Origin of the sequence: Pseudomonas sp. IT-232MI5, assembly GCF_949767845.1 — a bacterium.
Taxonomy (GTDB): domain Bacteria; phylum Pseudomonadota; class Gammaproteobacteria; order Pseudomonadales; family Pseudomonadaceae; genus Aquipseudomonas.
On record NZ_CATKQE010000055.1, the window covers coordinates 286670 to 478760 of the forward strand.

Annotated in this window: 177 protein-coding genes and 3 pseudogenes (1 of these 180 only partly in view); 85 read left to right on the plus strand and 95 right to left on the minus strand. The window is 59.1% G+C overall.

Annotated elements, in window-relative coordinates; genetic code table 11:
- The 6 genes from era to lptF all read right to left on the minus strand — a co-directional run.
- Window positions 1–31 carry the 5' end (the start) of a GTPase Era gene (era, locus tag ACM6JQ_RS22225; RefSeq protein WP_007909024.1) on the minus strand. 872 nt of this gene lie to the left of the window's left edge, so 31 of the gene's 903 nt are visible here — the first part of the coding sequence; it begins with the start codon at window positions 29–31; the stop codon falls past the left edge of the window.
- The gene (gene rnc, locus ACM6JQ_RS22230; protein ID WP_016986099.1) at window positions 24–713 is read right to left on the minus strand and encodes a ribonuclease III; all 690 of its coding nucleotides are present in this window, start codon (window positions 711–713) and stop codon (window positions 24–26) included. The genes era and rnc overlap by 8 nt, the downstream gene beginning before the upstream one ends.
- A gap of 169 nt (window positions 714–882) precedes the next feature.
- Window positions 883–1737: a signal peptidase I gene (gene lepB, locus ACM6JQ_RS22235; protein ID WP_007909027.1), complete on the minus strand. Its 855-nt coding sequence runs from the start codon at window positions 1735–1737 to the stop codon at window positions 883–885.
- A 5-nt stretch (window positions 1738–1742) separates the two neighbouring features.
- On the minus strand, window positions 1743–3542 hold the full coding sequence (gene lepA, locus ACM6JQ_RS22240; RefSeq protein ID WP_007909029.1) for a translation elongation factor 4: 1800 nt from the start codon (window positions 3540–3542) through the stop codon (window positions 1743–1745).
- 173 nt (window positions 3543–3715) lie between these two features.
- Window positions 3716–4777, minus strand: a complete 1062-nt coding sequence (gene lptG, locus ACM6JQ_RS22245; protein WP_414894679.1) for an LPS export ABC transporter permease LptG — start codon at window positions 4775–4777, stop codon at window positions 3716–3718.
- Window positions 4770–5891, minus strand: coding sequence for an LPS export ABC transporter permease LptF (gene lptF, locus ACM6JQ_RS22250; protein WP_007909044.1), 1122 nt, complete (start codon window positions 5889–5891; stop codon window positions 4770–4772). Before lptF ends, lptG begins: the two co-directional genes overlap by 8 nt.
- Before the next feature lie 576 nt (window positions 5892–6467).
- Here lptF and ACM6JQ_RS22255 point away from each other — a divergent pair.
- The 5 genes from ACM6JQ_RS22255 (at window position 6468) to rlmF (ending at window position 13171) form a co-directional block, all read left to right on the plus strand.
- Window positions 6468–7958 carry a leucyl aminopeptidase gene (locus ACM6JQ_RS22255; protein ID WP_007950052.1) on the plus strand — a complete coding sequence of 497 codons (1491 nt, stop codon included), beginning with the start codon at window positions 6468–6470 and terminating at the stop codon, window positions 7956–7958.
- A 57-nt stretch (window positions 7959–8015) separates the two neighbouring features.
- Complete coding sequence (locus tag ACM6JQ_RS22260; protein WP_007909049.1) at window positions 8016–8444, plus strand: DNA polymerase III subunit chi; 429 nt, start codon at window positions 8016–8018, stop codon at window positions 8442–8444.
- An 8-nt stretch (window positions 8445–8452) separates the two neighbouring features.
- Complete coding sequence (locus tag ACM6JQ_RS22265; RefSeq protein ID WP_007909050.1) at window positions 8453–8848, plus strand: hypothetical protein; 396 nt, start codon at window positions 8453–8455, stop codon at window positions 8846–8848.
- Between the two features lie 194 nt (window positions 8849–9042).
- Entirely contained in the window at window positions 9043–11889 is a 2847-nt protein-coding gene (locus tag ACM6JQ_RS22270) for a valine--tRNA ligase (protein ID WP_414894680.1), read from the plus strand.
- 262 nt (window positions 11890–12151) lie between these two features.
- A complete protein-coding gene (gene rlmF, locus ACM6JQ_RS22275; protein WP_095112592.1) occupies window positions 12152–13171 on the plus strand; it encodes a 23S rRNA (adenine(1618)-N(6))-methyltransferase RlmF in 1020 nt (339 codons plus the stop codon).
- A gap of 196 nt (window positions 13172–13367) precedes the next feature.
- Here rlmF and ACM6JQ_RS22280 read toward each other — a convergent pair whose 3' ends face one another.
- Entirely contained in the window at window positions 13368–13649 is a 282-nt protein-coding gene (locus ACM6JQ_RS22280; RefSeq protein WP_003221909.1) for an HU family DNA-binding protein, read from the minus strand.
- A 395-nt stretch (window positions 13650–14044) separates the two neighbouring features.
- Between ACM6JQ_RS22280 and yejK the strand changes: the two genes are divergently transcribed.
- Window positions 14045–15049: a nucleoid-associated protein YejK gene (yejK, locus tag ACM6JQ_RS22285; protein WP_007909053.1), complete on the plus strand. Its 1005-nt coding sequence runs from the start codon at window positions 14045–14047 to the stop codon at window positions 15047–15049.
- On the plus strand, window positions 15049–15399 hold the full coding sequence (locus tag ACM6JQ_RS22290; protein WP_215501753.1) for a glutaredoxin family protein: 351 nt from the start codon (window positions 15049–15051) through the stop codon (window positions 15397–15399). Before yejK ends, ACM6JQ_RS22290 begins: the two co-directional genes overlap by 1 nt.
- A gap of 116 nt (window positions 15400–15515) precedes the next feature.
- On the opposite strand, the gene ACM6JQ_RS22295 is transcribed toward ACM6JQ_RS22290, so the two are convergent.
- The 5 genes from ACM6JQ_RS22295 to ACM6JQ_RS22315 form a co-directional block, all read right to left on the minus strand.
- Window positions 15516–16451, minus strand: a complete 936-nt coding sequence (locus tag ACM6JQ_RS22295; protein ID WP_414894681.1) for a glutathione S-transferase family protein — start codon at window positions 16449–16451, stop codon at window positions 15516–15518.
- An 84-nt stretch (window positions 16452–16535) separates the two neighbouring features.
- Window positions 16536–16838, minus strand: a complete 303-nt coding sequence (locus ACM6JQ_RS22300; RefSeq protein ID WP_007909056.1) for a GIY-YIG nuclease family protein — start codon at window positions 16836–16838, stop codon at window positions 16536–16538.
- A gap of 39 nt (window positions 16839–16877) precedes the next feature.
- A complete protein-coding gene (locus ACM6JQ_RS22305) occupies window positions 16878–17348 on the minus strand; it encodes a nuclear transport factor 2 family protein (protein WP_077571232.1) in 471 nt (156 codons plus the stop codon).
- A 204-nt stretch (window positions 17349–17552) separates the two neighbouring features.
- Window positions 17553–18857, minus strand: coding sequence for a CynX/NimT family MFS transporter (locus ACM6JQ_RS22310; protein ID WP_077571231.1), 1305 nt, complete (start codon window positions 18855–18857; stop codon window positions 17553–17555).
- Complete coding sequence (locus tag ACM6JQ_RS22315) at window positions 18847–19506, minus strand: FadR/GntR family transcriptional regulator (protein ID WP_414894682.1); 660 nt, start codon at window positions 19504–19506, stop codon at window positions 18847–18849. Before ACM6JQ_RS22315 ends, ACM6JQ_RS22310 begins: the two co-directional genes overlap by 11 nt.
- 166 nt (window positions 19507–19672) lie before the next feature.
- On the opposite strand from ACM6JQ_RS22315, the gene ACM6JQ_RS22320 reads away from it, so the two are divergent.
- Together ACM6JQ_RS22320 and ACM6JQ_RS22325 are read left to right on the plus strand one after the other, a co-directional pair.
- Window positions 19673–19984: a type II toxin-antitoxin system MqsR family toxin gene (locus ACM6JQ_RS22320; RefSeq protein WP_007914355.1), complete on the plus strand. Its 312-nt coding sequence runs from the start codon at window positions 19673–19675 to the stop codon at window positions 19982–19984.
- Window positions 19981–20472: a type II TA system antitoxin MqsA family protein gene (locus tag ACM6JQ_RS22325; RefSeq protein WP_007914353.1), complete on the plus strand. Its 492-nt coding sequence runs from the start codon at window positions 19981–19983 to the stop codon at window positions 20470–20472. Before ACM6JQ_RS22320 ends, ACM6JQ_RS22325 begins: the two co-directional genes overlap by 4 nt.
- A gap of 51 nt (window positions 20473–20523) precedes the next feature.
- Here the strand turns inward: ACM6JQ_RS22325 and ACM6JQ_RS22330 are convergent, their stop codons facing one another.
- The 4 genes from ACM6JQ_RS22330 to ACM6JQ_RS22345 form a co-directional block, all read right to left on the minus strand.
- Window positions 20524–21288, minus strand: coding sequence for an amino acid ABC transporter ATP-binding protein (locus ACM6JQ_RS22330; RefSeq protein ID WP_007914351.1), 765 nt, complete (start codon window positions 21286–21288; stop codon window positions 20524–20526).
- A gap of 11 nt (window positions 21289–21299) precedes the next feature.
- Window positions 21300–22394: an amino acid ABC transporter permease gene (locus tag ACM6JQ_RS22335; RefSeq protein ID WP_007949911.1), complete on the minus strand. Its 1095-nt coding sequence runs from the start codon at window positions 22392–22394 to the stop codon at window positions 21300–21302.
- Between the two features lie 10 nt (window positions 22395–22404).
- Window positions 22405–23586 (minus strand): amino acid ABC transporter permease, encoded by a 1182-nt coding sequence (locus tag ACM6JQ_RS22340; protein ID WP_007914329.1) that lies wholly within the window; start codon window positions 23584–23586, stop codon window positions 22405–22407.
- A 66-nt stretch (window positions 23587–23652) separates the two neighbouring features.
- The gene (locus ACM6JQ_RS22345; protein ID WP_007914328.1) at window positions 23653–24684 is read right to left on the minus strand and encodes an amino acid ABC transporter substrate-binding protein; all 1032 of its coding nucleotides are present in this window, start codon (window positions 24682–24684) and stop codon (window positions 23653–23655) included.
- 468 nt (window positions 24685–25152) lie between these two features.
- Here ACM6JQ_RS22345 and ACM6JQ_RS22350 point away from each other — a divergent pair, with 468 nt between their 5' ends.
- The 5 genes from ACM6JQ_RS22350 to ACM6JQ_RS22370 all read left to right on the plus strand — a co-directional run bounded on the left by ACM6JQ_RS22350 (window position 25153) and on the right by ACM6JQ_RS22370 (window position 30473).
- Window positions 25153–25809 (plus strand): alpha/beta hydrolase, encoded by a 657-nt coding sequence (locus ACM6JQ_RS22350; protein WP_007914327.1) that lies wholly within the window; start codon window positions 25153–25155, stop codon window positions 25807–25809.
- 96 nt (window positions 25810–25905) lie between these two features.
- Complete coding sequence (gene rhlB, locus ACM6JQ_RS22355) at window positions 25906–27384, plus strand: ATP-dependent RNA helicase RhlB (RefSeq protein WP_007914326.1); 1479 nt, start codon at window positions 25906–25908, stop codon at window positions 27382–27384.
- Between the two features lie 136 nt (window positions 27385–27520).
- Entirely contained in the window at window positions 27521–28465 is a 945-nt protein-coding gene (locus ACM6JQ_RS22360) for an ornithine cyclodeaminase family protein (protein WP_414894683.1), read from the plus strand.
- A gap of 160 nt (window positions 28466–28625) precedes the next feature.
- Window positions 28626–29753: an NAD(P)/FAD-dependent oxidoreductase gene (locus ACM6JQ_RS22365; protein ID WP_414894684.1), complete on the plus strand. Its 1128-nt coding sequence runs from the start codon at window positions 28626–28628 to the stop codon at window positions 29751–29753.
- A 93-nt stretch (window positions 29754–29846) separates the two neighbouring features.
- Window positions 29847–30473: a transcriptional regulator gene (locus ACM6JQ_RS22370; RefSeq protein WP_007914317.1), complete on the plus strand. Its 627-nt coding sequence runs from the start codon at window positions 29847–29849 to the stop codon at window positions 30471–30473.
- A 107-nt stretch (window positions 30474–30580) separates the two neighbouring features.
- On the opposite strand, the gene ACM6JQ_RS22375 is transcribed toward ACM6JQ_RS22370, so the two are convergent.
- The 6 genes from ACM6JQ_RS22375 to ACM6JQ_RS22400 all read right to left on the minus strand — a co-directional run bounded on the left by ACM6JQ_RS22375 (window position 30581) and on the right by ACM6JQ_RS22400 (window position 35864).
- On the minus strand, window positions 30581–31357 hold the full coding sequence (locus ACM6JQ_RS22375; RefSeq protein ID WP_414894685.1) for an ABC transporter substrate-binding protein: 777 nt from the start codon (window positions 31355–31357) through the stop codon (window positions 30581–30583).
- A 241-nt stretch (window positions 31358–31598) separates the two neighbouring features.
- Window positions 31599–32051 (minus strand): molybdopterin synthase catalytic subunit MoaE, encoded by a 453-nt coding sequence (gene moaE, locus ACM6JQ_RS22380; protein WP_007914312.1) that lies wholly within the window; start codon window positions 32049–32051, stop codon window positions 31599–31601.
- Between the two features lie 3 nt (window positions 32052–32054).
- Window positions 32055–32309 carry a MoaD/ThiS family protein gene (locus tag ACM6JQ_RS22385; protein ID WP_414894686.1) on the minus strand — a complete coding sequence of 85 codons (255 nt, stop codon included), beginning with the start codon at window positions 32307–32309 and terminating at the stop codon, window positions 32055–32057.
- Complete coding sequence (moaC, locus tag ACM6JQ_RS22390) at window positions 32306–32779, minus strand: cyclic pyranopterin monophosphate synthase MoaC (protein ID WP_007914310.1); 474 nt, start codon at window positions 32777–32779, stop codon at window positions 32306–32308. Before moaC ends, ACM6JQ_RS22385 begins: the two co-directional genes overlap by 4 nt.
- Window positions 32780–33007: 228 nt before the next feature.
- Window positions 33008–34402 carry a PhoH family protein gene (locus ACM6JQ_RS22395; protein WP_007914309.1) on the minus strand — a complete coding sequence of 465 codons (1395 nt, stop codon included), beginning with the start codon at window positions 34400–34402 and terminating at the stop codon, window positions 33008–33010.
- A gap of 337 nt (window positions 34403–34739) precedes the next feature.
- Window positions 34740–35864 carry a polysaccharide deacetylase family protein gene (locus ACM6JQ_RS22400; RefSeq protein WP_414894687.1) on the minus strand — a complete coding sequence of 375 codons (1125 nt, stop codon included), beginning with the start codon at window positions 35862–35864 and terminating at the stop codon, window positions 34740–34742.
- Between the two features lie 342 nt (window positions 35865–36206).
- Here ACM6JQ_RS22400 and yaaA point away from each other — a divergent pair, with 342 nt between their 5' ends.
- The 13 genes from yaaA (at window position 36207) to ACM6JQ_RS22465 (ending at window position 54629) form a co-directional block, all read left to right on the plus strand.
- Entirely contained in the window at window positions 36207–36986 is a 780-nt protein-coding gene (gene yaaA, locus ACM6JQ_RS22405; RefSeq protein WP_414894688.1) for a peroxide stress protein YaaA, read from the plus strand.
- Between the two features lie 810 nt (window positions 36987–37796).
- Window positions 37797–39113, plus strand: coding sequence for a nucleotide sugar dehydrogenase (locus ACM6JQ_RS22410; RefSeq protein WP_008087506.1), 1317 nt, complete (start codon window positions 37797–37799; stop codon window positions 39111–39113).
- Between the two features lie 178 nt (window positions 39114–39291).
- Complete coding sequence (alg8, locus tag ACM6JQ_RS22415) at window positions 39292–40773, plus strand: mannuronan synthase (RefSeq protein ID WP_371857959.1); 1482 nt, start codon at window positions 39292–39294, stop codon at window positions 40771–40773.
- Between the two features lie 35 nt (window positions 40774–40808).
- Window positions 40809–41978 carry an alginate biosynthesis protein Alg44 gene (locus ACM6JQ_RS22420; RefSeq protein WP_007914303.1) on the plus strand — a complete coding sequence of 390 codons (1170 nt, stop codon included), beginning with the start codon at window positions 40809–40811 and terminating at the stop codon, window positions 41976–41978.
- A 9-nt stretch (window positions 41979–41987) separates the two neighbouring features.
- Window positions 41988–43499 carry an alginate biosynthesis TPR repeat lipoprotein AlgK gene (algK, locus tag ACM6JQ_RS22425; protein ID WP_414894689.1) on the plus strand — a complete coding sequence of 504 codons (1512 nt, stop codon included), beginning with the start codon at window positions 41988–41990 and terminating at the stop codon, window positions 43497–43499.
- Window positions 43496–44977, plus strand: coding sequence for an alginate export family protein (locus ACM6JQ_RS22430; RefSeq protein ID WP_414894690.1), 1482 nt, complete (start codon window positions 43496–43498; stop codon window positions 44975–44977). Before algK ends, ACM6JQ_RS22430 begins: the two co-directional genes overlap by 4 nt.
- 26 nt (window positions 44978–45003) lie before the next feature.
- Window positions 45004–46575 carry a mannuronan 5-epimerase AlgG gene (gene algG / locus ACM6JQ_RS22435; RefSeq protein WP_414894691.1) on the plus strand — a complete coding sequence of 524 codons (1572 nt, stop codon included), beginning with the start codon at window positions 45004–45006 and terminating at the stop codon, window positions 46573–46575.
- A gap of 10 nt (window positions 46576–46585) precedes the next feature.
- Complete coding sequence (locus ACM6JQ_RS22440) at window positions 46586–48046, plus strand: alginate O-acetyltransferase (protein WP_095112629.1); 1461 nt, start codon at window positions 46586–46588, stop codon at window positions 48044–48046.
- Between the two features lie 8 nt (window positions 48047–48054).
- Window positions 48055–49167, plus strand: coding sequence for a mannuronate-specific alginate lyase (locus ACM6JQ_RS22445; RefSeq protein WP_414894692.1), 1113 nt, complete (start codon window positions 48055–48057; stop codon window positions 49165–49167).
- A 377-nt stretch (window positions 49168–49544) separates the two neighbouring features.
- Window positions 49545–51110: an MBOAT family O-acyltransferase gene (locus ACM6JQ_RS22450; RefSeq protein WP_414894693.1), complete on the plus strand. Its 1566-nt coding sequence runs from the start codon at window positions 49545–49547 to the stop codon at window positions 51108–51110.
- 10 nt (window positions 51111–51120) lie between these two features.
- A complete protein-coding gene (locus ACM6JQ_RS22455) occupies window positions 51121–52296 on the plus strand; it encodes an alginate O-acetyltransferase (RefSeq protein ID WP_007914293.1) in 1176 nt (391 codons plus the stop codon).
- A gap of 14 nt (window positions 52297–52310) precedes the next feature.
- Window positions 52311–52967 (plus strand): alginate O-acetyltransferase AlgF, encoded by a 657-nt coding sequence (locus ACM6JQ_RS22460; RefSeq protein WP_007914291.1) that lies wholly within the window; start codon window positions 52311–52313, stop codon window positions 52965–52967.
- Window positions 52968–53177: 210 nt separating this feature from the next.
- Window positions 53178–54629: a mannose-1-phosphate guanylyltransferase/mannose-6-phosphate isomerase gene (locus ACM6JQ_RS22465; RefSeq protein WP_007914094.1), complete on the plus strand. Its 1452-nt coding sequence runs from the start codon at window positions 53178–53180 to the stop codon at window positions 54627–54629.
- A 76-nt stretch (window positions 54630–54705) separates the two neighbouring features.
- Here the strand turns inward: ACM6JQ_RS22465 and ACM6JQ_RS22470 are convergent, their stop codons facing one another.
- Entirely contained in the window at window positions 54706–57537 is a 2832-nt protein-coding gene (locus ACM6JQ_RS22470; protein ID WP_238539518.1) for an RHS repeat domain-containing protein, read from the minus strand.
- A 182-nt stretch (window positions 57538–57719) separates the two neighbouring features.
- On the opposite strand from ACM6JQ_RS22470, the gene ACM6JQ_RS22475 reads away from it, so the two are divergent.
- The gene (locus ACM6JQ_RS22475) at window positions 57720–58184 is read left to right on the plus strand and encodes a hypothetical protein (RefSeq protein ID WP_007914096.1); all 465 of its coding nucleotides are present in this window, start codon (window positions 57720–57722) and stop codon (window positions 58182–58184) included.
- Between the two features lie 37 nt (window positions 58185–58221).
- A complete protein-coding gene (locus ACM6JQ_RS22480) occupies window positions 58222–59046 on the plus strand; it encodes an SDR family oxidoreductase (RefSeq protein ID WP_414894694.1) in 825 nt (274 codons plus the stop codon).
- Window positions 59047–59154: 108 nt separating this feature from the next.
- Here the strand turns inward: ACM6JQ_RS22480 and ACM6JQ_RS22485 are convergent, their stop codons facing one another.
- The 4 genes from ACM6JQ_RS22485 to ACM6JQ_RS22500 form a co-directional block, all read right to left on the minus strand.
- Window positions 59155–60021: an efflux RND transporter periplasmic adaptor subunit gene (locus ACM6JQ_RS22485; RefSeq protein WP_414894695.1), complete on the minus strand. Its 867-nt coding sequence runs from the start codon at window positions 60019–60021 to the stop codon at window positions 59155–59157.
- A 10-nt stretch (window positions 60022–60031) separates the two neighbouring features.
- Window positions 60032–60232 (minus strand): DUF1656 domain-containing protein, encoded by a 201-nt coding sequence (locus tag ACM6JQ_RS22490; RefSeq protein WP_007914106.1) that lies wholly within the window; start codon window positions 60230–60232, stop codon window positions 60032–60034.
- Complete coding sequence (locus tag ACM6JQ_RS22495) at window positions 60222–62414, minus strand: FUSC family protein (protein WP_414894696.1); 2193 nt, start codon at window positions 62412–62414, stop codon at window positions 60222–60224. The genes ACM6JQ_RS22490 and ACM6JQ_RS22495 overlap by 11 nt, the downstream gene beginning before the upstream one ends.
- A 140-nt stretch (window positions 62415–62554) precedes the next feature.
- Window positions 62555–64054, minus strand: a complete 1500-nt coding sequence (locus ACM6JQ_RS22500) for an efflux transporter outer membrane subunit (protein ID WP_414894697.1) — start codon at window positions 64052–64054, stop codon at window positions 62555–62557.
- Between the two features lie 276 nt (window positions 64055–64330).
- On the opposite strand from ACM6JQ_RS22500, the gene ACM6JQ_RS22505 reads away from it, so the two are divergent.
- The 6 genes and pseudogenes from ACM6JQ_RS22505 (at window position 64331) to ACM6JQ_RS22530 (ending at window position 69384) form a co-directional block, all read left to right on the plus strand.
- Window positions 64331–65299: a LysR family transcriptional regulator gene (locus tag ACM6JQ_RS22505; RefSeq protein WP_007914118.1), complete on the plus strand. Its 969-nt coding sequence runs from the start codon at window positions 64331–64333 to the stop codon at window positions 65297–65299.
- 405 nt (window positions 65300–65704) lie between these two features.
- Entirely contained in the window at window positions 65705–66079 is a 375-nt protein-coding gene (locus tag ACM6JQ_RS22510; RefSeq protein WP_095112637.1) for a DUF6124 family protein, read from the plus strand.
- A gap of 339 nt (window positions 66080–66418) precedes the next feature.
- Window positions 66419–66883, plus strand: coding sequence for a hypothetical protein (locus tag ACM6JQ_RS22515; protein ID WP_414894698.1), 465 nt, complete (start codon window positions 66419–66421; stop codon window positions 66881–66883).
- Window positions 66884–66944: 61 nt separating this feature from the next.
- Window positions 66945–67184: pseudogene (locus ACM6JQ_RS22520) on the plus strand (DUF6124 family protein); the annotation flags it as partial.
- Between the two features lie 568 nt (window positions 67185–67752).
- Window positions 67753–68727, plus strand: a complete 975-nt coding sequence (locus ACM6JQ_RS22525; protein WP_414894699.1) for a 2-hydroxyacid dehydrogenase — start codon at window positions 67753–67755, stop codon at window positions 68725–68727.
- Window positions 68728–68874: 147 nt separating this feature from the next.
- Window positions 68875–69384: a DUF2165 family protein gene (locus ACM6JQ_RS22530; RefSeq protein WP_122598000.1), complete on the plus strand. Its 510-nt coding sequence runs from the start codon at window positions 68875–68877 to the stop codon at window positions 69382–69384.
- 19 nt (window positions 69385–69403) lie between these two features.
- Here ACM6JQ_RS22530 and ACM6JQ_RS22535 read toward each other — a convergent pair whose 3' ends face one another.
- Window positions 69404–70306 carry a DMT family transporter gene (locus tag ACM6JQ_RS22535; RefSeq protein ID WP_007914130.1) on the minus strand — a complete coding sequence of 301 codons (903 nt, stop codon included), beginning with the start codon at window positions 70304–70306 and terminating at the stop codon, window positions 69404–69406.
- Between the two features lie 138 nt (window positions 70307–70444).
- Here ACM6JQ_RS22535 and ACM6JQ_RS22540 point away from each other — a divergent pair, with 138 nt between their 5' ends.
- Complete coding sequence (locus tag ACM6JQ_RS22540) at window positions 70445–71320, plus strand: AraC family transcriptional regulator (protein ID WP_095112640.1); 876 nt, start codon at window positions 70445–70447, stop codon at window positions 71318–71320.
- A 332-nt stretch (window positions 71321–71652) separates the two neighbouring features.
- On the opposite strand, the gene ACM6JQ_RS22545 is transcribed toward ACM6JQ_RS22540, so the two are convergent.
- From ACM6JQ_RS22545 to ACM6JQ_RS22570, 6 genes are all read right to left on the minus strand, one after another.
- Window positions 71653–74082: a TonB-dependent siderophore receptor gene (locus ACM6JQ_RS22545; protein ID WP_414894700.1), complete on the minus strand. Its 2430-nt coding sequence runs from the start codon at window positions 74080–74082 to the stop codon at window positions 71653–71655.
- A 198-nt stretch (window positions 74083–74280) separates the two neighbouring features.
- Window positions 74281–75270 carry a FecR family protein gene (locus ACM6JQ_RS22550; RefSeq protein WP_414894701.1) on the minus strand — a complete coding sequence of 330 codons (990 nt, stop codon included), beginning with the start codon at window positions 75268–75270 and terminating at the stop codon, window positions 74281–74283.
- A complete protein-coding gene (locus ACM6JQ_RS22555; protein WP_095112643.1) occupies window positions 75267–75833 on the minus strand; it encodes an RNA polymerase sigma factor in 567 nt (188 codons plus the stop codon). Before ACM6JQ_RS22555 ends, ACM6JQ_RS22550 begins: the two co-directional genes overlap by 4 nt.
- Window position 75834: 1 nt before the next feature.
- Window positions 75835–76161, minus strand: a complete 327-nt coding sequence (locus ACM6JQ_RS22560) for a DUF3325 domain-containing protein (protein WP_007914161.1) — start codon at window positions 76159–76161, stop codon at window positions 75835–75837.
- On the minus strand, window positions 76161–77747 hold the full coding sequence (locus tag ACM6JQ_RS22565; protein WP_414894702.1) for a PepSY-associated TM helix domain-containing protein: 1587 nt from the start codon (window positions 77745–77747) through the stop codon (window positions 76161–76163). Before ACM6JQ_RS22565 ends, ACM6JQ_RS22560 begins: the two co-directional genes overlap by 1 nt.
- Window positions 77744–78049 carry a DUF3649 domain-containing protein gene (locus ACM6JQ_RS22570; protein ID WP_095112645.1) on the minus strand — a complete coding sequence of 102 codons (306 nt, stop codon included), beginning with the start codon at window positions 78047–78049 and terminating at the stop codon, window positions 77744–77746. Before ACM6JQ_RS22570 ends, ACM6JQ_RS22565 begins: the two co-directional genes overlap by 4 nt.
- 190 nt (window positions 78050–78239) lie before the next feature.
- On the opposite strand from ACM6JQ_RS22570, the gene ACM6JQ_RS22575 reads away from it, so the two are divergent.
- The 4 genes from ACM6JQ_RS22575 (at window position 78240) to ACM6JQ_RS22590 (ending at window position 82793) form a co-directional block, all read left to right on the plus strand.
- Complete coding sequence (locus ACM6JQ_RS22575; RefSeq protein ID WP_007914173.1) at window positions 78240–78728, plus strand: sigma-70 family RNA polymerase sigma factor; 489 nt, start codon at window positions 78240–78242, stop codon at window positions 78726–78728.
- The gene (locus ACM6JQ_RS22580) at window positions 78725–79657 is read left to right on the plus strand and encodes a DUF4880 domain-containing protein (protein ID WP_007914175.1); all 933 of its coding nucleotides are present in this window, start codon (window positions 78725–78727) and stop codon (window positions 79655–79657) included. Before ACM6JQ_RS22575 ends, ACM6JQ_RS22580 begins: the two co-directional genes overlap by 4 nt.
- 144 nt (window positions 79658–79801) lie before the next feature.
- Entirely contained in the window at window positions 79802–82135 is a 2334-nt protein-coding gene (gene fecA, locus ACM6JQ_RS22585) for a TonB-dependent Fe(3+) dicitrate receptor FecA (RefSeq protein ID WP_414894703.1), read from the plus strand.
- A gap of 289 nt (window positions 82136–82424) precedes the next feature.
- Window positions 82425–82793: an endonuclease domain-containing protein gene (locus tag ACM6JQ_RS22590; protein ID WP_414894704.1), complete on the plus strand. Its 369-nt coding sequence runs from the start codon at window positions 82425–82427 to the stop codon at window positions 82791–82793.
- Between the two features lie 241 nt (window positions 82794–83034).
- On the opposite strand, the gene ACM6JQ_RS22595 is transcribed toward ACM6JQ_RS22590, so the two are convergent.
- Complete coding sequence (locus ACM6JQ_RS22595; RefSeq protein ID WP_007914181.1) at window positions 83035–83442, minus strand: HPF/RaiA family ribosome-associated protein; 408 nt, start codon at window positions 83440–83442, stop codon at window positions 83035–83037.
- Between the two features lie 200 nt (window positions 83443–83642).
- On the minus strand, window positions 83643–84590 hold the full coding sequence (locus ACM6JQ_RS22600; protein ID WP_007914183.1) for a LysR substrate-binding domain-containing protein: 948 nt from the start codon (window positions 84588–84590) through the stop codon (window positions 83643–83645).
- 135 nt (window positions 84591–84725) lie between these two features.
- On the opposite strand from ACM6JQ_RS22600, the gene ACM6JQ_RS22605 reads away from it, so the two are divergent.
- The 3 genes from ACM6JQ_RS22605 to ACM6JQ_RS22615 all read left to right on the plus strand — a co-directional run bounded on the left by ACM6JQ_RS22605 (window position 84726) and on the right by ACM6JQ_RS22615 (window position 88053).
- Window positions 84726–86102, plus strand: a complete 1377-nt coding sequence (locus ACM6JQ_RS22605) for an L-serine ammonia-lyase (protein WP_414894705.1) — start codon at window positions 84726–84728, stop codon at window positions 86100–86102.
- Between the two features lie 86 nt (window positions 86103–86188).
- Window positions 86189–87490 (plus strand): serine/threonine transporter, encoded by a 1302-nt coding sequence (locus tag ACM6JQ_RS22610; protein WP_095112650.1) that lies wholly within the window; start codon window positions 86189–86191, stop codon window positions 87488–87490.
- Window positions 87491–87735: 245 nt separating this feature from the next.
- Complete coding sequence (locus ACM6JQ_RS22615) at window positions 87736–88053, plus strand: DUF3509 domain-containing protein (RefSeq protein ID WP_007914191.1); 318 nt, start codon at window positions 87736–87738, stop codon at window positions 88051–88053.
- On the opposite strand, the gene ACM6JQ_RS22620 is transcribed toward ACM6JQ_RS22615, so the two are convergent.
- Window positions 88050–88550, minus strand: coding sequence for a phosphate-starvation-inducible protein PsiE (locus ACM6JQ_RS22620; protein WP_026000737.1), 501 nt, complete (start codon window positions 88548–88550; stop codon window positions 88050–88052). The genes ACM6JQ_RS22615 and ACM6JQ_RS22620 overlap by 4 nt on opposite strands.
- A 339-nt stretch (window positions 88551–88889) precedes the next feature.
- On the opposite strand from ACM6JQ_RS22620, the pseudogene ACM6JQ_RS22625 reads away from it, so the two are divergent.
- Window positions 88890–89144 (plus strand): annotated as a pseudogene (locus tag ACM6JQ_RS22625) (YebG family protein); the annotation flags it as partial.
- A gap of 140 nt (window positions 89145–89284) precedes the next feature.
- Here ACM6JQ_RS22625 and ACM6JQ_RS22630 read toward each other — a convergent pair.
- Complete coding sequence (locus ACM6JQ_RS22630; protein WP_007914197.1) at window positions 89285–90304, minus strand: Leu/Phe/Val dehydrogenase; 1020 nt, start codon at window positions 90302–90304, stop codon at window positions 89285–89287.
- Between the two features lie 185 nt (window positions 90305–90489).
- Here ACM6JQ_RS22630 and ACM6JQ_RS22635 point away from each other — a divergent pair, with 185 nt between their 5' ends.
- Window positions 90490–91293, plus strand: coding sequence for a SirB1 family protein (locus ACM6JQ_RS22635; RefSeq protein ID WP_007950287.1), 804 nt, complete (start codon window positions 90490–90492; stop codon window positions 91291–91293).
- A gap of 87 nt (window positions 91294–91380) precedes the next feature.
- On the opposite strand, the gene ACM6JQ_RS22640 is transcribed toward ACM6JQ_RS22635, so the two are convergent.
- The 4 genes from ACM6JQ_RS22640 to hmgA all read right to left on the minus strand — a co-directional run bounded on the left by ACM6JQ_RS22640 (window position 91381) and on the right by hmgA (window position 96139).
- Window positions 91381–92736, minus strand: a complete 1356-nt coding sequence (locus ACM6JQ_RS22640) for an MFS transporter (protein ID WP_007914203.1) — start codon at window positions 92734–92736, stop codon at window positions 91381–91383.
- A gap of 142 nt (window positions 92737–92878) precedes the next feature.
- Complete coding sequence (maiA, locus tag ACM6JQ_RS22645) at window positions 92879–93514, minus strand: maleylacetoacetate isomerase (protein WP_007914205.1); 636 nt, start codon at window positions 93512–93514, stop codon at window positions 92879–92881.
- Between the two features lie 12 nt (window positions 93515–93526).
- Entirely contained in the window at window positions 93527–94831 is a 1305-nt protein-coding gene (gene fahA, locus ACM6JQ_RS22650) for a fumarylacetoacetase (protein WP_414894706.1), read from the minus strand.
- A gap of 3 nt (window positions 94832–94834) precedes the next feature.
- The gene (hmgA, locus tag ACM6JQ_RS22655) at window positions 94835–96139 is read right to left on the minus strand and encodes a homogentisate 1,2-dioxygenase (RefSeq protein WP_007914207.1); all 1305 of its coding nucleotides are present in this window, start codon (window positions 96137–96139) and stop codon (window positions 94835–94837) included.
- Between the two features lie 164 nt (window positions 96140–96303).
- Here hmgA and ACM6JQ_RS22660 point away from each other — a divergent pair, with 164 nt between their 5' ends.
- Entirely contained in the window at window positions 96304–97083 is a 780-nt protein-coding gene (locus ACM6JQ_RS22660) for an IclR family transcriptional regulator (protein WP_007914208.1), read from the plus strand.
- Between the two features lie 41 nt (window positions 97084–97124).
- On the opposite strand, the gene ACM6JQ_RS22665 is transcribed toward ACM6JQ_RS22660, so the two are convergent.
- The 4 genes from ACM6JQ_RS22665 to ACM6JQ_RS22680 all read right to left on the minus strand — a co-directional run bounded on the left by ACM6JQ_RS22665 (window position 97125) and on the right by ACM6JQ_RS22680 (window position 106622).
- Window positions 97125–100589 carry a dermonecrotic toxin domain-containing protein gene (locus ACM6JQ_RS22665; protein WP_095112654.1) on the minus strand — a complete coding sequence of 1155 codons (3465 nt, stop codon included), beginning with the start codon at window positions 100587–100589 and terminating at the stop codon, window positions 97125–97127.
- A 153-nt stretch (window positions 100590–100742) separates the two neighbouring features.
- Window positions 100743–103298 carry a LuxR C-terminal-related transcriptional regulator gene (locus tag ACM6JQ_RS22670; protein ID WP_414894707.1) on the minus strand — a complete coding sequence of 852 codons (2556 nt, stop codon included), beginning with the start codon at window positions 103296–103298 and terminating at the stop codon, window positions 100743–100745.
- 139 nt (window positions 103299–103437) lie between these two features.
- Complete coding sequence (locus ACM6JQ_RS22675) at window positions 103438–104805, minus strand: DUF1329 domain-containing protein (protein ID WP_007914212.1); 1368 nt, start codon at window positions 104803–104805, stop codon at window positions 103438–103440.
- Window positions 104806–104828: 23 nt separating this feature from the next.
- Entirely contained in the window at window positions 104829–106622 is a 1794-nt protein-coding gene (locus ACM6JQ_RS22680) for a DUF1302 domain-containing protein (RefSeq protein ID WP_414894708.1), read from the minus strand.
- 721 nt (window positions 106623–107343) lie between these two features.
- Here ACM6JQ_RS22680 and ACM6JQ_RS22685 point away from each other — a divergent pair.
- Window positions 107344–109659: an S-type pyocin domain-containing protein gene (locus ACM6JQ_RS22685; RefSeq protein ID WP_259740586.1), complete on the plus strand. Its 2316-nt coding sequence runs from the start codon at window positions 107344–107346 to the stop codon at window positions 109657–109659.
- Complete coding sequence (locus ACM6JQ_RS22690) at window positions 109656–109913, plus strand: immunity protein (RefSeq protein WP_077571171.1); 258 nt, start codon at window positions 109656–109658, stop codon at window positions 109911–109913. Before ACM6JQ_RS22685 ends, ACM6JQ_RS22690 begins: the two co-directional genes overlap by 4 nt.
- A gap of 52 nt (window positions 109914–109965) precedes the next feature.
- On the opposite strand, the gene ACM6JQ_RS22695 is transcribed toward ACM6JQ_RS22690, so the two are convergent.
- The 5 genes from ACM6JQ_RS22695 to ACM6JQ_RS22715 form a co-directional block, all read right to left on the minus strand.
- Window positions 109966–110877, minus strand: a complete 912-nt coding sequence (locus ACM6JQ_RS22695; protein ID WP_099758023.1) for an SDR family oxidoreductase — start codon at window positions 110875–110877, stop codon at window positions 109966–109968.
- 209 nt (window positions 110878–111086) lie between these two features.
- Window positions 111087–111989, minus strand: a complete 903-nt coding sequence (locus tag ACM6JQ_RS22700) for an alpha/beta fold hydrolase (protein WP_414894709.1) — start codon at window positions 111987–111989, stop codon at window positions 111087–111089.
- Window positions 111989–112771, minus strand: coding sequence for a class II aldolase/adducin family protein (locus tag ACM6JQ_RS22705; protein ID WP_414894710.1), 783 nt, complete (start codon window positions 112769–112771; stop codon window positions 111989–111991). Before ACM6JQ_RS22705 ends, ACM6JQ_RS22700 begins: the two co-directional genes overlap by 1 nt.
- A gap of 131 nt (window positions 112772–112902) precedes the next feature.
- Window positions 112903–113589, minus strand: a complete 687-nt coding sequence (locus ACM6JQ_RS22710; RefSeq protein WP_007914240.1) for an LrgB family protein — start codon at window positions 113587–113589, stop codon at window positions 112903–112905.
- Window positions 113579–113965 (minus strand): CidA/LrgA family protein, encoded by a 387-nt coding sequence (locus tag ACM6JQ_RS22715; protein ID WP_007914242.1) that lies wholly within the window; start codon window positions 113963–113965, stop codon window positions 113579–113581. Before ACM6JQ_RS22715 ends, ACM6JQ_RS22710 begins: the two co-directional genes overlap by 11 nt.
- Window positions 113966–114060: 95 nt before the next feature.
- Here ACM6JQ_RS22715 and ACM6JQ_RS22720 point away from each other — a divergent pair, with 95 nt between their 5' ends.
- Window positions 114061–114948, plus strand: a complete 888-nt coding sequence (locus ACM6JQ_RS22720; protein ID WP_007914245.1) for a LysR family transcriptional regulator — start codon at window positions 114061–114063, stop codon at window positions 114946–114948.
- Here the strand turns inward: ACM6JQ_RS22720 and ACM6JQ_RS22725 are convergent.
- Complete coding sequence (locus tag ACM6JQ_RS22725; protein ID WP_095112661.1) at window positions 114938–115393, minus strand: flavodoxin; 456 nt, start codon at window positions 115391–115393, stop codon at window positions 114938–114940. The two genes, ACM6JQ_RS22720 and ACM6JQ_RS22725, sit on opposite strands and share 11 nt — an antisense overlap.
- Before the next feature lie 153 nt (window positions 115394–115546).
- Between ACM6JQ_RS22725 and ACM6JQ_RS22730 the strand changes: the two genes are divergently transcribed.
- A complete protein-coding gene (locus tag ACM6JQ_RS22730) occupies window positions 115547–116023 on the plus strand; it encodes a PAS domain-containing protein (RefSeq protein WP_414894711.1) in 477 nt (158 codons plus the stop codon).
- A gap of 54 nt (window positions 116024–116077) precedes the next feature.
- The gene (locus tag ACM6JQ_RS22735) at window positions 116078–116683 is read left to right on the plus strand and encodes a hypothetical protein (RefSeq protein ID WP_007914250.1); all 606 of its coding nucleotides are present in this window, start codon (window positions 116078–116080) and stop codon (window positions 116681–116683) included.
- Window positions 116684–116686: 3 nt separating this feature from the next.
- Here the strand turns inward: ACM6JQ_RS22735 and ACM6JQ_RS22740 are convergent, their stop codons facing one another.
- On the minus strand, window positions 116687–117646 hold the full coding sequence (locus ACM6JQ_RS22740; protein WP_137219273.1) for a MerR family transcriptional regulator: 960 nt from the start codon (window positions 117644–117646) through the stop codon (window positions 116687–116689).
- A gap of 213 nt (window positions 117647–117859) precedes the next feature.
- Here ACM6JQ_RS22740 and ACM6JQ_RS22745 point away from each other — a divergent pair, with 213 nt between their 5' ends.
- From ACM6JQ_RS22745 to ACM6JQ_RS22770, 6 genes are all read left to right on the plus strand, one after another.
- Window positions 117860–118426 (plus strand): antibiotic biosynthesis monooxygenase, encoded by a 567-nt coding sequence (locus tag ACM6JQ_RS22745; RefSeq protein WP_095112663.1) that lies wholly within the window; start codon window positions 117860–117862, stop codon window positions 118424–118426.
- A gap of 133 nt (window positions 118427–118559) precedes the next feature.
- Entirely contained in the window at window positions 118560–119270 is a 711-nt protein-coding gene (gene folM / locus ACM6JQ_RS22750) for a dihydromonapterin reductase (protein WP_414894712.1), read from the plus strand.
- A 21-nt stretch (window positions 119271–119291) separates the two neighbouring features.
- Window positions 119292–119852: a GTP cyclohydrolase I FolE gene (folE, locus tag ACM6JQ_RS22755; protein ID WP_007914261.1), complete on the plus strand. Its 561-nt coding sequence runs from the start codon at window positions 119292–119294 to the stop codon at window positions 119850–119852.
- Window positions 119853–120224 (plus strand): dihydroneopterin triphosphate 2'-epimerase, encoded by a 372-nt coding sequence (gene folX, locus ACM6JQ_RS22760; RefSeq protein ID WP_007914273.1) that lies wholly within the window; start codon window positions 119853–119855, stop codon window positions 120222–120224. It abuts the gene before it with no gap.
- Window positions 120225–120292: 68 nt separating this feature from the next.
- Window positions 120293–120589: a DUF1244 domain-containing protein gene (locus ACM6JQ_RS22765; protein ID WP_007914276.1), complete on the plus strand. Its 297-nt coding sequence runs from the start codon at window positions 120293–120295 to the stop codon at window positions 120587–120589.
- Window positions 120582–120920: a HopJ type III effector protein gene (locus ACM6JQ_RS22770; protein WP_007914278.1), complete on the plus strand. Its 339-nt coding sequence runs from the start codon at window positions 120582–120584 to the stop codon at window positions 120918–120920. Before ACM6JQ_RS22765 ends, ACM6JQ_RS22770 begins: the two co-directional genes overlap by 8 nt.
- A 185-nt stretch (window positions 120921–121105) precedes the next feature.
- Here ACM6JQ_RS22770 and trxB read toward each other — a convergent pair whose 3' ends face one another.
- Window positions 121106–122068 (minus strand): thioredoxin-disulfide reductase, encoded by a 963-nt coding sequence (gene trxB, locus ACM6JQ_RS22775; RefSeq protein ID WP_007912350.1) that lies wholly within the window; start codon window positions 122066–122068, stop codon window positions 121106–121108.
- Window positions 122069–122379: 311 nt separating this feature from the next.
- Here trxB and cysZ point away from each other — a divergent pair, with 311 nt between their 5' ends.
- Both cysZ and ACM6JQ_RS22785 read left to right on the plus strand, forming a co-directional pair.
- Window positions 122380–123132, plus strand: a complete 753-nt coding sequence (cysZ, locus tag ACM6JQ_RS22780; RefSeq protein ID WP_414894713.1) for a sulfate transporter CysZ — start codon at window positions 122380–122382, stop codon at window positions 123130–123132.
- Window positions 123133–123186: 54 nt separating this feature from the next.
- On the plus strand, window positions 123187–124386 hold the full coding sequence (locus tag ACM6JQ_RS22785; RefSeq protein WP_095112666.1) for a glycosyltransferase family 4 protein: 1200 nt from the start codon (window positions 123187–123189) through the stop codon (window positions 124384–124386).
- Between the two features lie 109 nt (window positions 124387–124495).
- Here ACM6JQ_RS22785 and ACM6JQ_RS22790 read toward each other — a convergent pair whose 3' ends face one another.
- From ACM6JQ_RS22790 to ACM6JQ_RS22800, 3 genes are all read right to left on the minus strand, one after another.
- Window positions 124496–125599 (minus strand): NADH:flavin oxidoreductase, encoded by a 1104-nt coding sequence (locus ACM6JQ_RS22790; protein WP_007912361.1) that lies wholly within the window; start codon window positions 125597–125599, stop codon window positions 124496–124498.
- A 195-nt stretch (window positions 125600–125794) separates the two neighbouring features.
- Window positions 125795–126277: a glutathione peroxidase gene (locus ACM6JQ_RS22795; protein ID WP_007912363.1), complete on the minus strand. Its 483-nt coding sequence runs from the start codon at window positions 126275–126277 to the stop codon at window positions 125795–125797.
- 123 nt (window positions 126278–126400) lie between these two features.
- Window positions 126401–126886: an FKBP-type peptidyl-prolyl cis-trans isomerase gene (locus ACM6JQ_RS22800; RefSeq protein ID WP_007912368.1), complete on the minus strand. Its 486-nt coding sequence runs from the start codon at window positions 126884–126886 to the stop codon at window positions 126401–126403.
- On the opposite strand from ACM6JQ_RS22800, the gene ACM6JQ_RS22805 reads away from it, so the two are divergent.
- From ACM6JQ_RS22805 to ACM6JQ_RS22815, 3 genes are read left to right on the plus strand one after another with little or no spacing between them, the layout of a single operon-like run.
- On the plus strand, window positions 126855–127181 hold the full coding sequence (locus ACM6JQ_RS22805; RefSeq protein WP_081498742.1) for a DUF3565 domain-containing protein: 327 nt from the start codon (window positions 126855–126857) through the stop codon (window positions 127179–127181). The genes ACM6JQ_RS22800 and ACM6JQ_RS22805 overlap by 32 nt on opposite strands.
- A 60-nt stretch (window positions 127182–127241) precedes the next feature.
- Window positions 127242–129341: a phosphate acetyltransferase gene (gene pta / locus ACM6JQ_RS22810; protein WP_007912369.1), complete on the plus strand. Its 2100-nt coding sequence runs from the start codon at window positions 127242–127244 to the stop codon at window positions 129339–129341.
- The gene (locus ACM6JQ_RS22815) at window positions 129342–130244 is read left to right on the plus strand and encodes an acyltransferase (protein ID WP_007912370.1); all 903 of its coding nucleotides are present in this window, start codon (window positions 129342–129344) and stop codon (window positions 130242–130244) included.
- A 179-nt stretch (window positions 130245–130423) separates the two neighbouring features.
- On the opposite strand, the gene cysN is transcribed toward ACM6JQ_RS22815, so the two are convergent.
- The 3 genes from cysN to ACM6JQ_RS22830 all read right to left on the minus strand — a co-directional run bounded on the left by cysN (window position 130424) and on the right by ACM6JQ_RS22830 (window position 134258).
- Window positions 130424–132322 carry a sulfate adenylyltransferase subunit CysN gene (gene cysN, locus ACM6JQ_RS22820; protein ID WP_095112669.1) on the minus strand — a complete coding sequence of 633 codons (1899 nt, stop codon included), beginning with the start codon at window positions 132320–132322 and terminating at the stop codon, window positions 130424–130426.
- Window positions 132323–132331: 9 nt separating this feature from the next.
- Window positions 132332–133249 carry a sulfate adenylyltransferase subunit CysD gene (gene cysD / locus ACM6JQ_RS22825; protein ID WP_007912374.1) on the minus strand — a complete coding sequence of 306 codons (918 nt, stop codon included), beginning with the start codon at window positions 133247–133249 and terminating at the stop codon, window positions 132332–132334.
- Between the two features lie 250 nt (window positions 133250–133499).
- Entirely contained in the window at window positions 133500–134258 is a 759-nt protein-coding gene (locus ACM6JQ_RS22830) for a Nif3-like dinuclear metal center hexameric protein (RefSeq protein ID WP_095112670.1), read from the minus strand.
- 103 nt (window positions 134259–134361) lie between these two features.
- On the opposite strand from ACM6JQ_RS22830, the gene algW reads away from it, so the two are divergent.
- The 3 genes from algW (at window position 134362) to ACM6JQ_RS22845 (ending at window position 138445) form a co-directional block, all read left to right on the plus strand.
- Window positions 134362–135519, plus strand: a complete 1158-nt coding sequence (gene algW, locus ACM6JQ_RS22835; RefSeq protein WP_007912377.1) for a Do family serine endopeptidase AlgW — start codon at window positions 134362–134364, stop codon at window positions 135517–135519.
- A gap of 88 nt (window positions 135520–135607) precedes the next feature.
- On the plus strand, window positions 135608–137713 hold the full coding sequence (locus ACM6JQ_RS22840; protein WP_414894714.1) for a TonB-dependent siderophore receptor: 2106 nt from the start codon (window positions 135608–135610) through the stop codon (window positions 137711–137713).
- Between the two features lie 12 nt (window positions 137714–137725).
- A complete protein-coding gene (locus ACM6JQ_RS22845; protein WP_414894715.1) occupies window positions 137726–138445 on the plus strand; it encodes a DUF4198 domain-containing protein in 720 nt (239 codons plus the stop codon).
- Between the two features lie 193 nt (window positions 138446–138638).
- On the opposite strand, the gene hisC is transcribed toward ACM6JQ_RS22845, so the two are convergent.
- From hisC to ACM6JQ_RS22895, 10 genes are all read right to left on the minus strand, one after another.
- A complete protein-coding gene (gene hisC / locus ACM6JQ_RS22850; protein WP_095112673.1) occupies window positions 138639–139691 on the minus strand; it encodes a histidinol-phosphate transaminase in 1053 nt (350 codons plus the stop codon).
- Between the two features lie 3 nt (window positions 139692–139694).
- Window positions 139695–141032 (minus strand): histidinol dehydrogenase, encoded by a 1338-nt coding sequence (hisD, locus tag ACM6JQ_RS22855; RefSeq protein ID WP_007912383.1) that lies wholly within the window; start codon window positions 141030–141032, stop codon window positions 139695–139697.
- A gap of 124 nt (window positions 141033–141156) precedes the next feature.
- Window positions 141157–141792 carry an ATP phosphoribosyltransferase gene (gene hisG / locus ACM6JQ_RS22860; RefSeq protein WP_007912384.1) on the minus strand — a complete coding sequence of 212 codons (636 nt, stop codon included), beginning with the start codon at window positions 141790–141792 and terminating at the stop codon, window positions 141157–141159.
- 124 nt (window positions 141793–141916) lie between these two features.
- Window positions 141917–143182, minus strand: a complete 1266-nt coding sequence (gene murA / locus ACM6JQ_RS22865) for a UDP-N-acetylglucosamine 1-carboxyvinyltransferase (RefSeq protein WP_007912385.1) — start codon at window positions 143180–143182, stop codon at window positions 141917–141919.
- Window positions 143183–143204: 22 nt separating this feature from the next.
- Complete coding sequence (locus ACM6JQ_RS22870) at window positions 143205–143444, minus strand: BolA family protein (RefSeq protein ID WP_007912386.1); 240 nt, start codon at window positions 143442–143444, stop codon at window positions 143205–143207.
- Window positions 143445–143559: 115 nt separating this feature from the next.
- Window positions 143560–143865 (minus strand): lipid asymmetry maintenance protein MlaB, encoded by a 306-nt coding sequence (locus ACM6JQ_RS22875; RefSeq protein WP_042704933.1) that lies wholly within the window; start codon window positions 143863–143865, stop codon window positions 143560–143562.
- Window positions 143862–144509 (minus strand): MlaC/ttg2D family ABC transporter substrate-binding protein, encoded by a 648-nt coding sequence (locus ACM6JQ_RS22880; RefSeq protein WP_414894716.1) that lies wholly within the window; start codon window positions 144507–144509, stop codon window positions 143862–143864. The genes ACM6JQ_RS22875 and ACM6JQ_RS22880 overlap by 4 nt, the downstream gene beginning before the upstream one ends.
- An 11-nt stretch (window positions 144510–144520) precedes the next feature.
- Window positions 144521–144988 carry an outer membrane lipid asymmetry maintenance protein MlaD gene (mlaD, locus tag ACM6JQ_RS22885; protein ID WP_007912400.1) on the minus strand — a complete coding sequence of 156 codons (468 nt, stop codon included), beginning with the start codon at window positions 144986–144988 and terminating at the stop codon, window positions 144521–144523.
- Entirely contained in the window at window positions 144988–145785 is a 798-nt protein-coding gene (gene mlaE, locus ACM6JQ_RS22890) for a lipid asymmetry maintenance ABC transporter permease subunit MlaE (RefSeq protein ID WP_007912402.1), read from the minus strand. Before mlaE ends, mlaD begins: the two co-directional genes overlap by 1 nt.
- A complete protein-coding gene (locus tag ACM6JQ_RS22895; protein WP_007912403.1) occupies window positions 145785–146594 on the minus strand; it encodes an ATP-binding cassette domain-containing protein in 810 nt (269 codons plus the stop codon). Before ACM6JQ_RS22895 ends, mlaE begins: the two co-directional genes overlap by 1 nt.
- Before the next feature lie 275 nt (window positions 146595–146869).
- Here ACM6JQ_RS22895 and ACM6JQ_RS22900 point away from each other — a divergent pair, with 275 nt between their 5' ends.
- The 10 genes from ACM6JQ_RS22900 (at window position 146870) to ACM6JQ_RS22945 (ending at window position 153897) form a co-directional block, all read left to right on the plus strand.
- Window positions 146870–147844: a KpsF/GutQ family sugar-phosphate isomerase gene (locus tag ACM6JQ_RS22900; protein ID WP_007912405.1), complete on the plus strand. Its 975-nt coding sequence runs from the start codon at window positions 146870–146872 to the stop codon at window positions 147842–147844.
- Complete coding sequence (locus ACM6JQ_RS22905) at window positions 147844–148368, plus strand: KdsC family phosphatase (protein ID WP_095112675.1); 525 nt, start codon at window positions 147844–147846, stop codon at window positions 148366–148368. The genes ACM6JQ_RS22900 and ACM6JQ_RS22905 overlap by 1 nt, the downstream gene beginning before the upstream one ends.
- A gap of 8 nt (window positions 148369–148376) precedes the next feature.
- A complete protein-coding gene (gene lptC, locus ACM6JQ_RS22910; protein ID WP_007912413.1) occupies window positions 148377–148949 on the plus strand; it encodes an LPS export ABC transporter periplasmic protein LptC in 573 nt (190 codons plus the stop codon).
- Window positions 148936–149481, plus strand: coding sequence for a lipopolysaccharide transport periplasmic protein LptA (gene lptA, locus ACM6JQ_RS22915; RefSeq protein ID WP_007912414.1), 546 nt, complete (start codon window positions 148936–148938; stop codon window positions 149479–149481). Before lptC ends, lptA begins: the two co-directional genes overlap by 14 nt.
- Window positions 149481–150206, plus strand: coding sequence for an LPS export ABC transporter ATP-binding protein (gene lptB / locus ACM6JQ_RS22920; RefSeq protein WP_007912415.1), 726 nt, complete (start codon window positions 149481–149483; stop codon window positions 150204–150206). Before lptA ends, lptB begins: the two co-directional genes overlap by 1 nt.
- A 187-nt stretch (window positions 150207–150393) precedes the next feature.
- On the plus strand, window positions 150394–151887 hold the full coding sequence (locus ACM6JQ_RS22925; RefSeq protein WP_042704934.1) for an RNA polymerase factor sigma-54: 1494 nt from the start codon (window positions 150394–150396) through the stop codon (window positions 151885–151887).
- A 73-nt stretch (window positions 151888–151960) separates the two neighbouring features.
- Window positions 151961–152269, plus strand: coding sequence for a ribosome hibernation-promoting factor, HPF/YfiA family (hpf, locus tag ACM6JQ_RS22930; protein ID WP_007912419.1), 309 nt, complete (start codon window positions 151961–151963; stop codon window positions 152267–152269).
- Window positions 152270–152281: 12 nt separating this feature from the next.
- Window positions 152282–152746, plus strand: a complete 465-nt coding sequence (ptsN, locus tag ACM6JQ_RS22935; protein ID WP_007912426.1) for a PTS IIA-like nitrogen regulatory protein PtsN — start codon at window positions 152282–152284, stop codon at window positions 152744–152746.
- Window positions 152747–152748: 2 nt separating this feature from the next.
- Window positions 152749–153606, plus strand: a complete 858-nt coding sequence (gene rapZ / locus ACM6JQ_RS22940) for an RNase adapter RapZ (protein ID WP_007912427.1) — start codon at window positions 152749–152751, stop codon at window positions 153604–153606.
- A 15-nt stretch (window positions 153607–153621) separates the two neighbouring features.
- On the plus strand, window positions 153622–153897 hold the full coding sequence (locus tag ACM6JQ_RS22945) for an HPr family phosphocarrier protein (protein WP_007912428.1): 276 nt from the start codon (window positions 153622–153624) through the stop codon (window positions 153895–153897).
- Window positions 153898–153991: 94 nt separating this feature from the next.
- Here the strand turns inward: ACM6JQ_RS22945 and ACM6JQ_RS22950 are convergent, their stop codons facing one another.
- The 6 genes from ACM6JQ_RS22950 to pmbA form a co-directional block, all read right to left on the minus strand.
- Entirely contained in the window at window positions 153992–154885 is an 894-nt protein-coding gene (locus ACM6JQ_RS22950; RefSeq protein ID WP_007912429.1) for a ZIP family metal transporter, read from the minus strand.
- Window positions 154886–154915: 30 nt separating this feature from the next.
- Window positions 154916–155527 carry a superoxide dismutase gene (locus tag ACM6JQ_RS22955; RefSeq protein WP_042704935.1) on the minus strand — a complete coding sequence of 204 codons (612 nt, stop codon included), beginning with the start codon at window positions 155525–155527 and terminating at the stop codon, window positions 154916–154918.
- A 1-nt stretch (window position 155528) separates the two neighbouring features.
- Window positions 155529–155969 (minus strand): hypothetical protein, encoded by a 441-nt coding sequence (locus ACM6JQ_RS22960; RefSeq protein ID WP_007912432.1) that lies wholly within the window; start codon window positions 155967–155969, stop codon window positions 155529–155531.
- Between the two features lie 27 nt (window positions 155970–155996).
- Entirely contained in the window at window positions 155997–157373 is a 1377-nt protein-coding gene (locus ACM6JQ_RS22965; protein WP_095112676.1) for a class II fumarate hydratase, read from the minus strand.
- Window positions 157354–157761, minus strand: a complete 408-nt coding sequence (locus ACM6JQ_RS22970) for a hypothetical protein (RefSeq protein WP_007912436.1) — start codon at window positions 157759–157761, stop codon at window positions 157354–157356. The genes ACM6JQ_RS22965 and ACM6JQ_RS22970 overlap by 20 nt, the downstream gene beginning before the upstream one ends.
- Before the next feature lie 250 nt (window positions 157762–158011).
- Window positions 158012–159358, minus strand: a complete 1347-nt coding sequence (pmbA, locus tag ACM6JQ_RS22975) for a metalloprotease PmbA (RefSeq protein WP_095112677.1) — start codon at window positions 159356–159358, stop codon at window positions 158012–158014.
- 108 nt (window positions 159359–159466) lie between these two features.
- On the opposite strand from pmbA, the gene yjgA reads away from it, so the two are divergent.
- Complete coding sequence (gene yjgA, locus ACM6JQ_RS22980; protein WP_007915377.1) at window positions 159467–159991, plus strand: ribosome biogenesis factor YjgA; 525 nt, start codon at window positions 159467–159469, stop codon at window positions 159989–159991.
- Between the two features lie 51 nt (window positions 159992–160042).
- Here yjgA and tldD read toward each other — a convergent pair whose 3' ends face one another.
- The 8 genes from tldD to mreB all read right to left on the minus strand — a co-directional run bounded on the left by tldD (window position 160043) and on the right by mreB (window position 171320).
- Window positions 160043–161485, minus strand: coding sequence for a metalloprotease TldD (tldD, locus tag ACM6JQ_RS22985; protein WP_007915374.1), 1443 nt, complete (start codon window positions 161483–161485; stop codon window positions 160043–160045).
- Window positions 161486–161489: 4 nt separating this feature from the next.
- Complete coding sequence (locus ACM6JQ_RS22990) at window positions 161490–162350, minus strand: carbon-nitrogen hydrolase family protein (RefSeq protein WP_414894717.1); 861 nt, start codon at window positions 162348–162350, stop codon at window positions 161490–161492.
- Window positions 162351–162475: 125 nt separating this feature from the next.
- Entirely contained in the window at window positions 162476–166282 is a 3807-nt protein-coding gene (locus tag ACM6JQ_RS22995; protein ID WP_414894718.1) for a YhdP family protein, read from the minus strand.
- 75 nt (window positions 166283–166357) lie between these two features.
- Window positions 166358–167815, minus strand: a complete 1458-nt coding sequence (gene rng / locus ACM6JQ_RS23000) for a ribonuclease G (RefSeq protein WP_007915369.1) — start codon at window positions 167813–167815, stop codon at window positions 166358–166360.
- Between the two features lie 58 nt (window positions 167816–167873).
- Window positions 167874–168470 carry a Maf family protein gene (locus tag ACM6JQ_RS23005; protein WP_414894719.1) on the minus strand — a complete coding sequence of 199 codons (597 nt, stop codon included), beginning with the start codon at window positions 168468–168470 and terminating at the stop codon, window positions 167874–167876.
- Window positions 168471–168507: 37 nt separating this feature from the next.
- On the minus strand, window positions 168508–168999 hold the full coding sequence (gene mreD, locus ACM6JQ_RS23010; RefSeq protein ID WP_077571118.1) for a rod shape-determining protein MreD: 492 nt from the start codon (window positions 168997–168999) through the stop codon (window positions 168508–168510).
- Entirely contained in the window at window positions 168999–170141 is a 1143-nt protein-coding gene (mreC, locus tag ACM6JQ_RS23015; RefSeq protein ID WP_081498748.1) for a rod shape-determining protein MreC, read from the minus strand. Before mreC ends, mreD begins: the two co-directional genes overlap by 1 nt.
- 141 nt (window positions 170142–170282) lie before the next feature.
- Window positions 170283–171320, minus strand: coding sequence for a rod shape-determining protein MreB (mreB, locus tag ACM6JQ_RS23020; RefSeq protein WP_002555108.1), 1038 nt, complete (start codon window positions 171318–171320; stop codon window positions 170283–170285).
- Between the two features lie 211 nt (window positions 171321–171531).
- Here mreB and gatC point away from each other — a divergent pair, with 211 nt between their 5' ends.
- The 6 genes from gatC (at window position 171532) to ACM6JQ_RS23050 (ending at window position 176745) form a co-directional block, all read left to right on the plus strand.
- The gene (gene gatC / locus ACM6JQ_RS23025) at window positions 171532–171819 is read left to right on the plus strand and encodes an Asp-tRNA(Asn)/Glu-tRNA(Gln) amidotransferase subunit GatC (protein WP_007915356.1); all 288 of its coding nucleotides are present in this window, start codon (window positions 171532–171534) and stop codon (window positions 171817–171819) included.
- Between the two features lie 16 nt (window positions 171820–171835).
- A complete protein-coding gene (gene gatA / locus ACM6JQ_RS23030) occupies window positions 171836–173287 on the plus strand; it encodes an Asp-tRNA(Asn)/Glu-tRNA(Gln) amidotransferase subunit GatA (RefSeq protein WP_414894720.1) in 1452 nt (483 codons plus the stop codon).
- A 10-nt stretch (window positions 173288–173297) separates the two neighbouring features.
- Window positions 173298–174743: an Asp-tRNA(Asn)/Glu-tRNA(Gln) amidotransferase subunit GatB gene (gene gatB / locus ACM6JQ_RS23035; protein WP_007915352.1), complete on the plus strand. Its 1446-nt coding sequence runs from the start codon at window positions 173298–173300 to the stop codon at window positions 174741–174743.
- A 145-nt stretch (window positions 174744–174888) separates the two neighbouring features.
- Window positions 174889–175263 carry a septal ring lytic transglycosylase RlpA family protein gene (locus ACM6JQ_RS23040; RefSeq protein ID WP_007915349.1) on the plus strand — a complete coding sequence of 125 codons (375 nt, stop codon included), beginning with the start codon at window positions 174889–174891 and terminating at the stop codon, window positions 175261–175263.
- A 46-nt stretch (window positions 175264–175309) separates the two neighbouring features.
- The gene (locus ACM6JQ_RS23045) at window positions 175310–176371 is read left to right on the plus strand and encodes a calcium/sodium antiporter (RefSeq protein ID WP_414894721.1); all 1062 of its coding nucleotides are present in this window, start codon (window positions 175310–175312) and stop codon (window positions 176369–176371) included.
- Window positions 176368–176745, plus strand: coding sequence for a carboxymuconolactone decarboxylase family protein (locus ACM6JQ_RS23050; protein ID WP_007915345.1), 378 nt, complete (start codon window positions 176368–176370; stop codon window positions 176743–176745). Before ACM6JQ_RS23045 ends, ACM6JQ_RS23050 begins: the two co-directional genes overlap by 4 nt.
- Before the next feature lie 83 nt (window positions 176746–176828).
- Here ACM6JQ_RS23050 and ACM6JQ_RS23055 read toward each other — a convergent pair whose 3' ends face one another.
- The 5 genes and pseudogenes from ACM6JQ_RS23055 to kdgD form a co-directional block, all read right to left on the minus strand.
- On the minus strand, window positions 176829–177770 hold the full coding sequence (locus ACM6JQ_RS23055) for an AEC family transporter (protein ID WP_007915344.1): 942 nt from the start codon (window positions 177768–177770) through the stop codon (window positions 176829–176831).
- 253 nt (window positions 177771–178023) lie between these two features.
- A complete protein-coding gene (garD, locus tag ACM6JQ_RS23060) occupies window positions 178024–179577 on the minus strand; it encodes a galactarate dehydratase (RefSeq protein ID WP_077571106.1) in 1554 nt (517 codons plus the stop codon).
- Between the two features lie 11 nt (window positions 179578–179588).
- Window positions 179589–180980 (minus strand): annotated as a pseudogene (locus ACM6JQ_RS23065) (MFS transporter); the annotation flags it as partial.
- A gap of 131 nt (window positions 180981–181111) precedes the next feature.
- Window positions 181112–182557 (minus strand): aldehyde dehydrogenase family protein, encoded by a 1446-nt coding sequence (locus tag ACM6JQ_RS23070; protein WP_123375760.1) that lies wholly within the window; start codon window positions 182555–182557, stop codon window positions 181112–181114.
- A gap of 75 nt (window positions 182558–182632) precedes the next feature.
- The gene (gene kdgD / locus ACM6JQ_RS23075) at window positions 182633–183544 is read right to left on the minus strand and encodes a 5-dehydro-4-deoxyglucarate dehydratase (RefSeq protein WP_007915340.1); all 912 of its coding nucleotides are present in this window, start codon (window positions 183542–183544) and stop codon (window positions 182633–182635) included.
- A gap of 297 nt (window positions 183545–183841) precedes the next feature.
- Here kdgD and ACM6JQ_RS23080 point away from each other — a divergent pair, with 297 nt between their 5' ends.
- Window positions 183842–184222, plus strand: coding sequence for a hypothetical protein (locus ACM6JQ_RS23080; RefSeq protein ID WP_007915339.1), 381 nt, complete (start codon window positions 183842–183844; stop codon window positions 184220–184222).
- A gap of 207 nt (window positions 184223–184429) precedes the next feature.
- Window positions 184430–184792, plus strand: coding sequence for a hypothetical protein (locus ACM6JQ_RS23085; protein ID WP_414894722.1), 363 nt, complete (start codon window positions 184430–184432; stop codon window positions 184790–184792).
- 6 nt (window positions 184793–184798) lie between these two features.
- On the opposite strand, the gene ACM6JQ_RS23090 is transcribed toward ACM6JQ_RS23085, so the two are convergent.
- From ACM6JQ_RS23090 to ACM6JQ_RS23105, 4 genes are all read right to left on the minus strand, one after another.
- A complete protein-coding gene (locus ACM6JQ_RS23090) occupies window positions 184799–185545 on the minus strand; it encodes a FadR/GntR family transcriptional regulator (RefSeq protein ID WP_176472316.1) in 747 nt (248 codons plus the stop codon).
- Between the two features lie 191 nt (window positions 185546–185736).
- Window positions 185737–187464, minus strand: coding sequence for an ABC transporter ATP-binding protein/permease (locus ACM6JQ_RS23095; protein WP_414894723.1), 1728 nt, complete (start codon window positions 187462–187464; stop codon window positions 185737–185739).
- Between the two features lie 96 nt (window positions 187465–187560).
- A complete protein-coding gene (locus ACM6JQ_RS23100) occupies window positions 187561–188121 on the minus strand; it encodes a response regulator transcription factor (protein WP_414894724.1) in 561 nt (186 codons plus the stop codon).
- Entirely contained in the window at window positions 188114–189376 is a 1263-nt protein-coding gene (locus ACM6JQ_RS23105) for an ATP-binding protein (RefSeq protein WP_038357512.1), read from the minus strand. Before ACM6JQ_RS23105 ends, ACM6JQ_RS23100 begins: the two co-directional genes overlap by 8 nt.
- Before the next feature lie 315 nt (window positions 189377–189691).
- Here ACM6JQ_RS23105 and ACM6JQ_RS23110 point away from each other — a divergent pair, with 315 nt between their 5' ends.
- Window positions 189692–190408 (plus strand): SIMPL domain-containing protein, encoded by a 717-nt coding sequence (locus ACM6JQ_RS23110; RefSeq protein ID WP_122843135.1) that lies wholly within the window; start codon window positions 189692–189694, stop codon window positions 190406–190408.
- Between the two features lie 121 nt (window positions 190409–190529).
- Here the strand turns inward: ACM6JQ_RS23110 and ACM6JQ_RS23115 are convergent, their stop codons facing one another.
- The gene (locus ACM6JQ_RS23115; protein ID WP_414894725.1) at window positions 190530–190691 is read right to left on the minus strand and encodes a hypothetical protein; all 162 of its coding nucleotides are present in this window, start codon (window positions 190689–190691) and stop codon (window positions 190530–190532) included.
- Window positions 190692–191032: 341 nt separating this feature from the next.
- Window positions 191033–191389 (minus strand): DUF6124 family protein, encoded by a 357-nt coding sequence (locus ACM6JQ_RS23120; protein WP_150650068.1) that lies wholly within the window; start codon window positions 191387–191389, stop codon window positions 191033–191035.
- Window positions 191390–192091: the final 702 nt, after the last annotated feature.

The following is a 192091-nucleotide window of genomic DNA, read 5'->3' on the forward strand; positions in this document are numbered from 1 at the left end:
AGCCACAGCGAGTTGCGTTTGTATCAGTCATTGCCATTCTCCACGCCCAGGGCAATCAGTGCTGCGGCGGCCGCTACCTGTTCGGCAATACGACGGCTCACACCCTGACCTCGGCTTTTTTCATTCAGTAAGACAACTTCGCACTCGACGAAGAAGGTTCGGCAGTGCGGCTCGCCCTGGATATCTACCACTTCGTAGCGTGGCAGATCGCAACCGCGCGATTGCAGGTGTTCCTGCAGGCGGGTTTTCGGATCCTTGTTGGTGTCGACCAGCGTCAGGCCTTCGAACTCACCGGCCAGCCAGGCCAGCACGCGCTCACGCGCCATGTCCATGCCGGCGTCGAGATAGATCGCGCCGATCAAGGCTTCGAGGGCGTCGGCCAGAATCGATTCGCGACGGAAACCGCCGCTTTTCAACTCGCCGGAACCCAGTCGCAGGTAATCGCCAAGGTCGAAACCGCGCGCCAGTACGGCCAGCGTCTCACCTTTTACCAAACGTGCGCGCAAACGCGACAACTGGCCTTCGCGGGCCAGCGGGAAGCGATCGAACAGCGCCTCGCCGGCAACGAAGTTGAGGATGGCATCGCCAAGGAATTCCAGGCGTTCGTTGTTGCGCCCGGCAAAACTGCGGTGCGTCAGAGCCAGCAGCATCAGCTCCTGGTCCTTGAAGGTGTAACCGAGCTGACGCTCGAGACGGCTTAGAGAAACGCTCACGGTTTACCCACGCTGAGTTCGTGGCTGGATTCCACTGCCATCGCCGGGATGCGGCGCAGGCCTGGGACAATTAACGCTGTGTTCAAAAATTAAATCCTGGCGATTGCGAAGCCGATTGTGCCGACTCCAGAAATGCATTCGGCGCTGTGGTCAACAGCGCCGTGTGTGATTACTTGATCAGGCCAACCCGCGAGAAATTCGGCAGGTGACTGAGTTTCGGTTCTGGCCAGCTCATCCAGACCGCGAAGGCCTTGCCGACGATATTCTGGTCGGGAACCATGCCCAGCAGATCCTTGGGAATGTTCGGATCATCCCAGTAGCGACTGTCATTCGAGTTGTCGCGGTTGTCGCCCATCATGAAGTAGTGCCCGGCAGGCACTGTCCACGAGCGATCCGGCGTGGCGCGGTAGCGGCTCATTTCCTTGCGGATCAGATGCTCGGCGGCGCCCAGTTTCTCTTTGTACAGTTCGGCGCTGCCCAGCGTGCCCGGCTCGGCGCCGACCATCTGCTCGGCAATCGACTCGCCGTTCACAAACAGACGCTTGTCGGCGGTGTAACGCACCGTGTCACCCGGCAGACCCACTACACGCTTGATGTAGTTGACGTTCGGATCGCTCGGGTAGCGGAACACCATCACATCGCCGCGCTGCGGATCACCGACTTCGATGATTTTCTTGTCGATCACCGGCAGGCGGATCCCGTAAGAAAACTTGTTCACCAGAATGAAGTCGCCGACATCCAGGGTCGGTTTCATCGAGCCCGAAGGGATCTGGAACGGCTCCACGAGGAACGAGCGCAGTACCAGCACGATGAACAACACCGGGAAGAACGACTTGCCGTATTCGACCAGCAGCGGCTCTTTATTCAGTTTTTCAACGACCACCCCGTCAGGCTGGCTGACGCTGCCTTGATAAGAGGCAATGGCAGCACGCCGACGCGGTGCCAGGATCAACAGATCAAGCAACGCCAACAGGCCGCAGACGAACACGGCGATGACCAGCAACAGCGGGAAATTTAGTGACATAGGACCTAACTATCCAACCTGAGCACGGCAAGGAAGGCTTCTTGTGGAATTTCCACGTTGCCGACCTGCTTCATGCGTTTCTTACCGGCCTTTTGCTTCTCGAGCAGTTTCTTCTTACGGCTGACGTCACCACCGTAGCATTTGGCCAATACGTTCTTTCTGAGCGCCTTGACGGTTGTCCGGGCAACGATCTGACCACCGATGGCGGCCTGAATGGCTACGTCGAACATCTGACGAGGAATCAGTTCTTTCATCTTCTCGGTCAACTGGCGACCTTTGTAGTGCGAGTTGTCACGGTGCACGATCAATGCAAGGGCATCGACCTTGTCGCCGTTGATCAGCACGTCCAGTTTCACCAGATTAGCCGATTGGTAACGATCGAAATGGTAATCCAGCGAAGCATAGCCACGGCTGGTGGATTTGAGACGGTCGAAGAAGTCCAGGACCACTTCGTTCATCGGCAGGTCGTAAGTGACTTGCACCTGATTGCCGAGGAACAGCATGTCGACTTGAACGCCACGCTTCTCGATGCACAGGGTGATGACGTTGCCCAAGTGTTCCTGCGGCACCAGAATGTTGGCGCGCACGATCGGCTCGCGCATGTCTTCGATCGACGACACATCCGGCAGCTTGGACGGGTTGTCGACGTAAATCGTTTCACCGGTTTTCAGCACCAGCTCGAAGATTACCGTCGGCGCCGTGGTGATCAGGTCCAGGTTGTACTCGCGCTCAAGGCGCTCCTGGATGATTTCCATGTGCAGCATGCCGAGGAACCCGCAACGGAAGCCGAAGCCCAGTGCGTCGGAGCTTTCCGGGGTGTATTGCAGCGACGAGTCGTTGAGGGTCAGCTTCTGCAGCGCTTCGCGGAAATCCTCGAAGTCGTCGGAGCTGACCGGGAACAGACCGGCGTAAACCTGCGGCTGGATGCGTTTGAAGCCGGGCAGCACTTCAACGTCCGGGGTAGAGCTCAGGGTCAGGGTGTCACCGACCGGTGCACCGTGAATGTCCTTGATGCTGGCAATGATGAAGCCCACTTCGCCGGCCTTGAGGTCAGCGGTGGCGGTGTGTTTCGGGTTGAACACGCCAACGCTGTCGACCAGGTGGATCTTGCCGGTGGACTTGACGAGGATCTTGTCGCCCTTCTTCACGCGACCATGACGCACGCGCACCAGGGAGACAACGCCCAGGTAGTTGTCGAACCAGGAATCGATGATCAACGCTTGCAGCGGATCTTCGATGTTGCCGGTCGGCGCAGGAATGGTCTGCACAAGGCGCTCGAGCACTTCGTCGACACCCAGGCCGGTTTTGGCGCTGCAGGTGACGGCGTCGGTGGCGTCGATGCCGATGATCTTCTCGATCTCGTCCTTGACGCGCTCAGGATCAGCCTGCGGCAGGTCGATCTTGTTCAGCACCGGCATGACCTCAAGGCCCTGCTCGATGGCGGTGTAGCAGTTGGCCACGGACTGGGCTTCAACACCCTGACCCGCATCGACCACCAGCAAGGCACCTTCACACGCGGCCAGGGAACGGCTGACTTCGTAGGTGAAGTCGACGTGGCCCGGGGTGTCAATGAAGTTCAGCTGATACTTGATGCCGTCTTTGGCGGTGTAATAGAGGGTAACGCTGTGGGCCTTGATGGTGATCCCGCGTTCACGCTCCAGATCCATGGAATCCAGTACCTGGGCTTCCATTTCACGCTCGGCCAGGCCGCCGCACATCTGGATGAAGCGATCGGCCAGCGTCGACTTGCCATGGTCAATGTGGGCGATGATGGAGAAATTGCGGATATGACTCAAATCACTCACGGATCAACACTCAAAAAGGCTGCAGGCATAGCCCGCCGAAAAATAGCCGGGAATTGTACCTGATACACGGCGCAAGCGTCACGTTCGCCTGTCACCCGGATTGCATGCAAAAACGCCCCGATCTGTCGACCGAGGCGTTTTCGAGGTTTAAAGCACAGGTCAATCGCCTGTCATCAACCGGCTCTTCGCAGCAGCCAGACACCCGCCAGCGCACAAACCCCGGCCGGCACCAGTACCGCGAACAGCGGCGAGAAACCGAACACCAGGCTCGACGGGCCGAGCAAATCCTGGACGATACGGAAGGTGAAGCCCACCAGAACACCGGTGAACACGCGCTGACCGAGAGTCACCGAACGCAACGGACCGAAGATGAAGGAGATCGCCATCAACACCAGAGCGGCAGTGACCAACGGCTGCAACACCTTGACCCAAAATGCCAGCCAGTAACGGCCGTTGCTCAGGCCTTGCTCGGACAGGTAGTGGATGTAACCCCACAAGCCACTGATCGACAGCGATTCCGGCGCCATGACCACGGTGCTGAGCAATTGCGGGCTCAACGCCACGTCCCATTGCTCACTCGGGGTATTGACGACTTCCGTGCTGCGCTCATGGAACAGCGTGGTGACAACGTCGGTGAGTTGCCACTTATTGCCGTCGAACTCGGCCTTCTTGGCGAAGCTCGAACTCAGCAGATGGCGCTCCTTGTCGAAGTGATAGCGGGTCACGCCATACAACAGGCCGTTCGGTTGCACGGCGTTGATGTGGATGAATTCTTCACCCTGACGGTGCCACATACCGTGCTTGGCGCTCTGCGCGTCGCCGCTGCCTTGCGCCAGCGAGCGATTGGCCTGCGCCATGCTTTCGGTTGCCGGAGCAACGTACTCGCCGATCAGCACACCGGCCAGCATCAGCACCAGCATTGGCTTCATTACAGCCCAGACAATACGGCCGATGGACACGCCTGCAGCGCGCATGACCGTCAGCTCACTGCTGCTGGCCAGACTGCCGAGGCCGATCAGGCAGCCGATCAATGCGGCCATTGGCAGCATTTCGTAGAGACGGCGCGGCGCGGTCAGCAGTACGAAGCTCAGGACATCAACGAGGGTGTAGGTTTCGCTGACGTCACCCATCTCATCGATGAAGGCGAACAGCGTCGCCAGGCCGAGAATGATGGCGAGCACGGCAATGATCGCCATGAACACGCTGCTGCCGATGTAGCGATCGAGTTTAACCACGGGCCACCTCCAGCGCTGCGGAGCGACGGCTGGCCATCTTCAGGCGTAGCGGCTCCCAATAGAGCAGGCCGAGACCGATGAACAGGAAGATCGCGTGCACCCACCATAGGCCAAGGGCCGGCGGGATCTTGCCTTTTTCAAGGGCGCCGCGGGCGGCAATCAGGATGGTCAGGTAAGCCATATAAAGAAGAATCGCCGGCAGCAGCTTGAGGAAACGCCCTTGGCGCGGATTGACTCGCGACAGTGGCACCGCCATCAAGGTCACGATAAATACCAGCAGCGGCAGGGACAAACGCCATTGCAGTTCGGTTTTCGAGCGAATGTCATCGCTGCCCAGCAGAGACGAGGTCGGCATGGCGTCGCGATCGGTGACTTCTTCGCTGACGTCCGGCTTGGGCAACAGCACGCCGTAGGTTTCGTAATGAATGGCACGGTAATCGGCCTGACCCGGACTGCCGTCGTAGCGGTAGCCGTTATCGAGGATCAGATAGCGGTTGCCGTCGGGGCGCACTTCCTGGCGACCGCTTTCAGCCACCAGCACGGAAATCCCGCGATCCTTTTGATCGGCGCCGAGGTTCTTCTGCGAAATGAACACGCTACCCAGGTTGACGCGATCGTCACTCAGGGTTTCGGTGTAGGTCACCCGGGTGCCGTCACGCAGGGCCTGGAAGCGTCCCGGCTCGAGGGTATCGAATTCGGTCAGCGCGTCCTGCTTGTTCAGCAGCAACTGGAACTGGTTGGCGCCTTGTGGGGCCAGCCCAAGGCTCAGCCATGCCACCACCAGCGCAACCAGGGTCGCTGGAAACAAGGTCATGCGAAACAGCTTCTGCTGGCTCATGCCGGTGGCCGACAGCACGGTCATCTCGCTTTCCAAGTACAGGCGACCGTACGCCAGCAGGATCCCGAGGAACAGGCCCAGCGGCAGAATCAGTTGCAGAAACCCCGGCAGACGAAAGCCCATGATCAGGAACAGCGAGCCCGGATCGAGCTGACCGGCAGCGGCCTGAGCGAGGTATTTGATGAAGCGACCGCTCATGATGATGACCAACAGCACGGCACTCACGGCGCTGAGGGTCAACAGGACTTCGCGGGACAGATAACGGAAGACGATCAAACCAGACACTCCAGGGTTGTCAGGCTAAGGCGGCCAAACAAGCAAACACATCGACCGGCCCGCAACGCAGAGCCGTCGAAAAAAGATGCGGCATTATCCTGTGATTGGAGGCGCCTGTCACTGCGCACACTCATCCATGTCTGTAATCCTTTGCAGATCGTACAACCTAGGGGGCGTTCTCAATTAGTTTTCACACCGCGCCGGGTCTGCTGTTGTGCAGGGCAAGGCGCGAGAAGCGTGGTTTGGTCATTCCAAATAAGCTTCGAGCAACGCAGCCCTGCACAACAGCAGGCCCGGCCCTTCGGGTTGTGCCTTAGAGCCGGCCAGTCTGCGTTGCAGGCCTTGGAAAGGGAACAACCATTCCCAGCGGCCTGCGCCTTGCCTGGCTGGCTTTAAGGCGACAACGCGGTGTGAAAACTAATTGAGAACGCCCCCTAGGGTTGTCAGGCGCGGGGAGCGAGGTTCAAACTGCGGCCCTTGTCGCAGGCTTTGGCCTGCGCCTCTTCTATCTATAAGCAGGCGACTGCGGACACCGCCGAACGCCTGCGTGTTGACCATTCATTCAGGGATCCGGACATGGAACTGGTTGTAAAAAGCGTTGGCCCAGAAACGTTGAAAACCGCCACCCTGGTGGTTGCCGTCGGTGAAGGCCGCAAACTCGGTGTCGCCGCCAAACAGGTCGACGAACTCAGCGGTGGCGCGATCAGCGCCGTTCTCAAGCGTGGCGATCTGGCCGGCAAGGTCGGCCAGAGCCTGTTGCTGCACAGCCTGCCAAACCTGAAAGCCGAGCGCGTGCTGCTGGTCGGTGTGGGCAAGGATGAAGAACTGGGCGACCGCCCGTTCCGCAAAATCGTTGCTGGCATCCTCAACACCCTGAAGGGCCTGGGCGGCAGCGACGCCGTGCTGGCGCTGGATGAAATTATTGTCAAAAACCGCGACAGCTACGGTAAAACCCGTCTGCTGGCGGAAACCCTGGTGGACGGCGAATACACCTTCGACCAGTTCAAGAGCCAGAAAGCCGAACCGCGCGCCCTGAAGAAAATCACCCTGCTGACCATCAAGGCCGCCCAAGCCGAAGTGCAACGCGCCGTGAACCACGCCACTGCAATCGCCAACGGCATGGCCTTCACCCGCGATCTGGGCAACCTGCCGCCGAACATCTGCCACCCGACTTTCCTCGGCGAACAAGCGAAGAACCTCGGCAAAGAGTTCAAGGATCTGAAAGTCGAAGTCCTCGACGAGAAGAAGATCAAATCCCTGGGCATGGGCTCGTTCTACGCCGTCGGCCAAGGCAGCGAGCAGCCGCCGCGCCTGATCGTCATGCAATACAACGGCGGCAAGAAATCCGAGAAGCCGTACGCACTGGTCGGTAAAGGCATCACCTTCGACACCGGCGGCATCAGCCTGAAGCCAGGCGCCGGCATGGACGAAATGAAATACGACATGGGCGGCGCTGCCTCCGTGTTCGGCACCCTGCGCGCCGTGCTTGAGCTGAAACTGCCGATCAACCTGGTGTGCATCCTCGCCTGCGCGGAAAACATGCCGAGCGGCAACGCCACACGTCCAGGCGACATCGTCACCACCATGAGCGGCCAGACCGTGGAAATCCTCAACACCGACGCCGAAGGCCGTCTGGTGCTGTGCGATGCGCTGACCTACTCCGAGCGCTTCAAGCCACAAGCGGTGATCGACATTGCCACCCTGACCGGCGCTTGCGTCGTCGCACTGGGTGCGCACACCTCGGGTCTACTGGGCAACAACGACGAACTGATCGGCCAACTGCTCAGCGCCGGTAAAGCCGCTGACGACCGCGCCTGGCAACTGCCGCTGTTCGACGAGTACCAGGAACAACTGGACAGCCCGTTTGCCGACATCGCCAACATTGGCGGGCCGAAGGCCGGCACGATCACCGCCGCGTGCTTCCTCTCACGCTTCACCAAAAACCTCAACTGGGCGCACCTGGACATCGCCGGCACCGCATGGACCAGCGGTGGCAAGGACAAGGGCGCCACTGGCCGTCCAGTACCTCTGCTGACCCAGTACCTGCTGGATCGCGCCAAAGCCTGAACCCGCTGATGGGCGGCGTCACTCTCGGGTGACGCCGCTTGCCGCTCTGGAACCGCAATGACCAAAGTCGATTTTTACATCCTGCCCAGCGCCGACCCGTCGGCTCGCCTGGATTTTGCCTGCAAACTCACCGAGAAAGCCTGGCGCATGGGCCATCGCATCTATCTGCATTGCAGCGATGCGGCTCAGCGTGACGATCTCGATGCGCGCCTGTGGGCATTCAAGGGCGAAACGTTCGTGCCTCACGGCCCGGCTGACAGTGAACCGGACGGTTTGATTGTGCTGGGGTTGGGTGACGACTGCGGTCAGCATCAGGATTTACTGGTCAATCTCGATCTGAAAGTCCCGGCCTTCGCCAGCAAATTCGCCCGGGTGGCGGAAGTGGTGGTCGAAGATCCGACGATTCGGGCGGCCGCGCGGGAGAGTTTCCGTTTCTACCGCGAACAGGGCTATCCTCTGCAAGATCACCGTTTACAGCGACTCTGAGCATTCCAATGGACACTCCGAAACCGCAGCAAAAGCCAACACACCTGCTGGACGATCTCGAATCGATTCGCCAGTTGCTCGGCGACGACAACCTGCAACCACCGCTGTTGACCGACACGGTCGACGACGGCGAACAGGAACAGATTCCGATGTTGTTTGACTCTGTCGGCGCCGAGCCGGCTGCTGTCGAACCATCACCCGCGCCAGCCCCGACACCCGCCGCGCAACCTGTGGCACCTGTGAATAAAGGCCCGGACGCCCTGCTCCACCTCGACAGCGAACTGCGTGCCGCCGCGCAATTGATCATGCAGGACGTGATCGACGACTTCGCGCCGCACATCGAAACCGAAATCAAACGCCGGCTCGATGCGCGGATGGAACGGCTGCTGAGTCAGTACGAATAACCCGTCCCGTGTAGGAGCTGCCGCAGGCTGCGATCTTTTGGCCTTTGTTTTTTAAAGACAAGATCAAAAGATCGCAGCCTTCGGCAGCTCCTACATTTAGATCTCCATCCGGCCCGCCCCGCTCGCCCTCGGCCCCATGCCCCGCTATACTCGTCGGCTTTTCCTGAATTAATGCCAATAGGGTCCCGCCGCGCATGGATAAGACCTACCAGCCGCACGCCATTGAAACTTCCTGGTACAACACCTGGGAGTCCGAGAACTACTTCGCCCCGCAAGGCGCGGGCGACTCCTACACCATCATGATCCCGCCGCCGAACGTCACCGGCAGCCTGCACATGGGTCACGGTTTCAACAACGCGATCATGGACGCCCTGATCCGTTTCCGTCGCATGCAGGGGCGCAACACCCTGTGGCAGCCGGGCACCGACCACGCCGGTATCGCAACGCAAATGCTGGTGGAGCGTCAACTCGAAGCCCAGGGCCAGAATCGCCATGATCTGGGCCGCGAAAAATTCCTCGAGAAAGTCTGGGAATGGAAGGATCAGTCCGGTGGCAACATCAGCCGTCAGATCCGCCGCCTCGGCTCGTCCGTTGACTGGAGCCGCGAGCGCTTCACCATGGACGACGGCCTCTCGGAAGCGGTTAAAGAAGCGTTCGTGCGCCTGCACGAAGACGGCCTGATCTATCGCGGCAAGCGCCTGGTCAACTGGGACACCAAACTGCACACGGCGATTTCCGACCTCGAAGTGGAAAACCACGACGAGAAAGGTTTCCTGTGGAACCTCAAGTACCCGTTGGCCGACGGCGCGAAAACCGCTGATGGCAACGATTTCCTGATCGTCGCGACCACCCGTCCGGAAACCATGCTCGGCGACTCCGCCGTCGCGGTTAACCCGAACGACGAGCGCTACCAGGCCCTGATCGGCAAATTTGTCGAGCTGCCACTGGTTGGCCGCCGCATCCCGATCATCGCCGACGATTACTGCGACCCTGAATTCGGCACCGGCTGCGTGAAAATCACCCCGGCCCACGATTTCAACGACTACGAAGTCGGCAAGCGCCACAACCTGCCGCTGCTGAACATCTTCGACAAGAACGCCAACGTGCTGCCGGCAGCGCAGGTGTTCAACCTTGATGGCACGCTGAACGACAGCATCGATGGCCAGATTCCGGCTGAATATGCAGGTCTTGAGCGTTTCGAAGCGCGCAAGCAAATCGTTGCGGCATTTGACGCCGCCGGCCTGTTGGTCAGCGTCAACGACCACGGCCTGAAAGTCCCGAAAGGCGACCGCTCCGGCACCATCATCGAGCCGTGGTTGACCGACCAGTGGTACGTGTCGACCAAGCCTTTGGCCGAGCCTGCGATTGCCGCCGTTGAAGACGGCCGCATCCAGTTCGTGCCGAAGCAGTACGAAAACATGTACTTCTCGTGGATGCGCGACATTCAGGACTGGTGCATCAGCCGTCAGCTGTGGTGGGGCCACCGGATTCCGGCCTGGTACGACGAGTCGGGCAAAGTCTACGTCGGTCGCGACGAAGCCGAAGTACGTGCCAAGCACAACCTCGGTCCGGACGTGGCGCTGCAACAGGACAACGACGTACTCGACACCTGGTTCAGTTCGGGTCTGTGGACCTTCTCCACCCTGGGCTGGCCGGAAAAAACCGAGTTCCTGAAGAAATTCCACTCCACCGACGTACTGGTGACGGGCTTCGACATCATTTTCTTCTGGGTTGCCCGGATGATCATGCTGACCATGCACCTGATCAAGAACGAAGACGGCACGCCGCAGGTGCCGTTCAAGACCGTTTATGTGCACGGTCTGGTGCGCGATGGCCAGGGCCAGAAGATGTCCAAGTCCAAGGGCAACGTCCTGGATCCGCTGGACATCATCGACGGTATCGAGCTGGAAGAGCTGGTGCAGAAGCGCACCTCCGGCATGATGCAGCCGAAACTGGCGAAGAAGATCGAGAAGCAGACCCGCGAGGAGTTCGCCGACGGCATCGCCAGCTACGGCACCGACGCCCTGCGCTTCACTTTCTGCTCGCTGGCCTCGACCGGTCGCGACATCAAGTTCGACATGGGCCGCGTCGAAGGCTATCGCAACTTCTGCAACAAGATCTGGAACGCCGCGCGTTACGTTCTGGACAAGGGCGAAGACTGCGGCCAGAACGGCGAAGCCTACGAGCTGTCGCTGGCCGATCGCTGGATCATCTCGCAGCTGCAACGCACCGAAGCCGAAGTGACCCGTCAACTCGATCAGTTCCGTTTCGACCTGGCAGCACAAGCGCTGTACGAGTTCATCTGGAACCAGTACTGCGACTGGTACCTGGAACTGTCCAAGCCAGTGCTGTGGGACGAGAATGCGCCGGTTGAACGTCAGCGCGGCACCCGCCGCACGCTGGTTCGCGTACTGGAAGTGGCGCTGCGTCTGGCGCATCCGTTCATGCCGTTCATCACTGAAGAAATCTGGCAGCGCATCGCGCCGCTGGCTGGTATTCAGGGCAAGACGATCATGCTGCAAGCGTGGCCAGTGGCCAACGAAGAGCGCATCGATCCCGCGGCCGAAGACGACATCGAATGGCTCAAGGAACTGATGCTCGGCACGCGTAACATCCGTGGCGAAATGAACATCGGCCCGGGCAAACCGCTGCCAATCTACCTGAAGAACGTCAGCGCTGAAGACCAGCGCCGTCTGACCGAGAACGAAGCGCTGCTGAAGAAACTGGCGCGACTGGAATCGATCACTGTTCTGAAGGCCGGCGAAGAAGCGCCGCTGTCCGCCACCGCACTGGTTGGCGAGATGGAAGTGCTGGTACCAATGGCCGGCCTGATCGACAAGGGCGCTGAACTGGCGCGTCTGGACAAGGAAATCCTGCGTTTGCAGGGCGAAGTCCAGCGCGTTGGCGGCAAACTGTCCAACGCCGGTTTCGTCGACAAGGCCCCGGCCGAAGTCATCGAAAAAGAACGCGCCAAACTGGCCGAGGCTGAACAAGCCCTGGGCAAACTGGCCGAGCAGCACGCGCGGATTGCCAGCCTGTAACTGGTAAATCGCAATAAAAAAGGGAGGCCCAGGTGGCCTCCCTTTTTTATGGTTCCCGCCACCTTCCCCTGTAGGAGCTGCCGAAGGCTGCGATCTTTTGATCTTGTTTTTCAGGATCAAGATCAAAAGATCGCAGCCTTCGGCAGCTCCTACATAAATCAAAATCCCCAAGTCCAAGGTCATGGGTCACAGGTTCGGCGCATGGCTCATCAATGTGGGACAATACCCGCCACTTTCAGCCATACCCGAATCGACCACGCCCATGAACGCCCCCCGCACACCCAAACCTGCGCGCAAGAAGCCTGACACCGCGACCCCGGCCAAGACCGTCGAGCCGCGTGAAAAGGCCAGCCTGCACCCGCGCAATCGCCATCAGGGTCGTTACGACTTCCCGGCGCTGATCAAGACCACGCCGGAACTGGCGAAGTTCGTGATCACCAACCCGTACGGCAAGGAAAGCATCGACTTTGCCAGCCCCGATGCGGTGCGCGTGTTCAACCGGGCGCTGCTCAAGTCGTTCTATGGCATCCAGCATTGGGACATCCCGGCAGATTACCTCTGCCCGCCTGTTCCGGGCCGTGCCGATTACGTGCACTTCCTTGCGGATTTGCTGGCCAGCATGAACGACGGCAAGGTCCCGCGCGGTGCGATCGTCAACGTGCTGGACATCGGCATGGGTGCCAACTGCGTGTATCCGCTGATCGGTAACAGCGAATACCGCTGGCACTTCCTCGGCTCGGAGATCGACCCGACGGCCGTGGCCGCTGCAACGGCCATCGTCCAGTCCAACGATCTGAACAAGGTCATCAAGCTGCGCCAGCAGGAGAACCGCAAGCACATCCTGATTGGTCTGTTGGAACCGGGTGAGCGCTTTGACCTGACCATGTGCAATCCGCCTTTCCACGCTTCGATGGACGAAGCGACCAAGGGCAGCGAGCGCAAATGGCGTGCACTGGGCAAGGCCGACCCGAAACGCAAACTACCGGTGCTGAACTTCGGTGGCCAATCGGCCGAGCTGTGGTGCGAGGGCGGTGAAGCGCGCTTCGTGACGCAACTGATCGCTGAGAGCGCGAACTTCCAGCACAAGGTGCTGTGGTTCAGCACGCTGGTGTCGAAAGCCTCGAACCTGCCCGCCATCGAAACCGCACTGAAAAAGGCTGGCGTGCTGGAAAGCCAAGTGGTGGAGATGTCTCAGGGCCAGAAGCAAAGCCGTTTCGTCGCCTGGACGTTCCAGACCAAGTCCGAGCAGCAGATCTGGCGCCGCGAGCGCTGGGTTCGCTAATAGCTGCGCAGATGCCCCTGTAGGAGCTGCGGCACGCTGCGATCTTTTGATCTTGATCCTGAAGAACAAGATCAAAAGATCGCAGCCTCGTTTCACTCGACAGCTCCTACAAGGCGGTGTCATTCCTCGCCAAATCGCAGACACAAAAAAACCGTGCCCGGATCGCTCCGGTGCACGGTTTTTTTATCGCTGCGTCTTACTTGTTCACAGCGTCGGTCAGGCCTTTGGCCACAACCAGCTTGATCACTTTCTTAGCAGGGATTTCGATGGCAGCGCCAGTCGAAGGGTTACGGCCAGTGCGGGCAGGACGCTCGGTCACTTTCAGCTTGCCGATACCTGGCAAGGTGATTTCGCCGCCGTTTTCCAGCTGATCGGCAACGATTTGGCCCAGTTGGTCCAGAGCGTTACGCGCGGTGGTTTTCGGCGCGTCGATAGCTTCAGCGATGTCGGCGATCAGTTGGTCTTTAGTAAGAGCCATGTAGTGTTCCTTCCCTATCAAATTCATATGGATTGCAGAGTGCAGTGTCAGCCATCGAGCCCGATCTTCTGGATCTGGCACCCTCGGCGATAACCACGACGAGTCGGGTTATAGATACCGAAATCAGGGTTTGGTTCGACCTGACAAATGCTGATTGCACGCTTAACGCAGTGACTTCGCGTAAGACCGGGCAAAACTAGCACAGAGCCGGGGAAATATCCGCCTCTAGCTACCCATTTGGTCAGCTTTATTGCGCTAAATCGGTAAAAAACTGCATAAGCGCCAGAGCGCGCCCCGGTTTTGCCCTACAACCCGCGCCAAAACCAGTGGTTGCGGTACACTGGGCGCTTTTTCGGGGGAGCCTGCCCTCCTCCCTTCCAACAGCCGAGAAGCCCATGCCGATCCGTCATTGCATCGTCCACCTGATCGACAAAAAACCCGACGGCACACCCGCAGTTCTGCACGCCCGTGACACGGAACTGGCCGAGTCTGCAGCCATCGAAAACATGCTCGCCGACCTCAACGAGAGCTACAACGCCAAACAGGGCAAAGCCTGGGGCCTGTTCCATCCGGAGTCCGGCGCGTTCCCCTTCAGCGGCTGGCTGAAGGAATACATGGAGGGCGGCAAGGACTTCACTGCGTTCAGCAAAGTCGCGGTCGAACACCTGCAAAAACTGATGGAAGAGTCGAATCTGTCGGTCGGCGGACACGTGCTGTTCGCCCACTATCAGCAAGGCATGACCGATTACCTGGCCATCGCCCTGCTGCACCACAGCGAAGGCGTGGCAGTGACCGATGAACTGGACGTGACCCCGTCGCGCCACCTCGACCTAGGTCAGTTGCACCTGGCGGCGCGGATCAACGTCTCTGAATGGCAGAACAACAAGCAGTCCAAGCAATACATCTCGTTCATCAAGGGCAAGAACGGCAAAAAGGTTTCGGAATACTTCCGCGACTTTATCGGCTGCCAGGAAGGCGTCGACGGCCCGGGCGAGACCCGGACTCTGCTCAAGGCTTTCAGCGACTTCGTCGAGAGCGAAGACCTGCCGGAAGAATCCGCTCGCGAGAAGACCAAGACCCTGGTCGATTACGCCAGCAGCCAGGCCAAACTCGGCGAACCGATGGGTCTGGAAGAGTTGTCCGAGCTGATCGACGAAGAACGCCCGAAAGCCTTCTACGATCACATCCGCAACAAGGACTACGGCCTGTCGCCTGAAATTCCGGCGGACAAACGCACCCTGAATCAATTCCGCCGCTTCACCGGCCGCGCCGAAGGCCTGTCGATCAGCTTTGAAGCGCACCTGCTGGGTTCGAAGATCGAATACGACGAAGAGGCTGGCACCCTGGTGATCAAAGGCCTGCCAACGTCGCTCACCGATCAGTTGAAGCGGCGTAACTGATGCTCGGCAATGTGCTGAAGAAGGTTGCACTGGTTCTGCTGGTGGTCGTGGTTTATCAGAACTGGGGCAAGATCGAGCGGGTGTTCAACCCGTCACAAATGGTCTCGGAGCAGACACGGGCGCAGGCCAATGTCGTGCTCTACGCCACTGACTGGTGCGGCTACTGCAAGCAGACCAAACGCTTTCTCGACAGCAAGGGGATTGCGTTCAAGGAGTTCGATATCGAGAAGGATGCCGAGGCGCGCAAGGTGTATGAGGCATTGGGTGGGCGCGGGATTCCGCTGATTGACGTTAACGGCACATTGATTCGCGGATTCGACCCGGACGAAATCCTCGCCGCCCTGAAATAACCTGTAGGAGTGAGCCTGCTCGCGATAGCGGTGTGTCAGTCGATAAATCCGCCGATTGACACACCGCTATCGCGAGCAGGCTCACTCCTACAAAGTTTTGCTACAGACTTGAGAGATCAGCGTGCTTCGATCCGGAAACCAAAGCGCGGGAAGTGCACATGCACCACACCGCCACGCTCGTCTTCACGCCGAATGATCAACTCTTCGCTGCCGGCAAACAGCAACTCACCCACCACCGGATCAACCCCGTAATCCGTCGCAGCAATCGCCACCTGCTGACCAGCCTTGAAACCGTTCGGATCAACGAACTGCTCATCCGGCAATGCTGCCGGTGTCGCCTTGCGTGCAACCTCAAGCGCCTCTTCCGACGTCATCGCACTGGCTGCGCCATGACCAAAGCCCAGCACTCGCCCCAACCAGGCTGCAACCGCCGGATACTCATCCACCAGCGGTGCCGTGACGTGAGTCGCTTTCAGGAACCACATGGGATGCGCCAGTGCAAAGTCGGCAATCGACGGCTCGCCAAACAGAAAGTCACCCTGCTCGCGTCGCAACTGCTGCTCCAGCCGCGCCATGATCGTCGGCCACTGATGCTTGGCTTGTTCGGCAGACAAACGCGTGGCGCTGCCACCACTGAACAGACCGGCACGGTCGGCGATAAAAGCTTTGATCGCTTCCGGTGGCAGCTTGGCGAAACGCACGGCAACCGATTCCGGCTGGAACACCAGACTCACGGCATGCTGGAACACCACCGAATCAGCCCAAGTGGCAAAACTCGCGGAGGTGAACTCCTGACCTTCAGGGAAGAACGCCGGCAAAGCCTTTTCCTGCTCCAGGCGCCGCGCGATTAACGATGTGTCGCAATAGATGTCAGCGCCAATCTGCAACACCGGTGTCTTGCGGTAGCCGCCAGTCAGCGCGGTCAGATCCGGTTTCGGCATCACCGGCGAAATATGCACCGAGCGCCACGACAAGCCTTTGAAACCCAACAGCAGGCGGGCCTTCTCGGCAAATGGGGAGGTCGGGTAGTGGTGCAGAATCAACTCGGACATGCTCGGCTCCGCCGCTCAGATAGTGAGCCAGCAGCTTAGCGCGCATTTGCTTAGCAGCCTACAGATCTGCCTGATGGGAACCAATCAGTCAGATTGATAAGACGCAACTAGGCATTCCTTTGCGCTTTTCTTGAGCTTTTTGATCAAGCGTTCCTGACGCAACGCATCGCTCTTGTCGCGGCACAGCTCGGTGTAGACCAGCGCCATCGCCGGGCTGGAGAGGAAGAACCGTGCACCTTTGCCGCTTTGATGTTTGGCGAAGCGGCGCACCGGGTCATCACTGATCCCGCAGTACAACGAACCATTGGCGGCGCGAACGAGGTAGACGAACCAGGATTTGCTCACCGGTTCGGCGACATCGACAGATTTTTCGCTAAGGCTGGTCACTTCGGGATCAAGACGTGTAGGAAACAGGCGGCGATCTTATCAGCGACCGGCCTGAAATGCCTTCAGTCCCTTCAATGCCTGGGCGCGCACGGCGTTGCGCACCAGCGGCGTCCAGCCCAGTAGCAGGCCTTTGAAACCGAGCGCCTGACGCGACCAGCGCCACAGATCGAAGTGATCGTGGTGCTCGCAGATCTTGCCGTCACGGAACACGAAGCGGGCCTGGATATCGTTGATGACGATGTTGCCGGTCTGGCTGAACAGGTAGGTCGCGACCCAATGTGCACCGCCGCTGCGTTCATCGGCACGAACGTTGTCGAAGGTCAGCGAGAAGTCTTTGGCGCGGGTAGTGAGCATGCGCCACATGTCGCCGGCATCGCGGCCACGCAGTTCGCCGAAGGCCGGGTCGCTGAACACTACATCGTCTGTGTAGCAGGCGGCCATGGCTTCGGCGTCGAGGCGCTGGAAGGCCTGGTAGAAGCGGGTGATCAACGCGGCGTGGGCTTCGCTCATGGGCAATCTCCAAGATAGGTACAGATTGCCAGCACGATAGTCTGCAATGTGCAGAAACACTATCGGCATTCGCAAACCAAATACCCGCTGTACACAAAACCCATGTAGGAGTGAGCCTGCTCGCGATAGCGGTGTGTCAGTCAGCGCAACGTTGACTGGTATAAAGCTATCGCGAGCAGGCTCACTCCTACAGTTTGAACCGCGTCAGATCTTCTCGCTTTGCACTTGCACGTACAGCGCACGCCCGGCGCCAAGCCCGGCGATGATCGCACCTGTACCGATGATGCCAAAGATCCAGCCGACGGCATTCCAGCCGCCGGTCCAGTCATGCACCACGCCGACCGCGAACGGCCCCATCGACGCCAGCGTGTAACCAAAACCCTGAGACATGCTCGACAGGTTCGCCGCGACATGTGAATCCCGCGAACGCAGCACGATCAGGGTCAACGCCAGACTGAACGTACCGCCCTGCCCCAGCCCCAACAGAATCGCCCAACCCCACAGCCCTTCGATCGGCGCATACAGACAACCGAACAGACCGCCGAGGGTCAGCGCCATGACCACGACGATCGCCAGACGCTGATCTTTGCCGCGAGTAGCCAGCCACGGCGCAGCCAACGAACTGGCAAGCTGGATGATCACCGAACCGGACAACACCAGACCGGCCTGGGTTGGCGTCAGTCCACGACCAATCAGGATGGACGGCAACCAGCCAAAGACGATGTAGGCCAGCGATGATTGCAGGCCCATGTACAAGGTCACTTGCCAAGCCAGCGGATCACGCAGCAGACCGCGTACGCGGTATGCAACATTGTGCGCGCCATGTTTCTGCCCGACTTGCGGCAACCAGAACACCGCTGCAACCAACGCCGGAATCACCCAGAAACCCAGGCCCATCGCCCAGCTACCACCGAAATGCTCACTGAGCGGCACGCTGGAACCGGCCGCCATCGCCGCGCCCAGGCACAGCGCCATGGTGTAGACGCCGGTCATGGTGCCGGCATGTTTGGCGAAGTCGCGCTTGACGATGCCCGGCAGCAGAACACCGATGATGCCAATGCTCGCACCGCCCAATACGCTGCCGGCGAACAGGCCGATCTCACCGAAGTTGCTGCGCAAAATGATCCCGCCCGCCAGTGTCAGCAAAATCCCCAGCACCACCCGCTCAGCACCAAAACGTCGCGCCAGAATCGGTGCCAGTGGCGCAAACAAACCGAGGCACAACACCGGCAGCGTAGTCAGCAGACCGGCCTGAGCCGCCGACAAGCCAAGACTTTTCGACACATCGCTGAGCAGCGGCGCCATGCTCGACAGCGCCGGACGCAAGTTCAGCGCCACCAGAATCAAGCCGAGCAGCAACAACCACGGTCGGCGTACCAGCGGATGGCTTTGTTGCACTTGTTCGTCATCAGCCTCGGCGTCGATCAGCAGTTCTTCAAGTTCTGCCGTGCGCTTGGGGGTTGTGGATATCTCGTTGCGGGACATGGATTTCTCGGTTTCAAGGTTCATTGATCAACTGCCTCGACAAAGCTTTGGCCCGTTCCGGGTCGCGTTGCTCGACCGCATCGAGCAACGCGATGTGCAGGTCGAACACTTCCTGACGGCGCGGGACGATGTTCAGGGTCTGGCGCAATTGCGCGCCGACGATGCTGGAAAAGTAGCGATACAGCTCGCTGAGGGTCGGGTTGTGCGCGGCGTCGACCAGACGGCGGTGGAACACCAGATCGCAGGCGATATAGGTGTCGAGATCGCCGTGGTAGTGGCTGCCGCTGGTGCCGAGCGCTTCACGCAATGCGACGAGGTCTTCGTCGGTGCGGCGCAATGCCGCCAAACCGATCGCTTCGACTTCGAGGATGTGGCGGGTTTCCCGCGCCTGTTCCAGCGAGCATTGCGACAGCGCTTTCAAGGTATCCATCGGATCGACCACTGCGCGCAAGTAACTGCCATCGCCCTGGCGAATCTCGATCAGCCCGGAAAACGCCAATACGCGCATGGCTTCGCGCACGGTGTTGCGGCTGATGCCCAGTTCGGCGCACAGCTCGGGTTCGGTCGGCAAACGCTCGCCAACCTGCCAGGCACCGCTGTTGATGCGCTGACGGAGTTGATCCAAGGCCTGATCGACTAGGGATCGTTTAATGAGTGGAGAAATGTCTGACATAGGATTCGCCCTTTCATCCAATCATAGGATGAATTTTCTGACATGTTAGTCAGACCCGTGTAGGACGGCAACCACCTAGGGTCAATCGGAGACACATGAAGCGGTATTTTCGATTGGTCAAAATTACCCTTTAAGGGTAATTTCAGGGACAGGGTTTTGGTTTCTTATGGAAAAGAACACACCCCATTACGACTTGGCGGTGATCAAGGCGGAAGTCAGACGACTTGGCAGACAAGCTTTCACCAAGACCGCGGACAAAACCGGTCTCGATCTCGGTTTTAGCTTCGCAGAAATGCAGGAGATCGTTTTCGAGTTGCAGAACAGGATGTTGTACAAATCGATGACCACCTATGACGATCATCGAGTCTGGCAGGACGTGTATCACATCAACTCAAAAGGCCTGGAGATTTACATCAAGGTGACATACCGCCCTGCCGGCGGCGCACCGGTAATCTCCTTCAAGGAGAAAAACCCATGAAAACCCGGCAATGTTTCAGCTGTGGTGCCCGTGAGGGAATGAGGCATTTCGAGGGTCGCGGTGAGACCCTGAGTGTCAAAGGCATGGAGCGCCGCGTAGATGATCTCGCTGGCTGGGAATGCCGGCAGTGCGGGGAAATCGAGTGGGATGACGGCACCGATAGCGCTGATCGTTACACGGAAGCAGGCGATGAGCTGGTTATCGCTGCAAGACAAATGATCGGTTCCGAGATGAAGCGCATCCGGCGCAAATTGCACCTGACGCAAAAAGAGACGGTGCAACTGCTGTCAGGTGGAGGCCACAACGCATTTTCCAGGTACGAACGAGGCGAATTGCTGCCGCCGAAGGCGTTGATGCTTTTGATGCGGCTGCTGGATCGTTACCCGCACTTGCTTGCCGATGCGAAAGTCTTGGCCGAAGGGGCTGACTTGAGAGGTGCGTTCAAGTACACCGTGCACAAGGAACACGAAACCCTCACCGTTTCCTGACTCCAAAAAACAAACCCGGCACAAGGCCGGGTTGTTTTTACACACAAACCATCAATGCAAAATCTGACTCAAGAACAACTTCGTCCGCTCATTCTGCGGATTATCGAAGAAGTCATTCGGCGCCGCCTGCTCAACGATTTCACCTTTATCCATGAAGATCACGCGATTGGCCACAGTCCGCGCAAAGCCCATTTCGTGAGTCACGCAAAGCATGGTCATGCCGTCTTCAGCCAGACCGATCATGGTGTCGAGTACTTCCTTCACCATCTCCGGATCGAGCGCTGAAGTCGGTTCATCGAACAGCATGATTTTCGGTTTCATGCACAGGGCGCGGGCGATCGCCACACGCTGTTGCTGACCACCGGACAGTTGCCCCGGAAACTTGTGCGCCTGCTCCGGAATGCGTACGCGTTCCAGGTAATGCATGGCGATTTCCTCGGCCTTGCGCTTGGGCATCTTGCGTACCCACATTGGCGCCAGGGTGCAGTTCTGCAGAATGGTCAGGTGCGGGAACAGGTTGAAATGCTGGAACACCATGCCGACTTCGCGGCGGATCGCTTCGATCTGCTTGAGGTCGTTGGTCAGTTCCACGCCGTCGACGACGATGCGGCCCTGCTGGTGTTCTTCCAGACGATTGAGGCAGCGAATCGTTGTCGATTTGCCGGAACCCGACGGCCCGCACAGGACGATACGCTCGCCCTGTTTGACGTTGAGGTTGATGTCTTTCAGCACGTGGAACTGGCCGTACCACTTGTTGACGCCCTGCATCTGAATAATGCCTTCAGAACCTGCAGGCTTTTTGATTGCTTCACTCATTTACAGAACTCCTAACGCTTGTGGCCAGTGTCGAGCTTGCGTTCCAGATGCATGGAATAGCGCGACATACCAAAACAGAAAATCCAGAACACCAGGGCGGCGAACACGTAGCCTTCGGTGGCCATGCCCAGCCATTTCGGATCGGCAGCGGCTTGTTTGACGCTGTTGAGCAGGTCAAAGAGGCCGATGATGATCACAAGGCTAGTGTCCTTGAACAGCGCAATGAAGGTGTTGACGATGCCGGGAATCACCAGCTTCAGGGCTTGCGGCAAAATCACCAGGCCCATCGAACGCCAGTATCCGAGACCCATCGCTGCAGCCGCTTCGTACTGACCTTTGGGGATCGCTTGCAGACCACCGCGCACCACTTCGGCGACATAGGCCGACTGGAACAGGATCACGCCGATCAGTGCCCGCAGCAGCTTGTCGAAGTTCATGCCTTCAGGCAGGAACAGCGGCAGCATCACCGACGACATGAACAGCACCGTGATCAACGGCACGCCGCGCCAGAATTCGATAAAGGTCACGCAGACCACACGAATCGCCGGCATGTTCGAACGTCGCCCGAGCGCCAGCACAATCCCCAGCGGCAACGCACCGGCGATACCGACAGTGGCGATGACCAGGGTCAGCATCAGGCCGCCCCACTGGCTGGTTGCCACCGGGGTCAGACCGAAACCACCGTGCAGCAGGGTGAAGGCAATGATCGGGTACAGCACCAGAAAGCTCAGCCCGTAGATCGCTTTACGCGGTACGCGCGAGATGAACAATGGCGCCGCGCCGATCACCGCCAGCCACACGGTCAGGTCGACACGCCAGCGCAGTTCCGTCGGGTAGTAGCCGTACATGAACTGGCCGAAGCGCTGCTGAATGAACACCCAGCAGGCGCCCTCCTTGGTGCAGTCGGCGCGGGTGGTGCCAACCCAGTTGGCATCGACAATCGCCCAACTGAGGATCGGCGGCACCACGAGATAAATCAAGTAGAACGCAAACAGCGTCAGCAGGGTGTTGAGCCAGCTGGAGAACATGTTCGCGCGCATCCACGCCACCACGCCGATGCTGCTGTTCGGTGGGGGCATGTCGGGTTTGAAAGTATGAGTACTCATGCGCTTTTCCTTACCGCTCGATCAGCGCAATGCGCTTGTTGTACCAGTTCATCAGCAGGGAAATGCTGATACTGATCGCTAGGTACACGCTCATGGTGATGGCAATCACCTCGATCGCCTGACCGGTCTGGTTAAGCACCGTGCCTGCGAACAGCGACACCATTTCCGGGTAACCGATACCGGCTGCCAGCGAGGAGTTCTTCGCCAGGTTGAGGTATTGGCTGGTCAGCGGCGGAATGATCACGCGCAGAGCTTGCGGAATGATCACTTTGCGCAGGGTCGGGCCGTTGCGCAGGCCGAGGGAACGCGCGGCTTCGGTCTGGCCGTGGCTGACCGACTTGATCCCGGAACGCACGATCTCGGCGATGAACGCCGCGGTGTACACGGTCAAGGCCAGGGTCAACGCGAGCAGTTCCGGGATCAGCACCCAGCCGCCAACAAAGTTGAAGCCTTTAAGCTCGGGCATTTCCCAATGCAGCGGAGCGCCGAAGATCAGTGCGCACAAGGTCGGGATCACCAGCAGAATCGCCAGACCGACCCAGAACTTGTGAAACGGCACGCCGGTTTCTTCAAAGCGTTTGTTGGCCCAGCGGGTCATCAGCACGATGCCGACAATGGCCACCACAATGCTGATCACGAACGCCCAGAAACCATCAGCCGCCAGTGCGGCCGGCATGTTCAGGCCACGGCTGCTGACGAAGAAGGTGTCGCCGAAGTTATGGCTGTTGCGCGGCCCCGGCATGGTCAGGAACACCGCGAAGTACCAGAACAGGATTTGCAGCAGCGGCGGAATGTTGCGGAACACTTCCACATACACGGTCGCCAGTTTGCTGATGATCCAGTTCTGCGACAGCCGCGCCACACCGATGATGAACCCGAGGATCGTCGCCAGAACCACGCCGATTACAGTCACCAACAGGGTATTGAGCAGACCGATGACAAAGACGCGGGCATAGCTGTCCGCTTCGGTGTAGTCGATCAGGTGTTGAGCGATGCCGAATCCGGCACTGCGCTCCAGAAAGCCGAAACCGGAGGTAATGCCCCGGTGCTGAAGGTTGGTTTGCGTGTTGTCGAACAAGTACCAGCCCAGCGAGACCACCGCCACAACGGTGATGATCTGGAATAGCCACGCACGCACTCGTGGATCGCTGAGGCTGAGCCTCTGCTTTGGTGCGCCGATTGAATTTTGCATGAAGTGCCCCGGAAAAAATGGAACAAGAACATCACCCGGCGGTTGGCCCACCGGGTGATAGAACCATTAGCGCACTGGTGGTGCGTACTGAATGCCGCCGTTGTTCCACAGGGCGTTCAAGCCGCGGTCGATTTCCAGCGGAGTGCTCTTGCCGAGGTTTTTCTCGAAGATCTCGCCGTAGTTGCCGACTTGTTTGACGATCTGCACAACCCAGTCTTTCGGCAGTTTCAGGTCTTTGCCGTATTCGCCGTCAGCGCCGAGCATACGGGCGACGTCCGGGTTCTTGGTCGATTTGGCTTCAGCTTCGACGTTCTTCGAAGTGATGCCGGCTTCTTCGGTGTTGAGCAGCGCGTAGCCAACCCAACGGACGATGGCCAGCCACTCGTCGTCGCCATTACGTACGACCGGGCCCAGTGGTTCTTTGGAAATGGTTTCCGGCAGAACCACGTAGTCCTTCGGCGATGCCAGCTTGGAGCGCTGGGCGAACAGTTGGGACTTGTCGGAGGTCAGCACGTCGCAACGACCGGATTCCAGCGATTTGGCGCTTTCATCGGAGGTGTCGAAAGTGATCGGGGTGTATTTCAGACCGTTGCCACGGAAGTAGTCGGAAACGTTCAGCTCGGTGGTGGTACCGGCCTGGATGCAGATGGTTGCACCGTCCAGCTCTTTGGCACTTTTCACGCCGAGCTTGTTGTTCACCAGGAAGCCGATGCCGTCGTAGTAGGTAATGAAGCCCGGGAATTTCAGGCCCATGCCCGCGTCACGCGAACTGGTCATGGTGGTGTTGCGCGACAGGATGTCGATCTCGCCCGATTGCAGCGCGGTGAAGCGCTCCTTGGCGTTCAACTGACTGAATTTGACCTTGGTCGCGTCGCCGAATACGGCAGCGGCCACAGCGCGGCAGACGTCAGCGTCGATCCCGAGGATCTTGCCGGTCGCGTCCGGTACCGAGAAGCCCGGCAGACCGTCGCTCACGCCACACTGCACGAAACCTTTCTTCTGCACTGCATCCAGGGTTGCACCCGCCTGAGCGAACCCGCTGACACCGAGTACTGTTGCTGCAGTCACGATGGCCAGGGTGGATTTCAACATCTTCATTCAAACCTCCAGTTTTGCTCTTGTTGTGTCGGAGCTTGAGTCCAGTCGCACCCTTTTGAGGCGTTGTTGACCCGTGTTGGCTTTTTTTGGGGTCAACCGACGTAAGACCTTCGCTATGAGTCTAGTAGGAGAAAATCCACATCATGGACAACTCACTTCTCACCAATCGGCCGAACGGGCTGTAGCCCTTTCACGTTCGCTGCGCCCGTAGCGGCCATTGGCGAACATCCATCACCGGATTCTTTGCCATCCCGTCGCGGGTCGTACACTGATAGTGTTACCGCCACGCGTAGGATGCTTCGTACAGAACCTTCCATAGCAAAGCCCGTACCACACCTGTCGCGGAATCGATTCGGCGACAGGTCAATAGCAAAACTTGTAACCTTGCGACATCTTCTTAACGGATCAACCGGGCGCGCACTCGAATCACGCACTTATTGAGAGCGCCCGCACATATTTGGAGCAGACATGACCGAGCCCTTGATTCTTCAGCCTGTTAAGCCCGCAGACGCCTGCGTGATCTGGCTGCACGGCCTCGGCGCCGACCGCTACGACTTCTTGCCGGTAGCGGAAGCGTTGCAGGAAAGCCTGCTGAGCACACGCTTCGTGCTACCGCAGGCGCCGACGCGTCCAGTGACCATAAATGGCGGATATGCCATGCCCAGCTGGTACGACATTAAAGCCATGAGCCCGGCGCGAGCGATCGACCGTGATGAGCTGGAAGCGTCGGCGGATCGCATCATCGAATTGATCGAAAACCAGCGCGCCAGCGGAATAGACGCCTCGCGGATTTTCCTTGCCGGTTTTTCCCAGGGCGGCGCTGTCGTTTTGCACACCGCTTTTGTGAAATGGCAAGGCGCACTCGGTGGCGTACTTGCTCTGTCGACCTATGCACCGACGTTCAGCGATGACATGCAGCTTTCAGCCAGTCAGCAGCGGATTCCCGCGATATGCCTGCACGGTCAGTTCGACGGCGTGGTACAGAACTCGATGGGACGCAGCGCCTACGAGCATTTGGTGAAGCATGGTGTCACCGTGACATGGCAGGAATACCCAATGGAGCACGAAGTGTTACCCGAGGAAATTCGCGACATTGGTGTCTGGTTGAGTGAGCGCCTGCGCTAAGCGCCGAGATTAAACCACCCTTTGATCCCTCCTACTACGCCGCGCCCGTTTCTTGCATTACACTGGCCGGCGTACATTCCTTAACCAATTGATGAGATGACCGTGCTCGAAGCACTCAAGAAAATGTTCGGTAAAAGCGAGGCTGAGCAGCTCGCGCCAGTTCCCAGTGCGCCGTCGCACGCCCCCGGTCATCGCAACGATGCGCCCCAGGCCGACCGCCCCGCTGCCGTAGCAGCACCGAAGCAAGACCCGAAACCCGCTCCGGCCGCGCCAATCGCCGCCGAGCCTGCGCGCAGTGAAGAGCCGAAACCGGCCAGAGCGCGTCGCGAACCAAAGCCCAAGGCCCCGGTCATTCCGTGGAAACTCGAAGATTTCGTTGTCGAGCCACAGGAAGGCAAAACCCGCTTCCACGATTTCAATCTTTCACCAGAACTGATGCATGCCATTCAGGATCTGGGCTTCCCGTACTGCACGCCGATCCAGGCGCAAGTGCTGGGTTTCACCCTCGCCGGCAAAGACGCCATTGGTCGCGCGCAGACCGGTACCGGCAAGACCGCCGCGTTCCTGATCTCGATCATCACCCAACTGCTGCAAACGCCGCCGCCGAAAGAACGCTACATGGGCGAACCCCGTGCGCTGATCATCGCGCCGACCCGCGAGCTGGTGGTGCAGATCGCCAAGGATGCCGCTGACCTGACCAAGTACACCGGTCTCAACGTCATGACGTTCGTTGGCGGCATGGACTTCGACAAACAGCTCAAGCACCTCGAAGCGCGTCACTGCGACATTCTCGTGGCGACCCCCGGCCGCCTGCTCGACTTCAACCAGCGCGGCGACGTGCACCTGGACATGGTCGAAGTGATGGTGCTGGACGAAGCCGACCGCATGCTCGACATGGGTTTCATCCCGCAAGTACGCCAGATCATTCGCCAGACCCCGCCGAAGTCCGAGCGCCAGACCCTGCTGTTCTCCGCGACCTTCACCGAAGACGTGATGAACCTGGCCAAGCAATGGACGACCGATCCGTCCATCGTCGAAATCGAAGTCACCAACGTCGCCAGCGAAAACGTCGAGCAACACATCTACGCCGTGGCCGGTGCCGACAAGTACAAATTGCTCTACAACCTGGTCAACGATAATGGCTGGGAGCGGGTGATGGTCTTCGCCAACCGCAAGGACGAAGTGCGCCGTATCGAAGAGCGTCTGGTGCGCGACGGTGTGAATGCTGCGCAGTTGTCCGGCGATGTGCCGCAACACAAACGCATCAAGACCCTCGAAGGTTTCCGCGAAGGCAAGATTCGCGTGCTTGTCGCCACCGATGTGGCCGGTCGTGGCATTCACATCGACGGCATCAGCCACGTGATCAACTTCACCCTGCCGGAAGTCCCGGACGACTACGTGCACCGCATTGGCCGGACCGGTCGTGCTGGCGCCGATGGCGTGTCGATCAGCTTCGCCGGTGAAGACGACTCCTATCAGTTGCCGTCCATCGAAGAGAAGCTCGGTCGCAAGATCAGTTGCGAAACGCCACCGACGCATCTGTTGCGCGCGGTCGAGCGCAAGCGTCCGCAGTAAGCAACGTTTAAAAGAAAAGCGCAGCCGGCAACGGACTGCGCTTTTTTTTCGTCCGGCATTTCATCAGGCGCTTGCGAGATATAACTAAAAGTCCATAATAGACAAATTAGTTTATATCCAGACTCCGGAGCCTGATATGTCCAGTACGCCCTACGTGATCGACCAACATCAGGCCCGCGAGCTGCTGGCGCGCATTGATGTGCCGCAGATCCTGCGCAAGCTGTTCCGCGATCTCGCTGCCGGACACGCCGTGCAACCGGCGCAGCAACTGGTTGAGTTCCCGCAGGGTGCCGGCGACTTCATCAACTATCTGGGCGTGTTGGCCGATGACGGGGTTTACGGCGTGAAGACCTCGCCGTACATCGTTCGCGAGCAAGGTGCGCTGGTAACCGCGTGGACATTGTTGATGTCGATGAAAACCGGGCAGCCGTTGCTGTTGTGTGATGCCGGTGAACTGACCACCGCGCGCACTGCAGCGACTACCGCAGTGGCAGTCGACGCCCTCGCACCGCTGAATGCCACACGACTGGCAATCATCGGCAGTGGCAAGGTTGCGCAGGCGCATCTGCACTATGTGAAGTCGCTGCGTGACTGGCAGAGCATCAGCGTGTATTCACCTTCCCTGCTCGAAGACGCTGATACTCAGGCACGGTTGAAAGCCATCGTTGCCGATCTGAACATTGCCGACAACCGCGAAGCCGCCCTTGCCGAGGCCGATGTGATCATGCTCTGCACCTCGTCTGCCGGACCGGTGATCGATCCTGCTGCATTGAGCAAGCCGGCACTGATCACTTCGATCAGCACCAACGCCCCACGCGCCCACGAAGTTCCACCGCAGAGCCTCAACGACATGCAGGTGTTCTGCGACTATCGTCTGACCACGCCGGGTTCGGCGGGCGAGATGTTGATTGCCAGTGAACAGCATGGCTGGAGCAAGGATTCGATTGTCGGCGACCTCGCCGATCTGCTCAGCGAAAAAGTGCAGCGCCCGGATTACGACCGCCACGTGTTTTTCCGCTCAATCGGCTTGGGCCTGGAAGACATTGCTCTGGCCAATGCGATTTACCACCTGAACAACTGACCACTGTAGGAGCTGCCGAAGGCTGCGATCTTTTGATCTTGATCTTAAAAAACCAGATCAAAAGATCGCAGCCTTCGGCAGTTCCTACAGGGATCGCATTCCGATTGGGGAGTTGCCAATGACAGATCCCCAGAGAACCCCGATAGTTTTGGAGTTTTTCATGAGCCAGGCAGATTTCATCATCATCGGCGGCGGGATTGCCGGCGCTTCCACCGGTTTCTGGCTGTCGCCGCACGGCAAAGTGATCGTGCTCGAACGCGAATCCCACCCGGCCTATCACTCCACCGGGCGCTCCGCCGCGCTGTTCACTGCCGCGTACGGCACACCGCAAGTGCGTGCACTGACGCAGGCCAGCCGGGCGTTCTTCGACAATCCGCCAAGCGGTTTCTGCGAACACCCATTGCTGACCCCGCGCGGCGAAATGACCGTCGACTTCAGCGGTGACGCCGCCGAACTCAATAACCAATACCTCAGCGCCAAAGCCACGGTGCCGGAGATGCAACTGCTCAGCGCCGACGAAGCCTGCGCGCGGCTACCGATCCTGCGTCGGGAAAAAGTCCACGGCGCGATCTACGATCCGAGCGCCAGCGACATCGACACCGACGCCTTGCATCAGGGTTACCTGCGCGGAATCCGCCGCAACAACGGCGAAGTGCATACCGATTGCGAAGTGCTCGGCCTGAGCCGCGATGCCGAAGGCCACTGGCACGTGCAAACCAACGGCCAGACTTTCAGCGCACCGATGATCATCAACGCCGCTGGCGCCTGGGCCGACAAAATCGGCGTTTTGGCCGGTGCCAAGCCGCTGGGCCTGCAACCGAAACGCCGCGCCGCGTTTATTTTCGCCGGCCCCGAAGGCGTCGATATTCATCACTGGCCGATGCTGGTCAGCCTCGACGAATCCTTCTATATGAAGCCTGACGCCGGCATGTTCCTCGGCTCGCCGGCCAACGCCGACCCGGTCGAACCTCACGATGTGCAGCCGGAAGAACTGGACATCGCCATGGGCATCTACCAGATCGAAGAAGCCACGACGCTGACCATCCGCCGCCCGACCCGCACCTGGGCCGGGCTGCGCAGTTTCGTTGCCGACGGTGATCTGCTCAGCGGTTTCGATCCGCAGGTGCCAGGTTTGTTCTGGGTCGCCGCGCAAGGTGGCTACGGCATCCAGACTTCGCCGGCGATGGGCCAGGCCAGCGCGGCGTTGGTGCGTGGTCAGCCGCTGCCCGAGCACTTGCTGCAGTTCGGCCTGAGCAGCGCCATGCTCTCCCCTGCCCGCCTCGCCTGATCGTCCACCCGGATGACGCGCCCAACGGATTGCGGCACACTCGCACCGCCTCCTGATCACGGGGGCGTTGACGCTGCCTGGAGCTCCACTGTCATGACCGCCCCTGAATTCGACCCGGCGCTGGATAACTTCCGCGCCATCGCCGATGCCATCGCCACGCTGTTCTTTCCGCACGCCGAAGTGGTGCTGCACGACCTGCGCACGCAGAAGGTCGACTACATCGCCAACAACCTGTCCAAACGCGAGATCGGCGACGACTCGTCACTGGAAGACATGCTCAGCGAGGATGTCAGCGACCGCAATATCGGCCCGTACGAAAAGCTCAATTGGGATGGCCAGAAGATCCGTAGCCTGAGCAGCGTCCTGCGCGACAGCGAAGGCCTGCCGCTGGCGGTGCTGTGCATCAATCTGAATATTTCGCTGTTCGAGAATGCCAAGGCAGCGCTGGACCTGTTCCTCTCACCGAGCAAACTGATCCCGCAACCGGATTCACTGTTTCGCGATGACTGGCAGGAGCGCATCAACACCTTCCTCCACGCCTGGCTGCGCGAGCGGCAACTGAGCCTGAATGTGCTGACTCGCGATCACAAACGTGAACTGGTGCTGGCGCTACACGCCGAGGGAGCGTTCAAGGGCAAGAGTGCCTCGAACTATGTGGCCAATGTGCTGAACATGGGGCGGGCGACGGTGTACAAGCATTTGAAAGAATTGAAAGGCTAGAGATTTGCGGTGATTTCTCTGACGCCATCGCTGGCAAGCCAGCTCCCACAGGTTTTGTGTACGCCGCAAATCCTTGTGGGAGCTGGCTTGCCAGCGATAGCGGACTATCAGTCGCCGTAGATGTCGGACTTGAAGTACTTCTCGGAAATTTTCTGGTACTCGCCACTCGCGCGAATGCCATCAATCGCACCATTCAACTGGCTGACCAGTTCAGCATTGCCCTTGCGCACCGCAATCCCCGCCCCCTCACCGACGTACTTCGGATCCTTCAACTCAGGCCCGACAAACGCATAACCCTTGCCACGCGGCATCGACAGGAAGTCATTGAGTGGAATGGTGTCAGCAAAAATCGCATCCAGCCGCCCCGCCGCCAGATCCATGTAAATCTCTTCGTTGTTGCTGTAGCGCTTGACGTTGATGCCCTTCGGTTCGAACACCTCGGAGGCATAACGATCGGTGGTGGTCGCACGCTGCACGCCGACATTCTTGCCCTTGAGGCTGGCGTATTGATCGTCGACGGTGGCGCCTTCCTTCATCACCAGGCGTGACGAAGTGAAGTAATACTTGTGAGTGAAATCCACCGACTTCTTGCGGTCTTCGTTGATCGTCATCGATGACAGCGCCATGTCGATTTTCTTCACTTTCAGCGAAGGAATCAGGCCGTCAAACTCACCTTCGACCCACACGCACTTGACCTTCATCTGCGCGCAAAGAGCGTTGCCGATGTCGTAGTCGAAACCGACTATTTCACCTTTATCGGTTTTCGAGGCGAATGGCGGGTAAGCGGCTTCGATACCGATGCGCAGGGTTTGCTCAGCGGCGAACACGCTGGCGGAGGCCAACAGGCTGAAGGCCAGACCGGTGATGAGGGGGAGTTTCTTCATGTTCGTTCTCTCGCGGGTTGTTGTTGGTTTGGCAAGAAAGAGCTGAAACGGAGGGAGACACTTTTTTGTACTTATAAATCCATATTGGACTTATATGTATAGGCAGTCAATCAGGCAAAGACAGAGGTTTTTGGTGTTGCAGATGACGTCATCGCGAGCAGGCTCACTCCTACAGGGGGAACGCATTCCAACTGTAGGAGTGAGCCTGCTCGCGATAGCTTATTTGAAGGCGCTACAAGACTTACTTTTTCCAGCGATCCGCCGCTGCATGATCACTGTCCCGCCCTTCAACCCATCGCGGCCCGTCGCTGGTGTTTTCCTTCTTCCAGAACGGTGCGCGGGTTTTCAGGTAGTCCATGACGAAGGCACAAGCATCGAAGGCGGCCTGGCGATGGGCACTGGCAGCGCCGACAAACACGATCGGTTCGCCCGGTTCCAGTGCACCGATGCGATGCAGCACTTCCAGCTTCAACAGCGGCCAGCGCTGCTCGGCTTCGCTGGCGATCTTGCCGAGGGCTTTTTCGGTCATGCCCGGATAGTGCTCGAGGAACATTCCCGCCACATCCAGGCCATCGTTGAAGTCGCGCACATAGCCGACAAAACTCACCACTGCGCCGACGCCGACATTGGCCGCGTGCATCGCGTTGACTTCAGCGCCCGGATCGAACGGCGTGGCCTGCACGCGAATCGCCATGGTTCAGCCTCCGGTCACGGTAGGGAAAAACGCAACTTCGTCGCCATCGATCACTGGCTCGTCAAGTTGGCAGAGGTCTTCGTTGCGTGCACACATCAGGTTTTGTTCGCTCAGCACCTCAGCGCCATCACGTTGCGCCTGCATTTGAAGAACATGTGCTCGCACGTCATCGACGGTAGCGAAATCACCTTCAACCTTCACCGAATCCACGCCCAGCGCTTCACGGTAACGGGCAAAAAACTTCACGGTCAGGTTCATGGCTGCTCCGCCTGAAAGTGCCCGCTCTTGCCACCGACCTTCTCTAACAGACGCACGCTTTCAATGGTCATGCCGCGATCGACGGCTTTGCACATGTCGTAGATGGTCAGCGCGGCGACGCTGGCAGCGGTCAGCGCTTCCATTTCGACGCCGGTTTGCCCGGACAGTTTGCAACGGGCGACGATGCGCACGGTGTCTTCGCCGTCGGCACTGAGTTCGACTTTGACGCCGGTGAGCATCAGTGGATGGCAGAGGGGAATCAGATCGCTGGTTTTCTTCGCCGCTTGAATGCCGGCAATGCGCGCCACGGCGAACACGTCGCCCTTGGGATGGCCGCCGCTGACGATCATCTGCAGCGTTGCGGGGAGCATGCGCACCAGCGCTTGGGCCGTCGCTTCACGGAACGTCACGGCTTTTTCGGTGACGTCGACCATGTTGGCGCGACCTTGGGAATCGAGATGAGTCAGCACGGGATTACTCCTGATCAGGAGCGACGATTGTAAACCTGCGGGTCAAATTTCCGCACGCACGAATATGGTGTTCATCGTGTAGGAGCTGCCGAAGGCTGCGATCTTTTGACTTTGATTTTTAAAAACAAGATCAAAAGATCGCAGCCTTCGGCAGCTCCTACATTGGGATTTGTGCAGGGGCATAAAAAACCGGACGGCTTTTGGGGCCGCCCGGTTTTGGGTGAAGGGTTACAAATGCGATTCGGCGTATTCAGCCAGAATCGAGCGAGGCACCCCTTGCAGGGTGATGTGCACACCGTTGGGGAAATCCTTGAAGCGTTCAGTCAGGTAGGTCAGCCCGGAGCTGGTCGCGGACAGGTAAGGGGTGTCGATCTGTGCGAGGTTGCCCAGGCACACCACTTTGGAACCGGCGCCGGCACGGGTGATGATGGTTTTCATCTGGTGCGGCGTGAGGTTCTGGCATTCGTCGATCAGGATCAGGCTCTGCTGGAAGCTGCGACCGCGAATGTAGTTGAGCGATTTGAACTGCAACGGCACTTTGCTGAGGATGTAATCGACGCTGCCATGGGTGTTTTCGTCATCCATGTGCAAGGCTTCGAGGTTGTCGGTGATGGCGCCCAGCCAAGGCTCCATTTTTTCCGCTTCGGTGCCGGGCAGGAAGCCGATTTCCTGGTCCAGACCCTGCACGCTGCGGGTGGCAATGATGCGGCGATAACGCTTGCTGACCATGGTCTGCTCGATCGCCGCGGCCAGCGCCAGAATGGTTTTACCGGAGCCTGCGGCCCCCGATAGATTGACCAGATGAATGTCCGGATCCAGCAACGCGTACAGCGCCAGACTCTGATAAATGTCGCGAGGCTTGAGCCCCCAGGCCTCTTGATGCAGCAGCGGTTCCTGATGCAGGTCGAGGATCAGCAGCTTGGCCTCATCGATCTCCTTGATCCAGCCGACAAAGCCCTGTTCGTCAATGATGAACTCGTTGATGTGCACTGCCGGCAGGTTGTCGATCAGTTGCACTTGATGCCAGGTGCGGCCGTGGTCCTGACGGGTGTCGACCTTGCTCACGCGGTCCCAGAAGGAGCCGGTCATGTTGTGGTAGCCGTTGGGCAGCAGGGACACATCATCGACCAGTTGGTCGGTGCTGTAATCCTCGGCATCGATGCCACAGGCGCGCGCCTTGAGGCGCATGTTGATGTCTTTGGTGACCAGCACCACCGGTTTTTTCGGGTCGCGGGTGTGCAGGTCGATCAGTTGGTTGATGATTTTGTTGTCGTTCAGATGCTCGGGCAGAATCAGGTTCGATTCGGCCTGCTTACTCATCAGAATTGACAGCAAGCCCTTCGGTCCGCCCTTGCCGCGCTGGATCGGCACACCCAGTTCGACGTCTTCCGGGGACGCATCGCCCAGGGTCTTGTCGATCAGCCGGATGGCCTGACGGCATTCAGCAGCCACGCTGTGATGCCCGCTCTTGAGCTTGTCCAGCTCTTCAAGCACGGTCATCGGGATCGCGACGTGGTGTTCTTCGAAATTCAGCAGGGCGTTTGGATCGTGAATCAATACGTTGGTATCGAGTACATAAAGGATTGGCTGGTTGGAGGAAGGGCTACGTCCGTGATCATCCATACTCGGTCACCTTTGTCAGAGCCAGTAGACGCAATACCTGAGCGGTGCTGCGCCTCGAAGTGACTGCCGAAATCTCACCTGCGGAGATTCAAGTGACTGCAAACAAACGGGTCTTGGAAGACGCCACCTGTGTTGCAGGTTTCGGCGGTCTGTCTTCGTAATACTCCAAAACCGATGACATAAAAAAGTACTTTGACGGTTTTTTTAAGTTTATTTTGCAGAGTGACGAAAAGCCCTTGGCGGACTGTCCATAGCCCGCTAAAGTCGGAAGTCCGCCTGCACCGAAATTCCGTAAAAAATCGCCCCAAGCCCAATGTTTCCGGGCTTTTGCCGTTTCTCAGCGAAACGCGTCCTGACAGTCCTCCCAACCGATGCCGCTTTGCGCGGTTTGCGTGATCAACCACGGCAACGAGGTCTTCACCGCGTCTTGTTTCATGTTGAAATTGATCACCCCGTGGCGCCACAACAGCATCAGGGTCAGCACCCGCTGCGCACTCGGCGCGCCCTTGAGTTTGCCCGCGCCGTCCTGGGCATCGATGTCCCACAGCGCCACTTGCAGGCCCTGGGTGTTGAAGAAACCTTGCGCATCGCTGCGGCGCTGCCCTTCCGGCGGACGGAACAGCGGCACGTAGTTTTCCGGCAACTTGTTCTTCACCAGATCAGCGCTGCGCCGCACCGAATCCTGCCAGTCCTGCCAGTGGCTGTGGGAGCGGAACTCCCAACCTTGAACGCCGACGCACTGTTTCGAGAACTCTGCTTGCAGGCTGCTGACCGAGCGATCAGCCAGCCGCGCCTGAATATCCTTGCCCAAGACAAAGAATGTGCCGCTCAGGTTTGCCTTGCGCAGGTATTCGGTGAGCCAACCGGTGTTGTCCGGTTGCAGGTTGGCGGCGCTGTCGAACGTCAGCAGAAACAGGCGGTCGTGCATCTCGTCGCCGTTGCGCTCGTAGTCACCGAAACGATCGAATTCGTTGCTGGTCTGTGGGGACAGAGCGGCCTTGCGCAGCAACTCGTCGAGATATTGCACATGGAAGATCCGGCTCGGTTCGGCCCACTTGGTGTAATAACTGTCGTCGCTGACCACGAACTTGGCGGCTTGCTCGCGCAGCGTCGGCAGGTCTTCGACAAGGAAACAGAACGAGGCGTCCTGATCACAGCTTTGCTGGGCGTAGTTGTAGTTGGCCAGCAGACGCTGCCAGAGGCGTTGACGCAGAATATTGACCGCATCGATGTTGACCGTGCGCAAGCCCAGACGCGGACCCAGAGCAGCCTCGTCCATCGACTCAGTGCCCAGCAGGCCACGGGCGAACATGAGGATTTCCGCCCGTGAGGCCACGTCAAACAGCGTCGGGTTGCTGAGCTGCTCTGGCCAGGTACTGCGATCCAGCGTCGCCACATCGCCCGGCGCCGCGACGGCACCGACGCTCAACAGCCACGCGGTGAATAAAAGAACAATGCGCAAAAGGGATGTCTCCATAACAAAACCCGCGCGGCACTATAGCTGATGTGCAAGGCTGAAGGACGCCGCCCTCACCCCAGCCCTCCCGAAACGTCGGACCGCCCGGGGGGAGAGGCAGCTGACCGAGTATCGCTTTCGATATCCGCCAATCGGAACTACCGAGTCGCATTCAAATTTTGAAATCAGTGAGATCGGCTCCCTCTCCCTCTGGGAGAGGGCTGGGGTGAGGGAAACATCCACCAGCCGTCGCAAATGCCCAAGCTTCCCCACACCTATTGCCCCCATAGCTGGAGTCAACTCGGACAACCCCCTAGAATCGCCCCCACGATTAAAGGAGACGACTTCATGCTGATGGTGATTTCCCCCGCCAAGACCCTCGATTACGAAACACCGCCGGCGACCCAGCGCTTTACCCAGCCGCAATACCTTGACCACTCGCAGGAACTGATCCAGCAACTGCGCGACCTGACGCCTGCACAAATCAGCGAGCTGATGCATGTGTCCGACAAGATCGGCGGGCTCAATGCCGCGCGTTTCGGCAGCTGGACACCCGCGTTCACTCCGGAAAACGCCAAGCAGGCGCTGCTCGCGTTCAAGGGTGACGTCTACACCGGTCTCGACGCGCAATCCTTCAGTGAAGCCAATTTCGATTACGCGCAAAAACACCTGCGCATGCTCTCCGGCCTCTATGGCTTGCTGCGCCCGCTCGACCTGATGCAACCGTATCGCCTGGAAATGGGCACCAAACTGGCCAACGCCCGGGGCAAGGACTTGTACGCTTTCTGGGGCACGCGCATCAGCGAATGGCTGAACGAAGCGCTGGTCGATCAGGGCGACGATGTGCTGCTCAACCTGGCGTCCAACGAGTACTTCTCGGCGGTCAAACGCACGGCCCTGAACGCGCGGATCATCAACACCGAGTTCAAGGACCAGAAGAACGGCCAGTACAAGATCATCAGCTTCTACGCGAAGAAAGCGCGGGGCCTGATGAGCCGTTTCGTGATTCAGGAAAAGATCAACGATCCGGCCCTGCTCAAGCAGTTCGATGTACAGGGTTATCGCTACAGCGCCGAGCAGTCGAAACCGGACAATCTGGTGTTTTTGCGCGACCACGCCCCCGAATAAAGCATGCCTAATGCACGACTCTTAATATCAAGAGTCGTGCAGCTCGCACGATGTCAAAAAACCCTCGCTACATTTCGCCATTTTACTGGCGCCAGAAAAACCTCCCTGTCTTTTCTAAGATTAGTTTCACTCGACACTGATCATTTTTTTCAGTAGTGGCACCTAAATTTTTTCACTGTGGTGGCACAAAACTATCTAACGTGATTTTTCGCCTGTTATTAAAGGTCGAAAACGAAAGTGCTATCAAATTGAGACTAGTGCCATCTCTGACAATATTTCAAGAAATTTCAGATTTCGCGATGAGCGGACAGGAACTTCGTCCGAATGCATAGCTCATACCACCGGTAACGATTCTCGCCGAGTTTGTACGAGATAACTTACGCGGAGCAGATGGCCATGTAACCAAGTTGTCACAGCAACTTGCCTAGATGACTAACTAGTCTCAAAACAGACGATGGACAGGAGATACGCACCATTAATATCCCCTACAAAGGCCATGGCCGCGCCCTTATAAACGTGCTCGCCTGAGCACCCAACCGCTTGATTTACGGGACTTTAATCCCGACATCGAGCGCGCAAGACGATTGCACAAGAGTCTTCTCCAAAGAAGATCGGATGCATAACAGGGCACGTCATAACAACAAGGCCTGGTTACGCACATCTTGAGTGCACTTATTTAGACACTCGAAACTTAGTATGCCTGCACACGGCATTGTGGCGCCTGTATGCCGCACTTTCGAGTGCACTAATGAACGCTGAACACCATTAACTCCGGCCCTCTAAGGCCTGATATATACAGAGGTAATTGCGATGCGCATCAGCATATTTGGTTTGGGTTACGTTGGCGCAGTATGTGCCGGTTGCCTGTCTGCACGGGGCCATGACGTAGTTGGCGTCGATGTTGCCAAAGACAAGATCGACATGATCAACGCCGGCAAATCGCCGATTGTTGAACCGGGCCTGGGCGAACTTCTGCAACAGGGTATCCAGACCGGTCGTCTGCGTGGCACGACCAACTTCGCCGAGGCGATTCGCGACACCGACCTGTCGATGATCTGCGTCGGTACGCCGAGCAAGAAGAACGGCGACCTCGAACTGAACTACATCGAAGCGGTATGCCGCGAGATCGGTTTTGTCCTGCGTGAAAAAACCACTCGCCACACCATCGTCGTGCGCAGCACCGTACTGCCGGGCACTGTTGCCAACGTGGTGATCCCGATTCTCGAAGACTGCTCGGGCAAGAAAGCCGGCGTCGACTTCGGCGTTGCGGTGAACCCTGAGTTCCTGCGTGAATCCACCGCGATCGCCGACTACGACCTGCCACCGATGACCGTCATCGGCGAGTTCGACAAGGCCTCGGGCGACGTTCTGCAATCGCTGTACGAAGAACTCGACGCACCGATCATCCGCAAGGACATCGCCGTCGCCGAGATGATCAAGTACACCTGCAACGTCTGGCACGCAACCAAAGTGACCTTCGCCAACGAGATCGGCAACATCGCCAAAGCGGTCGGCGTCGATGGCCGTGAAGTGATGGAAGTGGTCTGCCAGGACAAGACCCTCAACCTGTCCCAGTACTACATGCGCCCAGGCTTCGCCTTCGGCGGTTCGTGCCTGCCAAAAGACGTGCGCGCCCTGACCTACCGCGCCGGTTCCCTGGACGTCGAAGCGCCGCTGCTCAACTCGCTGATGCGCAGCAACGAATCGCAAGTGCAGAACGCCTTCGACATCGTTGAAAGCCACGACAAACGCAAAGTCGCCCTGCTTGGCTTGAGCTTCAAGGCCGGCACTGACGATCTGCGCGAAAGCCCGCTGGTGGAACTGGCCGAGATGCTGATCGGCAAGGGTTACGACCTGAGCATCTACGACAGCAACGTCGAGTACGCCCGTGTTCATGGCGCGAACAAAGATTACATCGAGTCGAAAATCCCGCACGTGTCGTCCCTGCTCAACGCGGACTTCGATTCGGTGATCGACAACTCCGACGTGATCATCCTTGGTAACCGTGACGAGAAATTCCGTGCGCTGGCGCAACAAGCGCCGCATGGCAAACAGGTCATCGACCTGGTCGGCTTCATGGCCAAAGCCACTGACGCCGGTACTCGCACCGAAGGTATCTGCTGGTAAAGCAGCCCTGTAGGAGCTGTCGAGTGAAACGAGGCTGCGATCTTTTCGGGAACACCAAAATCCCAAGCGAAAGATCAAAAGATCGCAGCCTTCGGCAGCTCCTACATGTCCTTGCAAGTTTTTGTAAGCCTGCCTTAACCCCATCGGGCTCGGCCCGAGATACAGACGGATGCAGATTATGCACAGGCTAAAGCACGGCCTACTTCAGGCCGCCGGTTGGCTGTTTTACCTAAGTTTGTTGATGGGCCTGGCCTTGATGCTGCCCACGTCCACATTCGACTCCGAGTCGAAGGACTTCATTTTCCTGATTGGCGCCGTGGGTATCTGGCGCTACTCGATGGGTGCAACGCACTTTGTGCGCGGCATGATTTTTCTCTACATCGTTTACCCGCACCTGCGCCGCAAAGTGCGCAAGCTGGGTAAGGCGGCCGACCCGTCGCATGTGTTCCTGATGGTCACCAGTTTCCGGATCGACGCGCTCACCACTGCGCAGGTCTACAGCTCGGTGATCCGCGAAGCCATCGACTGCGAACTGCCGACCACCGTGGTCTGCTCGATCGTCGAAATGTCCGATGAGCTGCTGGTCAAGGCGCTGTGGGCACGGATGAATCCGCCCGACCGCGTCAAGCTCGACTTCGTGCGCATTCCCGGCACCGGCAAACGTGATGGCCTGGCCTATGGTTTCCGCGCGATCTCCCGTCACCTGCCGGACGACCGCGCCGTGGTGGCCGTGATCGATGGCGACACCGTGCTCGGCGAAGGCACCGTGCGCAAGACCGTGCCGTGGTTCCAGCTGTTCGGCAACGTCGGCGGCCTGACCACCAACGAGTTCTGCGAAGTGCGCGGCGGCTACATCATGAGCGAATGGCACAAGCTGCGTTTCGCCCAGCGCCACATCAACATGTGCTCGATGGCCCTGTCCAAACGCGTACTGACCATGACCGGTCGTATGTCGGTGTTCCGCGCCACTGTGGTGACCAACCCGGAATTCATCGCCGACGTTGAAAGCGACTCGCTGCAACACTGGCGTCTGGGCCGCTTCAAGTTCTTGACCGGTGACGACAAGTCGAGCTGGTTCAGCCTGATGCGCCTCGGTTACGACACCTTTTACGTGCCTGACGCGGCGATCAACACCGTTGAACACCCGCCGGAAAAGAGCTTCATCAAGGCCAGCCGCAAACTGATGTTCCGCTGGTACGGCAACAACCTGCGGCAGAACTCGCGAGCGCTGGGCCTGGGTGTGAAACGTCTCGGCGCATTCACCTCGGTGGTGCTGTTCGACCAACGCGTGTCGATGTGGACCTCCTTGCTCGGCCTGACCGTGGCGCTCATCGCCAGCTTCAAATACGGCACCGCGTTCATCCTCGTTTACCTGCTGTGGATCGGCATCACCCGCCTGATCCTGACGTTGCTGTTGTCGTGTTCCGGTCACCGCATCGGCCCGGCTTACCCAGCGATTCTGTATTACAACCAGATCGTCGGTGCGCTGGTGAAGATCTACGTGTTCTTCCGCCTCGACCAACAATCCTGGACTCGCCAACCGACATCCCTGACCCGTGATCTCGCCAGCTTTCAACGTTGGTTCAACACCTGGTCGTCTCGGACCATGACCTTCTCCGCCGGCAGCATTTTTGTCGCCGTGCTGCTGATGATGGTCTGACCCGCCCCTATTGAATTAACAAGGAAATCGCCCCTATGAATACCGCCGTCAACGCCAACGTAGTGCATGAATCCGAAGCCCAGCGGCAACACGCCCGCGTGAAAATCCCGGCCAAACTGCGCTTCTTCGGTCCCGACCGGACGCCGGTCGAAGCGCGGGTCATCGACCTGTCTGCCGGTGGTCTGGCATTCAACGCCGGGCAGCTGCCGCTGACCATTGGCCAGGTGTACAAGGCGCGTCTGCAATTCGTCATCGACAACCTCGGCATCGCCATGGACGTTGAACTGCAAGTACGTTCCTTCGATCGCCAGACCGGCCGCGCCGGCTGCCAGTTCCAGAATCTGGAGCCGCAGGACATTTCCACCCTGCGCCACTTGATCACTTCGCACCTGGCCGGCGACATCGTCAGCATCGGTGAAGTGTTGGCGACCCTGCAGCGCGACAACTTCACCAAGGCGCGCAAGGTCAAGGACGGCGGCTCCGGCATGACCCCGTTCGGTCGCCTGAAAGCGGTGACATTCAGCGCCGGTATCTTCGCGGTCGGTCTGGTCGCGGCGGGTTTCATTTTCAAATCGGTGTACGGCATGTACTTCGTCAGCCACGCGCAGGCCGGTCTGGTCAGCGTGCCGGGGATGAACATCACCATGCCGCGTGACGGCACCGTGCAGAGCCTGGTCAAGTCCGATGGCGTCGCGGCCAAAGGCGCGCCACTGGCGACCTTCAGCACCAGCATGCTCGATGTGCTAAAGGGCCATCTGGAAGAAGATCAACTGTCGCCGGCCAAGGTTGAAGAACTGTTCGGTAAGCAAATGACCGGCACCCTGACTTCGCCGTGCGATTGCACCGTAGCCCAGCAACTGGTCGCCGACGGTCAATACGCGAGCAAGGGCGATGTGATCTTCCAACTGGTGCCGCGCAACACCCAGGCCACCGTCGATGCACGCTTCTCCTATCGCCAGTTCGGCGACGTGCGTCCAGGCACCCCGGTGAGCTTCCAGATTGCCGGCGAAGACAAGACCCGCACCGGCAAGATCGTCAGCAGCACCAGCCTGAAGAGCGCCGACCTGTCCTCCGACATCCGCGTGCAGATCCAGCCTGACGAGCCACTCGACAGCAGCCTCGCCGGCCGCCCGGTGGAAGTGAACAGCGACCGTGGCCCGAACCTGAACTGGCTGATCGACAAAGCCATGGCTGCCGGTCTTTAAGTCGAGGACATGCCTGTGACTACTCCACCCATCCTGAAAACACCGCGATCCCTGTGGGAGCTGGCTTGCCAGCGATTGGATCAGCTCGGTACAGCTGGAACACCGCGTTGCCTGCATCGCCAGCAGGCTGGCTCCCACATGGGACTAGTGGTGTGCTCGCTGGCATTGGCAGTCAGTCTCGCCGGTTGCGCCGGCCTGCCCGATCAGCGTCTGGCCAACGAAGCGCTCAAGCGTGGCGACACCGCCACCGCCGCGCAGAACTACCAGCAACTGGCTGATCTGGGTTACAGCGAAGCGCAAGTCGGCCTCGCCGACATCCAGGTTGACAGCCGCGACCCCGAGCAAATGAAACAGGCCGAAGCAACTTACCGCGCCGCCGCCAGTGTTTCGCCGCGTGCTCAGGCGCGTCTCGGCCGCTTGCTGGTAGCCAAACCAGGCTCCACTGAAGCCGAGCACCACGAAGCCGAAACCCTGCTGAAAAAAGCCGCCGCCAATGGCGAAGGCAACACGTTGATCCCGCTGGCGATGCTGTATCTGCAATACCCGCACAGCTTCCCCAACATCAACGCTCAGCAGCAGATCGATCAGTGGCGCAAATCCGGTTATCCGGAAGCGGGTCTGGCGCAGGTGCTGCTGTATCGCACCCAAGGCACCTACGACCAGCACCTGGATGACGTGGAAAAAATCTGCAAAGCCGCGCTCAACACCACCGACATCTGCTACGTCGAACTGGCCACGGTCTATCAGAAACGTGCCCAGCCAGAACAGCAAGCCGAGTTGATCAAGCAGCTGCAGGCCGGTTACAGCCGTGGCACCGTCACTGCGCAGCGCGTCGACTCCGTAGCCCGTGTCTTGGCCGATTCGACCCTGGGCAAGACTGACGAAAAAACCGCGCAGGCGTTGCTCGAGCCGATCGCTCCGGGCAACCCGGCGTCGTGGGTGACCCTCGCGCAATTGCTCTACGACTACCCGGAACTGGGCGATGTCGACCAGATGATGAAGTACCTCGACAACGGCCGCGCCGCCGACCAGCCGCGCGCCGAACTGTTGCTGGGCAAGCTCTACTACGAGGGCAAACTGGTCCCGGCCGACGCGAAAGTCGCCGAAGAACACTTCCAGAAAGCCGTTGGCCGCGAAGTCGCCGCCGACTACTACCTCGGCCAGATCTATCGCCGTGGCTACCTCGGCAAGGTCTACCCACAGAAGGCTCTCGACCACCTGCTGACGGCTGCGCGTAACGGCCAGAACAGCGCCGACTTCGCCATCGCCCAACTGTTCTCCCAAGGCAAGGGCACCAAGCCCGACCCGCTCAACGCCTACGTGTTCAGCCAATTGGCCAAGGCGCAAAACACTCCGCAAGCCGATGAGCTGGCGACCACCCTCGCCGCGCAACTGCCGCCCGAGCGTCTGGCCGAAGCCCAACGTCTGCTGCAACAAGAGCAAGCCAGCCGTGGCGCTCTGAACCCGAACACGCTGCAACTGCACGCCCTGCAAGAAGAAGACGGCGAGGAAAAATTATGAAGTTGAATCCATTCGTGAAGGCCGGTATTGGCCTTTCGTTCGCGCTGATCTGGTCTTGCCCGACACTGGCCGCGATGACTGAAACCAAGAACTTCGGCCTCGAAGTGAAAGTCACCGGCCAGTCCGAAGACGACCGTGACCTCGGCACCGCCGATGGCGGCGACGTCAACGGCGTCGGCCTCGACCTGCGTCCATGGATCTACGGCGAAAGCGGCGCGTGGAGCGCCTACGCCATGGGCCAGGCCGTGACCTCGACCGACATCATCGAAACCGACACCCTGCAACAATCCGACGGTGAACAAGCCACCGACAACAGTGATCGCAAAACCAAGAAAAACTACCTGGCGATGCGCGAGTTCTGGGTCGGCTACAGCGGCCTCACCCCGTACCCGGGCGAGATGCTCAAGTTCGGTCGTCAACGTTTGCGCAATGACGACGGCCAATGGCGCGACACCAATATCGAAGCGCTGAACTGGACCTTCGACACCACCCTGTTGCGCGCCAACGCCGGTGTCGCCGAACGCTTCAGCGAATACCGCACCGACCTCAAAGAGCTGGCGCCGAAAGACAAGGATCGCCTGCACGCTTACGCCGATGCAGCCTATCAGTGGACCCCGGGCAACTGGGTCGGCATTCGCGGTCATCACACCCACGACGACGGCAAACTCGATTACGCCGAGCCGGGCGTCCCGCGCGACTCGCTGGATAAAACCCAGAACGGCGACATCAGCTGGCTTGGCCTGACCGCCGACAGCGATGCCTACAACTGGCGCAACACCAACACCGTCAACTACTGGGGCAGCATCACCGGCATGAGCGGCGACCGCGACTCGGTCAACGCCCTCAACGCCGATGGTTCGCGCCCGGCACAAGCCAAGCGCAGCGAAGACGTCAACGGCTGGGCCACCGACATCGGTGTGCGCTTGCGCCTTGATCCGCAATGGCAAGTCGGCGGTGCCTACGCCCGCGCCAGCGCCGATTACGAGCAGACCGGTCTGGAGAGCAACCGCTCCAACTACACCGGTACGCGCTCGCGGGTTCACCGTTTCGGTGAAGCCTTCCGTGGCGAAATGAACAACATGCAGACCGCGACCCTGTTCGGTTCGTGGATGGTCAACGACGAGTACGACGCCAGCCTGATCTACCACAAGTTCTGGCGCGTCGACGGCAACAAGCCAGTGGGCAGCAACGGCATCAACGCGGTGGAAAACAACACCGACGACGCCACCGGCGCGATCCTCTCCAGTACTTCGCTGCCGCTTGAAGACGGCAACAAGGATCTCGGTCAGGAGATGGATCTGGTCGTCACCAAGTACTTCAAGCAAGGCCTGTTGCCGGCGGCGCTGAGCCAGTCGATCGACGAGCCTTCGGCCCTCGTGCGTTTCCGTGGCGGTGTGTTCAAACCGGGCGATGCCTATGGCAAGCAGGTTGATTCGTACATGCACCGCGCGTTCATCGACGTGATCTGGCGCTTCTGATGCAAACCGCCAAGGGAGTGCCCGACATGATCAGCACCAGGACAGGCTCACTCAGCCTGCTGGCCGGCGCGATGCTGCTGGCCAGCGCCAGCGCCTTCGCGACTGTGGAGCCGGTTAAGCCGGTGACCACCGCCAAAGAGCTGCAACAAGCCAAGACCTACACCGTCAGCAGCGCGCCGACCGAAGCGCTGAACCTGGCCGCGCCGAAACTGCCGGACATTTCCGGCTACACCGCCGAAGCCGCCGCCGCGAAAATCGTCCGCAGCAAAGCAGGCAAAGTCAGCGTGCGCCGGATGATGCAGGAAGACGCCCTTAAGGACTTTATCGGCGGCGACAACAAGATGGCCGAATGGGTGGTGCGTCAGCACGGTATCCCGCAGGCGATCTTCGTCGACGACGGCTACATGAACCTCAAGGATCTGGCGCAGAAACTGCCCAAGCAGTATTTCAGCGAGACCGCGCCGGGCGTGTACCTGTCGAAGCTGCCGATCGTGGTTGGCCGTAAAGGCATCCTCGAAATCGACGGTCAGACCCAGGAACTGCGCCTGTCGCAAGAAGCCGGTGCGTTCATGGTCAACGACGGTCAGTTGTTCGTGCGTGACACCAAAGTCACTGGCTGGCGCGAAAAGGACAACGGCCCGGCAACCTTCCGTTCGCCGAAGGAATTCCGACCGTTCCTGCTCGCCTGGGGCGGCACCGAGACCTACATCGTCAACAGCAAGATGGCCAGTTTCGGTTACGCCAACAGTAAGTCGTACGGCGTGAGTATTTCCCAGTACACGCCGAACATGGCCAAGGTCCTCAAGCGTCCTGAACCGACTGGCTGGATCGTCGGCTCCGAGTTCTCCGACATGTGGTACGGCTTCTACTGCTACGAGACCCGCGACTTCGTGGTCAAGGGCAACACCTACAAAGACAACATCGTTTACGGCATCGACCCGCACGACCGTTCCCACGGTCTGATCATCGCGGAGAACACCGTCCACGGTACGAAGAAGAAGCACGGGATCATTATTTCCCGTGAGGTCAACGACAGCTTCATCTTCAACAACAAGAGCTTCGACAACCACCTCTCGGGCCTGGTGATCGACCGTAACAGCGTCAACAACATCATTGCCTACAACGAGATCTACAAGAACCACACCGACGGCATCACCCTCTACGAGTCCGCCGACAACCTGCTGTGGGGCAACAAGGTCATCAGCAACAAGCGCCACGGCATCCGCATTCGTAACAGCGTGAACATCCGCCTCTACGAAAACGTCGCCATGGCCAACGGTTTGACCGGCGTCTACGGCCACATCAAGGACCTCACCGACACCGACCGTGACATCAAGCTCGACCCGTTCGATGCCCAGGTGTCGCTGATCGTCGTTGGCGGTGAACTGGCGGCCAATGGCAGCGGCCCGCTGTCGATCGATTCACCGTTGAGTGTCGAGCTGTATCGCGTGTCGATGCTGGCGCCGACCAAATCCAGCGGCATCAGCTTCAACGGCATCCTCGGCGAGCGCCAGGATGAAATTCTCGACCTGCTGGTGCGCCAGCAGAAAGCCGTGCTGATCGACCCTGTCGAACGCCAGACCGAAATGCGGGACTGAGGATAATTTTATGCACCCACACTTGATCAGATTACTCAGCCTGTCGGCCCTGACCGTGGGCATTCTCGCGGCCAGCAACGGCGCACGCGCCGATGAAAACCCGGCTGCCACACCGCCGAAGTTCAGCGCTGAACCGTGCTGCAACCTGTGCCCGGCCGCCCATGACGCGAAGAACTACACCACGCGTTATCAGCAGAACTTCACCACCCTGGTGCAGGCACAAGGCGACTGGTTGTTCCGGACTCAGGAAGACCTGCGCACCGAGTTCAACACCACCCCGGCCGGCTACAAACGCCTGCAACAGCTGCACGACGCGTTCAAGGCCAAAGGCGTCGAGTTGGTGATCGTTTACCAGCCGACCCGTGGTCTGGTGAACCGCAACAAACTCAATCCGCAGGAAAAAGCCGCGTTCGATTACGAGAAAGCGCTGGGCAACTACAAGACCATGCTCGGCCGTTTCGCCAAGATGGGTTACGTGGTGCCGGACCTGTCGCCGCTGACCAACGAATCGCTGCCGGACACCCTGCCCGCCCACGATTTCTACTTCCGCGGCGACCAGCACTGGACGCCATACGGTGCTCAGCGCACAGCGAAAATCGTCGCCGAAAAGGTCAAGCAGATTCCGGCCTTCGCCGACATTCCCAAGCGTGAATTCGAAACCAAACGCTCCGGGCGCATGGGCAAGACCGGCACCCTGCACAACATGGCCGGGCAACTGTGCGGCACCAGTTACGCGATCCAGTACATGGATCAATTCACCACCGAGCCTAAGGGCGAGGCCGGTGACGGCGACCTGTTCGGTGATTCCGGCAATCCACAAATCACCTTGGTCGGCACCTCGCACAGCGGCAAGAACTACAACTTCGCCGGCTTCCTCGAAGAAGCCATCGGCGCCGATATTCTCAACGTCGCCTTCCCCGGCGGTGGCCTGGAAGGTTCGATGTTGCAGTACCTCGGCAGCGACGAATTCCAGAAGACCCCGCCGAAAATTCTCATCTGGGAATTCTCGCCGCTGTACCGCCTCGACCAGGAAACCATCTATCGCCAGATGATGTCTCTTCTCGACAACGGCTGCGAAGGCAAAGACGCGCAAATGTCCGCGAGCACCACGCTCAAGCCGGGCAGCAAACAAGAACTGCTGGTCAACAGCAAGAACCTGAACCTGCAGAACAGCAGCCATCAGGTCGACATCCGCTTCGCCGACCCTTCGGTGAAAACCCTGCAAGCCACCCTCTGGTACATGAACGGTCGCCACGAGGACATCAAGATCGAGAAACCGGAAACCTCCGACACCGACGGTCGTTTCGCCTTTGAGCTGCGCACGGACGAAGACTGGGCCTCGCAAAACCTGCTGGCAGTCGAAGTCCAGGGCCCGGAAGCGGGCACCGCGCCGCAGAAAGTCGAAGCGAAAATCTGCAAACGCAACGTATTCCCGGGCGCTGGGCAACAAACCGCTCAGGTCGGGCAATGAGGTCTGCTATGCGAAACTCGAAACTGAAAACTCTTTTAGCGCCGACGCTGCTCGGGCTGGCGATCTTCGCCGGCACCGCGCAGGCCGCCGCACCACTGCGTCCACCTCAGGGCTATTTCGCGCCTGTGGATAAATTCAAGACCGGTGACAAAAGCGAAGGCTGCGATGCGATGCCGACGCCCTACACTGGGCCGCTGCAATTTCGCAGCAAATACGAAGGTTCGGACAAGGCCCGCGCGACACTGAACGTGCAGTCGGAAAAAGCCTTTCGCGACACCACCAAAGACATCACCACGCTGGAACGCGGCACCGCCAAACGGGTGATGCAGTTCATGCGCGACGGGCGTCCGGAGCAGCTCGAATGCACGCTGAACTGGCTGACCGCGTGGGCCAAGGCCGATGCGTTGATGTCGAAAGACTTCAACCACACCGGCAAGTCGATGCGCAAATGGGCGCTGGGCAGCATGGCCTCTTCGTACATTCGCCTGAAGTTCTCCGACTCGCATCCGCTGGCCCAGCATCAACAGGAAGCGCAGTTGATTGAGGCGTGGTTCAGCAAAATGGCTGATCAGGTGGTCAGCGATTGGGACAACCTGCCGCTGGAAAAAACCAACAACCATTCCTACTGGGCTGCATGGTCGGTGATGGCTACCTCGGTCGCGACCAACCGCCGCGACCTGTTTGACTGGGCGGTGAAGGAATACAAGGTTGGCGTCAATCAAGTCGATGCCGACGGCTTCCTGCCCAACGAACTCAAGCGCCAGCAACGCGCCCTCGCCTATCACAACTACGCCCTGCCGCCGCTGGCGATGATCGCCAGTTTTGCTCAGGTCAATGGTGTTGATTTGCGTCAGGAAAACAACGGTGCGCTGAAGCGTCTGGGTGATCGGGTGTTGTCTGGGGTGAAAGACCCGGATGAATTCGAGAAGAAGAACGGTAAAGAGCAGGACATGACCGACTTGAAAGAGGACATGAAATTCGCCTGGCTCGAACCGTTCTGCACGCTCTACACCTGTGCGCCGGATGTCATCGAGAAGAAGCATGGCATGCAACCGTTCAAGACTTTCCGCCTCGGCGGCGACCTGACCAAGGTCTACGACCCGTCCCATGAAAAGGGCTAAAAGCCCCTCACCCTAACCCTCTCCCGGAGGGAGAGGGGACTGACCGAGGTGGCTGTGCGAGTTACACCGAAATGAAATACCGAGCCGATCTCAGGTGTTGAAAAACAACCGAGATCAGGCTGCACAGAAATACCGAGCCGATCTCAGGTGTTGAAAAACAATCGAGATCAGGCTGCAAAGAAATATCGAGTCGATCTCCTTTTCTGAAAACCATGGAGATCAGGCTCCCTCTCCCTCCGGGAGAGGGCGGGGGGTGAGGGCAAGTTTTCAAGGCCCTGCACAACCCTGACAGAAACACCGTTTCACCCCTCCACTACCACGGGGGGTTTGGGGGGGCTTTGGCCCTTGACTGTTGGTTCAAACATGGAGAGATCGGGATGGTATTTTCATCCAACGTGTTCCTGTTTCTGTTCTTGCCGATCTTTCTCGGCTTGTACTACTTGAGCGGGCAACGCTATCGCAACCTGCTGCTGCTGGTCGCCAGCTACGTGTTCTACGCCTGGTGGCGTGTGGACTTCCTCGCGCTGTTCGCCGCCGTCACGCTGTGGAACTACTGGATCGGCCTCAAAGTCGGTGCCGCCGGCGTCAGAACCAAACCGGCGCAGCGCTGGCTGCTGCTCGGCGTAGCAGTCGACCTGTGCATCCTCGGCTACTTCAAGTACGCCAACTTCGGCGTCGACAGCATCAACGCGATGATGACGTCGGTCGGTCTTGAGCCGTTCATTCTCACCCACGTGCTGCTGCCGATCGGGATCTCGTTCTACATCTTCGAGTCGATCAGCTACATCATCGACGTGTATCGCGGCGATACCCCGGCCACGCGCAACCTGATCGACTTCGCAGCGTTCGTGGCGATCTTCCCGCACCTGATTGCCGGCCCGGTCCTGCGCTTCCGCGACCTCGCCGATCAGTTCAACAACCGCACGCACACCCTCGACAAGTTCTCCGAGGGCTGCACGCGGTTCATGCAGGGTTTCATCAAGAAGGTCTTTATCGCTGACACCCTCGCGGTGGTCGCCGACCATTGTTTCGCCCTGCAAAACCCGACCACCGGTGACGCGTGGCTTGGCGCACTGGCCTACACCGCGCAGCTGTATTTCGACTTCTCCGGTTACAGCGACATGGCGATTGGTCTGGGCTTGATGATGGGTTTCCGCTTCATGGAAAACTTCAAACAACCGTACATCAGCCAGTCGATTACCGAGTTCTGGCGTCGCTGGCACATCAGCCTGTCGACCTGGCTGCGTGACTACCTGTACATCACCCTCGGCGGTAACCGTAAAGGCACGCTGATGACCTATCGCAACCTGTTCCTGACCATGCTCCTCGGTGGTCTGTGGCACGGCGCGAACATCACCTACATCGTCTGGGGCGCCTGGCACGGCATGTGGCTGGCGATTGAAAAAGCGCTGGGCCTGAACACTTCGCCACGCAGCCTCAACCCGATCCGCTGGGCGCTGACCTTCCTGCTCGTGGTCATGGGCTGGGTGATCTTCCGCGCCGAGAACCTGCATGTCGCCGGCCGTATGTACGGCGCAATGTTCAGCTTTGGCGACTGGTCGCTGTCGGAACTCAATCAGGCCAGCCTCACCGGTCTGCAAGTGGCGACTCTGGTCGTGGCGTACATGACGCTGGCGTTCTTCGGTCTGCGCGATCTGTACACCAACCAGCCGCCAGCCAAGAGCAAACCGGAAGTCAACGTCGAGGCCAACGGCCCTGCCACCGCGACGCCGGGAATGATCAAAGCCGCACCCGGCGAAAACCCGGCGAGCATCCACGAGCCTGGCTACACCGTCGGCGTCGAAGCCCAGGTACAACCGGCCTACTGGAGCGCGGACTGGTCGCGTTACGTGATGCGCGGCCTGATCCTGCTGCTGTTCATCGCCTCGATTCTCAAACTTTCGGCGCAAAGCTTCTCGCCGTTCCTTTACTTCCAGTTCTGAGGGATCTGACATGACCCGCTCATTACGCATCTTCTACATCGCCCTGTTCCTGGTGACCCTGTTGGTCTTGGGTCTGTGGTCGGTACGCAGCTTCTTCGGCTTCAGCACCAACGCCGATGCGACGGTGCTTAACGGCCGCTGGACCAAGGCTGTGGAAACCCATTACGACGAAGAATTCCCGATCAAGCGTCTGGGCACCAACCTCTGGGCCGCGCTGGATTTCAAACTGTTCAACGAAGGTCGTCCGGGCGTGGTGCTCGGTCGCGATCAGTGGTTGTACAGCGATGAGGAATTCAACCCGATCGTCAACGAAGAGCTGAACCTGCAAGGCAACTACGCGCTGGTCGAAGGCGTGCGCCAGACCCTGAAAGAGAAAGGCGTGAAACTGGTGATGGCGATCGTGCCAGCCAAGGTTCGTCTGTACCCGGAGCACCTGGGTGAAGTGAAGCCGGCGAGCATTCACGAAAACCTCTATGAGGATTTCCACCACCGCGTCGCGGCGGACAAGATCCTCGCCCCTGACCTGCTCAAGCCATTGCAACAGGCCAAGCAGAACGGTCAGCAAGTGTTCCTGCGCACCGACACGCACTGGACGCCGGAAGGCGCCGAGATTGCCGCGAACACCCTGGCAAAAACCATCGCTGACAAGTTCCCGCTCAGCGGCGAGCCGCAGCGCTTTGTTACCACGCCAGCGGAGAAGGTCACGCACAAGGGCGATCTGCGCTTGTTCCTGCCGCTCGATCCGCTGTTTGAAAACCTGATGCCGGCGCAAGAGCCGCTGCAAAAGCGCAACACCGTCGCGGCCGGCGATCAGCCTGCCGGTGACGACGCGCTGTTCGCCAGCAATGAAGTGCCAGTGGCACTGGTCGGCACCAGCTACAGCGCCAACCCGAACTGGAACTTCGTCGGTGCACTGAAACAAGCGCTGCACAGCGACGTGGTGAGCTACGCCGAAGACGGCCACGGCCCGATCCTGCCGATGCTCAGCTACCTGAAAAGCGATGACTTCAAGAACAGCCCGCCGCAGGTGCTGATCTGGGAGTTTCCTGAACGTTATCTGCCTGTGAACAACGAAATCGGTGACGCCGACCCGCAGTGGGTCGCAGAGCTTAAACAAGCCGGCGCGCGCCAACAAAACGTAGCAATCAACACTAAATCCGAGACGCCCGATCGGGCGCAAAACTGAAAGAGAGGTACACCATGACTTTCACTACTACTCCTCGTCGTCTCGCTAAAAGCTTCGCACTGGTTGCTGGCCTCAGCGTGCTTTCCGTCCCAGCCTTTGCCGGTGGCGACGCCGCCCTGTACGGCCCGACCGCACCGAAAGGTTCGACCTTCGTGCGTGTCTACAACGCCAGCAACGCAGAAGTCAGTGCGACTGTCGGCAGCACCAACCTGAGCGACGTTGCGCCACTGGCCAGCAGCGACTTCAGCTTCATGCCGGGCGGTGATTACAGCGCCAAGGTCGGCAGCCAGACCCTGCCGGTGAAACTCGCTGGTGACCACTACTACACCCTGGTCAACAACGCTTCCGGCGCGCCGCAACTGATCGAAGAGCCGCCGTTCAAGAACAAGCAGAAATCCCTGGTGCGCGTACAGAACCTCAGCGACAAGCCGCTGACCCTGAAGACCGCCGACGGCAAGACCGACGTGGTGCCGAACGTGGCCGCCAAGGGCCGTGGCGAACGTGAAATCAACCCGGTGAAAGTCAGCCTGGCGCTGTACGAAGGTGACAAGAAAGTCGGCGACGTGAAGCCGGTCGCCCTTGAGCGCGGTGAAGCTGCGGTGCTGTACGTCACCGGCAGCGGCAGCAGCCTGTCGCCAGTCTGGGTGAAACGCCCGGTATCGACTCGCTAACGAATTTTCCGAACTGACCCGGCTCCCTGTGGGAGCTGGCTTGCCAGCGATGCAGACACCTCTGTTCTGCAGATACACCGAGGTGATGCCATCGCTGGCAAGCCAGGCTCCCACAGGGACCGAGGTGAGAGTTCGGACACGAGACAAAAACAAGAGTGAAACGACACAGCGTTCGTGCCTCTAACCAATCGATTTTATGGAGTAAACAATATGATTCCGGTGATCTTGTCAGGTGGTAGCGGTTCGCGTCTCTGGCCGCTTTCGCGTAAGCAGTTCCCTAAACAGTTCCTCGCCCTGACCGGCGAACACACTCTATTCCAGCAGACCCTCGAGCGTCTGGTGTTCGAAGGCATGGACACCCCGATCGTGGTCTGCAACAAGGATCACCGCTTCATCGTCAACGAGCAGTTGGCCAACCGTAAGCTGGAATGCCAGCGCATCCTCATGGAACCGTTCGGCCGCAACACCGCGCCGGCCGTGGCGCTGACCGCGATGATGCTGGTCAATGAAGGTCGTGACGAGTTGATGCTGGTGTTGCCGGCCGACCACGTGCTGGAAGATCAGAAAGCCCTGCAACGCGCCCTCGCCCTCGCCACCGTTGCTGCCGAAAACGGCGAAATGGTCCTGTTCGGCGTGCCGGCAACCAAACCGGAAACCGGTTACGGCTACATCAAATCCACCGGCGACTCGCTGCTGCCCGAAGGCGTCAGCCGCGTTTCGCATTTCGTTGAAAAACCTGACGTCAAACGTGCCACCGAGTACGTCGAGTCCGGCGGTTACTACTGGAACAGCGGCATGTTCCTGTTCCGCGCCAGCCGCTTCCTCGAAGAACTGAAAAAACACGATCCGGACATCTACGACACCTGCCTGCTGACCCTCGAGCGCAGCCAGCAGGACGCCGACACCATCACCTTCGACGAAGCCACCTTCGCCTGCTGCCCGGACAACTCCATTGACTACTCCGTCATGGAAAAAACCCAGCGCGCCTGCGTGGTGCCGCTGACCGCAGGCTGGAGCGATGTTGGTTGCTGGTCGTCGCTGTGGGAAGTCAACGAGAAGGACGCCAACGGCAACGTCACCAAAGGCGATGTGGTCATTCAGGACAGCAAGAACTGCATGATCCACGGCAACGGCAAACTGGTGTCGGTGATCGGTCTGGAAAACATTGTCGTGGTCGAAACCAAAGACGCCATGATGATCGCCCACAAAGACAAGGTTCAGGGCGTCAAGCAGATGGTCAACACGCTCAACGAGCAGGGCCGCAGCGAAACCCAGAACCACTGCGAAGTCTATCGTCCGTGGGGCTCGTACGACTCGGTGGACATGGGCGGGCGTTTCCAGGTCAAGCACATCTCGGTGAAACCGGGCGCGTGCCTGTCGCTGCAGATGCACCACCACCGCGCCGAGCACTGGATCGTGGTCAGCGGCACCGCCGAAGTGACCTGCGATGAAAACGTGTTCCTGCTCTGCGAAAACCAGTCGACCTACATCCCGATCGCCTCGGTGCACCGCCTGCGCAACCCGGGCAAGATCCCGCTGGAAATCATCGAAGTTCAGTCGGGTTCGTATCTGGGTGAAGACGATATCGAACGCTTCGAAGATATCTACGGCCGCTCCACCCCGATCGAACGCGGCGTGTCGGTGAAAACCATCGCGCAGTAACTGATCGATAAAACAAGAAGCCCCCGTCCAGCCCGCTGCGTCCCCTATCCGCAGCGGGTTGGGCGGGGGCTTTTTTTCAGCCGAGCGAATGTTGTCGGATCAGTTTTGGCCGGGAACTTCCTCCCAGCGATTGCTGCCTCCCGGCGTATGGCGTCGGTGCAATAAATCCAATGAAGTCCTGAGTCCGTTCCAGCGTTTGAACAGTGTTCGATGTTTGCATTGAAAGCCCTGCAACCGTTTCGAAAAGCTCAGGATCTGAACTGCCGGCAGTCGCCAACTCGTTCAAGATGGCTGACATCCTGAACGTTGCCATGTCGATGTCTACCGGAATATGTTCGTAAGCTTCACTTAACGCCTCGGCATTCAAACCTCGCGAAGCATGGGCGAACTCCCGTACCGTCTGGACCAGACCCGGTGCCTCCGGTCCCAGTTTGTCGGCGATTATCTCGATTACTTTGTCCTCCGCCTTGGTGCCAGCCATTTTCACCAGACGTGATCGACCGTCGGCAGTGCGCGGATCATGGGCGGCCAACTCCAGTTTTACCTTGGCGAGACTGGGTTTCGTTTTTGGCGCCACGCTTTCAACGAACGCCTTCGGATTCATCTCGCTGCCCTTGAAGTTGATAGGACGGTTCAACTGAAAGGTGTCCACGACCTTTTCGATGACGACGTTCGCCAGCGCGGTGCCGGCCTTCTCACCCACCTGCCCCCCGAGTGCACCCACTACCGGCCCCAATGTTCCCCCCAACGCTGTGCCTGCCGCGCCCCCCAAAGCCTTAGCTCCAGTTCTGACCAGACTGCTGCTCAGTTGCGTCGTCACCCGCCTGACCAGCGCCTGAAAGCGGTGCCGCGCCTGCGTGTGATTGAGTAACGAATTTCTGACATCCGCAGCAGCCGAAGTCATCGAATCCAGCAATGCCTTCTGCTCTTGTGCACTGTCAGCCAACTCTGACGTATCGGTCTTTTTACCGCCGTCGCTGTCGGCATGCCGCATCGGTGAGTTACCGACCATCTGGTACAGATTCGGCCCGTCGATAAAACCTTTCGGGTCAGGGTTGAGCCAGCGCTGCAACCACGGCATGTAATAACGAAAACCATAGTAGTACAGACCCGTGGCATCACGCTCCTTGCCCGAATAACGCACGGTTTTGTAACTGATGTCGCTTTCCTCACTCCACGCGGTCGCCCCGAATGGATAGAAATGCTCGCGGCTGATCAGTTGCGCATCTGCCGCCAGTTCCAGACTGATCGATCCCAGATGATCATTGAAACTGTAGCGATACTGATCGTTAACGCCTGCTGGCGGCGGACTCTCCCAGTGCAGAACACGAACACTGTTCAGGGCGGTCTGCACCGTGATGACTTGCAGCACCTCGCCGGTGCCGGCATCGGTGCGCAATTCCAGTTCAGGGAGGTAGCGTACCTGCGTAACGACAGCACGAACCCTGGTCTGCAGCGACCGAATCTTGCGTACACGCTGACCAGCGCCGTCGTAGAGATAGACTTCGTGATCATCCGCAGCGCAATCGCGTTGCACCGCCACGAACGCATCCAGTTGATTGCGCAGATTCCACTGCAACTGCCGGCCTTGATCCAGCAGCAGCAAGTTACCGCGAGCGTCGAACGCTGCGGCGATCTCTGCCTCGTCGGGGGGCACGCCATTGCACCAGGGCAGGCAGCGATTGCTGTAGCGGGCAGCCTGCAGATCATGACCTGGACTCTGTGCACCGACGTGGGTCAGCTTGAGCAGATTGCCGCCAGCGTCATAACCATAGGTTTGCAAATAGTTGGCGATCGCTGTCGGGCCGCCATCGCCCGGCCCTGCCTCCCATCCGCGGGCCTCACACAATTGGTAGAGGCTGTCGTAGGTGAAGCGGCTGATCGGTTCGATGCGCTGGTTGGCGAAGTAGCGCACGGGCAGCGCCCGGTCTTCGATGCTCAGCACATTGCCTGTCCGGTCGTATTGGTACAGCAGATTCTGCAAGACCACACCCTGACCGGTTTCGGCGTGACGCGTCATCAGACGTCCATCCTCTTCACGGTAGGTCAGCGTTGTCAGCACGCCATTGCCTGCCAGTTCCTGCGTGACCAGCCCTTCTGCGTTGTAGTGAATATCGCTGACCACCGCCCGCCACTCAGTCTGATGGCTCAACTGCAGACGGCGGGCGCGCAAGCCTCCATCGAGGGTCAACTCACTGACATGCCGGTTACCCTTCGCATCGATCTGCTCGAGCACCGCCCCGAGGGGCCCGAAACGCCAATGGGTCATTGCGCCCTCACCGGGCTCGAGCAAACGCTGGCGCTCATCGATTGGCTCAGGCCAATCCGGGGAGACGGGTTCAAGGGTGAAATGCCGGGTACTTTCAACGTTCTCCCCGGTGATCGCGAAGACCTCGAACAGCACGCTTCCCGCCGGGTCTTCGTGACGAATCAGTTGGCCAAGCTGATTACGCGCCTGATCGGCATCACCCGGCTGACCATATCCAAAACGCTCGGCGCAACGGCGTGGTTGCAGCTCACCAGCTTCGAACACTGCCGTCGGCCGCAGTAACAGGTCATGCTCAATGTCCCGGCGGGTGCCTCGGCTGTCCCAATCCGTCAATGTCTCTGAGCCCAGACCGAACAGACTGAGCTGCACCCCGGCGTCGACGCTGTTCGAGCGCAGAATCTGCCCGTTCAACAAGTAAACGGTGCTTAGGTTGGCCGGCGCTAGCGGATCATCGCTTTGTAGCGCCCACAATCGCGGGTCCCACTGCGTCACCGCGCGACCCGCCGCATCGTGGGCCGTGCGATGGATGCGCGGTTCAAGTGCTTGATTAACGTCGCAACGCCAGTAATCGACCCTGCGAACGGCCAGCCCGCGTGGGTCGTTCACTGCCAGCACCGGTGTTTTGCTGAACATGTCCATGTAGCTCACCCCGCTCGATAACTGCGTCCTCTGCGCCTGCAATGATCTGAGCAGACGCTTGGCGATGCGCCTACTGTCAGAAATTACAGTTCCGACCAACGGTTAAATCCCGTGCGCAACAAATGTCCATTGCGCTGAGCCTTCGGTAGGATGGTGCGCACAAACTCACGGAGCGTTCCCACATGTTCATCGGCATCTTGCTGGTCATCACCTGGCTGATCCTCCTGCTGCGCTATCCGGCCAAGGCCTTGCCGGTTTCCGTGGCGGCGGCGATTGGCCTGGGTTTCGTGGCCATGTGGGTGGTGTGGCTGGACAACCGCGAGATCAAGCAACTGGCGCGCCTTGAGATGCGTATCGCTTACGCTCCCGAACAATGCCCGGCGGATCGTCCGCTGCAACTGAAAATGAAAAACGCCAACGACGTGCCCCTGACCGAACTGCGCTGGCGCATCGCTGCCTATGCGCCGGGTGACACGGTGAATCTGGCCGACAACCAATACACTGCCCCGCGCTATCGCGGTCCCGGCGAATTGCAGGCCGGCGGCGACTGGGAAGACTGCCTGCCGATGCCGCCGCTGCGCCCCGGTTATCGCCCGCAAACCCTGGAGTTTCGCGCCGAGCGCTTGCAGGGTAGTTTCTCCGATTGATCCTCCCTTCCCCACTTTTTTGCACAAGGAATGCGCCATGCCTGTTGCGTTGATTACCGGTTGTTCCAGCGGCATCGGCCGCGCCCTCGCCGATGCGTTCAAAGCTGCCGGGTACGAAGTCTGGGCCAGTGCGCGCAAGACTGAAGATGTGGCGTTGCTGGCGTCTGCCGGGTTCACCGCCGTGCAACTCGATGTCAATGACAGCGCGGCGCTGGAGCAACTTGGCGAGCGGATCAACCAGCAACACGGCGGCCTTGATGTGCTGATCAACAACGCGGGGTACGGCGCCATGGGGCCGCTGCTCGATGGCGGTGTGGCGGCCATGCAGCGCCAGTTCGAGACCAATGTATTTTCGATTGTTGGCGTTACGCGCGCACTATTCCCGGTGCTGCGCCGGGCCAAAGGATTGGTGGTAAATATCGGCAGTGTTTCAGGGGTTTTGGTCACGCCGTTTGCCGGTGCTTACTGCGCCTCGAAAGCGGCGGTGCATGCCTTGAGCGATGCACTGCGCATGGAACTGGCGCCGTTCGGCATTCGCGTGATGGAAGTGCAGCCGGGGGCGATTCAATCGAGTTTTGCCAAAAACGCCGGGCACGAGGCCGAGCAATTGATCAATGAACAATCACCGTGGTTTCCCCTGCGCGAAGGTATTCGCGCGCGGGCCAAGGCGTCGCAGGACAAGCCGACGCCGGCCAGTGAGTTTGCGGCTGAACTGTTGAAGGCTGTGCAGCAGAACAAATCGCCGCGCTTGATCCGCATCGGCAATGGCAGTCGCGCGTTGCCGTTGTTAGCGGCGTTGCTGCCAAAGGGGTTGCTGGAGTCGACGTTGATGAGGCGCTTCGGTTTGCGCGGCAAACTCTGAGACCGGGTCGACGCCATCGCGAGCAGGCTCACTCCTACAGGGGATCTTCGGTGTGACACAGATCCAGTGTAGGAGTGAGCCTGCTCGCGATTCAGTCAACGCGGTCGGTCAGTTATCCATAGCATCCTGCCGCACCACCACCGTGCACGTAATCCCCGCCGCCAACAGAACACCCTCCGGTACTTCATCAATGTGAATCCGCACCGGCACCCGCTGCGCCAACCGCACCCAGTTGAACGTCGGGTTCACATCGGCGATCAGTTCGCGGCTTTCCGGGTTGTCGCGGTCATAGATGCCGCGGGAAATGCTTTCTACGTGGCCCTTCAAGACTTCGCCGCTCATCAACTGCATGTCGGCCTTGTCACCGACTTTCACGTGGGGCAGTTTGGTCTCTTCGAAGAAGCCGTAAACCCAGAACGAGTTCATGTCGACCACGGCCATTTTCGCCTCGCCGATGCGCGCGTAGTCACCGCGATGCACGTTGAGGTTGGTCACGTAACCGTCGACCGCCGCGCGCACTTCGGTGCGTTTGAGGTTGAGTTCGGCAGCTTCCAGTTGCGCCTGCGCGTGTTGGTAATCGGCGAGCGCGGCATCGGCGATGTTGCTGGCGTCGTCACGGTTTTCCTTGGAGATCACCAGGTTGTCCAGATCGGCGCGGCGATGGGCGTTGACCTTGCGCATCTCCCACGTCGACTTGCGCGAGGCGACCAGCGACTGCGCCTGTTTCACCGCGATGCGGTAATGCTCGGGGTCGATCTGCATCAACAGATCACCCTTCTTCACCAGTTGGTTGTCGCGCACCGGCACGTCGATCACTTCACCGGTAACGTCGGCGGCGACGTTGATGATGTCGGCGCGAACCCGGCCATCGCGGGTCCACGGCGTGTTCATGTAGTGCTCCCACAACGTGCGGCCGATCCACAACGCCAGGGCCAGCACCAGCAGGGTCGCGAGCAGGCTGAAAAACTTTTTCATCAGAACGTTCTCAACGGTAGACAGTCAGCGCCATGGCGCCGAACAGACAGGTAAACAGACTCAGACGCAGCAGCGCCGGGTGCCAGAAAAAACGGTACAGATCGAACCCGGACAGGAACCGGTCCACCGCCCAGGCCAGTGCCGCAGCGATAAAAAACATCAAGGTCATGGTCGGCATGTACACGCCGTGGAAGGCGATTTCACGAGGCATGGGCAAGTCCTTCGGGCTTGGCGATGGCGTAGGCAGCGAGCGGTGATTGCGGGTCGAGCAGCGAGGTACGGATGAAGTGCAGATAGCTCTTCACCCGCCGCAATGCCGAGGTATCGAAGTGTGGGGCGAACGGCTCATCGGTGGCTGCGACGCGGCTGATTGCGTGGTCAACCGCGACCAATGCGCGCTCAAGATTGCTGGAGTTTGGTTGCAGAAACAGTCGCACCAGCGCGCGGCCCATCACGCGGATCGCCTGGCGCCACGGCTGCGACTCGGCATAGGCCGGGTGCACCGGCAGGATCGCCTGTTCCTTGCGCAACTCGATGATCGCGTGGCCGACTTCCAGTACCACGAACATCCAGCGCAGCAGGTTCTTCTGCACTTTCGGCTGACCGGCCGCGAGGCCGTAAGCCTGATGCAACAGATCACGTGTGCGGCTCTCGAAACTCGAGGCCAGACCTTTCAGTTTGCCGCTGATCGCGTAGACCACTTGCCCGCGCAGATCCTGCTCCAGACGCTTCCACAACCAGCGGCTGTTCGGCGGCAGAATAATTGCACCGGCAGCGGCACAGACCAGCATGCCCATGACCATGGCGATGTAGTCGTTGATAAAGGTGTAAGGGTTGTAGATGGTCAGGTTGTCCGGCACCGAACCGGTGCTGAAGAAGATCAGCAAACCGAGGCCGACCCCGGCGTATTGCGGCCGCGAGGTGAGGAACGAGCCGAGCACGATCACCGGCGCGAGCATCACGCACAGCAGCGGGAAACCATCGATCCACGGGAAGATGAAAAACATCTCGACGAAGCCGATCAGGGCACCGAGGAAGGTTCCGCACGCCATCTGGAACGCCATGCGTTTCGGGTTCGGCGTAGCAGCCGAGAGGCCCACGGTGGCGGCAGCGATCAGCGTCATCGTCGCGCCGCTTGGCCAGGCGGTGGCGACCCAGTAACTGCCCAGCACGATGAGAATGAACGAGGCGCGAATGCCCGACGCAGCGGCGGCCCACCAATTGGTTTGCGGGGTAAATGGTTCGTCCCAACGCTCGCGTTCGTGGCGGTGATCGGCCAATGACGCGTGGGTCTGTGCATAACTGTGCAAGTCGTCGACGAAGCGATAAAGCAGTTCGTAAGCGGTGTGGAAATCCAGTTGTTCGGCTTCGCTCGGCTCGGTGTCCTGAAAGATCGCGCGCAGGCTGCGCACGCGGGCCGGCAGGCCTTCCTTGTAGCTCGCCAGTGCGGTCGCCAAACGGCCGGCATCGGGGCTGGTCAGAGCGCGGCCACTGAAGCCGTCGAGCACTTCGGCGAGATCCTGCAGGCCCGGTTTGATCGCGGCGACAACGTGTTCTTCGCCATTGCCGCGCAAGCGCTCGAGCAATTGATGCAGGGCGTTGAAGCGCGTAGTGATGCCCATGAATTCGCTGTTCAACCGACTTAGTCGACCGTTACGCCGACGCATGTGCGGGTCTTCGAACACGGTCACGCTGCGCAGCCCTTCCAGCCCCACGGCTTCAGCAATGAAGCGCACATTGCTCGCCTCGAAAGACTCGGCCTTGCTGCGCCCGCGCAAGCCATCGGTGACGAACAACGCGAACACACCGAAACGCTGATACAAGGCGTTGCGCATCGCCGCGCTGGCGGTTTGCGGCAGGATCGCGGCGCTGATCAGGGTCGAGCAGAGAATCCCCAACGAGATCTCCAGCACCCGCCAGACCGCCGCCATGAACGCTCCGTCCGGGTGCGCCAGCGCCGGCAGCCCGACCATCGCGGCTGTATAGCCAGCAAGGACAAAACCGTAAGCGCGAAAGTTACGGCAGCGCGCAGCACCGGCCGAGCAGATGCCAACCCAGATCGCCAGCGAGCCAAGAAACAGCTCGGTGTTCTGCGCAAATAATGCGATCAGCGTGACCATCATCGCCGACCCCGCGAGGGTGCCGAGGAAGCGATAGAAACTCTTGGCAAACACCTGGCCGCTCTGCGGTTGCATGACGATAAACACAGTGATCATCGCCGTGCGCGGTTGCGGCAATTCCAGACGCATGGCCAGCCACAGCGTGAGGAATGCGGCGATCAACACCTTGAAGATGTAGACCCAGGTCACGCCATCGCTGCGCGCCCAGTCGAAAAAACCACGGCGCCATTCCAGGGAGTAGAGCCAGCGCAGTGGTGCGGGCAAGGGGGTCATTTAATTGTGCTCAAGAATTCAGGCAAGACGCGATCCCTGTAGGAGTGAGCCTGCTCGCGATGGCGATTTTACATCCAACATTTCTGTTGACTGATACACCGCTATCGCGAGCAGGCTCACTCCTACAATTTGATGTGTGTTCAATGCAGGAGAACCGGGGTTTTCGGCGCTAGGGTTTTCTCAGCAGTCGGCACGTCGTTGCCAGCCCCGAGGCCACCACCCAGCGCAGTCACCAACTCGGCATGCGCAGTCAACCGCGCCGCCTGCACCTGCTGCTGCACCTGCTGCTGTTTGAACAGCAACGTCTGCGCATTGAGCACGTTGAGGTAATCGGTGAGGCCGCGCTGATAAGCGATCATCGCGATGTCGTAAGTCTTCTGCGCCGTGGCAACCGATTCGGCGGCGAAGCCTTGCTGCTTGTCCATCGACTCGCGGCGGATCAACTGATCGGAAATATTCTTCAGCGCATTCACCAGCGTCTGGTTGTAGTGCGCCACGGCGATGTCGTAACCAGCGGAGGCTTCACCGAGTTCGGCACGCAGTCGGCCACCGTCGAAGATCGGCAAAGAGATCGCCGGGCCGACGTTGTAGTTGAGTTTCTTGCCGGTCAAAAACTCCAGCGCGCCACCGCCGGTCGCCATGTAGCCGAGGCTGCCGACCAGATCGACGTTGGGGTAAAACCCGGCGTGAGCGACGTCGATACCGCGCGCCTGCGCCGCGACTTGCCAGCGACTGGCGACCACGTCCGGCCGCTGACCGAGCAATTCGGCGGGCAGAGCCGACGGTAGTTTCAACGCAGCAGCGAGCGACAGCGTCGGACGCTGCAACTGCGCGCCCTCGCCTGGCCCTTTACCCGCCAGAGCGGCAAGCTGATTGCGACTGAGGGCAATCTCCTCATCTAGCGCATCGATTTGCCGATGGGTTTCCGGCAACGGCGTTTCAGCCTGGCTGACTTCGAAATGTGTGCCGATCCCACCATTCAGACGTTTTTGCGCCAGATCGAGAATCTGCTGTTGCTGCTTAAGCGTCGCCGCAACGATGTCGCGTTGGGCGTAATGCAGCGACAGTTCGATGTAGGCGCGGACGATGTTGTTCTGCAATTCAAGCTGCGCCAACCGCGCCTCGGCCGCGCTCATATGCGCCAGATCCACCGCACGTTCGCTGGCGTTGCTTTCACGGCCCCAAAGGTCGAGGGCGTAGCTGAAACCCAATGCGGCGTTGTTGTCCCAGGTGGTGGTGTTGGCCAACTCGCCGGGGCCGTAGAACTGATCGGTCGGCCAGTTGTGGCGTTTGAGGGTCGACTCGCCATTGATTTGCAATGACTCGGCGGATTCGGCGACACCGGCCAAGGCTTTGGCCTGACGCACCCGCGCAGCGGCCATGGCCATGCTCGGGCTGCCCTGCACGGCGAGGTCGATCCAGCGATTGAGTTGCGGGTCGCCGTAGGCTTGCCACCATTGCGCGGTGGGCCAGTTGGCGTCACGGGCGGCGTGAGCAATGGCATCGTCGGTGGCCAGCGAGTTGGCCTCCATTGCCATGCCTTGTGGAGCAATTCCGTCCGTTGAGATGCAGCCGCCAAGAACCAGGGTAAAAGCCAGAACACTGAGCGGCAAAAGCGCTCTGTTGATGCGACGCGGCACAGCTGCGAATTCCTGAGAAGGGGGTAGATCGAGGACCCATGTAGGAGCTGCCGCAGGCTGCGATCTTTTGATCTTGATTCCCTTAAAACAAAACCAAAAGATCGCAGCCTGCGGCAGCTCCTACAGGGATCGGCGCAATTCTATGGAACGCCCTGTACGGCGATAAGCTGGGATTTCTGTGAATCTTTGTTACGGTTAACGAGATAATCCTTAAGTCTGGGGTCTCAGCCCCCGAAACTTCGTGTCACAATTTGCCATCTCCCTTGAGAGCACCCCATGGACACTTTGCAAAACATGCGCGCCTTCAGTTGTGTCGCCGAAGCCGGCAGCTTCACTGCCGCCGCCGTGCAACTCGACACCACCACCGCCAACGTCTCGCGCGCGGTCTCCAACCTGGAAGCCCACCTGCAAACCCGCTTGCTCAACCGCACCACGCGGCGCATCGCCCTGACCGAAGCGGGCAAACGCTACCTGCTGCGCTGCGAGCAGATTCTGGCCTACGTCGAAGAAGCCGAAGCCGAGGCCAGCGACGCCCACGCGCGCCCGGCCGGGCAATTGAAAGTGCACACCATGACCGGCATCGGCCAGCACTTCGTCATCGACGCCATCGCCCGCTACCGCAAAACCCACCCGGACGTCACCTTCGACCTGACCCTGGCCAACCGCGTGCCGGACCTGCTCGACGAGGGCTACGACGTGTCCATCGTGCTCGCCAGCGAATTGCCGGATTCGGGTTTTGTTTCGCAACGGCTGGGCATCACCTACAGCATCGTCTGCGCCTCACCGGCCTACGTGAAAGCCAACGGCGCCGCGCAAAAACCCAGCGACCTGCTCAACCACGCCTGCCTGCGCCTGGTCAGCCCGGTGATTCCGTTGGAGAAGTGGGCCTTCGACGGCCCGGAAGGCCAGGAAATGGTCACCATCAACAGCTCGCCGTTTCTGGTGAACTCCGCCGACGCGATGAAAACCGCGATCACCAGCGGCATGGGGGTGGGCGTGCTGCCGGTGTATGCGGCGATCGAAGGTTTGCGCAACGGCACGCTGGTGCGGGTCATGCCGAACTATCGCTCGCAAGAACTGAACCTGTATGCGATCTACCCTTCGCGGCAATATCTGGATGCGAAGATCAAGACGTGGGTTGAGTATTTGCGTGGGTCGTTGCCAGAGATTCTCGCCGCCCACCAGGCCGAATTGGCCGCTTACGAATTAAGCGGCAGCCTCGCCGGCGCGCGCGTCGCCAACTGATTTTCAACACACCACGAAACGTGTAGGAGCTGCCGCAGGCTGCGATCTTTTGATCTTGCTGTTTAAAAATCAAAAGATCGCAGCCTACGGCAGCTCCTACAGAACGGGGATTTCACGGATCTTTCCGACAGGTTTTGACGGTTGTCCGTCGGAAGTGCGCTGGCTAGGATTTGGGTGTCGCTGACGCATCAGCGACCGGGTCTGGAAAACCCGCAGGATCACAGCACATGACATAATGCCGCGTTTTTTCGGCGCCGAAGTTTTGTTATGGCGGCTGTACGTGGGAGACCTTCGGGTCTGCCGGGTTTGATCCTTTGCCGGTTTTTTCCAGTCCGCGTACAGCTGCCACCCCTTTCGCCTGGAAAACGAAACATGGCAGCTCCATCTCTTTAAAAGGATATTGCCATGATCAAACACAGTCCCAATCCGCCTGTAGCGGAAGACACCACCCCCTACGAATTCCCCGGCTCGAAGAAATTCCACGAAGCCGCCGAGCGCGCCCTCGACCACTACCTAAAACCCAACGCGTTAACCCTGCGCTTCCACAAACCCAGCACCATGTTCCAGGTCGCCCCCGAGCAGGACAGCGAAAGCCTGCTGGTTCACGCCTGCGAATCCCTGGCCCAGGCCAGCCTGATGACCAGCGACATCGCCGCCTACATCGACCTGCCGCAACGGCGCACGATTCTGGCGATTCAGCAGATCATCATGCTCGCCGAACTGGCGGTGAATCGAGTGCTGGATAACCACGAAATCCCGCAATCCCCGGCACACAGCTAAAAGCCCCTCACCCTAACCCTCTCCCGGAGGGAGAGGGCACTGACCGAGGTGTTTGGGCGAGTTACACCGACGTGAAATACCGAGTCGAATTCAAACTCTGAAAGGCTCAGAAATCGGCTCCCTCTCCCTTGAATGATGCCGGATGACGGCCTGACGCAATTAAGCATTGTCCAATGGCCGCAAACATGAAGTGGGCAATCAAGTTCCAAAAATCATCTTCCGATTAATTTTTAATAGCCAATCGATATATTAGACCTGTCAGATCTGACAGTGCCCATTTTATCGCTTTAGCCGAACAATGGATGTCGTCACACCAACCTAACCTTGAAGGAGCAAGACATGTCCATTAAAGATCTGGAACTCGACAAACTTAAGAAATCAGGTGAAGGCACTGTAATTGCCAAACTAAACAAAGACTATATCACCGACAAGTTCGAAGGAAAACCCGACCATTTTATTACCGATAACAAGATAGTCGCGCTAAAAGCAACTTACCAAAAATCCTCTACCACCTCATTCACTATCAACCTCACTTTTGACGCAAATATTAAGCTTGGGAGGAATGAATTCAGCACGGAGCACTTTCCCTCTCCGTTCAGATTTTCATATACGTCAGGCTCACATACAAAAGGCTATACAAGCGCTAAAAATGCAGGGTTCATTGTTGTAGAAGAGTTCAACATTGCCAAAGGCATTTTCAAGGCAGCCTTCAACTTCAGTTTTGTAGATTTCGACACAAATGAGCTGCATCAAGTTCATGATGGTCAGATTGATGTCAAAGGCCTTGAAACTATCGAGGTGTAAAGGTAGATCGCAAAGTCTGACCCAAGTGCGGACACAAGCAGGTATCAGCCAATGTTGATACCGCTTCCCCAAAGCCACCGTGTTTCAGATCTCCCCCGAACAGTACAGCGAAAGCCTGCTGGTCCACGCCTGCGAATCACTGGCACAAGCCAGCCTGATGACCAGCGACATCGCCGCCTACATCGACCTGCCGCAACGACGGACGATCCTGGCGATTCAGCAGATCATCATGCTCGCCGAACTGGCGGTGAATCGCGTGCTGGATAACCACGAAATCCCGAAATCCCCGGCACACAACTAAGAGCCCCTCACCCTAACCCTCTCCCAAAGGGAGAGGGGACTGACCGAGGTGTTTGGGCGAGTTACACCGACGTGAAATACCGAGTCGAACTCAAATTTTGAAATGCCCACAAATCCAAAGCCGACCACGCCCCGCTCTTCACCACTCAATAGGCCGAGTGTCAGCTCGCCTGCTCTTGATCTTGCTCTTGATCCACGGGCGACGTCGGAAGGCTGAGTGGAGGGATTGATCCGGGCGTGGGAGCGCAGCGACCGTTTGGCGAAGCCAAACACAGCGAGAGGAGGTGCAGCGAAGCAAACCGTAGGCGCTGCGCCCGGATCGATCCCGCAGCGAAGGAATCCCGAGCCCCAGCGAGCGGGCCGCACGTAGGAGCAAGCCTTTTCGGTTACCTTTTCGGCGTTTGGAAAAGGTGACCCGCCGTCAGGGCGGAACCCTAAGCCGCCGTTACCGCAGCAACGGATATTCACCAAGCACACCCACAACATGGTCGGCCCAGAGGCCGCCAAGACAACCCCGAGCCAGAAATGTTAGCGTGCTTGGTATCAAGCCCGAACAAGAGCCAACAACGATGAAAAAGACTGTCCTGGCCTTCAGCCGCATCACCCCACCCATGATCGAACACCTGCAGCAAGAGTTCGACGTCATCGTCCCCAACCCAAAAGCCGGCGACATCAACGCCCAATTCAACGAAGCCCTGCCCCACGCCCACGGCCTCATCGGCGTCGGCCGCAAACTCGGCCGGGCACAACTGGAAAACGCCGCAAAACTCGAAGTGGTCTCCAGCGTCTCCGTCGGCTACGACAACTACGACCTCGACTACTTCAACCAACGCGGGATCATGCTCACCAACACCCCCGACGTGCTCACCGAAAGCACCGCCGACCTCGCCTTCGCCCTGATCATGAGCAGCGCCCGCCGCGTCGCCGAACTCGACGCCTGGACCAAGGCCGGCCAGTGGCAAGCCAGCGTCGGCGCCCCACTGTTCGGCTGTGACGTCCACGGTAAAACCCTCGGCATTGTCGGCATGGGCAACATCGGCGCCGCCGTCGCCCGCCGTGGCCGCTTCGGTTTCAACATGCCGATTATCTACAGCGGCAACAGCCGCAAGACCGAACTGGAACAGGAACTCGGCGCGCAATTTCGCAGCCTCGATCAACTGCTCGCCGAAGCCGATTTCGTCTGCCTGGTGGTGCCGCTCAGCGACAAGACCCGCCACCTGATCAGCCATCGCGAACTGGCGCTGATGAAACCCGACGCCATCCTGGTGAACATCTCACGTGGCCCGGTCGTCGATGAACCGGCGTTGATCGAAGCCCTGCAAAACAAGCGCATTCGTGGCGCTGGCCTGGATGTCTACGAAAAAGAACCGCTAGCCGAATCGCCTCTGTTCCAGCTGAAAAACGCCGTGACATTGCCGCACATCGGCTCGGCGACGAATGAAACCCGCGAAGCCATGGCCAATCGTGCGCTGGCCAATCTGCGTAGTGCCCTGCTCGGCGAACGCCCGCAGGATCTGGTCAACCCGCAAGTCTGGCGCGGATAAAAAAACACGGGCAAGTGCGTTATCGCACTTGCCCGTTAGTTATGCTTTACACAACTTGAAATTGAACAAAAAAGCCAATCAAACAACAGCATTATAAGCTCTGCCTGCCTGTCGAATAATCGACAAACGCTATGGAGAGCCAATACCTTGAACACCCTGACAACCGACAAACTCATTCGTTACAGCAAAGTCATATTAATGGCTTACATCAGCTTCTTTGGCGTGCTGGTGATGATCCACAACTTTACCGACTACAATTCAAACTACACCTACGTGGCGCATATCCTGAGTATGGACACCACCACGGCCAGTGAAACCATCAAGTACCGAGCCATTGAATCACCGATGATCCATCACCGGATCTACTGGTTCATCATCACGCTGGAAGTCACGTATACCGTGCTGTGCCTGATAGGCACGTATCAGCTATATCGCCACATAAATGCGTCCGCAGAAGTATTCCACGAGGCAAAAAAGTTCTCGATCATGGGCATACTGGCGGCGATCTTCATTTATTACGTCTGTTTGCAAACCGTGGGTGTGGAATGGTTCGACATGGACACTTCGCAATCATGGAATGCCAAGGACTGGGCGCGACATATCGTTGATTTCATCTTCCCGGTAATGATTTACATCACCTTGAAAGTCGAGCGCTGAAGTTCAGCGCTCGTTTATTTCAAGCCAACTTTCCCTGTACTGGCGCCACGACCACCTTGGGTTTGCGGAACACCAACACATTGCCCAGCATCACTAACACCAGACCGACCAGCGCCGGCGCTGTCCACTGATAACCTTCAGCAAAAGCCGAGACGTTCAGCGCCACGACCGGAAACAGCACGGTGCAGTAAGCCGCACGCTCCGGACCCATGCGCCCGACCAGCGTGAGATACGCGGTGAAGCCGATGACCGAACCGGGAATCACCAGATAGAGCAGCGCACCGACGTAACGCGGACTCCAATCCATATCGAACGGAATACCTTTGACCAGACACCACACCGACAGCATCGCCGCGCCGTAGGCCATACCCCAGGCATTGGTGGTCAGCGGTTTGAGGCCGGCCTTCTGCTGCAGGCTCGAGAGCATGTTGCCAGCCGAAAAACACAACGTGCCGCACAACGCCAGGCCGAGACCGAGCAAGGTTTGCGGACTAGCCTGATGCCCCGCCAGTTCCGGCCAGAACAGCATGCCCAGGCCAAACAGGCCCAACGCACCGCCCATCAGCACATTGCGCGCAATGCGCTGGCCGAAGAACACCCGCGCATTCAGCGCGTTCCACAACGTTGCGGTCGAAAACACTACCGCGACCAGACCACTGGGAATCCACTGACTGGCGGTCAGGAAGCACATGAAGTTGACGCAGAACAGACACAAGCCCTGAGCCACGCAGATCAGATGCCCGCGACGGTTCATCGGTTGCAGACGACGGCTGAGCAGCAACAGCGCAAACAGCACCAGCGCGGCGAGGCCGAAGCGATAAACGATCGATACGGGAATCGCCACCACGCCCAGTTGCCATTTCAGGGCAATCCAGGTGGTGCCCCAGATCAGCACGGTCAACAAATACAACGACAGGTTCATGGCGACACTCCTCGATAGGCCTTGAGTGTCTGCCCGAGCCCGGTTTGCGCGCTTGCAGAATCTTGCGCTTTTGTCTGGCGGCAGGCTGGCAGCGCGGCGCCTACGGAGTAGGATGCAAGGCGTTGAAGAGAACCGATCATGGCCGCCATCGATACCCTGCAAGTCTTTCAAGCGCTAAACAGCTCGCCGAACGCACGTCTTGTGCACAGCGCCGAGCTCGGCGACGGCTTGTCTGCCGCTTTGTGGACCAACCACCACGATGCGCAGGATTATGAAGCGCCGAGCCATCACACCCTGTCCTGCTACATCGCCGGTGGCACCGGCACCTTCCGTCGCGATCAACCCGGGCAGAAAGGCGGGCCGGACAAGCTGTGCATCCTCCCGGCCGATCACGAGTCAGGCTGGGTGATCAACGGTGATATCCGCTTGGCGCATCTGTATTTCAGCGCCGAACAATTTGCCCTCGGTTGCGTCACGTTGCTCGATCGCGAACCGCGTGAGATGCAGTTGCGCGAGCAGACGTTTCTCGAAGATCCACAACAGGCGCAGCGCTTCCGGCAGTTGCTGACGCTGAATTGGGACGAACCTGCCGAACGCTTGCTGACCAGCAGCCTCGCCCATGAATTGATCACCCATACCTTGCTCAGTCAGGTTGGCGCGCGTCAGGGTCTGCGTTTGAAGGGCGGATTGGCGCCGCACCAGCGTCGGCAACTGGTGGATCTTATCGACACTCAGTTGGCCGAGCCGATCAGCCTCGGACAATTGGCCGGGTTGTGTGCCCTGTCGGAATACCACTTTGCGCGGATGTTTCGCACGAGTTTCGGCCTGCCGCCGCACCAATACGTGCTGGCGCGACGCTTGAGCCGGGCGCGGGAGTTGTTGCGCGGGACGGCGTTGCCGTTGGGTGAGATTGCACTGGCGTGCGGGTTTGCCAGTGCCAGTCATTTCACTAATCGGTTCAAGCAGGTTTTGGGCGGGACGCCGGGGGAGTATCGGCAGGCGTTTTTGCGTTGAGCCCCTCTCCCCCTCACCCCAGCCCTCTCCCGGAGGGAGAGGGGGCCGGCCGAGGTGTCTGGCGTTGTACATCGACCTGAAACACCGAATCGATTATGGATTCAAAGCATCACGTTCAAGTCGGTGTACCTCAGGAATATCCCCCGGTCAGTCCCCTCTCCCCCAAAGAGAGGGAGCCGACCGCGGTGTCTGGCGTTGTACATCGACCTGAATGATCGAGTCGATTATGGATTCCAAGCATTACTTTCAGGTCGGTGTATCTCTCGAATATCCCACGGTCAGTCCCCTCTCCCTCGGGGAGAGGGTTAGGGTGAGGGGCTTTTGATCTTGCCCTAAAACTCCAAAGTGCTAGACAGCGAAACCTGCCGCGCATCCCCCATCGACACAAAGAACCGGCTCGCCGCCGAGGTGTAATACGTGCGATCAAACAGGTTCTTCACATTCAGCTGAAACTTGACCTTCTGCCCCTCAACCCTGGTGTCGTACGTGGCAAACGCATCGGCCACGGTATAACTCGGCAGATCAAAATCATTCACCGCGTTACCCGCACGTTCCCCGACATAACGCGCCCCGGCACCGACGCGCAACTGGTCGCCGCCGATCACGCTGCCGAAGTCATACACCGCCGACAACGAACCGGAGTTCTTCGCCACGTTTTGCAGGCGCTTGCCTTTGTAATCCGGGTCTTCGGTCACTTCGGCATCGGTGTAGGCGTAGCTGCCGATCATGCTCCAATGGTCACTTAGCTGACCGGTCAGGTCCATTTCCAGACCGCGCGAACGAACCTCGCCGGCGGCGCTGTAAATCGTCGTCGGGCCTTCGGAATTGGCCACCAGCACGTTGCGCTTCTTGATGTCGAACAACGCGATGTTACCGGTCACACGCCCCGGCATGTCCAGGCGCGCGCCCAGCTCCCACGACTTGGCTTCTTCCGGCGCGATGCTGCCGTCGAGCACGGTGCTGCTGCCGCTCAGCGGGGCGATGGTTGAGTTGGGCTTGAACGATTCGGTGTAGCTGCCGTAGAACGACAAGGCGTCGGTGTAGCGATACACCAGACCTGCGCGCGGGACGAACTTCTGGCCGTTGCTGTCGGTGTTGGCCTTGAACGGCACGCCTTTGCCGGCGTACTGGTCGTATTCCTGGAAACGCCCGCCGGCGACCAGAATCCACTGGTCGTTGAGGTGAATCGAGTCCTGCATGAACACCGAATCACTGCGCAGTTCATCGGTCTGCGCGCTGTCGGGGGCGCTGACGGTGGTGCCGGCGACTTCGCGGCCGTACACCGGATTGAGGTAGCTGAACGTGGTCAGGCTTTTCTGCCGGATCAAGTCCTCGCGGTAGATCTTGCGGTACTCGTCATCAACGCCGAACACCAGATCATGCTGCATGCCCAGCACTTTGACCTTGCCTTCAAGACTGGCGGTGGTGAAACGGTCAGTGCTGATCGCGTTCTGTGTGCCGTCCATGCTGCGGGTCAGCGTGCCCTTGTTGGTGTCGATGGCCGTCACGCGGACTTGGCTGGCGTCGTAGGTTTCGCGGTTCCAGCTGTAACCGAAGTGCGCTTTCCAGTCGTCGTTGAGCTCGTGATCAGCTTCAAAGTGATACAGGTCCGAGCGGCCTTCCATGTTGTTGAACGGCTCGTCCAGACGCTCCTTGCGCGAGATATCCAGCGGGTGATTGGTGCGTGGATCGATCAGCGTGCCACGGTCGAACGGCGTGAGAAATTCGCGGTGCTCGTAGGCGAACAACAGCTTGGTGCTCTCGCCAAACCAGGCCAGCGACGGCGCGATCAGGGTTTCACGGTGGGTACCGAAGTTGCGCCAGTAATCTTCATCTTCGTGGTCGAGCACCATGCGATAGGCCAGCCCGGAATCGCCCAACGGGCCGGTACTGTCGAGCGTGCCGCCGCTGCCATTCTTGCCGTCGCCGTAGGTCGAACCGCGCAAGGTCAGGGCATTGTATTGAGTCAGTTCAGGTTTCTTGCTGACCAGGTTGACCACGCCACCCGGGTCTTGAATCCCGTAGAGCAACGAGGCCGGGCCTTTGAGCACTTCGACGCGATCCACCGTGGCGTTCATGCCACGCCCCTGCACGATCGGCATGCCGTCGCGCATGATCGAGCCGTTACGGTTGTCACCGAAACCGCGGGTCATCACCGAATCCTGAGTGCTGCCCAAGGTGTTGCCCTGGGTGATGCCGCTGACATTGGCCAGCGCGTCATCCAGATTGCGCGGCGCCTGATCGCGGATGACTTGCGCCGGGATGACGTTGACGGTCTGTGGGGTTTCCTGAAGCGAGGCCGAAGAGCGCATCACCGAACTGGTTTCCGGCGGCTGGTAGCTCATCGACTCGTCGCGCATCGAAGTGATGGTCGTGGCGCCGAGGTTCAGCGCACCTTCGGTCGGTTTTGGCTCCAGCGCCAGCGTGTGGCTATCGGTGCGGCGGAAGTTCAGGCCAGAGCCACTCAGCAGTCGTTGCAGCGCTTGCTCGGCACTCATCTGGCCATTGACTGCTGGCGCCGTGAGGCCGTACGGCGCTTCGTCGGTGTAGACCACACTTTGCCCGGTGACGCGGCTGAAGTCGCTCAAGGCTTGCGGCAGCGGCTTGGCGGCCAGGGAAAAACTGAACTGCTTTTGCGCCTGGCTGCTGGTAGTTTCAGCGGCCAGAGACACGCTTATCGGCAGCAATGCCAATGCCGAAAAACTCAATGCCGACACGCCCAACCACTGTTTGACCGAACCCGATTTTGCCCTGGACTTCATGACTCAATGACCTGTGTAGAACCGCAACGGATGCGAATGAATCGCAGTTTCAGTCACTACACGGATGGGGCTCGGGTTTACCTCACCACAAATCCGAAAATATTTTTGCAGATCAAAAGATCGCAGCCTTCGGCAGCTCCTAAATTGGAATGCGATCCCTGTAGGAGCTGCCGAAGGCTGCGATCTTTTGACTTTGCCTCAACGCAAAATAATCAGATGCCCCAACACCTGATGCTGCTCAAACCCCATCACTCCTTGCAGAGAACTCAACACCGCTTGTGGATCCTTGCTCGGAAAACTGCCACTGACCTTGCGCGCCGCCAGCTCATCGTTGAGCAACACTATTCGCCCGGGGTAATAACGGCGCAGATCCTCGACCACATCGGCCAGCGTCGACTTGTAATACGTCAGCCAGCCCTGACGCCATGCCAACTGCGCCTCACTGTCCACCGCATGAAGTTTTTCTGCCGTGCCTTCAGCGTAAGCAACTTGCTGGCCGGCGGTGAGAATCTGTTGTTCGCCATCACGATCCGCCGTCACACCAACGCGCCCGGACAACACCGTGACCTGCGCGCCATGCGGTTGCAGTCGCACTTCGAATTGCGTGCCGAGCACCCGCGCCTGACCTTTCTCGGCCTCGACCACAAACGGCTCGCCGGTGTGCGTAACCGTGAAAAAACCGGCACCACGGCGTAGCTGGACATGCCGCTCGCCACGGCTGAAATCCACAGCAATCGCACTGTCGCCATCCAGCGTTACTTGCGATTGATCGGCCAGTGTCACGGTGCGAATTTCACCCGGCGCCGAAACGTAATCGGCGCCCAGATCATCGATCCAGCGCTGCGGCTGCCAGCCTGTACCGAGGCTGACCATCAGCAACAGGCATGCCGCCATCGCCAGCGCGCCCGACCACCGCAACGGCGCTGGACGACGTGGGCGATCCATCGCATCGAGGTAGCCCTGCAACGCCGAGGCTTCTTCATCGGCCAGCGTTCGCGCCGGGCCTTCGCTCAATTCCCAGAGCACTTGCGCCTGCGCATACGCTTCGGCATGCGCCGGATCAGCGCGCAGCCATTGGCTGAAGGTCAGTTGATCGCCGGCACTCGGCCGATCATGCAACAGGCTCAGCCAGGCAAACGCGGCCTGCTCTTGCGCGGGCGTGGGGATGACGGAGTCGGATGGCTTCACGGTGCTTTCCCTGGCAGGCGTGGCGCGGGTTCGCGCAGGCTGGCCTTGCAGGCCTCGAGGGCGCGCATCATATGTTTTTCCACGGCACTTTGGGACAGGCCCATGGCTTTGGCGATGTCCGCGTATTTGCGACCGTGGATGCGATTGAGCAAAAAGATTTGCCGGGTGCGCTCGGGCAAGGCGCGCAACGCCGCTTCGACATGCTTCAGATCATTGCCCGCTTCCAGCGCCGCTTGCGGTTCGCTGCCGTGGCTGTCCGGCGCCTCCGGTTGCCAGCCTTCGTTGACGCGCGTGCGTGTGCCTTCGCTGCGCAGATGATCGATGGCGATGTTGCCGGCGCAGCGCAGCAGATAGGTGCTGAGTTCTTCGACCTGCACCAGCGGTCGCCGCCAGAAACGCAGAAACAGATCTTGGACCAGATCCGCCGCCGTCGCCCGGCAACCGACGCGCCGGTTCACCAGCGCTTCCATTTGCGAACGCTGGGACAGGAACACCTGAAGAAAATGCGCACGCGCCCCACGCGGCTCGTCGTCGCGGGATTCCGGTGGCAGATCGATCAGCACTTCAGCACTGCGCCCATGCGGCGACCGGGCTGGCCAGCAGACTGAACCCGGCCAGCGCCAATGCGAAACGCGGGCGATACGGCAGCAACAATACCAACGCCAGGGCACTGAGCATCAGCACGGCGAACCAGTCGACCAGACCGAAGCTCCAGCCATTGGCCTTCACCGCCGCCCAAAGCGACAAACACAGCAATAACCATCCGCCGACTTTCAGGCCCTGGCGGCGACGCGTGGACGGTTTGTGACCGAGCAATTCATCGTGGTGACGAGGCATCGACAGGCACAACGCGGTGAATCCGGTGTAGGTGAGCAACAAGGGCAAGAGCATCAGTTCGCCCCTTGTTCAAGGGTGATCGGCCGGGCCTGTTCGCGGCGGGGCTTTTTAATACTGACGGTGTTGCCAGCACGCTGCATTTTCCACGCGGCCCACGCCAGAAACAGACCTGTGGCGAGGCAGGTCAGATCAAAACCGGCCAACGCCCAATCGCTCTGCATCAAAGCCACGCCGAGGTTCCAAGGGGTGGTCAGCGCATTGATCAGCGGCACCGCAACAAACAGCGCAGCACCGAAAACAAGCTGCTCAACCCAGGCTTTGCGCCCCGGTCGCAACATCGCGTGCAGCACGCTCAAGCCCCAGGCCATGAAGAACGCGTTCACCTCCCAATCTGCACGTTCGGCAAGGCTCACCGGCAACAGACGATTGGCCAGGAAAAACACCGCCACCGCAGACACCAGCCCGGCCATGCTGGCGATATTCAGCACTTCCACCAGCCGCAACTCGAACGGCATCACACCGCTCTTGGCGTGTTTGAGTTGACGCTTGCCCAGCCAGATCACTAGCCCGGTGCCAATCATTGCCGTGCCGGCCAGCCCGCAGATGAAGTACAGCCAGCGCAAGACCGGCCCGGCGAAGTGGCCCATGTGCAAACCATAGAACGCGCCACCCACCGCCATCGCCAGCGGCTGGTCCGGTGTGCTGCCGAGCATCTGCCCGGTCACACCGTTGAAGGTCACGGCGCGGCCGAAATCATGCACCACACGGTCGCCGGCACGGGACAGCACCACCGTCGCATTGGCATCGCCCGGATTGCTCACGGAAAGGCGCGCCGTGTGGCCGCCCGACCATTGCTCGCGGGCCTTGCTCAACAGCGGCGCCATGGCCGCCAACGGCGCAGCGATAGCGGCGCGCTCGGGTGTTTTCGAGGCCGGGAAAACCTCGTCATAAAACGTGCGCACGTCACTGCCGTAAGACGCAACGATGCTCGCCGGCATGACCATCGACATGAAAATCACCAGGCTGCTGTAGGTGATCATCAGGTGAAACGGCAACACCAGCACACCCACCGCGTTATGCCCGTCGAGCCAGGAGCGCTGGCCCTTGCGCGGGCGGAAGGTGAAGAAGTCCTTGAAGATTTTCTTGTGGGTGATGATCCCGGTGATCAGCGCAACGAACATCACCATCGCGGCAATGGTCGCCAGCCAACGGCCCCACGGATAAGGCATTTGCAACTGGAAGTGGAAACGGTAGAAGAACTCGCCGCCCATGCTGTCGCGGCCCTGCACTTCTGCGCCGGTTTGCGCATCAAGGGTTTTCGATTCGAAGCGCCCGCGCTCGCCGGGCTTCGCCGGCGCGGCCTGCCAGCGCACGGTAAGACCGGGATCACGGGCATCTGGCAGATCGATCAGCCAACGTGAGGCGCCAGCCGCGTGTTGCTGCAGATAATCCTGGGCCAGCGCCAGGCTGGTCTCGGCACTCACCGATCGCGCAGGGATTTCCGGCTGCATCCAGTGGCTGATTTCATCTTTGAAATACGCCAGCGTCCCGGTCAGGAAAATCGCGAACAGCAACCAGCCGAACAGCAGCCCGGCCCAGGTGTGCAGCCAGGCCATCGCCTGACGAAAGCCCTCTTTCATGCCAGGCCCAATCCGCGTGCCGCGCCAGAGACAGTTGCCAGAATCACACTCGGTACCAGCAAACCGACCCAGGCCGACCATGCCGTACGACAGGCAAAACACCAGAGCACCGCCACCAGGTAGACCAGAAAGGAAATGGTCATGCCGGTCACCACCGCTTCGGCACGGCTCAGCGGCAGCCACAGTGTCAGGGTGACACTGGCCAGCGCCGCAACGAGATAACCGCCAAACACTGCGGCCAACACCCGTGAGGTGACGGCCAGACGATAGGACATGGGAAGTGTGGCGAGTTTGCCTTTCATGTTTCGACCCTGAAACGAAAAACGTCCGGCCGATCAGCCGAACCTATAGGCGAGCAATATTAATGATAAATATTCTCATACGCAAAAGCATCTGATTGCCGGTTGAGCGCTTCACCCCCTACAATGCGAACAGTTCTTGTTCTCTAACGCACACTCTCTACCGCGTCAAGAAAGCGCCCGGAGTTCACCGTTGTCGTCCGCCCATCCCGTCGAATCGCTCTATCAGGCCCATCACGGCTGGCTCACAGGCTGGTTGCGGCGCAAACTCGGTTGCCCGGACAGCGCGGCAGACCTGGCGCAGGACACGTTCATCAAGGTGCTGACCGCCCGCGAGCCGCCGGTGATCATCGAACCGCGCGCCTTTCTCACAACGTTGGCCAAGCGCGTCCTGTTCAATCATTACCGCCGTCAGGATGTCGAACGCGCTTACCTCGACACCCTGGCGCAGATGCCGGACATGGTCGCGCCGTCGGAAGAAGACAAGGCGATCATCCTGCAAACCCTGATGGAGCTGGATGAGTTGCTCGACGGTTTGCCGCGTCAGGTCAAACGCGCATTTCTACTGGCGCAGGTGGATGGCCTGACTTATCCACAGATTGCCGCCGAACTCGGCATTTCCGTGGCCACGGTCAAACGTCATCTGAACAAAGCGGCAATGCGCTGCTACTTCGCGCTATGAACCGCACACCGGATTTCTCCTCTCAGGTGGCGGAACAGGCCGTGCACTGGTTGATGGAAATGCAGCAAGGCGCGCTCTCCCCGCGCCAGCAACACGCCTGGCAACAATGGCTGGAGGCGCACAGCGAACACCGGCGGGCGTGGGAGCATATTCAACGAGTCAATCAGCGTCTGCGCGGCGTGTCTTCACCACTGGCGCATGCGGCATTGAACGGGGCGAAGTCCGGCAGTCGTCGTCAGGCACTGAAACTGTTGCTGATTCTTGGCGCGGGCTCAGCCGTCACGTGGGGCATGCGCGAGCACAATCCACTGCCGTCGTTCCTCGCCGACTACCGCAGCCCGATCGGGCAACGGCGCAAGGTGGCGCTGGGTGCCGGCGATCAGTTGCAACTCAATACCGCCAGTGCCGCCGATGTCGATGCCTCGGCGCGACTGATACGCTTGCTCGAAGGCGAAATCCTCCTGACGGCCAAACAATCGTTCGAAGTGCGCACCGCTCAGGGCATTCTTGAAACTCACGGCGCACGTCTCAATGTGCGTCAGTTTGCCGATCGCACGCAGGTTGCCTTGTTCGAAGGTCGCGTCGAACTGAGCAGCAATGGACGCGCGCCGATGCTGTTGCCGCTTGCACGGCAACTGAGTTTCACCTCGACCTCCGTCAGCGCAGCCAAACCGTTGGATGCCAACAGCGGCGCTTGGGCCGACGGCATGCTGGTGGCCGCGCATATGCGATTGGGCGACTTCCTCGATGAGCTTGGCCGTTACCGTCGCGGCCAACTCAATTGCGCCAAGAACGTCGCCGATCTGTTGATCTCCGGGACGTATCCACTGGACGACAGCGAGCGGATTCTCGATCTGCTGGAAATCAGTTTGCCGGTAAAGGTGAAGCGCTTTACCCGTTACTGGGTGAGCGTCGAAGCGCGGGTTTAAAGCAGCAGAATCAAAAGATCGTCCGAAGGCTCGGGCCGCGATCGGACGATCCTTTGATCTTGAAAAATAAATGAGCCGTTTTTCAGATCTGGCGTGACAGAGAAGGAAAGCCCCCTTGATTCAACCTTCTCAGGATCATCCGACATGCACTCCACCCGCCTCACACCACTGGCTCGCAGCCTGCGCAATCTTGTTCTCGGCGCCAGCCTGAGTTTCAGTGCCCTGCCCGTTGCGATGGCTGCTGAAGCCAAGGCTTATCACATCGCGCCGTCGTCGCTGGAAAACGCTCTCAACCAGTTTGGTCGTGAAGCAGGCGTGTTGATTTCATTCGGTTCGCAAGTCACCAGCGGTGTGCAAAGCCGTGGCCTGGAAGGCAGTTACACACCTGAGCAGGGTTTGAATGCGCTGCTCGAAGGCACCGGCCTGCAAGCGCGCACCGAAGGCAACAACGCGTTCAGCCTGCAACCGGTGGCGGATGCCGCGCTGGAGCTGGACACTTCGAAAGTCGTCGGCGACTGGCTGGGTGACGCCGCGCAAATCAACGTGTTCGAACATCCCGGTGCTCGCGACGTGATCCGCCGCGAAGAGTTCGAACGTCAGGGTGCAACTCAGGCGCGTGATGTGCTCAACCGTATCCCCGGCGTCAACGCCCCGGAAAACAACGGCACCGGCAGCCACGACATGGCGCTTAATTTCGGCATTCGTGGTTTGAATCCTCGCCTGGCCGCGCGCTCGACGGTATTGATGGACGGCATTCCTGTGCCGTTCGCGCCTTATGGCCAACCGCAGCTATCGTTCGCGCCAATCAGCATGGGCAACATGGATGCCGTGGACGTGGTACGTGGCGGTGGCGCCGTGCGTTACGGCCCGCAGAACGTCGGCGGCGTGGTCAACTTCGTGACCCGGGCGATTCCCGACGAGCCAACGGTCAAGGGCGGCTTCCAGACGGAAACCAGCCCATCGTCGAGCCATGACGGCTTCAAGACCAGCGCCAACCTGCTGGCCGGCGGCACTAATGCCAATGGCCTCGGTGGCGCGTTGCTCTACTCCGGCACCCGTGGTGGTGACTGGCGCGAACACAGCGACACCGAGATCGACGACCTGATCCTCAAAGGCAAATACCAGCTCGACGAGGCCAACAGTTTCAACGCCATGGCCCAGTATTACGAAGGCAAGGCCGACATGCCCGGCGGTTTGAACGTTGCTGATTACGACGCTGATCCGTACCAGTCGACACGGCCGAAAGACCAGTTCTGGGGGCGCCGCACGATGGTCAATTTTGGCTATCGCTATCAGGAAGATCGCCGCGAATTCACCGCCAACACCTTTTTCACCAAGACCTTGCGCAGCGGCTATCTGGATCAGGGCACATTCCTTTCGCTGTCGCCGCGAGAGTATTGGGTTCGCGGCCTGGAAACCCGTTTCGCCCAAGGCTTCGACCTCGGCCCGACCAGCCATGAAGTCGGCGTCGGCTACCGCTATATCAACGAGGCCGGCCACGAGCTGCGCTATCGCACACCGATCAGCAGTAACGAATACCCGACCACCGCCAGCCGCAACGACCGCGACACCCGTGGCGGCACCGAGGCCAATGCGTTCTTCGTCGACGACCGCATCGACATCGGCAAATGGACGATCACCCCGGGCGTGCGCTACGAGATGATCGAATCGCAGCAGACCAACAACCTGACCAACGTCAAATACAAGGGCGACTACAACACCGCACTGCCGGCGTTGAACGTGCTTTATCACCTGACCGACAGCTGGAACCTGTACGCCAACACCGAAGGCTCGTTCGGCAGTGTGCAATACAGCCAGATGCCAAACCGCGTGACCAGCGGCGAAGTGAAACCGGAAAAGGCGCGCACCTGGGAAGTCGGCACGCGCTATGACAACGGTGCGTTACGCGCGGAGATCGGCGCGTTCCTGATCAACTTCGATAACCAGTACGAAAGCAACCAGACCAACGACTCGGTAATCGCCCGTGGTGAAACCCGCCATCAGGGTATAGAAACTAGCATCAACTACGCGCTGGATGACTTGAGCCCTGCGCTCGCCGGTTTTGATGTCTATGCCAGCTACGCCTACGTTGACGCGACCATCCGCGAAGACGGACCGAACAAGGGCAACCGCGTACCGTTCTCGTCGAAACACAAGGGCACGATTGGCGTCGGTTACACCGAGGGGCCATGGAAGCTGAATCTGGACAGCAGCTTCCAGAGCGATCAGTTCGCCGACAACGCCAACACCTCCAAAGAAAGTGCCGATGGCAGTACCGGGAAGATCCCGGGGTACATGCTGTTCAGCAGCCGCGCGGGGTATGACTTCGGGCCGCAGTTGTCGGATCTGAATGTGGCGGTGGGGGTGAAGAACATCTTCAACACGCAGTACTTCACGCGGTCGTTTGATGACAACAACAAGGGCAAGTATGTGGGGGAGCCGCGCACGGTTTATGTGCAGACTTCTGTAGCGTTCTGAGGGTTGAAGAGCCCCTCACCCTAACCCTCCCGAAACGTCGGACCGCCCAGAGGGAGAGGGGACTGATTGGGGGGATGCTTGCGAGGTACGCCGACCTGAACGTACTGTGCCGAATCCATAATCGACTCGACCTGAAACCGCTTTGCCGAATCCATAATCGACTCGGTCTGTCAGGTCGATGTACCACGCCAGACACCTCGGTCGGCCCCCTCTCCCTCAGGGAGAGGGCTGGGGTGAGGGTTCTCAGCTACAGTGAAATATCCAACCAACTTCACAAGGATCGTGAAGCATGCAAACTCGCCCCACCCTCGCCCAGTTCGCCCGCCATCTACGCGTTAACCAAACCGACTGCGAACACCTGCTCTGGCAAAAAATCCGCTCCCGCCAAATCGCCAATCTGAAATTTCGTCGGCAGTTTCCGTGCCCGCCTTACGTGCTGGATTTTTACTGTGCCGAGCTGAAATTGGCGATTGAACTGGACGGCGGTCAGCACTATGAAACGCGAGAAGTGATTCATGACCAACGCCGGACACGCTATCTGAATCAAAAGGCTATTGAAGTCGTGCGTTTCAGTAATCTGGAGGTACTTCAGCAGATGGATGAAGTACTGGAGCAGATCATACGAATTGCGGCAGTTCGAAGATTGCCCTCACCCTAACCCTCTCCCAGAGGGAGAGGGGACTGACCGGGAGATGCTCGTAATTTCCGTCGACCTGAAATTGCTTTGCTGAATCCATAATCGACTCGGTATTCCAAGTCGACGTACCTCTTCAGACACCTCGGTAGGCTCCCTCTCCCTCCGGGAGAGGGCTGGGGTGAGGGGCTTTTCTGCTTACAAACAAAAAACGGGCCTGCTTTCGCAGGCCCGTTCTCATTGGTTGGCTTATTAAATCAGCGTATCAACTGTTGATCGCTGCCTGTTCATTCTCGTCAAACTCTTCCGCCAACAGCTTGTCGTTGGCCTTGCCGGTGAGTGGCACCACAGCGGCACGTGGCTTACCTCGCAGTTTGCCGAAAAGGTGCTCCAGGGCGTGCTCGAGTTTTTCGGCAGCGCCGTCGATCGCCTGTTCCAGCGAATCGGCCTTGTGGGTCACGGAAATCGGTTGATGGCCTTTTGGCCGCGCTTCCAGTTGGCAGCGCAAGTCATGGGGACCTGGTTTGTCACCGTTCTCGTCGCTCAGGTGGACTTCGACACGGGTCAGGTCTTCTTCATAACGTTCGAGCGTGCTCTCAATGGTTGTACGTACCCACTCCTCCAGTCGTTGACTACTTTGAATATGGTTATCGCTGTTGACTTGGATTTGCATAGTTCATCCCTTATTTCAGCTAGCTCGTGAGAGGCCTTGAGTTGAATTTCCTGACCTCCTGGTTACAACAATCGGCCCGACTGCCGAACATTTCAACCCCTGAAAAAAGATAAATATTCATTCGCAAAAAAAGCCGGACAACCGGGCAAAGCACTGGTAAGGTCGGGAGTTGGGTCGCCTCGCAACCCTGCAAAATTCGCTCACAATTGCCCGTCATTCAACGGGTGCAAACTGCGAAATATCCCCGCCTCCTCGACCAGCCAATCATGCACCGCACGCACGCCCGGATGGCTCAACGCCCCCGGCGCATACAGCAACACGTAACGTTTGTGATTCGGTACCGACAGGCCGAACGGCACAATCAACGTGCCTCGTTCCAACTCATCGTTAAGCAAAGTGCGGCGGGCAATCGCCACGCCCATGCCGGCGATCGCCGCTTCGATGGTCAGGTGATTGCGATTGAAGGTATGCCCGCGCCGTACGTCGGCGCCTTCAAAGCCGATCGCGTTTAAATAAAACTCCCACTCTGCGTATTCATAACTGCCACGCCAGGCAGTGATGTCGTGCAATAACGGAAAATGCACCAGATCCGCCGGCCCATGCAGCGGCGGACGCCCACGCAACAGGCTCGGTGCACACACGGGAAAAATCTGCTCGTCGAGCAAGGCTGTGGATAACAATCCCGGGTAACTGCCGTCGTTCAGATCGATCGCCAGATCAAAGTCACCCTCGTGTAACGGTACGCTGCTGTCCTCGGCGACCAGCCGCAGTTGAATGTCCGGATAGCGCTGCTGCAGGCGTGGCAAGCGCGGTGTCAGCCACTTGCTGAGGAACGACGGAATCGAGCGCACGCGCAAAATTCCGCTGATCATTCCGGCGTCGAGCCGACGCAATTCGGCATCGATGCTGCCGTACGCCTCGTTGACGGTAATCGCCAGCCGCTGACCCTCCGCGCTCAGCTCGACACCGCGCGCACGCCGATGAAACAAACGAAAACCCAGGCGCTCTTCCAACTGACGAATCTGCTGACTGACCGCCCCCGGGGTGATGTGCAGTTCTTCGGCGCAACGGGTGAACGACAGGTGCCGCGCGGCACAGGAAAACACCTGCAGCCAGACATAGGTCTGGGCATGCAATTGACGACTCATCGTTTAGTCCTGCTAAAGGCTTACTTAGGAAGTTTCGTTAGTCACGTAGGACCGAGGTAGGCAGTATCGCCGACATTGCGCTTGTCCTACAAAAAATGGCAGCGATTCCTACTCCATTGCTTGTAAGGGTTTAGCATGGCTATCAGTGTTTTCGATCTATTCAAAGTCGGCATCGGCCCGTCCAGTTCCCACACTGTCGGCCCGATGCGGGCGGCAGCGACCTTCGCTCAGGCGCTGATCGATCAACATCTGTTGAACGATGTACGCCGTGTGGAAATCCGTTTATACGGTTCGCTGTCGGCCACTGGTGTCGGTCACGCCACTGACCGCGCCACGGTGATGGGCCTGATGGGCGAATGGCCGGACAGCATCGATCCGTCGACCATCGATCCCCGCATCCAGCAACTGCGTGAGACAGGCCAACTGTCCCTCGCCGGTCAGAGAGAAATTGCCTTCGACTGGCAGCGCGATCTCCTGCTGCTTGACGAGAGCCTGCCCTACCACCCCAACGCCATGTCCCTGACAGCCTTTGGCGAAACGGCCGAACTGTTCGAGCAAACGTACTACTCGGTTGGCGGCGGTTTTATCATCGAAGCGGCCGAAGCCGAGTCCGGCGTAGCCCCGGCCGGTGACGTGGTGTTGCCGTACGATTTCGCCAGCGCCGCCGAACTGCTGGCGCTGTGCAAGCAGCACAACCTGCGCGTCTCTGAACTGATGATGGCCAACGAGCGCGCCTGGCGTAGCGACGCCGAAATCCGTCAGGGTCTGCTGCACATCTGGTCGGTGATGCGTGAATGCGTTGAACAAGGCCTGCGCCACGAGGGGATTCTGCCCGGCGGCCTGAACGTGCCGCGCCGTGCGGCGAAACTGCACCGCAGCCTGCTGGAGATCGGCAAGCCCAACGTGATCAGTTCGACGCTATCGGCAATGGAATGGGTCAACCTGTTCGCCCTCGCCGTCAACGAAGAAAACGCCGCCGGCGGGCGCATGGTCACCGCGCCGACCAATGGTGCAGCGGGGATCATTCCGGCAGTTCTGCACTACTACATGAAATTCAATCCGGACGCGTCTGACGATGATGTCGTCGCTTTCTTCCTGGGCGCGGCCGCCGTCGGCATTCTCTGTAAGAAGAATGCCTCGATCTCCGGCGCCGAAGTGGGCTGCCAGGGTGAAGTCGGTTCGGCTTGCGCGATGGCCGCTGCCGGCCTGGCCGATGTGCTCGGCGCCACCCCGGAGCAACTGGAAAACGCCGCCGAAATCGGCCTGGAACACAACCTCGGCCTGACCTGCGACCCGGTCGGCGGCCTCGTGCAAGTGCCATGCATCGAGCGCAATGCCATCGCTGCCGTGAAAGCGATCAACGCCACGCAAATGGCCCTGCGCGGCGACGGCAAGCACTTCATTTCCCTCGACCGGGTGATCCGCACCATGCGCGACACCGGCGCCGACATGCACGACAAATACAAAGAGACTTCACGGGGCGGCCTTGCCGTGAGCTGGGTGGAATGCTGAGGCGCACTCCCTGACCGCCCCGGCAGACCGCACCCGACGGTCTGCCAACCGTGAGCCCGAGCAAAAATAATAACGAGGCGATACCGATGACCGATGTACGTACACCTGCTGCCGAAAATCCCGCTGTAGATCGCACACGCAATGCAGAAACGGCCCACAAGGGCTGGAACAAATTCGACACCACCTGGATGCTCGGCCTGTACGGCACCGCGATCGGTGCCGGTACCTTGTTCCTGCCTATCAACGCCGGCGTCGGTGGTTTCTGGCCGTTGCTGATTCTGGCTGTACTGGCCTTCCCGATGACGTTTTTTGCTCACCGTGGCCTGACCCGTTTTGTCTTGTCCGGGCGCTCCGGGGACATCACCGAAGTGGTCGAAGAACACTTCGGCATCGGTGCCGGCAAGCTGATCACGCTGCTGTATTTCTTTGCGATCTTCCCGATCCTGCTGGTATACAGCGTGGCGCTGACCAACACCCTGAGCAGCTTTCTTGAACACCAATTGCACATCGCCCCGCCGCCACGGGCGATCCTCTCACTGGTGTTGATCCTCGGTTTGATGGCGATTGTGCGCTGTGGGCAAAGCGTCATCGTCAAAGCCATGAGCGTGCTGGTTTATCCCTTTGTTGCGGCGTTGCTGCTGCTCGCGCTCAGCCTGATCCCGAACTGGAACGGCGCGTTTTTCGCCAGCGCTCAAGAGGCCATGCCGATGTCTGTTTTCTTCAAGACAATGTGGCTGGCGATTCCGGTGATGGTGTTCTCGTTCAACCATTCGCCGATCATCTCCGCGTTCGCGGTTGATCAGAAACAACGCTACGGCGAGCAGGCCGAACGCACAAGCAGCGGCATCCTCGCCATGGCCCACGGCATGATGGTGGTGACGGTGATGTTCTTCTGCTTCAGTTGTGTGCTGGCGCTGTCGCCGGCGGATCTTGCGGCAGCGAAGGCGCAGAACATTTCGATCCTGTCGTATCTGGCCAACCATTTCCAGACGCCAGTGATCGCTTACGCCGCGCCGCTGATTGCGCTGGTGGCGATCACCAAATCCTTTCTCGGCCACTACATCGGGGCCAGCGAAGGTTTTCAGGGCATGATCGTGAAAAGCCTGCGCAGCCGTGGCCGGGTCATGTCGGCGAGCTGGCTGAACCGCGCGACCGCCGTGTTCATGATCCTCAGCTGCTGGGCCGTGGCGACTTTCAACCCGAGCATCCTCGGCATGATCGAAACCCTCGGCGGGCCGGTGATTGCCTGCCTGTTGTTCCTGATGCCGATGTACGCCATCCGTCGCGTGCCGGCGTTGCGCCAGTATTCGGGCCAGGTGTCCAACGTGTTTGTGGTGTTGATCGGTCTGATTGCACTGTCAGCGATCATCTACTCGGTTCTGCCCTGAAAACGCGCCATTAAAAAAGGCGAGCCGCGTGGCTCGCCTTTTTTATGCCCGTGTTCATTGTTCGACAATTTTCCCGGCACAGCCCTTGCTACTCCCCTGTGAGAGCTGTCGCAGCCTCGTTTCACTCGACAGCTCCTACATGAAGCAACAAATACAGGCCACGGAATCGCCGATGATCCGGTTGGGCGAACCAACCCGATCACGGCCGGTCAACAACTGCACGTTCAATCAGGCGGTGACGCATCATGGACAATCCTTTTCAGATCATTACCGATGCCTTCGCGCCGGACTATCAGATCAACCTGAGCATTCAGGGCCTGGACGGCAGCATCATGCTGACCCTGTCCAACAGCGGCCGAATCGTGGCCAAGCGCATGATCAGCGCCGAGCAGCGCAACGACCCCGTGCGCCTCAAGCGTCTGGTGCAAAGCATTCAATTCGGCATCGCCATCGAACAAGGCCACAGCGCCATGGCGATCCTCGAAGCCATGACCAGCGGTAGCGGGATAATCCCGCCACCGCCACGTGTCAGCGGCCGGCCAGGGCAAGCGGCCGGGCTTTAAAGCTCGCCCTTCTCGACTTCCGGATGCTCGCTGGAACCGGCGCCAAGTTTGCGCTGCGGTTTCTCGATCTTCACCGAAGGAAATTGTGACGAGGCGTAACGCACCACCAGAATCGAGAACGCCAGCAGCAGAATCCCGCCGCACAGGTAGATGATGCCCATGTCCGGCGGGTTGTGGTGCGAGACGTTGGAGATCAGCAAGCGGGTCAGCGCGGTGATCGCCACGTAGATCAGGAAGCGCACCGGCATGTGGTTGGTCTTGAAGTAGATCCCGACCATCGCCCCCAATTCCAGATAGATGAACAGCAGCAGAATGTCATCGATCTTGATGTGGCCTTCCTCGAGCATCCCGAGAAACTCCATCACCGCCGCCCACGCCGTCACCGCACCGATGGCGAACAGCGCCAGATAGTGGAAGGTCTCGACGAAGAGGTTACCCAGGGACTCGGCCAGTTGATGCACGTTTTGCCGCAGTTTCTCGGCCCAGTTGATTTTCACGATGATGTTCCTTAGCTCGAATGCGAGCGGATGATGCGTGTTGGACGTGACGGTTTTCTGCACGTAACGGTTTTCATGCAGAAAAGAGGCCACGCCATCATGGCGAGACGCCGCCAAACCCGCGCCGTGGCGTTTGGTCGCAGGCCCAGGGTTATGCACAATCCCTGTGGGAGCGAGCCTGCTCGCGAATGCAGACGATAAGGTCCATCTGACAAACCCGAAATCCGGTCTACATTGAAAAGCCACTACCCATGGCGCAGGGATTCGCTTATCCTTTTCGCTGTATATGGATACAGTAGTCGTCAAGACAACTTAATGTGAAGGCATGTGAGGTGGTGAATGGCCGTCGAAGTGGTATACCGCAGCAGCCGAGATCTGGAGCGCTTGTTCATGGATAAAGCCGAAGCTGACCGTCATGACAAAATGCTCGAACTGGCCGAATATCTGGCCGATGTGCTGCAAAAAGCGGTTCCGTCGCTGACTGAACAGCAAGTGGAAGAAGCCGGGATCTACATGGCGAAGAATCGCGATGTGTTCGCCCGGGCGTTCAAGAGCCAGCCGGATGCACTGTCCGAGCTGCTCAACGCACCGGCCGAGCCGGTCGATAATGCGCAAGCAGCGGAACCCGCTGAAACGCCGGCGAAGCCAGCCAAAGCAGCAAAAGCGGCGAAGTAAGCAACGCCCTAAAAGATCGTCCGAAGGCTCGGGCCGCGATCGGACGATCTTTTGCTTTTTCAACGATACAAAACTTTCTCCGCCAACTCATCCGCCACCCGCGCCGGCGAACGTTTTTCCGCCTGTGCATGGGCAAATACTTCGGTGAGTCGAGAGCTGATCTTCGACAGATGCGCGGTAATGGTGGTCAGTTCTTCGCCGCGATGCTTGAGCGAGACGTAGATCAAGCCTCCGGCATTGATCACATAGTCCGGCGCATACAGAATCCCGCGCCGTTCCAGTTGATCGGCGACATCCAGGTGCGTCAGTTGGTTGTTTGCCGAACCGGCCACGGCCGAGCAACGCAGTTGCGTGACCGTGTGGCTGTTCAAAACCCCGCCCAGACCGCACGGCGCGAGGATGTCACACGGCGTACTGAGCAACGCGTCGTTAGCGATCGGGTGAGCGTTGAGTTGTTCCATCGCCAGTTGCACTTTGCCATGGTCAATGTCGCTGACCAGCAGTTCTGCCCCGGCGGCGTGGAGTTGCTCGGCCAACGCGTAACCGACATTGCCCAAGCCCTGAACCGCGATGCGCAAACCTTCGAGATTGTCGCTCCCCAGCCGTGCCATGGCGGTCGCCCGAATTCCGGCAAACACGCCCATCGCTGCGTGTGGTGCGGGATCACCGGCCGACGTGGTGCTGGTGACATGCTGGGTCTGCTGAGCGATGCAGTCCATGTCCGCCACCGAGGTACCGCTGTCGATGGCGGTGATGTAGCGACCATCAAGCTGATTGATGCAACGGCCAAACGCTTCGAACAGTGCACCACGGTTTTCCACGTGTACCGGACGCACGATCACTGCAACGCCACCGCCTTGCGGCAGCCCCGCCAGCGCGGCTTTGTAGCTCATGCCCTGAGCGAGGCGAATGGCATCTTCGACGGCAGATTCGTCATTGGGATAGGCAAGATAACGACATCCACCCAAGGCTGGCCCGAGGCGACTGTTATGGATGGCAATGACCGCCTTCAACCCGGAGACCGGGTCAACGCTAAGGTGCAGCGATTCCAGGCGAGTGCTTTGCATGAGCGCAAACATCGTTGGGCTCCCGAATCACTTCTTGTAGAACGCCAGTATAGGCCTGCGCCTGAAAATTGCTGGAGCACACCGGAATAAGCGCCCGCGCCGACAACAGCTTTGCGGCATAACCCGACAGCTGTGCTGCGAGGCACTGGACGAATGACCCGGACCGGGCTAAAACGAGGCATTCCCCGGAGATTTCGATGAGTGCGCGTCAACGTTTTTTCGAATGCCTGCACCGTTCACCGCCCGCGCTGTTCGAAGCCGCGCTATGGATGGCGGCCGAGCACGAAAAAGCGGTCGATCCTGAAGCGCTGTTACTAGAATTCAAAGACCTGCAACAACGCGTCAGTTACGGCTTGCCGATGCTGCCGGTCAGTGAACTGGCGCAGCCCCTGTTGCGCCGCATGACTGATCTGGGCTTTGCCCAGGACGACTTCCTGCCGCTGCGCCCGCAGGCGGCGCTGTTGCACAAAGTGATGCAGACCCGTCGCGGCCAACCGTTGGCATTGGCGCTGATTGCCCTGGAGCTGGCGCGAGGGCTGGAGATTCCTCTGGTCGGGGTCAACTTCCCCGGACACTTCCTGCTGCGCGTGCCCGGCGCCGATCACCTGCTTGATCCGTGCGGCGGCCGGCGCTTGTACCCCAATGATTGTCGCGAACTGTTGCAGCGCCAGTATGGGCCGAATATGAAGCTCAACGCCGAGCATCTGTTGACCGCCTCGCCGGTGCAAATGCTTCAGCGCCTGTCGCGCAACCTGCGGCAGTTGCACCTGACGCATGATGACTTCATTGCCGCACTGATCGACGCCGAACGCGTGCTCGAACTGGGTGACGCTGGCGCCGCTGATTACCTGGCCCGAGCCAGTCTTTATCAGCGGCTCGACTGCCCGAATGCCGAGCGCTTTGATCTGGAACACGCGCTGATGCTCAGCGACGACCCGATTCAGCGCCTGCGGCTGACTGAACGCCTCGGACACCTTCCGCCCAACTCAGTCGTCCATTAAAAGCAAAAGATCGCAGCCTTCGGCAGCTCCTACATTGAAATATGCATTCCCATGTAGGAGCTGCCGAAGGCTGCGATCTTTTGCTCTTCAGGATTTGACAGATATCCCCACTCCAACTGCCGAATTTCCTTCGGAAGGCGAACGCACCTGAATAATCAGCAGCGCGGCGATGACCGCCGGGATCGCACAGAAGAAGAAAATCTGCGTCACTGGAATGTGCATCGCCAGCAGCAGGCTGCCAAACAGCGGCCCGAGAATCGAACCGAAGCGACCCACGCCCAATGCCCAACCGGTGCCGGTCGCACGCACATGCGCCGGGTAGAAATTGCTGGCAAACGCATTCAGCGTCAGTTGCCCGCCGATGATGCAGAACCCGGCGGCGAACACGCAGGCGACCAGATAACGCGGGTTGTCGTGATTGAGCCCGAGCAAAATCGTGCACAGCGCCGCACCGGCCAACACTGCGGACAACAATCGCACCTTGCGCTTCAAGCGGTCAGCGAACCAGGCCATGCAGATCGCGCCCAAGGTGCCGGCGAACAGAAACATCGACGTCACCAGATTGGCTTCGTTGAGTTTCAGGCCGCTTTCCAGCAGCAACGTCGGCAGCCAGCTGATCATGAAATACAACAGAATCAGGCTGACGAAAAACGTTGCCCAGATCAGCAAGGTCGGCCGCGCGTAGCCATTACGGAACAATTCGACCACGGTCAGTTTGCTGCCCTGCTCACGTTCGTTCTGCTCGGCAGTCGCCAGCGGTGGTTGCCAGTCCGGCAGCATGCGCGCGGTGACTTTGCGCAGCCGCGTATACGGCGGTTCATCACGCAGCAAACGTGGCAGCGACTCCGGCAGCATCCACCAGAGAAACGGAAACAACAGCAACGGCGTAACGCCACCGGCGAGAAACACTGCTTGCCAGCCGAACTGGTCGATGAACCCGGCGGCGACGAAACCACCCGCCGCGCCACCGAACGAAAAACCACACGCCGCCAGCGTTACCATCAAGGTGCGCAAACGCGGTGGCGAATATTCCGACATCAATGCCATGGCACTGGGCATCGCCCCGCCCATGCCGATACCGCAGATGAAGCGCGCGATCATCAGTGTGTTCAGCGAGTCGGCGAAGACCATCAGCACCGTCAGCGTGGCGTAGATCAGCACGCAGGCGAGCAGAATCCGGCGCACGCCAAAGCGGTCAGCCAGCGGCGTGACCGCCAAGGAACCGAGGGTAAGGCCTAGCAGGTTGGCACTGAACACAGGCCCGAACGCAGACTTTTCCAGGCCCCAGTCCTGCGCCAGCGCAGGCACCACGTAACCGAGCACCTGAGCGTCATAACCGTCGGTGACCAGCAGCAAGGCGAGCAGGATCAAGAGCAACCACTGATAGCGGGACACAGGACGGGCGTCGAGTGCCGCCCGGAAGCTGGCAATCTGGTTGTGCATCGCAAGGTACCTGTTTTGTTTTTATGATTATGCGAATGGCGATATTCCCTTGTAGGAGTGAGCCTGCTCGCGATAGCGGTGGGTCAGTCAGAAACTGAGTGACTGACACTCCCTCATCGCGAGCAGGCTCACTCCTACAGGGTTATGGGGTGTCTGGTTGGTTGGCGGGATGCGCCTTGATGAACGCAGGATGTTCAGCCGCCAGTGCGGCGACCCGACGAATGTTCGGATACGCCTCAAGGCTGACATTGAACCGCTCAGCCGCATACAACTGCGGAATCAGGTACACATCGGCCACACACGGCCACTCGCCGAAACAGAAACCCTCATCGCCAATCAACTGCTCCACCGTCGCCAGCCCTTGGCTGATCCAGTGACTGATCCACTCCACCACCTGCGCCTCATCGTGCCCCAACTGACGCAGGCGATTGAGCACACTGACGTTGTGCAGCGGATGCACATCGCAGCCGATCACCGCCGCCACACCCCGCACCTGCGCACGGGCAAGCAGATCTTCAGGCAGCAACGGCACCTGTGGATAACGTTCTTCCAGGTACTCAATGATGGCCGGCGACTGAATCAGCAAACCGCCTTCGTCAGTGCGCAAGGCCGGCACCCGGCCCTGTGGATTGATCGCCAGATACGCCGCTTGGCGATGCTCGCCACCCGGCGGTGCGATCAGATTGACCGGCAACGCCTGATAGTCGAGACCCTTCAGCGCCAGCGCGATTCGCACCCGGTACGACGAGGTCGAACGGTAATAGGTATAGAGATCCATATGCCGCTCCTGTCAGCGCGCCGGCAACACTTTGCCGCGGCACTCGCCGAAGCCGATCGAAGCAAAACCATCGCGAGCGCAACGAGCGCGCAGAATGATTTCGTCACCGTCCTCGAGGAATTTACGCACCTCGCCAGACGCCAGTTCAATCGGCTTTTTACCGCCCTCGGTGATTTCCAGCAGGCTACCGAACTGACCGCTCTCAGGGCCGGACAAGGTGCCCGAACCGAACAGGTCACCGGCCTGCAACTGGCAGCCGTTGACGCTGTGGTGCGCGACCATTTGCGCGACGGTCCAGTACATGTAACGGGTGTTGCTCAGCGTCAGGCGATGAGCCGGCAGGTTCTGCTCGCGCATGGCTTCGGTGAGCAGCAACACTTCCAGTTCGATGTCGAAGGCACCGCCGTCCTGATCGCGCTTGTCGAACAGGTACGGCAGCGGCTGCGGATCACCTTCAGGACGCTTCGGTTGCGCGGTGCGAAATGGCTCCAGCGCTTCTGCGGTAACCACCCACGGCGAGACGCTGGTGATAAAACTTTTCGACAGGAACGGACCCAGCGGCTGGTATTCCCAAGCCTGGATATCGCGTGCCGACCAATCGTTGAGCAGGCAGAAACCGGCGATGTGATCAGCCGCGTCAGCGATGGCGATCGAATCGCCCATCTCGTTGCCCTGACCGATCCAGATGCCCAGCTCCAGCTCATAGTCCAGGCGTGCGCACGGACCAAACGTCGGCTCGGTCTGACCGGCCGGCAAGGTCTGGCCTTTCGGACGCCGTACGTCAGTGCCCGACGCGCGCACGGTGGAGGCGCGACCGTGATAGCCGATCGGCACATGCTTGTAGTTCGGCAGCAGCGGGTTATCCGGACGGAACAGTTTGCCGACGTTCTGCGCGTGCTCGATGCCGACGTAGAAGTCGGTGTAATCGCTGATGCGTGCCGGCAGATGCAGCTGGCAATCGGCGGCCAGTGGCAGCAATTTCGCGCCTTGGGCTTCGATGTTGCCACGGTGAGTGCTGCCTTCGCTGAACAGTTCCAGCAGACGCGAACGCAGAGCCACACGTGCCTCGCGACCGAGTTCGAAGAACGCGTTCAACTGGCCGCCGTGCATGGCTTCGACCGCACTGCGCGCGACGCCGTCGAACAGCCCGGCTTCCAGCGCCACTTGCAGATCGAAGATGTGTTCACCAATCGCCACGCCAGCGCGCGGCGGCGCACCGTTGCTGCTGAACACACCCAGCGGCAGGTTCTGCAGCGGGAAATCAGCGTGGCCGTTGGCCGAGGCAACCCAACTGCGGGTAGTGGAAGTCTGAGTCATGGGTTATCTCCGGGTCGGGTCGAACGTCGCGGGCAGCGTGGCCCAGCAAGCGTCGTAAGTGGATTGCAGTTGCGGGCAGTCGAGGGCGAAGCGGCTTGGGCGCAGCACCTGGCTGGTCTCGAACATGAAGGCCATGGTGTTGTCGATTTTTGCCGGTTTGAGTTCGGCGTTGATCGCTTTGGTGCAGGTCTCGCCATCCGGGCCGTGGGCGCTCATGCAGCTGTGCAGCGACGCACCGCCGGGCACAAAACCTTCGGCCTTGGCGTCGTATTCGCCCTGGATCAGGCCCATGAATTCGTTCATCAGATTGCGGTGGAACCACGGCGGACGGAAGGTGTTCTCGGCGACCATCCAGCGTGGCGGGAAGATCACGAAGTCGAGGTTGGCCAGACCGTGCACGCTGGTCGGCGAGGTCAGCACGGTGAAGATCGACGGGTCCGGGTGATCGAAGCTGACGGTGCCGATGGTGTTGAAACGGCGCAGATCGTATTTGTACGGCACGTTATTGCCGTGCCAGGCGACCACGTTCAGCGGCGAGTGATTGAGTTCGGTGGCCCATAGCTGGCCGAGGAATTTCTGCACCAGCGTGGTCGGCTGCTGGAGGTTCTCGTAAGCGGCGACCGGGGTGAGGAAGTCACGCGGATTGGCCAGACCGTTGCTGCCGATCGGCCCCAGATCCGGCAGGCGCAACGGCGCGCCATGGTTCTCGGCGACGTAGCCGCGTGCTTGCGGGTCGAGCAATTCGACACGGAATTTGAGGCCGCGCGGCAGCACGGCGATTTCCAGCGGCGCCACTTCCAGCACACCGAGTTCGGTGGCGATGCGCAATCGACCGAGTTGCGGCACCAGCAGCAGTTCGCCGTCGGCGTTGAAAAACACGCGTTCCATCGAACGGTTAGCGACGTAGTTGTAGATGCTGATGCCGGACGGCTTTTCCGCGCCAGCGTTGGCGACCATGCTCACCAGACCGTCGATGAAATCGGTTGGCTCGGCCGGGATCTCCAGCGGATTCCAGCGCAGGCGATTGGGCGTCACTTCGCCCAAAGGACCGCCGGCCAGTTGTCTTTCCAGTTTGACGAAGGCCGGGTGATTGGCCGAAGGCTGAATCCGGTACATCCAGGTGCGCCGCGCTTCACTGCGGGTCATGGTGAACGCGGTGCCGGAGAACAATTCGGTGTAGAGACCGTACGGCGCTTTTTGCGGAGAATTCTGGCCGACGGGTAGCGCGCCGGGCAACGCTTCAGAGCTGAATTCGTTGCCGAAACCGGACTGATACGCCAGCGCCTGAGCGGTTGAATCGAGGTTCATGGAGCCTCCTGAACAGGGAGTCGGCAGTGGCCCATCGCTCTGGCTCAGAGGTTTCGGCACGCCGGGGTTGTTATTATCGTAATTCGATTACGCATAACGTAATTTGCTCGCTATCCAGCGTCAAGCTATAAAGACGCCCATTCGTTTCGGAACCCGGCCGCACCATGGAAAAAACCAGCGACAGCAACGGCAAACAGAAAGTCCGCTCCGCCGAAGTCGGCACCGACATCCTCAAGGCTCTGGCCGAGTTGTCGCCGTCCACTTCATTGTCGCGTCTGGCCGAACATGTACAGATGCCGGCGAGCAAGGTTCATCGCTATCTGCAGGCGTTGATCGCTTCAGGATTTGCCGAGCAAAACACCGCGACCAACCATTACGGCCTCGGCCGCGAAGCCTTGCGTGTAGGCCTCGCCGCACTCAACAGTATGGACGTGCTGAAAGTCGCCGCCCTGCCGTTGGCCGAACTGCGCGACGAACTCAACGAAACCTGCTTTCTGGCGGTGTGGGGCAACCAAGGCGCAACCGTTGTGCACATCGAGCCGGCGGTGCGTGCAGTGACGGTGGTGACGCAATTGGGTTCGGTATTGCCGTTGCTCAGTTCATCGACCGGGCTGGTATTCAGTGCTTATCTGCCACATCGCGAAACCGATGATTTGCGCGTTCAGGAGATTGCCGCTGCCGATCATCCGCTGAAGGACGAGAAGACTTACGTATCACTGTGTGAACAGATCCGCGAACGCGGTCTGCATCATGTGCATGGTTTGCTGATGCCGGGTGTGGATGCGTTGTCCGCACCGGTGTTCAACGCTGTCGGCCAGGTCGCCGCCGTGCTGACCATTGTCGGCCCGACCTCGCTGTTCCACGCCGACGAAAACGGCCCGGCGGCGCAGCGGTTGCTGGCGGCGACGCGGGCCGTGAGTTGGCGGATGGGTTATGAACGATAAACGCTTTACGCATTGAGCGAGCAGCAAGTGCTCAAAAGCGGTCAATGAACGGTTGTTTTACTCAGTCCGGAACTGGCACTTTCCATCAATGTGTTGAAGAACTCGACCAGCATCTCTTTCAACTCTTCCTGGCCTGTGTAGTAAGTGACCAGCTCCGCGACCGTCCGCGCATCTTCGAACAAACTGAGCAAGGACCGTTGTGCATGGGTGATTTCCTTGACGGGAGCACCCGCAGCTGCGGCCTGGCCCAACGTCATCAGCCCGGTCAGCGCTTCCTGGACATGTCCCAGGGCAGCGCGGTAGTCACCTCGCTTGTCCGACTGTGAGGCGTCGTAGATGCTTTTCATCATCTGCACAGCCACCACGACAGTGCCCACGGGAGGCACCAGCAGGCTCACGATGTTCGCGGCCTTCAACAGGTTGTCGTAAATAATACCGGTGATTATTTCATTGAGACTGGTGGTGCGTTCGTCGATATCGCTCAATACACGGCGCACTCGCTCGTCATGGAAAGTGAACAGATCAGGCAATAACGAACGCTGCTGGGTGCGAATGACCGGTTTGGTATCGGCGGTTGCAACCAGATTGTCGAAATAGTCGTTGATCACCTTTTGGTCGACCAGCAATATCCGCTGGCTGTAGTAATTCCTGAACGGGCCGTATCGAAAACGAATCGAAGGAATGAAATCAGCGATGGGCCGGAAGCTGACCAGATCCGGCGCGTCAGGCGTATAGAGCAAATCGAGCAACCCTGAAGACATCTTCAGTCGGAAAATATAAACGCCGCCAACCGTGCGGTCCCAGGCAGCCGTCAAACCCGGCTCGACGATGTTGAACTTATACAATCCGACGTCACCTTCGGCGACGCTATTCACAACTGACTGATAACCGCCACTTTCTTTCAGATTATCGATAGTCCGCTGGATAGCAGAGAAAGACTCTACTGACAGTCTGCCATTGGTAAAGTCGGCAAAAGCATTGCGGTACATTTCACAGCGGATTCTTCGGGCGTGTACCGCGCGCTTGAACGCGTAGTCAGGATGAGCGCTGTTCTGATATTGCGCTTTCAGCATGGCGGTATATCTGTCGCCGGGACGGAAAGTTTTCGACAGTGAGGACAGGTCTCGGATATCCAGTTTTTCAATGCTGGGATGGCCATTCACCAAATAGTATTTCGGGCTGAATTTCGTTTCGTAGCCCGGATGCACGGCCTCAAAGGCGAGTCCCTCAAGCAAAACGTCAGTAACGCTCTTACGAAACTCTTCGGTTTGAATAATGATCTTGTCGGGATTGACCGAAACCTTGCTGCCACGAGCACGCAAAATGTCTTCTATCTGAGCTTTCACCGAGTCATAAGTGAACTGCTCGAACGTCGGAAAACCATTGTCTCGTGCATCAACTGTAGACAGTGCCTTGAGTTCGGTGGTCAGACGCGAATAGCGCTTGCGGCCTTCGATGCCCAGTGCTCGATAACCAGCCGGAGCAATGGCCTTGTGCAGGGCAACTTCGGCTCGGTAAGCGATATTTACGTAGTCTGCCAACGGTGCCTTGAGATTCAGGCCAAGATCGACCGGCCGGCCATCGAGCGTGTAGCGGTAGCTCAGTTTTGTGGGAGCGCTGCCGAGCAACTTACCTGCTTCGTGCAGGTAGTCTGGATGGATCAGCAATGCAGCGTATTCACGATCTGCGGACAATGCCGACTCCAGCCAGACGTTCGCCGCATAAACATCGGAAAATTTTTGCAGTTCAAATTCACCGCCAGGCGTTTTGACCAACATCAGCGACGGTACATATTCTCTGGCCGAAATGATCAGGACATCTTTCAACGCTGGTACTTGTGATTTGATTCCCAATCCCTGAATAGTCACCGTGGCGTCATTGGCCATGGCTCGCGCGATGATATTCGCATCGGTGGAGTCCAGCTTTCCAGAGTGGCGAGCAACAAAAACTGCAAACGCCATCTGGCTGAAGAGGTAGTTGCGATAAGCCTCTTGGTAATCAACCGAGGGCGAGGATGCAAGGCTGCTGGTAAATTCCAGTCGCAGGTTGCGACTCTCCAACCACTGCTCAAGCGCCACCGTCGTCAGCCGACTTGCGTCGGGAACGCCGATGATAGTCAGGGCGGCTTTATAACCATTGTCATGCAGACCGAAAACGATAAATTCTGTCAGCGTGCGGGTTTCTTCCTGTTCGATAGTACGCCCGGCAACTTGCAGAGTGTACGAGCTCTGGACACTTATCGCTTCTGGATCCAGGTGCTCACCGAGAACCCTGTCCGCCCATTCAGCGAACGTACGCACCACATAATCCTTAAACGAAAAACACGCATCGAACGCGCTTGAAAACGCAGCCTGGTATTGATCCTTGGATTCTTCAAGCTCGTTATATCGTTGTTGAATATCGCTACCAGCGCCATGGAGCCAAACCGGCCAGTCGGTGCGTTTCAACGCAGTCCGAAGCAGATAGAAGCGGGTGTTGATACCGTAGCGCAGAACATGCAGGCCTTGATTGTCCTGCAACACCGAGGTAAGCGGATTTTCCAGTTGTTCCCGACCACTGAACAAGGATGACACGCTTTCAAGCTGGCCTTTGAGATGAGTCTCTACACAAAAGGCGTGAGGACTTCGCGTACCCTTCAGGTATCTGATCTGGTCACTACCCAAGGACAATCGCTGCTGAAGTTTGCTGTGCAAATCGGTATTTTTTTCAAAAAACTCAAAGCCGTATTCCGGCGTGTGCACGAGATAGGACGTCGACTCGTTGAGCAGCGGCATTTCTGCATCCGGACGCTCGGCGTTGTCCAGAACGAAACAGGGCTGACGTGACAGAAGGTAATCCTGCGTCGGGCGCAGGTTGACTTCAAACGCTGCGCGACCGGAGTCTGCGTCAAGAAGATGAGCGAATCTCTCACCCAACAGGGCATCAAAATTGTTGGCCATGACCGACAGGGACAGCTCTGCACTCGTGACCACGGCGTACGCTTCGATGAAAGTCTGCTTATTCGACAGAGGTGCAGTGTCCGGGCGAATGGTTTTCGCTGGCGCCGCCCAGAACTTTGCGATCTCGGTTCGCAACGTTTTTTCCAGTCCTGCAGCTACAGCCGCGATCAGATCCTCGACAATAAACGTATTCAGAACATTGACTTTGAATTGCTCACTGAACGTGTCCGGCAGAAAAAACACACCATCGCCGCCCACTATGTAAGCGGGGCTGACGTTGTTATCCAGACAATGAACAGTGACGTCCCAAAGAGTGCCCGAAGGCCGGTTTTCATTGGCGGGAAAAGCAGGATCCGTATTGATATAGACTTTGTCGATATCGACCGTTTTACCCAAGCGCTTTAACTCACTCCCAAGCAAGTTGCGAAGAATATCCAGCACGCTTGGCATGGCGTCGATGATCTTGAATAGACCTGCTTTTGCCTGGCTGGCCTTTTTCCACTCTTCAGCCCACGTAACTTGCTCACCCAACGAACCACGCATCAAACTTTTAAATAACTTGGCCACAACACTTCCTTACTTGACTATTCAGAGCTGCGAGTGCAGCTATGCAGAGGGTCGCAAGGTAGTTTCTTTTTCAATCAACATGAAGTTAGAACAATTTACAAAACATGCCAACAAACAACCAAAATCATTTTCACCAGCAAAAAAATTAAAACACTAAGCCAATATCCCCATCAACTTTGCTTTCGCCACCGCCTGAGTTCTGCGCTCCACCCCCAACTTCCCATTAATCCGTCTCGCATGTGTTTTTACTGTATGTAACGAAATAAAAAGTTGTTCTGCAACTTGCTGATTCGAAGCACCTTGAGCAATCAACATCAGCACTTCGCGCTCACGCCGACTGAGGCCCGACGCCAGATCAGGGTTATCGCATTGCCTGGCAGGAATCTGCTTGGCAGACACTGTTCCGAGACTGCCCCGGCGTAATTCCCACTCCCGCATGGCGTGCTGCAATTGACAGCGCTCCACCAGCATTCCGGCGCGCTGGAAAGCTTGCTGCGCTGCCTCTGTGTCACCGTTCGATTCGGCCAACTGGGCGAATGCCAGCAGCAACTCCGTTTCCGCCGTCAACATGCCTCTGGCCTGCGCCTGATTGAGCAATCGTTCAATGGTTGGCAGACAGTTTTCATCCGGATTCAACTGCGTATGCGCGCAGGCCAGCAGGTATTCAATGCGGATAATCAGCTCGAAAGTGGCGGGCGGCGCCTGGAGTGCAGAGGGTCCACGGTAATGCCTTAACAGCCGGCCCAACGCCTCTTGCACCAATTGCGGTCGCCCCTGCTGCAACCAGAACTGGCTGCTGACCTGAAGCACGACACCGCGATAGACCGTATCGGGAATCTGCCGCTGCTGCATGACCCTTTCGGCCTCGCGCAGGCGCTCGAAAGCGCAGGCATAATCGCCTCGATTGCCGGCCAGTTGAGCCTGCCCGAGGTAGCCATACAAGACCCGCTTGTCTTCACTGCGCAAGCAATCTTCAAGGCCTCGGCTGAACAGATCCGCAGCCCGCTCTTCCAGACCCATGCACAGCGCCAGCCGACCTCGTCGCAGGGCAATTCGGCCCAGCAGCGGCGTGGGCACCAGGGTGCGCTGACGCAGCAAATGCTCAATGTCCACCAGCAGACTTTCGGCACGCGCGGGCGCTCCTCGCTGCTCGAGCCATTGCGCATGATCAAGCTCCAGCAACCCTTCGAGCAACAGGGAGCCATGCGCGCGCGCCAGGCACAGCGCCTCGCGGTTGAGAGCATGGGCCTGATCGAGTTCACCGCACAGTAACGCCTGCTGCGTCAGTCCCGACAGACACATCAGACGGGCTTGCCAGGCACCGTCGGTCAACGCTGACAATGCCTCCTGGAAACAGGCGCGCGCCGGCTCCATTTGCCCCTGCAAGTGGCAGAGCCAACCTTGTTGCGCCTGCCAACGTGCCAGCAGTTGCTGCTCCAGATGCTTCGTCGGCTGCGGCATGAAGCGGACGAGATGAGCCATGCATTGCGCGGCCTGTTCGAATCGGCCGGCGAACAGCAATGCCCCCGTGACCAGCCCGATCAATTGCGGTGTCATCAAGGTCAGCTCGCGACTTTGCTGCTCATGCAAGCGCAACAGCAGGACGACCGTCTGGTCTTCCAGCAGATCCTCGAAGCTCAAATGCTGCAACAGGCTTACGGCCGTTTCGTACTCTTCGGCCAACAACGCTTGCTCGAACGCTGCTCGCCAATCCTGCACCGCAGTGAACCACTGACAGGCGCGCCGATGCCACGAACGCGCACACGGCCAATGCGACTCCTGCATGATTCGCGACAGCGGGCGAAAAACCTGCAGCCAATCGACGGATTCCTGCCAAGGCTCGATAAAGCAGCCCAGCACTTGCAGGTCATGCAACAGCTGTGCGCCTTCGCCGGGGCCAAATAAATGCTCGCATAATGGCGCGTTGAACCGCGGCAATTGGGCCAGAACACGCCATGCCTCATCCTGCTCTGGCGTCAGGTTGCTGAAGAGTTCGTGCTGCAGATAATCGAGCAGGGTGTCGACACGCTGTTGTGGCTGCAGCTTTTGCGACCAGTCGCACTTTTGCAGGAGCGCCATACGCGCACCCGCGCACCAGCCGCCAGTACGCTGGATGATACCGGCGGCGACACGGTCCGCCTGGTCTGGCGGCAAATGGCGCAACACCGGTACAAGCTCATCGCGGGTCAGTGCCAGGCTGGCGCGATCGGATTCGTAGAGTTCGTCATCGAGCAACAGGCGCGGCCAGTTGCACTGTGGCCGGCGGCGAGTGCTGATCCACCAGGTGAGCGCCGGGCTGCTGACCGCCAACAAACGATCCAGTAAAGCATCCAGAGCCGGATCCGGCAGACGGCTGTAATCGTCGATAAACAGCGAAGTTGTCCTGGGCCAACGTGCCAACTCCGCCATCAGTTGCGCAACGTCAAGGTCCTCGACCAGCCCGAGCACCTGAGTCAGACGCAGGCAAAACTCCTCGCAGCTGAGCGCTGCTCCCGCCAGCGGCAGCCAAATCGTCTCGCAGTCTGCACGCACCTGCAGAAGACATTCGCTGAGCAGTGCGGTTTTGCCACTGCCAGCGGGTGCGCACAACAGCCTGACCCGCGCGTTCGAAGCCAGAAGAGGCGCACTCAAGCGAGGGCGAGGCTGATGATGTGAAGAAAGTCTGGGCAGAAATCCGGGTCGATCCAGGCACGGGGTCATGGCTGTCATCGGGTGAGCCTTCTTATCGTTGTGCGCTCACCCTAGCCCTCTCCCGTGCGCTTGTTGACGAGTATTCAGCACGCTGATTGACGACCATAAAAAAGGCGACCGTGCGGTCGCCTTTTGCGCTGCCGATGTATCAGAACCGTTACCGCACGCCCTCTGCGCGCAAGGCCGATGGCGTGTAGTCAGCTGCCTTGGCTTCGAAGCCGAACTCGAAACTGTGCTTCTCTTCGTTCTTCATTCCCAGGGCAATGTAGCGACCGGCGATGATGTCGTAGAGCGCTTCGAGGGTATAGGCCTGCGCCTGGTGATCGTAGTAGTACTGAGCATGCCCTTCGGCGACACGCCACAGTTGCCCGCGACCGTCGTAGTGATCGGCGAGCGCCACCTGCCAGCTGTCCTCGTCGATGTACATGTGGCGCTTGGCGTAGATGTGCCGCTCGCTCGGTTTCACCGTGCCGATCACTTCCCAGACGCGGTGCAGTTCATAGCGGGTAAGGTCCTGATTGATGTGGCCAGCCTTGACGATGTCGTCGTATTTCAGGCTCGGCGAATCGAGTTTGTAGCTGTTGTAAGGAATGTACATTTCCTTCTTGCCGACCAGCTTCCAGTCATAGCGATCCGGTGCACCGGAGAACATGTCGAAGTTGTCCGAGGTGCGCAGACCATCGGCGGCGGTACCCGGGCCGTCATAGGCCACTTGCGGCGCACGACGCACCCGGCGCTGGCCGGCGTTGTAGATCCAGGCCAGACGCGGCTCTTTCACCTGATCGAGGGTCTCGTGCACCAGCAGCACGTTACCGGCCAGCCGCGCCGGCGCGGTCACCGACTGTTTGAAAAAGGTCAACACGTTGGCGGCTTTTTCCGGATCGAGATCCTTCATCAGTTGCGGCACGGCGATCTCTTCTTCAAAGCGGATCGGCGTGTAGCTGCCGTTAGTCTGCGGCGTCACCTGGGTGATGATGCGCCGCAGGTTACCGCCGTGATATCGGGTGATGTGGTTCCACAACACCTCCACACCGTTCTTCGGAATCGGGAATGCGTAGTAGCGGTTGCCTGTGAAGTTGGCCAGGCCATTACCATCGTTGATACTGGTGACATTCAGCGCGCTGCGTTTGGCCGACTCATAGATCTCCGCTGGCACGGCGACGGTGCGATGGGTCGGGTAAACCGGGATTTTGTAGGTTTCGGGGTAACGTTTGAACATCGCCACCTGACCGTCGGACAGCTTGTCCTTGTACTTGTCGACGTTGGCCGCGGTGATCGTGAACAGCGGTTTCTCGTTGGCGAACGGGTCGGCGAGGAAGCCTTTGCTGTCCACCGCACCGGCGTTTTTCGGGATGCCACCGGTCCATGCCGGAATCGAACCGTCAGCGTTGCCAGCCTTCTCGGCGCCGAGTGGCGTCAGGCTGGTGCCAAGTTTGTTGGCTTCATCCGGCGACACCGCCGCCATCACATTGGCCGCCAGCAGACTCAGCGCCAGCACACCACATTGCAGAATCGTTTTGCGCATTGCAGTCATCCTTCTCGGGCAGATCAGAAGTTCACGCCGAAGCTCAGAGCCACGAAGTCACGGTCTTCGAGGACGTTGTAATCGCCACCGAAAAAGTCGGTGTAACTGAGGCTCGCGGTGTAGGTGTTGCGGTAGTCGGCATCGACGCCGACGCTGATCGCTTTCGCGCCTTCGTTGAACAGGCCGTTGGGGCCGTAACCGGCGACGTCATGCGACCACGACAGGTTGGGTTTGAGGTTGATACCGCCGATCACGTTGGCGTAATCGAGGATCGCCCGGGCGCGGTAACCCCACGAGGTCGAGGTGACGAAACCGTCGGTGTCGCCACCAAAACCGTACTGCCCGTAAACCGAATCACGGCCATAACGCAGCTTGTCGCGTGACTCCAGTCCGCCGACCCGAACCACAGCGGCTTCACCGACCAGGGTCAAGCGCTGAGCGCCCCAGACCTGATCGAAGAAGTGTGTGAGGGTGCTCTGGATTTGCGTGACTTCTTTGCGCCGATAGCCTTTGTTGTCCGCTCCCGGTGACGTCGCAAGTGGAGACGCCGTGCCACCCGCAATCGGGTTGAGCAGCGCCAGTGTCAGGTCGTTGGTGTTGACCTGCACCGGAGCGTTCGGACGGTAGCTGATCTCGCCGGTCCACGCGGTACCGGTGGGCAATGTGGTGGAGAAACTCGCGCCGTAGAGGCGAATGTCTTCCGGGTATTCAAGGTAATACCCACCGCGTCCGAGCATCACGCTCTGCGCCAGACCGGAACCACTGCCGGGGGCCAGGCCATTGGCGATACCGACCATGCCCGGCAATGCCGCCAGCGTCGACAGGCCGGCCGTGGTGGTGCCGACGGTCGGCGTACGGCTGTGGTAGTTCATGAAATAGAGACCGTACTCGGTGTCGTCGCCGAGCCAGCGCAACGCCGTCCCCCACTGCCCGGAATCCCGTGCATCACGGTCACCACCACGAGGAATCACCACACCCTCACGGGTCACCTGAATCCCTTGGCCAAAGGCCTGGGTCAGCGGCACAAACGGCGCGATCGCCGGGTTGCCGACGGTGTAGCCGTTGTTGCAACCGTCCGCCGCCACATCGACACCGAAGAAGGTGCCGCAGTTGTCGAGAACGGTCTGGTCCCATTCCAGTTGGTAGAAGCCTTCAACGGTCAGTTGATCGGTCAGGCCTTGCGAGCCAAACAGCATGTTGACCGGAATCAGACCTTCCTTGATCTCCGCACCGGGGCGGCGAAACGCTGAAACGTCGATCGGGTTGATGCTGTTGATCGAGTTGCCGATGAAGGTACTTTCGCCCCAACTCACCACCTGTTTGCCCGCGCGCACGGTGCCCGGCAGGTCGGCTATGGAATAGTTGTGATAGACGAACGCATCAAGAATCTGCGCGCCGGAGGATTTCGCCCCTTCCTTGCGCCCGCTGTCGCTGATCGGCTTGAACTCGCGGTCTTCATCCTTCAGCTCGAAGTCGTACCAGTACTTACCGCGCACGAAGACACCGGTGTCGCCGTACTTGAGTTCAAGGTCGTGAATGCCTTTGAAGATTTTCGAGAAGGTCTCACCCTTCTTGAAATTCAGACGCCCGTCATCACCGGTCGAGGATTGCCCGGTCCCGCCATTGACCGTGCCGACCAGCGACTTGTCGGCATCGCGCATGCCCCAACTCGCACCGATCGACAACGACGAGTCGAAGGTGCCTTCAATCTCGCCAATGTTGAACGCAACCGCGTGCGCCTGGGCGCAGCAACCCAAAGCCACCGCGGCGGCCAGCGCCTGCGGTGTGAAGATGGCGCGCATTGTTGTTTTTGTCATGCGTCTTCCCCGGTGAGTGACAGAAGGCCCCACCCTACTGCCGGGCAACCGCGTCGATAAGCGCACCAAGGAGGTATTCGTGTTGTCGCTCGAAAGGATGAATGGCCTTGCGCGGCGCGGCTTTGCGCCGTTCATGGATTGGCTGGATGAACGATCATCAGTGCCACGCATGGTGCGCATGGGTTCGTGGGACTGTTGCATGCCCCGCAACAGTGCATGTCCGGAATCGGTATTTTTCCTACGCGCTCAAGACCTTATTCTGAACGCGCTTTCACGGGACACGCCGTAACGCACGAAGCCAACTCCGCTGAATGACTGAAGCGATTGGCAACAGATTTCAGATAAATCGAAGGTTCGGTTTATCGCCCCGGTGTTCACTGACGTTGATTTGTAGCTCCTTGATCCAACGTCTTACCTTGGCCGCTGCGTTTGCAGCGGCCTTTTTTATGGCCGTTGAAAAGCCGTTTCCTTAACCCGCGAAAACTTTCCGAGAACAACGTCGGACCTTTCCTGCGGCGCAGAAGAATTTTCCCCGCTTTGTTATTGATCTGCGAAAACCCTCTCATAACAACGCCCTGTTACTGACGGGCTTCTCAGACTTTGTAACCGCAACTCTGTTGTAACTTGAAACACCTCAACCCTTCGCTGGTGACAAGGACGTCACCAACCGGCCGTGCTTATTTGCCAGCGAGTTATCACGCACATTCAAAAGGACATGAATATGCAAAAGCCTCCAACATGGGAGTTGACCGAAGCTGTTCATACGACAGCCGTTGCGCCCATCCATATTCCGGTCGCCTCTGGGACTTCAACGACGATTCCCAATAGCGGCATGTTTGGCCCGCACAATTTCGGCCCGCACAATCTGGTCATCATCAACTCAAGAACGATAGACGCCACTAAGGCAGCACTTGCACAGGAATATCAAAGTCGTACCCAGCAACTATCCCAGACCCTCGAACACGAACTGGCTGCAACGAGGCTGGAGGGTACAACGCACCCTCTTCCCCCTGCTGAGTCGATCATTCGTGAATTGGGTGTACGCGCCACACTGTTGCAGCGGAAAACCGCTGAATTCCATCAAAAAACGGCATTGGCCAATCAATTCTATGGAAGTGACCCGCGAAGCAAAAACCTGATCGAGTTCTATCAAAAAGCGGTGACCCTGCAAAATCCAGTCATGCCTGGGGGTGTTGCGATACAGGCCTGGACCACATCGTTTAGAGCGGCCTATGACTCCCAACTGCTTGCGCAATCCATTGCAATTCTGAACCAGCAGCAAGTCAACGTGCAAAACTGGCTGGCCACGGTACAGGGTAATGATCGGGCGCAAGCAGCGGCGGCAGAAGCTCAGCGGTTGGCAGCAGAACGTGCACGGATTGCCGTAGAACAGCAACGTCAAAGAGAACTCGCCGAAGCTGCACGTGTGGAGCAAGCAAGACTTGCGGCTCTGGCGGAAACTCAGCGACTGGCTAAAGAACGTGCTCGCATCGAAGCAGAATCAAGGCGTGAGGCTGCTGAAAAGGCAAGACTTTCCGACCAGCATCACCAGCAGGCCCTGATCGAAGCGACAAGACGCAAAAATGAAGAGGAAATGATACGTACGCCAGAACAGGCCCAACTTGTCGAGCTGGCGAATAAACAGAAACTGGCTGCCCTTTTGGCAGGATACTCTGAAACTTTGACAAGGTTGATTGCTGAAGCTAGGGCCCAATCGCAGGAAAGAACTCGGATTGCAGCAACAAATTCTGTGGTGGGTGACACAGATTCCAAAGCCGAAGCAACTACGCAAAAACTCGCAACCGAACAGGCTCCACTTCAAACGAAACCGGAACAACCTATCGAGAAGGTGCAACAGCAAGAACGCGGAGCAACAAAAGTCCAGCACGTCTACCCGGCTTCAGGAGTACTGGCGACCAACAGTCCGGTTGTATCATTTGCGTCGAAAGCTACGAGCCTTTCTCCTGCAACATCATCCGCCATTCTTACCTCTCTGCGGGCGGGATTACTGACCGTGCAGGCGGCAGCCGCTGCGTTGATCAGCGGTCCGGTATTGGTAGGTTTCGCGGCGCTGCTGATGCCTTCACGCCTGGGCAATGGCGAGCGCTTTTCCATGAGCGTGCCGCTTGCCGAGTTGTCGTCGGAGTCTGCACAGACACTGCGTGAAATAGCCGATCGGCAAGGCACGCTGGAGCTGCCTGTGGGCTTGGGCGTAAGGCGGCTCGGGGCTGGCGCGGAAATCTTCGTCGCCACAAGCGATGACTTCCATATCCGCTCGAGTGTGCTGGTTCTGAATGCGGCCTATGACTTGCTGAATGATGTTTATGAAGTAGCGCTGCCAGATTCGCCGACGGACTTTCTGACGTGGACGCCCGCTATCTCGCCGGGTGACAGCTCGACTGAGTCGCCCATGGTAGATACCGACTCCCCTGCGTATACGGGCGCTCCGATTGTTCCGATTGAAGGACGGCTGGACCTGAATCCGATTCTGGTCGAAGGCTGGGAACGATTCATCATCGTGTTTCCCGATGACTCGGGGATTGCGCCGCTTTATGTGGTGTTTAGCAGTCCGTACGCGGGAGGTTATGTAAAAGGGAAATACAGCGGTCGGACCTACAACCCAGAGCAGTCTGGTGGACCAATACTTGATCTGGATTGGCGAACGGCTGTAATCACGCAAGCTGGAGTCACCAACGTGAAATTACACGTAGCGAGATTCAACCAATCAGACGCTAACGACATCATGAATCAGCGATTAGAGAGAATTTTAAAAGGTGATCTGAATTTTACTGACACTGACCTGCGTTACTACACTCACGAATTGAGAGAGCTGGAGCGATACAGAAATTTTGGCTATAGCGACGACACATCGCCCTCTGAGGAATCCACGATATGGAACAATGCCCATACTGCGACCCTTGAGGACTACAAACTCGGTAGCGAATTGACTCTGCTCTACAACGAAGAGGCAGTCAACGCAATGAATGCTCAAGATGAACGGGAATATCAAAACGACATGCGGAGTTTCGCCCAATGACTACTGTCGAGAAAATCATAAAAAACGAACCGATTGCGGACGTCATTTCACTCTTAGCACTTTGTTTTCATCCCATGCGCCTCGATCAAATGTATGCACGTTATCGCAAGGATACAATCCCCCACAGTGTCTTCATCGACACATACAACTCGCTGTTCAGAGAGGGGGTGTTGTCCTACGACGAAAATGGAAAAACCATTAAAGGTCCCAATTGGACACCGCCAGCGTTCATGACAGAAAAACGCTACGACTAAAACACAAAAAGCCACCCGACCATCACTTGCATTGGTCGGGTGGCTTAAGTACTTAAAGCGAATACTTCTGCAAATTCGCCATCATTTCCTTCAGCGCCTCGATATTGTCCTTCGGATGCGCCGCCCCTTCGAAATCACAAATCTGCTGCCAGTGCGCCGCGACATCTTCCGGCGAGAAGCCTACGCGCGGGTCGAACCCAGCGCCGAGGCTGCGTTCCCAACGCACCTTGCCCATCCAGCCGCCACCGACCTCGAACAGTCCGGAGGTTTCCTGGCATTGTTCACTGGCCAGATACACCACCAGCGGGCTGACCAGTTCTGGCTTCAATTGCTCGAATACTTGCGGCGGGATCAGGCCTTCGGTCATGCGCGTGCCGCCGGTTGGCGCGATGGCGTTGACGAGGATGTTGTTCTTGCGGCCTTCGATGGCCAGGGTGCGGGTCAGGCCGTAGAGGCCGAGTTTGGCCATGCCGTAGTTGGACTGGCCGAAGTTGCCGTAGATACCTGAAGTCGAGGCGGTGAAGATTACCCGGCCGTAGTTTTGCTCGCGCATATGTGGCCACGCGGCGCGGGTGACTTTGTATGCGCCTTCGACGTGGACGCGGTAGACCAGATCCCAGTCGGCGTCGTCCATTTTGTGGAAGGTCTTGTCGCGCAGGATGCCGGCGTTGTTGACCACCACGTCGACACGGCCGAAGACGTCGAGGGCGTTCTGCACCAGTTTGTCGCCGTCGGTGACCGAGTCGTGGTTGGCTTCGGCGATACCGCCGGCCTCACGAATTTCCGCCACCACACGGTCGGCGGCTGAGGCATTGGCGCCTTCACCCTGGGTCGAGCCGCCGAGGTCGTTGACCAGCACTTTGGCGCCTTGCTTGGCAAACAACAATGCATGGGCGCGTCCGAGGCCGCCACCGGCTCCGGTGACGATGACGACTTTATCTTCGAAACGCACAGACTCATTCATCGCAGCAACTCCAGCAGGCCAGTATTGAGCCTGAGTGTCAGGCACAGGGCTTTGGGTCACAACGAACACGGCTGAGGCTGAATGGTGTGCGATAAGGTTGGGGGATGATGAGGGCGTCAAAGAAACAAAAGATCAAAAGATCGCAGCCTTCGGCAGCTCCTACATTGGATCTGTGTAGGAGCTGCCGAAGGCTGCGATCTTTTGATCTGTCAGGAGCAGGCCACTTTGCGCGGCGGCAGCACAAAACGATCGCGAAACGCCAGATAGTGCTTGAGCACCTGCACCGGCGCCTCGGTCTGGGGATAGTGACCGATCCCCGGCAACAGCACCGTGTCCGCGTCCGGGATCAACTCGCGATAGCGCTCGACCATGTGCGCCCCGGAAATCGGATCGACTTCGCCATCGATCACCCCCAGGGGGATTTCGCCACGCTGCATCGCGCTCACCCAACGATCACGCTGCACCCGACGCTCGGGAATGTAGCTGATCAACTTGTGCATGATCCGAGGCCCGCGATTGCTGTCGACCAGGCTCCAGAAATCGTCCAGCTCGCTTTCGCTCGGACGCGTTTGCGGACCGAAGATCTGCCGGAAGCTTTTCACCAGAGCATCGCGTGTAAACGCGCGGCCAATCATCCAGCCCAGTGGACTGAGCAGCAGTTTCTGCATCAGCACGGGACGATGGGTTTCCGGAAACAATCCGCCGTTGAGAAACACGCAACTGGCGATCTCGATCTTGTCTTCGTAGTGTCGGGCAAGCAGTTCTTGCGCAACGCTGTCACCGTAATCATGCGCCAGCACATGCACCGGTTGTTCGACCTGCAAATGCGCGAGCAAGGCCTGTTGCAGGTCAGCCTGTTCCAGCAGGCTGTAGGTGTGATTGAGCGGTTTGGCCGAATCGCCAAAACCGAGCATGTCGCAGGCAATCACCCGATAACGCTGGGCCAGTGGCTGCCACAGGTAGTGCCAATCCCAACTGGCGGTCGGAAAGCCGTGGATCAGCAACAGCGGCTCACCCTGCCCCGCCGCCCAGTAACGAATCGGCTGACCACGAAAGACAAACGTCTGGCTGCGTTTACGCCAGACACACAGAGGAATCTCGGCAAGAGGCATTAGAGTTTATATCCGGGGTCTTGTTTATCGAGTTTGCGCAGCAACGCCGGCCAGGCCAGCGCGCCACCCATGCCTTGAGCACTTTTGGTGACGCCAGCGATCATCGCTTTGGCGCCTGCCAGAATCTGCGGTTCGATAGCGATGAGTTCCGCGCCACCGGTTTGCGCCATGACCTGAATGTCGCACACGCGCTGGAAGGTGAACATCATCAGAAACGTATCGGCAATGGTGCCGCCACAGGTCAGCAGACCGTGGTTGTGCAGCATCAGGAAATTGTTCTCGCCCAGATCCGCCTGAAGGCGCGCCTTCTCTTCATGGTTCAGCGCCACGCCTTCATAGGCGTGATACGCCAGGCTCGACAGCACGAACAGCGACTGCTGGCTGATTGGCAACACGCCCTGCTTTTGCGCCGACACCGCGACACCTGAGGCGGTGTGCGTATGCAGCACGCAAACCACATCGTGCCGCACTTCGTGCACGGCGCTGTGGATGGTGTAGCCGGCGGGGTTGATCTCGTAAGGGCTGTCCATGAGTTTGTTGCCGGCCTGATCGACTTTCACCAGGCTCGACGCGGTGATCTCATGGAACATCAGACCGAACGGGTTGATCAGGAAATCTTCGGTGCCCGGCACCTTGGCGGAAATATGCGTGAAGATCAGATCGTCCCAGCCATGCAGCGCGACCAGACGATAACAAGCGGCGAGATCGACTCGGGTCTGCCATTCCGCAGCACTGACCTGGTCTTTGACATTAAGGGACGATTGGACGGGGGCTACGCTCACTGTATGCACCTCTGCGTTCTTATTGTTCTGCACGTGTCAGCAGTCTAGTCAGGCGCAGAGCATCGCGTAGTTGCATTAGCAGCCAGCTTGATGACTGAGCGGGTCAGCCAGGCAAACTCCTTGGATCCATGTCAAAGCAACGACGCCAACAAAGGCGCGGCAAACAGATTGAGCAATCCGGTCAGCACCATCACCAGCCCGGCAACAGAGCCTTCTTCGCCGCCGACTTCATGGGCCCGGCTGACCCCGGCACCGTGCGCGCCAACCCCGAACAACGCACCCCGCGCCAAAGCACTGCGCAACGGCAACCACTTCAACAACACGCCGCCAAGCATCGCGCCAAACACCCCGGTGAACATTACAAAAACCGCCGTCAACTCCGGCACGCCCCCCAGGTTCTGTGCCAGCGGCATGGCGAACGGTGTGGTGATCGAACGTGGCACCAGCGACATCGTCACCGAACTGTCGAGCGCCAGCGCCCTGGCCAGCCCGAACGAGGTGCCGATCGAGGCAGCACTGCCGGCAACCATGCCCAACAGCAGTGCCGACCAGTGCCGCATCAGCAAGCGCCGTTGCTGCCAGATCGGCACGGCGAAAGCCACGGTGACCGGGCCCAGCACCAGCATCAGCCAGTGGGTATTGCTGGAGTATTCGGCATAAGCCGTGTGCAACGGCACCGCTAGCGCCAGCAGTAACGCCGGCACCAGAATCAGTGGCGACAAAACGTAGCGCCCGGTGCGCCGATACAACCAGCGGCTGAACAGGTACGCCAACAGGGTGAAGGCCAGCCAGAACATCGGCATCCATTCAAGCTTCATGGGACCGCCTCATGCGCACGGCAAGCTCGACTGTGAAAGCCGTTACCAGCATCACCATCAAGGTGCTGGCGGCAATCACCAACAAGATCCGCCAGCCGTCATTGCGCAACAGCGCGCCGTAGTCGAGCAGACTCATCAGCGCCGGAATGAAAAACAACAACATCTCGGCCATCAGCAAGCCCGCGCCCAATTGCAGCGCCGCCGGTTTGACCCAGCCAAAGGCAAATGCCAGCAGCAACAGCGCCATGCCGACTACGCCACCGGGAATCGGCCACGCCAGCCAGGCCGCCACTTGGCAACCGAGCAGGTAAAGTCCGAGCAATACCGCGAGTTCGGCGAGAAGACGAGACAGATGTTTGAGGGTGACGACGTTCATGATTTTGCTCCTGACAGGGGCATATTTTACGAAGCGCGCTGCCATCCCAGAAGAGAATTGTTAGACTTAATACCATTCCAAAATGGAATCAGGCTATGGAACTCAAACAGCTGCGCAGTTTTGTCGAAGTCATGCATCAGGGCGGCTTCACCCAAGCCGCAAAAACCCTGCACATCAGCCAGTCAGCGGTGAGCAAACAAATCGCGCAACTGGAACAGAGCCTCGGCACGCCTTTGCTTGAACGGCTCGGTTCGCAACTGCGCCTGACCGCCGCGGGCGGCGTGGTGCTGCAACGGGCCGAGAGCATGCTGCGCTTGCGCAATGAATTGCTCGCAGAACTGGATGATCTGAGTCATCTGGTGCGTGGAGAACTGCGCCTCGGACTACCACTGCTGGGCAGTGACGCGCTGTTCGCCGGGCTGTTTGCCGAATACCGACGACGCTATCCGAATATCAACATTCAGTTGCTTGAGGGGGGCAGCCGCAATGTTGAACAAGCGGTGCTCAGCGGTGAACTGGAGTTGGGCGGCAGCCTGTTACCAAAGGATCCGCAATTCGACTGTCAGCCGTTCTGTGATGAGCCTCTCGACGCCCTGCTGCCGGCAGATCATCCGCTGGCAGGTCGGGGTGAGATCGGCCTGGAAGAATTGGCCGAGACGCCATTCCTGCTCTATCAACGCAGCTTCGTGCTCAACGACCGCTTGCTGCAGGCATGCCAGCAATTGGGCTTCACGCCGAAGGAAGGCGGACGCAGCGGTCAGGCGGATTTTCTTGCGGCGCTGGTGGCCGCCGGGCAAGGCGTGGTGCTGTTGCCCAGCGTGGTTGCACGCGGCCTGGTGCGGCCAGGCGTGGTGCGTCTGACCTTGCGAGCGCCGGATTATCTGCGTTGGGATATCGCGTTTATCTGGCGTCGCGGTGCGTATCTGTCGAAAGCCGCACAGGCGTGGCTGAGCCTGCTGCGCGAGCGGGCGATCAACCCTTGAGCGTGTCGATCAACTGCGCCAGCCAAGGCTCGGCGTCGGTTTCCGGGGTGACGCTTTCGCTGGCGTCGATGCGCAGCATTTCTTGCACTTCACGTACGCCGAGTTCGCCAAACAGTTCCCGCATTTGCTCGCCACCGCCGCAGAAGGTGTCGCCGTAACTGGCGTCGCCCAAGGCAATCACTGCGCCCGGCAAACCGCGCCATGCGGCTGGCAACTGGTCGCGAATCGCCGAATACAGCGGTTGCAGGTTGTCGGGCAATTCGCCCATGCCGGTGGTCGAGGTGACTGCGAGCAATGCTTCGGGGCCGAACGCCTGAATGTCGGCGAGGCTCGCACGCGAGTTGTAGAAGGTTTCAAAGCCAGCGTCTTTCAACAGGTTCTGGGCGTGGCGGGCGACTTCTTCGGCGGTGCCGTAGACCGAACCGGAGAGGATGGCGACTTTCATCAATCTGATCCTGAAACTGAAAAAAAGAGCGGCGATAGTAACAGCCTCCAATGCAAAGCTGCGACTGGATCTCAATTGGCGGTAATGGCCAGTAGACAGCGCCTACGGTTCTTCTAGAATGCGAGCCACTGACAACTCTGAAAGGATTCAAAGATGATCAACGCCAGCTTGTTGCAAATGGTGATCAACGCGTCGAACGACGGCATCGTGGTCGCCGAAAAAGAAGGTGAACAGAACGATATCCTGATCTATGTGAACCCGGCCTTTGAACGACTGACCGGCTACACCAGTGAGGAAATCCTCTATCAGGACTGCCGCTTTCTGCAGTCTGGAGACCGAGATCAGGACAGCCTGAAACTGATTCGCGAAACGCTGGATAACGGCGGCTCGTGCCGGGAAATCCTGCGCAACTATCGCAAGGACGGTACGCCGTTCTGGAATGAACTGTCGATTTCGACGGTGAAAAACGTCGAAGACGGGCAAACATATTTCGTTGGCGTGCAGAAGGACGTCACCGTTCAGGTCAAGGCTCAGCAACGCGTGGTGCAGCTGGAAGCGCAAGTCGCCGCACTCGAAGCCGAACTGGCTACGGTGAAAGCGACAAACGGTCAAAACAAAACCGCGAACTAAGTGTCATTAACTACAATCACCAATGACTTTGTAACTATATCTTTTGAGTTAGCCATGCAGCGCGACGCCCTCCTCACTCAGGATGAGCTGGATTTCATCCAGACCATGCAGCACAACCCGCAACTGAACGTGCGGGATGCGACGTCGAGTCTGCTGGTTAATGGCGGTTCGCAGATCCGTGATTTGCTCACGCGCCTGGCCGCTCACGAGCAAGTGACCATTCAGGCCAACTTCGAAAACCAGCAAATGACCTTCCCGCTGCATTTGGTGGAGGACGAGTTTCACGCACTGCATCTGCGCCTCGGCGTGCCGAGTATTTACGAAGACGGCCCGATGGTACGGCCATGGCGCTTGACGCTCGAAGAGCCGGTAGCCCTGGAAAACGCCAAAGGTCAGCCAGGAATGTTGTGGGTACACGAGGTTTCGCACAAAGGTGTGCTGCTGGAAGTGCGCAACAAGACCAAACCACCCAAGCATTTCGCGCTGTGGTTCAGCCCTTCGGGTTACGAGCGGATTTCATTGCGCGGTAATTTCGAACGTGAAACCGAAAGCGGGTTCTACGCCTACGAGTTGAGCCAGACCGATACCGACGAAACCGAGCGGCTGCGTCAGTTCATCCTGCAGCAACATCGCCTGACGCATCCTGCCCTTCACACCTGAGTTTCAGGTATCAAGATTCCCTGCAAGAAACTGCAGCATGCGCTGACGCATGCTCGCCCCTTCGTTTCCAAGACATGCAACAGAGGAGCCGGCCAGACTGTCCTGCGCCAGATCTGAAGCATCGCCCGCCAGCATCAACTGACAATCAAGGCTTAACGCCAACCGGTTCAGACGTCGAGGCAATTCGGCGCTGGGCGCGTGATTGGAAAACAGCACGAGTGCATCAGGTTTGATCTTTTCGCACACCAGCGTCAATTCATCGAACGGCTGCCCCGTGGTCAACACCCTGACACCGGCATTGCTATCGCTGAGAAACAGCGCCGCCACCAGCAATTCCAGTTCCCGACATTGCCCGGCCAGCGCGCTGACGATCACTCGACGCGGTTGCGTGCCGCGCAGCATGACAATCCGCTGCAACACCCGCGCCCGCAGGAATCCATCGAAGAACAGCCACTCGCTGGTTTGCCCGAAAGCCTCCTGGCGCTGCAACAATTGCAGCCACAACGGCATGAGGATGTCCTGAAATACCACGGGCAGTGCGTAGGAAGAGAAAATCTGCCCATAGACGCGGTCCAGTTGCTGATCATCGAATGCACTGACCGCCTGTTGAATCTGCTCCTGCCACTGCAGGTAATCGGCCTGCACCAGATCATCGGGGATGATGTGCGCCAGCACTTTCATCGGCTCGGTCTTGGCGAGGATCTTGCCGACCTTGCTCACGGCGACACCGCGATCAATCCAGTCGACGATGCTGCGCACGCGCTCGATATCGGTCATCGAATAGAGCCGATGCCCACTTTCGGTGCGCGTTGGCTGAATCAAACCATAGCGCCGCTCCCAGGCACGCAAGGTCACCGGGTTGACACCGGTCAGGCGTGCGACCTCACGGATCGGGAACAGATCGGCACGCTCGAGCGCGACAGATGCCTGCGAAGCGGGGCTTGCGTCCGTGATGACAGGCATATGGCGTTCAACTTCCATGTCGGTTCAATTGGATCCCATTCTAACGCTTATGTCCCATTGGGTTTCAAGTGATGAAATGCGACGAAAGTCGCTGGTTTATTCGCGAAAAAACGGAATAATCCTTGCTTGCTGAAAAACGCAGGCCTCTACCCCGGTCCTGCGTCAGGCGAAATTCCTACCCGGAGTGACGCACTAGAAATACGGAGATACAAAATGTCTACTTCCCCCGTCACGCTGATGGTTGCCCGTCGCGTCGCCGACGGCCGTTATCATGATTTGATCGCCTGGCTGCGCGAAGGCGAACAACTGGCCACTGATTTCCCCGGTTACCTGGGCTCTGGCGTGCTCGCTCCGCCCCCCGGCGACAACGAATTCCAGATCATTTTCCGCTTTGCCGACGAACACACGCTGCATGCGTGGGAACATTCGGCGTCCCGCACCGCGTGGTTGAGCCGTGGCAGCGATCTGTTTGCCCACCCGAAAGAGCATCGGGTCAGCGGTATCGAAGGTTGGTTCGGCGCGGTCGGTCAGCGTCCACCGCGCTGGAAGCAGGCCGTCGCGATCTGGCTGGCGTTCTTTCCAGTGTCACTGCTGTTCAACTTTGTCCTCGGCCCGTTGCTTGCCGACATGAGTTTGTTGCCGCGCGTGCTGATCAGCACGGCGTGCCTGACGCCGCTGATGGTTTACTTCTTTATTCCATTGTCGACCCGCTTGCTGGCGAACTGGCTGAACAGCACGCCGGTGCGACTGCCTGTTTCGGCAGCACCTCAGAAACATTAAAGATCGCAGCCTCGTTGCACTCGACAGCTCCTACAGGACTGAACACAGACCAGGGTAGGAGCTGCCGCAGGCTGCAATCTTTTCAGGCTCGTCGCTGTTATAGTTTTTGCTCCCACCGCGATGCGAGCCGTTCATGCCTGATTCCTCAGCCCCGATCCTCATCACCGGTGCCGGCCAGCGTGTCGGCCTGCATTGCGCGCAGCGGTTACTCGAAGACGGCCATCGCGTCATCTTCACCTATCGCAGCGAACGCCCCGGCGTGCAAACGCTGCGTGATCTGGGCGCCATCGGCCTGTTCGCCGACTTTTCCAGCGAGGCCGCGATTCTCGCCTTTATCGAAGCACTGAAAACCCACACCGAGAGCCTGCGCGCCATCGTGCACAACGCTTCCGAATGGCTGGCCGAAACTCCGGGCAGCGAGGCCGAAGCCCTCACGCGCATGTTCAATCTGCACATGCTCGCACCGTATCTGATCAACCTGCACTGTGGCGAATTGCTGCAACGCTCGACGCCCGCCGACATCATCCACATCAGCGACGATGTCACCCGCAAAGGCAGCAGCAAGCACATCGGCTATTGCGCGACCAAGACCGGGCTCGACAGCCTGACCCTGTCCTTCGCCGCCCGCTATGCGCCGGCCATCAAGGTCAACGGCATCGCGCCAGCCCTGCTATTGTTCAATCCCGACGACGACGCGGCGTACCGCGCCAAGGCCCTGGCAAAATCCGCGCTGGGCATCGAGCCCGGCAGCGAAGTGATCTATCAGAGCCTGCGCTATCTGCTCGACAACCCTTATGTCACCGGTACGACCCTGACCGTCAACGGCGGAAGGCACGTCAAATAACACCTGCCTGCGAGGCTGCCCATGAGCCGCTCACTGCCCGAGAACTACCGCGAAATCCTCATCGGCCTCGGTGAAGATCCCGACCGCGAAGGACTGCTCGATACGCCAGTGCGCGCGGCCAAGGCCATGCAATACCTGTGTCACGGTTACGAACAGAGCGTCGATGAGATTGTTAACGGCGCGCTGTTTGCCTCGGACAGTGACGAAATGATCATCGTCGCCGACATCGAGTTGTACTCGTTGTGCGAACATCACCTGTTGCCCTTCATCGGCAAGGCCCATGTGGCTTATATTCCGACAGGCAAGGTGCTGGGCCTGTCGAAAATCGCGCGACTGGTGGACATGTTCGCCCGGCGCCTGCAGATTCAGGAAAACCTCACCCGGCAAATTGCCGATGCGGTGCAACAGGTCACCGATGCTGCCGGCGTCGCCGTCGTCATTGAGGCCAGACACATGTGCATGATGATGCGCGGTGTCGAAAAACAGAATTCGACCATGAACACCTCGGTCATGCTCGGCGCGTTCCGCGAGTCGAGCAACACCCGCCAGGAGTTCCTGCAATTGATTGGACGGAGCAAGTAAATGCCACAACTTCAGCCGGGAATGGCGCGCATCCGGGTCAAGGATCTGCGCTTGCGCACCTTTATCGGGATCAACGAGGACGAAATCCTCAACAAGCAGGATGTGCTGATCAACCTGACCATTCTGTATGCCGCGCAGGAAGCGGTGCGTGACAACGACATTGATCACGCACTGAATTACCGCACGATCACCAAAGCGATCATCGCCCACGTCGAGGGCAATCGCTTTGCGCTGCTTGAACGCCTGACTCAGGAATTGCTCGATCTGGTGATGAGCAACGGTTCGGTGCTGTACGCCGAAGTCGAAGTCGACAAGCCCCATGCGTTGCGATTTGCCGAGTCGGTTTCGATCACACTCGCCGCCAGCCGCTGAGTGCGTCTGGCGCATTGGCCGTCAGACTTTTATCATCCGCGCCACGATTTGACTGCACAGAGCCCATCATGACCGAGCAACAACGCCTCGAACTCGAAGCCGCCGCCTTCCGCCGGCTGGTCGCCCACCTGGACAGCCGCAAGGACGTACAGAACATCGACCTGATGAACCTCGCCGGGTTCTGCCGCAACTGCCTGTCGAAGTGGTACAAGGCCGAAGCCGACGAGCGCCAGATCGAGGTCAGCCTCGACGATGCTCGCGAAGTGGTTTACGGCATGCCATACGCCGAGTGGAAAGCCCAATATCAGCAAGAAGCCAACGCCGACCAGCAAGCGGCGTTCGCCAAAGGAAAAACCCATGAGTGACCTGAACACCCTGCGCACCAGCCTCAAAAGCGGCGAACACGCTTTCGCCGACACCCTGGCGTTCATCGCCGCCGGTTACGATTATCAGCCGCAAGCCTTCAACAACGGTGGTGTGGAAAACGCCGCCGGACAGAACGAAGGCTCGTGCAAGACTTTGGGTCTGGCGTTGCTGGAAGGTCTGAGCGATGAAGAAGCGCTGTTGGCGTTCGGCGAGCATTATCGCTCGGTAGTGGCGACGCCTGAGGGCAGTGATCACGGCAATATTCGCGCGTTGATCAAACACGGTCTGGCCGGCGTCAAATTCACCGCACAGCCCCTGACTCGCCGCTGATTCCAGCTGCAACGCCCCCCCCCTGTAGGAGTGAGCCTGCTCGCGATAGCGGTGTATCAGTCGACTCATATGTTGACCGGTACACCGCTATCGCGAGCAGGCTCACTCCTACAATGAATTGCGTTGGAGCAGGAGTAACGGGCACAAAAAAACCGGCCGAAGCCGGTTTTTTTATGCCTGCGATCTTAGAACGAAGCGTTCTGCAGACCGTCCAGGTAACGCTCGGTGTCCAGTGCCGCCATGCAGCCAGCGCCGGCCGAGGTGATCGCCTGACGGTAAACGTGGTCAGCCACGTCACCGGCGGCGAAGATGCCTTCGACGCTGGTCGCAGTCGCATTGCCTTCACGGCCGCCGTGCACCACCAGATAACCGTCTTTGAGGGTCAACTGGCCTTCGAACAGCGAAGTGTTCGGAGTGTGGCCGATGGCAATGAACACGCCATCAACGGTGATTTCATCGAAACTGCCGTCGTTGTTCTTCAGACGCGCACCGGTCACGCCCATGTTGTCGCCCAGGACTTCGTCGAGGTTGGCGTTCAACTTGAGGATAATCTTGCCTTCGGCGACGCGAGCGTTGAGCTTGTCGATCAGGATTTTCTCGGCGCGGAAGGTTTCGCGACGGTGGATCAGGGTTACGGTGCTGGCGATATTGGCCAGGTACAGTGCCTCTTCAACAGCGGTGTTGCCGCCGCCGACCACTGCAACAGGCTTGTTGCGGTAGAAGAAACCGTCGCAGGTCGCGCAGGCCGAAACGCCTTTGCCCATGAACGCTTCTTCCGAAGGCAGACCCAGGTAACGAGCGCTGGCGCCGGTGGCGATGATCAGGGCGTCGCAGGTGTAGGTCGCGCTGTCGCCGGTCAGAGTGTAAGGCTTGGCAGCGAAGTCGACGGCGTTGATGTGATCGAAAACGATCTCGGTTTCAAAACGCTCGGCGTGCTCGCGCATGCGTTCCATCAGGGCTGGACCGGTCAGACCGTGGACATCGCCCGGCCAGTTGTCGACTTCGGTGGTGGTGGTCAGTTGACCGCCAGCCTGCATGCCGGTGATCAGCAGTGGCTTGAGGTTGGCACGGGCCGCGTATACCGCAGCGCTGTAACCGGCAGGGCCGGAACCGAGAATAATCACTCGCGAATGACGGACTTCAGACATGACCTGCTCCTGTTGACCGGGCCGAAAAACGGGCACGGATCGCCGGACTGCCGGCGGGAATAAAAAAGGACCGTGGAAAACCTTGGGGAAGGCTTGAGCTCGACAGTCCTGTAAAAAGTTGGGTGCAGCGTATCGAGGGGGGCAAGATTAAGGAAATACGGTTTAACAATCCAGCTCATAGGTGGTCTCTATGCCGTCACACTGACGAGATGGACGTCTTTGTTACAGTGAATGTCGATCGCTCTGCCGCGCTTTCACAGGCGTTGCAAAGTCGGTAAGGTCGGCGCGTTTTCCCTTGCTCGGAGCACCTTATGCCCGCCCCTGTTCTGTCCGGCCCGCAATACCTGCGCGAAGGCCTGAAACTGGTCCTCAGCCCAGGCCTGCGCCTGTTCGTATTGTTGCCGCTGGTGATCAACCTGGTGCTGTTCGTCGGATTGATCTATCTGGCCGGCCACCAGTTCAGCCTGTGGGTCGATACGCTGATGCCATCGCTGCCCGAATGGCTGAGCTTTCTAAGCTACATCCTCTGGCCCTTGTTCGTGGTGCTGGTGGCGTTGATGGTGTTTTTCACCTTCACGATGCTGGCCAACGTGATCGCCGCACCGTTCAACGGCTTTCTTGCGGAAAAAGTCGAAGTGGTGGTGCGTGGCACCGATGATTTCCCGGCGTTCAGCTGGGGTGAACTGATTGCGATGGTCCCGCGCACCCTCGCCCGGGAAATGCGCAAGCTCGGCTACTTTCTGCCCCGCGCCATCGGTCTCTTCATCCTGTCGTTCATCCCGGTGGTAAACATCATCGCCGCACCGCTGTGGTTGTTGTTCGGCGTGTGGATGATGGCGATCCAGTACATCGACTACCCGGCGGACAACCACAAACTGGGTTGGAACGAGATGCTCGCCTGGCTGCGGCAGAAGCGCTGGCAGAGCATGAGTTTTGGCGGGATCGTCTACCTGGTGCTGCTGATTCCGGTGGTCAACATTTTGATGATGCCAGCGGCGGTGGCCGGCGCGACGTTGTTCTGGGTGCGTGAGCGCGGTGCCGAGAATCTGGTGACTCAGCGCTGAGCCCCCCAGCCGTAGCACGTCACAAATCCATCATCCGAACGTCACAAGCACGACATGGCCTCAGTCGACACTGAGGCCATGACGACAGCTCTACACATCACCCTGATCAGCGAAACCTTTCCACCGGAAATCAACGGGGTGGCCAATACTCTTGGGCGCTTGTGCGATGGGCTGCGCGCGCGCGGCCACCAAGTGGAACTGGTACGCCCGCGTCAGGCCGGCGATCCGCAGCGCAGTGAAGACGACGCGTTGCTGTTGTGCCGTGGCTGGCCGTTGCCGGGATATCCGGGGCTGCAATGGGGGCAATCGTCGATGCACAAACTGCTGCGCCGCTGGAAACGTCAGCGTCCCGATGTGCTGTACATCGCCACGGAAGGCCCACTCGGCTTATCGGCCCTGCGTGCGGCGCGGCGTTTGGGCATTTCGGTGGTCAGCGGGTTTCACACCAACTTTCAGCAATACACCAGTCAGTACGGCCTCGGACTGCTGACGCGAATGCTGACGCATTATTTGCGCTGGTTTCACAATCGCTCGGCCATGACTCTGGTGCCGAGCGTCAGCCAGCGACTGGAACTGGAGCGACGCCATTTCGAGCGCTTGGCGCTGTTGTCGCGCGGTGTCGACAGCCAGCTATTTCATCCAAGCAAACGGCTGAATGCCTTGCGTGAGCAATGGGGCCTGTCCGAGCAGGACATTGCGGTGATTCACGTAGGACGACTCGCGCCGGAGAAGAACCTTGGCCTGCTCAAACGCTGCTTCGAAAAACTGCGGGACACTTATCCACAGCGCAATCTGAAACTGATCGTGGTCGGCGACGGGCCGCAACGGCTAGCGCTGGAAAAGGATTTGCCCGAGGCGATTTTCTGCGGCTCACAGCGTGGTGAAGCGTTGGCGGCGCACTACGCGTCCGGCGATATATTTCTGTTTCCCAGCCTGACCGAAACCTTCGGCAATGTCGTGCTGGAGGCACTGGCCTCGGGGCTGGGTGTGGTGGCTTACGATCAAGCTGCAGCGGCGCAGCATATTCGCCATGGTTACAACGGCGTGCTGGCGATGCCCGGTGATGAACAGGCGTTCTGCGAGGCGGCGGCGTGGTTGCTTGAGGAGGATGAGGCGTTGCGCTGCGTGCGTTTGAATGCGCGGCAGCATGCGAGTCGTCAGGGATGGCCGGCGGTTATCGAGCAGTTTGAAAAGCATTTGCGCGGGGCTTGTGTGGGGGAGCAAGTGGTGCCGAATGCGCAGACATTGCCTTGAATCCAGGCGACTTGGAGACCGCCATCGCGAGCAGGCTCACTCCTACAGGGGAAATGCATTCCAATTGTAGGAGTGAGCCTGCTCGCGATGGCGTCAGTAAAGCCGCTGGTTAAACCAGCGTCATCAACGCCTCACGGCTGAACGGCAAAATATCCTGTTCACGCCCTTCGCGGACTTTTTGCGCCCAATCCGGATCGACCAACAGCGCGCGCCCAACCGCAACCAGATCGAATTCCTCTTTGTTCAAACGCTCCAGCAGGTTCTCCAGACTGGCCGGTTGCGCGACCTTGTCGGTGTTGACCATGAACTGCAGGAACTCGCCATCGAGACCGACGCTACCGACGGTGATGGTCGGCTTGCCGGTGAGCTTGCGGGTCCAGCCTGCCAGGTTCAGCTCGGAACCATCGAACTCCGGCTCCCAGAAACGCCGCGTCGAGCAGTGGAAAATATCCACACCGGCGTCGGACAACGGCTTGAGGAATTCGCCCAGTGCTTCTGGGGTTTGCACCAGACGCGCGGTGTAATCCTGCTGCTTCCACTGCGAGAAACGGAAGATGATCGGGAAACCTTCGCCAACGGCCGCACGCACCGCTTGAATCAGTTCGATGGCGAAGCGCGAACGGTTGGCCAGGCTGCCGCCGTATTCGTCGCTGCGCTGGTTGCTGCCTTCCCAGAAAAACTGGTCGATCAGGTAACCGTGCGCACCGTGGATTTCCACGCCGTCCATGCCGATGCTTTGTGCGTCTTTGGCCGCTTGAGCGAAGGCTGCGATCACGTCCTGGATGTCTTGCTTGGTCATGCCGTGCACCACGACCTGACCGTCCTTGAGTTTTTCCGACGGGCCGTAAGCCGGCACGCTAGCGTCCGGCTCGGTGCCGATGCGGCGTACGCTGCCCACATGCCACAGCTGCGGAACAATCTTGCCGCCTTCAGCGTGAACGGCGTCGACGACTTTCTTCCAGCCGGCCAATGGCGCGTCACCAAAGAACTGCGGCACGTTCGGGTAACCGTTGGAGGCGATGTGGCCGACGGTGGTGCCTTCGGTGATGATCAGGCCGACACCGGCCGCTGCGCGACGACGGTAGTACTCGATGACTTTCGAATTAGGCACGCCGCCCGGGGAGAAGGAGCGAGTCATCGGCGCCATGACCACGCGGGTCGGCAGTTCGAGGGCACCGAGGTGGAACGGTTTGAACAAGGCTTGAACGGGCATCGATGGGCTCCACTGAGAAGGCTTTATGACGGCGATAATATGGAGACGCGAACCCTTTGAACAGCACTATTGATTTGGGTGATTAAGGATTAAAAGACGCAAAGCAAAAGATCGCAGCCTTCGGCAGCTCCTACATGGGGTTTTGAGGTCACCTGCAGGAGCTGCCGAAGGCTGCGATCTTTTGATCTTGCTGTTTCAGCTCAGCGCTTTTTCAATCGCATGCACAATGGTCGGATCATCCGGCGCCGTACGCGGCGAGAACCGCGCCAACACCCGGCCGTCCTTGCCGAGCAAAAACTTTTCGAAATTCCAGGTAATGTCACCGGGAAACTCCGCGCCCTCGCCCGCCAACAGACGGTAGAGCTGATGACGCTCGTGGCCGTTGACTTCGAGCTTGCTCGACAACGGAAACGTCACGCCATAGTTAAGGCTGCAGAAGTCCTGAATTTCTTTTTCAGAACCGGGTTCCTGACCGGCAAACTGGTTGCACGGCAGGCCCAGCACACTGAAGCCTTTGCCTTTGAATTGCTGATGGAGGTTTTCCAGCGCCGCGTACTGTGGGGTCAAGCCGCACTTGGAGGCGACGTTGACCACCAGCACGACTTGGCCCTTGAACGGCGCCAGCGGTAGCTCCTGGCCATCCAGGGCTGTCAACTTAAGGTCGTGAAAAGCACTCATGACGAACTCCAGGATTCCCATGTTCTACTCGAAACAGCCACTTGGCGAGGCCACCAAGGACAGCCGCGGACTAAAAAGGCGCCCGCAGGCGCCTCTCCAGTACTCGAAGCTTAGCGCAGAAAATCAGTGGTGATGGCCACCTTCGCCATGGACGTGGCCATGAGCGATTTCTTCCTGGCTGGCATCACGAATGTCAACGATCTTCACTTTGAAGTTCAGGCGCTGACCGGCCAGTGGGTGGTTACCGTCGACAGTCACGTCGTCGCCGTCGAGGTCACGGATGGTGACGATTTGCATCTGGCCGTCCGGCGCCGAAGCGTGGAACTGCATGCCGACTTCCAGCTCGTCAACGCCTTCGAACATGCTGCGGCTCAGGGTGCTGACCAGCTCAGCAGCGTATTCACCGTAAGCGTCTTCCGGCTCAACGGAAACTTCCAGCTCGTCACCAACAGCTTTGCCTTCCAGCGCTTTTTCCAAGCCTGGAATGATGTTACCTGCGCCTTGCAGGTAGACCAGCGGAGCGCCGCCGGCGGAGCTGTCGATGACCTCACCAGCGTCGTTGGTCAGGGTATAGTCGATGGAGACAGCCTTATTGGCGGCGATCAGCATGGGGCGAGACCTTTTGCATAAGAATATAGAAAGGCCAAGTTTAGCGAAGCAAACGCGCGAAAGCGAACACAACCCGGACAAACGGGTTTCGACGATCGCAGGCTTCCATCAAGACGAAGAAGGCCATTGGGTGGCCGAGCTTTCCTGTGGCCACACCCAACACCTGCGCCATCAGCCGCCCTGGCAATCACGTGCCTGGGTGCTCGACCCGGCGCAACGTATTGAAAAAATAGGCCAACCCTTTGCCTGCGGTTGGTGCGCACAAGGCTCGGTTAGCGATAACCTTGGCGACTGAATTTCGGCAGATTGTCAGTAAAAGATGATCGCCATTGCCATGCACCCTTAGAGAATTCGCATGCAAACTTTTTTTATCGCGCCCACCGATTTTGGCGTGGGTCTGACCTCCATCAGCCTCGGGCTGGTGCGTACGCTGGAGCGAGCGGGCCTGAAAGTCGGCTTCTTCAAACCGATTGCGCAGCCGCACCCCGGCGACACCGGCCCTGAACGTTCCACCGAACTGGTGGCGCGCACACATGGCCTGAAACCACCGCAGCCGCTGGGCCTGGCCCACGTCGAGCGGATGCTTGGCGACGGTCAGCTCGATGAGTTGCTCGAAGAAATCATCACCCTGTATCAGCAAGCCGCCATCGGCAAAGACGTGCTGGTCGTCGAAGGCATGGTGCCGACCCGCAGCGCCAGCTACGCCGCGCGAGTCAACCTGCACCTGGCCAAGAGCCTCGATGCCGAGGTGATTCTGGTTTCGGCGCCGGAAAACGAAGTACTTGCCGAGCTGTCCGGTCGCGTCGAGTTGCAGGCGCAATTGTTCGGTGGGCCGAAAGACCCGAAAGTCCTCGGCGTGATCCTCAACAAGGTCAAGACCGACGAGAGCATGGACGCCTTCGCCACGCGTCTGAAAGAGCATTCGCCGTTGCTGCGCAGCGGTGATTTCCGTCTGCTTGGCTGCATTCCGTTCCAGCCTGAACTCAACGCACCACGCACCCGTGACGTCGCCGACCTGATGGGCGCGCAAGTGCTCAATGCCGGTGACTACGAAACCCGGCGCATGACCAAAATCATCATTTGCGCACGGACCATGCGCAACACAGTCGAGCTGCTCAAGCCCGGCGTGCTGGTGGTGACACCGGGTGATCGCGACGACATCATCCTCGCCGTCAGCCTGGCGGCGATCAACGGCGTGCCGCTGGCCGGTCTGCTGCTGACCAGCGACACCTTGCCTGATCCACGCATCATGGACTTGTGCCAAGGCGCGTTGCAGGCCGGTTTGCCGGTGTTGTCGGTGAGCACCGGCTCTTACGATACCGCCAACCTGCTCAACGGCCTGAACAAGGAAATCCCCATCGACGACCGCGAGCGTGCGGAAATCATCACTGATTTTGTCGCCAGCCATCTCGACGCCAAGTGGCTGCACCAGCGTTGCGGCACGCCACGGGAAATGCGCCTGTCGCCCGCCGTATTCCGCTATCAGTTGATTCAGCGCGCGCAGGCGGCGAACAAGCGCATCGTCCTGCCCGAAGGCAGCGAGCCGTTCACCGTGCAAGCGGCGGCGATCTGTCAGGAACGCGGGATTGCCCGTTGCGTGTTGCTGGCCAAACCTGCAGACGTCGAAGCGGTCGCTCGCGCCCAAGGCATCGTGCTGCCGCCGGGGCTGGAGATTCTCGATCCGGATTTGATCCGCGAGCGCTACGTCGAGCCGATGGTCGCCCTGCGCAAAACCAAAAGCCTCAATGCACCAATGGCCGAGCAGCAGCTGGAAGACACCGTGGTGATCGGCACCATGATGCTTGCACTGGATGAAGTCGACGGCCTGGTCTCGGGCGTGATCAACACCACCGCCAATACCATCCGCCCGGCCCTGCAGTTGATCAAGACTGCCCCGGGCTGCACGCTGGTGTCGTCGGTGTTCTTCATGCTCTTCCCGGAGGAAGTGCTGGTTTACGGTGACTGCGTGATGAATCCGCACCCGAGCGCCAGCGAACTGGCCGAGATCGCCCTGCAAAGCGCTGACTCGGCGGCGGCATTCGGCATCACTCCGCGTGTGGCGATGATCAGCTACTCCAGCGGCGAATCGGCCACCGGCGAAGAAGTCGAGAAAGTCCGCGAAGCCACCCTGCTCGCCCACGAACAACAGCATTCGCTGCTGATCGACGGCCCGCTGCAATACGACGCTGCTGCCAACGCCGACGTGGCCCGGCAACTGGCGCCGAACAGTCAGGTGGCCGGCCGCGCCACGGTGTTTGTGTTCCCCGATCTGAACACCGGCAACACCACGCACAAAGCCGTGCAACGCAGCGCCGATTGCGTCAGCCTCGGGCCGATGCTGCAAGGCCTGCGCAAACCAGTGAATGACTTGCCGCGCGGCGCGCAGGTCGATGACATCGTCTACACCATCGCCCTCACCGCGATTCAAGCCGCCAACCGACCTATGGATGTGTAAATGCTGGATTTTCTACCTGCACCGTTGCGCGGCGTGATTGCCTCGCTGCTGTTGGCACTTAATACGATTCTGCTGTGCTCGTTTCTGTTCTGCGTGGCGCTGATCAAAGTGTTGCCGTTCGATTTCGCCCGGCGAGCTTCGCTCTGGCTGATGAGCCATACCCATGAAGCGTGGATCAGCAACAACAAGGGCTGGATGAACCTGGTGCGCCGCACGCGCTGGCACATCAGCGGTTTGCAAGGCCTCGACTATCAACACTCATATCTGATCACCAGCAACCACCAGAGCTGGGTCGATATTCTGGTGCTGCAATACGTGCTCAACCGCCGTATTCAGCCGCTGAAATTCTTCCTCAAACAGGAACTGATCTGGGTACCGGTGATCGGTCTGGCCTGGTGGGCGCTGGGCTTTCCGTTCATGAAACGCTACTCCAAGGCGTACCTGGCCAAGCACCCGGAGAAGAAAGGCAAAGACCTGGAAACCACCCGTAAGACTTGCGCGAAGTTTCGTAATAACCCGGTGGGAATTTTCAACTTCGTCGAAGGTACGCGGTTCACTGAAGGTAAGCATGCGCAGCAGCAGTCGCCGTTCAAATACCTGCTCAAGCCCAAGGCTGGCGGAATTGCGTTTGTGCTGGATGCGATGGGTGAACAGCTGGAGTCGATCGTCAACGTGACGATCCACTACCCGGCCGGGCGTCCCGGGTTCTGGGACCTGCTGTGCGGCAATGTGCGCGATGTAGTGGTGCACTTTGAGGAGCTGAAGATTCCGCAGCAGTTCATTGGCAAGAATTACGATCAGGACGGCGAATATCGATTGCAGTTTCAGGGCTGGATCAATCAGCTGTGGCTGGACAAGGATGCGCTGCTGGAACAGATGCACCGCGAATATCCAGCGAATTAAAGATCAAAAGATCGCAGCCTTCGGCAGCTCCTACAGGGTGTACGCCGATCCAATGCAGGAGCTGCCGAAGGCTGCGATCTTTTGACACTCTCAAAGCGACAAAAAAGCCCGCCGATGATCACTCATCGGCGGGCTTTTTCTTGCAGCTTGAAGCTAGAAGCCAGTCGCTGCTTCAGTGCTTAGATCGCGCCACGCTTGCGCAGCAGATCCAGCACTTGCTTGACGCTCTCTTCCACACTCAGCGTCTGCGTGTCGATCACCAGATCGGCATTCAGCGGTACGTCGTACGGGAAGGATTCGCCCGGGATGTTGTCGCCAGCGGCGGCATACAGACCTTGCGGATCACGCTCGGCGCACACGGCCGGCGAGGCCTGTACGTAGACCGTCAGCAGACGATCCTTGCCGATCAGATCCTTGGCTTGCTCACGCCCTTCAGCGCTTGGCGCGACGAACGAGGCCAAGGTCAGCAGACCCGCTTCGTTGAACTGACGCGCGACGTGCGCGGCACGACGCCAATTCTCGGTGCGACCGGCGCGATCCTGTGGCAGGCCTTTGTTCAGGTCCTGACGCAGGTTCTGGCCATCCAGCACAAACACCGCACGGCCCATGTCGAACAGCTTGCGCTCGACCGCGTAAGCCAGCGTGCTCTTGCCCGCGCCCGACAGGCCGCTGAACAGCACAGTGGCCGGTTGCTGACCGAAGCGCTGAGCGCGTTCTTCAGTGGCAACATGCGCCAGTTTGCCGTGATGGGTGGCGGTACCGTGGGTCACTGGCTGCGCGACGATCATGCCGGCGCCAACGGTACCGTTGGTCAAACGGTCGATGATGATGAACGCGCCGGTGGTGCGGTTGCTTTCGTAACCGTCGAGGGCGATCGGCGCGTCGAGCGCGATCTTCACCTTGCCGATTTCGTTGAGCTGCAACGCGCTCGCCGGGCCTTCTTCGAGGGTGTTGACGTCGACCTTGTTGACGATGCTGGCGATCGAGCCCGGCACGTAACTGGTGGCGCGTTTGATGTCGTATTTCTTGCCTGGCAGCATCGGCTCTTCAGCCATCCACACCAGCATCGCTTCGAAGCTGTCGGTGACCGGCGGCACGTTGTCGGCATGCACCAGCAGGTCGCCACGGGAGATGTCGATTTCGTCTTCCATGGTCAACGTTACCGCCTGACCTGGACCTGCGTGTTCCAGCTCACCTTCGAAGGTAACGATGGATTTCACGCGGCTACTCTTGCCCGACGGCAGCACCACGACTTCGTCGCCCTTGTGCACGATGCCGCTGGCCAGGGTGCCGGCGAAACCACGGAAGTTCAGGTTCGGACGGTTGACGTACTGCACCGGGAAACGCAGATCGGTGAAGTTGCGGTCGCCCGCGACTTCCACGGTCTCGAGGATTTCCATCAGCGACTGGCCGGTGTACCACGGCGAGCGCTCGGACTTGTTCACCACGTTGTCGCCCTTGAGGGCAGACATCGGCACGAAGTGCATGCTGGTCGGCTTCATCTTCAAGCCTTCGGCGAACTTCAGGTAGTCAGCCTTGATCGACTCGAACACGCCTTCATCGAAGTCCTTCAAGTCCATCTTGTTGATGGCGACGACGATGTGTTTGATCCCCAGCAGGGAGGCGATGAAGCTGTGGCGACGGGTCTGGGTCTGCACGCCGTAACGCGCGTCGACCAAAATGATCGCCAGGTCACAGGTGGAGGCACCGGTGGCCATGTTGCGGGTGTACTGCTCATGGCCGGGCGTGTCGGCGATGATGAATTTGCGTTTGGCGGTGGAGAAATAGCGGTAGGCGACATCGATGGTGATGCCCTGCTCACGCTCGGCCTGCAGGCCGTCAACCAGCAACGCCAGGTCGATGTCATCACCGGTGGTGCCGACTTTCTTCGAATCGCGGGTAATCGCTTCGAGGTGATCTTCGTAGATCATCTTCGAGTCGTGCAGCAGGCGCCCGATCAGGGTGCTCTTGCCGTCATCGACGTTACCGCAGGTCAAAAAGCGCAGCAGTTCCTTACGTTCGTGCTGGCCCAGGTAGGCGAGGATGTCCTCGCTGATCAAATCAGATACGTGCGACATGACAGCCCCTTAGAAATAGCCTTGACGTTTTTTATCTTCCATCGAGCCGGCGCCATCGTGGTCGATGACTCGGCCCTGGCGCTCGGAAGTTCGCGTCAGGAGCATTTCTTGAATGATGTCCGTGAGGCTTTCGGCCTCGGACTCCACGGCGCCCGTCAACGGGTAGCAGCCAAGGGTGCGGAAACGCACTTTCTTTTTGACGATGCGCGCTTTGTCTTCATCGGACAGGTGCTCGAGGATGCGCTCGTCGTCGATCATGATCAGCGTGCCGTTCTTCTCGATCACTTCGCGTTCGGCGGCGAAGTACAACGGCACAATCGGGATGCCTTCGAGGTAGATGTACTGCCAGATGTCCAGTTCGGTCCAGTTCGACAGCGGGAATACGCGGATCGATTCGCCCTTGTTGACCTTGCCGTTGTAGACGTTCCACAGCTCGGGACGCTGATTTTTCGGGTCCCAGCGGTGCTTGCTGTCGCGGAACGAGTACACGCGCTCTTTGGCACGGGATTTCTCTTCATCGCGACGGGCGCCGCCGAAGGCTGCGTCGAAACCATGCTTGTCGAGTGCCTGTTTCAGGCCTTCGGTTTTCATGATGTCGGTGTGCTTGGCACTGCCGTGGGTGAACGGGTTGATGTTCTGCGCCACGCCATCGGGGTTGATGTGGGTGATCAGGTCCAGGCCCAGTTCTTCGACCATCTTGTCGCGGAACTTGTACATCTCCTGGAATTTCCAGCGGGTGTCGACGTGCATCACCGGAAACGGCAGTTTGCCCGGAAAGAACGCCTTGCGTGCCAGGTGCAGCATCACGGCGGAGTCTTTACCGATGGAGTACAGCATCACCGGGTTATCGAACTCGGCGGCCACCTCGCGGATGATGTGGATGCTTTCCGCCTCCAGCTGTTTCAGATGCGTCAGTTTGTCGACCATGGCTACTCACGAAAACTTTCTTATGAACGGCCAGCGGGCCGTGTTCGAGCGGGGAATCCTAGCACAGCGGCCTCTTCTAATCAGGACGCCAACTAGATCGAAAGGGTATATGAATATGCCTACCAGTTCGGCCGATGCCCCCCCTGTAGGAGTGAGCCTGCTCGCGATAGCTTTGTCACATTCGACATAACGGTGACTGACACTCCGCTATCGCGAGCAGGCTCACTCCTACAGGGGATTTGCGGTGGATTCAGATCGGATTCGGGCAATCGATGAAGATGTGTTCGACGGCAAAGCGTTTTGCCAGGTAGTCGCCCAGCGCCTGTACGCCATAGCGCTCGGTGGCGTGGTGGCCGGCGGCAATGAAGCTGATGTCGTTCTCGCGGGCACTGTGGAAGGTCTGTTCGGAAGCCTCACCGCTCAGATAGAGATCGACGCCTGCGGCGACGGCTTGATCGATATAGCCCTGACCGCCGCCGGTGCACCAGCCGACCCGGCGGATCATCGGATTACCTTCAATCAGCAACGGTTCGCGGCCCATGACTTCTTGCACCTTGCGGGCGAAATCGCGCGCGGTCATCGGCTCTTTCAAAGACCCGACCAGACCAACGATTTTAAGATTATCCGGATCCAGCGGGCCTTCAACAGTGATGTCCAATTGCCGAGCAAGCTGCACGTTATTGCCGACGTCAGGATGCAAATCCAGCGGCAAGTGGTAAGCGAGCAGACTGATGTCGTGCTTGAGCAAGGTCTTCAGTCGACGCTGCTTCATGCCAGTGATGCAAGGGTTCTCGCCCTTCCAGAAGTAACCGTGGTGCACCAGCACCAGATCGGCCCCGGCCTCGACGGCGGCATCCAGCAAGGCCTGACTGGCCGTGACGCCGCTGACGATGCGCATCACTTGCGGACGGCCCTCGACCTGCAATCCATTCGGGCAATAATCGGCAATTTTCGCACTGCCGAGGTAACGGTCGGCTTCTTCGACGAGGGTGCTGAGGGCAACGGCCATGAAAGACTCCTAAATATCCCGTTCAGAGGCGCGCGCGGCCTCGTATAATGCGCGACATTATGGGCGGTCTGACCCCGCCTGCAACTCTTCCAGGACGTGCTTAATGCTCAAGGCGCTGCGTTTTATGGGCTGGCCACTGTTGGCCGGCGTGCTTATCGCTCTGTTGATTATTCAGCGTTACCCGCAGTGGGTCGGGCTGCCGAGCCTCGACGTCAACCTGCAACAGGCCCCGCAAACCACCAGCGTGCAGCAGGGGCCGGTGTCCTATGCCGATGCGGTAACTATTGCAGCGCCCTCGGTGGTCAATCTGTACACCACCAAAGTCATCAACAAACCGGCGCATCCGCTGTTTGAAGATCCGCAGTTCCGCCGCTTCTTTGGTGATAACTCGCCAAAGCAGAAACGCATGGAATCGAGCCTCGGCTCCGGCGTGATCATGAGCCCGGAAGGCTACATCCTCACCAACAACCACGTGACCAGCGGCGCCGATCAGATTGTGGTCGCCCTGAAGGACGGCCGTGAAACTCTCGCCCGCGTGATCGGCAGTGATCCGGAAACCGACCTCGCGGTGTTGAAGATCGACCTGAAAACCCTGCCGGCGATCACGGTCGGCCGCTCAGACAACATCCGCATCGGCGACGTCGCACTGGCCATCGGTAACCCGTTTGGCGTCGGCCAGACAGTGACCATGGGCATCATCAGCGCCACCGGGCGTAATCAGTTGGGCCTGAACAACTACGAAGACTTCATCCAGACTGACGCGGCGATCAACCCGGGCAACTCCGGCGGCGCACTGGTCGATGCCAACGGCAACCTCACCGGCATCAACACGGCGATTTTCTCCAAGTCCGGCGGCTCGCAAGGCATTGGCTTTGCGATCCCGGTGAAACTGGCGATGGAAGTGATGAAGTCGATCATTGAGCACGGTCAGGTGATTCGTGGCTGGCTGGGGATTGAAGTGCAACCGCTGACGCAGGAACTGGCCGAGTCGTTCGGTTTGTCCGGGCGCCCGGGGATTGTCGTCGCGGGGATCTTCCGCGATGGCCCGGCGCAGAAGGCAGGCCTGCAGTTGGGTGACGTGATTCTGAGTATCGATGGCGAGCCGGCCGGCGATGGTCGCCGTTCGATGAACCAGGTCGCGCGGATCAAGCCGACCGACAAAGTGACGATTCAGGTGATGCGCAACGGCAAAGAGATCAAGCTCACCGCTGAAATCGGCCTGCGTCCGCCACCGGCACCGGTGAAAGAAAAAGAAGAATAAAACTTTGCTCGCGCGGAATGCGCGGATAAAAGACATTCTCAACAGGCATGTTATATTGTTTCAATTCTAAGAATTGGAACAACATAACATGTCGTCTCGAACAAAGGCTTCCCTGCTCGGCCTGAGCCTCGGCTTGCTGGTCGATCCCGCCTTCGCCGAAGAACCCGAACCGATTGAACTCGACGCCATCAGCGTCATTTCCGACTATGAATCGCCGACCGGACCGGTCAAAGGATACCGCGCTACGCGCTCGTCCAGCGCGACCAAGACCGACACGGCGATCCGCGATATCCCGCAGGCGATCAGCGTGGTGCCCGCCAGCGTGCTCAAGGATCTGGGCAGCACCAGTGTCGAGCGCGCACTGGATTTTGCCGGCGGTGTATCGAAGCAGAACAACTTCGGCGGCCTGACGCTATACGAATACAGCGTGCGCGGCTTCACCACTTCGGAGTTCTACAAGGACGGTTTCAGCGCCAATCGCGGTTATCCGAGCACACCCGACGCGGCCAGCATCGAGCGCATCGAAGTGCTCAAAGGCCCCGCCGCCAGTCTGTATGGCCGAGGCGATCCCGGCGGCACGGTAAACATCGTCACCAAGAAACCGCAGCCCGAAGCGTTCACCACCCTGCAAACCAGCGCCGGCAGTTGGGACCGTTATCGCACCGCACTGGACGTCAACACGCCGCTGGATGATCAGGGTGATGTGCTGTCGCGGATCAATCTCGCGGTCGAAGATAACAATAGCTTTCGCGATCACGTCGACAGCAAACGCGTGTTCGTTGCGCCCTCGATCAGTTGGCAATTGAACCCGGACACGTCGCTATTGGTGGAAAGCGAAATCGTCCGTCACAGCTCAACGTTCGATCGCGGCATCGTCGCGCCCAACAACAAATGGAGCGGTGTTTCGCGTTCGACTTTCCTCGGCGAACCCAATGACGGCAACATCGACAATCACAACAATCTTCTTCAAGCCACGCTGGAGCATCATCTCAACGACAGCTGGAAACTGCGCCTGGCCAGCCACTACAAGGAAGGCAAACTCTGGGGCGACGCCTCGGAACAACGTGCGCTGAACGCCGACGGCCACACAGTCAACCGTCGCTTGCGCGAACGCGATACAAGTTGGCACGACAGCATCACCCAACTGGAATTGCGCGGTCTGTTCGACCTCGGTCCTTGGCAGCATGAACTGCTGATCGGCACCGAGTATGAAAACTTCCGCAAGAACGAACGCGTCACCACCATTGCCGGCGGCCCTTACGCCATCGACATCTATAAGCCGATCTACGGCCAGCCAAAACCCAATGGCGCACGCTCGGGCACTGACTTCTTCGAACAGGTCGAAAGTCATGCGCTGAACCTGCAGGATCAGATCGTCTTCACCGACAAATTACGCGGAATGATCGGCGCACGTTTCGAACATTTCGACCAGCACATCGACGATCACAGCCGTAACGCCAAGAGCAGTCAGCGCCATGACGCCCTCACCCAGCGCGCCGGCCTGCTCTATCAACTGACGCCGAACACCGGCCTGTTCGCCAACGCCTCGACCTCGTTCAAACCGAACAATGGCCTAGATGCCTCCGGCAAATCCTTCGATCCGGAAGAAGGCGTCGGTTACGAAGTCGGGATCAAGAACGAGCTGTTTGACGAGCGCCTGAGTAGCACCCTCGCCTTCTTCCACATCGACAAGGAAAACGTCCTCGCCCTCGACTCGGCCAGCGACACCAGCCGCGCGATGGGCAAGGCGCGCAGTCGCGGCTTCGATCTGCAGATCACCGGGCAAGTGACTGACGCAGTGCGGGTGATCGGCGCGTTCGCTTACATCGACGCCGAAGTGACCCAGGGTGACGCGGCAATTCCCACCGGCAGCCGCATCCTCGGCGTGGCCAAGCGCAGCGGCAGCCTGCTCGGGGTTTACGAGTTTCAGGATGGCCATTTGCGCGGCTCGGACGTCGGCGCAGCGTTTACCTATGTCGGCGACCGCTCGGGAGAGTCCGGCAGCGACTTCGAACTTCCGGCGTATCACACCGTCGACCTGCTCGCGCATTACAAGGCCAGCGACAAGGTCACCGTCGGCCTCAATCTGAACAACCTTTTCGACGAAAAGTATTACGAGCGCTCCTACAGCAACTACTGGGTCAACCCCGGCGAGCCGCGCAACTTCACCGTCAGCCTGACACTCAATCTGTAAAAGGACGTCACCATGCAATACGGCAAAACCCTTGTGCTCATCGCCGCGCTGTTCGCAGGCGAAGTCTCGGCTCATGGCCTATGGACCGAAGAGCGTCGCGGCAATATCGAAGTGGTCTACGGTCATGGTGCCGAGGACAACGCGTTCAAAGCGCAGAAGATCAGCGGCGCCTGGGCTTACGACGTTGCCGGCAAGATGATTCCGGTGAGCGTCGAGCGCCTGGCGGATCATGCTCGCCTGGAACCTTTGAAGTCGCCGGCGGTGATGGCCGTGGCATTGAACAATGGCATGTGGTCGCAAACGGCCGACAAGAAGTGGGTCAACGAAGGCCGCAGCAAAGTGCCGGGCGCTGTCGAGGCAACGGAAACGTTCAAGTACAGCTTGGCGATTTATCAGCCGGGGGCGAAGTTGCCCAAGCTCGATCAGATCAAGTTGCTGATTTTGCCGGAAGTCGATCCGCTGACCGTTGGACCGGGCAAGTCATTGCCGGTGCGGGTATTGCTCGATGGCAAACCGGCGGCTGGGGTGAAGTTGATTGGTGATTACCGCAGCGCGCCGAACACATTGAGCACCGAGACTGACAAGGATGGTCGGGCGCAGGTGTTGGTGAGGAATGAAGGGTTGAATGTGATTGCTGCGCAGGTTGAGGTGCCGGTGAAGGACAGCGCTGATGTGGATAGTCGTGGGCTGTTTACCTCACTTACTTTCCTTGGCGAACCGCATCACGAATAAGAGCAGACCCTCACCCCAGCCCTCTCCCGGAGGGAGAGGGCGCCGACCGATGTACAGGGCGTCATGCATCGACCTGGAAGACCGAGTCGATTATGGATTCGGTAAAGCAGCATCAGGTCGGTGCAGTTCAACAGCATCCCCCATTCATTCCCCTCTCCCTCCGGGAGAGGGCTAGGGTGAGGGGCTCTTACTTTTATAGATCGCCAAGCCCATCGATCAGCGCCTGATTCTGCTCCGGCGTGCCAATCGAAATCCGCAAAAACTGCGCAATCCGCTCCTGCTTGAAGTGCCGCACAATCACACCCTGCTCGCGCAATTTAGCCGCCAGCCCCGCCGCATCATGCTGCGGGTGCCGGGCGAAGATGAAGTTGGCCGCCGACGGCAATACTTCAAAACCCTTGGCCTGCAACTGTGCAATCACCCACTCACGGCTCTCGATCACCAGACGGCAAGTCTTGCCGAAATGCTCGCGATCTTCGAACGCCGCTGCCGCACCGACAATCGCCAGACGATCCAGCGGATAAGAGTTGAAGCTGTTCTTGATCCGCTCTAACGCCTCGATCAAATCCGGATGCCCAACCGCCAGACCAACGCGCAAACCCGCCAGCGAACGCGACTTGGACAACGTCTGCGTCACCAGCAGGTTCGGATAACGGTCCACCAGACTGATCGCGGTTTCGCCGCCGAAGTCGATATAGGCCTCGTCTACGACCACCACCGAATCCGGGCTGGCCTTGAGGATTTGCTCGACCGCGTCCAGCGCCAGCAGGCATCCGGTGGGCGCGTTCGGGTTAGGGAAGATGATCCCGCCATTTGGCTTGGCATAGTCTGCCGGGTCGATCTGGAACTGCGCATCCAGCGGGACCGCATCAAACTCGATGCCGTACAAACCGCAATACACCGGATAGAAGCTGTAGCTGATGTCGGGGAACAACAGCGGCTTATCGTGTTGCAGCAAGCCGTGAAAAATGTGCGCGAGCACTTCATCCGAACCGTTGCCGAGGAACACCTGATTGCTCTGCACACCGTAATACTGGGCGACAGCGGTTTTCAGCAGGTCGCTGTTCGGGTCCGGGTACAGACGCAGGTTGTCATTCAGTTCGGTCTGCATCGCTGCCAAGGCTTTTGGCGACGGGCCGTACGGGTTTTCATTGGTGTTGAGCTTGACCAGTTTGGTCAGCTTCGGTTGTTCGCCCGGCACGTAGGGCACCAGATCCTTGACGAACGGGCTCCAGAATTTACTCATCGCTCAGTTCCCCTGCCCTTTTAGAAAGTCTTCGTCTTTGATGCGGTATTCGGCACTGCGTGCGTGGGCGCTCAGCGATTCTCCACGGGCCAATACCGATGCCGTTTTACCCAGCTCGGAAGCGCCGGCCTCGGAGCAGAAAATGATCGACGAACGCTTCTGGAAGTCATACACACCCAGCGGCGAGGAGAAGCGCGCGGTGCCGGAGGTCGGCAGCACGTGGTTCGGGCCAGCGCAGTAGTCGCCCAGCGCTTCGGAGGTGTGACGGCCCATGAAGATCGCGCCAGCATGGCGGATCTGCGGCAGCCAGGCTTGCGGGTCAGCGACCGAAAGCTCCAAGTGTTCCGGGGCAATACGGTTGGCGACTTCGATCGCTTGCGCCATGTCCTTCACGTGAATCAGCGCACCGCGGCCATTGATCGAGGTTTCGATGATGGTCGCGCGGTCCATGGTCGGCAGCAGTTTATCGATGCTCGCGGCGACCTTGTCGAGGAACTCGGCGTCCGGGCTGACCAGAATCGCTTGGGCGTCTTCGTCGTGCTCGGCTTGCGAGAACAGGTCCATGGCGATCCAGTCCGGATCGGTCTGGCCGTCGCAGACCACGAGAATTTCCGAAGGGCCGGCGATCATGTCGATGCCGACCTGACCGAATACGTGACGCTTGGCCGTGGCGACATAGATGTTGCCCGGGCCAACGACTTTGTCGACTTGCGGCACGCTTTCGGTGCCATAGGCCAGCGCCGCAACGGCTTGCGCGCCGCCGATGGTGAACACCCGGTCGACGCCGGCGATGCACGCAGCCGCCAGCACCAGCTCATTGATTTCACCGCGTGGCGTCGGCACCACCATGACCACTTCGGTCACGCCGGCGACCTTGGCCGGAATCGCGTTCATCAATACCGACGACGGATACGACGCCTTGCCCCCCGGCACGTACAGACCGGCGCGATCCAGCGGCGTGACTTTCTGGCCCAGCACGGTGCCGTCAGCTTCGGTGTAACTCCACGAATCCTGCTTCTGTTTTTCGTGGTAGCTGCGCACGCGGGCCGCGGCTTTTTCCAGTGCTTCGCGCTGTGCCACGGTGATGCGCGTGAGCGCCAGTTCCAGGCGCTCACGCGGCAGAATCAGATCGGCCATCGAAGCGACTTCGAGGCCGTCGAACTTCTGGGTGAACTCGACCAGCGCCGCGTCACCGCGTTCGCGCACAGCCTTGATGATGTCCAGCACGCGCTGATTGACCGAGTCGTCAGACACACTTTCCCAGCTCAGCAGATGATCCAGATGATGCGCGAAATCCGGGTCAGCAGCGTTGAGTCGGCGAATTGCAGTCGGTGCGGTCATAGCGAGAGCCTCATAGGAATGGCAAAAACTCAGGCGCCCGAAACTATCATTCGATCCGCTTGGGCACCTGAGAATTCTGGCTATGAGGCGGATAGACGGCGCGACTTGGGGTCGCGCAGGTAAATCAGCCGCGGTGTCGCGATTCCACTGCGTTGCGCAGGGTATCGATCAACGCCTGGATTCGGGCGTGTTGCATTTTCATCGAAGCCTTGTTGACCACCAGGCGCGAGCTGATCGTGGCGATCAGTTCCTGAGGTTCCAGGCCGTTGGCGCGCAGGGTGTTGCCGGTGTCGACCACGTCGATGATCTTGTCAGCGAGACCGATCAGCGGTGCCAGCTCCATCGAGCCGTACAGCTTGATGATGTCGACCTGACGGCCCTGCTCGGCGTAGTAGCGCTTGGCGACGTTGACGAACTTGGTCGCCACGCGCAGACGGCCCTTGGGCTCAGGCGCGCCGATCTTGCCGGCGGTCATCAGCTTGCACTGGGCGATCTGCAGATCCAGTGGCTCGTAGAGGCCCTGGCCGGTGTATTCCATCAACACGTCTTTACCGGCAACGCCGAGGTCAGCCGCGCCATGCTCGACGTAAGTCGGCACATCGGTGGCACGCACGATCAGCAGACGAACGTCGTCTTGCGTCGTGGGGATGATCAGCTTGCGGCTCTTGTCCGGATTCTCGGTCGGCACGATGCCCGCTTCGGCGAGAAGCGGCAGGGTGTCGTCAAGGATGCGGCCCTTGGACAGTGCGATGGTCAACATGGGAAACGTCAGTCCTTATCAAGGTACTCATGTCCGGTCGCAATCGGCGGCGGACACACATCGAGCCGGAAACCGGCTCGACTCTTAAAATCAGTGGACACGTCCCTGTGTCCCAATCCAGCAATCAGCCCGGAACGCGACGGATCTTGGCGCCCAGCATCTGCAGTTTTTCTTCGATGCACTCGTAACCACGGTCGATGTGGTAGATGCGGTCGATCAGCGTGTCACCTTCGGCAACCAGTGCCGAGATCACCAGGCTGGCCGAAGCACGCAGGTCGGTGGCCATTACTGGCGCGCCCTTGAGGACTTCAGTACCGGTAACGATGGCAGTGTTGCCTTCGACCTGAATCTTGGCGCCCATGCGGTGCAACTCGTACACGTGCATGAAACGGTTTTCGAAGATCGTCTCGATTACCGCACCGGTGCCTTCGGCAATGGCGTTGAGCGAGATGAACTGCGCCTGCATGTCGGTCGGGAATGCAGGGTACGGCGCGGTGCGCACGTTGACTGCTTTCGGACGCTTGCCGTGCATGTTCAGCTCGATCCAGTCTTCACCGCAGGTGATTTCTGCGCCGGCTTCACGGAGTTTTTCCAGAACGGCTTCGAGGATGGTCGGATCGGTGTCCTTGACCTTGACGCGGCCGCCGGTCACAGCGGCAGCGACCAGGTAGGTACCGGTTTCGATACGGTCAGGCATGACTTTATAGAAAGCCGAACCCAGACGCTCGACGCCATCGATGGTGATGGTGTCGGTACCGGCGCCGGAAACCTTGGCGCCCATGGCGTTGAGGAAGTTCGCCAGGTCAACCACTTCAGGTTCACGTGCGGCGTTCTGCAACACGCTGCGGCCCTTGGCCAGAGCAGCGGCCATCATGATGTTCTCGGTACCGGTCACGCTGACGGTGTCGAAGAAGAAGTGCGCACCGCGCAGGCCACCTTCAGGGGCCTTGGCCTTGATGTAGCCGCCTTCGACGTCGATGACCGCGCCCATGGCTTCGAGGCCACGGATGTGCAGGTCGACCGGACGCGAACCGATGGCGCAACCGCCAGGCAGTGCCACTTCGGCTTCACCGAAACGGGCAACCATCGGGCCCAGTACCAGGATCGAGGCACGCATGGTTTTCACCAGTTCGTACGGCGCGATCAGGGTCTTGATGGTGCGCGGGTCGATTTCGACGCTGAGCTTCTCGTCGATCACCGGCTCAATGCCCATGCGACCGAACAGCTCGATCATGGTGGTGATGTCGTGCAGGTGCGGCAGGTTGCCAACGGTCACCGGGCCATCGCACAGCAGGGTGGCAGCCAGGATCGGCAGGGCAGAGTTTTTTGCGCCGGAAATGCGGATCTCGCCATCAAGACGAGCGCCACCGGTAATAATCAATTTATCCATAAGAATCTCGACGCCCTTAGGCTCAGGTGCGCTCGGCCCAGGCCGCGCTGCTGAAAAATTTCATAGTGACCGCATGGATGCTGCCATCGGTGATCCATGGGTTCAAATGGGCATAGATCTGCTGCTGACGCTTCACCGGGCTCAACGCCGCCAGTTCATCGCTAATCACGTTCAGCTGGAAATTGCAGCCTTCGCCCTCAACTTCTACCAACGTTCCGGGCAGCTTTCCTTCAAGGAAGCTCTTCACTTCTACGGCCTGCATGCTCAACCTCAATCGGCGCCCTGTGCGCACGGGTCGGACATCATACAAAAAAGCCCCGCGCCTGCGAACCCCGCATGGCAGGACTCTGACGGGGGGCTTCTTTATAGATGTGGGTTCAGGGGTGCGCCAACAGTTCGGTCAGTTCACTGACCTGAGCAATTTCGCGCATGTCTTCGGGCATCGCACGGATGCTGACAGCCTTGCCGGCCGCATTCGCATCGCGCATGAAGCACAGCAGCAACGACAAACCGACGCTGCTGGACTTCTTCACCGCCGAGCAATCGATCACCAGCGAAGCAGCCTTGCTGGACTTGATCAGCGCCTGGCCTTCCTTGCGCAGGTCGGCACCGGTGCGATAGTCCAGCACGCCACTGAGCAGAAGCTCGTCGACATCACTCATACGAACTGCGGCCTCATTCATTGCGCGGGGTTCTTTTCGGTGGCTTCCTTGGCCTTGGCCACTTCCCCGGCCCAACCATTGATGGTCTTGTCCAGATCGTTGCCATTGCGTTGCATTGCATCGGCGAACTGATCACGGAACAGCTTGCCGATGTTGATGCCGTTGATGATCACGTTGCGCAGTTTCCACTCGCCGTTGATCTTCTCGAGCGTGTACTGCACAGGATAGATCGCGCCGCTGCTGCCCTTGACGGTCATGTTGACGCTGGTGCGATCGCCCGATTCGTCCTTGGCAGGATCAACGGTGATGCCCTGATTGTTGTACTCAAGCAAGGCGTTACCGTAGAACTGAAACAGGCCTTTCTTGAAGTTTTCCTGGAAGGTCTGCATCTGCGCCGGCGTGGCCTTGCGCGAATACTTGACCGTCATGATGCTTTTGGAAATGCCTTCGGCATCCACTACCGGCCCGACGATGGTGTTGAGCGCCGTGTAGAAATCGGTCGGGTCCTGCTTGTATTTCTCTTTGTTGGCAGCCAGGTCGGCCAGCAACCGGGTGGTCGTGTCCTGAACCAGATCATGTGCCGAAGTCGCAGCAGCCACGGCGTTACCCATCAACGGCAAGGCCGCCAATAGCACCAACAGGCTGCGTCGCAAGATAGAGATCATTCAAAAGCTCCTCATTTGGCGTCTTTGCTAACGGTATTGAGCAGGAATTTACCGATCAGGTCTTCCAGTACCAGTGACGACTGGGTGTCGTGGATGGTTCCGCCATCCTTCAGCGGTTTGTCTTCACCGCCTACGCTGATACCGATGTACTTCTCGCCCAGCAGACCAGCGGTCAGGATAGACGCTGTGGAGTCGGTCGGCAGGTTGTCGACCTTTTTATCCACTTGTAGGGTGACCCGACCGGTGAAGCTGTCGCGATCCAGATCGATTGCCGTGACCTTGCCGATGGTCACACCGGCCATGGTCACTTTGGCTCTGACCGTCAAACCGGCGATATTGTCAAAGTAGGCATACAGTTTATAGGTGTCGGTGGTCGACGTCGGAGACAGACCACTGACCCGCAAAGCAAGCAGCAACAAAGCCAGGATCCCTGCCAGCAGGAACAGGCCGACACCGATTTCCAGGGTGCGGTTTTGCATCAGAAATCTCCAAACATCAAAGCGGTCAGAATAAAGTCCAGGCCGAGCACTGCCAGCGAGGCAAACACCACGGTCTTGGTGGTGGCACGGCTGATCCCCTCGGAAGTGGGCTCACAGTCGTAGCCTTGGAATACGGCGATCCAGGTCACTACAAAGGCGAAAACAATACTTTTGATCACGCCATTGAGCACGTCACTGGTGAAATTCACGCTGTTCTGCATGTTTGCCCAATAAGAGCCTTCATACACACCCAGCCAGTCGACAGCCACCCACGAACCGCCCCAGATGCCCACCACGCTGAAAATCATCGCCAGCACTGGCAGGGAAATGAAGCCCGCCCACAGGCGCGGGGCAATGATGTACTTGAGCGGATCGACGCCGATCATTTCCAGGCTGGAAAGCTGTTCGGTGGACTTCATGTTGCCGATCTCTGCCGTCAGCGCCGAACCGGCACGACCGGCGAACAACAGCGCTGTCACCACCGGGCCGAGCTCACGCAACAGGGTCAGCGCAACCATCTGCCCCACGGCCTGTTCCGAACCGTAGCTCGACAGAATGCTGAAGCCCTGCAGCGCCAGCACCATGCCGATGAAGATCCCGGAAACGACGATGATCACCAGCGACATCACGCCGACTGAATGCAGTTGCTTGACCAGAAGGCTGAAGCCACCGCTGATCCCGCCACGCCCCAGCAAGGCATGAAACAGAAACAGCGTCGCACGACCGAACACCGCGACGGCGTCGATCGCCGCCTCGCCGAACCGGCGCACGCGTTCTATTAATGAAATTCTGCGCATCAGCGCTTCCCCAGAAGATCTGCGCGGTAATCCGTCGCTGGAAAATGGTACGGCACCGGGCCATCGGGATCGCCGGTCATGAACTGACGGATCCGCGGCTCGTCCGAGTTCATCAACTCGTCCGGCGTACCCTGACCCAGCACCTGACCATCACCGACGACATAGATATAGTCAGCGATGCTCGCGGTTTCAGCCAGATCGTGGGACACCACGATACTGGTGATCCCCAGAGCATCATTGAGCAGACGGATCAGACGGACCAACACGCCCATGGCGATGGGATCCTGCCCGACGAACGGTTCGTCGTACATGAGGATCTGCGGATCGAGCGCAATCGCCCGCGCCAGTGCGACACGGCGCTTCATGCCACCGGACAGCTCATCCGGCATCAATTCGATGGCACCGCGCAGACCGACCGCCTGCAATTTGAGCAGGACGATGTCGCGGATCATTTCTTCCGGCAAATCGGTATGAACACGCAGTGGGAAAGCGACGTTCTCGAACACATCGAGATCGGTGAACAGCGCGCCGCTTTGAAACAGCACACCCATGTGCTTTCGCGCATCGAACAGATCGCTGCGCGAAAGCGCAGGCAGGTTCTGGCCGTTGACCCAGACTTCGCCGCTGGCAGGGCGCAATTGTGCACCCATCAATCGCAGCAGCGTGGTCTTGCCACACCCGGAAGGTCCCATGATGCCGGTGACCTTGCCGCGCGGGATGCGAATATCGACGTTATTGAAAATGCTGCGCGCACCGCGCTTGAAGGAGACTCCCTTCAGCTCGACCGCGTAGGCGTTATCGGCACTCATCTAAACTCCTTGCGATGCAGCCTCTCACTCGGACGCCTGTCTTTACTTAAAAAGCACGTACATCCCGGGCAGGCCGAACTGGCGGCGAACTATATCACTGCAAAGGCTAAGCGCCCAAGGCTTGTACCAGCCTGTGTTCGGCGATATGACAGGTGCGCAGGCTCTTTTGCCGGCTTTTGGTAACGAGGAATGACAAAGCACGACGAACTTGCGTGAGCCTTTGCAACATAACCGCTATAATCGCCGCCTTTTCATCGGGCTATACGATTTCTGACATGAGCCAATCCAGCGACCTGATTCAATCGGCACAACGCACCATCCAACTCGAAGTGGAAGCCGTACAAGGCTTGCTGCCCCATATCGACGCCGATTTCGTACGTGCTTGCGAGATGATTCTGGCCAGTAAAGGCCGTGTGGTCGTGGTTGGCATGGGCAAATCCGGGCACATCGGCAACAAGATTGCCGCGACCCTGGCCAGCACCGGCACCCCTGCATTTTTCGTGCACCCGGCCGAGGCCAGCCATGGCGACATGGGCATGATCACCCGCGACGACGTGATCCTGGCCCTGTCGAACTCCGGCTCGACCAATGAAATCGTGACTTTGCTGCCGTTGATCAAACGTCTGGGCATCCAGTTGATCAGCGTCACCGGCAACCCGCAATCGCCGCTGGCCAAGGCGGCCGAAGTCAATCTCAACGTTCACGTCGAACACGAAGCCTGCCCGCTGAACCTGGCACCGACCTCGTCGACGACCGCAGCACTGGTCATGGGCGATGCGCTGGCCGTGGCACTGCTGGAAGCACGCGGCTTCACCGCCGAAGATTTCGCTTTCTCGCACCCGGGTGGCGCCCTCGGCCGTCGCCTGCTGCTGAAAGTGGAAAACGTCATGCACGCCGGACAAGAGTTGCCGCAAGTCCAACGCGGCACGCTGCTCAAAGACGCATTGATGGAAATGACCCGTAAAGGTCTGGGCATGACCGTTATCCTTGAAACGGACGGTAAACTCGCCGGGATCTTCACCGACGGCGACTTGCGCCGCACGCTGGATCGCAGCATCGACATCCGCAGCGCCACCATCGACCAGGTAATGACGGCCCACGGCAAGACTGCCCGCCCGGAAATGCTGGCCGCCGAAGCCCTGAAAATCATGGAAGATCACCGAATCAACGCATTGGTAGTCGTAGACGAGGAAGATCGCCCGGTCGGCGCCTTCAACCTCTCCGATCTGCTGCGCGCAGGAGTCATGTAATGAGCAACGATCTGCTGCAACGCGGCAAAGCGATCAAACTGGCGGTTTTCGACGTCGACGGCGTTCTCACCGACGGTCGCCTGTACTTCCTTGAAGACGGCAGCGAGTTCAAGACCTTCAACACCCTCGACGGTCAAGGCATCAAAATGCTGATGAACGCCGGCGTGCAGACCGCTATCATCAGCGGCCGCAAGACACCCGTCGTTGAACGTCGAGCGAAAAACCTGGGGATTCCCCACCTGTTTCAGGGCCGCGAAGACAAATTGGTTGTTCTCGACGGTCTGCTTGAGCAACTGGGCCTAAGCTATGAAGAAGTCGCTTACCTCGGTGACGATCTGCCCGATCTGCCGGTGATTCGCCGTGTTGGTCTGGGCATGGCCGTAGCCAACGCCGCCGATTTCGTCCGCGAACACGCCCATGGCGTAACCCACGCCCGTGGTGGCGAAGGGGCCGCCCGCGAATTCTGCGAATTGATCCTGCGCGCCCAGGGCCGCCTCGATGCGGCCAACGCCGCGTACCTGTGAGCCAAACCATGTTTAGCAAAAAATTTCGCAACTTCCTGCTGTTCGGCTGTATCGCGGCGATATTTGCCGCGGTGGGCTACTGGAACATCAGTCCGGAACGCTTCCTCGACAAGCCACCGGTGACATCGGTCGAAACGCCTATCGACTGGTATGCAACCAACACGCACACCCTGCAATACCTGCCGGACGGCAAAGTGCAGTATGAAATGACCTCCGACAAGGCCGAGCACGTCAAGGCTACCGATGTCACCCTGGTCACAAAGCCGGACCTGAACATGTATCGCGGCACCGACTTCCCTTGGCACGTGACCAGCGAACGCGGCGAAGTGAACTCGGGCGGTACCGAAGTTGAACTGATCGATTCGGTACGCGTACAGCGCACCGATGAGAAAAAACGCGGCACTCTGATCACCAGCACCCGCATGACCGTGTTCCCGCAGCAAGAATATGCGCAGACCGAGCAACCCGTTAGAATCGAGGGTGCTGGCGGTGTATCGACTGGCGTCGGAATGAAAGCGTACCTGAAGGAAAGCAGGATACACCTGCAATCGAACGTAAGAGGACAGTATGAGGCTCGTTAAAACCCTCCCTATTTTGCTCAGTCTGGGCGCAGCACTGGGAAGCGTGAGCGCCTGGGCTCTGCCGAACGATCAGCAGCAACCTATCCGCATTCAGGCCGACGACGCCCAACTGGATGACAAGAACGGCATCGCCACCTACAAAGGTGATGTGATCATCACCCAAGGCTCGATGATCGTTAAAGGCAACACGGTGACCATCACCCGTACGCCGGCTGGCGATATCGATGTCGTGACGTCGGTGGGCAACCTCGCCTACTTCGAACAGTTGCAGACTCAAGGTGATGCCAAGCCTGTACAGGGCTGGGGCGTAACGATCCAGTACCACGCCGCGCAAAACCGCGTTGTACTGATCGACAAGGCCAAGGTTGTCGACAAGGACAACAACACGACGCAAGGCGAGAAAATCGTCTATGACACCGTGAAGAAACTGGCCAGCGCCGGTCGCGCTACCGGCAGCAAGGTTACCGAGGCGCGTCCGCGCATCGACATGGTGATCCAGCCGAAGAAGAAAACCGACGAGAAAACCCAGTAATGGCAACTCTGAAAGCTCAGCACCTGGCCAAGGCCTATAAAAGCCGCCAGGTCGTGCGTGATGTCAGCCTGTCGATCGACAGCGGCCAGATCGTCGGCCTGCTCGGCCCGAACGGCGCCGGCAAGACGACCTGCTTCTACATGATCGTCGGCCTGGTACAGGCCGATCAGGGTCGCGTGCTGATCGATGATCTGGACGTCAGCCACCAGCCGATGCACGGTCGTGCCAAGGCCGGTATCGGCTATCTGCCGCAAGAAGCGTCGATCTTCCGCAAACTGTCGGTGGCCGACAACATCATGGCCATCCTCGAGACCCGCCAGGAGCTCGACAAGGCCGGCCGTCGCAAAGAGCTGGAAAACCTGCTGCAGGAATTCCACATCAGTCACATCCGCGACAACCTCGGCATGAGCCTGTCCGGTGGTGAACGCCGCCGTGTGGAAATCGCTCGCGCGCTGGCAACGGCACCGAAATTCATCCTGCTCGACGAACCGTTCGCCGGTGTCGACCCGATTTCGGTCGGCGACATCAAGCAGATCATCCACCACCTCAAGGCCAAGGGCATTGGTGTACTGATCACCGACCACAACGTCCGTGAGACGCTGGACATCTGCGAAACCGCTTACATCGTCAACGACGGTCAGTTGATTGCCGAGGGCGATGCAGAAACCATCCTGGCCAACGATCTGGTCAAGGAAGTGTATCTGGGCCACGAGTTCCGCCTGTAAGCGCAACAGTGCCCGGTGCGCCGCCCGGGCGCTGTATCGATTCAAGCAGGATTTAATACGCTTTAATTGTTACAGCGCTCTAGGCAAACACTTCAGTTTCAGGCATATAATTTGCTTAAGTTTGGCGCTTCGGCGCCCTGTAGTGGATGGCGCATAGCGCCGGCGAATAAGGTGTTAAGCCCCTGCCATGAAACCATCGCTAGTCTTGAGAATGGGCCAGCAGCTGACGATGACACCGCAGCTGCAACAGGCCATCCGTCTGCTCCAATTGTCGACCCTGGATCTGCAACAGGAAATCCAGGAGGCTCTGGAATCCAATCCGATGCTCGAACGCCAGGAAGAAGGCGACGACTTCGACAATTCCGACCCCATGGCCGACAACGCCGAACAGAAGCCCGCCACCGAAATCCAGGAACCGTCCTATCAGGAAACTGCCCCGACGGTGGACAACCTCGAGGAGGGCGAATGGAACGAGCGCATCCCCAACGAGCTTCCGGTCGACACCGCCTGGGAAGACGTCTACCAGACCAGTGCCAGCAGCCTGCCGAGCAGCGACGATGACGAGTGGGACTTCACCACACGCACCTCCGTCGGCGAGAGCCTGCAAAGCCATCTGCTGTGGCAACTGAACCTTGCACCGATGTCCGACACCGATCGCCTGATCGCCGTCACCCTGATCGATTGCATCAACAATCAGGGCTACCTGGATGAAACCCTCGAAGAGATCCTCGAGGCGTTCGATCCGGAACTGGACATCGAACTGGACGAAATCGAAGCCGTCCTGCACCGCATTCAACAATTTGAACCAGCCGGCATCGGCGCCCGCAACCTCGGCGAATGCCTGCTGCTGCAATTGCGCCAGCTGCCAGCCAAGACGCCTTGGCTGGCTGAAGCCAAGCGTCTGGTCAGCGATTACATCGACCTGCTCGGCGGCCGCGACTACAGCCAGTTGATGCGTCGCATGAAGCTCAAGGAAGACGAACTGCGTCAGGTCATCGAACTGGTGCAGAGCCTGAATCCGCGCCCAGGCTCGCAAATCGAGTCGACTGAAGCCGAATATGTTGTCCCTGACGTTATCGTGCGCAAGGACAACGAGCGCTGGCTGGTCGAGCTCAATCAGGAGTCGGTGCCACGCCTGCGCGTCAATGCCCAGTACGCCGGTTTCGTGCGTCGCGCCGACACCAGCGCCGACAACACCTTCATGCGCAATCAGTTGCAGGAAGCCCGCTGGTTCATCAAGAGCCTGCAGAGCCGCAACGAAACCCTGATGAAAGTTGCCACCCAGATCGTCGAGCATCAGCGCGGTTTTCTGGAGTACGGCGACGAAGCCATGAAGCCGCTGGTCCTGCATGACATCGCCGAAGCGGTCGGCATGCACGAATCAACGATTTCACGGGTGACCACACAGAAATTCATGCATACCCCGCGCGGTATTTATGAGTTGAAATACTTTTTCTCCAGCCACGTCAGCACCTCCGAAGGCGGCGAATGCTCGTCCACAGCGATCCGCGCGATCATCAAAAAACTGGTTGCAGCGGAAAATCAGAAAAAGCCGTTGAGTGACAGCAAGATCGCTGGTTTACTGGAGGCACAAGGCATTCAGGTGGCTCGCCGCACCGTCGCCAAGTACCGCGAATCCCTCGGGATCGCGCCTTCGAGCGAACGCAAGCGGTTGATGTAAGCCACGTTACAGCGTTCCAGTGGCAGGCTTTTCGGCCTGCCGCTTTATGCACTGGCAACGAAGGAGAAGCTGTATGCAAGTCAACATCAGTGGACACCAACTGGAAGTGACCCAACCTCTGCGTTCCTACATCGAGGAAAAACTCCAACGACTGGAGCGACATTTCGACAAGATCACCAACGTGCAAGTCACGATGTGCGTCGAAAAGCTGAAGCAGAAAATTGAAGCCACCTTGCATATACCCGGCAGCGAAGTGGTCGCTAACGCAGAAGATACTGATATGTATGCTGCGATCGACTCACTGACCGACAAGCTGGATCGCCAACTCAAAAAGCATAAGGAAAAGACCCAGAGCCTCCTTCAGGGCGCTACCGGTCGTTAACATCCCTAATCCATGATCCGACTTGAAACCATCCTGACCCCCGGCCGTTCCCTCGTGAACGTGCCGGGCGGCAGTAAAAAGAAAGCCCTCGAACAAATTGCCAACCTGATCGCCCGCGAAGTGCCGGATCTGGAGATGCAAGATGTCTTCGAGGCGTTGATTGCCCGTGAAAAACTCGGCTCCACCGGTTTTGGTAACGGCATCGCCATTCCTCACTGCCGTCTCAAGGGTTGCCAGTCGCCTATCAGCGCCTTGATGCACCTTGATACGCCAATCGATTTCGACGCCATTGATGGCGCTCCGGTTGACCTGCTGTTCGTACTGCTGGTCCCGGAAGCCGCCACCGATGCGCACCTGGAGTTGCTGCGTCAGATCGCCAGCATGCTCGACCGCAAGGACGTGCGCGATAAACTGCGCAGCGCCGCGAGCAACGAAGCCTTGTATCAGGTTGTCCTGGACGAGCAGAACGGGCATTAATCATGCGCTTGATCATCGTCAGCGGCCGTTCCGGCTCGGGTAAAAGTACGGCTCTGGATGTCCTTGAGGACAACGGCTATTACTGCATCGACAACCTTCCTGCAGGCTTGCTGCCGGAACTGGCCGAACGCGCGCTGATTCACACTGAGCTGGCGCAACCGCTGGTGGCCGTGTCCATCGATGCGCGCAACCTGCCGAGCCACCTGACGCGCTTTCCGGAGCTGCTTGAAGATGTCCGGGGAAAGCACATCCAGTGCGACGTTCTGTATCTGGACGCCGACGAAGAAACCCTGCTCAAGCGTTTCTCCGAGACTCGCCGTCGCCATCCACTGAGCAACGCCAACCGCTCGCTGGCCGAGGCGATCCAGGATGAAACCGCCCTGCTCGGCCCGATTGCCGACCTCGCGGACCTGAAGATCAACACCACCAATCTGAACCTGTATCAGCTGCGCGACAGCATCAAGCTGCGCCTGCTGAACCAGCCGGAGCCGGGGACCGCATTTCTGGTCGAGTCCTTCGGCTTCAAGCGCGGCATGCCGGTCGACGCGGATCTGGTATTCGATGTGCGCTGCCTGCCCAATCCGTACTGGAAGCCGGAACTGCGCGCGCAATCAGGTCTCGATGCGCCGGTGGCTGAGTACCTTGCGGCGCAGCCAGAGGTCGAAGAAATGTTCCAGGACATTTTCACTTACCTGCACAAGTGGCTGCCGCGCTTCGCTGCGAGCAACCGCGCCTACGTCACCATTGCCATTGGCTGCACCGGCGGGCATCACCGCTCCGTCTACCTGACCGAACGCCTGGGTCAGGCCCTGCAGAAAACCCTGAAGAACGTCCAGGTTCGCCACCGCGACCTCACTTAAAGGATTCACACCGCGATGCCTGCTCTGGAAATCGAAATCATCAACAAGCTGGGCCTGCATGCCCGCGCATCGGCCAAGTTTGTTGGAGTGGCCGGGCAGTATCCGGATTGCACGATCAGAGTGGGTCGTACACCAGAGACCACGATTGATGGCAAAAGCATCATGGCGATGATGATGCTGGCGGCTGGCAAGGGCACCAAAATCTATCTGAGTACTGAAGGGCATCAGGAACAGGAAGCCCTGGATGCGCTGGTGGCGTTGATCAACAACTACTTCGACGAAGGCGGCTGACAGCCAAAGTCAAAAGATCGCAGCCTGCGGCAGCTCCTACACTGGAATGCGTTCCCTGCAGGAACTGCCGCAGGCTGCGATCTTTCGTTCTGCTTCAACCCAAAGCCGTATCCATCACCATCATCAGACAAAACCCGATCAGCAAACCAAGACTGGCCAGCTTGTCATGACCATTGCGTCGCGACTCGGGAATCACTTCGTGGGTCACTACCAGCAACATCGCCCCTGCCGCGAGCGCCAGACCTAACGGCAACAACACCTGCGCCAGACTGACCAGCCAGGCACACAACAGTGCAAACACCGGTTCAACCAGACCAGACGCCGCGCCGATCAGGAACGCCTTGATCCGCGACATCCCCGCCCCGGCCAGCACCAAGGCAATCACCAGACCTTCCGGTACATCCTGCAAAGCGATGCCCATGGCCAGACTGTCCGCATCCGGCATGCCGCCGCCGGCGGAAACGCCGACGGCCATACCTTCCGGGATGTTATGGGCAATGATGGCGAACACGAACAGCCAGATACGCGGCGCAATTACCGGATGCTCAGGTGTGCCGACCAACATTTCCGGCGAAGCTCCGGATAACTGACGATCAACCAAATACAGACCGAATGCACCGAGCATGATGCCGAAGCAAATCAGGCCGCTGGATGACCAAGGTGTCAGACCCAGATTTTCGGCGGCGGCAATGCCCGGCACGATCAGCGAAAACGCCGTCGCCGCCAGCATCACCCCCGCGCCAAATCCCAGCAAGGTGTCACTGAGTGCCTGCGGCATGCGCCGAATCACCAGCACCGGAACAGCGCCAAGCGCCGTGCCGAGGGCGCAGATCGCGCCGCCCTGAAGCGCCCGTGACAGTCTCGGTTCCAGATTCAGCCATTCCAGTCCGTGGGCAACCAGCAAGGTCATGCCCGCCAACAGCAATAGCGAGCCCACTGCGTAGCGAAACATACGCCCACTTCCGATCGCCAGTGTTTCAGTGCCCATAGTCAGCCTTGGATTGTTTTTATAAAAGACTTAAACCAGTGCGGCGTGATAGCGCGCAGCAACTTCAGGCCAATTGATCACGTTGTAGAACGCGCTGATGTATTCCGGACGACGGTTCTGATAACGCAGGTAATAGGCGTGCTCCCACACGTCGAGACCGAGGATCGGCGTGTTGCCGTTCATCAGCGGACTGTCCTGATTGCCGCTGCTCTCCACGATCAGCTTTTTCTCGGGCGTCACACTGAGCCAGGCCCAGCCGCTGCCGAATCGGGTCAGTGCGGCTTTGGTGAAGGCTTCCTTGAAGCTGTCGAGACCACCCAGTTGCTCATCAATCGCCTTGGCCAGCGCGCCATCCGGTTTACCGCCGCCGCTCGGCACCATCACTTCCCAGAACAGCGAGTGGTTGGCGTGACCGCCGCCCTGATTGATCACGGCCGCACGGAGTTTTTCCGGCAGATCCTTAACGCTGGCGACCAGTTTTTCTACCGGCCACTCCGCATATTCAGTGCCTTCTACGGCGGCGTTGAGGTTGTTGATGTAGGTCTGGTGATGTTTGGTGTAGTGAATCTCCATGGTCTGCGCATCGATATGCGGCTCGAGGGCGTCGTAGGCGTAAGGCAAGGCAGGCAAGGTAAAAGCCATTTCAATGGACTCCATGGTGATGTGGGACAGGCGCGCGGCGCGCATTGCCGGTATCCGGGTGCAGCAGGCGCTGGGTGCGCGGGTATTCGCCGTGTTCACTGATGAAATTCAGCAGCTCGACGTAGGTCTTGCTGCTCTGGCGCAGCGCCGCTTCACGTAATGCAAGGCGCTGACGTTCGTCCTGCATGGTCTGCAACAGCCGTTGGTGGATGGCGCAGAGGTATTCGGCACTCTCCTCCGGCTGGTTCAGGCGCAAGTGCAGATCCGCCAGGTTGTGATGGGAGATGACGCAGGCCGCCACCGCTTCGTCGGCATCGGCCCAGCGTTCGAACAACACTTGCGCCAGGGCCAGGGCTTGCAGATAAGCCTCACGGGCGTCGATCAATTCGCCCAGCATGAAGCAGCGATTGGCCCGTTCGATCGTGCGTTTCCAGTGCTCCATGGTGAGCCTCCAAAGCGGTTGCAGGGTTTACACGCCGCCGGCGGTGAGTTTCTCGGGGTTGAGCAACTCTTCCAGTTGGCTGCGCGACAGGTCGGTGTGTTCCAGTGCGACGTCGATCACCGCGCGGCCTTCCTTGTAGGCCTGCTTGGCGATCTCGGCGGCTTTCTGGTAACCGATAATCGGGTTGAGCGCGGTGACCAGAATCGGGTTGCGTGATAGCGCCTCTTTCAGGCGCGACTCGTTGACCTTGAAGCTGGCGATGGCTTTATCGCCGAGCAGACGGCTGGAGTTGGCCAGCAGTTCGATGCTGCTCAACAGGTTTTGCGCGATGATCGGCAGCATCACGTTGAGTTCGAAATTGCCCGACTGGCCGGCGACAGTGATCACCGAATCGTTACCGATGACTTGCGCGGCGACCATGGCGGTGGCCTCCGGGATCACCGGATTGACCTTGCCCGGCATGATCGACGAGCCCGGTTGCAGGGCTTCCAGTTCGATTTCGCCGAGGCCGGCGAGCGGGCCGGAATTCATCCAGCGCAGGTCGTTGGCGATTTTCATCAACGACACAGCGGTGGCTTTTAGCTGACCGGAGACGGCGACGGCGGTGTCCTGCGAGCCAATCAGCGCGAACAGATCCTTGCCCGGGGTGAATTGCACGTCGGTCAGTTGGCTGAGCTGGCGACTGAAACGCGCGGCGAACTCAGGATGTGCGTTGATCCCAGTGCCGACCGCCGTGCCACCCTGCGCCAGGGATTGCAGGCTTGGCAGCAAATCCTGCAGGTGAGCGATGTTGGCTTTGATTTGCTGCGCCCAGCCGTTGAGCACCTGGCTCATGCGCACCGGCATGGCGTCCATCAAATGCGTGCGGCCGGTTTTGACGTGATGATGCACTTGCCCGGCTTTGCGCTCGATCACTTGCACCAGGTGCAGCAGCGCCGGCAGCAATTGTTCGTGCAGGGCCAGCGCGGCGCTGACGTGGATGGTGGTCGGGATGATGTCGTTGCTGCTCTGGCCGCAGTTGACGTGATCATTGGCATTCACTGGCTCATCGAGCAGGCGACTGGCGAGAGTGGCAATCACTTCATTGGCGTTCATGTTGGAACTGGTGCCGGAACCGGTCTGGAAGATATCCACCGGGAAATGCTGCATGAAATCGCCTTCGAGCAAGCCTTGCGCGGCGTCGCTGATGGCTTTGCCCTGCGCGGCTGTGATCTGGTTGAGTTCAACGTTGGCGCGCGCGGCGGCGGCTTTGGCGAGGATCAGTGCGCGAATGAATTGCGTCGGCATCGGTTTGCCGCTGATCGGGAAGTTATCCACTGCGCGCTGGGTTTGCGCACCGTAGAGAGCGTCCACCGGCACCTGCAGTTCGCCCATGCTGTCGCGCTCAATACGTGTCTTGGTCATCTGAAAATCCTTGCACCAGTTCAATAAGAGGAATCGAGGGAAGCAGTTCGCAAGTGGCGAGCTGCCAGGTATAGCGTTGCCAACGTTTGAGCCGGCATTTGCACAGGGACAGGCGTTCCATTTCACGCAATGGGCGCCAGGCTTGATCGAGACAGAGGCTACGCCAGTGCCACGGCAAGGCGATGTCGGTGGCCGTGTCGAGCAGAAGGCGGAAGGAGGTTTCAGCGATGGTCCAGGGAGAAGTGGCCGTACAACAGGCCAGATACCGGCCTTCGGCCAAGTAATGTTCGATCACGCGCGGCTCGTCAGGATCCATCGCGCAACGGATCTGGCGACTCATCCAGCGCCAACTTTCGAGATACGGCTGCTCGTGCAAGGCAGAACTCATGATCCGGGCTCATCCGATAATGAGATTTATTATTAGATGATAATGAGAACCAAAACAAGAGCTCCGATTTACGCAGAGTTTATTGTGGGAGCGAGCCTGCTCGCGAAGGCGTCCTGTTGGTCACCGCTGCGGTCGGCTGTTAAATCGCTTTCGCGAGCAGGCTCGCTCCCACAGGGTTTTGTGTGGAGACAATAAAAAAGGCGCGCCACCCGATGGGGTGGCGCGCCTTTTTAGTTCTGACGAATGGGGTTTAGCTGCCCGCCACCGTCATCCGCTCGATCAACACAGAGCCGGTGCGGATGTTGCTACGCAGTTCCAGGTCATTACCCACCGCAACGATCTGCTTGAACATGTCGCGCATGTTGCCGGCGATCGTCACTTCCTGCACGGCGAACTGGATTTCGCCGTTTTCAACCCAGAAGCCTGCCGCCCCGCGCGAATAGTCGCCGGTGACCATGTTCAGGCCATGGCCCATCAATTCAGTAACCAACAAGCCACGCCCCATACGCTTCAGCAGCGCCGCCTGGTCTTCATCACCATGGGTAACGAACAGGTTATGCACCCCACCAGCGTTCGCCGTGCTTGGCATGCCGAGTTTGCGCCCGGAGTACGTGCCGAGGATGTACGACACCAACTCGCCCTTTTCGACGAACGGTTTGGCATACGTCGCCAGACCATCACCGTCGTACGAAGCACTGCCCATTGCGCGCATCAGGTGCGGACGCTCATCAATGGTCAGCCACTCCGGAAACAACTTCTGCCCCAGGGTGCCTTCAAGGAACGACGACTTGCGATACAGACTGCCGCCCGAAACCGCCGAGAGGAAACTGCCGAACAAACCGCCCGCCAGCTCTGCGGAAAACAGCACCGGCACCTCGCAAGTCGGTACCGGGCGCGCGCCCAAGCGGCTCGCCGCCCGTTGCGCGGCACGCTGGCCGATGCTCACCGGATCGGCCAGAAGACTGCCCTGACGGTTCACGTCGTACCAGTAATCACGCTGCATCTGGCCGTCGGCCTCAGCGATCATCACGCAGCTCAGGCTGTGTCGGGTCGACGCATAACCGCCGATAAAGCCGTGGCTGTTGCCGTAAACGCGGCAGCCCTGATGGGTGCTCAGGGTAGTGCCGTCTGCGTTCTTGATCCGCGCATCGGCGTCGAAGGCCGCTGCTTCACAGAGCAGGGCCTTCTCGATGGCCTGCTCCGGGGTGATGTCCCATTCGTGGAACAAATCGAAATCGTGCTGCTCCTTGGCCATCAACGCCGCATCGGCGAGACCCGAGGCTTCGTCTTCGGAGGTGTGTTTGGCGATGGCCAGTGCCGCTGCGACGGTCTCGCGAATCGCATCCGGGCCGGTTGCCGAGGTGCTGGCCGAGCCTTTGCGCTGGCCCACGTACAGCGTGATGCCAAAGCCCTGATCGCGGTTGAATTCAACGGTTTCGACTTCGCGCTGGCGCACCGACGTCGACAGGCCCTGCTCCAGCGACACCGCTACTTCACAGGCACTGGCGCCCTGACGCTTGGCTTCGGCGATGATCTGCTCGACTTGTTCTTGCAGTGCCGGCAATGCCTGCGGGCCGACGCTTTCAACTGCACTCATGCTCATCTCCACTCAAATTCTGCTTTCGGCTGGGGTCATCGAGCGACCGGGCCGGACAAGCGGCCCCCGACTGGTTATCATGGCGGCGTTTCTTTGCGGACTGCCACCATGGTTGATTCTTACGACGACTCCCTCGATACGGGAGAAAAAAGCAAATCTCAGGTCAAACGCGAGCTGCATGCTCTGGTTGACCTCGGCGAGCGCCTGACAACACTCAAGCCAGACTTGATCGCAAAACTGCCGCTGACCGACGCTATGCGCCGGGCTCTGGCCGATGCGCCCAAGCACACCGCGAACATCGCGCGTAAACGGCACTTGCAGTTCATCGGCAAACTGATGCGCGATCAGGACACTGACGCGATTCTGACCTTGCTCGATCAACTCGATGCCTCGACTCGTCAGTACAACGAGCGTTTCCATAACCTGGAACGCTGGCGTGATCGCCTGATTGCAGGCGACGATGCCGTGCTGGAGAAATTCGTCGTCGAGTACCCGGACGCCGATCGCCAGCAACTGCGTTCCCTGATCCGTCAGGCTCAGCATGAGGTTGCGCAAAACAAACCTCCTGCTTCCAGCCGCAAGATCTTCAAGTACATCCGTGAGCTGGACGAGACTCAACGCGGCCTGCGTTGATATTCGCCACCGGGTGGCCGCCCTGCGCGCCACCCGAAGCTCCACCTCTTCTTATGCGCCCGTGCCACCCACGGTGATCGCATCGATTTTCAGCGTCGGCTGACCCACACCTACCGGCACCGATTGCCCATCCTTGCCGCACGTGCCCACACCGCTGTCCAGCGCCAGATCGTTACCGACCATCGACACCCGGCTCATCGCCTCGGGGCCGTTGCCGATCAACGTCGCGCCTTTGACTGGCGCGGTGATCTTGCCGTCTTCGATCAGGTACGCCTCGCTGGTGGAGAACACGAACTTGCCGCTGGTGATGTCGACCTGACCACCGCCAAGGTTGGCGCAGTAGATGCCCTTCTTCACAGAGGCGATGATTTCTGCCGGATCGCTTTCGCCGCCGAGCATGTACGTGTTGGTCATGCGCGGCATCGGCAGATGCGCATAGGACTCCCGACGACCGTTACCGGTGCGAGCAACGCCCATCAAGCGCGCATTGAGTTTGTCCTGCATGTAGCCTTTCAGTACGCCATTTTCGATCAGCGTGGTGCACTCGGTCGGCGTGCCTTCGTCGTCGACGCTCAGCGAACCGCGACGGCCGCTCAAGGTGCCGTCATCGACGATGGTGCAAAGCTTCGAGGCAACCATTTCACCCATGCGACCGCTGTACGCCGAGCTGCCCTTGCGGTTGAAGTCACCCTCCAGACCGTGGCCGACCGCTTCGTGCAGCAGCACGCCAGACCAGCCCGAACCCAACACAACCGGCAACGTACCGGCCGGCGCCGGAATCGCTTCCAGATTTACCAGCGCCTGGCGCAGCGCTTCACGGGCATAGCCCATGGCGCGGTCTTCGGCGAGGAAATAACGATAGTCGGTACGCCCGCCGCCGCCATGCCCGCCGCGCTCGCGACGACCATTCTGCTCAACGATGACGCTGACGTTGAAACGCACCAGTGGCCGCACATCCGCCGCCAGGCCGCCGTCGGTGGATGCCACCAGAATGCGTTCCCAGACACCGGCCATGCTGACGCTGACTTGCTGGATACGCGGGTCGAGGGCACGGGTAGCCACATCGATGCGCTTGAGCAGCTCGACTTTCTCGGCACGAGTCAGCACTTCCAACGGGTTATCCGGCGCGTATAACTGTGCGACATCCTGCGTGGTGAACGCCTGCACCGTGCCGTTCTGCCCGGCCCGGGAGATCGAACGCGCGGCACGGGCCGCTGCGCCGAGCGCTTCGAGGGTGATCGCGTTGCTGTAGGCAAAACCGGTTTTCTCACCGGACTGCGCACGCACGCCCACACCCTGGTCCAGGTTGAAGCTGCCTTCCTTGACGATGCCGTCTTCCAGCGCCCACGACTCGGAGATCTGGCCCTGGAAATACAGGTCGGCCGCATCGATACCAGGACCGGCCAGATCACCGAGCACGCCTTGCAGGCTCTCGATCGTCACGCCACCGGGCGCCAACAGGTGATCACTGACTGAGGACAACAACTCGCTCATAGGTTTACGCCTTAAATTCGTGTTCTGAAGCAGGCCGCTGTGCGCCCTGCGAGAAAAACCGCCGATGGCTCACCACCGGCATTCGCGCCCTGATGGACGCTTGTTCAATACTGTCGCGTTCGGCCAACAACACCGCTTCGCCTTGATCCTGACTCGCCAGCACGCGCCCCCACGGATCGATAATCGCCGCATGACCGAAGGTTTCTCGCGGTCCTGGATGGCTCCCGCCCTGCGCTGCGGCCAGCACATAACACTGGGTCTCGATGGCCCGGGCGCGAATCAGCACATCCCAATGCGCTGCTCCGGTTACCGCAGTAAAGGCCGACGGTGCGGTAATCAACTCGGCACCGGCGGCGCGCAACTCGCTGTAAAGCTCGGGAAAGCGCAAGTCGTAACACACGGTCAGACCAAGTCGGCCCACCGGCGTATCGGCAACCACCACGCCACTGCCATAAGCATAGTCATCGGATTCGCGGTAACGGCCGCGATTGTCCGCCACATCGACGTCGAACAGATGCAACTTGTCATAGCGTGCAACGATTTCACCCTGATCATCGACCAGCAGCGAGCAGGCATTGGCCTTGGCCGTCGGTTGATCCACCGGCGGCAACGGCAAGGTGCCGGCCACTATCCATAACTTGAGGTCGCGGGCGGTCTGTTTCAACCATGGCAGGATCGGTCCTTCGCCCAATGCTTCGGCGCGGCCGATGTCAGCGATGTCGCGACGGCCCATGGCGGCGAAGTTTTCCGGCAGCACCGCCAGCTTCGCGCCGCCAGCAGCAGCCTGTTCGAGCAGGCGTCGGGCCTGAGCCAGATTGGCCAGCACGTCGCTTTGGCTGACCATTTGAATTACCGCTAAAGACATGGCCGCTCCTCGGAATCTGCACATAAATCTGTAGGAGCTGCCGCAGGCTGCGATCTTTTGATCTGACTCTTAAAACAAAAGATCGCAGCCTTCGGCAGCTCCTACCAAGGCGTAGTGTCTGCTAGTTAAAAAGGCTTGTCGAAGGTGATTTTCGGCTCTTTCCAAGGGCCTTTGACGGTGTACTTCACACTGGCGAAGCGCGCCACGCGGTCACCGATCAACTTGTCGATAAGGAACAACGCACCGCCAACCGCTGGTGCGCCAACGATCAGCGCAGCAATCGGCAGGTTGTTGGTCACCGGCAACGTTACCAGCAACTTGGCATCGACCTTGTCGCCGACCAGATCCAGCGTACCGTCCAGCTCAAGGTTGCTGGAAGGACCGGTCAGGCGAATCGGCTCGCGGGTGACATACACACCGTTGTTTGCCACCAGCAAACCTTTGACCCGGTCGTAGCTCAAGCCTTTGCCGAACAGATCAGAGAAGTCCAGACGCAAACGCCGGCCGATAGAGTTGAAGTTGAGCAGGCCGAACACCCGCAACGCCTGCGCGCCGCCCTCCACTTCAACGAACTGGCCTTTGTTCAGCGACGCATCAAGCGTGCCGGAGAAACGCTTGGTCGCCAGCCACGCCGGCGAGCCCGGCCAACGGCCATCGACGTCCATGTGGAATTCTTCGCTGGTTACGCTCGGGGCAAAACCCCAGCCCTTGAGGACGTCGGCGAGGTTCTTGCCACCAATGCGACCTTTGAACCAACTGTTGGTCGCACCCGGCGCACCTTCCCAGCCACCATTGCCCTGCAACAGGATGCCTTTTAGACCCATGTCGAGGTTGTTCAGGGCGATGCCTTTGGCGGTCGGACGCACCTTGAGCGACCAGCCGCCGACCAGATCCGGGCCGAGGAACAGTTGATTGATGGTGATATCCAGTGCCGGAATCTTCGTCGGATCGACAGAGACCAAAGGGTCCGGCGAATTCTCGTCAGCCTGCACCGTCGGGTCCGGCGCCGGCAGTTTCACGTATTGCAGATTGACCGCGATCGGCACGCCCTTGGCGTCCGGCAGACTGGCCGAGCCTTTCGCCTGCTGGCTGTCGAGCGCCAGATTCCACGCGCCCGGCTTGCGGTTGAGCTGTACCGACGCCTGATCCAGCGTGGTCCCGAATGCGGTGAGCTTGCCGACCTTGAAATCAGCACTGTTGAGTAATTGCTTGGCGCTGCCGCCCGGATCCTGCCCGGCATATTTGTTGACCAGGTCCTGCCACGGTGCGACGTCCAGTTCCGAGAGCACACCGCGAATCCGCAAACCCTTGGCGCCCGGCAGCACTGCTTCGCCGGCACCGAGGAACAGCTCGCCACGGCCCTCGGCGAAATTGGTCGGCGGTGCCGCAAAGGTGAAGTTGGCCAATTGGTCGTAATTGACCCAATAACGCCGTTCCTGCCCCTGCAATGTCATGCGGAACACGGTATCGCGCCCGACATCCGCCGTCATGCCGAACGGTGCCGGCAGATCCACGGCAACGCCTTTGAGATTGGAGCTGACCATCAACTGACTGTCGGCGCCATCCAGATTCAACTGCAGTTGATACGGAATCACCCCCGACACTGGCAATGGCTGCGTGACACCCAACCAGTCGGTGAGTTTCTTCACTTCGACCTGCCCGGATGCCGCCACCCGAGTCTTGAGCTTGCCGGGACTGCCATCGGCGAAGATCTGCGCAGTCACCGGTTTGTCGAATGCGCGCGCGGCGATGTTCTGCCCGCTCAGCCCTTTGGCGCTGTCAAAGCGGAAATCGCCCTTGAGCTGAGTCAGCTCCAGCTTCGGCTCAGCCAGCTTCAGGCGCCCATTGGCGGTTTTGAAGTCGACGAGGATTTTCGGCTGGTCGCCACCCTTGTCCAGCGGGATATCGAGCTTGAGCTTGCCTTGCAGATCCCCGGCCCCTTCCCAACCGGCAAAGGTTTCACCTGTGCCGATCGGTGCGTCCTGAAGAATTTTCAGTCCATCACCGAGGCCGCCGGCAAAGCCGCCATCGAGATACATGTGCGTGTGTTGTCCAGCCGGCACATGCGGGATATTGACGAACACATCGCTGACCTGAGTGTCGAGCAACTGCCCCTTGTCAGCCCAGATCCGCACGCCACTGTCTTCGATGAACACGTCACCACTGACCTTGCTGACGTGCGGCCAGCCCGGCTGGAAGGCCAGTTCAGCGTCATGCACTTTGAAGAACAGACTGATGCTGCGGTCGGCCTCACCGGCATTCTTGCTCAGCGAGCCCTGATACTGGAAGAAACCCTGGTCGACTGCACCTTTGAGGATTGCTGTACGCAGCCACTCGTCGAGCGCCGGGCTCAAGACTTCGGGCAGGTATTTGGCCGTGTAGCGACCATCGCCCTCGACCAGACCGACCCGCAGGTCCATGTAGTCTTCCTGGCTATGGTCGAAATGCAGGCGAATCAGGAAGTCGCCGGCAATCTTGCCCTCTTCGCCGAGCACCTTCAGGTACGGAGCGATCAGGGTGAAACCGTCTTTATCGAGTTTCCAGGTCAGACGGGCGTTGGCCTGAAGGTACTGCCATGGCTTGGCGAAAATCGGGTCGAGGTGCAGGACAAAATCCTTGCTGTCCATGCGCAGTTCGCCACCGTCGAGGTTGCCGCTGAGGCTGCCGCTGACGTTTCGTGCTGCCGGAGCGCCGTGATAGGCGTCGAAACCGACGTTATCCAGGTTGGTGGCGAAACTGAATTTGTTGCCGTCGGTAGCGTTGGGGCGAAAATCCAGCAGCACATTGCGCAGACCACCGGTGACTTTCAAATGATCAACGGCCGTAGCGAAACCTTGCGGTAACGGCCCCAACGCATTCAGCAGTGGCGTGATCGGGGTCAGATCGAGACGATCCGCCTGCAAGTGCCAGAGCTCGTCCACCTTGTCGGTCGCGCGCGTCTGCTTGAGCTGTACATGCGACTCCCAACGTTTTTCAGCGAAATTCATCGCCAGCGAATCGAGGGTGAGAGTCGCGCCCTCGACACTGTTCTCGTAGTAGGCATTCAGCGCCAGATTATTGATCTGGATCGGCTTGCGATCGGCATAGGCGCCGGTCAGTTGCGGCGCGTTCAAACGGAGCGCTGCACTTTGCAGCGTGCCCTTGGCCCAATTGACCCAGAGCTCACCGCCGGCCTTGATCTCGGAAAAATTCCATTGTTGGGTCAGACGCTCCGGCAGCCACTTCGACCAATCGCTCTGCGGCAGGCTGGCGTAACCCTCCACCACACTGTCCTGCCATTGATCAGGACGAATTCGCGTACGCAGGCTCAGCGCAACGGGCTGGCCGTCCGGCAGGGTCAGACGGGCATCGAGCCGCTGGCGGCTGGCGCCGGTTTTCAGATTGAGGCCGACATAGGTGAGCGTCAGCGGCGCGTGATCCTGCGGCTGCAAAGTCACCTGACTGTCGAGCACCGACAGTTGTTGAATCATCTGCGAGCGATTGAACAACTGCTGCGGATCGAGCGGCTGATCGTTCTGCACCGGCAAGCCTTCCAGTGCCCAACTGCCGTCTTCGGCCTCTTTCAGGCTGATCTTCAGACCATTGAGTTCCAGGTGGGCAATGCGCACCTCGCGAGCCAACAGACTGGCCCACAAATCCGGCACTACCCGCACGTGATCAAGACGCAATGCATTGGTACCGGCCCCGACCATCACGTCATGAGCCAGCAGGATCGGCGCAAAACCGCTCCAGTTCCCTTCCAGTTCACCAATCTGCAACGGCATGCCAAGGGCGGCGCTGGCCTTGTCCTCGATGTCGGCGCGATATTCGGCCACCAGCGGGGTCAGCTCACGGCCAAGACTGACGTACAACGCCATCAACACCAGAACCAACGCGCACAGGCCCAGCCCCCAGCGGGTGAGTGCGGCCAGAATGCGTGTCAGACGCTCCATGTCAGATGGCTCCCATGGCAAAAATACTGCGAAAAGCTGAGGCCAGCCGCGGTGGAATAAACGTGACGCAGGGGATCAGAGCAACACCACGTCATATTGTTCCTGGGAATACATGGTTTCCACCTGGAAGCGTATGGTGCGCCCGATAAACCCTTCAAGTTCAGCGACGTTACCGGATTCTTCGTCAAGCAGGCGATCGACCACTTTCTGGTTCGCCAGCACCCGATAACCCTCGGCCTGATAGGCCCGCGCTTCACGGAGGATCTCGCGGAAAATCTCGTAACAGATGGTTTCCGCGGTTTTCAGTTTGCCGCGCCCCTGACAACTGCTGCACGGCTCGCATAGCACTTGCTCGAGACTTTCGCGGGTGCGCTTGCGGGTCATCTGCACCAGACCCAACTCGGTGATGCCGATGATGTTGGTCTTGGCGTGGTCACGCTCCAGCTGTTTTTCCAACGTGCGCAGCACCTGGCGCTGGTGTTCTTCATCTTCCATGTCGATGAAGTCGATGATGATGATCCCGCCCAGATTGCGCAGGCGCATTTGCCGGGCAATGGCGGTGGCCGCTTCGAGATTGGTCTTGAAGATGGTTTCTTCGAGGTTGCGATGACCGACGAAAGCGCCAGTGTTTACATCGATGGTGGTCATGGCTTCTGCCGGATCCACCACCAGATAGCCGCCGGATTTCAGCGGCACCTTGCGTTCGAGGGCTTTCTGGATTTCGTCTTCGACGCCGTACAGGTCGAAAATCGGCCGTTCACCCGGGTAATGTTCCAGACGATCGGCGATTTCCGGCATCAATTCGGCAACGAACTGCGTGGTTTTCTGGAACGTTTCCCGGGAATCGATGCGAATCTTCTCGATTTTCGGGTTGACCAGATCACGCAGGGTACGCAACGCCAGACCGAGGTCTTCGTAAATTACGCTCGGTGCGGCGATGGTTTTGATCTGCTCGTTGATCTGATCCCACAGGCGACGCAGATATCGGATGTCCATGAGTATTTCGTCGGCGCCAGCACCTTCTGCGGCGGTGCGCAGAATGAAACCGCCCGCCTCTTTGATGCCTTCTTTGGCCACGCAATCGCTGACCACCTGTTTGAGGCGCTCACGCTCGGCTTCGTCTTCGATTTTCAGGGAAATGCCGACGTGGGCAGTACGCGGCATGTACACCAGATAGCGCGACGGGATCGACAGTTGTGTGGTCAAGCGCGCGCCTTTGGAGCCAATCGGGTCCTTGGTGACCTGCACCACAAGACTTTGGCCCTCGTGCACCAGCGCGCTGATGCTTTCCACCGCAGGGCCTTCGCGCAGGGAGATTTCGGCAGCGTGAATGAACGCCGCGCGATCCAGACCGATGTCGACGAATGCGGCCTGCATGCCCGGCAATACCCGAACAATCTTGCCTTTATAGATGTTGCCGACGATCCCGCGTTTTTGCGTGCGCTCAACGTGGACTTCTTGCAGCACACCGTTTTCGACCACCGCCACGCGCGATTCCATCGGCGTGATGTTGATCAGAATCTCTTCACTCATGGCAGGATCTCGTTCAGGCATGTTCACGATAATGGCCGCATCTGGATTCGTACGACGCTCATTGCGCGTTCAGGTTTTGCCAACAGGGTATGCCGAAATGGCCTAACAGTTCTGCGGTTTCGCAAACAGGCAACCCGACCACAGCCGAGTAACTGCCATTGAGGCCGGCGACAAACACCGCGCCGAGCCCCTGAATGCCATAACCGCCGGCCTTGTCCCGTGGCTCGCCACTGGCCCAATAGGCGGCGGCTTCTTCACTGCTGATCGGGCGAAACCGCACCAGACTGCGCACCACCCGCGACTCGCAGCGCTCGTCTTCGAGCACAGCGATGGCGGTCAGCACTTCATGCTCCTTGCCGGACAACATCATCAGCATGGCGCATGCGTCGGCTTCGTCCACCGGTTTGCTAAGAATTTTGCCGTTCAGCACCACGGCGGTGTCGGCACCCAGCACGCAGAATGGCTGAGCAGACACGACGCTACGGCGCCCGGCCTCGGCCTTGCCGCGCGCCAAGCGCTCGACATAGGCCGACGGCGATTCTTCGGGTAATGGGGTTTCGTCGATATCCGCACTGATGGCGGAAAACGGAACGCCGATCTGCGTGAGCAATTCACGGCGACGCGGCGATCCGGAGGCGAGGTAAAGCGGCTTCATCAAAACATCTCCCTGTTCAGTGCCCTGCTTCACCGGCTCAATTGATTTTGTAGCGTCGGCGCAATCCGCGTAGGGCAAAGCTGACCCAAGGCCAGAGCAAGGCACTGACCAGCGCCGGAAGTACCAGCGCCAGGGTCGGCTGACGATTACCGGTCAACGCGCTGAGCCACAATTGCACCAGCTGCGCGAGGCCGAAAATCACCAGAATTACCAGGCATTGCTGCCACATCGGGAACATTCGCAGGCGTTGTTGCAATGAGAGCACGAGGAAGGTGATCAGTGTCAGGATCAATGCGTTCTGCCCAAGCAGCGTGCCGTAGAGCACATCTTCAGCCAGTCCGAGGCAAAACGCTGTGACCATGCCGACCGTTTGCGGCATGTACAGTGCCCAGAATGTCAGGAGCAGCGCCAGCCACAGCGGACGCAGAATTTCCATGAATTGCGGCAACGGCGAGACGCTGAGCAACATGCCGATGAGAAACGTCAGCCAGACAATCCAGCCGTTTCGCGATGCGGTAGCCCCGACCATTATTCTTGTCTCCCGGTTGTCGCCGGTGCACTGACAGGCGGTTTGACCGCAGGTCGCGCAGCAGGCTGGGCAGCTGGAGGTTTGGTTGCCGCCGGCGTAGCTGCCGGTGGTTTAGCAGGCGCAGGCGGTTTACTGGCAGCGGGTTTGGCCGGTGTGGCGCTGGCTGCAGCGGTCGGTGCGGCAGGTGTTGCGGGCGTCGGAGCAGCCGCCGCAGGCACAGTCACGGACTTCGGCACAGTGGCCGGAATAATCGGACCACCGCCAAAGGCATCAAGATTTTCCTGCGCTTGCGCGGCATCGTTGGCGCGCTCTTCGGCGGTGCGGTTGTCGCTGAATACCAACAACAGGTAACGGCTGCGGTTGAGTGCGGCAGTCGGCACGGCGCGGACAATCGCGAACGGCTGGCCGGAATCGTGGATCACTTCCTTCACCGTGGCGACCGGGTAACCGGCCGGGAAGCGCTGGCCAAGGCCGGAGCTGACCAGCAGATCGCCCTCTTTGATATCGGCCGTGTCAGCGACGTGACGCAACTCCAGACGCTCCGGGTTGCCGGTGCCACTGGCAATCGCCCGCAGACCGTTGCGGTTCACCTGCACAGGAATGCTGTGAGTGGTGTCGGTCAACAACAATACACGGGAGGTGTAAGGCATCAACTCGACCACTTGCCCCATCAGACCGCGTGCATCGAGCACCGGCTGCCCCAGCACCACGCCATCACGCTCACCTTTATTGATGATGATGCGATGAGTGAAAGGGTTGGGGTCCATGCCGATCAACTCGGCCACTTCGACCTTTTCATTGACCAGCGCAGAGGAATTGAGCAACTCGCGCAGCCGAACGTTCTGCTCGGTAAGGGCGGCAAGCTTCTGCATGCGACCCTGATACAGCAGGTTTTCGGTCTTGAGTTTTTCGTTTTCGGCGACCAGTTCGGTGCGACTGCCGAATTGACTGGCAATCCCTTCCCAGAGCCGTCCGGGCAGGTCGGTAATCCAGTAGGCGTCCATCAACACCAGCGACGCTTGTTTGCGCGCGGGCTTGAGCAAGTCGAAGCGGGCATCGACCACCATCAGCGCGACCGACAGCACGGCCAGCACCAACAGGCGCACACCCAACGAAGGGCCTTTGGCGAAAAGCGGTTTAATAAGCCGCTCCTCCCAGGCAAATGTTCTGTTTATTCATACGGCATCAAACCGGCCTGGATGAAGACTGACAGAAGATAAACGCCAACAGGCAGCACTGCAAAGTGCTGCCTGCGCGCTCACCCACGTATTGCACTCGGCGACTTATTCGCTCGAGAGCAGATCCATGGTGTGCTTATCCATCATTTCCAATGCACGGCCACCGCCGCGAGCAACACAGGTCAGCGGATCTTCGGCAACGATGACTGGCAGACCGGTTTCCTGGGCCAGCAACTTGTCGAGATCACGCAGCAGCGCGCCACCACCGGTCAGCACCAGGCCACGCTCGGCGATGTCGGAAGCCAGTTCCGGCGGCGATTGCTCCAGCGCGCTTTTCACGGCCTGAACGATGGTAGCCAGAGACTCTTGCAGAGCTTCCAGCACTTCGTTGGAGTTCAGGGTGAATGCGCGTGGAACGCCTTCGGCCAGGTTGCGACCGCGAACGTCGACTTCGCGAACTTCGCCGCCCGGGTAGGCCGTGCCGATTTCCTGCTTGATGCGCTCAGCGGTGGATTCACCGATCAGGCTGCCGTAGTTACGACGCACGTAGGTGATGATCGCTTCGTCGAAGCGGTCGCCGCCAACGCGCACGGATTCGGCATAGACCACACCGTTCAGGGAGATCAGCGCGATTTCAGTGGTACCACCACCGATATCCACGACCATCGAACCGCGTGCTTCTTCGACCGGCAGGCCGGCACCGATCGCAGCAGCCATCGGCTCTTCGATCAGGAACACTTCACGGGCACCGGCACCGAGGGCCGATTCACGGATGGCACGACGCTCAACCTGAGTGGATTTGCATGGAACGCAGATCAGCACACGAGGGCTAGGCTGCAGAAAGCTGTTTTCGTGAACCTTGTTAATAAAGTATTGCAGCATCTTTTCGCAGACGCTGAAGTCGGCGATCACGCCGTCCTTCATCGGACGAATGGCAGCAATGTTGCCCGGCGTACGGCCGAGCATGCGCTTGGCCTCGGTGCCGACAGCAACGACACTTTTCTGGTTACCGTGTGTCCGAATGGCCACAACCGATGGCTCATTCAGGACGATACCGCGCTCGCGCACGTAAATAAGGGTGTTGGCAGTGCCCAGGTCAATGGAAAGATCGCTGGAAAACATGCCACGCAGTTTCTTGAACATGGGAAAGGGACCCTAGGCAACGCGTGGGTAAAAAAGTGCGGCAAACTCTAACAACGACAGGGATTTTGGGCAAGGCGCCAATATGTTAAATTGGCCGCTTTTCTGTGCACCAAGCCCCACAATCGCGGCCTTATGACCGTAGAAGTGCGGTAGTGTTCCGACAATCTAACACACGGACGCCGTCCGTTCTGTTTTCCACAGGAGAATCCCGATGGCGCTAGAACGCTCCGACGTGGAAAAAATCGCTCATCTGGCCTGCCTTGGCCTCAATGATGCCGATCTTCCACACATTACTTCCGCTCTCAACAGCATTCTCGGTCTGGTCGACGAAATGCAGGCTGTTAATACCGACGGAATCGAGCCTCTGGCCCACCCGCTGGAAGCCAGTCAGCGCCTGCGCGCCGACGTCGTGACCGAGAGCAATCACCGCGAGGCCTACCAGTCCATCGCACCAGCGGTCGAAAACGGCCTGTATCTGGTTCCGAAAGTCATCGACTAAAGGGAAAGAGCCTGCAATGCATCAAATGACTCTGGCCGAGATCGCCCGCGGTCTCGCCGATAAAAAGTTTTCCTCCGAAGAGCTGACCAAAGTCCTGCTGGCGCGCATTACCCAGCTTGATCCGCAGCTCAACAGTTTCATCAGCCTCACCGAAGAGCTGGCCATCGAGCAGGCGAAAGCCGCCGATGCCCGCCGCGCCAACGGTGAGAGCGGCGCCCTGCTCGGTGCGCCGATCGCTCACAAAGACTTGTTCTGCACCCAGGGCATTCGCACCAGCTGCGGCTCGAAGATGCTCGACAATTTCAAAGCCCCGTACGACGCTACTGTCGTCGCGAAGCTGGCCACTGCCGGTGCCGTGACCCTGGGCAAGACCAACATGGACGAATTCGCCATGGGTTCGGCCAACGAGTCGAGCTGGTACGGCGCGGTGAAAAACCCGTGGAACCTGGAACACGTACCGGGCGGTTCGTCCGGCGGTTCGGCGGCGGCGGTTGCTGCTCGTCTGTTGCCAGCGGCGACGGCCACCGACACTGGCGGTTCGATTCGTCAGCCGGCGGCATTCACCAACCTCACCGGTCTGAAGCCGACCTACGGTCGTGTTTCGCGCTGGGGCATGATCGCTTATGCATCCAGCCTCGATCAGGGTGGCCCGTTGGCGCGCACGGCCGAAGACTGCGCAATTTTGTTGCAAGGTATGGCCGGCTTCGATCAGAACGACTCCACCAGCATCGATGAGCCGGTGCCGGATTACTCCGCCAGCCTCAACGAATCGCTGCAAGGCCTGCGCATCGGCGTACCGAAGGAATACTTCAGCGCTGGTCTCGACCCGCGCATCGCCGAGCTAATTCAGAACAGCATCAAAGAGCTGCAGAAGCTCGGTGCGGTGATCAAGGAAATCAGCCTGCCGAACATGCAGCACGCGATTCCTGCCTACTACGTGATCGCGCCGGCAGAAGCCTCCTCGAACCTGTCGCGTTTTGACGGCGTGCGTTTCGGTCATCGCTGCGAGCACCCGAAAGACCTGATCGACCTGTACAAGCGCTCCCGTGGCGAAGGCTTCGGCGCGGAAGTCCAGCGCCGGATCATGGTCGGTGCCTACGCGCTGTCCGCCGGTTACTACGACGCCTACTACCTGAAAGCGCAGAAGATCCGTCGCCTGGTGAAGAACGACTTCATGGCTGCCTTTAATGAAGTCGACATCATCCTCGGCCCGACCACGCCGAACCCGGCCTGGAAGCTTGGCGCCAAGAACAGCGACCCGGTCGCTGCTTATCTGGAAGACGTCTACACCATCACCGCCAACCTCGCGGGCCTGCCGGGTCTGTCGATGCCGGCCGGTTTTGTCGACGGTCTGCCGGTTGGCGTGCAGCTGCTCGCGCCGTATTTCCAGGAAGGCCGTTTGCTCAATGTTGCGCACCAGTATCAGTTGAACACTGACTGGCACACCCGCACCCCAACCGGCTTCTGAGGAGACACACATGCAATGGGAAGTCGTGATCGGGCTGGAGATTCACACTCAGCTCACTACCCGGTCGAAAATCTTTTCCGGTAGTTCCACCACATTCGGTTCCGAGCCGAATACCCAGGCCAGCCTGATCGACCTGGGCATGCCCGGCGTTCTGCCGGTGCTGAACCAGGAAGCGGTGCGTATGGCGGTGATGTTCGGTCTGGCGATTGACGCCGAGATCGGTCAGCACAACGTGTTCGCGCGTAAAAACTATTTCTACCCGGATCTGCCGAAGGGCTACCAGATCAGCCAGATGGAATTGCCGATTGTCGGCAAGGGTCACCTGGACATCGCCCTCGAAGACGGCACGGTCAAACGTGTCGGCATCACCCGCGCGCATCTGGAAGAAGACGCCGGCAAGAGCCTGCACGAAGAGTTCAACGGTGCCACCGGCATCGACCTGAACCGTGCTGGCACGCCGCTGCTGGAAATCGTTTCCGAGCCGGACATGCGCAGTGCCAAGGAAGCCGTGGCTTACGTCAAGGCGATCCACGCGCTGGTACGTTATCTGGGTATTTGCGACGGCAACATGGCCGAAGGCTCGCTGCGTTGCGACTGCAACGTGTCGATCCGTCCGAAGGGTCAGGTTGAATTCGGTACGCGCTGCGAGATCAAGAACGTCAACTCGTTCCGCTTCATCGAGAAGGCGATCAACTCCGAGATCCAGCGTCAGATCGAGCTGATCGAAGACGGCGGCAAAGTGATCCAGCAGACCCGTCTGTACGATCCGAACAAGGACGAGACCCGTCCGATGCGTTCGAAAGAGGAAGCCAACGACTACCGTTACTTCCCCGATCCGGACCTGCTGCCGGTGGTCATCGAAGAGTCGTTCCTCGGCGAGGTGCGCGCCACCCTGCCGGAACTGCCTCCGCAGAAACGCGAGCGCTTCCAGAGCCAGTTCGGTCTGTCGGCGTACGACGCCAACGTGCTGGCCACCAGCCGTGAGCAAGCGGACTACTTCGAGAAAGTCGCAGCCATCGGCGGCGACGCCAAACTGGCGGCGAACTGGGTGATGGTCGAGTTGGGCAGCCTGCTCAACAAGCAAGGCCTGGACATCGACGAGTCGCCGGTTTCCGCTGAACTGTTGGGCGGCATGCTGCAGCGCATCAAGGACAACACCATCTCCGGCAAGATCGCCAAAGTGGTGTTCGAAGCGATGGCCAACGGCGAAGGCAGCGCGGACGAGATCATCGAAAAACGCGGCCTGAAGCAAGTGACCGACAGCGGCGCGATTTCGGCGGTGCTGGACGAAATGCTCGCGGCTAACGCCGAGCAGGTTGAACAGTACCGTGCGGCTGATGAAGCCAAACGCGGCAAGATGTTCGGCTTCTTCGTCGGTCAGGCGATGAAAGCGTCGAAAGGCAAGGCCAACCCGCAGCAAGTGAACGAACTGCTTAAAAGCAAGCTCGAAGGCTGATTCCGGCCCCGCGCTCGGGGATCGTTCCCACGCTCTGCGTGGGAATGCCGCCCCGGACGCTCCGCGTCCATTGCGGTGTGACGCAGAGCGTCACGGGATGCATTCCCACGCTGGAGCGTGGGAACGATCACTTTGGAGTATCTGAATGAAACGTCTGCTCGGCGCCTGCGCCCTGCTCTCCTTGCTGGCCGGTTGCGCCAGCACCGACACCATCGACCCGCACGGTTACGACCAGACCGGCGTCGCCTCCTATTACGGTGCCAAGCACCACGGTAAACGCACCGCCAGTGGCGAGCCGTTCAACCAGAATTCCCTGACCGCCGCCCATCGCCAGTTACCCTTCGGCACACGGGTGAAGGTCACCAACCTGAAAAACGATGAATCCGTCGTGGTCCGCATCAATGACCGTGGCCCGCATACCCGTGGACGCCTGATCGACGTGTCCCGCGAGGCTGCCGAACAACTCGGCATGCTGCGCAGCGGCACCGCACGGGTTCGCGTGCAGGCCCTCGACGACTGATGGAGCGCTGACCATTTTCGGATTAGCCGACTTACCCCTGATCAGCGTGATCGAACTGCTCGCCGGCCTGTGCCTGCTGATCTTCGGCGCAGAGCTGATGGTGCGTGCGGCGGTGCGTCTGGCGGCGCGTCTGCATGTGCGGCCGCTGATCATCGGTCTGACCATCGTCGCCCTCGGCAGCAGTGCGCCGCAAATGGCCGTCAGTCTTCAAGCGGCACTGGCGCATAACCCGGACATTGCCGTTGGCAGCGTAGTCGGCAGCAGCATCTTCAACATCCTTGTCACCCTCGGCCTTTCCGCGCTGATCATTCCTCTGCGCGTTTCGCGGCAATTGGTGCGCCTCGATATTCCGCTGATGATCGGCGCCAGCCTGCTGGTGTTCGTATTGGCCTGGAACGAAGAGATCGGTCGCTTCGACGGCATCCTGCTGCTCGGCGCATTGGCGCTGTATCTCGGCTTGCTGCTGCGCCAGTCACGACACTCGACGCGGCCGCACACGGAGCGCATTGAAACAAGCCAAGCGTCGTGGATCGGCAGTTCGCTGATGATCATCGTCGGTTTGGCGATGCTGGTATTTGCCGGGCACCTTTTGCTCGGAGCTGCCGTGGTGGTGGCAACTGATCTTGGATTTTCCGAGCGTGTCATTGGCCTGACCGTTGTCGCTGTCGGCACCTCGCTGCCGGAACTGGCGACCTCGCTGATCGCCGCACTGCGCGGGCAACGGGATATTGCCGTCGGCAACGTGATCGGTGCCAACCTGTTTAATCTGCTCGGGGTACTCGGCCTGACCGCATTGATCGCGCCGACGCCGCTGTCGGTGTCGCCGAACGCACTGGATTTCGATCTGCCGGTGATGCTCGGCGTCGCCGCGCTGTGCCTGCCGGTGTTTTATTCCGGTTACCGCGTGACGCGAGCCGAAGGTCTGTTGCTGCTCGGTTTGTATCTGGCGTACGGGCTGCACGTGGTGTCGTTCACCACCGGCATGCCCCTGGCCGGCAAGCTTGAGCGAATGATGTTGTTTTATGTCCTGCCAACGCTGCTGACGTTCTTGTTGTTCACGTCGATACGCGCCTGGCGCCGCCAGCACCACAAGAGGGATATGCCATGACCGAATCGAAGAAGTCCGGGGTTGAAGTCCGCCGTCAGGTAATGGGCGATGCGTTTGTTGATCGCGCCTTGGGCAACGCCACCGAGTTCACTCAACCGTTGCAGGATTTCGTCAATGAACACGCTTGGGGCGGTGTGTGGAATCGCGAAGGTCTGCCGCTGAAAACCCGCAGCCTGATTACTCTTGCAGCGCTGACCGCATTGAAGTGCCCGCAAGAACTGAAAGGCCATGTGCGCGGTGCGCTGAACAATGGCTGCACGGTGGACGAGATTCGTGAGGCGTTGCTGCATTGCGCGGTGTATGCCGGCGTGCCGGCGGCGATTGATGCGTTTCGCGCGGCGCAGGAAGTGATCGACAGTTACGAGAAAAGCTAAAAGATCGCAGCCTGCGGCAGCTCCTACATGGAAATGCGGTCTCCTGTAGGAGCTGCCGCAGCTGCGATCTTTTGATCTTGCCTCTATATCCACCCACCCCACTGCAAAACAAAGATCCCGACATTGGTGGTGATCGCCGCCATCAACGTGGTCATCACGATAATCGCCGCCGCCAGTTCATGATTGCCCTGCGCCGCCCGGGCCATGACAAAACTTGCCGCCGCCGTCGGGCTGCCGAAGTACAAAAACAGAATCCCCAATTCCGCGCCGCGAAAACCCCACAACCACGCTCCCAGCGTTGCCAGCACCGGCAACCCGATCATCTTCACCAGGCTGGAACTGAGCGCCATGCTGCCGCTCTTGCGCAACGCCGCCAGCGACAGCGTGCCGCCAATGCAGATCAACGCCAGCGGCAAGGTGGTCTGCGCCAGATACTGACCGGAGGTCTCCAGCCATCCCGGCAAACCGATCTTGAAATAGGCAAACGGCGCCGCCGCAATCACGCTGATGATCAGCGGATTGCTGAACACGCTTTTGCAGATGCTCCACGGATCGGACTTGATCACCGGGCTGTACACCGCCAGCACGATGGTCGACAGCGTGTTGTAAAACAGGATCACCAGCGCCGCGAGAATCGCCCCGAGGGAAATCCCGTAATCGCCATACATGCTCGCCGCCAGTGCCAAACCAATGACGCCGTTGTTGCCGCGAAACGCGCCTTGGGTATAGATGCCGCGATCTTCGCGCGGGCAACGGAAAATCGCCCAGCCCCAGGCCAGGGCAAAGCTCACCAGCGTGGCGAGGGAGAAGTAGATCAGCAAGGACGGTTGCAACGCGGCGTGCAGATCGGCATGCAGAATGCCGAGGAACAGCAGCGCCGGCATGGTGACGTTGAACACCAGCGACGAAGCGGTGTGAATGAAGTTGTCGTTGATCCAGTCGATGCGCTTGAGCAGCACACCGAGAAACAGCATGGCAAACACCGGCGCGGTGATGTTCAGGGTTTCGAGGAAGATTGCCAGCATGCCGGGGAGCCTTGGGTGAGCGTCGTTAGGGGGCTAATGATAAGCCAAAAGCTTGAAAAGCCCCTCACCCTAACCCTCTCCCCGAGGGAGAGGGGACTGACCGAGGTGTTTTGCGGCATACATCGACCTGCAAGACCGAGTCGATTATGGATTCGGCAAAGCACTTTCAAGTCGATGTACTTCTAAAATATCTCCGGATCGGCCCCCTCTCCCCCCGGGAGAGGGCTGGGGTGAGGGCCGAGCCGGTCACGCATTAAGTAATCGGCGCCGGGTTAAACAACGTAATGTCGTTATGCAGCTTGTGCTTCTCCGCCCACGTCTGCTGTTTGCCGCTGGCAACATCCAAGTAGTAGTGGAACAACTCCCAACCCAGTTCCTCGATCGTCGCGCGCCCGGTCGCAATCCTTCCGGCGTCGATATCAATCAGATCAGGCCAGCGCTGCGCCAATTCCGTCCGCGTCGATACCTTCACCACCGGCGCCATCGCCAAACCATACGGCGTACCCCGCCCGGTGGTGAACACATGCAAGTTCATCCCCGCCGCCAACTGCAACGTGCCGCAAACAAAATCACTCGCCGGCGTTGCACAGAAAATCAAACCCTTCTGCTTGAACCGCTCGCCCGGGCCGAGCACGCCGTTGATTGCGCTGCTGCCGGATTTGACGATCGAACCCAGCGACTTCTCGACAATGTTCGACAGCCCGCCCTTCTTGTTGCCCGGCGTGGTGTTGGCGCTGCGATCCGCTTCACCCTTGGCCAGGTAACGGTCGTACCAGTCCATCTCGCGCACCAGTTCCTCGGCGACGGTTTTGCTTTCGGCGCGTGAAGTCAGCAGGTAAATCGCATCGCGCACTTCGGTGACTTCGGAAAACATCACCGTCGCCCCTGCACGCAACAACAAGTCCGAGGCATAACCCAGCGCCGGGTTGGCGGTGATCCCGGAGAACGCATCGCTGCCGCCGCACTGCATGCCGAGGATCAGCTCGGACGCCGGCACGGTTTCGCGGCGGCGCTGGTCGAGCTTCTTCAAACGGACCTCAGCCAATTCCATGATCTGCTCGATCATCTCGGTGAAGCCGTGACTGGAATCCTGCAAGCGATACAGCCACGGATCGCTGAGATCCACCGAAGCATCGTCTTCGTGCATCACCTGCCCGGCCTGCAATTTCTCGCAACCGAGGCTGATCACCAACGCCTCGCCACCGAGGTTCGGATTACGCGCCAGATTGCGCACGGTGCGAATCGGGATGTAAGCGTCGGTGGCAGTAATCGCCACGCCGCAGCCATAACTGTGGGTCAGCGCCACGACGTCATCGACATGCGGGTACTTCGGCAGCAGCTCTTCCTTGATGCGTTTTACCGCGTGATCAAGCACGCCGGTGACGCACTGCACGGTCGTAGTGATCCCGAGAATATTGCGCGTGCCGACGGTGCCGTCAGCGTTGCGATAGCCCTCGAAGGTGAAGCCTTCCAGCGGTGCCTGCGCGTCCGGCACCTCGGTGGACAGCGGCAAGCTGTCCAGCGGCGGCGCGGTCGGCATGCGCAGTTGATCTTCCTTGACCCAACTGCCACGGCGAATCGGCTGCAATGCGTAGCCGATCACCTGACCGTAGCGAATCACCTGGCCGCCCTCGGGAATGTCTTCAAGGGTGACCTTGTGGCTCTGCGGCACAAATTCCAGCGTCACCAGGCCATCGGCAAACTCAGTGCCGGCCGGTGCGCCCTGGTCGTTGACCACGACCACCACATTGTCCCGCTCGTGCAGGCGGATGTGGCGCGGCGAGTCGGAATGTTCAATCAACTGCATGACGCCGCTCCTCAGGAATGCGCTTGGGACAATTTACCGCTGGCTTCAACACCGCCGTTGGTTGGCGGCTCTTTGAGTACCACACGTTTGATCGGGCCAACGATGACCAGATAGCTGAACACCGCGACCAGTGCGTTGGCACCGACGAACACCAGCGCCCATTTGAACGAACCGGTGGAGCTGATGATGTAGCCAATCACGATCGGCGTGGTGATCGAAGCAATGTTGCCGAAAGTGTTGAACAGGCCACCGCTCAGACCGGCGATCTGTTTTGGCGAAGTGTCGGAAACCACCGCCCAACCGAGTGCGCCAACGCCTTTGCCGAAGAAGGCCAGGGCCATGAAGCCAACGACCATCCATTCCACTTCAACATAGTTGCAGGCAACGATACTGCTGGAAACGAGCAGGCCGGCAATGATCGGCGCTTTGCGCGCGAAGGTCAGCGAGTGGCCCTTGCGCAGCAGGTAATCGGAAATCACCCCGCCGAGTACGCCGCCGATAAAGCCGCAGATTGCCGGCAACGAGGCGATGAAACCAGCCTTGAGAATGGTCATGCCACGCTCTTGCACCAGATACACCGGGAACCAGGTCAGGAAGAAATAGGTGATGCCGTTGATGCAGTACTGGCCCAGATACACGCCGAGCATCATGCGATTGGTCAGCAGTTGACGGATGTAATCCCACTTCGGACCGTCGGACTTTTTGCCCTTCTGATCCATGTCGACCATGCCGCCGTTTTCAGCGATGTGTTTGAACTCGGCTTCGTTGATACGCGGGTGTTCACGCGGGCTGTAGATCACTTTCAGCCAGACCAGCGAGAAGATGATCCCGAGAATCCCCATAACGATAAACACGTGCTCCCAACCGAAGGAATACACGATCCAGCCCATCAGCGGTGCGAACAACACGGTGGCAAAGTATTGCGCCGAGTTGAAGATCGCCGAAGCAGTGCCGCGCTCAGCGGTCGGGAACCATGCGGCGACGATACGCGCATTGCCGGGGAACGAAGGCGCTTCAGCCAGACCGACGAGGAAGCGCAGCATGAACAGCGCAACGATGGCGGTGGACATGCCGAACTCACCGACAAAGCCTTGCAGCACGGTGAACAGCGACCAGGTGAAAATGCTCAGGGCATAGACTTTTTTCGAGCCGAAGCGATCGAGCAGCCAGCCACCGGGAATTTGCCCGGCCACGTAGGCCCAACCGAATGCGGAGAAGATGTAGCCGAGGGTGACTGCGTCAATGCCCAGATCTTTTTGCAGGCTGGAGCCGGCAATGGCGATCGTGGCACGGTCGGCGTAGTTGATCGTGGTCACCAGAAACAGCATGAGCAGGATCAAATAGCGGACGTGAGTCGGCTTGGACGATTGCATGTAGAGGTACTCCCACTGATTATTTTTATGCGCGGGTGAATCTTCTTTGGTCTTGCATCTATTCCCTGTAGGAGCTGCCGAAGGCTCGGGCCGCGATCGGACGATCTTTTGATCTTAAAAGATCGCAGCCTTCGGCAGCTCCTACAGGGTTATTGCGTTTATCAGGAACCGATGTAACTGGTCTTCACGACCGTGTAGAACTCTTGCGCATAACGGCCTTGCTCACGTGATCCATAGGATGAACCTTTACGGCCACCGAACGGAACGTGGTAATCGACGCCAGCGGTCGGCAGATTGACCATCACCATCCCGGCTTGCGAATGACGTTTGAAGTGGTTGGCGTACTTCAGCGAAGTGGTCGCAATACCCGCCGACAGACCGAACTCGGTGTCGTTGGCCATCGCCAGCGCCGCGTCGTAATCGGCCACGCGAACAATGTTGGCCACCGGGCCAAAGATCTCTTCGCGGCTGATGCGCATCGACGCTTCACTGTCGGCAAACAGCGTTGGCGCGAGGAAGTAGCCTTCGGTATCGCAGGTCACCAGACCACCACCGCTGACCAGACGTGCACCTTCGGACTGGCCGATGTCGATGTACTTCATGTCCTGTTCAAGCTGTGCTTGCGAAACCACTGGACCGATGTCGGTGCCGGATTTCAGGGCGTGGCCGACCTTGATCGACTTCATGCGCTCGGCCATGGCCTCAACGAATTTGTCGTGAATCCCGGCAGTAACAATCAAGCGGCTCGACGCTGTGCAACGCTGACCGGTTGAGTAGAACGCGCTCTGCACCGACAGCTCGACCGCTTGCTTGAGGTCGGCGTCATCGAGAATGATCTGCGGGTTCTTGCCGCCCATTTCCAGCTGAACCTTGGCCTGGCGCGAGACGCAGTTGACCGCGATCTGACGACCCACGCCCACCGAACCGGTGAAGCTGATGCCGTCGACTTTCGGGCTCTGCACCAAGGCATCACCGACCACACGGCCGCTGCCCATCACCAGATTGAACACGCCGGCCGGGAAGCCTGCGCGGGAGATGATTTCCGCCAGTGCCCAGGCGCAACCCGGCACCAGATCGGCGGGCTTCAACACCACGCAGTTGCCGTAGGCCAACGCCGGAGCAATCTTCCACGCCGGAATCGCAATCGGGAAATTCCACGGGGTGATCAGACCGACCACGCCCAGTGCTTCGCGGGTCACTTCGACGTTGACGCCCGGACGCACCGACGGCACGTAGTCGCCGGACAGACGCAGGCATTCACCAGCGAAGAACTTAAAGATGTTACCGGCGCGGGTCACTTCGCCGATGGCTTCGGGCAGAGTCTTGCCCTCTTCGCGGGCCAGCAAGGTGCCGAGTTCTTCGCGACGGGCGAGAATTTCCGTGCCGACTTTATCCAGCGAATCGTGACGGGCTTGAATGCCCGAAGTCGAGTACGCCGGGAATGCCGCGCGAGCAGCGTCGATGGCGGCGTGAACCTGAGTCAGGTCAGCCTTGGCATAGTCGCCGATGGTGTCGCTCAGTTCCGATGGGTTGATGTTGGCCGAGTAGTCGGCACCGGCAACCCATTCGCCGTTGATGTAGTTGTCGTAGCGTTTTGCAGTTGTCACAGGGGCAGCCCTCAAATCTCAAAGCCTTCACGCAAAAAGCCGCTGATTGCTCAGCGGCCTCGCTTTTATCGGGTGTTACTGCGCACCTTGCTTGTCGATCAGCGCGGCGAGCATTTCGTACTCTTCGCCAGTCAGGTCGGTCAGCGGTGCCCGCACCGGGCCTGCGTCATAGCCAGCGATTTTCGCGCCTGCCTTAACGATGCTCACGGCATAACCGGCCTTGCGGTTGCGGATGTCGAGGTACGGCAGGAAGAAGTCGTCGATGATCTTGCCGACGGTGGCGTGATCTTCACGAGCGATCGCGTGGTAGAAGTCCATCGCGGTTTTCGGGATGAAGTTGAACACCGCCGAGGAGTAAACCGGCACGCCCAACGCCTTGTAGGCTGCGGCGTAGACTTCGGCGGTCGGCAGACCACCCAGGTAGCTGAAGCGATCACCGAGGCGGCGACGGATCGACACCATCAACTCGATATCGCCCAGACCATCCTTGTAGCCGATCAGGTTCGGGCAGCGCTCGGCCAGACGTTCCAGCAGCGGTGCGTTGAGGCGGCAAACGTTGCGGTTGTAGACGACCACGCCGATGTTGACCGATTTACACACGGCTTCAACGTGAGCGGCAACACCATCCTGGCTCGCTTCGGTCAGGTAGTGCGGCAGCAGCAACAGACCTTTGGCGCCCAGACGCTCGGCTTCTTGAGCGTATTCGATGGCCTGACGAGTCGAACCACCGACACCGGCTAGGATCGGCACACTCGTTGCGCAAGTGTCGACGGCAGTCTTGATGATTTCCGAGTATTCGCTGGCGGCGAGGGAGAAGAACTCACCAGTGCCACCGGCGGCGAACAAGGCTGAAGCGCCATACGGAGCCAGCCATTCCAGGCGTTTGATATAGCCCGCGCGGTTGAAATCGCCCTGCGCGTTGAAATCGGTCACCGGGAAAGACAGCAGGCCGGCAGAGAGGATGGACTTCAGTTCTTGTGGATTCATTATTCGAACACCCTGGTAGCAACGTTTTTTGTGAGTTGATCGTTCAGCCTTCGCTGAAGTTGTAGGTCATCGTACAACTAAAAAGATAACCGTCAACTGCATTTCATCGTTGTGGGTGGTTTTTTGTCGGACAAAAGTGTTTAAGCCCTAGCGCGAATTCTCGCAAAGGCCCGTGATTACTGGGTTCGATTGCAGAAACGTCTGGTCAAGATTCGTTTACTGAGCGCCGTTGCTACGCCGCGTAATGTGTGACGACCGCCACGAAGGATCGTGGCGGATCACTCGAAGGAACCCGAAATGTCCACGAATTACGCTGCTCCGACTCTCTCGAAAATGGCTGCTCAGTCCTCCTGCACCCTCACGCTTCAGCTATCGACGCTGCCTGATGTCTTGATCGTACAAGTCCCGGATTCCAGCGATTTTCCGGCGAACTGGAGCGTCTACCCGATTCTCGGCGACGACCCTGAGGAACCGGAATGGGCAGGTGAGGAAGTGAACACTGGCACTTGGGACGATGCCGAGGACGAGATGGAAAAGCTCACAGGGATCGAGTTGCAGATACCTAAAGAGGCGCTGCGGCCGTACCTGAACAGGGTGGTTGAACTGCGCTACAAGTTTTGCGACGAGTCGAGCATGGAGCCGTTTTCGGAAGTGTTGAGGTTGCGGATCGAAACTTGATCATGATTTTCGATTGACTAGCTCACAACGCTTTGGCACAGGCGCTTCGCGTGATAACCGTTCGTCGAGACTGGTATTTCTTACAGGTGCGTAAGAATGGGTATTCCTGAGCTAATGACGTCAGGAGATAACAAACCGACTCCGATCGTAGTGTGTCATCACTACGCGATTGCAAAGGTTTGATTGGTTATAAAAGGAATTTCGATCATGAATGTTCAAGTAAAAGCCCTCGCTACCCCCCGCCTCCGCGAAGCCATCGAGCACAATGGAGAGTTCACACTCTACGTTCACAACCTGGTTGATCCTGCCCACGGCGAAGTCCAGTCATATCCAAATGTTAGCAAGGGAGACAAGATCACATTCAAGGTCAGCACTTCCACAGGGAATGAATACAACTGGGAACTTGCCGTAGGGTCACCCGCCGATGCTCCATTTGTATTCGAGATCCCGAAAAAGATATTTGCAGAAAAGCTCGTACCAGGTGCCACCGCTAAATTGAGTTATAGCGTGCAGACCTCGTCAGGTAATACGGCTGAGTCTCCGGAGCTGCGGGTTTACCTCAAACACTAATAAATATTAACCCTGCGCCTGCGCCTCTTCATGGGCCTGGCGCAGTCTTTCACGGCTGTTGGTCAGGTGCAGACGCATCGCCGCACGCGCTGCATCGGAATCCTGACGGGCAATCGCGTCGTAGATTTCTTCGTGCTCACGGCTCAGGCGACTCATGTAGTGCTGTTGATCATCATGGGCCAATCGCGCCGAATTCAGCCGCGTACGCGGAATGATGCTGGTGCCCAGGTGGGTCATGATGTCGGTGAAGTAGCGGTTGCCGGTGGACAGGGCGATTTCCAGGTGGAAAGCAAAGTCCGACGCCACAGCATCACTGGCATGGGCAGCGCTTTCATTAAGCGCATCGAGCGCGGCGCGCATGGTCGCCAGTTGCTCGGCGCTGCGACGTTGCGCGGCAAGGCCGGCAGATTCGACTTCGAGGCTGATGCGCAATTCGAGGATGGCCAGAACATCACGCAGGGTGACGACGGTGGCCGGATCGATACGGAAACCGCTCGGACTTGGCGTGTCGAGTACGAAGGTGCCGATGCCGTGGCGAGTTTCCACTTGGCCGGCTGCCTGCAAACGGGAAATCGCCTCGCGCACCACGGTGCGGCTGACGCCATGGGCTTCCATGATCGCCGACTCGGTAGGCAATTTGTCACCGCGTTTAAGCAGGCCATCGCGGATCTGCTCGCTCAGCACCGTCACTAGTTCCTGGGCCAGACTGCGGCGCTTGCGCGGGAGACGCGGGGTGTCGATCAGGTTTTCCATGGTGTGCATCTAGTCTCGAAAATTCGGCTTGTGGGCATGATAGCTCAAGCGGGTTGTACGATCACTTTCCATTTCCATACAAAACCTGTGGGAGCTGGCTTGCCAGCGATGAGGCCATACCTGTCGATGAAGATGTCGACTAAACCGACGCCATCGCTGGCAAGCCAGCTCCCACATGGGATGTGTGTTGATCAGGCAGTCACGGTCTGTTCAACCAAATGGCCGCTGTCGATCCGCACATGCCGTGGATGGAAGCGTTTCAAACTGCTGCGATGGCCGACGCTGACAATGCTCAGCCCCGGTATCTGATCAATCAACGCCTGATACAGCGTCGCTTCATCTTCCTCGTCCATCGCCGAAGTCGCTTCGTCCATGTACAACCACTGCGGTGTGTAAAGCAGCGCACGGGCGAAGGCCAAGCGTTGCTGTTCACCCGGCGAGAGCATGCGTTGCCAGTGATTGGCCTCGTCCAGCCGCGCGACCAGATGCGGCAAACGGCAGGTTTCCAGCACTTGTGCATAACGTTCAGACGCGTAGGTGTCACCCGGTTGTGGATAACTCAGTGCCTCGCGCAGGGTGCCGATCGGCAGATACGGCTTTTGCGGCAGGAACAGATACCGCGCCGCCGGCAAGCGGATGTTGCCGTGCCCCGCCGGCCACAAATGCCCCATCGCCCGCAACAGCGTCGACTTGCCGCTGCCGGAACGGCCGCTGAGCATGACCCGATCACCCGGCTCCACGGTCATGTCGGCATTGGTCAACAGATGACGACCATCGGCCAGGTCCAGACCAAGGTTATGCACCTGCAGTTCGCTGCCCTGATTCTGCACGTCGATCGCCGGGGTGCGCTCTTCGTTGTCGGTCATGGCCTGGCGGAAACTCAGCAAACGATCACAGGTTGCGCGCCACGCGGCCAGATCCGAATACGCACTGATGAACCAGCTGAAATTCTCCTGCACGTTGCCGAATGCCGAGTTGATTTGCATCAGCTCACCCAGTTCGATCTTGCCCGCCAGATAACGTGGGGCCGCGACGATGAACGGGAAGATGATTGCGATCTGGCCGTAGCCGGAAGTGAAGAACGTCAGGCGCTTGGATACGCGCATGATGTCCCAGAAGTTGTGCCAGACCAGCCCGAAACGGCTGCTCAAACGACGATTTTCGTTCGGTTCACCGTTATACAAGGCGATGCTTTCAGCGTTCTCGCGCACGCGCACCATGGAGAAACGCAGGTCTGCTTCGAAACGTTGTTGCTGGTTGTTCAGGCCGATCAAGCGTCGACCGATCAGGTGCGTCAGCCAACTGCCGACGGCGGCATAAATCAGCGCACACCAGAACATGTAGCCGGGAATCTCGATGCCGAACACTTCGATGCTGCCGGAAACGCCCCACAAAATGATCGAGAACGACACCAGACTGACCACCGTGCGAATCAGCCCGAGGCCAAGGCTCAGGGTGTTGGCGGTAAAGGTGTTGAGGTCTTCGGAAATCCGCTGGTCGGGGTTATCGGTGTAACCGCCCTGCTCCAGCTGATAGTAGTTCTTGTGGCCGAGCCAGCGCTTGAAGTGGTTCTCGGTCAGCCACGCCCGCCAGCGAATCGTCAGCATCTGCGTCAGGTACAGGCGATACACCGCGCCGAGAATCGCCACCGTGGCGATGCCGCAGAAATACAGGATCAACTGCCAGAACGCCGCTTCGTCCTTCTTTTGCAGAGCGTTGTAAAAATCCTTGTACCAACTGTTGATCCAAACCGAGATCGCCACGCTGAACAGCGACAACGCGATCACGGCAATCAGCAATGTCCAGGCCTTGCCCTTCTCTTCGCTGCGCCAGTAAGGCGTGGTCATCGCCCACACTTTACGAAAAAACTGCCCGCGCACAGCATCGTTGACCGCGGAATATTCAGCGTTCTGATTCATGGATAAGGCTCGATATAGAAAAGAACAGACACGCACCGATCATAGATGATCGGTGCGTTTTATCGCGAGGGCTGGCGATAGTCGTTCAGCGCAGGTTCAGCGACGAACCGGGCGCTTCTGCAGTTTGCGCTGCAGGGTGCGGCGGTGCATGCCCAGGGCACGGGCAGTGGCGGAGATGTTGCCTTCGTGTTCGGTGAGCACACGCTGGATGTGTTCCCATTGCAGGCGGTCAACCGACATCGGGTTTTCCGGCACCAGACTGTCGAGATCAGCATGCTCGGAGAGCAACGCGGCCAGCACGTCGTCGGCGTCGGCCGGTTTGCACAGGTAGTTGCAGGCGCCGCGCTTGATCGCTTCGACTGCGGTGGCAATGCTCGAATATCCGGTGAGAATCACCACGCGCATTTCCGGGTCCAGCTCCAGCAACTTGGGCAGCAGTACCAGACCGGAATCGCCGTCCATTTTCAGATCGAGCGCAGCGTAATCAGGCAGATCGGTCTGGGCGATGGTCAGGCCTTCTTCGGCGGAACCGGCGGTGCTTACGCGAAAGCCACGGCGAGCCATGGCACGGGCCATGACGCGGGTGAAGGTTGCGTCGTCGTCGACCAGCAGCAAATGCGGCAGTTCGTCGCCTTCGACTTGGATTTCGTCACTCATGTTGGTCTCCTCGGGCGCCGTGGGGCAGGCGCAGCTCGGTGAGCGTGCCGCCTTCCTCATGACTATAGAGTTTCACTGAGCCGCCGGCGCGTGTCACGCTGGCCTTGCTCAAAAACAGGCCCAGGCCGAAACCTTTGCCCTTGGTGGTAAAAAACGGTTTGCCGATCTGCTCGGCGATGGCCAGCGGCACACCGGCGCCGTGGTCACGAATGCTGATGGTCACCGTTTCCGCGTCCCAGTCCAGGGTCACCTTGAGGTTTTCCGGGCAGGCGTCGGCGGCGTTGTTGAGCAGATTCAACAGCGCCTGAGTCAGATCCGGCGGCGGCGCCATGCGCGGAACGGTGCCTTGGCCGAGCCGGTGGAAGCGGTAACTGGCTTCCGGACGCATCAGGTGCCAGCGGTTCAGCGCTTCGTCGAGCCAGTCGGTGACGTCCTGCATCTCGACGGCCAGACGCCGGTTGGCCTCGGCGGCCCGCACCAGTTGCTGCAAGGTTTCTTTGCAGAGTTTGACCTGATCCTGCAGCACCTTCAGGTCGTCCTGCAGCATCGGGTCAGGATGGTCCTGCTGCATTTCCTTGAGCAACACGCTCATGGTCGCCAGCGGTGTGCCCAGTTCATGGGCGGCGCCAGCAGCCTGGGTGGCGACGGCGAGCAATTGCTGATCGCGCAGGCCTTCTTCGCGGCGGATCGCGCGTAATTCTTCCTGACGGCGCAGCTCCTCAGCCATACGCGCGGCGAAGAAGGTGATCACCGCCGCGGCGAGCGCGAAGCTCAGCCACATGCCGTAGATCTGCAGATTCTCGCGGGCGACCGGCAGGGTTTCCAGCGGATAGAAACGCGTCAGCATCACCGTGTACAGCGCCAGCGCGATGCCAGACAGGATCACCGAATAGCGCCACGGCAGTGTCACCGCAGCGATGGTCAGCGGTACCAGATAATAGGAAACAAACGGGTTGGTCGAACCGCCGGAGAAGTACAGCAGCGCACTGTGGATCACCAGATCGCAGGCCAGTTGCAGCGCATATTCGAGTTCGGTCACTGGCCACGAGGTACGCAAACGCACCGCGGTAAACACGCAGAGCAGCGTCGAGCAGCCAAGGGTCATTGCCAGTTGCACCCAGGGCAACGGCAGCAGTTGCAGCCAGTAGGCCAGGCCTACAGAACCGGCCTGCGCGGCGAGCACCAGGGTGCGAATAAAAGTCAGCCGCCAGAGGTTCTGGCGAGTGGCGGAAGTCAATTGTACGGGGGCGAGCATGAGCTCTCCTGATGAGCGCTCCAGGCGGATCGCACGGAGTATAACCAAGCCACGGCCTTGAGAGGCGAAAGTGCGGCAAACGACCACATGGCGGAAACATCTTCGGCGGCTATGAGGACGCCTTCGCGAGCAGGCTCGCTCCCACCTTTGAAATGCATTCCCCTGTGGGAGCGAGCCTGCTCGCGAAGAGCTACGCAGCAACCCCGGTCATCTGTATAGAAGTTGTAACTGGGCGAACCGGATCATAAAAGCTAGAGTCTGATGGTTTCGCGCAGGCCCCCGAACCATCACCTGCGCCCTCATCAAGGAGCTTTCATGCACACATTCCGCCGCAGCGCCGCCCTTCTCGCCCTGACCGTCGGCAGCATCGCCAGCCTTCCAGCCCTGGCCGCCGATGAGCTGCACTACAACCAGATTTCCCTGCGCGCCGAAGTCAGCACGGAAGTGGCCCGCGACCTGATGATCGTCACCCTCTACACCGAAGAGCAAAACACCGACCCGGCGAAACTCGCCGCCGACGTCAGCACCACCATGAACAAGGCATTGGCCCAGGCCAAGCAAGTCAAAGACATCACCTTGCGCCAAGGCAGCCGCAACAGTTACCCGATCTACGACACCAAAGGCCAGAAGATCACCGGCTGGCGTGAACGCGCCGAACTGCGCCTGGAAAGCGCCGACTTCGCCGCCCTGTCCAAACTCACCGGCGAACTGTTGGGCGACCTGAAAATGGGCGGCATGGACTTCGCCATCGCCGACCCGACCCGCAAGGCCAGCGAAGACCAGTTGCTTAAAGAAGCCGTGACCGCCTTCAAAAACCGCGCGCAACTGGCCACCGATGCACTGGGCGGCAAGGGTTACAAAATCGTCAACCTGAACCTCAACAGCAACGGTTATCCACAACCGTACCTGCGCGCACCGATGATGATGAAAGCGGCGGCGATGGACTCGGCGCCAGTGACGCCGGAAGTTGAAGCGGGCACCAGTCAGGTAAGCATGACCGCCGATGGCTCGATCGAAGTGTTGATGCAGTGATTTGATCTGGGCTGAATGAAAAACCGGCGATCAGAGCATGGTCGCCGGTTCCACCCTACAACCCCCGCAAAGCAGGCGACAACGTTGATAGGTCAGACAAGACTTCTACTGTTCTAGAGGTTTAAGTCCCAATCTCATCGACGATGCGCTGTGCATCTTCCCTCGTAGCGCATAACTGTGAATAAGGGGTTCCGTCCTTATAACAAACTTGAAAGCGGGAGAAGCCCCATTCATATTCGTAAATCCTGAAGGCTTTGTAGTCAGTAATAATCGGATAACTCATGGTCAAGTCCTTATGTGTTTTCGTTCAAGCCTCTAAGTCGCTCCTTGCAGTAGCGAAACGTACTCGGCTTGAAGAAATACTCAGGCGCATTGGAAAGATTATCTACTGTCATAAATTACAGGTTTGCGGTGAGCTTCATATCGAATTGAAATAAGCCATTGAGTCAAGCATTCATCTGCTTATGAAACCAAAAAACCGGGCCGTTACTGGTGATAATCACCATTCTTGTACCTGGATTTTTGGTGAATGAACCGGCTCCATAGCGAGCACGCTCGCGCCTACAAAGGGAACGCGTCCCAAATGTGGGAGCGAGCCTGCTCGCGAAGAACGATAACGCGGTCTCAGGTCTGCGGATCAACCCGATCCAGCGCCCGATTCACCGCCAACTCGGCCAGCATAATGATCTGCTGAATCGCCAACGCCGTATTACGCTCGGGCCGGCCCAGTTGATCGGCAAAGTTACCGGTTAACGTGTTCGCCGACGCCAGTGATTCACAGGCATGCGCCAGCAGGCTTTCGGTGTCGATGTTTGGCTGGATCAGGAACATCGTGCTGGGTTGCCGGGGCTTGACCGGGTCGGGGCTGAGATAGAAATCCAGGGCGCGTTTGATGGCTTCGCGGGTTTTGATCTGGTCGTCGGCGCGGATGGCGTCTTCGAGTGGGGTATCGAGGGGTGGGTCAGGTATCAATTTATCCATGGAAAATTTCCTTATTAACTGACGCCATTCATTTCCGATCTCACTCGAGAAATGAGGTGGCAACTATGTACGGAGTGAGATTACCGGTAAGGAAACCAACCCGGCCGGACAAAGTCCGCCCGTACATAGCCGCCATAAAAACTGCTGACAGCATGAGCTGGCGGCGATTATGGGGTGGCTTGTGCAGGTTTCCAAATTCAATAACCGGGAATCTCACCTCCCGATCGCCGAGTCTTCAGCGACGCCCAAAGACTAGAGAGCCCACGTCCGACGGACAACCTGAAAACCTTGTGGGAAGGTTCTGGTTATCTGACACAGATTTAAACAGCCAAAAGCCAACCCTCACCCTAGCCCTCTCCCAGAGGGAGAGGGGACTGACCGTGGTGTTTGGGAGAGTTACGCCGACGTGCGATTGCCGTGTTGAACTCAGATTCTGTAACAGATCAAAAACCCCTCACCCTAGCCCTCCCGAAACGTCGGACCGCCCGTAGGGAGAGGGGACTGACCGAGTGGTTTGGGAGATGTACGCCGACGTGAAATACCGAGTCGAACTCAGATTCTGAAAAGCTCACAAATCGGCTCCCTCTCCCTCGGGAGAGGGCTGGGGTGAGGGGAAAATCCACCACAAATCCAAAGCCGACCACGCCCCGCTCTTCACCACTCAATAGGCCGAGTGTCAGCTCGCCTGCTCTTGATCTTGAC

Excerpts from the sequence above, each read along its gene's own strand:
- lepB (WP_007909027.1), bottom strand. The coding sequence starts at position 1,737 with ATGTCACTAAATTTCCCGCTGTTGCTGGTCATCGCCGTGTTCGTCTGC.
- ACM6JQ_RS22255 (WP_007950052.1), top strand. The coding sequence starts at position 6,468 with ATGGAACTGGTTGTAAAAAGCGTTGGCCCAGAAACGTTGAAAACCGCC.
- ACM6JQ_RS22260 (WP_007909049.1), top strand. The coding sequence starts at position 8,016 with ATGACCAAAGTCGATTTTTACATCCTGCCCAGCGCCGACCCGTCGGCT.
- ACM6JQ_RS22265 (WP_007909050.1), top strand. The coding sequence starts at position 8,453 with ATGGACACTCCGAAACCGCAGCAAAAGCCAACACACCTGCTGGACGAT.
- ACM6JQ_RS22270 (WP_414894680.1), top strand. The coding sequence starts at position 9,043 with ATGGATAAGACCTACCAGCCGCACGCCATTGAAACTTCCTGGTACAAC.
- rlmF (WP_095112592.1), top strand. The coding sequence starts at position 12,152 with ATGAACGCCCCCCGCACACCCAAACCTGCGCGCAAGAAGCCTGACACC.
- ACM6JQ_RS22280 (WP_003221909.1), bottom strand. The coding sequence starts at position 13,649 with ATGGCTCTTACTAAAGACCAACTGATCGCCGACATCGCTGAAGCTATC.
- yejK (WP_007909053.1), top strand. The coding sequence starts at position 14,045 with ATGCCGATCCGTCATTGCATCGTCCACCTGATCGACAAAAAACCCGAC.
- ACM6JQ_RS22290 (WP_215501753.1), top strand. The coding sequence starts at position 15,049 with ATGCTCGGCAATGTGCTGAAGAAGGTTGCACTGGTTCTGCTGGTGGTC.
- ACM6JQ_RS22295 (WP_414894681.1), bottom strand. The coding sequence starts at position 16,451 with ATGTCCGAGTTGATTCTGCACCACTACCCGACCTCCCCATTTGCCGAG.
- ACM6JQ_RS22305 (WP_077571232.1), bottom strand. The coding sequence starts at position 17,348 with ATGAGCGAAGCCCACGCCGCGTTGATCACCCGCTTCTACCAGGCCTTC.
- ACM6JQ_RS22310 (WP_077571231.1), bottom strand. The coding sequence starts at position 18,857 with ATGAACCTTGAAACCGAGAAATCCATGTCCCGCAACGAGATATCCACA.
- ACM6JQ_RS22315 (WP_414894682.1), bottom strand. The coding sequence starts at position 19,506 with ATGTCAGACATTTCTCCACTCATTAAACGATCCCTAGTCGATCAGGCC.
- ACM6JQ_RS22320 (WP_007914355.1), top strand. The coding sequence starts at position 19,673 with ATGGAAAAGAACACACCCCATTACGACTTGGCGGTGATCAAGGCGGAA.
- ACM6JQ_RS22325 (WP_007914353.1), top strand. The coding sequence starts at position 19,981 with ATGAAAACCCGGCAATGTTTCAGCTGTGGTGCCCGTGAGGGAATGAGG.
- ACM6JQ_RS22330 (WP_007914351.1), bottom strand. The coding sequence starts at position 21,288 with ATGAGTGAAGCAATCAAAAAGCCTGCAGGTTCTGAAGGCATTATTCAG.
- ACM6JQ_RS22335 (WP_007949911.1), bottom strand. The coding sequence starts at position 22,394 with ATGAGTACTCATACTTTCAAACCCGACATGCCCCCACCGAACAGCAGC.
- ACM6JQ_RS22340 (WP_007914329.1), bottom strand. The coding sequence starts at position 23,586 with ATGCAAAATTCAATCGGCGCACCAAAGCAGAGGCTCAGCCTCAGCGAT.
- ACM6JQ_RS22345 (WP_007914328.1), bottom strand. The coding sequence starts at position 24,684 with ATGAAGATGTTGAAATCCACCCTGGCCATCGTGACTGCAGCAACAGTA.
- ACM6JQ_RS22350 (WP_007914327.1), top strand. The coding sequence starts at position 25,153 with ATGACCGAGCCCTTGATTCTTCAGCCTGTTAAGCCCGCAGACGCCTGC.
- rhlB (WP_007914326.1), top strand. The coding sequence starts at position 25,906 with ATGACCGTGCTCGAAGCACTCAAGAAAATGTTCGGTAAAAGCGAGGCT.
- ACM6JQ_RS22360 (WP_414894683.1), top strand. The coding sequence starts at position 27,521 with ATGTCCAGTACGCCCTACGTGATCGACCAACATCAGGCCCGCGAGCTG.
- ACM6JQ_RS22365 (WP_414894684.1), top strand. The coding sequence starts at position 28,626 with ATGAGCCAGGCAGATTTCATCATCATCGGCGGCGGGATTGCCGGCGCT.
- ACM6JQ_RS22370 (WP_007914317.1), top strand. The coding sequence starts at position 29,847 with ATGACCGCCCCTGAATTCGACCCGGCGCTGGATAACTTCCGCGCCATC.
- ACM6JQ_RS22375 (WP_414894685.1), bottom strand. The coding sequence starts at position 31,357 with ATGAAGAAACTCCCCCTCATCACCGGTCTGGCCTTCAGCCTGTTGGCC.
- moaE (WP_007914312.1), bottom strand. The coding sequence starts at position 32,051 with ATGGCGATTCGCGTGCAGGCCACGCCGTTCGATCCGGGCGCTGAAGTC.
- ACM6JQ_RS22385 (WP_414894686.1), bottom strand. The coding sequence starts at position 32,309 with ATGAACCTGACCGTGAAGTTTTTTGCCCGTTACCGTGAAGCGCTGGGC.
- ACM6JQ_RS22395 (WP_007914309.1), bottom strand. The coding sequence starts at position 34,402 with ATGGATGATCACGGACGTAGCCCTTCCTCCAACCAGCCAATCCTTTAT.
- yaaA (WP_414894688.1), top strand. The coding sequence starts at position 36,207 with ATGCTGATGGTGATTTCCCCCGCCAAGACCCTCGATTACGAAACACCG.
- ACM6JQ_RS22410 (WP_008087506.1), top strand. The coding sequence starts at position 37,797 with ATGCGCATCAGCATATTTGGTTTGGGTTACGTTGGCGCAGTATGTGCC.
- alg8 (WP_371857959.1), top strand. The coding sequence starts at position 39,292 with ATGCACAGGCTAAAGCACGGCCTACTTCAGGCCGCCGGTTGGCTGTTT.
- ACM6JQ_RS22420 (WP_007914303.1), top strand. The coding sequence starts at position 40,809 with ATGAATACCGCCGTCAACGCCAACGTAGTGCATGAATCCGAAGCCCAG.
- algK (WP_414894689.1), top strand. The coding sequence starts at position 41,988 with ATGCCTGTGACTACTCCACCCATCCTGAAAACACCGCGATCCCTGTGG.
- ACM6JQ_RS22430 (WP_414894690.1), top strand. The coding sequence starts at position 43,496 with ATGAAGTTGAATCCATTCGTGAAGGCCGGTATTGGCCTTTCGTTCGCG.
- algG (WP_414894691.1), top strand. The coding sequence starts at position 45,004 with ATGATCAGCACCAGGACAGGCTCACTCAGCCTGCTGGCCGGCGCGATG.
- ACM6JQ_RS22440 (WP_095112629.1), top strand. The coding sequence starts at position 46,586 with ATGCACCCACACTTGATCAGATTACTCAGCCTGTCGGCCCTGACCGTG.
- ACM6JQ_RS22445 (WP_414894692.1), top strand. The coding sequence starts at position 48,055 with ATGCGAAACTCGAAACTGAAAACTCTTTTAGCGCCGACGCTGCTCGGG.
- ACM6JQ_RS22450 (WP_414894693.1), top strand. The coding sequence starts at position 49,545 with ATGGTATTTTCATCCAACGTGTTCCTGTTTCTGTTCTTGCCGATCTTT.
- ACM6JQ_RS22455 (WP_007914293.1), top strand. The coding sequence starts at position 51,121 with ATGACCCGCTCATTACGCATCTTCTACATCGCCCTGTTCCTGGTGACC.
- ACM6JQ_RS22460 (WP_007914291.1), top strand. The coding sequence starts at position 52,311 with ATGACTTTCACTACTACTCCTCGTCGTCTCGCTAAAAGCTTCGCACTG.
- ACM6JQ_RS22465 (WP_007914094.1), top strand. The coding sequence starts at position 53,178 with ATGATTCCGGTGATCTTGTCAGGTGGTAGCGGTTCGCGTCTCTGGCCG.
- ACM6JQ_RS22470 (WP_238539518.1), bottom strand. The coding sequence starts at position 57,537 with ATGGACATGTTCAGCAAAACACCGGTGCTGGCAGTGAACGACCCACGC.
- ACM6JQ_RS22475 (WP_007914096.1), top strand. The coding sequence starts at position 57,720 with ATGTTCATCGGCATCTTGCTGGTCATCACCTGGCTGATCCTCCTGCTG.
- ACM6JQ_RS22480 (WP_414894694.1), top strand. The coding sequence starts at position 58,222 with ATGCCTGTTGCGTTGATTACCGGTTGTTCCAGCGGCATCGGCCGCGCC.
- ACM6JQ_RS22485 (WP_414894695.1), bottom strand. The coding sequence starts at position 60,021 with ATGAAAAAGTTTTTCAGCCTGCTCGCGACCCTGCTGGTGCTGGCCCTG.
- ACM6JQ_RS22490 (WP_007914106.1), bottom strand. The coding sequence starts at position 60,232 with ATGCCTCGTGAAATCGCCTTCCACGGCGTGTACATGCCGACCATGACC.
- ACM6JQ_RS22495 (WP_414894696.1), bottom strand. The coding sequence starts at position 62,414 with ATGACCCCCTTGCCCGCACCACTGCGCTGGCTCTACTCCCTGGAATGG.
- ACM6JQ_RS22505 (WP_007914118.1), top strand. The coding sequence starts at position 64,331 with ATGGACACTTTGCAAAACATGCGCGCCTTCAGTTGTGTCGCCGAAGCC.
- ACM6JQ_RS22510 (WP_095112637.1), top strand. The coding sequence starts at position 65,705 with ATGATCAAACACAGTCCCAATCCGCCTGTAGCGGAAGACACCACCCCC.
- ACM6JQ_RS22515 (WP_414894698.1), top strand. The coding sequence starts at position 66,419 with ATGTCCATTAAAGATCTGGAACTCGACAAACTTAAGAAATCAGGTGAA.
- ACM6JQ_RS22525 (WP_414894699.1), top strand. The coding sequence starts at position 67,753 with ATGAAAAAGACTGTCCTGGCCTTCAGCCGCATCACCCCACCCATGATC.
- ACM6JQ_RS22535 (WP_007914130.1), bottom strand. The coding sequence starts at position 70,306 with ATGAACCTGTCGTTGTATTTGTTGACCGTGCTGATCTGGGGCACCACC.
- ACM6JQ_RS22540 (WP_095112640.1), top strand. The coding sequence starts at position 70,445 with ATGGCCGCCATCGATACCCTGCAAGTCTTTCAAGCGCTAAACAGCTCG.
- ACM6JQ_RS22545 (WP_414894700.1), bottom strand. The coding sequence starts at position 74,082 with ATGAAGTCCAGGGCAAAATCGGGTTCGGTCAAACAGTGGTTGGGCGTG.
- ACM6JQ_RS22560 (WP_007914161.1), bottom strand. The coding sequence starts at position 76,161 with ATGCTCTTGCCCTTGTTGCTCACCTACACCGGATTCACCGCGTTGTGC.
- ACM6JQ_RS22565 (WP_414894702.1), bottom strand. The coding sequence starts at position 77,747 with ATGAAAGAGGGCTTTCGTCAGGCGATGGCCTGGCTGCACACCTGGGCC.
- ACM6JQ_RS22570 (WP_095112645.1), bottom strand. The coding sequence starts at position 78,049 with ATGAAAGGCAAACTCGCCACACTTCCCATGTCCTATCGTCTGGCCGTC.
- ACM6JQ_RS22580 (WP_007914175.1), top strand. The coding sequence starts at position 78,725 with ATGAACCGCACACCGGATTTCTCCTCTCAGGTGGCGGAACAGGCCGTG.
- fecA (WP_414894703.1), top strand. The coding sequence starts at position 79,802 with ATGCACTCCACCCGCCTCACACCACTGGCTCGCAGCCTGCGCAATCTT.
- ACM6JQ_RS22590 (WP_414894704.1), top strand. The coding sequence starts at position 82,425 with ATGCAAACTCGCCCCACCCTCGCCCAGTTCGCCCGCCATCTACGCGTT.
- ACM6JQ_RS22595 (WP_007914181.1), bottom strand. The coding sequence starts at position 83,442 with ATGCAAATCCAAGTCAACAGCGATAACCATATTCAAAGTAGTCAACGA.
- ACM6JQ_RS22600 (WP_007914183.1), bottom strand. The coding sequence starts at position 84,590 with ATGAGTCGTCAATTGCATGCCCAGACCTATGTCTGGCTGCAGGTGTTT.
- ACM6JQ_RS22605 (WP_414894705.1), top strand. The coding sequence starts at position 84,726 with ATGGCTATCAGTGTTTTCGATCTATTCAAAGTCGGCATCGGCCCGTCC.
- ACM6JQ_RS22610 (WP_095112650.1), top strand. The coding sequence starts at position 86,189 with ATGACCGATGTACGTACACCTGCTGCCGAAAATCCCGCTGTAGATCGC.
- ACM6JQ_RS22615 (WP_007914191.1), top strand. The coding sequence starts at position 87,736 with ATGGACAATCCTTTTCAGATCATTACCGATGCCTTCGCGCCGGACTAT.
- ACM6JQ_RS22630 (WP_007914197.1), bottom strand. The coding sequence starts at position 90,304 with ATGTTTGCGCTCATGCAAAGCACTCGCCTGGAATCGCTGCACCTTAGC.
- ACM6JQ_RS22635 (WP_007950287.1), top strand. The coding sequence starts at position 90,490 with ATGAGTGCGCGTCAACGTTTTTTCGAATGCCTGCACCGTTCACCGCCC.
- ACM6JQ_RS22640 (WP_007914203.1), bottom strand. The coding sequence starts at position 92,736 with ATGCACAACCAGATTGCCAGCTTCCGGGCGGCACTCGACGCCCGTCCT.
- maiA (WP_007914205.1), bottom strand. The coding sequence starts at position 93,514 with ATGGATCTCTATACCTATTACCGTTCGACCTCGTCGTACCGGGTGCGA.
- fahA (WP_414894706.1), bottom strand. The coding sequence starts at position 94,831 with ATGACTCAGACTTCCACTACCCGCAGTTGGGTTGCCTCGGCCAACGGC.
- hmgA (WP_007914207.1), bottom strand. The coding sequence starts at position 96,139 with ATGAACCTCGATTCAACCGCTCAGGCGCTGGCGTATCAGTCCGGTTTC.
- ACM6JQ_RS22660 (WP_007914208.1), top strand. The coding sequence starts at position 96,304 with ATGGAAAAAACCAGCGACAGCAACGGCAAACAGAAAGTCCGCTCCGCC.
- ACM6JQ_RS22670 (WP_414894707.1), bottom strand. The coding sequence starts at position 103,298 with ATGACAGCCATGACCCCGTGCCTGGATCGACCCGGATTTCTGCCCAGA.
- ACM6JQ_RS22675 (WP_007914212.1), bottom strand. The coding sequence starts at position 104,805 with ATGCGCAAAACGATTCTGCAATGTGGTGTGCTGGCGCTGAGTCTGCTG.
- ACM6JQ_RS22680 (WP_414894708.1), bottom strand. The coding sequence starts at position 106,622 with ATGACAAAAACAACAATGCGCGCCATCTTCACACCGCAGGCGCTGGCC.
- ACM6JQ_RS22685 (WP_259740586.1), top strand. The coding sequence starts at position 107,344 with ATGCAAAAGCCTCCAACATGGGAGTTGACCGAAGCTGTTCATACGACA.
- ACM6JQ_RS22690 (WP_077571171.1), top strand. The coding sequence starts at position 109,656 with ATGACTACTGTCGAGAAAATCATAAAAAACGAACCGATTGCGGACGTC.
- ACM6JQ_RS22695 (WP_099758023.1), bottom strand. The coding sequence starts at position 110,877 with ATGAATGAGTCTGTGCGTTTCGAAGATAAAGTCGTCATCGTCACCGGA.
- ACM6JQ_RS22700 (WP_414894709.1), bottom strand. The coding sequence starts at position 111,989 with ATGCCTCTTGCCGAGATTCCTCTGTGTGTCTGGCGTAAACGCAGCCAG.
- ACM6JQ_RS22710 (WP_007914240.1), bottom strand. The coding sequence starts at position 113,589 with ATGAAGCTTGAATGGATGCCGATGTTCTGGCTGGCCTTCACCCTGTTG.
- ACM6JQ_RS22715 (WP_007914242.1), bottom strand. The coding sequence starts at position 113,965 with ATGAACGTCGTCACCCTCAAACATCTGTCTCGTCTTCTCGCCGAACTC.
- ACM6JQ_RS22720 (WP_007914245.1), top strand. The coding sequence starts at position 114,061 with ATGGAACTCAAACAGCTGCGCAGTTTTGTCGAAGTCATGCATCAGGGC.
- ACM6JQ_RS22725 (WP_095112661.1), bottom strand. The coding sequence starts at position 115,393 with ATGAAAGTCGCCATCCTCTCCGGTTCGGTCTACGGCACCGCCGAAGAA.
- ACM6JQ_RS22730 (WP_414894711.1), top strand. The coding sequence starts at position 115,547 with ATGATCAACGCCAGCTTGTTGCAAATGGTGATCAACGCGTCGAACGAC.
- ACM6JQ_RS22735 (WP_007914250.1), top strand. The coding sequence starts at position 116,078 with ATGCAGCGCGACGCCCTCCTCACTCAGGATGAGCTGGATTTCATCCAG.
- ACM6JQ_RS22740 (WP_137219273.1), bottom strand. The coding sequence starts at position 117,646 with ATGCCTGTCATCACGGACGCAAGCCCCGCTTCGCAGGCATCTGTCGCG.
- ACM6JQ_RS22745 (WP_095112663.1), top strand. The coding sequence starts at position 117,860 with ATGTCTACTTCCCCCGTCACGCTGATGGTTGCCCGTCGCGTCGCCGAC.
- folM (WP_414894712.1), top strand. The coding sequence starts at position 118,560 with ATGCCTGATTCCTCAGCCCCGATCCTCATCACCGGTGCCGGCCAGCGT.
- folE (WP_007914261.1), top strand. The coding sequence starts at position 119,292 with ATGAGCCGCTCACTGCCCGAGAACTACCGCGAAATCCTCATCGGCCTC.
- folX (WP_007914273.1), top strand. The coding sequence starts at position 119,853 with ATGCCACAACTTCAGCCGGGAATGGCGCGCATCCGGGTCAAGGATCTG.
- ACM6JQ_RS22765 (WP_007914276.1), top strand. The coding sequence starts at position 120,293 with ATGACCGAGCAACAACGCCTCGAACTCGAAGCCGCCGCCTTCCGCCGG.
- ACM6JQ_RS22770 (WP_007914278.1), top strand. The coding sequence starts at position 120,582 with ATGAGTGACCTGAACACCCTGCGCACCAGCCTCAAAAGCGGCGAACAC.
- trxB (WP_007912350.1), bottom strand. The coding sequence starts at position 122,068 with ATGTCTGAAGTCCGTCATTCGCGAGTGATTATTCTCGGTTCCGGCCCT.
- cysZ (WP_414894713.1), top strand. The coding sequence starts at position 122,380 with ATGCCCGCCCCTGTTCTGTCCGGCCCGCAATACCTGCGCGAAGGCCTG.
- ACM6JQ_RS22785 (WP_095112666.1), top strand. The coding sequence starts at position 123,187 with ATGGCCTCAGTCGACACTGAGGCCATGACGACAGCTCTACACATCACC.
- ACM6JQ_RS22790 (WP_007912361.1), bottom strand. The coding sequence starts at position 125,599 with ATGCCCGTTCAAGCCTTGTTCAAACCGTTCCACCTCGGTGCCCTCGAA.
- ACM6JQ_RS22795 (WP_007912363.1), bottom strand. The coding sequence starts at position 126,277 with ATGAGTGCTTTTCACGACCTTAAGTTGACAGCCCTGGATGGCCAGGAG.
- ACM6JQ_RS22805 (WP_081498742.1), top strand. The coding sequence starts at position 126,855 with ATGGAGACAGCCTTATTGGCGGCGATCAGCATGGGGCGAGACCTTTTG.
- ACM6JQ_RS22800 (WP_007912368.1), bottom strand. The coding sequence starts at position 126,886 with ATGCTGATCGCCGCCAATAAGGCTGTCTCCATCGACTATACCCTGACC.
- pta (WP_007912369.1), top strand. The coding sequence starts at position 127,242 with ATGCAAACTTTTTTTATCGCGCCCACCGATTTTGGCGTGGGTCTGACC.
- ACM6JQ_RS22815 (WP_007912370.1), top strand. The coding sequence starts at position 129,342 with ATGCTGGATTTTCTACCTGCACCGTTGCGCGGCGTGATTGCCTCGCTG.
- cysN (WP_095112669.1), bottom strand. The coding sequence starts at position 132,322 with ATGTCGCACGTATCTGATTTGATCAGCGAGGACATCCTCGCCTACCTG.
- cysD (WP_007912374.1), bottom strand. The coding sequence starts at position 133,249 with ATGGTCGACAAACTGACGCATCTGAAACAGCTGGAGGCGGAAAGCATC.
- ACM6JQ_RS22830 (WP_095112670.1), bottom strand. The coding sequence starts at position 134,258 with ATGGCCGTTGCCCTCAGCACCCTCGTCGAAGAAGCCGACCGTTACCTC.
- algW (WP_007912377.1), top strand. The coding sequence starts at position 134,362 with ATGCTCAAGGCGCTGCGTTTTATGGGCTGGCCACTGTTGGCCGGCGTG.
- ACM6JQ_RS22840 (WP_414894714.1), top strand. The coding sequence starts at position 135,608 with ATGTCGTCTCGAACAAAGGCTTCCCTGCTCGGCCTGAGCCTCGGCTTG.
- ACM6JQ_RS22845 (WP_414894715.1), top strand. The coding sequence starts at position 137,726 with ATGCAATACGGCAAAACCCTTGTGCTCATCGCCGCGCTGTTCGCAGGC.
- hisC (WP_095112673.1), bottom strand. The coding sequence starts at position 139,691 with ATGAGTAAATTCTGGAGCCCGTTCGTCAAGGATCTGGTGCCCTACGTG.
- hisD (WP_007912383.1), bottom strand. The coding sequence starts at position 141,032 with ATGACCGCACCGACTGCAATTCGCCGACTCAACGCTGCTGACCCGGAT.
- hisG (WP_007912384.1), bottom strand. The coding sequence starts at position 141,792 with ATGTTGACCATCGCACTGTCCAAGGGCCGCATCCTTGACGACACCCTG.
- murA (WP_007912385.1), bottom strand. The coding sequence starts at position 143,182 with ATGGATAAATTGATTATTACCGGTGGCGCTCGTCTTGATGGCGAGATC.
- ACM6JQ_RS22870 (WP_007912386.1), bottom strand. The coding sequence starts at position 143,444 with ATGCAGGCCGTAGAAGTGAAGAGCTTCCTTGAAGGAAAGCTGCCCGGA.
- ACM6JQ_RS22875 (WP_042704933.1), bottom strand. The coding sequence starts at position 143,865 with ATGAATGAGGCCGCAGTTCGTATGAGTGATGTCGACGAGCTTCTGCTC.
- ACM6JQ_RS22880 (WP_414894716.1), bottom strand. The coding sequence starts at position 144,509 with ATGATCTCTATCTTGCGACGCAGCCTGTTGGTGCTATTGGCGGCCTTG.
- mlaD (WP_007912400.1), bottom strand. The coding sequence starts at position 144,988 with ATGCAAAACCGCACCCTGGAAATCGGTGTCGGCCTGTTCCTGCTGGCA.
- mlaE (WP_007912402.1), bottom strand. The coding sequence starts at position 145,785 with ATGCGCAGAATTTCATTAATAGAACGCGTGCGCCGGTTCGGCGAGGCG.
- ACM6JQ_RS22895 (WP_007912403.1), bottom strand. The coding sequence starts at position 146,594 with ATGAGTGCCGATAACGCCTACGCGGTCGAGCTGAAGGGAGTCTCCTTC.
- ACM6JQ_RS22900 (WP_007912405.1), top strand. The coding sequence starts at position 146,870 with ATGAGCCAATCCAGCGACCTGATTCAATCGGCACAACGCACCATCCAA.
- ACM6JQ_RS22905 (WP_095112675.1), top strand. The coding sequence starts at position 147,844 with ATGAGCAACGATCTGCTGCAACGCGGCAAAGCGATCAAACTGGCGGTT.
- lptC (WP_007912413.1), top strand. The coding sequence starts at position 148,377 with ATGTTTAGCAAAAAATTTCGCAACTTCCTGCTGTTCGGCTGTATCGCG.
- lptA (WP_007912414.1), top strand. The coding sequence starts at position 148,936 with ATGAGGCTCGTTAAAACCCTCCCTATTTTGCTCAGTCTGGGCGCAGCA.
- lptB (WP_007912415.1), top strand. The coding sequence starts at position 149,481 with ATGGCAACTCTGAAAGCTCAGCACCTGGCCAAGGCCTATAAAAGCCGC.
- ACM6JQ_RS22925 (WP_042704934.1), top strand. The coding sequence starts at position 150,394 with ATGAAACCATCGCTAGTCTTGAGAATGGGCCAGCAGCTGACGATGACA.
- hpf (WP_007912419.1), top strand. The coding sequence starts at position 151,961 with ATGCAAGTCAACATCAGTGGACACCAACTGGAAGTGACCCAACCTCTG.
- ptsN (WP_007912426.1), top strand. The coding sequence starts at position 152,282 with ATGATCCGACTTGAAACCATCCTGACCCCCGGCCGTTCCCTCGTGAAC.
- rapZ (WP_007912427.1), top strand. The coding sequence starts at position 152,749 with ATGCGCTTGATCATCGTCAGCGGCCGTTCCGGCTCGGGTAAAAGTACG.
- ACM6JQ_RS22945 (WP_007912428.1), top strand. The coding sequence starts at position 153,622 with ATGCCTGCTCTGGAAATCGAAATCATCAACAAGCTGGGCCTGCATGCC.
- ACM6JQ_RS22950 (WP_007912429.1), bottom strand. The coding sequence starts at position 154,885 with ATGGGCACTGAAACACTGGCGATCGGAAGTGGGCGTATGTTTCGCTAC.
- ACM6JQ_RS22955 (WP_042704935.1), bottom strand. The coding sequence starts at position 155,527 with ATGGCTTTTACCTTGCCTGCCTTGCCTTACGCCTACGACGCCCTCGAG.
- ACM6JQ_RS22960 (WP_007912432.1), bottom strand. The coding sequence starts at position 155,969 with ATGGAGCACTGGAAACGCACGATCGAACGGGCCAATCGCTGCTTCATG.
- ACM6JQ_RS22965 (WP_095112676.1), bottom strand. The coding sequence starts at position 157,373 with ATGACCAAGACACGTATTGAGCGCGACAGCATGGGCGAACTGCAGGTG.
- ACM6JQ_RS22970 (WP_007912436.1), bottom strand. The coding sequence starts at position 157,761 with ATGAGTTCTGCCTTGCACGAGCAGCCGTATCTCGAAAGTTGGCGCTGG.
- pmbA (WP_095112677.1), bottom strand. The coding sequence starts at position 159,358 with ATGAGTGCAGTTGAAAGCGTCGGCCCGCAGGCATTGCCGGCACTGCAA.
- yjgA (WP_007915377.1), top strand. The coding sequence starts at position 159,467 with ATGGTTGATTCTTACGACGACTCCCTCGATACGGGAGAAAAAAGCAAA.
- tldD (WP_007915374.1), bottom strand. The coding sequence starts at position 161,485 with ATGAGCGAGTTGTTGTCCTCAGTCAGTGATCACCTGTTGGCGCCCGGT.
- ACM6JQ_RS22990 (WP_414894717.1), bottom strand. The coding sequence starts at position 162,350 with ATGTCTTTAGCGGTAATTCAAATGGTCAGCCAAAGCGACGTGCTGGCC.
- ACM6JQ_RS22995 (WP_414894718.1), bottom strand. The coding sequence starts at position 166,282 with ATGGAGCGTCTGACACGCATTCTGGCCGCACTCACCCGCTGGGGGCTG.
- rng (WP_007915369.1), bottom strand. The coding sequence starts at position 167,815 with ATGAGTGAAGAGATTCTGATCAACATCACGCCGATGGAATCGCGCGTG.
- ACM6JQ_RS23005 (WP_414894719.1), bottom strand. The coding sequence starts at position 168,470 with ATGAAGCCGCTTTACCTCGCCTCCGGATCGCCGCGTCGCCGTGAATTG.
- mreD (WP_077571118.1), bottom strand. The coding sequence starts at position 168,999 with ATGGTCGGGGCTACCGCATCGCGAAACGGCTGGATTGTCTGGCTGACG.
- mreB (WP_002555108.1), bottom strand. The coding sequence starts at position 171,320 with ATGTTCAAGAAACTGCGTGGCATGTTTTCCAGCGATCTTTCCATTGAC.
- gatC (WP_007915356.1), top strand. The coding sequence starts at position 171,532 with ATGGCGCTAGAACGCTCCGACGTGGAAAAAATCGCTCATCTGGCCTGC.
- gatA (WP_414894720.1), top strand. The coding sequence starts at position 171,836 with ATGCATCAAATGACTCTGGCCGAGATCGCCCGCGGTCTCGCCGATAAA.
- gatB (WP_007915352.1), top strand. The coding sequence starts at position 173,298 with ATGCAATGGGAAGTCGTGATCGGGCTGGAGATTCACACTCAGCTCACT.
- ACM6JQ_RS23040 (WP_007915349.1), top strand. The coding sequence starts at position 174,889 with ATGAAACGTCTGCTCGGCGCCTGCGCCCTGCTCTCCTTGCTGGCCGGT.
- ACM6JQ_RS23050 (WP_007915345.1), top strand. The coding sequence starts at position 176,368 with ATGACCGAATCGAAGAAGTCCGGGGTTGAAGTCCGCCGTCAGGTAATG.
- ACM6JQ_RS23055 (WP_007915344.1), bottom strand. The coding sequence starts at position 177,770 with ATGCTGGCAATCTTCCTCGAAACCCTGAACATCACCGCGCCGGTGTTT.
- garD (WP_077571106.1), bottom strand. The coding sequence starts at position 179,577 with ATGCAGTTGATTGAACATTCCGACTCGCCGCGCCACATCCGCCTGCAC.
- kdgD (WP_007915340.1), bottom strand. The coding sequence starts at position 183,544 with ATGAATCCACAAGAACTGAAGTCCATCCTCTCTGCCGGCCTGCTGTCT.
- ACM6JQ_RS23080 (WP_007915339.1), top strand. The coding sequence starts at position 183,842 with ATGTCCACGAATTACGCTGCTCCGACTCTCTCGAAAATGGCTGCTCAG.
- ACM6JQ_RS23085 (WP_414894722.1), top strand. The coding sequence starts at position 184,430 with ATGAATGTTCAAGTAAAAGCCCTCGCTACCCCCCGCCTCCGCGAAGCC.
- ACM6JQ_RS23090 (WP_176472316.1), bottom strand. The coding sequence starts at position 185,545 with ATGGAAAACCTGATCGACACCCCGCGTCTCCCGCGCAAGCGCCGCAGT.
- ACM6JQ_RS23095 (WP_414894723.1), bottom strand. The coding sequence starts at position 187,464 with ATGAATCAGAACGCTGAATATTCCGCGGTCAACGATGCTGTGCGCGGG.
- ACM6JQ_RS23100 (WP_414894724.1), bottom strand. The coding sequence starts at position 188,121 with ATGAGTGACGAAATCCAAGTCGAAGGCGACGAACTGCCGCATTTGCTG.
- ACM6JQ_RS23105 (WP_038357512.1), bottom strand. The coding sequence starts at position 189,376 with ATGCTCGCCCCCGTACAATTGACTTCCGCCACTCGCCAGAACCTCTGG.
- ACM6JQ_RS23110 (WP_122843135.1), top strand. The coding sequence starts at position 189,692 with ATGCACACATTCCGCCGCAGCGCCGCCCTTCTCGCCCTGACCGTCGGC.
- ACM6JQ_RS23115 (WP_414894725.1), bottom strand. The coding sequence starts at position 190,691 with ATGAGTTATCCGATTATTACTGACTACAAAGCCTTCAGGATTTACGAA.
- ACM6JQ_RS23120 (WP_150650068.1), bottom strand. The coding sequence starts at position 191,389 with ATGGATAAATTGATACCTGACCCACCCCTCGATACCCCACTCGAAGAC.